The sequence below is a fragment of the Pseudomonas sp. HPB0071 genome, assembly GCF_000478505.2.
Classification (GTDB): Bacteria; Pseudomonadota; Gammaproteobacteria; order Pseudomonadales; family Pseudomonadaceae; genus Chryseomonas; species Chryseomonas luteola.
Window position 1 is genome coordinate 1,905,497 of record NZ_KI517367.1, and the last position, 175,757, is coordinate 2,081,253.

Here is a 175,757-nt window from a genome sequence, read left to right on the forward strand (position 1 = left end):
GAGCTTCTTGTAGGTGCTGCGGCGTGCTGCGACCTGCCAGATCACTTCGCGGCCAGCATGTTCGGGGCGCTTTTCGACGCCGGTGTAGCCGGCATCGGCGCAGACGACGTTCTCGTCACCGTGCAGCAGTTTGTCGACCTGGGTGATATCCGCCACGTTGGCTGCCGTGCCTACCACGCTGTGTACCAGCCCCGACTCATCATCCACACCGATGTGCGCCTTCATGCCAAAGTAATACTGGTTCCCTTTCTTGCTCTGGCGCATTTCCGGGTCGCGCTTGCCGTCCTGGTTCTTGGTCGAGCTGGGCGCGTGGATCAGTGTGGCATCGACGATAGTGCCCTGGCGCAGCGACAGGCCGCGATCCCCCAGGTAGCCATTGATTACGCCGAGGATGCTGGCTGCCAGCTCATGTTTCTCCAGCAAACGACGGAAGTTGAGGATGGTGGTTTCGTCGGGAATACGCTCCAGGCTCAGCCCGGCGAACTGACGCAGGATGGTCGTCTCGTAGAGCGCTTCTTCCATGGCCGGGTCGCTGTAGCCGAACCAGTTCTGCATCAGATGGATACGTAACATGGCCATCAGCGGATAGGCTGGACGACCACCTTCACCCTTTGGGTAGTGTGGCTCGATCAGGGCAATCAATCCCTTCCACGGCACCACCTGATCCATCTCGATCAGGAACAATTCCTTACGGGTCTGCTTGCGCTTGCTGGCGTACTCGGCGTCGGCGAAGGTCATCTGCTTCATGGAAAAACTCGGCTGGCGGGATCGGCGTATTTCACCAGATTCGGGAAGTCTTTTTCAGACCTTCCCTAACGGCAATCTGAACCTTTCAGTCGAAGCGATGGAAAGCGCGCGCGGTATCCGCCTGGAAACTGCTCCGGGCAGTAGCCATACCGTCTACTTGGCGATTCCGGAAGGCATTGATCTCAGCTATGGATTGTTGATGCGCAATCTGGAGGCGGGTACGACCACTCGAAACCCGCAATTTCGGTAAAAAAGCGGCCGGTTCGCGCATGAAGCTGACCAGCCGCCCATGCAGTTCAGCGCGCGAGTCGTTACAATGTGCTCATGCATGATGACCTCTCTCTCCTCCTGAATTCCCTGAATGCCGCCCAGCGTGAAGCGGTGGCGGCGCCCCTTGGCCGACAGTTAGTGCTTGCGGGTGCCGGTTCCGGCAAAACCCGGGTGCTGGTGCACCGCATCGCCTGGTTGATCCAGGTCGAGCATGCGTCGCCCCACTCGCTCCTGGCAGTGACCTTTACCAACAAGGCCGCTTCCGAAATGCGCCATCGGATCGAGCAGCTCTTGAACATGAATCCGCAAGGCATGTGGGTTGGGACGTTCCACGGACTTGCCCATCGTCTGCTCAGGGCTCACTGGCAGGAAGCCAAGTTATCCCAGAACTTTCAGATTCTGGACAGCGATGACCAGCAACGGCTTGTCAAACGAGTCATTCGGGATCTAGGGCTGGATGAGCAGCGCTGGCCTGCACGGCAGGCGCAGTGGTTCATCAACGGCCAGAAAGACGAAGGCTTACGTCCGCAGCATATCCAGGCCAGTGGCGATCTGTTCCTGGCCACCATGCGCAGCATCTACGAGGCGTATGAAGCAGCGTGTGCTCGTGCCGGCGTCATCGATTTTTCCGAGCTGCTGCTCCGTGCCCTAGAACTGTGGCGCGATAATCCAGACCTGCTTGCCCATTACCAGCGCCGTTTCCGCCATGTGCTGGTAGATGAGTTCCAGGATACCAATGCCGTGCAGTACGCATGGCTCAAGCTGCTCGCCCAGGGCGGAGAGAGCCTGATGGTAGTGGGTGATGACGACCAGTCCATCTACGGCTGGCGTGGCGCGCGTATCGAGAATATCCAGCAGTTCAACCAGGACTTCTCTGCCGCCATCATTCGTCTAGAGCAGAATTATCGCTCCACCAGCACGATTTTGCAGGCAGCCAATGGCCTGATCGCCAATAATAGCGATCGGCTCGGCAAAGAGCTATGGACGGATACGGGTGAAGGCGAAGCCATTACCTTGTACGCGGGCTTCAACGAGCACGATGAGGCCCGCTACATCGTCGAAACTATCGAAAGCGAATCGAAGAAGGGTCTCTCGCTAAGCGAAATGGCCATTCTGTATCGCTCCAACGCCCAGTCACGGGTATTGGAAGAAGCGTTGCTGAGGGAAAAAATTCCCTATCGCATCTATGGCGGCCAACGCTTCTTTGAACGCGCCGAAATCAAGAATGCGATGGCGTATCTACGCTTGATCTGTCATCGCCATGACGATGCAGCGCTGGAGCGTGTCATCAATGTCCCGCCCCGCGGCATTGGTGAAAAGACGGTCGAGATTCTGCGTAACACTGCACGCACAAACGGCTACTCCATGTGGCAAGCACTGCATGATGCGGTCGGCACCAAGTCGGTATCCGGTCGGGCGGCATCCAGTCTGAATGCCTTTGTCGAGTTGATCGATGAACTGGGGCTCAGGTCTGAAGATGTCCCGCTGCATACGCTGACTCAGATCGTGATCGAGCAGACAGGGCTTGTGGCCTATCACAAGGCTGAAAAGGGCGAGAAAGGTCAGGCACGGGTCGAAAACCTTGAAGAATTGATCAGCGCCGCGAAGTCCTTTGATTTCAGTGGTGACGATGATCGTTCTCCTCTGGCTAACTTCCTTGACCATGCGGCCTTGGAATCTGGGGATAATCAGGCAGACAGCCATGAAGACTGTGTACAGCTCATGACGCTGCACAGTGCGAAGGGTCTGGAGTTTCCGCTGGTCTTCCTGGCTGGTATGGAAGAAGGCCTGTTCCCTCACAAGATGAGCCTGGAAGAGTCCGGCCGCTTGGAGGAGGAACGCCGCTTGGCCTATGTGGGAATTACCCGGGCCATGAAACGTCTGGTGATGACCTATGCGGAAACGCGCCGGCTTCATGGAACCGAGACCTATAACAAGCTCTCGCGCTTTATCCGCGAGGTGCCACCAAACCTGATTCAGGAAGTCCGCCTGTCCAATTCGGTCAAGCAGCCGTTTGGCGTAGGTCGACCTAATCCGTTTGCAGGTGCCGCCATTCCAGACACGACGTTTGCATTGGGCCAACGAGTCAATCACGCCTTGTTTGGCGAAGGGGTCATTCTGAATTACGAGGGCTCAGGTCCACATGCACGTGTTCAGGTGAATTTCGACGCCGAAGGCAGCAAGTGGTTAATGGTGAGTTACGCCAAGCTGGAGCCGGTTTAACGTATACTCCAGGGCGGCCAAGGTCGCCCTGTCTGTTTGAAGAAGGACATTGCGTGGCATCTTCCTGGCTCTTCTGGGCATTGCTGTCAGCCGTTTTCGCGGCGCTCACAGCCATTTTTGGCAAAATTGGCGTTGCCCAGGTCAATTCGGACTTTGCTACCTTGTTGCGGACTGGAGTAGTGTTCCTGTCGCTTGTGCTGATTGTTTATGCGACCCGCCAGTATCAGCCCTTAAGCTCGATCTCGCCAAAGAGCTATCTCTTTCTTGTGTTATCTGGATTGGCTACCGGCGCCTCCTGGATCTGTTATTTCCGAGCCTTGAAGATGGGTAACGCCTCGCTGGTAGCGCCAGTAGACAAGCTGAGCGTAGTGCTCGTGGCCCTATTCGGTGTGCTGCTGCTAGGCGAAAAGCTGACGCTGCGCCAATGGTGCGGCATTGGCGCAATCGGTTTTGGCGTGGTGCTGTTGGCGCTGAAACCCTAGGGTTGAAGGCGCAAGGAAAGGCTTGTCAAACGGTGGGAGATTGCCGAAGCATGCAAGACAAGCCTATTCCCTGCATAGAGGTGCTCAGGCGCCCTACCCACCGAGCCCCGCCACGACTGCTTCTGTCAGGCATTTACAGGCCGGTATCCTTGTAAAGCGATAGCCACCATCCCTTGCATCACAACACTCCACTCCCGTAGCCCAAGATGCAAATGGTTTGGACAGCATACCGTCTCAAGGTAGTAATGAAATGATAGCGCTCAGCCATCAATTTCAGATCTGTGCTTTTAGCCACAGCCGATGTTTAGAAAACACCCTAATTGAGTACGCGCTAACGCTTTTTTGGAGCTGACCAGTGGTTTGAAATATTGCGCATAAAGCAATAGTCCAACAGCAAACGATAAGGCTTGAGTAAACCATGCAAAAAGCCGAAACAATTAGCGCTAGCCCTTACGCAATGTCCGGCGCAAGATGGACATCAACGTAGTTCACGATAAGAGATCTTACGATGCAACGCATAATGAGTTTTTTCATGATCATCTGCCTGGGCCTGACCCTGAGCCTTGATGCCAATGCCAAGCGCATGGGTGGAGGCAAGTCGGCTGGTGCAGCTCCCATTCACCAGACACGCCAGGCGGCACCGCCTCAACAGCAACCGGGCGCAGCGGCAGCCGCACCGGGTCGTCAGGCGCCAGCCGCTAGCGGTGCTTCTCGCTGGCTGGGTCCGTTAGCCGGTCTTGCCGCTGGTGGCTTATTGGCTTCCATGTTCATGGGCGACGGTTTCGAAGGCTTCCAGTTCTTCGACTTCCTAATCATGGCCCTGATAGCGTTTGTTCTGTTCAAGCTATTCACGCGCCGCCGTCAGCAGCAACATCAGCAGCATCAGCCCGCTCCGGCAGGCCACGCGCCGATGTACCGTGAAGCGCCTGTACAGCAGCCTGGCGGATTCGGTCAGGGTGGTGCCGCGCCAGTCATGAATGCGCCTGCCTGGTTTGATGCAGAGCGTTTCGTTGCAGCTGGCCGTGAGCACTTCATGTCTCTGCAGCAGCACTGGGATGCCAACGAGATGGACAAGATCGCCGAGTTCGTGACGCCTCAGATGCTCCAGTGGCTGAAAGATGAGCGTGCCAGCTTGGGTGAAGGCTTCCAGTCCACCTACATCGAGAACTTGCAGGCTGAACTGGATGGCGTGGAAGAGCTGGAAGGCAAGACCATCGCTACCATCACGTTCTCTGGCTTGTCGAAAGAGTCTCGCTTCGACCAGGGTCAGAATTTCAGCGAAAGCTGGCGTATGGAGCGCCTGGCAGGTAGCAACCAGCCCTGGCTGCTGGCCGGTATCCGTCAGAACGCTTGATCGCTCTGTGTTTCAGAAAAGCCCGGCCATGCCGGGCTTTTTCATTTCTACCGTTTGTCGCGCTGTTCGTACAGGTAGCGCATTCTCGATGGCACCTTTTCCATCTTTTATATTCTTGACTAGGGTATAACACGCACCCCTGCATTAGAGGATGTATTGATGGAAGACGTGATTGAAAGGCTGCGCGAAGAGAACGAGCCTGTTCCGGTACCGCTCGAGCTGCCCGATGAGGACCTGTTGGTCGAAATCGAAGAAGAACTGTTGATCAGCCTTCCGCCCGAGTTTCGCGAGTTTCTTCTCACCGTCAGCGATGTGGTATACGGCAAGCTCGAGCCCGTAACGGTGACCGATCCGCAGTCCCATACCTACCTCCCAGAAGTGGCCGCTACAGCCTGGTCGGAAGGTCTACCTCGCGATCTGATACCCATTTGTGAGGACGGTGACGGCTACTACGCCGTCAGTCAGGAAGGCGAGGTTCTGCTCTGGACGGACGGTGAGCTGGACGATGACACTTGGGATTCCGTCTGGATCTGGGCACGAGATGTCTGGCTGGAAAGCTGATCATTGATCAGCTCTATAGCGTTAGCCTGCCGCTATTGGCAGGCTTTACGAGACGCTTGTAGCGGATTGCACGAGAATGGCAGGCCAGACGCTGAACGTAAGCGGCTGCGCAAGGTCTGGATATAGCTATCTTTTCCGCTAGAAGGTAATCCCTGGATGAGCACTCCTGTCGTTCTGATCACTGGTGCCGCTGGCGGGCTCGGTCGAGCACTGGCCCAGCGTTTTTCACAGAGTCACTGGCGCGTTGCAGCGGCAGATCTGGACAAGGATGGCCTGCATGATCTCAATGGCAATGTTCCCCTGGATTCGAGCGTCGTAGCTGATCTACGGACGGCCGAAGGCTGTCGTAACCTCATCAGCAAGGTGATGGCGCGTACCGGCCGCCTCGATGCTCTGATCAATGCGGCAGGTGTCTGGCGCGAAGGCCCTGTCGAGACGTTCAGCGAAGAGGATTATGACCTCGTCATGTCGGTCAACCTCAAATCGACCTTCTTCATGTGCTCCGCTGCCATCCCGTTTCTCAAGGAAACCCGCGGAACGATCATCAATATTTCGAGCGGTGCGGGTCGCCAACCTGTCTCGGGTGCTGCCGCCTATGGCGCTGCTAAAGCCGCTATTCGTTTCTTCAGCCAGAACCTCGCCATTGAGCTGGCCAAGGACGGTGTGCGGGTCAATGCTGTCTCCCCAGGCGATATCGATACGCCCATGCTGGATTTTCAGGCGGCCCATTATGGCCAGGGCGATCCTACCGGCTACCGGCGCAACTTACTCAATCGGTATCCGCAAGGTGATCAGGCCCGCTTTATCCAGCCTGAAGAAGTCGCTGAACTGGTGTACTTCCTATGCCAGCCGCAGGCCTCTGCTATCTCGGGGGCAGACATGCCTATCGATAGGGGGTTGTCGGCGGGTCGCTCATAAAACGGATATAGCTAACGCACGAATCCTATGGCAAATCGCCATAACATTGCATACTGACGCCGCCGGAATTACCGGTGATTTGAGGATATGACGAGGCCTATATGGAAGCCGGTAATCACCAGCTCAGTATGACCATTCTGATGACGCCCGATTTGGCGAACTTCTCTGGCAAGGTGCATGGTGGCGCCTTGCTTAAACACCTGGATGAAGTGGCCTATGCCTGCGCCAGCCGTTATGCAGGCCGTTATGTGGTAACACTGTCGGTCGATCAGGTGATCTTTCGCGAACCGGTCAACGTAGGTGAATTGGTTACGTTTTTGGCATCGGTGAACTACACCGGAACGACGTCTATGGAGGTCGGTGTAAAGGTCATTACGGAAAACATTCAACAGCGCTCGGTACGCCATACCAACAGCTGCTTCTTCACGATGGTTGCATTGGGTGATGACGGCAAGCCCTGCCCCGTTCCTCAACTGGAACCCAAGACGTTCGACGAGAAACGCCGCTGCATACAGGCACAGCAACGCCGGCAAATTCGCCGAGAGTTGCAAGAGCGGTATCAGGCGATCAAGGAAGACGTACTTCCTTCATCCGGCTGATCAGGGCCTAAACAAAAACGCCGCGATTATCCGCGGCGTTTTTATTGGAGCCTGTCGGCCGTTAGCGGCGTTGCAGCTTGAAGATAAATACCTTGGTAGCCTTGCGCGGTACGATTTGTCCACCTGATACACGAGGAGCAAAGCGCCAGCTGCTCAACGCATCGAGCACGGAGCGCTCGAACATTTTGTTGGACGACTCCAGTACTTCCACATCAGTAATACGGCCATCTGCGGTTACGGTAAATAGCACTTTGACCTCCCCGCTTAATCCGCGACGACGCAGCACATCAGGATATTTGGGCTGATCCATCTTCAAAGGACGGATATCGCTGTCGTCGATGCTCCCAGTAGGGAGGCCTGCAGGACCTGCAGAAGCGGCGGTCTTGGCGCCAGGCGTGGCCACGGGTGCCTGAACAGGTGCGCTTGGTGCAGCCGCAGGCGTAGGAGCACTTGCTGCCGGTGCAGCAGGCGCAGGGGCTGGCTCAGGCTCTGCTTTGGGCTCAGGCTTCTTTTTGACCGGTAGCGGTTTTTGCTGGGTGTGCTCAACCGGCTTGGGTTTCGGCTTTGGCTTGGGCTTTTCGACTACCGGTTTGGGTGGTTCGACGGGCTTGGGCGGTTCAACCGGCTTAGGAGGCTCCGGCTTAGGCGGTTCGGGCTCTGGTGGGGCCGGAGGTGTAGGCGCTGCTGCCGGAGGCTCTGGGGCAGGCTCCTTTTTGGGCAGCTGGATAAAGCTGACCTTTAGCTCGCTTGGGCTATCACCCTTGCTGATTTTGAGTTCGGGCGGAGTCTGTACGACAAAAAACAATGCAGCCGCCAGCGCCGCGTGCATAACAAAGGAAGTCCCCGAGGCCAGCCACCAACGACGAGGAGGCGTTGTTTCGGTTGTCGGCTCGGCATTGCCGACGTTCTCCTCCAGCGGAGGCACCTCATCGCTTCGTGAATACCCTTGCAGCGAAATGATCTCTGCGCCTGGATCCGTACGACTGGCATTTACACCATCAACAGGCTCAACCTCACTGCGCACGACATACAGACGTACTCCTTCAGCCGATTCAGCAGGGTGCTCAGGCTGCAGCGAAGGGTCTTGCTCAGGCGATTTTGATCTCGCCGGCAACGTCAACGACATAGGAATGATCCACAAAGGCGGTCAGATTTAATAATCATTATCATTAAGATAACGAATTTATCAACTTTTAGCGACAACAGGATTCCTATTGCATGTAATTCATCAAATCTGACTCTAGGGCGGCTGCATCTACGACCGTTTCGAAGATCAATTCGACCCGGCTATCCTTGCGCCACTCACTGATCCGCCATTCACCCTGTCCACTGGCTTGATTGAAGCTCCACCACTGCCCATCTGCATGCAGAATGGCTTTTGCCCTGAGCAGTGCAGGTAATGCGCCCAGCCATGTCTGAACTGCTTGGCGGTTAAATTGGCTGCTATGGTGAAACCGCCACCCTATGGCGAAGCGCCCTTCAGCCTCATGAATTTGCCTTAAGGGCTGTCCAGGTAACAGCAGCGAAGGTAATGGTCCCCGCTGACCAGGGGGAGGCACTGGGAGTGAATCGAGAGCACGTTGGCCAGCTACACAAGCGCTTCCGGGCAAAAGGTTAAAAGGCAGCCTTCCCTGCTGGGTCCATTGCCACTGGATGTCGGGCAAGGAGGCTAGAAGCGCCTGCCGGCTTCTGTTATTCAACAACTCAGACTTGTTGAGTACCAGCAGCCCAACCCCAGGTAACGCCTCACGTTGAGCATCAGGCAGCTGTTCCCCGCTCGCCAGGCGGTGAGCATCAACCACCATGACTGCCGGTTGAATCGCCAGTACGCCCTGCCAGGTACCTTCGGCGAGCTGCTTGAGCAATGTAGCCGGATGCCCCAGCCCTGACGGCTCAATGAAAAGGCGCTGGGGCTGAGCCCTGCGCAACAACTGCACCAGGGCTACCTGCAATGGCGCACCGTTGACGCAGCACAGGCATCCTCCCGGCAATTCAGTCAATGAGATACCGGCATCCGTGGTATGCAACAACGCAGCATCAAGCCCTATCTGACCGAACTCGTTAACCAGTACTGCCCACCGCTCGTGTTGAGGACGCTGCGTCAGCAAATGCCGGATGAGGCTGGTCTTGCCTGCCCCCAAAGGTCCTGTTATCACGTGGGTAGGTATATGCTTGAGCATGTTTATGTCTCGATTCGGTCAGTGGTAGAGTCGCCGATTTAAGCCGGTTATCTCTATGTATCGCCTATTTGCCTGTGTAGCCTTCCTCGCTCCGCTCTATGTGCAGGCCGAAGCGTGCCTGGTCCACAGCAAGGGTAAAGGCGTCGATGTGAAAGTCTGCCAGCAGAATCGCTCGATTCCAGCGAATCTATTTCATGATGGATTTTGTAAGCCTCAACTGGCAGAGCAGAACGTTGAGGTTACCTTTGCTGAACAATGCCCTACCGGCGGATTCGGTATCTGCCAGAACGCCCAAGTACAAGGCATGCCGTACAGACAGGACATCCATTATTACAGTATTGCTACGGATGCACGCTTCTTGAAGCCGTTCTGTGAACAGCAGAGCCAGGGCACGTGGCTGGATACATCCAAGCGGACTGAATGATGACAGGCTCTGATGCCTTTATGGATCATCCTGCTGATGGCAAAGGCTACTGGCACAAGGCAAATAGGTTATAAGATAACAACCTAATCTGTTTGACGGTTTTCTATCTTATGAAAAGACCGCCTGCCTGGTCTCTACTACTTGCCCCTTCCTTGCTGTGCTCATCTTTTGCATTTGCCGATGGCTTACCTGTGAATTGTATGAGTACGGGGCAAATAGTCAGCTGCGAAGACCTTGCAGGCAGTCACTATCATGTATCGGTTGTGGATAAACATATTTTTATCCAAGGATACGATGCTGCAACCCAGCGCACCTGGACGCAAACCCAGGCACACTATGGTCGAATCAGTTTCTTGATGGGTTACGCCTCGGATGGCGAAATCTGGTCCGGCTTTACACGGGCCATTGGTTGGACTTCACGTGGACGCGTGTCCAGCTCGTCTGCAGGTCGACAAACACTTTTATGCGGCCGTATTGGTGGCTGCACGTCCAACCCATAAAAAAGCCCCGTTTAACGGGGCTTTGCTGAATACATTATTCAACCGTTACCGACTTGGCTAGATTGCGAGGCTGATCCACATCAGTCCCTTTCAATATAGCGACGTGATAAGACAGCAATTGCAGCGGTATAGTGTAGAGGATTGGCGCCAGCACATCATGAATGCTGGGCATCCCGATCAGGTGGGTGCCTTCCCCGTTGGTAAGACCAGCTTCTGCATCCGCGAAGACAACCAGCTGACCGCCTCGAGCGCGTACTTCCTGAAGGTTGGATTTCAGCTTTTCCAACAACTCATTATTGGGCGCTACCGTAACCACAGGCATGTCGGTGTCCACCAGCGCCAGCGGGCCGTGCTTGAGCTCACCCGCCGGATAAGCCTCGGCATGAATATAGGAAATCTCCTTGAGCTTGAGCGCGCCTTCCATTGCCACCGGATATTGAGCACCACGGCCGAGGAACAAAGTATGGTGCTTCTCTGCAAATAGCTCGGAAATCTTCTCTACGCGCTTATCCATGGCAAGCGCTTCATCAAGACGCGCGGGTAAACGGCGGAGCTCTTCCACCAATTCAGCCTCAACGCCAGCCTCAAGACGGTTCTGAACTCGGCCCAGCGATAGCGTAAGCAGCAGCAGTGCAACCAGCTGCGTCGTGAACGCCTTGGTAGAAGCAACCCCGATCTCAGGACCCGCCTGTGTCAGCAAGGTCAGGTCCGACTCACGTACCAGCGAGCTGGTCGCGACGTTACAAATTGCAAGACTGCCCAAATAGCCCAGCGGCTTGGCATTTCTAAGCGCAGCCAAGGTATCCGCTGTCTCCCCTGATTGGGAGATGGTCACAAACAGCGTGTCAGCCTGTACCGCTACGCGCCGATAGCGGAACTCACTTGCCACCTCTACCTGGCAAGGGATACCCGTAAGCCCTTCCAGCCAATAACGCGCCACCATACCGGCATGAAAACTTGTGCCGCAGGCAACGATCTGAATATTCCTGACACGCCCAAACAGGTCTGTTGCCTGAGGACCGAATGCCTCGGTCACCACATGGTCTAGACCCAACCGCCCTTCCAGGGTGCGCTGAACCACAGCAGGCTGCTCGTGAATTTCCTTGAGCATGAAGTGGCGGAACGAACCTTTGTCAGCGGCTTCGGCCCCTTCGGTAAACTGAACAACTTCACGTGTTACCGGTTCACCATCCACCGACCACAGCGAGACGCCATTCAGACGAATCTCTGCAATGTCGCCTTCTTCCAAGTAGATAAAGCGATCCGTTACCTGCCGGAGCGCCAACTGGTCCGACGCCAGGTAGTTTTCCCCAATACCCAGGCCGATCACCAGAGGGCTGCCGCTTCTGGCAGCGACCAGACGATCAGGCTGATCGATATTCATGACCGCTACACCGTAGGCACCATGCAGTTCTTTCACCGCTGCCTTCAGCGCATGCGTGATATCACCGGTTTCCTTCAGCTTGTGATGCAGAAGATGAACGATGACTTCGGTATCGGTCTGGGAGGTAAAGACATAACCGAGCCCCTTTAACCACTCGCGCAGAGGTTCATGGTTTTCAATGATCCCATTGTGGACCACTGCAATCTGACCATGAGAGAAATGAGGATGGGCATTTGCTTCAGTTGGCGCGCCATGTGTGGCCCAGCGGGTATGGGCAATACCGAGGCGACCTGTCAGGCCTTCACTATTAAGCGCGCTAGCCAGCTCGCTGACCTTGCCGGGGCGACGAATGCGCTCAAGGGTCTGCTGCGCCGTCAGTACGGCAAGACCTGCGCTGTCATACCCTCGGTATTCAAGGCGCTTGAGCCCTTCAACGAGGATAGCGGTGATATTACGCTCAGCAATGGCGCCTACGATGCCACACATGGAAAACTCCTAAACAAGCGATGCATATGAATGCTTCGTTCAAATTTTAAAGAGTGGCTGTGGATATTTGGTGGAGATCATTTATCCACAGCCACACAAATGACAGTAATGCCCCGTTGTTCCAATTGGTGTCTGGCTTCATCAGGGAAACGCCCATCAGTCACAAGCGTGTGAATGTTCGACCAGGGCAGTTCCAGGTTGGGAATACGTCGACCAACCTTGTCCCCTTCTGCCATAACGATGACTTCTCGGGCCACTTCAGCCATTACACGCGACAAGCCCAATAATTCATTGAACGTTGTCGTGCCCCGTTCAAGATCCAATCCATCAGCACCAATGAATAGCTGATCGAAGTCGTAAGAGCGCAAGACCTGCTCAGCCACTTGCCCTTGAAAGGATTCCGAATGAGGGTCCCAGGTCCCGCCAGTCATTAACAAAACCGGCTCATGCTCAAGTTCACGCAAGGCATTGGCGATATGAAGCGAGTTGGTCATCACAACCAGACCTGCTTTGTTTTCCAATTCGGGAATAAGCGCAGCGGTCGTGCTGCCACTATCAATAATGACCCGGGCATGTTCGCGGATACGTGAAGAGGCAGCCCGTGCAATGGCCTGCTTATACGGTGATGGCGCTTGAGCAAGATCGCTCAGAAGCTCATGGGGGATCGAAACGGCGCCACCGTATCGGCGTAGTAAGAGACCATTCTTTTCGAGCGCAGCCAAATCCTTTCGAATCGTAACTTCTGAGGTGGCAAACAGTTTGGTCAACTCATCAACTGTCACCTCACCCTGTTCATTCAAACGGGCAAGGATGTCGTGGCGACGTTGCGGAGTGTTGCGCTTGGCCATAAGTTTCGATTCGAAATTTATATACTTCGAATCAAAACCCTTAACGGAAAAAAAGTCAACCCAGAATGAAAAAGGCTGTGAGTATTTCACAGCCTTTTGGGTTACTTCTTCTTGAGAGGACGTTGCCAATCAGGCTTGTTAACCTGTCTTGCCCTACCCAGTGCCAGCGTCTGTGCAGGCACGTTTTCCGTAATGGTAGAACCTGCAGCCGTGGTTGCTCCATCGCCTAACGTGACTGGTGCGACCAACGAACTGTTGGAGCCAATGAAGACGTCATCGCCAATCTCGGTTCTATACTTGTTGGCACCATCATAGTTGCAGGTAATGGTGCCGGCGCCTACGTTACAGTTCTTTCCTAGGACAGCATCACCCAGATAAGACAGATGCCCCGCCTTGCTGCCTTCATTAAGATGAGCGTTTTTCAACTCGACGAAATTACCCACATGAGCCCTGGCTTCCAGAACAGAACCGGGACGTAGCCGAGCAAAAGGACCTACATCGGCACCCTCACCCACTACTGCGCCATCCAGATGACTGTTGGCCTTGATAACCGCCCCGCGTTTCAACGTGCTGTTGTGGATAACACAGTTGGGCCCAATTTCGACGTTGTCTTCGATAACCACCGTGCCACTCAGAATAACATTGATATCAATAGTGACATCACGGCCAGTCTGGACCTGCCCACGCAGATCAAAGCGTGTCGGATCCAGTAGTGTTACACCTTGCGTCATGAGCGCTTGCGCAGCGCGCCATTGATAGTGTCGCTCAAGATCAGCCAACTGCTTTCTGTCATTGGCTCCCTGAACCTCCATGGCATCGTCTGGCTGAGCCGTTGCAACGCGCGAGCCATCGGATACGGCCATTGCGATGACATCCGTCAGGTAATACTCCCCTTGTGCATTGCTGTTGGAAAGTCTACCGAGCCACTCTCCCAATCGCTCGCCCGGAACGGCCAGAATACCGGTATTACCTTCGCGGATTGCCTTCTGCGTTGCATCGGCATCCTTATGCTCAACAATTGCATACACCTCACCGCGGTTATCCCGAAGGATACGTCCATAACCCGTGGGATCTGCCAGTTCTACAGTCAACAATGCCAGCTGCTGAGCGCTAACCTGCTCTAGCAGACGCTCAAGCGTAGACGTCTCAATCAGCGGAACATCGCCATATAGGATCAGTACCCGCTTCGCCGACAGATGGGGAAGCGCCTGGGCGACAGCATGGCCTGTACCCAACTGCTCCTGCTGGACGACAAAGTTGAGGTCATCTGCTGCCAGACGCTGCTTGACGGTTTCGGCTCCATGGCCGATCACCACATGGATCTTTTGCGGAGTCAGTTCGCGGGCGCGATCGATCACGTGTCCCAGCATGGCCTTCCCGGCAATCGGATGAAGAACCTTGGGCAGAGCGGAGCGCATACGGGTGCCTTGCCCCGCAGCAAGAATGACAATTTCAAGGGACATGTTTACGCCTCGATAGGGCCGTTAAGCCGTTAGACACGGATAAAGAGTCTCAGAAGAGAAACGGGCTCAGCAAGTGCTCACGGCCAGAAATGAAAAGGGGTAGCCGAAGCTACCCCTTTCATATACCCGAAGCGTATTGCTTCAGCGCTTGGCCTTGTTGCGTAGCTGCTGAATGGTACGCAGCTGAGCTGCGGCTTCAGCCAACTGTGCAGAGGCAGCGCTGTAATCGAAGTTCGAGCCTTTCTCGCTCAGCGTCTTCTCAGCCAGCTTCATGGCTTCCTGAGCAGCCGCTTCATCAAGATCGCTCGCCCGGCTGGCAATATCTGCCAACACTTCGACGACATTCGGCTGGACTTCGAGGAAACCACCAGAGATATAAAACACCTCTTCCTCGCCGCCCTGCTTGATCAGGCGAATCGGGCCAGGCATGAGATCAGTCAACAGCGGAGCATGGCCGGGAGAAATACCCAGATCCCCCAGGTTACCGTGGGCGATCACCATCTCCACCGCTCCGGAGAAGATGGCTCCTTCCGCGCTGACGATATCGCATTGGACTGTCTTGGCCATATGCATGCCTCGTAAGGCGCCCGTTTCCGGGCGCACGGATTACAGTTTCTTCGCTTTTTCGATAGCTTCGTCGATGCTGCCAACCATGTAGAATGCCTGCTCAGGCAAATGGTCGTAGTCACCTTTCAGAATGCCGCCGAAACCAGCAATGGTGTCCTTGAGCGAAACGTATTTACCTGGCGCACCGGTAAATACTTCTGCAACGAAGAACGGCTGGGACAGGAAGCGCTGGATCTTACGAGCACGGGATACCAACTGCTTGTCCGCTTCGGACAGTTCGTCCATACCCAGAATCGCAATGATGTCCTTCAGCTCCTTGTAGCGCTGCAGAACATACTGAACGCCGCGAGCAACGTCATAGTGCTCCTGACCGATCACCAGCGGATCAAGCTGGCGAGAAGTAGAGTCCAGCGGATCTACAGCTGGGTAGATACCCAGGGAAGCGATGTCACGGGACAGTACGACGGTTGCGTCCAGGTGAGCGAACGTGGTCGCAGGGGACGGGTCAGTCAAGTCATCCGCAGGTACGTATACAGCCTGGATGGATGTAATCGAACCGGTTCTGGTGGAGGTAATACGCTCCTGAAGAACGCCCATCTCCTCAGCCAGCGTCGGCTGATAACCTACTGCGGAAGGCATACGGCCCAGCAGAGCGGATACTTCCGTACCGGCCAGGGTGTAACGGTAGATGTTGTCGATGAACAACAGCACGTCACGTCCTTCGTCACGGAACTTTTCGGCCATGGTCAGGCCAGTCAGGGCCACGCGCAGACGGTTGCCCGGCGGCTCGTTCATCTGACCGTAAACCAGGGCTACCTTGTCCAGAACGTTGGAATCCTTCATCTCGTGGTAGAAGTCGTTACCCTCACGAGTACGCTCACCCACGCCTGCGAACACGGAATAACCGCTGTGCTCGATGGCGATGTTACGGATCAGTTCCATCATGTTAACGGTCTTGCCTACACCGGCACCACCGAACAGACCAACCTTACCACCCTTCGCGAACGGGCAAACCAGGTCAATAACCTTGATGCCTGTTTCCAGCAGCTCGTTGCTACCGGACTGATCAGCATAGGACGGTGCCTTGCGGTGGATTTCCCAACGCTCTTCTTCACCAATGGGGCCCGCCTCGTCGATCGGGTTACCCAGAACGTCCATGATACGGCCCAGCGTCTTCACGCCTACCGGTACCTTGATCGCTTCACCAGTGTTGTTAACGTCCAGACCACGCTTCAGACCCTCGGTAGAGCCCATCGCGATGGAACGAACAATGCCGTCGCCCAGCTGCTGCTGAACTTCCAGCGTAGTTTCCACGCCCTGCACTTTCAGAGCGTCATAAACTTTCGGTACGGAATCGCGTGGGAATTCCACGTCGATTACGGCGCCGATGATTTGTACGATACGTCCGCTACTCATTTCGCGTTCCTCGAAGAATTAGAACCAGTCCGTCAAACCGCAGCGGCGCCGCCGACGATTTCCGAAATTTCCTGCGTAATCGCTGCCTGGCGTGCCTTGTTGTAGATCAGCTGCAGTTCGCTGATGATCTCGCCCGCGTTATCCGTAGCGTTCTTCATCGCGATCATCCGCGCCGCTTGTTCACAAGCGCTGTTTTCTACAACTGCCTGATACACCTGGGATTCCACGTAACGCACCAAGAGGCCGTCCAGCAACGTCTTGGCATCTGGTTCGTAGAGGTAGTCCCAATGCTTTTGCAGGCTGGTGTTCTGCTCAGCCACCAACGGAACCAGCTGCTCGATTGTCGGCTTCTGGACCATGGTGTTGACGAACTTGTTGGACACTACGTACAGGCGATCAATACGGCCATTCAGGTAAGCGTCGAGCATGACCTTGATACTACCGATCAGGTCGTTGATCGAAGGCTCTTCACCCAAATGGCTGATGGCTGCGACTACATTACCGCCGTAGCTGCGGAAGAAGGACGCACCCTTGCTGCCAATCACACCGAGATCGACTTCAGCATTGCGATCGCGTTGCTCTGCCATGTCGCGAATCAGCGTCTTGAACAGGTTGATGTTCAAGCCGCCCGCCAGACCACGGTCGGAGCTGACCACGATATAGCCCACGCGCTTTACCGGACGCTCCACCATAAACGGATGGCGATATTCCGGGTTCGCATTGGCCAAGTGGCCGATCACAGCACGAATACGCTCAGCGTAAGGCTTGCTGGCAGCCATGCGCGTCTGAGCTTTGCGCATCTTGCTGACAGCTACCTTTTCCATGGCGCTGGTGATCTTCTGTGTGCTTTTGATGCTCGCGATTTTGCCGCGAATCTCTTTTGCGCCTGCCATGTAACACCTATCGGGTTAGCAAGCGGGAGCGCTTGACGCTCCCGCCTGGGCTTACCAGGTTTGAGTGGCCTTGAACTTCTCGAGACCGGCCTTGATGCCAGAATCGATTTCGTCGTTGAAGTCGCCCTTCTCGTTGATCTTGGCCATCAGTGCGGCGTGATCACGGTTGAAGTACGAAATCAGGGCCTGCTCGAAGCTGCCAATCTTGTCCAGCGGGATATCCGACAGGAAGCCACGCTCGGCGGCGTACAGCGACAGAGCCATCTCGGCGATGGACATCGGTGCATACTGCTTCTGCTTCATCAGCTCGGTAACACGCTGACCATGCTCAAGCTGCTTACGTGTTGCTTCGTCCAGGTCAGAAGCAAACTGGGCAAATGCTGCCAGTTCACGGTACTGAGCCAGTGCGGTACGGATACCACCGGACAGCTTCTTGATAATCTTGGTCTGAGCGGCACCACCCACACGGGACACGGAAATACCCGCGTTAACCGCAGGACGAATACCCGAGTTGAACAGACTGGTTTCCAGGAAGATCTGGCCGTCGGTAATCGAAATTACGTTGGTCGGAACGAACGCGGAAACGTCACCTGCCTGAGTCTCGATCAGCGGCAGAGCAGTCAAGGAACCTGTCTTACCGGTAACGGCGCCCTTGGTGAACTGTTCTACATACTCCTCGGATACGCGAGAAGCACGCTCCAGCAAACGGCTGTGTAGATAGAACACGTCGCCTGGGTAAGCTTCACGGCCCGGCGGACGACGCAGCAGCAGGGAAATCTGGCGGTAAGCCACAGCCTGCTTGGACAGATCGTCATAAACGATCAGTGCATCTTCACCGCGGTCACGGAAGTATTCACCCATGGTGCAGCCGGCATAGGGAGCCAGGAACTGCAGGGCTGCGGACTCAGAGGCACTGGCAGCTACCACGATGGTGTTCTGCAGTGCGCCGTGCTCTTCCAGCTTGCGTACGACGTTGGCAATGGTCGACTGCTTCTGACCGATAGCAACATAGACGCAACGAATGCCACTGTTGCGCTGGTTGATGATCGCATCCACCGCCATGGCAGTTTTACCTACCTGACGGTCACCGATGATCAGCTCACGCTGGCCACGGCCAACGGGGATCATGGCGTCAACAGCCTTGTAACCAGTCTGTACAGGCTGGTCTACCGACTTACGCCAGATTACGCCCGGAGCGACTTTTTCAACCGCGTCGGTTTCTTTGGCGTTGATCGGGCCTTTGCCATCGATCGGATTACCCAGGGCATCAACAACGCGACCCAGAAGCTCCGGACCAACCGGTACTTCAAGGATACGGCCGGTGCACTTGGCACTCATGCCTTCAGCCAGGCCCAGGTAATTACCCAGAACCACGGCACCTACGGAATCCTGCTCCAGGTTCAGTGCCATGCCGTAGACGCCGCCTGGGAACTCAATCATTTCCCCGTACATAACGTCGGCCAGACCAAAGATGCGCACGATACCGTCAGAAACACTGACGATAGTACCTTCGTTGCGCGGTTGCGAAGAGACATCGAGTTTCTCGATGCGGCTCTTGATGATTTCACTAATTTCGGAAGGATTGAGTTGCTGCATGCTACTGCCCCTTCAAACTCAAGGTTTCAACGCTTCGGCCAGTTGCGCGAGCTTGCCGCGAACGGAGCCATCGATTACCAAGTCGCCGGCGCGAATTACCACACCACCGATCAGGCTTGCATCCTCGGATGCATGAAGTCGCACATCGCGACCGAGCCTTGCGCTGAGAGCCTTGGCGAGTTTGTCTTGCTGTTCGTCGCTCAAAGCGAAAGCACTGGTGACTTCCGCCTCGATGGATCTTTCCTGCTCGGCCTTGAACTCTTCGTAGAGTTCAGCAATGGTCGGCATCAGGTCGATCCGGTTGTTTTCTGCCACGGTCCGAACAAAGTTCTGGGCCTGCACATCCAGCTGATCGCCGCACACGTCAATGAGCAGCTTGGCCTTGGCGTCCGCGGTCAACTGCGGTTGCTGAAGCAGCTGGCGCACGGTCCCATCCAGAGTTACCGCGGCGAGCAGTCTCAGCTCCTCGGACCATTTGGCCAGATTCTGCTGAGACTGTGCGAACTCGAAAGCTGCCTTGGCATATGGCCGGGCCAGCGTGTTCAGTTCTGCCATGATGGCCTCGCTTAGATTTCCGCAGCCAGTCGGTCGACCAACTGTGCGTGGGCTTGGGGATCAATCGTTTTGCCCAGGATCTTCTCTGCACCAGCGACAGCCAGAAGGCCAACCTGTGCACGCAGAGCTTCCTTGGCGCTATTGATTTCCCGGTCGATTTCAGCCTGAGCCTGCTCTTTCAGACGATCGCCTTCAGCACGGGCCTTGACCTGCGCTTCTTCGATGATCTGAGTAGCACGCTTGTTAGCTTGCTCGATGATTTCAGCTGCCTGACCTTTCGCTTCGCTCAGTTTCTGGGTGGCTTGTTCCTGAGCCAATTCCAGGTCACGAGCCGCGCGGTTGGCAGCGTCCAGGCCGTCAGCAATCTTCTTTTCACGCTCACGCAAAGCCGCGATGACCGGAGGCCACACGAACTTCATGCAGAACAGCACGAAGATAAAGAAGGCAACGGACTGGCCAATCAGGGTTGCATTAATGTTCACGCCAACACCTCGCTCGTTCGTTGTCTGTCAATCATACGAATCATCGATTCGGATGATTAACCAGCGATCTGACCAACGAAGGGGTTAGCGAAGGTGAAGAACAGGGCGATACCAACACCGATCATGGTTACGGCGTCGAGCAGACCCGCTACGATGAACATTTTCACCTGCAGCATCGGAACAAGCTCCGGCTGACGGGCAGCGCCTTCCAGGAACTTGCCGCCCAACAGGCCGAAGCCAATGGCAGTACCCAGTGCGCCTAGACCAATCAGCAGTGCTACGGCGATAGCGGTCAGTCCAACTACAGTTTCCATTTTTCCTCCCGACTTTTAAGTCGTCTTGGTTAAGGTTGAAGCAAAAAATTGTTATTCCCCATTGCCCTCGCGGGCATCCTCTCCTTTCGGAGAGGATCATCAAGTGCTCTAGCTCTTAATGACTTTCTTCATGCGCCATCGACATATAGACGATGGTCAGCATCATGAAGATGAAGGCCTGCAAGGTAATGATCAGGATGTGGAAGACCGCCCACGCCCACTGCAGGACAATACCTAGACCACCCAGCGCCAGACCGTTGGCGAACATCATGGCGATCAGGATAAAGATCAGCTCACCGGCATACATGTTGCCGAAGAGTCGCAAGGCCAAGGAAACGGGACGCGCCACCAGCGTTACGAACTCGAGCAGGAAGTTGATCGGAATCAGGATGATCTGAACCAGCATGTTCTTGCTATGGAACGGATGCAGAGTCAGCTCGCCCAGGAAACCACCAATTCCTTTTACCTTGATGCTATAGAAGATCAACAGGGCAAATACGGACAAGGCCATACCAATAGTGGCATTCGGGTCGGTAGTCGGAACCACACGGAAATATGTGTGCTCACCACCTATCAGGCCAGCCAAGGACGGCAACCAGTCAACCGGCACCAAGTCCATGAGGTTCATCAGGAAGATCCAGACGAAAATCGTCAGTGCCAGAGGCGCGATCAGCGGATTACGGCCATGGAAGGTGTCACGGACACTGCTGTCGACGAACTCGATAATGACTTCGACGAAATTTTGCAATTTACCGGGCTGGCCACTGGTTGCCTTGACCGCTACGGCACGGAAAATGCAAATAAAAATCAGGCCTAGAACGACCGACCAACCCAGAGTATCCAGGTGGAAGGCCCAAAAGCCCATTTCTTTCGCTTCTTGAGGGGTGTGGGCGAAACTCCAACCATTTGCCGGATGCAGACCATAGGTCAGATTCTGCAAGTGGTGCTGGATGTAACCCGAAGCGGATTCTGCTGCCATGTTTGCCTCGAACGCTTTAAGGTCTAGAAGATCGTTTGACAAGTAGGGGAGCGCATCCATTGACAAAAAGCGTCAATAGATAGACACCAAACAACGCCAGTGGCATGAGTGGCTTTATCCCCGCAAACGCCACTGTAAAAAGCAGTGCCGTCAAAATTAGTTTTCCTGCCTCTCCCGCATAGAATGATCGAACTATGTCGCGAGCAGCTCGGGCGCCCGAATAACGGAACGCTTTATAAGAGAAATATGTATTGGGCAACCAGGCGATTAAACCACCCATCAAACCAGAATAAGCAGCGACCCTACCAACGAAGCAAAACAAAAATAACGCTGCACATATCGTGACGGCCAGTTGGACGAGCAGCAGGTTAAATGCTGGCTGACGGTGAAAAGGCAGGCGTTTGGGCGTGCGATCAACCATCGCGCTCGAAGTCCTCTGGCGTCGGCTTATTATTTAAGCCTTGGCATACTTTGTGCCGACGTAAAGCGCGCAGAGTATAGGAGTCTGCACGCGCCCATTCAAGCCATGCGGTAGTCTTTACGACTATTCGCTACCATTAGAATATTAGCGAATGTGAGCAAGAACGCCCTGCAGCTCATCAAGTGAGCTGTAGCGGATCACCAGCTGCCCCTTTCCCTTCTGCCCATGGCGGATCTGTACGGGAGCCCCCAGACGCTCAGCCAGCCGTTGCTCCAGGCGCATAATATCAGGATCAGCCTTCTCTGGAGGCTCAACCGCTTCTTTCTTATTCAACCACTGCCTTACTAAGGCTTCTGTCTGACGCACGGTCAATCCACGTGCGACAACATGACGCGCCCCCTCGACCTGTTTTGAGGCCGGCAAGCCCAACAATGCCCTGGCATGGCCCATTTCCAAATCGCCATGCGCCAGCATGGTCTTGATCTCTTCTGGCAACGCTATCAGTCGAAGCAGGTTAGCCACACTGACGCGTGATTTGCCCACTGCATCGGCCACCTGCTGCTGCGTCAGCTGAAATTCCTGCTGCAGCCGCTGAAGGGCCATGGCCTCTTCTATCGGACTTAGGTTTTCACGCTGGATATTCTCGATCAGCGCCATCGCAATGGCGGCTTCGTCAGGAATGTTTCTGACCAATGCTGGGATACGCTCAAGCCCTGCCTGCTGGCTGGCACGCCAGCGACGCTCCCCGGCAATGATCTCATAGCGGTTGTCAGCAATGGGACGTACCACGATCGGCTGCATCAAGCCTTGGGCGCGAATCGACCTGGCAAGCTCTTCGAGCGCGACCGGGTCCATGTCACGGCGTGGTTGGTACTTGCCGCGCTGGATAATGTCCAACGGCAGATGCTGCAACTCACGCTGGTCGGCCTTGACTGCTTCTTCCTGCAGTACGCTAGCCGTAGCCCCGCTCAGCAGCGCATCCAGACCGCGGCCCAGTCCCCTTTTCTTGACAGCCATGTGTATTCCTTAAGCGATTGCTTTTGCAGCCTTGCGCTGCCGACGAGCCAGTTCGTTTGCCAAGGCCAGGTAGGCTGCAGCCCCTGTTGATGCCTTGTCGTAAGTCAACGCGGGCATACCATGACTGGGTGCCTCGGCAAGACGCACGTTGCGCGGGATAACCGTATCGTACAGCGTATCGCCAAAATGCGCCTTGAGCTGGGCCGCTACGTCGTTCGCCAGATTGATACGAGGGTCATACATCGTGCGCAGCACACCTTCGATCTTCAGGCCTGGATTCAGAGCTTGTCCGATGCGCTGGATGCTACCGATCAGGTCAGTCAGCCCTTCAAGTGCGAAATATTCGCACTGCATGGGAATGATAACCCCATCCGAAGCGACCAGCCCGTTGATGGTCAGCATCGACAATGACGGCGGGCAGTCAATCAGTACGTAATCGTAATTTTCCCGTATGGGCGCCAGCGCTTCACGCAAGCGGCTCTCGCGCTTGCTCATGTCCAGAAGCTCAATTTCGGCAGCCGTCACATCACGGTTTGACGGTAGCAACTGGTAACCACCATGCTCGGAAAACTGCATGGCTTCGATGAGATCACACTGTCCGATCAGCACATCCAGAACCGAATGTTCCAGATTGTGCTTATCCACACCGCTTCCCATGGTCGCGTTGCCTTGTGGATCGAGATCGATCAACAGTACCCGACGTCGGGTAGCAACGAGCGAAGCAGCCAGATTGATGCAGGTCGTAGTTTTCCCCACCCCGCCTTTCTGGTTGGCTATCGCAAAAACCTTGGCCATGAGCCGCTTTACCCCTCTTCAACAATGCGGCGCAGTATCAATAGATGCCGCTGCCCTTGGCAACCTGGAACCTGCAAGGCGTGTTCTGCTTCAACCTTAAAATCCGTTGGCAACGCTGCAAGCTCATCCTCAGGATGCAATCCTTTCATGGCGAGCCATTGTGTCAATGAATCGCCCAGATGTCGTGTCCAGTTTGTGAAATCAGCGAGCGAGCTGAACGCTCGCGACACAATCCCGGTGAAACGATAGTCAGGCGTAAATTCTTCTACACGACTGTGGATAACCTGAAGGTTATCCAAGCCGAGCTCAATTTTTGCCTGTGTGAGAAAGCGTGTTTTCTTACCGTTGCTGTCCAGAACGGTAAAAGTGCTTTCCGGGAACAGGATGGCTAGCGGGACTCCCGGCATACCACCACCACTGCCCACATCGAGCCATCGACCAGCCCTGATATGGGGGACAACGCTCAAACTATCAAGCAGGTGACGTGAAACCATTTCATCTGGATCACGGACTGCCGTCAGGTTATAGGCTTTATTCCACTTTTGCAGCAGGCCCATGTAGGCCAGCAATTTTTCAACCTGCCCATCAGACAGCTCGACACCTAGAGACTTAGCTCCTGAGCGAAGCTCCTCGCTGTAACGAATCATTCCTTCCAACATCAAGCCATCTGCTCCAACTGGCGTCCGGCCGAACGCTTTTTCAGGTGAATCATCAACAGGGAAATGGCTGCAGGCGTTACACCGGGAATCCGCGAAGCCTGCCCAAGTGTTTCCGGGCGGCCCTGGCTCAGCTTGTGCTGAATTTCCTTCGACAAACCGGATATAGCGGTGTAATCCAGATCCGCCGGTAGACGAATGCTTTCACTGCTGCGCAGCCGCTCGATTTCGTCCTGCTGACGCTCGATGTAACCTGCGTATTTGGTCTTGATCTCTACCTGCTCGGCAACCTGCGCGTCTTCGATGACACCGCCGGTTACCTCCATCAAGCCGACATAGTCGATTTCCGGACGGCTCAGAAGACTTTGCAGATTGTACTCATGGGTCAGCGGTGTACCAAAGCGCTCAGCAATGGCATCACCTTGTACAGTCCCTGGACGCACCCACGTACTCTTCAAGCGCTGCTCCTCAAGGGTAATGCGCTCACGCTTCAGGCAGAACGCCTCCCAACGAGCATCGTCTACCAGACCGAGCTGCCGACCTTGTTCGGTCAGTCGCAGATCCGCATTGTCTTCACGCAGAATCAGCCGATACTCCGCACGGGAGGTAAACATCCGATACGGTTCCTGCGTACCCAGCGTGATCAAATCATCGACCAATACACCCAAGTAAGCTTCGTCACGACGTGGACACCAGCTGTCCTTGCCCTGTGCACGCAAGGCTGCATTGGCACCTGCCAGTAGCCCCTGGGCGCCAGCTTCCTCGTATCCTGTCGTTCCGTTGATCTGACCTGCAAAGAAGAGTCCACTAATGACCTTGGTTTCCAGGCTGTATTTCAGATCACGCGGGTCGAAAAAGTCATATTCGATGGCATAACCGGGACGCAGGATGTGGGCATTTTCCATACCCCGCATCGACCGCACCAACTCCAGCTGAACATCAAAGGGCAAGGATGTGGAAATCCCGTTGGGATACAACTCGTGAGTTGTCAGTCCCTCGGGCTCCAGGAAAACCTGATGGCTGTCCTTGTCCGCGAAACGGTGGATCTTGTCTTCGATCGATGGACAGTAGCGTGGGCCGATCCCTTCGATAACGCCTGAATACATCGGCGAGCGATCAAGATTGTTGCGGATGATGTCATGGGTCCGACTGTTGGTATGAGTTATCCAACAGCTAACCTGCTGAGGATGCTCATCCACTGATCCCATGAACGACATTACGGGCAGAGGTTTATCCCCAGGCTGCTCCGTCATGACAGAGAAATCCACTGTACGACCGTCAATGCGTGGAGGTGTACCGGTTTTCAACCGTGATACACGCAGTGGCTGCTCACGAAGCCGTGTGGACAATGCATTGGCAGGTGGATCCCCTGCCCGGCCGCCTGAGTAATTCTGCAGGCCTATGTGGATAAGCCCACCCAGAAAGGTGCCTGTGGTCAAAACAACGTTATCCCCAAGGAAACGTAGTCCCATTTGGGTAACGACGCCTCTGACCTGATCCTGTTCAACAATCAAGTCATCACAGGCCTGCTGAAATATCCACAGGTTGGGCTGATTTTCCAGCATATAGCGGATTGCAGCCTTGTAGAGGACGCGATCGGCTTGAGCGCGCGTTGCACGCACCGCAGGGCCTTTACGGCTATTGAGTATCCGGAACTGGATGCCTGCTTTGTCGGTAGCCGAAGCCATCGCACCGCCCAAGGCATCGATCTCCTTGACTAGATGGCTCTTGCCGATACCACCAATAGCCGGGTTGCAGCTCATCTGCCCCAATGTTTCAACATTGTGGGTCAGCAATAAAGTTTTGACACCCATGCGTGCAGCAGCAAGTGCAGCTTCGGTGCCGGCATGGCCGCCGCCGACCACTATGACGTCAAAACGGGAAAGGAAATCCACCACGCACCTCGTGCCTGTTTGGTTAGGGGATTAAGGAAGGCGCAGAAGTATAAGGGCTCCTCTGCTCTCTATGAAGTCCTTTTGAACAAAAAATGATCAACTGCAGACTTGGTGGCATCAGGTAATAGAAATAATAAGAAAGAAATATATAAAAGCTTGTTAATGCGATTATGTATGGTGAGCCTCTTTTCTGTGGATAACGTGCTTTTGCCTTTACCCACAGGGCGTTACAGCCAATGATAAGTCAGAGGAGAACCTGTCACTCTCCTTATCGAAAGCTCGTGAGTAGCTGTGGATAATTAGGAAGGTTACCAACAGCCCCTTTTCAGAACAGCTTAAGCCCTAACTTCTGCCCAGACCTCAGCTAGGGTTATCAACAGGCAAAAAAAAGCCCCAGCGGGTTCCCGTGGGGCTTCTTGAATCAATGAAACGCGGCTATTTGCCGATGCAAAAGCTGGAGAAGATCCTGCCCAGCAGATCATCGGAACTGAACGCTCCTGTAATCTCGCCCAATGCCTGCTGCGCCACTCTCAGGTCTTCCGCCAAGAGCTCCCCAGAGCCATTCACTACGAGTTGCTGGTGCCCATGCTCCAGATAATGACGGGCTGTGTGTAACGCTTCGAGATGACGTTGCCGTGCGCTAAAACTGCTTTCGGCAGTCTGCTCAAATCCAACGCAGGCTTTAAGGTGCTCTCGAAGATGCTCGATGCCCTCACCCGTCATTGCACTAAGGCTTAAGGTATGAATACCTTCTGAAGTTTCCTGAAGCACGATAGGTTCACCCGAAAGATCAGCTTTGTTTCGGATGACTGTTACTTTATTTTGATCAGGTCGCTGTAACAGAAACTCTGGCCAAAGTGCATCGGGATTCCGAGCCTCGGGTGCCGTGGAATCTACCACCAGCAGTATCCGGTCAGCGCTCTCAATAGCACTCAGGGCGCGCTGTACGCCGATCTGCTCAACCCGATCGGTAGTGTCCCGTAATCCCGCCGTGTCGATGACATGTAATGGCATACCGTCGATATGGATGTGCTCGCGTAAGACATCGCGGGTCGTGCCTGCAATGTCCGTCACAATGGCAGCTTCATGGCCTGCCAGCGCGTTGAGGAGGCTCGATTTTCCTGCATTGGGTCGTCCAGCAATCACTACCGTCATGCCATCGCGTAACAGTGCGCCACGACCGGCTTCTTTTTCCACCTGCGCCAGTTCCTGGCGCACACCGTTGAGCAGGCCCAGCACATGGCCATCCGCCAGGAAGTCGATTTCCTCTTCGGGAAAGTCGATGGCTGCCTCCACGTAAATCCGCAACTGGATCAGTTGTTCCGTCAGGTTTTCTACTCGCTTGGAGAATGCCCCTTGCAATGAACGTAGAGCATTACGGGCAGCTTGCTCGGAACTCGCCTCGATGAGGTCGGCGATAGCTTCTGCCTGGGCAAGGTCCAGCTTATCGTTGAGAAAGGCACGTTCGCTGAACTCTCCTGGACGGGCTGAACGCGCACCTACCGCAATGACAGCCTTGAGCAGTAAATCCAGAACGACAGGACCGCCATGGCCTTGGAGCTCGAGAACGTCCTCGCCTGTAAAAGAGTGGGGTCCTGGGAAGAACAAGGCGATTCCCTCATCAAGGGTAAGACCAGCGCTATCCCTGAAGGGACCATAATGAGCATGGCGAGGTGTTAAAGAGCCACCACAGATTGTTTCTGCGATGGTTCTTACCGCAGGCCCGGAAACCCTGACGATACCTACCCCACCTCGGCCTGTGGCTGTAGCGATAGCAGCAATGGTGTCTTGAATTGGATTCATTCTTCATTCTCCAGAATGCACAACGCCCCTCGAAAGGGGCGCTGTGTAAAGCGTAAGGCTATCAGGCCGGTTTGGCAGTGCCATTGATCCGACGATTGATATACCACTGCTGCGCGATCGACAGGCAGTTGTTCACGATCCAGTACAGCACCAAGCCAGACGGGAACCACAGGAAGAAGAAGGTAAAGATAATGGGCATCATCTTCATCATCTTGGCCTGCATGGGGTCCGGAGGCGTGGGGTTCAACATTTGCTGAACCAGCATGGTACCGCCCATAAGGATCGGCAGGATGAAGAAAGGATCCTTGGACGAAAGGTCAGTGATCCAGAACATCCAGGGAGACTGGCGCATTTCCACGCTCTCCAGCAGAACCCAGTACAAGGCCAGGAATACCGGCATCTGTACGAGGATCGGCAGGCAGCCACCCAGCGGATTGATCTTCTCCTTGCGGTACAGCTCCATCATCGCCTGGGACATCTTCTGGCGATCATCACCATACTGTTCCTTCAACGCCTGAAGACGCGGAGAAACTGCACGCATGCGAGCCATGGAACGATAGCTGGCTGCAGAAAGCGGGAAGAAAATAGCCTTGATGATGATAGTCAACACGATGATCGACCATCCCCAGTTTCCAAGGATGCTGTGGATATGTTGCAGCAGCCAGAAGATCGGCTGGGCAATGAACCACAGGAAACCATAGTCGACGGTCAATTCAAGACCTGGGGACAACTCCTTCAGATATTCCTGCAGCTTCGGACCGGCATAAAGGGTTGCCGATGTTTCTGCCTGGGTACCCGGTGCTACGCTAAGCTGCGGACCGGTAAAGCCCACCAGATAATTGCCCTGGATGTCCTTGCGACCCTGGATCTGGTGCTGCTCATCCTTGTTGGGTACCCAAGCCGTCACGAAGTAGTGCTGCAACCAGGCGACCCAACCGCCCTTGGCCGTTTCCTGCAGAGCCTGCTTGTCGATATCTTTCATCGACACCTTGCGATATTGCTCCTCCGGCGTCCCGACAGCAGCGCCCAGGTAAGTCGAAACCCCTGTGGCTGTTGTGGAAGATGGATCACCACTGGAGTCACGCTTCAGCTGTGCATAGAAAATACCATTCCAGTTCTGGCTGCTCTGGTTGTCGATGACATAGCTGACCTGCACCTGATAGGCATTGGGGTTGATGCAGGAAATTTTCTTCTGTGCCTTTTCGGTATCCGAGCAATCAAGCTTCAGGCCGCGATGGAAGGTAAAGCGCTTGACATAGTTGACGCCGTTTTCAGCAAAGTTCAGATCGACAGTCAGTTGATCCTGACCGTCTGCCAATACGTAGTTCTGCTGTGCACTCTGATAAACAGGGCGGCCTGTCTGACGTGCGTCCGGACCGTTGGATCCAGTTAAACCACTTTGCGCCAGATACAAACGTTCGTTGCCATTATCAAACAGGGTGAAGGGTACATCCGGATGATCCTGGCGACGTGGATACTGGACAAGCCCCAATTTGACGATGTCACCACCACGGGGATCAATCGTGACATCCATGACATCCGTACGGACATGGATGGGTTGACCATTGCCACTTACAGTCTGTGGAGCCGTTCCGTTCGTCGAGCTTTCGCCTGCAACGGTTGGAACATCGGCCGCAGCAGTATTGCCTGTTGGCGTGTCAGTCGGCAGCGCCGCAGCGGAGGATTGTGCTGAAGAAGGCGTTTCGGGCTGGCCGTAATCCTTATTCCATTGCAACACCGCTGTGTAAGACACAATCGCTAGAGCGGCGATGAGAAACGTGCGCTTTATATCCATGATTACTCGGCCATCTAAGAGGTCGGTGCTTGGGATGGGTCTGCTGGTACCGGATCATATCCATCAGCGAGCCTGAAATGGCAAAGACGCCATTGGCGCATTGCCATCCAGCCATCGTGCAAGAAATTGCACAGCGCAATCACTTGGGACGTATGGTTTGAACAACTGGGATAGAAACGGCAATGAGATGCCATCATCGGTGTGATGACATAACGGTAGAAGCGGATAAGCAGCAGAGCCGGCTTACGCATAAGAACCGTTTGCCTGTTTCGAATGTTCGGAAGGATCGGTCTTTTGTAGCTGTTTACGTGCCAGACGATTCCAGAGTTTGCCCAAGTGCTGATGCAAGTCGGGATTCTCAATATCACCGAAGCCCTTACGTGCAATCACAACGATATCCAGACCTTCAAGCATGTGCTGATGGTGGCGAAAGGAATCTCGAAGGACACGCTTGAGCCGGTTACGCTCGACTGACAGCTTGACGCTCTTCTTACCTATCACCAGCCCGAGGCGGGCATGCGACAAGCCATTCTGACGTACAAGCAGAAGAACACTATTACCAGGAACCTTGATAGTGGGAGAGTCGAAGACATTTTGAAACTGTCTTGAAGTCAGAAGCCGTTTTTCGCGGCTGAAGTCTCGACTCACCACCTGTACCGGGACTATCAGACTGCCAGACGCTTACGGCCTTTGGCACGGCGACGGGACAGAACCTGACGGCCATTCTTGGTAGCCATACGAGCACGGAAACCGTGAGTACGGGCGCGCTTCAGAGTACTGGGTTGGAAAGTGCGTTTCATGGTCATTTACCTAGGTGTGAACGAAGCGAGGCGAAATCACCCCGTTTAAATAGACCGGCGATTCTAGAGAAAGCTAGTGAATAGGTCAATTTCCATACAGCACCGGTTGTCAATAAAAATTCAGCAAAAAACAACAAAAGAACGAATTAAAAAGAAGATAGATACAGTGTTAATGTATATAGAAGCCCTTTCCTGTGGATAAGAGCGTGAGGGCTGCATTCCTGCCCACGTCTGTCATTGTATAACTATGCGGTAAAGCCGTCGAACTGCTGTGCTGCGCCTGGATACTAGCTGTGGATATCTAAGGTACTTAGCCACAGCTGAGTTATCAACAAGCAGTTACCCTACGAACAAACCGCTTTTGATCTGCGCTTATCCACAACAAAGATTTTTTGATTTTTCGCTCTCTATGTAACTGATTGAATGGTTGATGTGGATAAGTGACAGGGGCGACGGTACAATGTCATGCTGCATTCACCTTTGCCTGAACACGTTGCTTCTTTATATACAGAGGCAATAACAGGGTGACTTTCTTTCTGGAGTGACTGTGTCAGTTGAACTTTGGCAGCGCTGTGTCGATGTACTGCGCGATGAGCTGCCTTCTCAGCAATTCAATACTTGGATCCGCCCTCTGCAAATAGAAGCAGAAGGAGCCGAGCTACGCGTTTATGCGCCGAATCGGTTCGTACTGGATTGGGTAAATGAAAAGTACGTTAGCCGGTTGCTTGAGCTGCTTGAGGAGCAGTCCGATGATGGGTTGGTACCCGAGCTGACTCTGCTGATTGGAAGTCGCAAGAGCAGCAAACCTACGCGAGCGCCTTCCATGACGTCGCCGCCTGCTCCTGTCGCATCCACTACACCTTCATTACCTGAGTCTACGGGTCGAGATCCGGTTGCCGAGCCTGAAACATCAGTGCAGCAGATCGAGATGCCGATCGCTGATGATGCCGATCCGCAGCCAGCGCCTCTAGTCGCCAACAAGACCGAGCGCAACGTTCAGGTAGAAGGGGCGCTCAAGCATACGAGCTACCTCAATCGTACTTTTACTTTCGAGAATTTTGTCGAGGGTAAGTCCAACCAGCTGGCTCGTGCTGCAGCCTGGCAGGTTGCGGACAACCCCAAGCATGGATACAACCCTCTCTTCCTTTATGGAGGGGTTGGCTTGGGCAAGACGCACCTCATGCATGCAGTGGGCAACCATCTGCTCAAGCGTAATCCCAATGCCAAGATTGTGTATCTGCATTCGGAGCGTTTCGTGGCTGACATGGTGAAAGCCCTGCAGTTGAACGCCATCAATGAATTTAAGCGTTTTTATCGCTCCGTTGATGCCCTGCTGATCGACGATATCCAGTTCTTCGCACGCAAGGAGCGTTCACAGGAAGAATTCTTCCATACGTTCAACGCCCTGCTTGAAGGCGGACAGCAAGTTATTCTGACAAGTGATCGTTACCCCAAGGAAATCGATGGGCTTGAAGAACGCCTCAAGTCCCGTTTCGGCTGGGGGCTGACAGTGGCTGTCGAACCGCCTGAGCTGGAAACGCGAGTGGCCATTCTCATGAAGAAGGCAGACCAGGCGAAGGTTGACCTTCCCCATGACGCTGCCTTCTTTATCGCCCAGCGGATTCGCTCGAATGTTCGAGAGCTTGAGGGTGCACTCAAGCGTGTCATCGCCCATGCTCATTTCATGGGGCGAGAAATTACGATCGAGCTGATTCGCGAGTCGCTCAAGGATCTGCTGGCGCTTCAGGACAAACTGGTTAGCATTGAAAATATCCAGCGAACGGCTGCTGAATATTACAAGATCAAGATTGCCGATCTGTTGTCGAAGCGACGTTCCCGTTCCGTCGCTCGTCCTCGCCAGGTGGCGATGGCCCTGTCGAAGGAATTGACCAATCACAGCCTGCCAGAAATAGGTGATGCCTTTGGCGGGCGCGATCACACGACAGTGCTGCACGCTTGTCGTAAGATTGCCGAACTCAGAGAGTCCGACGCTGATATTCGCGAGGACTACAAAAATCTATTGCGCACACTGACGACCTGATCAGAAGCACTTGGCAAGGGACAAGACCATGCATTTCACTATTCAACGCGAAGCCTTGTTGAAACCATTGCAGCTCGTGGCTGGTGTCGTGGAGCGTCGGCAGACATTACCGGTGCTGTCCAACGTGCTGCTGGTGGTCCAGGGCCAGGAACTGTCCTTGACAGGTACTGACCTTGAGGTTGAGCTGATCGGCCGTGTAACGCTCGAAGACAAAGCTGAGCCTGGTGAGATTACCGTACCGGCTCGCAAACTCATGGATATTTGCAAGAGTTTGCCAAGCGATGCCCTGATCGATATCCGGACCGATGAGCAGAAGCTGCTCGTCAAAGCTGGCCGCAGTCGCTTTACATTATCCACATTGCCGGCCAATGACTTCCCTACCGTTGAGGAAGGTCCTGGATCGATGAGCTTCAGCCTGCCGCAAAGCAAGTTGCGCCGTCTTATCGACCGCACTGGATTTGCCATGGCTCAGCAGGATGTCCGTTACTATCTGAACGGTATGCTGCTTGAGGTCAGTGAAGGCCATTTGCGTGCAGTTGCGACCGATGGGCACCGTCTTGCCATGTGCGTACAGGAAGCGGGAATCCAGTACGAAGGTCGTCATCAGGTAATTGTGCCGCGTAAAGGTATCCTGGAGTTGTCACGGTTGCTGCTCGAGCCTGAGGAGCCGGTCAATGTTACGTTGGGCCAGCACCACATTCGAGCGACGACCGCTGACTTTACCTTTACTTCAAAGCTGGTCGATGGGAAATTCCCTGACTACGAGCGTGTACTGCCACGCAACGGTGACAAGGTTCTGACTGGTGAGCGTCAGCTGTTACGGGAGGCGTTCAGCCGTACGGCTATCCTTTCTAATGAAAAATACCGTGGTATTCGCCTCCAGCTGGTAACCGATCAGCTGAAGATCCAGGCTAACAACCCTGAACAGGAAGAAGCTGAAGAAGAGTTGCAGGTGGATTATGCTGGTGCCGATCTGGAAATCGGATTCAACGTAAGCTATTTGCTCGACGTACTGGGCGTCATGACGACGGACCAGGTACGTATCACCCTTTCCGATTCCAATAGCAGTGCGTTGGTTCAGGAAGCCGGCAATGACGAGTCCTCTTACGTCATTATGCCGATGCGTCTGTAATTTCGAGGCGCGATGTCCCTTATCCGCCTGACCGTCACCGCTGTGCGTAACCTGCACACGGTGACGCTGACGCTCTCCCCGCGGATCAATATCCTCTACGGTGACAACGGTAGCGGCAAGACCAGTGTATTGGAGAGTATCCATCTGCTAGGACTTGCTCGCTCGTTTCGTAGCACCCGACTATCACCCGTTATCCAGAACGAGCAAGCCGCCTGTACGGTCTTTGGCCAGGTCAGCTTGCCTAGTGATGGCATCAGTAGTCTGGGCGTCCAGCGTGAGCGTAATGGTGATTTCACTATTCGTATCGATGGGCAGAATGCTCGAAGTACAGCCCAACTTGCTGAAACTCTGCCGATTCAGTTGATCAATCCCGACAGTTTTCGATTGCTTGAAGGAAGCCCAAAGATCAGGCGGCAGTTTATAGATTGGGGTGTGTTCCACGTGGAACCGCGTTTTCTACAAGTGTGGCAAAGGCTTCAGAAAGCGCTAAGACAGCGGAACTCATGGCTGCGACATGGTAAAATGGATCCTGCCTCGCAACAGGCGTGGGACAGAGAACTGACGCAAGCCAGCAACGAAATCGATGCGTTTCGGCGAGCCTATATTACAGAGCTCAAACCTGAGTTTCAGGCTGCTCTGGAAGAGCTGGTCGATATTGAAAACCTGACGTTCAGTTATTACCGCGGCTGGGACAAAGACCGCGAGCTGCAGGATGTGTTGAAGGCGTCCTTGACCCGAGACATGCAGCTTGGACATACGCAGGCCGGTCCGCAGAGAGCCGATCTACGAATTAGGCTAGGTAGCCACAACGCGGCAGATATCCTGTCGCGTGGCCAGCAAAAACTGGTGGTCTGTGCATTGAGAATTGCACAGGGAAGATTAATCAATCGAGTCAAGCGCGGCCAGTGTGTCTATCTGGTAGATGATTTGCCTTCCGAATTGGATGAACAGCACCGCAAGGCATTATGCCGTTTGCTGGAAGGCCTTAACTGCCAGATCTTCATCACGTGTGTCGAGAAAGAATCATTGGAATCCAACTGGCAAGACGACACGCCAGTGGCCCTGTTCCATGTTGAACAGGGATCCATTACGCAGACCCCAAGCGTTGGGAGTAAAGCATGAGCGAGAACCAGACTTACGATTCCTCCAGTATTAAGGTACTGAAGGGACTGGATGCAGTTCGCAAGCGTCCGGGAATGTACATCGGCGATACCGATGACGGTACCGGCTTGCATCACATGGTATTCGAAGTTGTCGATAACTCTATCGACGAGGCCCTGGCGGGGCATTGTGATGAAATCACCATTACGATCCACACGGATGAGTCCATAACCGTCCGCGACAATGGACGTGGAATTCCGGTCGATATCCACAAGGAAGAAGGCGTTTCGGCAGCAGAAGTCATCATGACGGTGCTGCACGCAGGCGGTAAGTTCGACGATAACACTTACAAAGTGTCCGGCGGCTTGCACGGTGTAGGTGTGTCCGTTGTAAACGCTTTGTCTGAAGAGCTGCGCCTGACGATCCGTCGACTCGGCCAGGTTTGGGAACAGGTCTATGTCCACGGCGTTCCGCAGGAGCCTCTCAAGGCGATTGGTGAAACGGACGGGACCGGCACTCAAATCCATTTCAAGCCATCAGCCGAGACCTTCAGTAACATCCATTTCAGCTGGGATATTCTGGCCAAGCGATTGCGCGAACTGTCCTTTCTGAACTCGGGCGTGGGCATTCTGCTGCGAGACGAGCGCTCGGGCAAGGAGGAGATGTTCAAATACGAAGGCGGACTGCGTGCATTCGTTGATTATCTCAACACTAACAAAACGCCTGTCAATCAGGTGTTCCACTTCAACGTAGGTGACCGCGAAGACGGTATCGGCGTGGAAGTGGCGTTGCAGTGGAATGACAGTTTCAACGAAAACATTCTCTGCTTTACCAACAACATTCCTCAGCGTGATGGCGGTACTCACCTTGCCGGTTTCCGTTCAGCGCTGACCCGTAACCTGAACACCTATATCGAGGCGGAAGGTCTGGCCAAGAAGTTCAAGGTTGCGACTACAGGTGACGATGCGCGTGAAGGCTTGACGGCAATTATTTCCGTTAAGGTTCCGGATCCCAAGTTCTCTTCCCAGACGAAGGATAAATTGGTTTCTTCTGAAGTGAAGACTGCAGTAGAACAGGAAATGGGTAAGCAATTCGCTGATTTCCTGCTCGAAAATCCTGGTGAAGCCAAAGCGGTTGTCGGCAAGATGATCGATGCGGCACGCGCTCGTGAAGCGGCGCGCAAGGCACGCGAAATGACCCGCCGTAAGGGCGCTCTGGATATCGCAGGTCTGCCCGGTAAGCTGGCGGACTGTCAGGAAAAGGACCCTGCGCTGTCAGAACTGTACATCGTGGAGGGTGACTCCGCAGGCGGTTCGGCGAAGCAAGGCCGTAACCGCCGTACGCAAGCCATTCTTCCACTAAAGGGCAAGATCCTGAACGTGGAGAAGGCGCGCTTTGATAAGATGCTGTCTTCTGCTGAAGTCGGTACGCTGATTACAGCGCTGGGCTGCGGCATTGGCCGTGAAGAATTCAACATCGATAAGCTGCGTTATCACAACATCATCATCATGACCGATGCTGACGTTGACGGCTCGCACATCCGTACGCTGCTCTTGACGTTCTTCTTCCGTCAGATGCCCCTGTTGATCGAGCGTGGTTATATCTATATCGCTCAGCCTCCGCTGTATAAGGTCAAGCGTGGCAAGCAGGAGCAATACATCAAGGACGACGAGGCGATGGAGGAATACCTCACGCAGACCGCCCTTGAAGATGCCAGCCTGCACGTGAATGAGCATGCTCCAGGACTTTCCGGCGTTGAGCTGGAGAAAATGGTGAATAGCTATCGTACGGTGATGAAGTCACTCAAGCGACTGTCCCGCCTGTATCCGTCGGATATCAGCGAGCACATGCTTTACCTGCCTCGTGTTGAATTGGAGCAACTGGCTGACCAAGCGGCGATGAACGTATGGATCGACATGCTGCGTACGCGTCTGAAGACCAATGAGCGCTCCGGTCTTGCCTACGAAGTCAACTTGCGTGAAGACCGCGAACGTCATCTTTGGCTGCCAGAGGTTGAGACCAAAGCGCACGGGCTCTCAAGTTATGTCACCTTCAACCGGGATTTCTTCGGTAGCAATGACTATCGTCAGATCACGACACTGGGCGCTCAGATCAACAACCTGCTTGAAGACAGCGCTTATGTGAAGCGTGGCGAGCGCCGCAAGGCAGTTTCTACTTTCCGTGAGGCTCTTGAGTGGCTAATGGGCGAGACAGCGAAGCGCTACAGCATTCAACGCTATAAGGGATTGGGCGAAATGAATCCGGATCAGTTGTGGGAAACCACAATGGACCCGAATGTACGTCGCATGTTGCGTGTCACGATTGAAGATGCCATCGCTGCTGACCAGATCTTCAATACCCTGATGGGCGATCAGGTAGAGCCGCGTCGCGACTTTATCGAAAGCAATGCCCTGGCAGTATCGAACCTGGACGTCTGACCGCTCGTAGTAGTCAAAAGGCCAACGGAGACGTTGGCCTTTTTTATTGTGGTTAACTTTAGCAGCATTGATACCATGCGCTGATTTTCCACAGCTGTGTTAGAAACCTGCTAGTAACACGACTTGTGTATATCTATAAGTTATACACAGTCGAGTTAACACATGTCTTCTCTTCCCTCGTTGAAAACACATCGTTTGCAGTTAAGGCCGTATTTCCCTGCCGATGCGCCTTTTCATTATCTCCTGGCTGACAATCCCGATATTGCTTCCATGACCGGAACGCTGCCTTCGCCTTATACCCTTGAACTGGCAGAGCACTGGATTTCCAATCATGAAAGTTGGTTTATGGAAGGAAGAAGCCTCAATCTGGCCGTTGTGATCCAAGAGCATGCTTCGTTGATTGGAACGATAAGCCTGAGCGGTTTTGGCTCTCCTCATCAAAAAGCTGGCTTGACTTATTGGATAGGCAAAGCCTACTGGAATCAGGGCTACTGTAGCGAGGCAGCAAGGGCGTTAATTGAATATGGTTTTACTGCGCTTGGACTCAATCGGATCTTCGGCGAGTGCTTCAAGCGAAACCGCGCATCTATCAGAGTGCTGGAAAAGCTAGGCATGAGCTATGAAGGGTGCCGGCGCGAAGATATGCACAAGGCAGAGCAATTCAAGGATGTGATGATGTATGGCTTGCTTCGAAAGGAATGGAAACAGACCTCTGTATAATTTTCATCTGTGCATAAAAAAACCCGGTTATCCCGGGTTTTTTTTTGACCTGATCAACTATTAGTGGCGGGCCTGACTGGAGGCTCAGTTAACGCTGAGTTATGCACAGGTGATATAGAGGCCAGCGCTTGATCGATAAAGGACTGACTACGCGTATTAAGGTCTACAATCGCACGGGGATCAGAACCATTGGGCGATAGGGCCGGACCAATAATCACTTTGATGGTGCCGGGACGCTTGACCCAGCTCTTGTTTGGCCAGTATTCACCGGCGTTGTGAGCGATAGGCAGTACCGGCACGTTCAACGCACAAGCCAGCGCAGCGCCACCGCGAGAAAACTTGCCAGTTTCTCCCGGCGATACACGAGTACCTTGGGGAAAAATCAGTACCCAGCAGCCTTGCTTGATGTAGCGTCCGCCTTGTTCGGTAATCTGCTGAAGGGCAACCTTGCCATTGTTTCTATCGATAGCGATTGGCTTGAGCAAAGCAAAAGCCCAGCCGAAGAACGGTACCTTGAGCAACTCGCGCTTGATCACTTGTGAGGTGGGTTCAAACAAGGCAGACAGGAAAAAAGTTTCCCAGGTGCTTTGGTGGTTAGCAATGATGATGCAGGGTGTCTTGGGAATATTCTCAAGCCCTGAAATCTCATAGCGGATACCGCAAACCACCTTGGCCAGCCAAACGGCAAAACCCGTCCAGGCCTTGACGATAAAGCGATAGCGCGCTCGATAGGAAAGCAGCGGAGCGACCAGCAGGGATACACACGACCAGATGATGCCGCTGGTGCCAAGGAGAATATAGAAGATCACAGTACGCAGGACGCGCATGGATTAGTCCTGTAGGAGATGTTGTACAACAGCCGCCAGATCGGGAAAGACCTGTGTTCCTTCCGGGAGCGGCTTCTGCAAGGTTCGCTCACCCTTCCCTGTTTTCACAAGGTAAGGCGTACAGCCCACGGCAATACCAGCGGTCAGATCACGCAGGCTGTCGCCGACCACAGGAACCCCGGTCAGGTCGGTCATGCCGTAATGCTGTGCCACCTGGCGGAACATACCCGGGCTTGGCTTGCGACAGTCACAGCCGTCATCCGGGCCGTGGGCGCAGTGAACGATCAGATCGACATGGCCGCCCTGCCCGCTCACCAGCTGCCTGAGCTTTGCGTGCATGGCCTCCAGTGTCTCGCCATCGAACAGCCCGCGCGCAATACCAGACTGGTTGGTGACAATCGCCACCTTCCAGCCGGCTTGGCTCAATCGGGCCATGGCTTCGATACTGCCCGGGATTGGAATCCATTCCTCGACCGATTTAACAAACGCGTCGGAATCCTGATTGATGACGCCATCCCGGTCCAGCACGATCAGCTTCATATCGATCAACCCAGCAACGAGATATCGGCAATGCCCAGGAACAGCGCCCGTAGACGTGCCAGGAGCGCGTAGCGGTTTGCGCGGATATGCTCGTCTTCAGCGTTTACCAGTACCTGATCAAAGAAGCTATCGACCGGTTCACGCAGACTTGCCAGGCGGTTGAGTGCTTCGCGGTAGTTACGTGCCAGTGACAGCGGCTCGACGTTCTGCTCGGCATCAGTGATTGCTTCGAGCAATACCCGCTCGGCATCGTGTTCGAAGAGCTTGGCATCGACCTGGGCCAGTACCATGCCTTCGGCCTTGCCTAGAAGGTTGGATACACGCTTGTTGGCCGCTGCCAGCGAAGCGGCTTCCGGCAAGCCACGGAAAGCCTGAACGGCCTGCACTCGCTGATCAAAGTCCAGTGCCGAGTTGGGTTTCAGGGCGCGTACAGACAGATAGACTTCAGCGGCAACGCCTTCATCCTCATAGCGCGCGCGCAGGCGGTCAAAGATGAAATCCTGTACCTGCTGAGCCAGATCGCCCGCTTTGACCTTATCACCGTACAGTTCGATGGCCTTGTCGATCGCAGCCGGAATACTGAGGTCCAGCTGTTTTTCGATCAGGATGCGCAGCACACCCAGGGCCTGACGGCGCAGGGCGAACGGGTCCTTGCTACCGGTGGGCAGCATGCCGATGCCGAAGATACCAACCAAGGTATCGAACTTGTCTGCCAATGCAACAGCGGCGCCTGTAGCGGTACGAGGCAATTCAGCTCCTGCACCGCGGGGCATGTATTGTTCGTTCAACGCGTGCGCAACGTCTTCGGCTTCACCGCCATGCAGTGCATAGTAATAGCCGGCGACGCCCTGCATTTCAGGGAATTCACCTACCATTTCGGTAGCCAGATCGCACTTGGCTAGGATGCCTGCACGTGCTGCTTTTTCTACGTCGCTGCCCAGTTGTTCGGCGATGTATGCCGCCAGCTGGGAAACACGCTCGGACTTCTCATAGACAGTGCCAAGTTGAGCCTGGAAGACCACATTCTTCAATCGCTCGTTGAAGTGCTCCAGCGGCTGCTTCTTATCCTGTTTAAAAAAGAATTCGGCATCGGTCAGACGCGGGCGAACAACCTTCTCATTTCCAGAAACGATCTGGATTGGGTCCTTGCTTTCGACGTTTGCCACCGTGATGAAGCGCGGCAGAAGCTTGCCGTCGGCGTCCAGCAGGCAGAAGTACTTCTGGTTGTCCTGCATGGTAGCGATCAGTGCTTCCTGGGGAACCTCGAGGAAACGTTCCTCAAACGAGCACACCAGTGGTACCGGCCATTCGACCAGCGCGGTCACTTCGTCCAGCAGATCCGCCGGCACAACGGCATTGCCCTGCTGTTCGGCGGCCAGCTCATTGACGCGGTGCTCGATCAACGCGCGACGTTCGGCAAAATCGGCCAGCACATAGGCTGCGCGAAGGTCTTCAGCATAGTTGGCGGGAGCCGTGATGTTTACGCTGCCTGGACTATGGAAGCGGTGACCGCGAGATTCGCGGCCGGCTTTCTGGGCCAGGATTTCGCAATCCAGTACGTCATTGCCAAACAGCATGACCAGCCACTGGGTTGGACGAACAAATTCTTCACGACGGGCGGCCCAGCGCATGCGCTTGGGAATAGGCAGTTCGCCCAGGGAGGCTTCGACAATCCCTGGCAACAGGGTGCCAGCTGGTTGACCCTGAATCGTCTGGGAGAAACGAAGCTTCGGACCGCTACGGTCGATTTCGCTGATATCCACGCCGCACTTGCGGGCGAAACCCAGCGCCGCCTGTGTAGGGTTGCCGTCGGCATCAAAGGCTGCCTTGACTGGCGGGCCGTCCAGATTGACGCTGCGATCAGGTTGCTGCTCATCCAGCTGGTTGACCAGCACGGCCAAACGGCGCGGTGCAGCGTAATAGCGGGCGCCGGTGTAGTTCAGTCCGGCCGCCTTGAGCCCTTTCTCGATACCGGCCAGGAAGGCTTCGCCCAGGCTCTTCAAGGCCTTGGGTGGCAGCTCTTCGGTGCCAAGTTCGACGAGGAAATCCTGGGCGCTCATTGTTCGGCCTCCTTGAGTTTGGCGAGTACTTCGTCACGCAGTTCGGGCGTGGCCATGGGGAAGCCAAGGCGTGCACGGGCCTTGAGGTAGCTGTGTGCCACGGCGCGGGCCAGGGCACGGACGCGCAGGATATAGCGCTGGCGCTCGGTTACGGAGATAGCGCGACGGGCGTCCAGCAGGTTGAAGGTGTGCGACGCCTTCAGCACCATTTCATAGGTCGGCAACGGCAATTCGAGCTCAAGCAGGCGGTTGGCTTCCGACTCGTAAAAGTCGAACAGCTCGAACAGCTTGGGCACATTGGCATGCTCGAAGTTGTAGGTGGACTGTTCCACTTCGTTCTGGTGGAACACATCGCCATAGGTCACGGTACCGAATGGACCATCAGTCCAGATCAGGTCATAGACGGAGTCGACGCCCTGCAGGTACATGGCCAGACGTTCCAGGCCATAGGTAATCTCACCGGTCACTGGATAGCACTCGATGCCACCGGCCTGCTGGAAGTACGTGAATTGGGTAACTTCCATGCCGTTCAGCCAGACTTCCCAACCCAGACCCCAGGCACCCAGGGTAGGCGATTCCCAGTTGTCTTCCACGAAGCGGATGTCATGGACGAGCGGGTCAAGGCCGATGGCCTTCAGGGAGCCGAGGTAAAGCTCCTGGAAGTTTTCCGGGTTGGGCTTCAGGACTACCTGGAATTGGTAGTAATGCTGCAGGCGGTTGGGGTTTTCGCCGTAGCGACCGTCGGTTGGACGGCGGCTGGGTTGTACGTAGGCGGCGTTCCAGGTTTCCGGGCCGATGGCGCGAAGGAACGTGGCGGTATGGAACGTACCGGCGCCGACTTCCATGTCATAAGGCTGCAAAACAACGCAGCCCTGCTCCGCCCAGTAGTTTTGCAGGGCGAGGATCAGATCCTGGAAGGTGCGCACGGCGGGTGGAGTCGAAGTCACGGCGTTCACCTGTGCTGGAGACGGTAAAAGTCAGGCAGTATAACCGATTAGACTCGGATGATATTTAGGTGAACGGCCTGTTCTGACCATTAGGGAGTCCTCATGCCGCGTTGCTACTGGTGTACTGACGATCCGCTGTATATCGCCTACCACGATCAGGAGTGGGGAATACCGCTGAAAGATCCGCAGCGGCTGTTCGAGTTGCTGGTGCTGGAAGGCTTCCAGGCGGGATTATCGTGGATCACCATTCTGAAAAAGCGCGCCCGTTATCGGGAAGTGCTGTTCGGTTTCGATCCTGGGCGACTGGCGGCCATGACCGATGAGGAGATTGAGATACGCATGCAGGATGCAGGCATCATTCGCAACCGGATGAAGCTCAAGGCTGCCCGGCAAAACGCCCAGGCGTGGCTGCGCCTGGAGGATCCGGTGACGTTTCTCTGGTCGTTCGTCGGTGGTGAGCCAAAGATCAACCATTTCCGCGATCGCAGCGAGGTCCCTGCCATCACGCCTGAGGCTGAGGCGATGAGCAAGGCGCTCAGGAAGGCAGGCTTCACGTTTGTCGGCCCGACCATCTGTTATGCCTATATGCAGGCCGCCGGGCTGGTGATGGATCACACGACGGACTGCGACCGTTACGCCGTGTTATGTGGTGATCAGATGCCGAAAGGCTGATCAGCCCCGGCGTGCGGCAGTACAATAGTGGATTTTATGCTTGTGGGAGTTGCTCTTGGAAAAGCTCAAAGGCGCGCTGATTGTCGGCTTCTTGCGTCTGTTGGCCCTATTGCCCTGGTCCATGGTACAGCGGCTGGGTTCCTTCATTGGCTGGTGCATGTGGAAACTGCCGACACGTGCTGGCAAGGTGACCCGGATCAATCTGGCCCATTGTTATCCAGAGCTTGAGGGCGAAGCGCTGGAGCAATTCTCCAAGGAGTGCCTGGCTGGTATCGGCAAGACCCTGACCGAAAGCGCCTGTGCCTGGATCTGGCCAGCAGAGCGCTCGCTCAAGCTGATTCGTGAAGTGGAAGGCATGGACGTGCTGCAGGAGGCATTGGCTTCAGGCGATGGCCTGGTGGGCATTACCAGCCATCTGGGTAACTGGGAGTTGCTCAACCACTTTTATTGCTCCCATGCCAAGCCGATCATTTTCTACCGTCCGCCCAAGCTGAAAGCAGTGGATGAGCTCCTGAAGAAACAGCGGGTTCAACTGGGCAACCGTGTGGCACCTTCTACCCCGGAAGGCATCATCAGTGTGATCAAGGAGGTGCGTCGGGGCGGCGCTGTGGGTATTCCGGCCGATCCCGAGCCTAGCCGAAGTGCGGGGCTGTTCGTGCCCTTCCTCGGCACTACGGCGCTAACCAGCAAATTTGTGCCGTCGCTGTTGGCCAAGGGTAAGGCGCGGGGTGTGTTTTTCCATGCGGTGCGCCTGCCGGATGGCAGTGGCTACAAGGTGATTCTCGAGGCTGCTCCACCGGAAATGTATGACAAGGATCCGGAAGTGTCCGTGGCCGCCATGAGCAAGGCGCTGGAGCGTTACGTCAGTACCTACCCTACGCAATACATGTGGAGCATGAAGCGCTTCAAGAACCGCCCGGATGGCGAGCCTCGCTGGTACTGAGCGTATTCCATGCACTTGTGTGGTCAATCATTGATATTCAGCCAAGTGTGATGCCTGGTCTGTTCGGGTTCAGACCAGGCCTTGATACAGGCAAACCGTCTTACTGATCGAGAGCAGCAGGTGAAATTCTCAATTCCCAAAATTGCTACAGCACCCTTCTGTCCCTCCGAGGTCAGTGGGTCGGTGCCTGTCACGCCCGGTGCCCCCTTCTGGCGCAAGGCTTTCCAGTTTGCAGGTCCGGGTCTTCTGGTCTCGATCGGTTACATGGATCCTGGCAACTGGGCAACCGCCATCGAGGCAGGCTCCCGCTTTGGCTACAGCCTCTTGTTTGTGGTGTTGCTGGCCAGCCTGGCCGGCATGGTGGTTCAGTGCCTATGCGCGCGTCTGGGGCTTGCCACTGGCCGCGATCTGGCGCAGCTCTCTCGCGAGCGATACAGCCCGCGGACAGCCAAGACGCACTGGGCATTGGCACAGATATCCATCATCGCCACCGATCTGGCGGAGGTGCTGGGATGCGCGTTGGCATTTCACCTGCTGCTTGGGTGCTCGCTAACCACGGGGATCATCCTGACGGCCTTCGATACCTTGTTGATCCTGAGCTTGCAGCGTCGGGGGTTCCGTCAGTTGGAAGCCATCATGCTGGGGCTGGCCGCCACGATCGGTATCTGCTTCTTTATCGAGCTGATGCTGGTCAATCCATTCTGGCCCGACGTGGCGAAAGGCTTCGTACCGTCCTGGGAGGCGATCGCTCATCAGGAGCCCTTGTATCTGGCGATCGGCATCCTGGGCGCGACCGTCATGCCGCACAACCTCTATTTGCACTCTTCGGTGGTACAGACACGTCTGGTGGCGAAGGATCAGGCCAGCCGGCTAGAGGCCATTCGGCTGGCGCGTTTCGATACCATTGGCTCGCTGGCGCTGGCCTTGCTGATCAATGCGGCGATCCTGATTCTGGCCGCTTCGGCATTTCACCGTACCGGCCATACGGATGTGGTCGAGATCCAGGATGCATACCACCTGCTCGATCCGCTGGTTGGCGGTGCGCTCGCCAGCATTCTGTTTGGTGTGGCGCTGCTGGCTTCGGGACAAAGCTCGACCTTTACCGGGACGGTAGCCGGACAGGTCATTCTGGAAGGGTATCTGCAACTCAAGATTCCCTGCTGGCAGCAGCGATTGGCCACACGCGCCATGGCCCTGGTCCCGGCGCTGATTGGCGTGTGGTGGTTGGGCGAGGGTTCCGTGGGCAAGCTATTGGTGCTGAGTCAGGTTGTCCTGAGTCTGCAGCTTCCCTTTGCGCTCTACCCGCTCATTCGCATGACGAGCGATACGAAACTCATGGGCCCTTTTGCTAATCGCACCTATACCAAGCTGCTGGCCTGGTTTCTGTTCGGTATCATCAGTCTCGCCAACCTGTGGCTTCTGGTGCAGTGGTTATTCTGATGACAGACGGAAAAGCAGTAAGTAGGAGAGCCTGATGGGTATCAATCAGAGACGCCACCCCCGTGTAGCCATGAAGTGCCGGTTGCGCATTACGCACCCGGACTTTGGCGAGCTGATCTGCCAGACGCGTGACCTTTCCGACGGTGGCGTCTATGTGCAGCACGAGACGCTGACGGAGTGGCCTGTGGGGACGCGGGTACAGGGACAGGTGCTGGACCTGCCCATCGAGGCACCTGTTGTCGACATGGAGTTGATGCGTGTGGATGCGCTCGGTGCAGGCTTTCGCTTTCTACGAGGGTAAGCCAGGCGTTGGCTTAGCCCTTCTTCTTGTCCAGACGCTTCAGGAAAACCGTCATTTCCTTTTCCGACTGCTTATCGCCCTTGGTCTGCGCAGCAGTCAGGCCTGACTGCCAGGCCGCGCGGGCACCTTCACTGTCTCCCTGCTGTTCCAAGGCCTTGCCGAGCAGCTTCCAGGCGGCCGAATAAGTGGCATCCTGCTCTACGCAGCGTTGAAGGTGTATAGCGGCCTGCGCGGCATTTCCGGCATCCAGATAGCCCTTGCCCAGCCCGAAACGCAACATGGGGTTATCCATGCCTTTGGCCAACATCTTTTCCAATGATTCGAGCATGGGCATTTCCTCTTATTTGGCGATCTTGATCAGCTTGGCGTAGTAGAACCCGTCGTGGCCATTTTCCTGAGGAAGTAGCTGCCGCCCGTGGGGCTGTTTGATTCCCCAGGGGGCTGGAATATCCAGCTCTCGAGCACCCGGTGTTCGGGCTAGAAACGCGCCGATGTTGGCGGTATTTTCGACCGGCATTACCGAGCACGTGGCGTACAGCAGAATGCCTCCCACCTCCAGCGTGGGCCAGAGTGCATCCAGGAGTTCGGCCTGCAGTTGGACCAGGGCTGGGATGTCTTCGGGCTTGCGGGTGAGCTTGATGTCGGGATGACGACGGATGACGCCTGTGGCTGAACAGGGTGCGTCGAGCAGAATACGCTGGAACGGTTTGCCGTCCCACCAGTTATCTACTGCGCGGCCGTCCGCCGCAATCAAGGTGGCAGAAAGATTGAGGCGGCTGAGGTTTTCACGTACTCGGGCGAGACGCGCCTCTTCGGCATCGATAGCCACAACTTCGGCCAAGCGCTCTTCCCGCTCAAGGATGTGGCACGTCTTGCCGCCCGGTGCGCAGCAGGCATCCAGGACACGTTGACCCGGGGCCAGCTCCAGTAGCAGGGCTGACAGCTGCGCAGCTTCATCCTGAACGCTGACGCGTCCCTCGGCAAATCCCGGCAGGGTTTTAACGTCCTGAGCGACCACCAGGCGAATACCGTCCTCGCTGTAGGCGCAGGCTTCGGCCTCAACACCTGCGGCGACCAGTTCAGCCAGGTAGGCATCGCGCGTTCCCAGGCGATGGTTTACCCGCAGCATAAGCGGCGGATGCAAATTGTTGGCGTGGCAGATCGCTTCCCACTGCTCCGGCCAGCGGGCCTTGAGTTCTTTCTGTAACCAGCGCGGATGCGACAGCCGGGCCGCCGGATCACGCTCAAGACCTGCCAGCAGATCTTCGCCTTCGCGCTGGGCACGGCGCAGCACTGCATTGAGCAGGCTTTTTGCCCAAGGCTTTTTAAGCTTGTCCGCGCAGCCTACTGTTTCACCTAAAGCTGCATGGGCAGGCACGCGGGTGTAAAAAAGCTGATACAGACCAACCAGCAGCAGCGCTTCCACGTCGCGGTCCGCTGCCTTGAACGGTTTTTGTAACAGCTTCTCGGCCAACAGAGCCAACCGGGGTTGCCAGCGAGCGGTGCCAAAAGCTAGCTCCTGCACCAGCGCCCGATCTCGTGGATCAACCTTGTCCTGTTGAGCTGGCAGGCTGCTGCCCAGCGAGGCGCGGCCTGCCAGTACGGCAGCCAGTGCCCGAGCCGCAGCAAGACGGGGATTAAGACTCATAAGCCAAGTACCTGACCTTCGGCAAAGCGCTCACGGCGGGCATTGAGCAAGTCAGCAAACGCGAGCGGTTTACCGCCAGGAAACTGTATACGCGTTAACAGCAACGCGCCTTCACCACAGGCAACTCGTAAGCCTTCACGGCTGGCCTCCAGAATCTCACCTGGCTGTCCGTTACCGTCTACCACTGTTGCTGCGTAGATTTTCACGCCCTCTCCCGCCAAGGTGCTATGGCATAACGGCCATGGGTTGAAGGCACGAATCAGCCGTTCCAGATCGACAGCAGGACGACTCCAGTCCAGCTTGGCTTCTTCCTTATTAAGCTTATGAGCGTAGGTTGCCAAGGCATCATCTTGCAGCTTGTCTGGCAACGTACCGGCTGCCAGCGCAGGAATGGCTTCGACAACCGCTTCTGCGCCGAGTAAGGCGAGACGATCATGTAAGCTGCCACCAGAGTCCTCGGCGGTAATCGGTGTGCTTACCTTGCTCAGCATGGGACCGGTATCCAGGCCCGCTTCCATCCGCATGACCGTGACGCCCGTTTCGGTATCGCCCGCTTCGATGGCACGTTGAATTGGCGCAGCCCCTCGCCAGCGAGGCAACAGCGAGGCATGGCTGTTAATGCAGCCCAGGCGCGGAATATCCAGGACAGCTTGAGGCAGAATCAACCCATAGGCTACGACGATCAGCAGATCAGGCTTAAGGGCTGCAAGCTCTGCCTGTGCATCAGCGTTGCGTAGCGTCTGAGGTTGATACACCGGAATATTGTGAGATTCCGCCAGCTGCTTGACGGGACTCATCGCCAGTTTCTGCCCTCGTCCGGCTGGACGGTCAGGTTGTGTATACACGGCGGCTATCGAGTAGCCTACCCTTAACAAGGCATGCAGATGGCGGGCGGCAAATTCTGGTGTACCAGCAAAGACAATACGTAACGGTTGAGTCATGGGGCTCTCATGGATCAGTACAAGGCAGCAACTGCTCGCTACTATAAAGACGAGTCTTGCATAGGATAGAGGTCTTGGCACCAGAATGAAAAAGGCCTGCTGCTGCAGGCCTTTTCAGAGCAATCAGGCGTTCTGCTGGATACGGTGCTGCTTTTCCAGCTTTTTCTTGATGCGGTCACGCTTGAGCGAGGACAGATAATCCACAAACAGCTTACCGTTGAGGTGGTCGACCTCATGCTGGATGCACACAGCCAGCAGACCTTCACAGATCATCTCGAACGGCTCGCCGTTACGATCAAGGGCATTCACCTTGACGCGCTCGGGCCGCTCTACTTTCTCATAGAAGCCCGGCACGGACAGGCAGCCTTCCTGGTACTCGCCCAGATCCTGGGTCAGGGGTTCCAGTTTGGGGTTGATGAACACGAGCGGCTGACTCTTGTCTTCACTGATATCGATGACGATCAGCTGCTTGTGAACATTGACTTGGGTAGCGGCCAATCCTATGCCAGGTGCTTCGTACATGGTTTCGAACATGTCATCGATCACCTGACGAAGGGCATCGTCCACCTCCGCAACCGGCTTGGCGATAGTACGCAAGCGGGGATCAGGGAATTCTAGGATATTTAAAAGGGCCATGATGTGTGTGAAGCACGTGTGGAATAAATTCGAAAGGCACTGCTAAGATGCAGCAGCGTTGATTTAACAGCCCCGCCAGGGAGTGATTGGGGTATTCCCTCAGGGTTTTTTTGCATATTGCACATAGTAAAGGGATTCACCGGATGAGGAAATCGTTGTTCGCCCTGTTGCTGGTGGCGGCTAGCAGTTGGGTGCAGGCCGACGTACAGCTGCGCCAGGGGCATCCAGACAGTTACACGGTGGTGCGCGGCGATACCCTTTGGGATATTTCCGGCAAATTTTTGAGCAAGCCCTGGCAGTGGCCAGAAATATGGCATGCCAACCCACAGGTCGAAAACCCGCATTTGATCTATCCCGGCGATAGACTGAGTCTTGTCTACGTGGACGGGCAGCCTCGGCTGATGCTCAACCGTGGCGAGTCCCGTGGCACGATCAAACTGTCGCCTACCATCCGGTCGACACCGATTGCCGAAGCGATACCGACGATTCCGCTGGAGGCCATCAACAGCTTCCTGCTGTCGAACCGTGTGATCGATGATGCCAATCAATTCAGGAACGCCCCCTATATCGTGGCCGGCAATGCCGAGCGTGTTGTCAGTGGCGCCGGTGATCGAGTCTACGCACGTGGTCACTTCACCGAGGACCAGCCTGCCTACAGTATTTATCGGCAGGGAAAAGCGTATAAAGATCCCCAGACTGAAGAATTTCTGGGCATCAACGCCGATTATATCGGTAGCGGCGACAAGGTGACCTCTGAAGGCGACATGACCACGCTGGTGCTCAGCCGCTCCAATGAAGAGGTTCGCCTGGGCGATCGCCTGTTCCCCACCGAGCAGCGTGTCGTCAACTCGACCTTTATGCCCAGTGCACCCGACAGGGACATCAACGGAATCATTCTTGATGTTCCGCGTGGTGTTACCCAGATCGGCCAGTTCGATGTGGTCATCATCAACAAGGGTATGCGTGACGGGCTGGTCGAAGGCAACGTACTGGCTGTCTACAAGACCGGCGAAACCGTACGCGACCGGGTAACGGGTGATAACGTCAAGGTGCCCGACGAGCGCTCTGGTCTGCTGATGATCTTTCGCACCTATGACAAGCTCAGCTATGGCCTGGTCCTGAATGCGACTCGTCAGCTCTCGGTTCTGGACAAGGTCCGTAATCCCTAAATAGTCACACTGGCGCAGCCTTTCAAGGGGTGCGCCACGATCAAGGATGATCGTATGTCGTTTTCTTCCCCGGCGGAGCTTGAAGCCCGCCTGCGTCTGCATAACCTCCCTGAGATTGGTCCGCGCCGCTTTCACCATCTGATTCATGCCTTTGGCAGTGCTTCGGCAGCGCTCAGTGCGCCGGCTTCCGCCTGGCAGGCATTGGGTATTCCGGGCGTCTGCGCAGACGCCCGCCGTACCGCTGAAACCCGTGAACGTGCAGCCCATGCTCTCGCCTGGCTGGAAAGTGAACATCACCACTTGGTGTGTTGGGATGATCCTCGCTATTCCGCATTACTGGCCGAAACCAAGGGGGCGCCACCTCTGCTCTATGTAGCGGGAGCCGTGGAACTGTTGGAGCGGCCCCAGCTCGCCCTGGTCGGCAGCCGCCAGGCGAGTGCCTATGGGCTTGATAACGCTCGCCGATTTTCCAAGAGCCTTGCGGCGGCAGGTTTCTGCGTAACCAGCGGCCTTGCGCTCGGCGTCGATGGAGCGGCTCACGAAGGTGCACTGGAAGCCAGCGGTGCTACGATTGCCGTATTGGGCACAGGACTTGAGCGACTCTATCCTCGTCGCCATATCAGCCTGGCTCGTCGTATTGTCGAGCACGGTGGCGCGCTGGTGTCAGAGCTACCCTTGGATGCAGCACCCAACGCCGCCAACTTTCCGCGGCGTAACCGTATCATCAGCGGGTTATCACTCGGTGTACTGGTGGTCGAGGCGAGTCCTTCGAGTGGCTCCCTGATCACAGCGCGGCTGGCAGCAGAGCAAGGACGTGAAGTGTTTGCCATTCCCGGCTCGATTCACCATCCAGGCGCACGTGGCTGCCATCAGCTGGTCCGTGAGGGGGCGCAACTGGTCGAGAGTATCGAACATATTCTGGAATCGCTCAGAGGGTGGCAGGCACCGTTTGGACAGTCGTCCCTGCCCTTGATGAATGAGCCCGAACCAGCAGATGTTCCACGTGAAACGCATCCTTTGCTGGACGTGCTGAGGGCTTCCCCCCAAAACAGCGAGACGCTTGCCCAGCTCAGCGGTTACGAGGTTTCTCATTTGCTGGCCGAGCTGACGGAGCTTGAGCTGGATGGCCGTGTGGCCCGTGAAAATGGACTTTGGGTCTATCGAGCGTGACGGGTCAGTCTCGGTTAAACTCGTGATCTTTTTATGGACAGGAGTGAACCGATGCTCAGCTGCTGGCGCGTTCAATATGCTGCTCACGTCATACGTCACGGCGGTGTAATCGCCTACCCGACCGAGGCAGTCTGGGGCCTGGGATGTGATCCCTGGGATGCGGCTGCGGTCTATCGGTTGCTGCGTATCAAGCAGCGCCCGCTGGAAAAGGGTTTGATTGTAGTGGCCGACAACATCAGGCAGTTCGATTTCCTGCTGCATGATCTGCCCAAGGAATGGAAGGACAAACTGTCGAGCACATGGCCAGGGCCCAATACCTGGCTGGTACCGCACCAGAACCGCTTGCCGGGCTGGGTGACGGGTGTGCATCAAACGGTAGCGTTGCGTGTGACTGACCACCCTCTGGTGCGTGAACTGTGTGCCTTGAGCGGCCCGATCATTTCTACCTCCGCCAACCCGGCGGGACGTCCGGCCGCCCGTTCACGGCTTAAGGTTGAGCAGTATTTTTCCGGAGAGCTGGACGCCGTGCTGGGCGGTGCGCTGGGTGGTCGCAGAAGCCCCAGCGTTATCCGCGATCTGGAAACAGGTCAGGTCTTTCGTCCCTGATAGTAGAGCTGACCTCTATGGCTAAATAGTCAGCTCTGGGGTTCGTCAACAAGCATATGACGGACCCGGTTGGCCAGCTCATCGATCAGGAAAGGCTTGCCGATTATGTCGGTACCTTCGGTCAGACTACCCTTGGGCTGGACGGCTTCGCCCGCATAGCCGGTCATGAAGAGAATCTTCAATGTCGGACGTGACGCTCGTGCCCGCTCGGCCAGTTGCGTACCGCTCATGCCGGGTAGCCCTACATCGGTAATCAGTAGATCCACCGGCGCGTCGGATTCCAGGATAGCCAGGGCCTCATGTGCATGGTGAGTATCCTGGGCCGCGTACCCCAACTCATTGAGTACTTCGACCACGAGCAGGCGAACGGCCGAGTCATCACCCACGACCAGAATGGACTCGCCGTTTCCTGGCGCTACGACTGCTTCGACTTCCTCTTGATCCAGAGACTCGGCTTGAAGTGCACGGGGGAAATACAGGGTAATCGTTGTGCCTTGCCCTACTTCGCTTTGCAAGGTGACATGGCCGCCGGACTGTTTGACGAAACCATAGATCATCGACAGACCCAGGCCTGTGCCCTGCCCGATGGGCTTGGTAGTAAAGAACGGGTCGAAGGCCTTGGCTACGACCTCCGGACTCATACCGGTACCGCTGTCCCGTACTGTTAGCGTGACGTAGTGACCTGGATTCAGATCTTCCAGCGGATGGGTTGCCTCATTGAAAAAATGACCTGTCTTGAGTACCAAAGTGCCCCCGTCAGGCATTGCGTCGCGCGCGTTGATGACCAGGTTCAACAGGGCGTTTTCCAGCTGGTTGGTATCCGACAGGGCATGCCAGAGATGGGGATGCAGCTGGGTGATGATTTCGATGTGCTCGCCGAGGGTTCGCCGGACCAGATCTTCCAGCGAAGTGACGAGGGCATTCAGATCGATGGGCTGAGGATCGAGTGTCTGGCGACGAGCAAAGGCCAGCAGGCGCTGCGTCAATGTGGCAGCACGATGAGCCGAGACACTGGCGGCCTCCATGTAGCGCTCCAGCCCTTGAAGCTGCTGGCTGCCAATTCGGCGTTTCATGATTTCAAGCGAACCAATAATGCCAGTCAGCAGGTTATTAAAGTCATGGGCAATACCGCCGGTGAGTTGCCCGACCGCTTCCATCTTCTGCGACTGGCGTAGGGCTTCCTCGGTCTGCTTGAGCATGACCGCCGCCTCCACTTCAGCTGTGACATCCCGCGCAAAGACATAAACCTGTCCATCCTTATCGGCCGTGGCCTTCCAATCGATCCAATGCCATTCGCCTGAGCGGGCTCGGTAGCGGCTGCGAAGGCCATTGATCGTCTCGCCGATCGGGAGCTGTCGAAAATGCTGTGTGGGCGATGGATCGTCGGGATACTCGAGACGGGAAGGCTCAAATGCCAGCAGCTCCGATTGGGACCAGCCCAGCTGGCGCGTCCAGGCCGGGTTCAGGCTTTGCCAGCGCTCACGCGCGAACACACCCAAGAGATCGTCAGACAGTGCCCAGGTGCGGTCGCGTTCGGCGGTTCGTTCGGCAACCCGTTGCTCCAGGGTTTCGTTCAGCTGGCGCAAACGCTGCTCGACCTGGCGAATCTCGGTGATGTCTGTGTGTACGCCTACCCATTCGACAATGACGCCCTCTTCAATGACCGGGATCGCCCGGACCGAAAAGATCCGCCACTTGCCGTTCTGGCAACGCACGCGTTGTTCGTCGTGAAAGGTCTTGCGTCCACGTAGAGCAGCACGCCACCGCTTGAGCGAGCGAGGCGCATCTTCGGGATGCAGCGCGCGGGTCCAGCCCGTGCCCTGATATTCCTCATACGTCTGGCCCGTCAGAGCACTCCAGGCTGGCTGTTCTCCAATCATGCGGCCCTTGGCGTTATTGGTCCACAGCACCCCCTGAACCGCATCGACCGCGGCGCGGAACCGCTGGTTGGACAGGTGCAGCGACGCTTCGGCCTGCTTGCGTTGGGTAATGTCCACAACCACGGCACTGACATACTGAGGCATGCCCTCTGCGTCGTGGGCCAGCGAGACGTGCAAGCTGGTCCAGACATGGGAGCCATCCGGCCGCATATAGCGCTTGTCGACCAGATAGGACTCCCCCGTCTTGAACATCTGCTGGGTCAGCACCTTGCTGGTCTGGCGATCTGACGGATGCGTCAGTGCATCGACATTACTGCCGATCAACTCTTCTTCGGAGCGCCCGAGAATCTCGCAGTAGCGTGCATTGACGAGCACGATCGTGCCGTTGAGGTCCGTCTGGCAGATACCGACCGCAGCCTGGTTGATCAACGTGGACAAGCGGTTGGTACGGTCCTGCAGAGTGGCTTCAGCCTGAAGCCGATCTTCGATATCGATGGAAACAGTCACCGAGGCGATGACCTCGCCTTCGGAATTACGCACGGGCGCGCTGGAAACTTCAAATGTGCGAACGGTCCCGTCCGCGCGCCGATAGATCATGGGCTCCGGTGGTATGGGATTTCCAGAGGAAAGCGCTCGTACCGTCGGGTAGTCCTCAATGGCATAGGGTCGGCCATCAGAATGAACCGCTCCCAGATGCTTGTAGCGATGCAGACTCTCCCCGCCCGGTGTAATGCCAAGCTGGTTCTGAATCTGCTTGTTCAGCATCAATGAGCGCCCGGTGCCCGCTTCGGAGATGGAAATACCCAGAGGGGCCTGCTCCAGGACGCTAGTCAGCAAGCCACTTTCGAGCTGTAGCCGGGCTTGGCTTTGGTGAAGTCGATCCTGTGCCCTGGCCTTTTCGATGGCGACCGACGCGAACTGCGCCAACTGCACCACAATGGCTTCGTCCGCCTCATCGAACTCACCCGTGAACTTATCCGAAAGCTGGATCAGACCCAGATTGGTGCCCTGATGGCTGATCAACGGGACCGCCAGCCAACCGCGCATGGGTGGATGTTCATTGACATAGGTGCCAAAGTTCTTCCAGCGCGTATGCGCTTCCAACTCGGCCTGGGTCATGCGCACGGGCTGATTGGTCTCGCAGACCATGGCATAGATGCCACCGCCGCTGGGCAGGGCGTCGAGATGGCGCCACTTCGCGTATTTCTCGGAAAGCGACACGCTGGTGATGGATTGGCTCCAGTCTTCACCCTGGGTCATGCTGACTACGGATTGGTGAGCCCCAACGATCAGGCGGGCCTGCTCGGTAATGGCGTCCACGGTGGTTTTCATGTCGGGCGCCGAGGTAATCGCCCGCGTTGCTTCGGCCAATGCCTTGAGCTGGGTCACGCGGCGGCTGAGCGTGTCAGTCAGATGATCGCGGTCGCGCTCGGTATGCAGGGATTGGGTTCGATCCCGCAGGGTCAGCAGAAAGCCGAGATGAAGGTCGTCTTTCATGAGCGGTACGGTTCGCGCACTTCCCCAGAACTGCGTGCCGTCGCGGCGTACATACCAGCGCTGGCTGTTCACATGACCTTTCGCTCGGGCCGTTTGCCGTTCCTGATGAAGAATGGGACCGATGAGGTCTTCGGCGTTGAGCAGGAACTCGACGGTCTTCCCGACTGCCTCGGCCTCGCTCCAGCCGAACAGCGTCTGGGCACCGGCATTCCAGCTGGTCAGTCGCCCGTCCAGGTCCGTGGTAATGATGGCGTAATCCGTAGCGCTGTCGAGGATCGCAGCGAGGAGGGCTTGATGAGGCATACGATCGACACAGGCTCCAAATCAGCGGTACTACGGAGGAGGCAAGCCAGGCTTGCCTCCTTTCCTGCAATTATGACCGTTCCAGGATCAGAACGGTTGACCCCGTTGTTTCACGGCCTGCCAAGGCACGTTGCGCCTGGGCGGCTTCGGATAACGGGTAGCGTTGGTTGATCTCGATCTTGAGCGTACCGTTGGCGACCAGGCCGAAGAGTTCGTCTGCCATGGATTGCAGCCGTTCTGGCGTATCGGCATAGCCTGCCAGGGACGGACGTGTGACAAACAGCGAGCCTTTCTGGTTCAAGATCGCCAGGTTGACCCCTGTCACAGCGCCAGACGAATTTCCAAAACTGACCATCAGGCCACGCGGTGAGATGCAATCCAGCGACGCCTCCCAGGTATCCTTGCCGACACTGTCATAAACGACCGGACACTTCCTGCCATTGGTCAGCTCAAGGACTCGCTTGGCGATATCCTCTTCCTTGTAATTGATTGTCTCCCAGGCGCCCAGGCGACGGGCATGTTCGGCCTTGGCCGCAGAGCCCACCGTGCCGATCACGCGCACACCCAGCGATTTTGCCCACTGACAGGCCAGGGAGCCGACGCCGCCCGCAGCGGCATGAAACAGGATGGTTTCGCCCGCTTCGACACGATAGGTCTGGCGCAGCAGGTACTGGACGGTCAGCCCCTTGAGCATGACCGCTGCCGCCTGCTCAAAGCTGACGCTTGCAGGCAGGTGAACCAGATTACGCTCCGGCAGGGTGTGGACTTCGGCATAGGCGCCCAGCGGGCCGGTGGCATAGGCAACCCGATCTCCAACCTTGAACCGCGTTACGCCACTGCCGATGGCCTCGACAATCCCTGCGCCTTCACTGCCCAGCCCGGATGGCAAAGTACCAAGGGGATACAGGCCGCCCCGGTAGTAGGTATCGATAAAGTTGAGTCCAATGGCCTCATTGCGGACACGTACCTCGTTCGGCCCTGGTTCGGCAGGTGTGAAATCGACATATTCGAGCACTTCCGGGCCGCCGGTGCGGCTGAACTGGATACGTTTTGCCATGGGGATTTCCTTGTAAGAATAGTGGCTGAACCTTAATCCAATCCCTTGCAGAGGCCTGCGTCAACCGGCAAAGCACCCTCCGGTGGTATGATTCAGGACTTTCTTTACCCTGCCCTACTCCAGGTGATGACCGTGAAAGACCGAATCGAAGCCGTAAAGGCATACCTGCTCGATCTACAGGATCGCATCTGCCAGTCCTTGGAAGCGGAGGATGGTCATGCCCGGTTCATGGAGGAGGCCTGGACACGCCCTACCGGCGGCGGTGGTCGTACGCGTGTGATTGGTGAAGGTGCCGTCATCGAAAAAGGCGGTGTGAACTTTTCTCATGTCCACGGCGACAGCATGCCGCCTTCGGCCAGCGCCCATCGTCCTGAGCTGGCAGGTCGTAGTTTCGAGGCCATGGGCGTCTCGCTGGTGATCCACCCTGAAAACCCGAATGTACCCACCTCCCACGCCAATGTGCGTTTCTTCATCGCTGAAAAAGACGGTGAAGAACCGGTCTGGTGGTTTGGTGGCGGTCTGGATCTGACGCCTTATTATGGTAACGAGGAAGACTGTATCCACTGGCACCGGGTGGCACGGGATGCCTGTGCGCCATTCGGTGAAGACGTCTACCCGCGTTACAAAGCCTGGTGTGATCGTTACTTCCAGATCAAGCATCGCAACGAGCCGCGTGGAATCGGTGGCCTGTTCTTCGATGATCTGAACGAGTGGGACTTCGAGACCAGCTTTGCCTTTCTGCGGGCTATTGGCGATGCCTACCTGAACGCCTACCTGCCGATTGTACAGCGTCGTCGGAACGAGCCTTTTACCGAAGCACAGCGCGAGTTCCAGGCCTATCGTCGCGGCCGCTACGTGGAGTTCAACCTGGTCTATGACCGCGGCACCCTGTTCGGTCTGCAATCGGGAGGCCGTACCGAGTCGATCCTGATGTCCCTGCCACCCATCGTGCGTTGGGGATATGACTGGAAGCCGGCGCCCGGTAGCGAAGAGGCTCGTTTGACCGAGTACTTCCTGACCGACCGTGACTGGTTGGCTGATACCTGATACCGACCCATTGATCTTTGCTTCAAGGACATCTCATGGACCGTTATGCCGTCATTGGCAACCCTGTCGCCCATAGCAAGTCGCCTGCCATTCATAGCCGCTTTGCCGAGCAGACAGGACAGGCCATGCGCTACGACACTTGGCTTGCGCCGCTTGGCGAGTTCGAGCGCAGCGCGCGTGAGTTTTTTGCCAATGCGGCAGGCGCTAATGTGACGGTCCCGTTCAAAGAGGATGCCTTTCGATTTGCCGATGAGCTGACTGAGCGTGCCCGACGTGCCGGTGCGGTCAATACGCTAAAGAAGCGGAAAGACGGGACCTTTCTGGGTGACAACACTGACGGTGCCGGACTGGTTCGTGATCTGACGGTAAATGCAGGCCTGTCCCTGACTGGCAAGCGTATCCTCATCCTGGGCGCTGGTGGTGCCGTACGTGGCGTGTTGGAGCCTATCCTGGCGGAGCGGCCTGCCGCTCTGGTCATTGCCAATCGGACCGAGAGCAAGGCCATACAACTGGCGCGTGAATTTGCAGCGCTGGGAATGATCGAGGCGGCAGCGTTCAACCTTGAGGCGGAGCCGTTCGACCTGATCGTCAATGGCACTGCTGCCAGCCTTTCCGGCGATGTTCCCCCTATCACCCCTGCCCTGGTCCGCGCTGGGGTAACCGTTACTTACGACATGATGTACAGCAAGGAGCCAACGCCCTTCTGTTGTTGGTCAACCACACACGGCGCAGTACAAGCCCTGGATGGTCTGGGTATGCTAGTTGAGCAGGCTGCCGAAGCATTTTACCTTTGGCGCGGCATACGGCCGGAGAGCGGCCCGGTATTGCATGAACTCAGACAGCAGCTAGCGGCGTCCTGATTAGAGCATTGCGTCCTCTGGATAGCTTTATTAAGAGACCTGCTGCTGACACATGTGGATAAGTAATGCCTGTACAAAACGATCCGAACATTATCCACGCTGAAAATGGATATTGCAGCAGGCCTTTTTTGACTGACAGGATTTATGGCTTGAAGGCAAAAGACAGGCGTATTAAGACGAAGTAGCAATAGAGTTTGCTATAGCGATGTGGATAAGATTCAATTCCTGTGCGTAATTGGGGAGATATACACAGGCTTCATGTTGTCTTTATCTACGCTTGAAGAAGGACGCTGGAAGGTATTTGCGGCAACCAGTGCCCGGCAGCGTAGCCAGGCACTGAGTTGAATATCAGTTCAGCAATGTGGCATCCAGGCTGATCTTGGCGTTCAGTACCTTGGAGACCGGGCAGCCTTCCTTCGCCTTGTTGGCGATGGCCTGGAATTGGTCGTTGTCGATGCCTGGGATTTTGGCCGACATGGTCAAATCAATCGTCGTGATTTCGAAGCCTTCGCCTACTTTATCGAGCGTAACCACTGCCTTGGTTTCGATACGCTCGGCTGTGAAGTTCTCCATTCCCAGCATCATGGAAAAGGCCATGGAGAAGCAGCCCGCATGCGCTGCGCCAATCAGCTCCTCAGGGTTAGTGCCGGGCTGGTCTTCGAAGCGAGTGTTGAAACCGTAGGGATTTTCCTTCAGCGCGCCGCTGCCGGTGGAAATCGTACCTTTACCGTCCTTCAAACCACCTTGCCATACAGCAGATGCTGTCTTTTTCATGGTTCCTCTCCTGTGAATGACTCGAGTTATATGTGAAATCGGATGCTGGGCAAAGTTCGTTGGAGGGTGCGGCGAAACGTAAGGCGTACAGGTGGTGTTCATCAGGGTAAGGTAAAAAGGCCGGAGCAAATGGCCAGGGTTGTGGTCAGCCTATGACCTGCCTTTTCTCCGGTCTGATTCATTTCAAGGAGTCGTCATGGACTATAAGAACCTCGGGTCTACGGGCCTGAAAATTTCTCCGCTGTGCCTGGGCTGTATGACCTACGGCGTGCCTGAACGTGGTAATCATCCATGGACGATGGGCGAAGAAGAGAGTCGCCCGCTATTCAAGAAAGCCCTCGACATGGGCATTAACTTCTTTGATACCGCCAACGCCTATTCCGATGGTACCAGTGAGGAAATCGTCGGTCGGGTGCTGAAGGATTTTGCCCAGCGTGACGAGATTGTGCTGGCCACCAAGGTCTATTTTCCGATGCGCAACAAGCCCAACGTGGGCGGCCTGTCACGTAAGGCGATCTTTGCCAGTATCGATGCCAGCCTCAAGCGCTTGGGCACTGACTACGTGGACCTGTACCAGATCCACCGCTGGGATTATGAAACGCCCATCGAAGAAACCATGGAAGCGCTGCACGATGTAGTAAAGGCGGGTAAGGCGCTGCATATCGGTGCGTCCAGCATGTACGCCTGGCAATTCGCCAAAGCTCTGCATGTGGCGGATCGAAATGGTTGGACCCGTTTCGTCACCATGCAGAATTATGTGAACCTGCTGTATCGCGAAGAAGAGCGCGAAATGCTGCCGCTCTGCCGTGACGAAGGCATAGGGGTCATTCCCTGGAGCCCCATGGCACGTGGAAGGCTGACCCGAGATTGGGATACCAGCAGCGCACGCGTTGAGAGTGACGAGTTTGGCAAGAGCCTGTATGCCAATACGGCCGATGCCGACCGCCGTGTGGTTGAGCGTGTGGCCGAGATTGCCAACGAGCGTGGCGTACCGCGTGCACAAGTGGCACTGGCCTGGGTTGTGCAAAAACCGGGCATCAGTGCACCCATCATTGGTGCGTCCAAACCGCAGCACCTCGAAGACGCTGTGGCCGCCCTCTCGCTCAACCTGACCGCCGAAGAGATCGCCCGCCTTGAGGAACCTTACGTCCCTCATGGTGTGGTCGGTTTTGCCTGATCACGGTCTTTCCGGTACGACACCTGTCGTACCGGAAAGACCGCGCCATTACCTCACCCTATCGGTTTCATAGTCACTAAAAAGAGCCAGGTTACTTTTAATAACTGCCTTAAAGGCGTAAAGTGAGTTTCTTGATGTAATCACGCTCAGCGAGGTTGCCATGGACGATTTTAACAAGTCCGCTACCGGGCGCCGCCGACTGAAAAACCACGACTGCCCTATCCGTGATGTGCTGGACCGTGTAGGCGATGCCTGGTCGGTACTGGCTGTTTTCAAGCTGGACAGCGGACCACTGCGTTTCAATGAACTCAAGCGTCAGATCGATGGCATTTCCCAACGAATGCTGACCGTCACGTTGCGCAACCTGGAGCGCGATGGATTGATTACCCGAACGGTCATTCCCTCAACGCCGCCCCAGGTGGAATACGCCCTGACCGGGATCGGGCAAAGCCTGGTCATTCCCATCAGAGCCTTGGCCGATTGGGCCGCTCAATCGCAGCCGATCATTCAGCAGGCGCGCGATACCTACGATCTGGCCGTGCGGCAGCGGCAAATTGAAGAGCCTGCCGCGGCTAACGAGGAGACTTCTGCATGACTCAACTCAAAGACACTGCCATTTCCGTTCTGGACCTGGCGCCGGTACGGGACGATGGCAACGCGGCCCAGGCTCTGCACAACTCACTCGACCTTGCTCGCCATGCGGAGCGGCTGGGCTATAACCGATTCTGGGTCGCTGAGCATCACAACATGGACGGTATCGCCAGCTCAGCCACGGCCGTTCTGCTCGGATACCTGGCGGGTGGTACATCCACGATCCGCATCGGCTCCGGTGGCATCATGCTGCCCAACCACGCCCCTCTTGTTGTGGCCGAGCAGTTCGGCACGCTGGATGCTCTGTATCCGGGCCGTATCGATCTGGGGCTTGGCCGTGCGCCCGGGTCCGATCAGATGACCGCCCATGCGCTGCGTCGCGATCGTTTGGGAAGCGCCGATGACTTCCCTTCCGACGTAGAGGAGCTGCAGTACTTTCTGGGTCCACGACAGGAAGAACAGCGGGTAATCGCCGTGCCGGGTGTCGATAGCAACATACCGATCTGGCTATTGGGGTCGAGCCTGTTCAGTGCTCAGCTGGCGGCTGCCAAAGGTTTGCCGTATGCCTTTGCATCCCATTTTGCGCCACGCTATATGCATGAAGCGATTCGTCTGTACCGTGAAAACTTCCGCCCTTCCGAGGTGCTGGACAAGCCCTATGTCATGCTGGGTGTTCCGCTGGTTGCTGCAGACAGCGACGAGGAAGCCAATTACCTGGCAAGCACGGTTTATCAGCGCGTCCTGGCATTGATGCGTGGCCAAAGCCTGGTGCTTCGCCCGCCGGTTCGAAACATGAGTCCTGAATGGTTGCCCCATGAAAAAGACGCTGTGCTGAACATGCTGGGCATGGCGATTATTGGTGGGCCGGACAAGGTACGCGAGCGGGTCGATTTGCTGCTTGAGAAGACCGACGCTGATGAATTGATTTTCACCTGCGATGTGTATGAACATGCTGATCGACTCAAATCGTATCAGATTCTGGCCGAACTTAAAGGCTGATATAAAAAGGGCGCTATGGCGCCCTTTTTCATAACGTTAAACTAATAATACTGATATCAGCGCATTCTAAAGAGATATCAATCAGCTATTAAGTTAATATTACTTTATTAGCGGGCTATTTATCTGCAAAGTTCTGTTGCCAGAACTGTTCGAAGGCTTCTTTCCACTCGGGTAATTGCACGCCCCAGTTAGTCTGAATACGTGAGCAATCCATTCGTGAATTAGCTGGACGTTTCGCTGGAGTGGGATACTCATACGTGGCAATAGGATAAAGCCGGGCACGTAAACGGCCTTGCTCTTCAAGTTTCTGAGCGATCGTTTCGGTAAAGCCAAACCAGGATGTCTTGCCTGTCGAGGTAAGGTGGTAAATACCCCAGGGGCCTGGGTTGCCCATGGTAATGCGATCTACGATGTGGCTAGTGGCTGAGGCAATCGTATCGGACCAAGTCGGTATGCCGATCTGATCATCTACAACGCGCAATTCGTCTTTTTCCTGCAGCAGGCGATGCATGGTACGAACAAAGTTGTGACCATCCTGGGAGTAAACCCAACTGGTTCGCAGAATCAGATACTGTCCGCCTACGGCCTGAACCGCCTGTTCGCCAGCCAGCTTGCTTTCGCCATACACGCTGGTGGGGTGGGTGGCATCCTCTTCACTGTAGGGCTCGTTCTTGTCACCATCAAATACATAGTCGGTCGAATAGTGGATGAACGGAATGGCCCGTGCCACAGCCTCCTCCACCAGAATCCGCGGTGCCTCTGCGTTTACCTTGAAAGCCATCTCGGCGTCGGTCTCGGCCTTGTCCACAGCCGTATACGCAGCAGCATTGATAATCAGGTCTGGCTGCACACGTCGAACGGTTTCACGAATGGCCTCTTCATTTGCAAGATCCATGGCATCACGACCCAGAACAACAAGTTCATGATCGGTTTTAAGGCTTCTTTGCAGCGCTTGAGAGACCTGACCGCTTCGACCTGTAATTAAAATTTTCATACTTCTCCAGCCTGATCGAGCGGCATTAACCCAAAAGCAGTGAGCTAGTTGATTAAGAACCCGATAGTGGTTGGTTTAATAATGAGCGACTGATGCTCAATTATTGCCCAACAATAAATCAATGTGATGGTCGCTATGTTGAACGCGTTTAAAAGTTAAGCAAACTTTAAATAAAGCGAAAAAACAGAGCACCGCAGTTTATAAAAAACCAGGGCGATAGTGTGCCTGCCTATACGGGCAAGGCCAGAGGCGGGGCGGAGCGCTATGGCGGCGTGGGCAGCCAGAAAAGGAGATTGGTCATAAAACGTGCCAATAACAGCGTGCTTAGTCGGCGAACACTAACACACCTTTGTGACGGTTTGTCAGCAAAGTTGTTTCAAGACAGACAAACCTTTACAGAGGCTGTTGAAAGGCCATGAAGTTGGCAGAAGAAGCGGGCCTAGTACCTTGAGGCTTGTGAGTTCCATGGCAAGGCCGCTCTTCTTTGATAAGGGTCAAACCGGCTTCTGTACCAGTGCAAGGCCAGTCATTTCCTGAAGACTTTCAAGTGTGAGGCCTTCGACGAGTTCGCTGGCATACACGCGGCCGTTAGCAATATCGAAAATAGCCAGATCGGTATACACACGAGATACGCAGCCTACGCCCGTCAGCGGGTAGGTACAGTGCTCGACGAGCTTGCTTTGCCCGGCTTTGGTCATGAGATCCATCATGACAAAGACCTGCTTGGCACCTATTGCAAGGTCCATGGCACCCCCTACGGCAGGAATCGCATCAGGCTCGCCGGTATGCCAGTTGGCCAGATCGCCTGTGACGGATACCTGGAAAGCGCCGAGCACGCAGATATCCAAATGGCCGCCGCGCATCATTGCAAACGAATCCGCATGGTGAAAAAACGCACCGCCTGGCAGCAGGGTGACAGGCTGCTTGCCAGCGTTGATCAGATCAGAATCTTCCTTGCCCTCCTCTGGCGCCGGACCCATGCCTAGTATGCCGTTCTCGCTGTGCAGAAAAATTTCGCGGTCAGCCGGTAGGTGGTTGGCCACTAGCGTCGGCAGTCCAATCCCCAGATTGACGTAGGCTCCTTCCGGGATGTCCTGGGCGACTCGGGCAGCGATCTGGTTGCGGTTGAGTCTGTTCATTCCTGATCTCCTGAAACACGAACGACGCGTTGCACAAAAATGCCTGGCGTAACGATGATTTCCGGATCGATCTCGCCCAGCTCCACGATTTCACGGGTTTGCACGATGGTAGTCTTTGCGGCCGTCGCCATGATGGGACCAAAATTGCGGGCAGCCTTGCGGTAGGTCAGGTTGCCCCAACGGTCGGCACGGTCCGCGCGAATCAGAGCAAAGTCGGCATGAATGGGATATTGGATAACGTAGTGCTTGCCGTTGATTTCGCGTGTTTCCACGCCTTCGGCCAGAATCGTGCCGTAGCTGGTCGGTGTGAAAAAGGCGCCGATACCGGCACCCGCAGCGCGGATACGCTCGGCCAGATTGCCCTGCGGCACTAACTCCAGTTCAATTTTGCCGGCACGGTAAAGCTCGTCGAATACATAGGAGTCGGTCTGACGTGGAAATGAACAGATGATTTTGCGAACCTGACCTGCCTTGAGCAGGGCTGCCAGGCCTACATCGCCATTGCCCGCATTGTTGTTGATGATGGTGAGATCTTTCGCACCGTGCGCTATCAACGCATCAATCAGCTCAGAAGGCTGTCCGGATGGGCCGAAGCCGCCAATCATCACGATGGCACCATCGTGGATGTCTTCCACCGCCTGGCTCAGGCTCTCGACAATCTTGTTGATCATTATATGTCCTCATTCAAGGGTCTCGCTGTTGCTCATGCACCAGCCGAGGAGGTAAGCCGCATGCACCGAGCATATGCGATTGCATCCCTTGAAAAAGGTGGTTGTGTCCGATAATCGGACACAAAACGCTTCATATGTGCGTTTATCGATCGTCACCCGTATTAGTACGCCGTTGTAAGGCAAGTAGGCCATCTCAGCATTTCAATACGGCCTTTGGAGAATTAACCGGCACAGCGCTGGTCATTTTAATGACTTACACAAATGCGATGATGGCAAAAGGCTCTAGGTCAAGCATTGGCGATTAGGTTAACCAAATATTTGTGTGCACTAATTCACGGTATTGTAGGGAAATCTGAATCATTCCTGAACATGGGAGAATCGGTTAAGCAAAAAACATTGTGATCCTAAAGTTTCCTTTTACTGTGTCGACTTATTAAAGAGGCCACAGGAAATTCGGCTTTCGCGCTAACGCTATCAACACAAGGGATTTGAATGAATATTCTTCAGGAAACACTGAATGAGCTATCTTCACTCCGCGCCCAGTATTGGACGTTTTGTACCCAAAGAGCAGCATGTCTTTTGGGGTGAGCGAGTCAGCGAGCTGCTGCAGATCGTTGCGATCAGTCACGGCTTTGATTTGATGCGCCTTGGCGCAAGCGAGGCATACCGCCTCAAGGGCTTTCTGGATACGCTCGAACAGAATGACTATCCGGAACTGGCCGACTGGAATGACCGGGTTTTTGCCTGCACCCGCCTTACGTGCCGGGTCGAGCTTGAGAAGTACATGCTGGAAGGCATGCCCAAGTCCTGACGTACCCCCTCTCCTTTCTGGGCTGCCCGCCTGATGTGGCAGCCGGACGCTCATGGTGAAACCGCCTCTTCTTCAGCCGATGCAGGTTTGGTCAGGCGCATTGAGGTCAGATATAGCGAAAATACCAGGACGAAGGCACCCAGAAGAAAGCCGACATAGGGAATTCTGAAGGCAATCAACAGGGCGGCGGCGGCACCGCTGGCTGCTGCTGGGATAGCTCTGAACACATCAAGCTTCAAGGTAAAGGGTTTGTGGCATTCGGGACATAATCGGCTTCCATCCGACTCAGGCGGACCGAAGACTGCAGCGTGGAAGGCGCTGATGCTTTGTTTGCAGTGGGGGCATTTCATGCTGAATTCCTTTTCAAGCAGTCAGGCAGGTTAACTGCATCCTGAAATCCTACGCGCGCTCCGAAGAAAATGGGGAGCTGCCGTGCAGAGCTGTGAGCAGGTTCATGTAAATAAGCATGGGTTTGTGCTAAAGCCACAGGCCGTTAGCTCAAGTGCCTGGACTGTCTTTTCGAACGGATAGGACCCTCCGGGCTGCCGATCGTTTCTGTTCTTATCACATCTTGTGGCCCTGGCTGGAGCAGCCCTGCGTCAGAATGTCAGTCACGGTATTGTTCGTCCCTGCCGTACGCCAGGATATGCTGGCATAGCCTTTCGTCTAAAAACATATAAGGTGACTCAACGCTTACGGGCGCGTTCCGAAACGAGCCTTCTTCTCCCTGCCCATCGAAGCGGTTTCGCTGGAATGGTTTCAGTAGAGGCACTCCAGCGCAGCGGCTTAAAGTGATCCCGTCAGAGAGGTCTTTCGGATCTGTCCAGTCCTAGTCGTATTGCTGCCCATCGGCATGTGCCGGGCGGACGAAATGCTCTCACCAACCCTTTTTACCTTGTTGCAGAATCCCTTGGCAGGCAGATGAGCCCTTTCCCTTCAGGTGGCGCTGTCTGCCTTTAGCGACAGGCCCGGCTAAGCGGGCTGTGAACACAATAACTAAAAAGGGTGGTAGCGATGGAGCACATTCTCAAAGCAGCCTTCGGCTGCCTAAGCGAAGCCGAGCATGTCCGACATGAGTTGATCGCAAAAGGTGTAGCCGGTCGGCATATCTCACTTTCAGCCTCTCGAAATGAGACGGCAGGTTCTTCCACAGGTTCGCTGGGTGAACGAATCAGCCATTTCTTCTGTTCGCTTTTCGACCTGGCCGATGATGAGCCCGCGCGCGAGGCCATTACCGAGCACTCGACTGTCCTGACGGTCACGCTTACCGAGTACCAGCAGCAGGCCGTAGTTGAGGCCGTGCTCGCGCAGAACGGTGCAATGAGTGCCCATGCCCTGACGGATGACTATGCCATCTCCAGTCACTATCCAAGTTCGGCCTGTATGCTCGGCATGGGTTCCTTCGCCTTGGCCGGTCAGGTGCCACAAGAGGCGACAGGAGGCCGGTTCGTGCCGACCCAGGCGGAAGAGGAGGCCTGGTTGACCAAGCCTCCGCTGGAGCTGCCCTCGCTATCTCTCTCATTTGCCAAGCCCTGATCACAGGATCAGGGCTTGCAGGGCTAGGTGTGCAGTGCTGCCATGGCCTGGCCGAGATAGCGCTGGATATCGTCTGTCATCCAGGTGCCCTCAGCCAGCTGCGGCTCGCAGGTATGGGCCTGGCGCAGTTTATGGTGGGTCTCGGGATTTGTGCCTGCATAGGCGGTAAACAATGCGGTCCAGCGTTGCGCCAGCTGCAGCGCCTCTGGAGAGTGGGGAGGCAGTCCGTTATCCATAATGCGGCGTAGATCGGCCAGAAGCGGTAGCCATTTCGGGACCTGCTCGCCATAGTTTGCCTGCATGAAGGCGAACTCTTCGGGTGTGAGATACCGTTCATAAATCGCAAGCTTGCCGGCCGTGAAGGCCTTCAGGATAAAGCGGGTCATCTCGGTGGTGACACCTGTCTGCTCCTGTAGCGGGGCCTCCTGGCGGAACAGCTCGTTGAGCCGTACGGCCAGGGCCGGGTTGGTTGATGTATTGCGCTCCAGGAGCGTCATCCAGCGCCGTGCCAGCGACTGTGCTTGAAAGGACTCAGGGGGGAGCCCTTGTTGGAGGAGCTGATGGGCTTCCTGCACCAGTGCGCGCCAAGCCTGCTGATTGGCGGGAGTGTAGAAAGGCAGATCATTCAGGTCTTCAGGGGCGAAATGCTGTTCGTACATGGTCATCAATTCCAGGGTCTTCAACCAATCGGCCAGGTCAGGCTCCTCTCCTTCACTGAGTTGTCGATGCAGGTCTGCCAGACGATTACGCAGATTCGTTTGCCGGGTAATCTGTCGGTCCAGCCGGCGGATCTGCTGCTCGGTGATGGTCAGGAGCGCAACGTCTGGCCGCGCCAGAAGGGCTCCGATCTCGGCCAGCGACAGGCCCATGCCACGCAGGGCCTGGATCTGGTGCAACCGGGCAATATCGGCCCGGTTGTACAGTCGGTAGCCGGCATCGGAACGCGCGGAGGGTGTGAGCAGGCCGATGCTGTCGTAATGGTGAAGAGCCCGAATCGTAAGACCCGACTGTCTAGCCAGTTCGCCCACTTTCAATAGCATCGAATTGCTCCTTTCTTCCACGTGCGGAATTGATCCTGAGGCCTCACGTTACGATAGGGTCAAGGGGGCTGTGAACAAAGACGCGGGCTGGCTATTTAAATGGCCAGCCCGGAAAGACATTACCGCGTTGAGGCGGGCTCGGCCGATGAGGAAAGGCGCGTGACCAGCGCCCAACCCAAGCCACTTACCACGACTCCAATGGACAGCGCCACGGCCAGACGGAAGGCGCTGCCGTACACCAATGGTGCAAGCCAGCCGCTGACAATGGAAAAGAAGATCATCTGGACAAACCCCAGGACTGACGCGGCGGTACCAGACAGCTCCGGTACGCGCTCGAGGATGCGTAGTGTCATGGTAGGAATACCCAGCGACAGGCCGAAGACGAACAGCCCGTGCGGGATGACGGCCGCATAGACGTTCAGGTCGGTAGCCAGACCTGTATAGGTCAGGTTGATCAAGCAGCTCAGGCCAAGCATGGCGTAGGCAAAGCCGATCAGTCGACCGGAAGGCAATTGTGAGGAAAGCCGTGCTGCCAGAAAGGACCCGCTGGTCAATCCGATCACGATAGGAATGAACAGATAGCCAAAGTCGGTTTCGGCCAGCCCCAGTACCTGGGTGACAAAATCGGGGGCGGCGCCGATCAGGAAGGCGAAGCCGCCAAACAGGGCGCCGAAGACCACGGCGCGTGCCATGAACTGCCCGTCCCGCATGACTCGTCCGTAATTGCGCGACAGGACGCTCAGATCGAAGGCTTGTCTGCGTTCTGGCGCCAGGGTTTCGGGCATCAGGAACGCGCAGAGCGAGGCGCTGAAAACGGCAAGCGCCGCGAGGAAAAAGAATACGCTGCGCCAACCGGTGTGTTCTGACAGGTAGCCGCCAATAATCGGCGCAAAGGCTGGGGACACGCTGAAGACCATGATGATGTAGGACATGGTTTTCTGGGCCACCGGACCCTTGTAACAGTCCGTCACGATGGCCTGTCCCACTACCATTCCTGCACCAGCGGACAGGCCCTGGCAGACACGGCCTGCCAGCAGCCAGTCGAAGCTCGGGCCGAATGCCGCGATCAGCGAGCCGGCGATATACACCGCCAGGGCCGAAAGAATGACCCGCCGGCGGCCGAACGAGTCGGACAGGGTGCCATGCAGAAGCGTCATGAATGCGAACGCCAGCATATACAGGCCGAGCGTCAATTGGGTCTTTTCAGGTGTCAGCTGAAAATCTCGGCCGATGGCGCCAAAGGCCGGCAGGTAGGCATCAATCGACATGGGGCCGATACAGGCCAGGGCGCCGAGGATCAGCACCATCACGGGATAGCGAGGAATAGAGGTGGTGGTCGTTTGCAAGGGGAATAACCTGTCACGGGCCACAGTGGCCCGCGTCAAACAAGGGAAACGCCTACCCCTCAGGGTAGGATGATCAGCCGGTCCGGTAGCTCGTTACGCGTATGGGTTGCCGGCAGGTGTTGCTTCAGGTGCTCACCGCATGCGTCGATACAGGTCAGAAAGCCCTGCAAGGTTTCGCCGCGACGAACCTGCTGTGTAAAGGTTGCGATGATCGACTGCCAGGTTTCGTCACTCAGCTTTTGCGAAATACCTCGGTCTACGAGGATTTCCACATAGCGTTCGGCTTCCGATACAAAGATCAGCATGCCAGTTTCCGCCTGTGTGTGGTGAAGGTTGTGCTCGAGAAACTGACGGCGTGCCAGGTTGGACGCGCGCCAGCAACGCACCTGGCGTGGAATCAGACGCGTCGTGATGGCTGGAATGCGGAAGATCAGACTCAGCGCAATCAACGTGCCCCACTGGACCAGCAGGAGTTCATGGGGGCTCAGCCAACCTGGGTAGTAATTGATCGCGCCTGGAACGATCAATGCAATGAGGCTCGCCCAGAGTAACGGGATATAGGTGTAATCATCGGCCCGTGCGGCCAGCACCGTGACCAGCTCTGCATCGGTATCGCGTTCAACGCGAGAGATGGCTTCAGCGACCTGTCGCTGCTCGTGCTCGTTGAGTAATGTCATAGAGGTCCGCTCTCCTTACCAATCACCTGAAGCCCCGCCGCCGCCAAAGCTGCCGCCGCCCCCACCAAAACCACCTCCTCCCGAGCGGCCACCACCGCCGAGAACACTGCCAAGGATTGCGCCGGTTAGCACCGAGTTGCCTCGCCCGCCACGTCCACCACGACCGCCTCCGCCACCTTTCATCATGAACAGGATGATGACGAACAGGACGATGAACAGAATCGGGGTAGGACGATCTTCACTGTCGTGATATGTATCATCCTGTGCCGGGCGTGCCAGCGGATCGCCGCCCAGTACCTTGAGCATGGCGCTAGCCCCCTCGTTAATGCCTTGAGCAAATTGACCCTGCCGGAACGCGGGAACAATGACCTGATTGATGATCAGGAAGGACTGCGCATCCGTCAGGCGGTCTTCCAGACCATAGCCGACTTCGATTCGGACCTTGCGGTCGTCACGCGAGACAAGAAGTAGCGCACCATTGTCTTTGCCTTTCTGCCCGATCCCCCAATGGCGACCGAGCTGATAGCCATACTCCTCAATGGAACGGCCTTGCAGGCTGGGGATGGTAGCGACCACCACCTGTTCGCTCGTCGCCTGCTCATGGGCCTTGAGCATCTGCTCCAGTCGGGCCTTGGTCTGGGCATCCAACATTCCGGCCTGATCAACAACCCGGCCGGTCAAGGGTGGGAAACCAGGAGCCTGCTGGGCCTGTGCCACCGCTGCACAAGCCCAGAACAGAATCCACAGCGCAAAGGCGCGAAACACCGGGCGATCAATCATTGATTGAAGTTGACCTTGGGTGCCTGATCAGCGTTAGGCGTCGTGGCTTTGAAGTTCTCGCGAACCGGCAGGTCGCTGTAGAAGATCTTGTGCCAGATGCTGCCCGGGAAAGTGCGGATTTCGGTGTTATAGCGCTCGACCGAGGCGATGAAGTCACGGCGGGCCACGGCGATACGGTTTTCAGTACCTTCCAGCTGGGATTGCAGGGCCATGAAGTTTTGATTGGATTTCAGATCCGGATAACGCTCGGACACCACCATCAACCGGCTCAGGGCACCACTCAGCTGCTGCTGGGCCTGATCGAACTGCTGGAGTTTCTGGGGATCGTTAAGCGTGCTCGCGTCGACCTGAATGGAGGTTGCCTTGGCGCGGGCCTCGATCACGGCGGTGAGGGTGTCCTGCTCCTGCTTGGCGTAACCCTTTACGGTCTCAACCAGATTCGGGATGAGATCGGCACGGCGCTGATACTGGTTTTCCACCTGCGCCCAGGCCGACTTCACTTGCTCGTCATAGGTAGGAATAGTGTTAATGCCGCAGCCGCTCAAGAGCGAAGCCAGCACGGCGAAGACCGCAATCTTCCAGCTCAAGCGTAGTCCCTGGGTCATATGCATTGCGTGTAACTCTCCGTTTGTATACCTGAATATGGGTGGCAGTCATGGCTTCGTGATGACGAAGCGTGCGTATAAATACGGATAGCGCGACCCCGCAAGAGTTCAGGCCAATCGCCTCCGCTGTTGTCACGAAAATCGCAACCACTGCCCATTGAGTTAAGGCTGAGCGAGGCTCATTATCTGGCAGACGGAACTGCCCGGAACAGGCGTTAGGTTTTTGTTGCAGATGGGATAACGAGAGGGGAAATGCAGAGGAATGGGATTACGGAGCTGCGCGGGGGTTGATAGCGGATCGGCGCAAAGGCCGCTGCGCTATCACCTGCCGGGCAGCTCCAGGAAGTTCTCGCAGCAATAGAGCGTTTCGCCGCTTATTGGTTCACTGCGAAATCTTTTTTATCAGATCAGCTGTTTTCGATACGGAAACCGATTTTCAGCGTTACCTGGTAGTGCGCCACCTTGCCGTCTTGAATATGACCGCGCGTTTCGGCGACTTCAAACCACTCCATGTTCTTGATGGACTTGCTGGTCTCCGCCAGGGCGTTGTTGATGGCATCTTCGACGCTGGTGGTGGAGGAGCCGACAATTTCCAGCTTCTTGTACGTGTGATGATCAGACATGAAAACCTCCTGGTTGTAGTTGGCCAATCATCTGGCCAAGGAAAAAACCGCTTGTTTAATGAGTCTCATCAAAACGTGGATTAGTTCAGTGTGTACAAGTGTTGATCAAGTTTGTGTCGCACTTTCGCTGCCGGGTGAAGTCAGACCCGGAACACCCAATGAAACAGGAGGTTCACGCCATGGCTCGTAACAGTTCCTATCAGGCAACCCTTGAAAATCTTGAAGACCAGATTCAAACACTGAAAGATTCTCTCTCCTCCTTGAAGCGCAGTGCTTCGGCGGAGTCCCGTCATTCGTTGAAGTCGTTCAAGGACAACACCAGCCACGCGCTGCACCGCTCGGGTGAGAGCCTGGAAGATTTTTATGACGAAGCACGTGTATTAGCACTAGAAGCCAGCAAAATAGCCGGTACAAGTGTGCGCAAGCACCCTTGGGCTACTGTAGGCGTGGTCGCCGGTCTGACCGTACTGGCAGGCTGGTGGCTGCTGCGCGACGAATAATAATGTCGCCTTTTTCGCCGCTCGCCTTGCCGGGCGGCGATGATCCTTCCTAGTCTTCTGCCAGCGCTGCTCGCAGCCATTGTGCAAGCCGCTGTGCTCGCTGGTCCGCCAGCCGCCCCGGCACCCATAATGCCAAAACCGCTTCGGTCTCAACGAATCCCCACGGTGCTATCAGCCGTCCTGCCGCCAGATCTCCAGCCACCAGGGGTTTAGGCGCAATGGCGACGCCCAACCCGGCCACGGCTGCTTCCAACAGGTAATACAGGTGCTCGAAGCCTGCGCCAACCGTCAGGCTGTCAGCTGGCAGACCATGGCGTTGCGCCCACGCAGGCCAGGCCTGTGGGCGGGAAGCCGTATGCAGTAGTGGCTCGCCCAACAGCGCCGTAGGGGGTGCGTTCTGAAACAGGGACGCATTGGCATACCGGGGACTGACGACCGGGCCGATACATTCAGGGGCCAGCACGTGTACATGCATGTCCGGCGGTGCAGTTGGCTCGGCAAACAAGAGCGTGGCGTTGAGGCCGGGACGGCGGGGATCGAGCTCGCCCTCGCTGGTGGACAGGCTCAGCCGTAGTTCAGGCAATTCACGGTTGAGTCGATCCAGCCGCGGAATGAACCAGCGAGCCAGAAGGCTGCCCGAACAGCCCAGCACAAAGGGGGCATCGCTGGCGCCGCGTTTGAGATCGGCGCAGACGCTGCGCAGCCGCTCGAACGCTTCGGCACTGGCGTCCCGCAGTCGAAGACCCGCTTCGGTTAGCGCAAGGCCCCGCCCTTCCCTGACGAACAGCACCACGCCCAGCTGTTCCTCCAATGCACGGATCTGACGGCTTACCGCGCCATGGGTAACGAACAGCTCCGCTCCTGCTTTGCTGACGCTACCCAGGCGCGCAGCTGCCTCAAAGGCACGCAGAGCATTTAAAGGAGGAAGATCGTTCATTATCCGACCTGTGAGTTTTTCTAACAGATACAGGCGATCTTATCAATTTATTCCTGTCCAGCAACCGGTTAGTGTAAAACCATATTCACAGGGAGCTCTCCCATGACAGACATGACCTACAGCCAAGGCCCTGACGCTCAGGGCATGTTCGGCCAGTTTGGTGGCCGCTATGTGGCCGAAACCCTGATGCCGCTGATTTTGGATCTCGAGCGTGAGTACACCGCCGCGATGAAGGATCAGGCGTTTCTGGATGAGCTGGCCTATTTCCAGCGCGACTACATTGGCCGCCCCAATCCGCTGTATTTCGCCGAGCGCCTGACCGAGCATTTTGGTGGCGCCAAGATCTATCTGAAGCGCGAAGAGCTGAACCACACCGGCGCGCACAAGATCAACAATTGCATCGGCCAGATTCTCCTGGCCAAGCGTATGGGCAAGACCCGCATCATTGCCGAGACCGGTGCCGGCATGCACGGCGTGGCCACTGCCACCGTAGCGGCCCGCTTCGGCCTGCCCTGTGTGATCTACATGGGCACCACCGATATCGACCGGCAACAGGCCAACGTCTTTCGCATGAAGCTCTTGGGTGCGACGGTGATCCCGGTCACTGCCGGTACGGGCACGCTCAAGGATGCGATGAACGAGGCCCTGCGTGACTGGGTGACCAATGTCGCCGATACCTTCTACCTGATTGGCACCGTTGCCGGTCCGCACCCCTACCCGGCCATGGTTCGTGATTTCCAGGCCGTAATCGGTCGTGAAGCCAAGGCGCAGATTCTTGAGAAAGAGGGTCGCCTGCCCGACAGCCTGATCGCCTGTGTGGGCGGTGGATCAAACGCCATGGGGCTGTTCCATGAATTCGTGGATGACAAGGACGTGGCGATCATTGGCGTTGAAGCCGGTGGTCACGGTGTCAGTACCGACAAGCACGCTGCCAGCCTGAACGGTGGCGTTCCTGGTGTCCTGCACGGCAACCGTACGTTTCTTCTGCAGGATGACGACGGCCAGATCATCGACGCGCATTCCATCTCCGCCGGCCTGGACTATCCTGGCATCGGTCCGGAGCACGCCTGGTTGCATGACATGAAGCGCGTTGAGTATGTGCCGATCAATGACGACGAGGCGCTGGCGGCTTTCCACCAGACCTGCCGTCTGGAAGGCATCATTCCAGCGCTGGAATCCGCTCACGCTCTGGCTGAAGCCTACAAGCGCGCGCCTACGCTGCCCAAGGATCACATCATGATCGTCTGCCTCTCCGGCCGCGGCGATAAGGACATGCAAACCGTGATGAGCCATCTGGGAGACAAGCTATGAGTCGTCTGGAAACCCGTTTCGCCCAGTTAAAGCAAGAGGGTCGCGCCGCGCTCGTGACCTATACCACCGGGGGTGATCCGGATTACGCTACGTCGCTGGCAATCCTCAAGGGCCTGCCCAAGGCGGGTGCCGATGTGATCGAGCTAGGCATGCCCTTCACCGATCCCATGGCGGATGGCCCGGCCATCCAGGCTGCGGCCCTGCGTGCGTTGAAGAACGGGCAGACCCTGGCAAAAACGCTGGAGATGGTGCGTGAGTTTCGCCAGGAAGAAGCCGAAACACCCCTGGTGCTGATGGGTTACTACAATCCGATTCACCGTTATGGCGTTGAACGCTTCCTGACCGAAGCCAGGGATGCCGGTGTAGACGGCCTGATCGTGGTGGATCTGCCGCCCGAGCACGACGCCGAGCTGTGTGACCCGGCTCAGGCCGTAGGCATCGACTTTATCCGGCTGACGACACCTACTACAGACAATAACCGCCTGCCGCGTGTGCTGAACAGCAGCTCAGGCTTCGTGTATTACGTCTCGGTGGCGGGTGTGACAGGGGCGGGTTCGGCCACGAACGAACACATCGAGCATGCGGTCGAGCGGCTGCGGCAGTTCACTCAGCTTCCGTTGTGCGTAGGCTTTGGTATCCGGACGCCCGAGCAGGCCAGAGTGGTTGCTCAGCTGGCGGATGGGGTGGTAGTGGGCTCCGCCTTGGTCGACCAGATCGCCAAGGCGCAAAGCAGCACCGAGGCCGTCGAGGGTGTATTGAGCCTGTGTGGCAGTCTGGCGGAAGCGGTACGCAGTGCGAGGCGGTGATAGATAAGTGGCCTGAGTGATGGATATCGCTTCGCTCAATCTACCTTATGGGTTAATACCCTGCCGGTACTGCGCGCAACGCACTCGCCTCAAACAAAAAAGCCGCTGCATTTGCAGCGGCTTTTGTTTTGCAGGATGGGTTGAGCTTGGCGATACCCATTATTCCCGTACATACCGCGTCTTACTGCGCGGCGACCGCCTGGCGAGCGGCCATATGGCGCTGCTGCTTGTAAGCCTTGGCAACCTCTGGAATTGGAGTGACCTTGCCGGTCTCTATCCATTTGCGCAGACGGTTAGCGTCAGCCATGTGGGTGTATTTACCAAAGGCATCCAGTACCACAAACGCTACGGGACGGTTGTTCATGACCGTGCGCATGACCAGGCAATGACCGGCTGCGTTGGTAAAGCCGGTCTTGGTAACCTGAATATTCCAGTCGCTCTTGCCCACGAGGTGATTGGTGTTGTGGAAGCCTAGGGTGTAGTTGGGCTTGCGGAACGCCACAGTCTTCTCTTGCGTGGTGCTCAGCTGACCAATCAGTGGGTAATTGCGGGTGGCCTGGAGCAGCTTGACCAAGTCACGGGCGGTCGAGACGTTGTTCAGGGACAGACCTGTCGGCTCGGTATAGTGGGTATTGGTCATGCCCAGGGCGCGTGCCTTGGCGTTCATGGCGGCCACAAAGGCCTTTACACCGCCCGGGTAATGCTCGGCCAGACTGGTGGCAGCACGGTTTTCCGAGGACATCAGGGCTAGTAAGAGCATGTCATGACGGCTGATCTCGCTGCCCAGACGCACACGCGAATACACACCACGCATTTCCGGCACATCGTCAATCTTGACGGTCAGCATTTCATCCATGGGTTGCTTGGCATCCAGAGTCACCATGGCGGTCATAAGCTTGGTCACGGACGCAATGGGAGCCACGACGTCGGGGTTGCTGGAATACAAGGGCTGGCCCGTTTGCATGTCGACCAGCAGGGCGCTGCCCGATGCCAGTTCTTGCCGCATCGGCACAGTGGCCTTGGCCTTGGCCTCGGCTGCACTGACATTTGCAGCCCCCAGGCTGCCCCCGATCAATACAGCACTCAATACGAGAGAAAGATATTTCACGTGAATATCGTCCGGCTGAAGAGGTAAATAGCAGACTCGACCTGTCTGGCGTCTCGAAAGGCACTCTGGCAGGTCCCGAGTCCGGCGCAGCGGCAGTATAAAGGGCACCCTCCCGGGCGATGGAACCCCCTTACCCAAGTTTTTTCGTGGCGCGAAGGTAAAGGTTTGCTGACATAGCGCTCTGACGACGCGGATGACGATAGACTGAAAACAGCCCATACCGTAGGTAACGGGTTGTTTTGAATCAGGATCCTCTGGATCGCCATGTGGGAGACCACCATGAATCGCATGAAAAAAGCCATCGCCAGCGTATGCGTTACGTTGTGTGTGGGATCGCCACTTGCGCTGGCTTCGCCGCCGGATCAAATGAACGGGCCGCAGGGTGGCAGCAAGGGACACGGTCAGGGCGCGCAGATGCCGCATGGCCAGGACCATAAAGGCGGTTCTGCCCAGTCGAAGGGTAACCAGGGCAATCAAGGACATGGTGGTCCGCAGGCCAGCCAGGGTCATGGCAAGCGGTTACCTCCGCAGGATTTCAGCCCGGTACGTGAAACCATACGGGCCCACAAGGGCGAGATCGGCCGCGGCTCACCGCTTCCGCCGGGACTGGTGATCGCCAAGGGCAAGCCGCTACCCCATGGATATGGCAAGCCGCTGCCACCCGGCATCGCCAAGCAGCTGCCCCGCTATGACGGTTATGAGTGGCGCCGCTTGGGCACGGACATGGTGCTGATCGCTATCACGACCGGCATCGTGTATGAGGTCCTGCACAACGTGCTGGATTGATTGGTCAATTCTTTGGGTGGTGGCACAGTAACCCTGCGTTAGTGCGCCTTTACCTAGACTGAAGCAATCCGTGGTGCCGCACAGTGCGTCATAACGGGCTTACTGAAAGTCGTATTGCACGGGTTCTTCGGGTAGCACGGACAGGTCAAGCGGCCTTACCGCACCCATCCATAGGGCATGGTCGCGGTGATCGGCACGATCATGGCCGGTCACGGGATGAAGAAAGATCACCAGCCCGTTCCGGTTGAGCGCCAGCCAGGGCACCACGTCCGCAAATACCTCTGGACGAAACGACAGCTGACAACTCCAGTCCGGGTGAGGGCCGACCGGTCGCTGGTGAACCCGGCCCATCGTCACGGCAAAGCGGCGCGCGGCCTCTTCGCACAGCGCCCTGGCCTGCTCCAGTGTCGTGGCGTCGAAATAAACATGGGCGTGGTAGCCCTGGATTGCCGCTGTCATGTCTTACCCTTCAAAGCGAATGACGACTTTGCCCACATGGCTCTGTCCGTCCATGTAGCGATACGCCGCTTCGGCCTCGTCGAAGCTGAAGGCTTTGTCGATCACCGGCTCGATGCGATGCAGGGCGATAGCACGGTTCATGGCATCGAACATCTCGCGTGAGCCGACATAGATACCCTCCAGTACGACAGAGCGCTGGATCAGCGCTGCCGGGTTGATCTCTCCACCCGTCAGCACACCGATCAGGTGGGTGGCGCCGCCCGGACGAGTCGAGCGCAGCGAGCGAGGCAGCGTACCGGCGCCGCCGACTTCTACCACATGGTCAACGCCGATCCCTTCGGTCAGGCCTAGCACCTGCTCCTGCCACTCTGGATGCTGCTTGTAGTTCACGGTCTCGTGGGCACCCAAGGCCTTGGTCTTTTGTAGCTTCTCATCGCTGGATGAGGTAATGATGGTACGCGCCCCGGCTGCACGGGCGAACTGGAGACCAAAGATGGACACACCGCCTGTACCCAGCAGCAGCACGGTCTGACCAGCCACCAATGGCTGAACACTGCCGAACAGCGCATGCCAGGCCGTTACGCCAGCGCAGGGCAAGGTGGCACCGGCCTCATAGGAGAGATGCTCGGGTAGCGTAACCACGCCGTTCTGGTCGAACAGTACGTACTCGGACAGCACCCCGTCGATGGCGCCACCCAGGGCGGAGGCACCGTGGGTGGGGTCCAGATGGCCGCCAATCCAGGCCTGCATGAAGATACCGGCTACGCGATCGCCTACTTTCACACGGTCGACATCATCCCCAATCTCCACCACTTCGCCTGCACCGTCGGATAGGGGTACCAAGTCCTTGGGCAGACCGCCACGTGCATAACGGCCGGTTGCGACCATGAGGTCGCGGTAGTTCAGCGAGGCGGCCTTCATCTTGACCAGAACCTGGCCGCGTCCCGGCTTGGGTGTATCACGCTCGCGCAGAGTCAGGTCGGCATAGGATTCGGCTTTAGGCAGGCAATAGAAACGCATCGTACTCTCCTGTTTGAGAAATGAGCGGGCTCAGGGCCGCCACAGAAAAAGGTTCAAACCGTTACACTTGGGTCGGACCGCATGGAAACGATGAAGCTCAACAGAATGTGTCACAAAGCGAACTGATATCACCGGTTCAGGTCTGTTAGCTAACTTTTTTGCCCGTGCCTCACTGATTAGAATGAGTAAACGCCATGAAGCTGCCCTCTTTGCTACCACTGTTCCTGCTCGCGCCACTGACCGGCATCGCGACCACCGCCAGCGCTGAGCCGGGACTGTATAACCTGCTGGTAGGGACCTACACCAACGGCAGTAGCCAGGGGCTTTATGTCTACCGGTTCGACAGTCGCGCTGGGCAGGTTACCGGCCCGCTGCGCGTCGTCAAGGCCTCCAATCCGTCTTACCTTACGCTTGCGCGCGACGGCCGTACCGTATTTGTCGTCAATGAAAACGGTCGTGGCAGCCAGGGCGATGACATTGGCCGCGCCACGTCTTATCGCTTCGATCCAGAAAGCGGCCGGCTGCAACAAATCAGCCAGGTCAAGACCCTGGGGGATCATCCAACCCACTCGACGCTCAGCCCTGACGGACAGTTCCTGTTTGTCGCCAATTATTCCGTCGAGCCCGAAGGCTCTCTGGCCGCGCTGCCGGTGCAAAGCAACGGTGTGCTGAGCCCGGTTGCCCAGATCGAATTCTTCCAGGCCAGTAATAATCACCCGGAGCGGCAGACGTCCGGCCATGTACATGGGGTGACGTTTACGCCAGACGGCCAGTATCTGTTCTCGCCAGACCTCGGCGCTGACAAGATTTTTGCCTATCGCTACAACCCTGCGCGACAGGAGCGCCCGCTGTCTCCGGCTGAAACTCCCTATACGCCCGTTCCGTCAGGCAGCGGCCCGCGCCATATCGTCTTTAGCGGTGATGGCCGTTTCGCCTACCTGACCCTTGAGCTGACTGGACAGGTCATGGTGTTCGCCCACGAAAACGGTGCACTGCGACAGTTACAGGTCTACACCCTGGCGCCGGAAGGTTTCAGCGGCAAGGTAGGAGCAGGCGCCATCCATCTCTCCAACGATGGCCGCTTCCTCTACGCTGCCAACCGAGGCGATGACAACCACATCGATGTGTTTGCCGTCGATCCGGTGGAAGGCACGCTGACCTTTGTTGATCGCCGCTCCGTCAACGGTCGCGAGCCCCGCGAGTTCAGCATTGATCCGACGGGACGCTACATGCTGGTGGCCAACCAGGGCAGCAGCCAGCTGAAGGTGTTCGCGCGTGATCCGCAGACTGGCAAGCTGGGCGAAGAGCTGCAGAGTGTCGACGTAGCCATGCCGTCCGACCTGAAGTTCGTGGCGGTGCCCTGATGTTCGACCGTTTGCACCATGTGGCGCTGATCTGCTCCGACTACCCCACGTCCAAGCGTTTTTACACCGAGGTGCTGGGGCTCAGGGTGATAGCTGAGACCTTTCGTGAGGCGCGCCAGTCCTGGAAGCTGGATCTGGCTGTTGGTGATCACGCCCAGCTCGAGCTGTTCTCCTTCCCAGACGCGCCACCGCGCCCTTCCCGGCCGGAAGCGCAAGGCCTGCGCCATCTGTCCTTTGCCGTGGAAGATCTGGACGCTGCCGTTGCGCATCTCAAGCAGCATCACGTTGACGTAGAGCCTATCCGGGTAGATGAGCTGACGCAGAAACGCTTTACCTTTTTCAGCGATCCGGACGACCTGCCCCTTGAGCTCTACGAGCGTTAAGGGCAATACCCGGCGGCAATAAAAAAGGCAGCTCTAGGAGCTGCCTTTTTCGTAGGCGTCAGCGTTAGATCTCGAAACGTTTCACCAGACCGTTCAGGTCCACCGCCAGGCGAGACAGTTCCGCACTGGCAGCATTGCATTGGGCCGCACCGGTTGCGGACTGGGAGGCCAGGTCACGGATGTTGACGAGGTTACGGTCCACTTCACGAGACACCTGCGCCTGCTCTTCCGACGCGCTGGCAATCACGATGTTGCGCTCGTTGATCTCGGCAATGAGCTGGGTGATTTCTTCAAGCGCCGCACCGGCAGACTGGGCAATCGCCAACGTGTTTTGCGCTTGGCTGGCGCTGCTCTGCATGGATGTTACGGCTTCCTGCGTACCGCCCTGGATGGCGCTGATCATCTGTTCGATTTCACGGGTGGACTCTTGGGTGCGGTGGGCCAGGGCACGCACCTCATCCGCGACCACGGCGAAACCGCGCCCCGCTTCACCGGCCCGTGCTGCCTCGATGGCCGCGTTCAGGGCCAGCAGATTGGTCTGCTCGGCAATGGCCCGAATTACATCTAGCACCTTGCCAATATCGTGGGCCTGTTCGGCCAGTCCGCTGACCAATGTGGACGTCTTGTCCACCTCGCCGGCCATGTGCTCAATGGCTGTAACTGTGTTGTCGACCTTGGTGCGGCCTTCGTGAGCGGCCTGCGCCGAGCGCTTGGACGATTCGGAGGTGGACACGGCGTTACGGGCTACTTCCTCAACAGCGGTGCTCATCTGGGTCACGGCAGTTGCAGCCTGCTCTATCTCGTGGTTCTGCTGGGTCAGGTTCATGGATGAGCTTTCCGTAACCAGATTCAGCTCCTCTGCCGCAGAGGCCAGTTGTGTGGAGGACGAAGAGATCTGTTCGATCGCATCGCGCAGGTTACCTTGCATGACGGCGAGGGATTCGAGCAGCTGCCCTACTTCATCCTTGCCGTCTACCGGAACCGGCACGCTCAGGTTGCCAGATGCTACGGCGCGCGCACTGCTCACAGCCTGGCCCAGCGGACGTACGATGCTGCGACTCATGACCCAGGCCAGCAATACCGTGATTGCAAACGCCAGTGCGATGGCAAGGCCGACACCCAGCTTGCCGGCGTTATAAGCTGCCTCCGCCTTGTCGGCGGCCTTGCCGGATTCGTCTGCACTGAGCGCTGCCAGCTTCTTGAGCTGGGTAGCCATCTGGTTGGCGTATTCGTTCAGACTCTTGTTGAGTATGGCCGAGGCTGATTGCATGTCGCCCGCCAGCGCCAAGCGTGTCACTTCAGCCTGATCGGTAAAATACTTGTCCTGCCACTGCTTGAAGTGAGCGTAAGCCTCTTTTTCAGAGTCCAGTACCAGGAGCGTTTCATAGCGGGCCTGAGTATCGCGAAGACTCGCCTTGATATCGCTTGCCTTCTGGCTATCTTCCTGGCGACGCTGCGCCGTATCCGCGGTAAACAGGCGCAAGGTAAAGACACGGATACGCATCATGTCCATGTTGATCTCGCCCAGCGCATTGATAGCCGGTAACCAATGCGTATCAACCTGCCGTGATTGCTCACGCATGTTGCTCATCTGGCTCATTGAAAACAGGCCGAGCCCTAGAACGATGAGTGCCATAAGGCCAAAGCCTACGGCCAGGCGGGGAGCGATTTTCAGAGTGCGTAACGCCATGAGTCCATCCTCAGGAACAAGTAGGCAGAAAGCCTTTGCTTGTCCTATCGGTCCGGGCGCTATTAGCTTGATAGGCTTTTTACATATCGCAATACAAGGGTTTTCATACACTAAGGCGAAAGCGGTCTAGCACAAGGGTTTCGCCGTTGATCTCATTATGCAGCCATCCGACGAACTGCTCGACCAACCTGCCCCGCCGCTTCCGCTCGGGAATCAGTGCATGATAGCCATAGGCAGACGTGGCGCACTCGGCGATCGGGCGACATAGCAACCCTTGCTCGACCAAATTGTCTACCAGATGCCGCCAGCCAATCGCAACGCCCTGGCCGGCGATAGCGGCTTGAATGACCAGAGTGTAGTTATCAAAGCTCAACACCGCCGGAATAGGCGGTGCCTGAATATCCAGCGCCTGGAAGAGCCCCTTCCAGTCGAACCACTTGCTCGACAGCTCCGGCTTCAAATGCAGCATGGGCAGGCTGGCCAACATCTGTTTGGGGAGCGGCAATGTCATACCCTGAACAAGGCGCGGACTACAGACCGGGAAAACCTCTTCCCGAAACAAGGCCAGCGACTCACCATGTTTGAAGCGACCATCGCCAAAGGTCAGAGCTACATCGATGTCTTCACGCATCAGATTCATCATCCTGTCGCTTGTAATCAGGCTGACATCCAGCTCGGGGTGGGCAGCATGAAAGCGCGGCAGACGAGGCATCAGCCAGTAGGACGCAAAGGCAAAATCAGTCGCCACCTGCAAAACCTCATGGGCTGGGTGCTCCCTTAGCGTAGCCAATCCCGTTTCGATGTTTTCCATTCCCATCTGTACGTGGTGATGGAGCAACTTACCCGCTTCAGTCAGGACAAGGCCACGGTAGATTCGATCAAAAAGCCGTACGCCTAGGTCTTGCTCCAGACGCTTGATCTGCTGGCTGACCGCTGGCTGGGTTGTTCCTAATTCCAAGGCTGCGGCTGTAAAGCTGAGCAGGCGTGCAGCAACACTGAAAATTCTTAATGTATCCAAGGAGGGCGAGGCGTTAATCATGGCAATCCCTTTGACAGTGATCCATAGGGGCGAATCGGCTATGGCTCTCTCTGATAGGGAGGATCATCAACAACCATAAAGAAAAACTATGCGAACTGTTTCACAATTCTTCGCTCCAAGCTCGCGATATTAAATTGCCATCTTGCAGCAACTATCGAGGCTAATCCCATGAGCTGGTTTATGCAGTTAAAGCTCGCGTACAAGTTGACCCTGACATTTATCCTGTGTGCTTTCATTACTTTGGGCGTAGGAGCTTTAGGTCTGCAAGGTATCAATCGCCTGGCAGGCATGATGGATGAATTAACCGCCAATAATCTGGTTTCGGTGAGCCGGGCCAACGAAGCGTTGGGAAGCGTCATCTCTCAAAACCGCTACCTTTATCGTCTATTGGCTGTCACGGTAGGCGGCGCGACGGAAGCTGAAAAAGCTGAAATTCTGCAAAACCTCAAGGCAGAACAAGCGGCAGGTGAAAATGCCTTTACCACCTACCGGAACACACGCCTGGCACCGGATGAAAAGCAGGCGGGTGATCATTTCGCACGTATCTGGCCTGCTTATTTGGTCAGCGTTGACCAATATTTGAACAACCTGGCTCAGGGTGATATCAGCCATGCCCGGGAACTACTGATCTCGACGATCCAGCCTCAATTCGAGCAACTGATTGGCGACCTCAAAACTATTCTTGCGTCTAATAACCGCCAGGTTGAAGAAAGCACCAAAGTATCTAAAGCATTGCAATCCAGCGCAATGCTGACCCTGTTTGGTGGTGTTGCATTGGCCTTTGTATTGGCAATTGGGCTGGGCCTCTTTATTACCCGCCTGATTACTCGTCCTATCGCTGAGGCAGTGGCCAGTGCCAAGCGTATCGCCGCGGGTGATCTGACTCAGCGTATTGAGACAACTCGTCAAGATGAGCCTGGCCAGATGTTGCTGGCCTTGGTGGATATGCAGGATAGCCTCAAGAGTACGCTCCAACAGATTGCCAGCGCATCGGATCAACTGGCTTCCGCTGCTGAAGAGCTGAGCGCTGTAACCGAGGAAAGCTCAAGAGGGCTGGTTCGCCAGAATGACGAAGTCCAGCTGGCAGCAACGGCCGTCAATCAAATGACTTCAGCCGTTGAAGAGGTAGCCCGTAACGCCGTGTCTACATCCGAAGCGTCGCAAAGCTCTACTGAAGAAGCACGTTTGGGTCGCCAGCAGGTACAGGAAGCGGCTACAGCCATCACCAGCATGGTCAATGAGCTTGATGTCTCGACAGGAACGGTTGAAAACCTGGCCGAGCAGGTACGCGATATCAGCAAGGTTGTGGATGTCATCCGTACTGTAGCGGAACAAACCAATCTACTCGCGCTTAATGCCGCCATTGAAGCCGCCCGTGCCGGTGAGCAAGGCCGTGGTTTTGCAGTGGTTGCAGATGAGGTCCGCTCGCTTGCTCACCGGACCCAGGCTTCGACAGGTGAGATTGAAACCATGATTGCTAGTGTGCAGGCGCGCGCCGAGGAAGCGGTTCGCGCTATGGAAAATAGCCAGACACTGGCTCGCAACACTCAGCAAATGGCGCAGTCGGCCGATCAGGCGCTGGAGCGGATCACCGACAAGATCGTTAGCATCAACGAGCGTAATCTGGTGATTGCCAGTGCAACGGAAGAACAAGCACTGGTTGCTCGTGAGGTAGACCGTAATCTGCTGAATATCCGCGACCTATCTACCCAGACTGCCACAGGCGCTCACCAGACCAGCGCCTCCAGCCAAGAGTTGTCACGTCTTGCTGGTTCCTTTAATGAGTTGGTTGCTCAGTTCAAATTGTAAGTACAGGATCCGGCTCCACGGATGGAGCCCGGTTATGGCATAAGCTGTACTTATCCAAGTCATGCCTCTCTATGCGGTTTACCGATCAGGAGCCCTCGTCTGATGATGATTGCAAATGTGAGTATGTAATCATCAACACAGGTCGGAGGGTATGTGAAAAAGCCAAACATCCTTTTCATCATGGCGGACCAGATGGCTGCGCCGCTGCTGCCGTTCCACCGTGCCGACTCGCCCATCAAGGTTCCCAATCTTGAGCGTCTGGCACAGCAGGCCGTGGTGTTCGATTCGGCATACTGCAACAGCCCGTTGTGTGCGCCCTCTCGCTTTGTCCTGATGAGTGGGCAATTGCCTTCCAGAATCGGAGCCTACGACAACGCCGCTGACTTTCCTGCGGACGTTCCGACCTATGCCCATTACCTGCGCCGCCTGGGCTATCGCACTGCCCTCTCCGGCAAGATGCATTTCTGCGGACCGGACCAGCTGCACGGCTTCGAGGAACGTCTGACCAGCGACATCTACCCTGCCGATTATGGCTGGGCGGTGAACTGGGACGAGCCGGATGTGCGTGCAAGCTGGTATCACAACATGTCATCCGTGCTGCAGGCCGGGCCTTCCATCCGCACCAATCAGCTGGACTTCGATGAGGAAGTGGTCTTCAAGGCCAGGCAATACCTCTACGACCATGTCCGCCGGGGGGATGACCAGCCCTTCTGCCTGACTGTCTCCATGACCCACCCGCATGACCCCTACACGATTACCAAGGAATTCTGGGATCTGTATGAGGAAACGGACATCGAGTTGCCACAGGTGACGTTGTCCCAGGATGAGCAGGACCCTCACAGCCAGCGCCTGCTCAAGGTCATCGACCTGTGGGATAAGCCGTTGCCGGAGCAAAAGATTCGGGATGCGCGCCGCGCCTACTATGGGGCATGCAGCTATGTGGATGCCAATATAGGCAAGTTGCTCAAGACTCTGGAAGAGTGCGGACTTGCAGAGGATACGATCATTGTCTTCTCGGGCGATCATGGCGACATGCTGGGTGAACGCGGCCTCTGGTACAAGATGCACTGGTTCGAGATGTCTGCCCGTGTACCCCTGCTTATCCACGCCCCCAAACAGTTTGCGGCGCGGCACGTCAGTGCGTCGGTTTCCACCATGGACCTCCTGCCGACCCTCGTGGAGCTGGCCGGAGGCTGTGTGCAGGACGGCCTGCCCCTGGATGGTCGATCACTGCTGCCGCACCTGGAAAACCGTGAGGGCCACGATGAAGTGATCGGCGAATACATGGCCGAAGGTACTCATAGCCCGCTGATGATGATTCGGCGTGGCCGCTACAAGTTCATCTACTCCGAGCAGGACCCGCTGCTTCTATTCGATCTTGCCAATGATCCCCAGGAGCTGGAAAACCTTGCAACCAGCGGTGAATACCAGAGCGTGTTGGATACCTTTGTACAGGAGGCCCGTACCCGATGGTCCATACCCCATATCCATGCCGATGTGCTGGCCAGCCAGCGGCGTCGCCGCTTTGTCGCCGAGGCGCTGAATAAGGGCATGCGCACGGCGTGGGACCACCAGCCGTTCGTGGATGCGAGCCAGCAATACATGCGCAACCACATCGACCTGGATGATCTGGAGCGGCGTGCCCGTTATCCACAGCCGCTGTAATCAACCCTTGCCCGAAGGATGCTGACGGGCCACTGTAGACCCGATAACACACGCTGAAGGACGCACGCATGAAACCAATACCCACGCTTTTGATGGTTGGCGCCGCCCTGTTTGGTATGCAGGTTCACGCTGAAGATGCCGCTTGCGGCACTGTTCGTATGGCTGATCCGGGTTGGAGCGATATATCCACTACCAACGCCGTTGCCGGCTTTCTGCTCGAATCGCTGGGCTACCAGAGCACGGTCGACACGCTTTCCGTCCCCATCGTGTTTGGCGGCTTGAAGGATGGCAAGATCGACGCCTTCCTGGGCAACTGGATGCCTGCGCAGCAAGGGTATTACGATCAATTCGTTAAAAGCGGCCAGGTGACCGACCTCAGGGAAAACCTGAACGGGACCGAATTCACTCTGGCCGTGCCCAAGTATGTCTGGGACGCCGGTGTGAAAGACTTTAGCGATCTGGCCAAGCATGCTGGCAAGTTCAACAAGAAAGTCTACGGCATCGGCTCGGGTGCCCCGGGTAACCAGTCGATCCAGAAGATGATCGACGGTAACGAGTTTGATCTGGGCGGCTGGCAACTGGTGGAATCGAGTGAGCAGGCCATGCTGGCGCAGGTAGGCCGCTCTGTGAAGCGCAACCAGTGGGTGGTCTTCCTGGGCTGGACGCCTCACCCCATGAACATCAATTACGAGATGAAGTACCTCACCGGCGGTGAGAAATACTTTGGCGAGGCGGGCACGGTTCATACGTTGACACGTAAAGGGTATGCCGAGCAGTGCCCGAACGTAGGCAAGCTACTCTCCAACCTTGCGTTCACGTTGGATATGGAAAACGCCATCATGAACGACGTGGTGGAGAAAAAGATCAGTTATGCCGACTCTGTACAGAACTGGCTCAAGGCTAATCCACAGGCCATTGAGCCCTGGCTGCAGGGTGTGAAAACCAAGGACGGCAACGATGGTCTGGACGCGGTCAAGGCAAAGTTGTAGAACATGATTGCGCAGGGAAAACGGGATGTATTACTAACCCGTTTTCCCTGCAGCTACAGGCTGAAACAGCCCCTATCGATAGCCATATTCACTAGGCTGTCACAACACGGCGATAGCCTTTATCGCACCGTGTGCAGCGGAAAAAAAATGTCCCTTATCGGCTATACCCCCTTATTTCCTGTATTCCATGAGCTTATGAAACGTCATACGTCAGACATCGTATGACTTAAAAGGCTGTGCGAAATCGCCAGATAAATAGTCATACCTATTGCTAACGAAGTGGGGCGGTTATGAGTAACTTCACTGGGTCGTGTAGCGAGCTTTAGAGAGCGCTACACATGATTTCGCGGCCTACATTGGAGGGAATATCGGCGGTTAAGGAGCATGTTGAGCGAAGCGATTTTGCTGCTTTTCTCTGTATTCAGTGGCATGAGTGTTTTGATGATGGGTATCGCGTAGCTCAACCCATCCTGCTCGTCACGCCAGCGCTTCTTTCAACGCCTCCAGTGTCTCAAACACAAACCGCGGCCCTTCCGCTTCCAGCTCTGCACGGCCTCCATAACCGTAGCTCACACCGGCTGCATCTACACCATTGCGTCGAGCACCTATGAGGTCGTGTTTGCGGTCTCCAATCATCAGGCAGGTCTCGGGCTGCAGCTTTTCCGTCTCCAGCACATGTTTGATCAGATCGCCCTTATCCGTACGCGTGCCATCCAGCTCGCTGCCATAAATGGCCTTGAAATACCCCGTTAGCTCAAAGTGGCGCGCGATTTCATTAGCAAACACCCAAGGCTTGGATGTCACCACATACAGGCTGTACCCCTTCTCTTTGAGCGCTGCCAGCGTTTCACGGATGGCTGGGTACGGCGTATTTTCATACAGGCCCTTCTCTTTAAAGCGCACCCGATAGTGCTCCACGGCCTGCCAGGCCTGGGCATCGTCGAATCCATAAGATGCCATGAAGGCGCTGTGCAGCGGTGGGCCGATAAAATGAGTGAGCGTGTCTGGATCCGGCTCATTGATACCCATCTGAGCCAGTGCATATTGGATGGACAGTGTGATGCCGAGCTTGGGATCGGTCAGTGTGCCGTCCAGATCGAACAGGAGATTGGCATAAGGCATAAAGTCTTCTCATCAAGGCTGTGGATAACAGAGCCTACCCTAACCGCGCGGGCTGGTTTAGGCTCAGGCCTTACCTAATAAGAAGAAGGATTCACGCATGAACGCAGCCGGTAAAGTCGCGCTTGTCACCGGGGCCTCCCAAGGGATCGGCAAGGCCGTTGCCCAGGCGCTATTGAATGATGGGTATCGCGTCTTAGTCGCTGCTCGCCGCGAAGCGCCATTGCAGGCGTTTATGGAAGAAGCCAAGGCTGCAGGTCAGGAAGCCCTGGCCGTTGTCTGCGATGTGACGGACGAGCAAAGCGTAGACGCCCTATTCGAGCGCATTAAGGCTACTTATGGCCGGCTCGACGTCCTATTCAACAATGCGGGTATCGGTGCCCAGGCCGTACCTATTGATGAGCTGGACGTCAGTGCCTGGCGCGCTACGGTCGACACCAACCTGACCGGCGTCTTTCTGTGCAGCCGCGCCGCCTTCCGCCTCATGCGCCACCAGACACCCCGCGGCGGTCGGATCATCAATAATGGCTCCATCTCCGCCCACGCCCCACGGCCTTTCAGCGTAGCCTATACCGCGACCAAACATGCCATTACCGGCCTGACCAAATCCCTCTCCCTCGACGGCCGCGCTTATGACATCGCGTGCAGCCAAATCGACATCGGCAACGCCGCCACCGAAATGACCGAGCGCATGAGCACAGGCATCTTGCAAGCCAACGGCGAAAAAGCCATCGAGCCACGCATGGATGTGCAGCACGTGGCAGACGCGGTGCGTTATATGGCCGGTTTGCCGCTGGAGGCGAATGTGCAATTCATGACAGTGATGGCGACTAAGATGCCGTATATAGGGCGGGGATAAACATAGCGGTTGTCTTCGATTAATTAAGAAAAGCTGTATAAGAAGCTTAACTGACCCTGAAAGCTAATTTTATTTAAAGGGGAGTTTGCGATGTTAGGTAGATTTAGTCGTTATATGAGGTCGCAGCTAAGTTGTTTTGGAAAAGAATCATTATGGTCTGCGCGTGATATAAATGTAGGAATGCTGATTATATTTTGCTGGGCTATTCCTGCTTTTTTAATAGTTTGTCTTGTGGAGTATTTTCATGATTATCTTCCTGCTAATTATTTGAAGGCGGCTGTTTCAGAGGGAATAGGCCCTCATTTGTGGAATGTAATTGGGGTCATATCTTTTGTTTTTGTTGGCTTCGCAATTTTGTTGCCTCGATCAAAGTTTATTGCAAGGTGTGCTTATCATCTTTTGGTAAATACTTATGCGATTGGGGGGCTTTCACTTGGTTTATTGACTGGACAATTGCTGATATATTCAGATCCAGTGGTTGGGAGTGTTGATTTATGGAAGGCTTGGATTATAAGCACAGGATTAATACTATTAGTTGCGCTAGCCTTTTTACTTAACTTTTCTTTTTGGTATCTTGGGGTTTTAATGAATTCACAAGGGAAAAGTGGTGGTTTTCTTCACTGTATGGAAAGTGTGGATTTATGGATAAGAGTATTTGCATTTATATTTTTATCTATTTTATCCACTGTTTTTTTGTTTATGGAAACTTAGAGCCGTATTTTTAAGCTAGGCAAGCTGTAGCTGAAAGAATTTTAGCTTCAAAAAACAATTTACTAACGAACCTAAGGCTGAGTAGGCAGCTGTAAAAATACTAACTCTTGTAGCTGCGATACGGTCCGTTTTAGGAATGTAGATTTTTCATACCTTTTTGATCAATCTCTACTGCTCTTGGTATATTTTAGTTTGTTTTATATTTTCTCCAATTTTTCTAAGTTTCTATAAGAAACAAGCCCATCCAACAATAAGTTTTACTTAGCTTCTAGCTCGAATACAGAGTGATTATAAATCTAGTTCCTATATCTATGATTTGCAGCCATTAGCACTTATGAAGCCGGAAGTTTTGAGGAGTCGTATTGAGGAAATATTTTGCGAATGAAGGTAAAGATCTGAATTAGCTATTAGGTAAACTTGTTTGATGCAGAAACTATTAAGTCACTCAATTTCTTTGTTCGGCGATTTCTTTTCTGCTTCACATAGTCTCGCGCCTTATTTAAAAGCCCGTGCTATAAATTAATGGCTCCCTAATCTTTGCCTGCATAAGGATTTTCTACTTATATAAATAGACAAATTTAATTTTTAGTGCTGCATGTCTGAGGTCTTCTAGGTTTTCAATAGGTGTTCAAATTCCATAAAAGCTGAATTATTTATTCTGCGAATAGAAATTTACTTTTTATATAGAATTAAGCTGGGTGATTTCATCATTCCCATGCGCTTAACCATATAATGGGTAGTTCCTCATAGAAGCAGCTCAGTATTTTTTAAACTTGTGTAGTTGTTACAAGCTTTATATTTTTAAGCAAGACCATATGCGCCTCAGAAAAGGATGGTCATTTTAAGTGCGATACATTGTGGCCATTCTAAAAGCTGAATTGAGCGCATAGCCTGCTTATGCTAACTACACAAGAATGCATGTTCTTTTTTGACTTGCCTATTTGAAAATTGTTGCCTCACTTAGCCATATCAAGCATGCGTCAAATACCACCGCCAATCCTGCTCCCCTACCTCCCCCATGAACTGGCGGTACTCGGCCCATTTAATGGCGAGATAGACTTTCAAGAACTCCTCACCCAAAGCCTCCCGGGCCCAGGTTGAAGTTTCCAGACTGCGCAGCGCCGTGAGCCAATCGGTGGGCAGGGTTTCGCGGGCTTGTTGGTAGCCATTGCCGGTGATGGGCTCACCGGGTTCGATTTCTTCACGAATCCCTTTATGAATACCGGAAAGAAGCGCGGCGGCGGCGAGGTACGGGTTGGCGTCGGCGCCGCAGATGCGGTGCTCGATGTGGCGGCTGGGTGCCGAGCCGCCAGGAACACGGAAAGAGACGGTGCGGTTGTTTACACCCCAGCTCTTGGCCAGCGGGGCGTAGCTGTTGGCCTGGAAACGACGGAACGAGTTGGCGTTGGGGCAGAAGATCGCCAAGGCGTCATTCAGCGTCGCCATCATGCCGCCAATACTGTGGCGCAGTAACGGCGTACCGTGTGGGTCTTCGCTGGCCATAAGGTTGTTACCGTTGGCATCGGCCAGGCTCACGTGCAAATGCAGGCCGCTGCCCGCCAGATCACCAAAGGGTTTGGCCATAAAGCAGGCCTGCAAGCCGTGCCGGTTGGCTACGCCACGGACCAGCCGCTTGTAACGTACGCCCTCATCTACCGCCTGCAGCGCATCGAAGCGGTGCTCCAGGGTCAGTTCAATCTGGGATGGAGCGTATTCGGAGATGGCTGTGCGTACCGGCAGCCCTTGCACCTGGCAGGCGGCGTACAGGTCATCCAGGAACGGCTGTAGCTGCTCCAGCTCATACACTCCGTATACCTGCGGAGCCTGTGGGCGGATGCCATTCATTTGCACGGCAGGCTGTGGGCGGCCCTGGGCGTCGCGCTGCTTGTCCAACAGATAGAACTCAAGCTCCACCGCCATGACCGGGTGATAACCGTCCGCCTTGAGTCGATCCACGGCGCGCACCAGCACATGCCGAGGGTCTGCCGGAGCGGCAGGCAGGCCCTTCTCCGGGTGCATGCTGACCTGCACCTGCCCGGTGGGCACGGTGCGCCAGGGTTGCAGCGTCAGGCTGCCGGGCAGTGGGTATGTCCAACAGTCGGCATCCGCCACGTCCCAGACGAGCCCTGTCTCGTCAACGTCCTCTCCCTGGATGGTCAGCGCCAGGATAGAGCTGGGCAGCGGGCGACCATTTTCATAAATGGCCAGCAGCTCATCGCGATGCAGGAGCTTGCCGCGTGGGACACCGTTGGCGTCGATCAATATCAGCTCAATGCTACGCACGTCAGGGTGCTGGGCAAGAAAATCGTGGGCTTCCTGGGGATCGGCAAAGGTCATGATCAGAGCTCTTGTTGTTAGGGTTATTCGCGGGCGTTGGGCAGGGCCAGCAGATCGATCAGGGCATTATCCAGCGTGGCGATGAGACGATCCACGTCTGCCTCGGTGGTGTCGGGGCAGCACAACGTCATGTTGTGAAACGGCGTGATCAGGATGCCGCGATTGATCAGATACAGGTGCAGCGCCATCTGTAATTCATCATGAAAGGCTGCCTCGGCTTCGGCACCCGTCTTGGGCGGGGTTGGGCAGAACTGAAACTCACACCGTGCGCCCAGCTCGGTCACAGACCACTTCAAGTCATGTCCGGCGATCAACCGGCGGAAGCCATCAGCGAGGCGCTTGGCTAGCGGCAGCATGTGAGCATAGGCAGCGGGTGTCATCACCTGTTCCAGGTTGGCGCGCATGCAGTGCATGGCCAGGGCGTTGGCGGAAAGTGTGGTGCCCATGCCGCTATGGCCGTGCCCGTGGCTATGTGCCTGCGCCTGTTCGCGCGCCGTGTGCATGCGTTCGGCCATTTCCGCACTGCAACCAAATACGCCGCAGGGTACGCCGCCAGCGATGGGTTTACCCATCACAAAAAAGTCTGGCTCAAGGTTCCACAGGCGGGTGCAGCCGCCAATATCGGTAGAGATCGTGTGAGTCTCGTCGATGATCAACAGCACGCCATACTGGCGGGTCAGCTGCCGACACTTTTGTAGAAAGCCTGTTTCCGGCAGGACCATGCCGATATTGGTCATGGCGGGCTCGCATAACAGCGCGCAGACATCCCCTTCGGCCAGGGCCGCCTCCAAAGCTGCCACATCGTTGAAGGGAATAGCGCGGCTGTATTCGGTCAGGTCATACGCTTGGCCAATCAGGCCAGAACGAGGCACCGTCCGACCGTTGCGGTGGCGCACCATCACATCGTCCACCGTGCCATGGTAGCAGCCATCGAATACCAGAAGCGTCTTGCGCCCGGTTACGGCACGCGCCCAGCGCAGCACGTAGCGATTGGCATCGGTTGCCGTGGCGGTGACCTGCCAATACGGCAAGCCGAAGCGTTCGGCCAGCAACTCGCCGCACACGACCGCATCCTCGCCCGGTAACATGGTGGTAAGGCCGTTGGACGCCTGTTCGGCCAATGCCTTGGCAATGGGGGCCGGTGAGTGACCAAACATGGTACCGGTATCGCCCAGGCAGAAGTCCATGTATTCATGGCCATCCACGTCGTAGAAGCGTGCGCCCTTGGCCCGCTCGACGAACAGGGGCACCGGTGTCGACCAGTCGGCCATCCAGTGCATGGGAACGCCCCCGTAAAGCGACTTTCGGGCGCGTTCGGCCAGTGCCACGGAGTTCGGATTGTTGGCGAGAAAACGCTCGCGCTCTTGAGCGGTAAAGGTTTCTACAGCAGATGGGTGGATGCCACTGGCGGTCATGCCGATCACCTCGCTTGGACGTCTCCTCATGCTATGAGTAACCGCGTAAAACGCAAGGTGTTGGCGAGAGGCCGTTTTCTATTAAAAGGGCCTTACAACGTGTTCATGTCCCGGACATTGTAAGATGACGTTTTTGCTGCCGTGCGGCCTGACTCCTGTATGAGGTTACAGCCTTGATTCTCTACGATCTGGAACGATCCGGTAATTGCTACAAGATCCGTCTGCTACTGTCCGTGCTGGAGTTGAACTATCAGCGGGTCAAGGTCGATCTCAATGCCGGCGAGAACCGGCAGCCGGAGTTTCTAGCCATCAACCCTCGGGGGCAGATTCCGGTTCTGGTGGATGACAGCGTGACGCTCTGGGACTCCACATCGATCCTGGTGTATCTGGCTCGTCAGTATGGACGTGGTTTGTGGCTGCCTACCGATCCCGTGACCATGGCCAAGGTGATGCAATGGCTGGCCTTCGAACAGAACGAAGGTCGCTATGGACTAGGCCGTGCCCGGTCGATCAGCCTTAACAACACGTCGGTCTTTGCGCGTACCGGCAACCTGACGGATTGTCAGGCCTTGGGTCTGGCTGGACTAGAGGTTCTGGAGAAACAGCTGACTGGCGAAGAGTGGCTGGTGCCGGAGGCCGGCGGCCCGACGATTGCCGATATCGCCTGCTACCCATACACCGCCATGGCGCCGGAAGGCGGCATTGACCTTGCCCCCTTTGTAGCCGTTCAGAAATGGCTACGTCGTGTGCAGGCGTTGAAGGGTTATGTAGAGATGCCAACGGCTACCCCTGCCTGAGCTTGATCTTAGGAAAGGTCCTGCTCAGTCGGGGCCTTAAGGGCCGACGCTTTTATGAGCGCTGTGTCCTGGGTGATTTGGGTGGCAGCTGACTCATGGAAGTGAGCCCGGCCTTTACCGGCGCGCTTGGCGCTATACAGTGCTTGGTCAGCCAAGGTTATAGCCTCTTCGATGTCCATCGCATCCTGTGGCCACAGGGCTATGCCTATGCTGCACCCTACCTTGATTTTTTCGTTGGCCAAGAAGAAGGGGTTATCAAGGGAACGGATGATGCGCAGGGCGACGGCATCGATAACCTCTTTCGTATCGGTGATAGCGAACGGTACAAGCATCAGAAATTCGTCACCGCCTAGCCGTACAACTAGATCATTCTCTCGAAAACATGTGAGCAATCGTTGTGCAACGCCTTGCAGAAGCAGGTCTCCCGTACCATGGCCGAAACGGTCATTGACGGGCTTGAACCCATCAAGGTCCAGGCATAGCAAAGCAAGGCTACCGCCCTGCTGTTGGATATGTTGTTGAACCTGCGGTAGATAGCGTTCAAGCGCAGCTCTATTGGCTAAACCAGTCAATGTGTCCTGGTAGGCAATGCTTTCCATCGCATCCAGTTGGTCTCCCTGATGGCTCAGGCTCTGAACGAGTTGGCGGATGGCCTGGCTCAAGCTGTGTACTTCGACAGTTCCCTTCAATTCGGGAATTTCAACGTTTTCACCGGCTGATAGACGCCTGGCGGCCGTTACGATTTGATTGAGCGGTTTGGTAATGAACCCCGCCAGCAGCCAGCCGATGACGGCAAATATCACAGCCAGCACAATGCCCCCTGTGAGTATTTCTGTCTGTAGTTCATGGGCAGAGGCATATGCAGCGTCCAGTGGTTGGCGTGCTACAACAGTCCAGCCCAGGCCGGGATAGTCACCGTGCCCATCACTCATTGCGAAGCCGGTAAGGTAAACCTGTCCATCCGGCCAACGTTGAAGCGACCAAGACTGTTGTTCAATAGCGTCCCATTTGAAGTTCAGCTGTTGGCCAATCATCTCCTTCGGGCCTAAGAGGATGGTGTGGTCTTTGCTAACCACCATGAACTCAAGCCCTGGCAAGCGTTGCTGAATGGGCTTGAGCAAAGACTGCCTCACCTCATCAGCCCAGCCCCAGGAGAGATGCGACGCCAATACCCCAATCAATTTTCCATTGTCGTCCTTGATGGGCAGGCTTATATCCACAAATTTCATTGCCTCACCAGTAGGGTTAGGCAAAAGCTTGGCCAGCAGTACAGCTTCGTGCACGTCTCCTATAAAAGGCTCTTGCAGCGCGTTCAAGTAAACCGGACGCTTGGCAATGCTGGCGCCTTCCAGAATACCGTCATTGGATGCCATGACGTTTCCTTGGGCATCTGTGAGCCCAATCCAGGCAATACTGGGGAACTGCTCCTGCAGGTGATTAAGTAGCCGCTTCGCCTCTTTGTTGTGACTAGGATCGCGCAGTGCCTGGAGCTGGCTCAATACAGTCAGCTCTCGGGCGCGGCCATCCATGTCCCGGTCGAGATGATCGACCATGTCGAGCGCCGATTCGGCCAGTTCGCGTCCGATCTGATCCCTCAAGCGGTTGACCGAGGCGGTTCCGATGAGCGCGCCAAAGATCCAGCTTAGGGAAATAATGAGAAGCGCCACAATTAACGCGAATCGAGTACGTAAACTGGAGAAAATGAGCATTTGTTCAGGAGTGCATGTGAAAGAGCAACAAGAAGCGCTGCGGCTTGTTAAGGGGAGGAAGTGTGAGACTTATCGGCCATTAGTGGCAAAGCTGTAGGCCATCAAAAAAGTGCTGGAGGCCCACAACTATCTAGTATGAAGCGAAACGGCCAATAGACGTTAACCGTTTCGTGGGCGGTTCGCTTAGGCAGACTAACTGTTACAACGCGCGGAACATCACGTAGCAGTCCACAAGCCCCTGGGTGCGGTGGCGGTAGGCCTTGGGCAGCGTGCCGACGATCTCAAAGCCATGCTTTTTCCACAGGGCGACCGCCACCTGATTGGTGGAGACCACCGAGTTGAACTGCATCGCCAGAAAGCCCAGCTCGCGGCCTGTTCCCAGCGAATGGGCGCACAAGGCACTGGCGACTCCCTGCCCACGTGCGGCTTCGGCAGTCATGTAGCCGCAGTTGCACACATGGCTGCCCGGCCCGGCGGCATTGGGCTTAATATAATAGGTACCCAGAATCTGCCCGTCCCGCTCAGCGACAAAGGTGGCCTTGGGTAGCTCGACCCAGAGCTTCCAGGCGGCGTCACGGTCCATGGCCGGATCAAGCGCATAGGTTTCCTGGCTTTGGACGACTGCCTGGATGATCGGCCAGACCTGATCAAAGTCAGCGGCGGTAATGGGGCGAATATTCATAAGAGCACTCCTGCGTTCGTTCTGGCTTTGATAATGCCAGCTCACGCCTGAAAACGTTACGTTTGTCGCTTTGCGAAACGTTCTGTTTCATCTCCACACTTTGCACACAATCCCTCGACAGGCCAGCAAGGTTGCCTTTGCACAATGCATGGCAGTTGTCATCGCGCGTCTGCTGTAGACCACGGTGATCCTCACCCAATCGCAGTCTGGAGCAATCCATGAACAACGAAGCCTTGCTGGCTGACGAAGCCAAATACTGTTCTTTTGGCGACACCGTCCACTACGTTAATCCGCCCAAGATTTTTACTGGCTGCGAAGGCAGCTACATGTATGACGCCGAGGGCACACCCTACCTCGACCTGCAGATGTGGTACTCGGCCGTCAACTTCGGCTACAAGAATCCGCGTCTCGACGCCGTGATGCGCAAGCAGCTGGATGTCCTGCCCCAGGTTGCCAGCCAGTATCTACACCCCACCAAGATCGAGTTGGCCAAGACCATCGCTCAGGACGCCGAGCGCAAGTTTGGTTTGCCGGGCCGCGTGCATTTCAACGTTGGCGGCTCTCAGTCCGTTGAAGACTCCCTGAAGATCGTCCGTAACGCTACTGGCGGCAAGAGCCTGATGTTTGCCTTCGAAGGCGGCTACCATGGCCGTACGCTGGGCGCATCGAGCATTACCTCCAGCTACCGCTACCGTCGCCGTTACGGCCACTTTGGCGAGCGCGCCAACTTCGTGCCGTTCCCTTATCCCTTCCGCCGCCCGAAAGGCATGACGGCCGAAGAGTACGGCGAGCACCTGGTGAAGGACTTTGCCCGTAAGTTCGAGAACGAATACCACGCAGTGTGGGATCCCAAGGCGAAGGAGTCGGAATATGCGGCCTTCTACGTCGAGGCCATCCAGGGCACCGGCGGCTATATCGTTCCACCGAAAAACTACTATACCGGCCTGAAAAAGGTCTTGGACGATCACGGCATTCTGATGGTGGTCGACGAGATCCAGATGGGCTTCTACCGTACCGGCAAGCTGTGGTCGATCGAGCATTTTGGCGTGAAGCCGGACATCATCGTCTTCGGCAAGGCGCTCACCAACGGCATGAACCCGCTGGGCGGCGTGTGGGCCCGCGAAGAGCTGATCAACCCCGATGTATTCCCGCCGGGCTCCACGCACTCCACTTTCGCGTCCAACCCGTTGGGTACGGCGCTGGGCCTCGAAACCCTGCGCATGACCTCGGAAGTGGACTACGAGAAGCACGTGATGGATCGCGGTGCGTACTTCCTGGAAGGCCTGAAGGACCTGCAGAAGCGTCACAAGGAAATCGGTGATGTCGACGGTCTGGGTCTGGCCCTGCGCGCCGAGATCTGCACCGAGGACGGCTTTACCCCGAACCGCGAGCTGTTGGACAAGATGGTGGACATCGGTCTGGCTGGCGATCTCGAATACCAGGGCAAGAAGACCGGTCTGGTGCTGGACGTGGGCGGCTACTACAAGAACGTCATCACGTTTGCACCGTCGCTGGAAATCTCCTTCGCCGAGATCGATCAGGCGATGGTACTGCTTGACCAGCTGATCACTCGCGCCAAGCAGGCCTGACGCGGTGGGGCTCGAACAAAGGTCCGGCTCTGCCGGACCGCTGTACGGCAATCAGCTCGAGCCTGGGGCGCTGATCAATCAGTTCAGCGCCCATCCGCCCGACGGGTTTCAGGTGCTGCGCCTGCCCCAGGCAACACCGGGCTTCGAGGCGGAGTTCGATCTGCTGACTACAGTAGACGGATCGCTCAAGCGCAGGATTGAATCACTCCCCCTTTATCGCCATTGGTCCAAATGGCTGCGTATCCGTACAGCCTTCATCGGCACGACGGTTTCCGAATATGCCCTCTTCCCGGCAGCCTGGTCGGCTCGCTCGCTGGTCAAGCGTCTGCGTAAGGCGCTGGGGTGGTGCTATCCGATGATGATCATCAAGGATATTCCCCAACACTCCCCCCTGCTGGACGACTCGGCCAACCGGTATGCGGAGCGGCTGCTTGAGGCCTGCAAGGCAGAGGGTTTCGTTCTGGTGGAAGGTCAGGCACTGGCCTATGTACCCATCGATTTCGCCTCCGTGGAGGAATACCTGGGCCGTCTTTCGTCGAGCCGCCGCAAGGATATTCGCCGTAAATGGCGCAAGCGCGAGGCGTTGACGATTTGTGAGGTGTCGACAGGCGATGCGCAGTTCCTGTGTGACGAGCTGATCGACGAGTATTACCGGCTATACCTGAATGTGTACGACCAGAGCGAGATTCACTTCGATCGTCTGTCTCGAGGGTTTTTCGAGCAGATGCTGCGAGATGCAGGCAGCGGTGGAATGGTATTCGAGTATCGCCATGAAGATCGTCTGATCGGCTATAACGTGTGCTTCGTGCATGACGGCAAGCTGATCGACAAGTACATCGGGCTGCAATATCCCGAAGCCCGGTCGTTCAACCTGTACTTCATCAGTTGGCTCATCAATCTGGACTATGCCCTCAGCCACGGCCTGACCCATTACGTAGCCGGCTGGACAGACCCGGAAATCAAATCCTACCTGGGTGCTTCCTTTACTTTCACCTGTCACGCCGTCTATGTGCGCAACACCCTGTTGCGTGGCCTGGCGCGACGCTTTTCCCGGTACTTTGAAAGTGACCGCCAATGGAGTGACAGCCGTGAACCAGCCTATCGTTCTGGATCTTGATGGCTCTATCGGTGCAGTAGACAACGCCCTGCGCCTGGACCTGCGTGACTGGCAGGCACGGGTGCGGTTTGGCTGCCGCGTCTCGACTCTCGATGCCTTCGGCCGTGATGTGGTGGCCCGCCTACCCGTCAACCACGGCCCTGTACTGATGGGTAGTGGTGATTTTCATCATTTGAGTTGGCCGCTCATTGCCCGGCAGACATCCCGTACACGGGGCGTTCGGGTCGTAGTGTTCGATAATCACCCGGACAACATGCGTTATCTGTTTGGTATCCATTGCGGTTCCTGGGTGCGTCGTGTCGCCCTGTTGCCGCAGGTCAGCCACGTTCATGTGGTGGGTATCACCTCGCCAGACATCGGCCGTGGACATGCTTGGGAGAATTACCTGACGCCACTGCGCAGCGGTAAGCTGAGCTACTGGAGCCTGGGCGTAGACACGGGGTGGGCGCGTTGGCTGGGTGTGCAGTCGGCCTTTCGCAACTTTGCCGATGCCGACACCCTGGCTGATACCCTGAGTGAGCTCCTGATCCGTGAGCAGCACCCCACGTACCTATCCATCGACAAGGATGTTTTCAGTCCTTCGGTCGTCCGCACCAACTGGGATCAGGGTGTCATGCTTGAGCATCATGTCATGCAGGCGATTGAGGCCTTGAAAGGGCAGCTCTTGGGCAGTGATATCACCGGTGATGTCTCAGTCTATCGGCACCCCAGTGCCTGGAAGCGTTGGCTAAGCGCCGGCGATGGCCAGACGCTGGAAATACCTGATTTGACCTTACAATCCTGGCAGGTGGAGCAGCATGTGCTCAATCAGCGTCTGGTTAGCCGGCTGAACACGGCGCAGGGCTATGAGCGTGTCATGCGCTCGGCGTGACAAGCCTCTTCAATCCCCCCATAGACCACATCGAAATCAGCCTCGCTCAACCAGGGGCTATTGCTGATGGCCAGGATTCGATCCGCCAGCCGGCGGGCTTCCTGGCATTCGACGGGCGGCTTGTAGGTAAGCGTCGTGTTCAGATAGTGGTAATCCGGCAAGGCATGCACGAAGGGAATGCTCAGACCATAGCCATTTCCCCAGAGTGCTTCCAGTACCGAGTCACGGGCCTCGCGGCTGGGCATGAGCACTAATAAAACGGGCCAGCTCCCCTCGCCCTCATGACCTACAAGGGGAACCAGCCCAGAAAGGGTGCGCAGGCGCTTGAGCCTGAGTTCGGCCTGCATGCGCTGTTGTGCGAGGAAGTCGGGCAGGCGCTTCAGGGCGCGAACGCCAACGGCCTGCCGCCAAGACCCAACCTGATGCAACGTAATGGGCAGGGAAAAATATTCATCGGCAGCGGCCACCCAATCCCCTTTCTTCAGCGCACGCCGCAGTGGCAGGCCGTAAGCGAGCCGCAGACCCGCAGGCCGATAGAGGGCGGCATAGCCCAGTAGCTCAACACTGCGCTTGAATTCCAGCCAGGGTTTTGGATGCGCCAGCGCCTGACTGGCATGACGCAAGGCCTGACGAATCGTCTCCTCGCGGGCGATAAGGGCGCCGCCTTCAAAAATCGTAAGCCCCTTGCCCACTGCCAGGCTGAAAAAGGCAATGTCGCTGCGTGTGCCGATGCTATGACCACCGACACGGCTGCCCAAGCCCTGGGCGGCATCCTCGATCACCCAGGCGCCTACCGCCCGGGCGCATTCAAGCGCTGGGTCGATATCGCTGATCCGGCCGCACAGGTGGGTTGGGACGACGGCCAGGGTCTGCTCGTTGCACAAAGTCTCGAGCATTAATGGATCAAGGTCGAGGCTGTCCGGCTTGAGGTCGCAGAGTTGCAACTCAAGCCCGCATTGGACAACTGCCAGCGCCACCAGCGGGCAGGTATAGGCCGGAACGATAACGGTCGTACGCGCAGGTGACAGCCTTTTCAGCGCTGTAAGCGCAATGACCATTGCCGCGGTGCCAGAGCTTTCCAGCTGAACATGCTCCACGCCTAGAAAACGCGCCAGGGCGGTGCTCAGGTTACGCTCGCCGCCGGGCAGCAGGTCGCGCAACCGCAAGGGCAGGCCCGCTGTGGGCGGTGCGTCGAAGTAGGCTTTACGAGGAAGCGGCTTCACGGTGTTCACTCAGGGCCAGGCAAACGATGCCCAGGATGATCAAACCGGCAGCCAGCAGTTGCGGCCAGCCCAGATGCTCGTTGAACAGCCACACGGACAGCAGCATCACGGAGACGATCTCCAGGTGCGAGGCCGCAAAGGCCGGGCCGACCGGCACGTGCTTGAGCAGGGTCATCCAGCAGAAAAAGGCGCCGATGTAGCCTACGAACGCACCGTAGATCCATGGATGGCCGAATACCCGCCACAGCCACTCGGTGGTCATCGACAGGGGTTCGGCCTGCATGGCGGCGTATTTGAAGCTCAGCTGCGCCAGCGTATCGAACGCCATGAGCAGCAGAAAACCAATCAGGTAGAAACGCTTCATGCCTGTATCCCCACTACGGCAACGCCAATGGAAATGAGGCTGATACCCAGCACCCGCAATGGCGTGAGCTTTTCAGCGAAGAAAAAACGCCCCGCCAGCATGATGGCCACAATATTGATCGAGCCCAGCAGTACACCCTGGGACAGCGGCACCAACGACAGAAACGCCAGCCACACGACAAACTCCATCACGTAGCAGCCGATTCCCAGCCACAGCCACGGGCGACGGCTCATCTCTATCCAGTGCGCAAGTCCGTCCTTGTCCGCCGACTCGGTCGCTGCAGCCTTGAACGCCAGCTGGCCGACACTGTCGACCACCACATTGGCGATCCACAGCACGATGACGAGCCCCGGAAAGGTTTCGGCCGTCATGCCGTGACCCTGTCCGCCACAGGCGATACTGCCTGCTCACCCAGCACGCTCTTGATGAACGCAACCGTTTCGGAGGCCACCTTGCGCCGCTCACGGTCCACTGTGATCATGTGATAGCTGTCTTCCAGCCAGACCGTTGTCACCGGTCCCTTGACCGAGCGCTCTACCAGTCGCGCGTTATAGTCGAGGCTGGCAATGTCGTCCTGGGTCGCGTGCATCACGAGACAGGGTGAGGTGATGTCGCCGAGCTGTTTGCGTACCTGGGTAGCCAGGGCATACATCTCTGCCACGGCCCACCAGGGATTGCCCGGCAAGCCTGCTGCGGCGCTGTCGCCAGAATTCATCTGGTCGACGATGTAGGTGCGCAGCATTTCATCCTTGATGCCATAGGGCGGCTGCTCGATGAACATGGTCTTGCGACCAATGCCCAGCGCCTTGCAGATCGGAAGGATGAAGCAGAAACGGGTGTAGAACGGCATGCTCCAGCCGTCGTGGCGGAACATGGTCGCCAGCGCGGCTACGCCGGCAATCCGGTCCGGCTGATCGGCTGCCAGCTTGAGTGCCAGTAGCGCGCCCATGGACAGACCCGCCACGAAGACATGATCGACCTGCTCGCGCAGCTTGTCCGCTGCAGCACAAACACTGGCATACCAGTCCTGCCAGCGCGTGTCGACCAGATCATCGGCTGTGCCGCAGTGGCCGGCCAGTTGAACACCATAGACCGTGAAGCCAGCCTTGTTCAGCCCACGGCCGAACAGGCGCATCTCGTTGGGAGTTCCGGTCAGACCGTGGATCAGAAGGACGCCGGTGCGGCCGCCTTCCAGAAGAAATTCATGTTCAGTCATCGAGAGGGTTGCTCTTGAGGAACGAGCTCGTCCAGCCAGGACAGGGCGTCGTTGAAAGTGGAAATCGGTGCGAAGGGATAGCCGCGCTGGCGGCAATGATCGATCAGCTTGTACTTGGCCAGCACAAAGTCAGCCCGGCCCGAGACGCAGAAGTCCGAAGTGCTGTCGCCAATGAACAGGACTCGCTGCTGGCGCTGGTGCTGAAGGGCAAGCCGCTCGCACTTGCAGGTGCCGCTGTCGCGAAGGCAGTGCGGGCTGGCAAAGGGAGAGGCAAGTTCCCAGCTTCGCTCGCCGGTCTGGGTCAGGTAGTTGGCCTGCACGGGCAGCCCGCCCAGGCCGTGGCGACGCAGGATATAGCGGATCGCATAGTCTAGCCCGTCACTGATGACTTGAATCAGCAGCCCCCGCTCGCCAGCGGCCTCGACAAAAGCACGAAAGCCCGGATCGATGGCGATGCCGTCGAGATGCGCGTGGAACTCCTCCTGTGACATGTCCAGCAGTGCCACCTGGCCCTGCATGCAGTCCCGTGAGCCGATCCGACCGGCCTCCCAATCGTCTTCCAGCTCTTGCCAGCCGGGGCGGCCAAAACGTTCGAGCAGGGAGTCGATCACATCGACCTGGCTGATGGTGCCGTCGAAATCGCACTGGATCATCCAGGGCTGCGAAGGGTTCGGCAAAACCTCGCGAACGACAGGCGTATAGGGCCTGAGCGATTCGTCGAGCACGGAGTGTGAAAGATTATTCATGGAAATTCACCCGTACATTCTGGCCGATACGAAGCGTCGGCGGCTGATCGAACGCGAGCAGGCAGTCGACCACTCGCACGTTGGGATGTCCCTGGCTGTCGTCGTCCAGGTGGCTGCTGCCAAAGAGATCGCCCAGGCGTGTGACGTGCGCCTTCAGGGGCGGCTGGCCGGGCTCGGCTTCCAGCACAACATCTGCTGTCATGCCCGGCTTCACACGATGCACAAAGCTTTCATTGAGTTCGGCGCGGATTTGCAGCGGGCGCTCCGGCAGGATCACCAGCAGCGGCCTGGCATCCTCTGGCGAAACGAGCGAACCCTGGGTGGCGTTGACGCGCACTACCGTCCCGGCCTGCGGTGCGTGCAATACGCGCTCGGCCAGTTGATCCTTGGCCAGCGCGACATGCTGGCGGGCAATCTCGACCCCTGCCTTGGCAACGGCCTGTGCCGACTCCAGCTGCTGAACCTGTTGCCGGGCCTCGGTTGCCTGTTGAGGGTCCACTGCACCCTGACGGGCGGCCTTCTGCAATTGCTGCGCACGCTGGCGCGCTGGCGGCAGACGCTGCTCCGCCGCTTTCTGCCGGGCCTGCGCCTGCGCCAGCTCTGCTTCATAGGCCTTGAGTTCGGTACGGGCGCTCCGGTCGTCCAGTGCTGCCAGTTCGGCGCCGCGCTGGACCGTGTCGCCTTCGGCCACGGTAAGGCGTACAAGTCGGCCGGTCTGCAGGGATTTAAGCTCCAGCAGTCCACCCTGCACCTCTACCTTGCCCCTCGCCATGGCTACATATTTTGCGGCTTCGGTTGCAGCTGGCTTTGCCGGTCGCGGAGGTTTCTTGTCCGAGCAGCCTACGACCGATGCGATCATCAAGGCGGCCAGCAGACTGTGGGTAATACGCATGTTCATCAGGCAAACTCCCTGCGGGCGTGGCTGCCCTGTTCGGAGGGTCGCCAGTCACGTTGAATCTGTCCGTCCTCCATCTCCAGTACCCGGTCGGCATGACGGATCAGGCGCGGATCGTGGCTGACGCACAGCACGGTCGAACCTTGCTCATGGGCGATGCGTTGCAGCATCCGGGCGACGTTTTGTCCGTTTTCGGCATCCAGGGCACTGGTAGGCTCATCGGCAAACAGCAGTTGGGGGCGCTTGGCCAAGGCGCGGGCAAGTGCCACACGCTGCCGCTCGCCGCCAGACAGCGAAGCCGGGCGCAGGTCGAGCCGGTGAGCCAGCCCCACTTCCTTGAGCACCTGCCGGGCGCGCTCCAGGGCGTCCTGGTTGGAAAAGCCCAGATAGCCCAGCGGCAATGCCACCTGCTCGGTAGCGGTCAGCGCCGGAAACAGATTGAAGCCCTGAAAGACAAAGCCGGTGTGCTTGAGGCGGAAGCGCTCAAGGGCACGCTTGGCCAGTCCACCTAGCTTCTGGCCCAGAGCGCGGGTCTCACCTTCGTCCGGCGCCTGCAACCCACTGAGCAGCGACAGCAAGGTGCTCTTGCCACAGCCCGAAGGCCCTGAAATCAGGGTCAGCTCACCCGGATAGATGGAGACGGACAGCCGTTGCAATACGTGCAGGCGAACCATGCCCATGAGGAAGGATTTGCTGACCTCATCGGCTTCCAGGCTGGGAGCGGGACGCTTCACAGGAGTCATGTCATTACCTCAACAGCAGTGCAGGGTCAGCGCGCAGCAGGCCGCGCATGGCAATGAGCCCGGACACGAGCGCAAGGCCCAGGACCAGGGCGGCGCAAATCAACGCGATCGGGGTGTTCATGGCCACGGGGACGTCATGGCGGGCGGCGACGCTTAGCAGGACCGTGCTGGTAAGCCCGGTAACAAGCAAGCCGAGCCCGCCAACCCAGCAGGACTGTTCAAGCACCACCTGACACAGTGATCGGAAGCTGGCGCCCAAGGCGTTAAGCACGGCATATTCGCGGGCAGAGGCGGCTACCATGGCCATCAACGACTGGCTGGTGATCACCCCGCCGACCAGGCAGACAATGCCTGCCATGAACAGTACGGCTACCCCCGCGCCGGTATCGAACATCCAGTAGAGCTGGGAGCGCCAGGCAAACTGCTTGGCTGTCCAGACCTCGAAGGGACCGAAAGATGGGTTGGCGACCAGGCGGGCCTGGGCCGCCTCGACATGGCTGGGCTTGCGCACCTTGGCAACGTAATAGGTCGGTCCGCTGCCAGGATTGTCATCCCCCTGCAGCAGGCGGGCTGTGTCCAGTGAGACCAGCACGTTGACGCCACCCAGGCCGCGCAGACCGGCAATGGCCGCGACGACATGAACGCGATGGCCATTGATCCATGCGGATTGATCCAGGCTGACGCCCAGCTGATTCAGTTCCGAGCGGTCGACGATGACGGCGTTGGGCTCTTCCAGGCGCTGGCGCAGTCCTGAGGAGAGCAGGCTGGAAAACATCATGCCCTGGCGGCCCGGATTGATCCCCGATACAAAGACCGAGACGCCACCGCTTTTCTCATGGGTGCCATGCCAGTCGCCTTCCACCCAGATATAGGGTTCTACATCGGTAACATCCGGGTCCATGCGCAGGCGCATTTCCACGTCAGGACTGATCGTCCGACCAAAGTTGACGCTCTGGGTACCTGGATAGCCCGCCCATAAATCGGCGGATGAGGACGAGACGTACACCGCCGCGCTGCCAAAGATACCCAGCACCAGTGCAGCCTGCACCGTCAGCAGCACACCGGAAAAGCCAATGGCCAGAATGGCTGGTAGAAAGCGGCGCCATTCGTGGAACAGCGTCTTGCGGGCCAGGGCAATCATGTGTGCTTCTCCCCGGCTCCGGCAGGAAGCGGTGCGCCGCCCAGCGCCTTATAGAGCGCCACGAATGCCAGGCTTCGACGAGCCTGGGCCGTGGTAAGTTGAAGCGAGGCCTGCAACTGGTCACGCTGGGCGTCTAGCTGCTCCCATTGGCTGGTCAGACCTAGTTGAGTCAAGGTCAGGCCATGTTGCGCCCGTTCGTCCAGTGCCGCTTCTGCCTGCTGCAGGTGCGTGACCCGCTCCTGCTCCTGGCCAAAGGCCGCCAGGGCTGCTTCGGTCTGGGCAACGCTGTCGAGCAAGACCTGGCGGTAACCCTGCAAGGCGGCCTTCATAGCGTACTTCTGGGCTTTCTCTGCGGCTTTGCGCTGGCCCCAATTGAAGATAGGCAGGTCGATAATCGGACCTACCATGGGAACGCTGTTTGAGCGGACCTTTTCGTGCATTGTCATGTTGTAGGCATACAGATAGGAAGTGCCCAGCGCGACGTGAGGATAGAGATTGGCATGGGCCAGACCCAGCTCACCGGCTGCCTGCAGGACGTCGGCTTCTGCCCTTTGGATATCGGGACGGGTGCGCAGGAGGTCACTGGGCACCTGCTGCACCGAGACCTGCTTGATGCGCGGCAGCGGCTGTACCGTATTCCAAGAGGCATCTGGTGAGGTCTGCCCCAGCAGGGCGGCCAGGGATTGCAGGGCTCGTGCCTGGACCTGGCGGGGTTGCGCCAGGCGTGCCAGGGTCTCGGCCTGTTGGGCCTGGAGTTGCAGGCGCTGATCGGGCGACGCCAGATGGCTGGGAATACGGATATCCAGCAGGGCCAGGGCCTTCTGATCCAGCGCCGCCAGGGCTTCAAGCGTCTGGATCTGTTGCTGGGCGGCGCGCAGTTCGAGGTACTGGCGCACCACTTCCGAAACTACAGTGACCTGGGCGGCCTGCTGCTCGGCTTTGGCCTGCTTTATCCTGGCTTCGGCCTGCTTTTCAGCACCTTCACGCGCGCCAAACAATCCCAGGTCCCAGACCGCGTCCAGGCTGATCTGGAAAAAGGTATCCGTGGCTGAGACTTCCTCGCTGCTGCGGGTTGCCAATGACAGTTGGGGCAGATAATCGGCGTCAGTCTGGCGTGTCAGCGCGCGGGCCTGCTTCAGACGGCTCGAGGCTTGGGCCAGCGTCAGGTTATCGGATACCGCACGTGCCAACAGCTTATCCAGTACGGGGTCGTTGAAGGACTTCCACCAGCCGTGCAGATCAACGGTCGGCGCTGCCGATGCAGGCTGGGCAACCTGTTGCTGCCACTGGCCCGGCAGCGTCTGGGGCAGCGCCGGTGCATCGATCTGCGAGCAACCCGCCAGCACCGTAAGTGCCAGGCTGCAGGTAGAGCAAAAACTGACCGGAAAGCGAACCATACGACAGCGAACCCTGGACAGCGAGTATCCAATCGAAAGAGGTTTGTGTAGCCCGAGGCTACGGCGTGAGGGAATTGTGCAAAGTCAAACTTGCGTGGCTTTGCAGGTTTTGTGGAGGAACGATGGAGACGCGAACGTCCGGTGCGGATGAATGAACGCGCAGGCATGAAGTCCAAGTCGATACGCTTGGTTTGCGCTAGTTTGGTAGTCCGCGGGCTACCCTCGTAGAGGTGTGAGCAGGTCCGTATACTGCTTCGGATTGAACTCAGAGGCGCTATGTATGAGTAACGACCCCCGGCCATCAGGTCCTCTCGTCCTGTTCGTGGAGGATGAGCCGAGCATCTCGGATATTCTGGTGGCTTATCTGCAACGTGACGGCTTGCGTACCGTGCATACGGCGGACGGGCTCGAAGCCCTCCAGCTGTTCCGTCGCCTGCGTCCGGATATCGTGCTGCTCGATATCCGCCTGCCCGGCATGGATGGTGTGGATATCCTCAAGACCATTCGCAACGAAAGCGAGACGCCGGTCATCATGGTCAGCGCCCTGGCCGACGATCTCGACAAAATGCTCAGCCTCCGCCTGGGGGCCGACGACTATGTGGTCAAGCCGTATAACCCGGCCGAGGTTGTGGCCCGTGTCCGGGCGGTATTGCGCCGCACCAGCGCTGTCCAGACGCAGACACATACGTCTGCCCCGCTGCGCGTAGGTCGTCTGGAAATCGACCAGCAGGCCTACATGGCCCGGGCATACAGCGAAGGCGGCGAAGCTCAGGTCCTGCCACTGACCCTGACCGAATTTCGTCTGTTGAGCACGCTGGCCAACCAGCCTCGCCGCTGCTTTTCGCGCAGCGAGCTGATCGAGTCCTGCCTGCCGGAAAGCGACGCGCTGGACCGGGTTATCGACTCGCACCTGAGCAAGCTGCGGCGCAAGCTTCAGGATGCCGGTTGTGATGATCTGATCGAAACTGTACGCGGCATTGGGTATCGACTATGGCCCGAGTCCTAGACCGCATATGGGTCCGCTTCGGGCTGAATATTGTTGCCACGGTCTTTGTGACCATCGGCCTGCTCTGGGCCACCATCTTCATCTACACACAGTACGAGTACGACCGCTTCTACAACAACCTACCCGTCAACGTCCGGCAGGAGATGGATCAGCTCGAGGCGCAGGATCAGGACAACAGTCCTCGGATGATTGAGATCTACAGCCAGTACTGGCGGGGCGATCCCTGGGACGGCGAGCAGCTGGCGCTTGTCCTGGGGCTGGTGTTCTGTCTGCCGTTCGGTCTGATCGCCGGGCTCTGGACGTCGCGACTCGTGACCTTGCCGGTGGGGTCCATTGCCGAGGCGGCCAACCGGATCGCCCTGGGCGATTTCAGCGTGCGGGCGCACAGCAAGAGCCAGCGTGGCGAGCTGGCGGATCTAGTACGCGATTTCAACCACATGACCGATTCCCTGGAATCTTTAGAGCATGAGCGCAAGGCCACTGCGGCTGCTATCTCCCATGAGCTGCGCACACCTATCGCTATCCTGCAGGCTCGGTTACATGCCTTGTGCGATGGCGTTATTCCGGCTGAGCCGCTGGAATTTCAAAAGCTACTCGAACAGGCTGAACACCTGGGGCGGCTGGTGGATGATCTGCATACCCTGTCGGTAGCCGATGCCGGGCGTTTGTCGCTCCATATGGTCACGGTGGATCTGGCTGAAGTGGCGCGGGACACCCTGGGCAAATATGCCAGCCGTCTGGACAGTTATGGGATTGAGGCCGAGCTGGCGGTGGAGGCCCCGGACCTCACGGTCAAGGCCGACGAGGATCGGCTGCGACAGATCCTTAACAACCTGATCGAAAATGCGCTGCGCTATGCACGGGAAGGCGGCTGGCTGGAGCTTCGCCTGAGTACCCATGCCGAACAGGCCGTAATCGTGCTGAGCGATGCCGGCCCCGGCCTGCCTGATGTCATCAAGGCCAATCTGTTCAAACGCTTTCAACGCGCGGATGCCTCGCGCAATCGGGCCAGTGGCGGAACCGGCCTGGGCCTTGCCATCGTCAAGACGCTCACGGTGCTGCAGGGTGGTCGCATTGAGGCCGGTGAGTCGGCGCGTGGCGGCGCACAGTTTCGTATCTATCTGCCGTTGAGCCGTGTCTGATCACGTATCAACATAGCCGATACCCAAGGCGATTGGCATAATCGCGCCGGCTTGCAGGCCTGAAACCGCAAGCCGGACCTTTCGACTGGCCGCGCCGCTGGTGCTCGACCGGCTGAAAATGGATTTTCACCCCTTATACGAGTTCTCTCATGAAAAAAGCAGCTGGAATTGCTGTCGGTGTTGCCCTGGTCGTTGGAGCGGTCGCTGTAGGCGGTGCCTGGTATACAAGTACCCAACTGGAAGGTGCGCTCAACCAGGCCATTGACCAGACCAATGCACAATGGGCCAAGACGCTACCTGATCAATCGGCGCATATGGAGCTGGTCAGTCTGGACAAGGGGCTCTTCAAGAGCACCGCCCATTACCGCATCGTCCTGCCGGGTAGCGGCTTGGGATTGGACACGCCGATTGAAGTGCTCATGGTCGACCACCTGGAGCACGGCCCTTTCCCTGCGTCCCGTCTGGCCTCCTTCAAGCTGGCGCCGGTCATGGCCAGCAGCCATTTTGCGCTGGAATCCAGCCCCAGCCTGCAGGCTTGGTTCACGGCTGCCAACAATGCGGTACCCGCGTACGGCACAGCGGTAATTGGTTACGACCAGCAGGTGAATGGCACGCTGACACTGCAGCCCTTCGAGCTTAATGAGGATGAGCGACACGTAGCCTTCGCTGGGGCAACGCTTGGGTTCAAGACTGACCTTGAGCTGAAACGCTATCAGCTCGACCTGTCGGCGGATAGCCTGGTATTGACCTCGCCGACCAAAAACGGAGCGATGGTCAGCACAACGTTGAAAGGCATGCGTGTTACCGCCGATCGCAGCCTGGGACAGAGCGGGCTGTATACGGGCCGCTCGGACCTGGGCCTCCAGTCGATGCAGATCCAGGGGGACACCCTTCCACCGGTGGTCATGCGCGATATTACCGCCCAGGACAATCTGCAGGAGCACGGCCTGAGGCTCGCCGATACCATCCACTACACACTGGGTGGTATGACGGTTGACGGTAAGGAGGTAGGAAGTGGCCGTATGTCCCTGAGTTTCAGGGATATCGATGCGGCAGCCTTGCAAGGCATGGCGACCACCTATTCGCAGTATGCCGAGCGTGTCCAAATCGATCCGGAAACCCAGCAGATGCCCGCAATGCTGCCGGAAGAGCGGGCCCGTATGCAGTCCTTTGGCAGTACGTTGCTGGCGGCCAATCCCGTGGTCACGCTGGACGAGTTGTCCTTCAAGACCGCCCACGGCGAGAGCCGCTTCAACATGGCGGTCAATCTGACGCGTCCGGCGGAATATGATCATCTGTCGCCCGCCGAGGTGTACCAGCAGATGATCAGCCGGCTGGATATGCAGCTTCGCCTTTCCAAGCCGATGATCGCTGACCTGCTTGCGCTCAAGAATGACCCGTCCCAGGATGTTGCCGACGCTGCCCAGGATGCCAAGGCGGCAGGTGAGGCGATAGGCGACATGGCGGCGTCGTCGCAGATGGCTCGGGTGGAAGGCGATGACATTGTCGCTACGCTCAACTATGCCGACCAGATGGTCGACTTCAACGGCCAGAAAATGACCCCGGAGCAGTTCGCCATGCTAATGCAGAACACCGCGCTGGCGGCTATCACCATGTCAGCACTGGCGCCCCAAGCACAGTGATTCTGGTGCACGCGGTGGCTGGCTGATGCCGCCGCGTTTCATCGGTCTCGGCAAATAGCACTCCCCGCCCCCGGACAATGGCGCTATAACTAACCCACCTTAGTCAGGGAGCGGTCGCCATGTTGTGGAGTCAGTTCGCCGAAACGCACGAGGTGTTAAATCAGGTCCCGCCGTTGGAAGGAGTCAACCTCTATCGGTTGGATACGCCACTTCAGGAGTGGATACACCGCTACCGCGGTGGTTGGGCGGATGACCGTCTCGGCGTCTATGGGGCGCTGGCGGGAGGACCTCTGATGGCGGCCGGTTTTCTGACGAACCGGTATCCCCCCGAATTTCACAGCCATGACCGGTACGGTCATCGTATCGACCAGGTCGAGTTTCACCCTGCCTACCACGAGTTGATGCGTACCGCCGTCGAGCACGGTATCCCTTCCCTGCCATGGACCGATCCGCAGCCTGGCGCTCATGTGGCACGGGCAGGCCTCATGTACCTGCATAATCAGGCCGAAGCCGGTACGAGCTGCCCGCCGACGATGACCTTTGCCAGCGTACCAGCCCTGTTGCACCAGCCGGAGCTGGCTGCGCGCTGGCTTCCCAAGGTCACGGCGCGCGTCTACGATCCGTCCCATGCGCCCATGGAGACCAAGGGCGGTGTGACACTTGGCATGGCCATGACCGAGAAGCAAGGCGGCACTGATGTGCGCGCCAACACCACTCAGGCTCACCCTGTGGGCTCCCCTGGCCCGGGCGAGGCCTATGAACTGGTTGGCCACAAGTGGTTCTGCTCGGCGCCCATGTGTGATGCCTTCCTGACGCTGGCACAGACCGCCCAAGGGCTCTCGTGCTTCCTGCTGCCACGCTTCCGGCCGGACGGCAGCCGCAATCAATTCTACATCCAGCGGCTCAAGGACAAGCTGGGTAACCGCTCCAATGCCTCCAGCGAGGTGGAGTACCGCGGTGCGCTGGCCTGGCTGATCGGCGAGGAAGGCCGTGGTGTGGCGAATATTCTGACCATGGTGGGGATGACCCGCTTCGACTGCATGATTGGCTCCAGCTCGCTCATGCGGCAGGCGCTTACGCAAGCCATGCACCATTGCGCCCATCGGCAGGTCAGTGGCAAACGGCTGATTGAGCAGCCGCTCATGCAAAATGTTCTGGCTGACCTGGCCCTGGAAAGCGAGGCCGCCCTGGCACTTACGCTGCGTCTGGCGCAAGCGCTGGATCAGCCGGACGATACGGGCGAACGGGCCTTCGCGCGGCTGGCCACAGCGGTGGGCAAATACTGGATCTGCAAGCGGGCTCCCGCCTTTATCAACGAGGCGCAGGAGTGCCTGGGCGGGGCGGGCTATATCGAGGACAGCCTCCTGCCACGGTTATATCGCGAGGCGCCGGTGAATTCCATCTGGGAGGGCTCCGGCAATGTGCAGTGTCTGGATGTGCTTCGTACGCTGTCACGTGATCCGGACGTGGCAGCCGTCCTGTTCCAACATCTGGATGAAGGCCGTGGAGATGTGCGGTTGCAAACCCATGTAGCGCGGTTGAAGGCCGCCTTGGCTAAGCAGGATGATCTGCCGTACCGCGCCCGACAGGTCACGGAGAGCATCGCCCTGGCCCTCCAGGCGCGTCTGCTGCTGGATGCGGGCAACCATGAGGTAAGCGATGCCTTTCTGGTCAGCCGGTTGGGCGAGCGCCACGGTTATGTCTATGGCACGCTGCCTCTGGGCGTGGCGCATGAGGCAATCCTGCGCCGCAGCGCACCCTTGATGGTATAGCGCCAGCTTTCCTGCCCAGGGATGAAACCTTGGGCGGCTCCTGCGGTTCATACCTGTATCGTGTACAAGCAGGTGACGACAGGCATGGGTATGCGCGCCTCCTTTCTGGTGCTGTTGCTGGGCTTCTTCCTTGGAAGTGGCTACGCCCAGGCATGCCGTGCGCCCGGATCTCCGTGCCCCTTCATGCAGGCCGAACAGATTGACGTTCGCTACTCGTCGCCCTCTCCTGCCTCTCAGAATACCCTGATGGTCAAGGCATGCTGCTGCGTTCCGGCACAGGCTGCTGCGGTACGACTAACATTTGCCCGTGCCCCCCTTCCTTCGGACCCTTACGCGCCGTCCTTCTACCACTCCGTATACCCCTCCCTGCCTGATCCACCTCCCAAGGCCGTGCCCGTTTGAGCCCATCGATTAACCCTTATTTCAAACGGAGAACGATCATGACGACTTCTGCTTACGACGCCTGCATCAAAGCCTGCTCCAACTGTGCCCTCGTCTGCGAAATGTGCGCATCGGCGTGCCTACGGGAAGAGGACGTGAAAATGATGGCACGCTGTATCCAGCTTGACCGGGACTGCGCCGACCTGTGCGCCCTGGCAGCGGTGCTGATGCAGCGCGAGAGCCCTTTGGCCAAGGAGTTTTGTGCACTGTGCGCCAAGGCCTGCCGTGCTTGCGGTGAAGAGTGTGCCAAGCATGACATGGACCACTGCCAGGCCTGTGCCAAGGCTTGCCTGAGCTGCGCGGAAGAATGCGAGCGCATGGCGGCCTGATCCATCCGTACCCCGGCGCTCCGGCGCCGGGCCCTTTCGCTTTGGAATGTGGCCAACCGTGAGCTGACAAGGTCAGCGGCCATCTGCCTGCAAGGAGCTACGCGTGAACAAACCTCGTTTCAAGCCTTATAAATCAGCCTCTGGTGGCTGGGGTTCAGCTTTCTCAGTCGCGAATATCCTGATCCGTGAGAAGTCGCCTGTCGGCTCCGGTCTTCTTTTACTCAAGCAAAACAAGCCGATCGAAGGCTTTGCCTGCGTCAGCTGCGCCTGGGCCAAACCCCACCCGGCCCGCCCTTTTGAATTCTGCGAAAACGGGGCCAAGGCCACCGCCTGGGAAAACACCAGCAACCGCTGCGGACCTGATTTTTTCGCGCAGCATACCGTGACGGAATTACTCAACTGGCGTGACTACGACCTAGAGCAGCAGGGTCGACTTACTCACCCGCTGCGCTGGAATGCCGAGACGGACAAATACGAGCCGATTCGCTGGGACGTTGCCTTTCGCGAGATTGGCGATGAGCTGAGGGCCATGGCCGACCCAAACGACGTGGTGTTCTACACCTCGGGCCGGGCGGCGCTGGAAACTTCCTACATGTTCCAGCTGTTTGCCCGTATGTATGGGACAAACAACCTGCCCGACAGCTCCAACATGTGTCACGAGAGCACCTCCATCGCCCTGCCGGAAAGCATTGGTGTGCCGGTGGCCACTGTGACGCTTAACGACATGGAAAAAACCGACGGCCTGTTTTTCTTCGGTCAGAACGTCGGTACCAGCAGTCCGCGCATGCTTCACCAGCTTGAAGAGGCGCGTCAGCGCGGCGCGCCTATCGTTACCTTTAACCCGATCCGTGAGCGCGGGCTGGAGAAATTTACTAACCCGCAGTCCCCGACCGAGATGGCGACCGGCAAGGAAATCACCATCAGCACCCATTACAATCAGGTCGCCATTGGGGGTGATATTGCGGCCATGGCCGGGATGTGCAAAAAGCTGTTCGAGATGGACGACCAGGCGCGTGCCGCCGGGAAACCACGCGTGTTGGATGTAGACTTTATCGAACAGCATACCCATGGCCTGGAGGCTTTCGAAGCGAAGATTCGCAGCTATACCTGGGAAGAGCTGGAGCGTCGTTCCGGCCTTACCCGCAGTGCCATGGAGCTGGCGGCAATGGTCTATGCCCGCTGCGAGCGCGTCATTGGCGTATATGGCATGGGGCTTACCCAGCACCGCCAGGGCGTAATGAACATCCAGATGCTTGTCAATTTGCTGCTGCTGCGCGGCAATATGGGCAAGGAAGGCGCCGGTATCCTGCCCGTTCGTGGTCATTCGAACGTGCAAGGGCAGCGTACCGTCGGAATCACCGAGAAGGCCAGCCACGTCCCGGCGGAAAACCTCAAGAAGCAGTTCGGCTTCCAAGCGCCCCAGGATGACGGCGTGAACACCGTCGAGGCGTGCGAAGGCATTGTCAGCGGTAAGGTAAAGGCCTTTATCGGTTTGGGCGGCAACTTTGTACGGGCCGTTCCGGAAACACTGCTGATGGAGCCGGCCTGGCGCAGGCTCAGGCTTACCGTGCAGATTTCCACCAAGCTCAACCGTAACCATCTGGTGCACGGTGAGAAATCCTACATCCTGCCATGCCTGGGCCGTACGGAAATCGATGTGCAGGCCACCGGTGAACAGCGCCATACCACCGAAGACAGCACAGGGTGCATCCGGGCCTGGCGCGGCGTTGCCAAGCCGGCGGCGCCTAATCTGTTATCGGAGCCCGCCATCGTGGCGGCACTGGCCAAGGCGACACTGGAGCCCAATCCCCGGCTCGACTGGGATGCCTGGGTCGCCGACTACAGTCTGATCCGTGACGCCATCGCCGAGAGCTATCCCGATATCTTCCATGACTTCAACGTGCGGATGCTGGAGCCCGGCGGTTTCCATCGTCCACTCGGTGCCTCCGAGCGCAAGTGGGCCACCGAGACCGGCAAGGCCAACTTCATCACTCCCGACAAGCTCACGCCTGATGATGACATCGAGCCTGATCTCAAAAAGCAGGGCGTGCTGCAGCTGATGACGCTGCGCAGTAACGATCAGTTCAACACCACCGTTTATGGCTACAGCGACCGCTTCCGCGGCGTCTATGGGACGCGGGCGGTCATCCTCATGAACCGTCGTGATATGGCCCGCCACGGGCTGGCCGAAGGCGACATGATCCAGGCCATTACTGCGGTGGATGATGGCGTACACCGGGAAGTCGGCCCACTCCGGGTGACGCCGTACGACATCCCTGAGGGCTGTTGCGGTGGCTACTACCCCGAATGCAATCCGCTGATTCCGCTCTGGCATTACGCGGAGCGCAGCAAAGTGCCTGCCGCCAAGTCCATTCCGATTCGGCTGCGCAAGGTCATCGCCGTGGTGAAGGATCGCAACGTCCCGTCCGAGCCGGCTTCACCGGCCGGGGTGGGCGCGGTGTAAGTGAACTGAGCCCTGGCAGTCCGGCCAGGGCTCAGCGATTGATCAGCCACAGCACGATGGATACCACCGCACTGATCAGAATCATGGTGGTGATAGGGAAAAAGAACGAGACGTTCTCCCGTTTGACGACGATATCGCCCGGTAGATGACCCAGCGGTAAGCGTCCGATCCAGGGCCATAGCAGGCCAACGGCAACTATCAGCAGTCCTATGACGATCAGAGTACGAGACATATCATCATTCGATTCGAGAGCCATGCCTAAACAGATTTCACGAGTGTGCCTTGCGTTCCTTTTAATCCTTTCTCTAGGCCACGCCCTAGCGGCCGATCAATCCGCAACGGCTGATGAAACCATTTCTCCAGGCGATGCTCGCCGCGCTGTTAGCGTACTGCAGGATGAACAGCAGCGCGCCGAGGCGGTGCGGGCCCTCAAGGCGATTGCCGACACGGCTCCAGCCAAGGACGCCGATGCAGCGAAGTCCGATGATCAATTGGCGGACGATACTGCTGCCGATACCGCTGCCCCTGCCGAAGCACCTGCTGCCGTGGCGATCGAAGCGAACGGTCTGATTGCCAGAACGCTCCGTCAGGTCAGTCGGTGGGGTGATGGGCTGGAAGATCAGCTTCACCAGATCAAACAGGCCGCCCTGGCGTTCCCGGTGTGGTTACGAACCCATTCCGCCAGTGGCCAGGGCAAGCATATCCTGAGCGAGGCGCTGGTCGATCTAACCATTGTTTTCGGCGTAGGCCTCGCCCTTGAATGGGGGTTGCGCTACCTGTTGGGCAGACCCCGCCGCGCCTTGATCCAGCATGCTGAAGAAGCAGACGAACGCGCCCGACGCGAGCAGGCCGAGCGGGATGAAAGGCAACGACTGGCTCAGGCCCAGGCCAGGGCGCGGGCCGAGCGGGAACAGGCCGAGCAGGCAGCTGCCGTTAATGCTGCCGAGGTGGGCGGCATTCGCCCGGCCAGCGAAGAAGTGGCGCTGGTACAGACGACGCGTGATGGTGTCGAGCAGATCGAGGCCGTACCGGTCGGTGCGACAAATGCCGCCAAGGGTGGCCCTGCCAGTACCGCGTCCGACTCCGCAGCCCAGTCCCAACAGCAGGCGACTGCTGATGCCGCTACGCATGATACAGCTGCTTCACCCCGGCATACCGCCATGCCGGGCGAGCATTGGAGTACCCTGCGCCACCTGCCCTATGCACTGGGCTCGCTAATCTTCGACCTGTTGCCGCTGGCGTTATTCTTTGGTGCAGCGGCGCTGATCATGCGGGCACTGTCGGGTGATGAACAGAGCGTCATGACGGTTGTTCAGGGCTTCGTGGGCGCCTACGTTACAGTGCGCGTCTGCATGGCCGTGGTTCGCCTGCTGATCTCGCCGATAGGCCACGGGATGCGCATCATCCGCGTCAGAACCGATATTGCCCAAACCCTGGAAACCTGGATACGGTTCACCGTTGTGCTGGCGGCGTTCGGTATCGCCCTGGCTGAGGCAGTCGAGGCGCTGGGCGCAGGCCGGGCGGGCCATCTGGCAATCGTCAAACTGTTCTCGCTGCTGGTTCACCTCTGTCTGGTCGTGCTTATCTTCAAGGTCCGCAAGCCGGTCGGTGCGTTGATCGAAGCACCTGCCGAGGCAACCGGGCCGGTGGCCGCCCTGCGTAACTGGCTGGCGCTCGTCTGGGCCTTCTTTGCCGCAGCATTCGTTATCGGGCTGTGGGTGGTGTGGGCGCTGGGTGTCGAGAACGGCTTTCCCAAGCTGATCAACTTTATTGCCCTATCGGGGGCGGTGGTCATTGCAGCGCGGCTGCTGGCGATCCTCGTCCTGGGCGCAGTAGGGCGTGCTTTTCAACCTAAGACCGACGCGCCTTCAGATGAGAGCAATACGCCTGCCTCGTCTGTACGCAGCCGCTTGGCTGATCGTTACTACCCGCTCGCCCGCCGGTTGATCACCGCAGCCATCACCGTGTGCACCGTCATTGTCCTGTTTCAGCTCTGGGGCCTTGACGCGCTGAGCTGGTTTGCCAGTGGCACCATCGGGCGCAGTCTGCTTTCTGCCGTATTGACGATCCTGGTGGCGGCTCTTGTGGCGATTGTTGTCTGGGAGTCGGCCAACGCCTCGGTGCAGCGGCGTCTGACGCAGTGGACAAACGAGGGGGATCTGGTCCGGGCTGCGCGCCTGCGTACGCTCTTGCCCATGCTACGCAGCTTCCTGCTCATCATTATCGTACTGGTGGTCGGCCTGACAGCACTCAGCCAGATCGGTATCAACACCACGCCGCTGCTGGCCGGTGCCAGTATTATCGGTGTGGCTGTCGGTTTCGGCTCGCAGAAACTGGTGCAGGACTTCATTACCGGTATCTTCCTGCTGATGGAAAACGCCATGCAGGTGGGGGACTGGGTCACCGTGGCAGGCGTCTCCGGTACGGTAGAGTACCTGTCGATTCGGACGGTACGTATCCGGGCCGGTGACGGTTCGCTGCATATCGTGCCGTTCAGTTCGGTCTCGACGGTCAACAATATCAACCGTGGAATCGGCAATGCGTCCATTCGTATCAACGTGGGCTACAACACCGACATCGATCAGGTCTTTGACGAGCTGAAAGCCATCGGTGCGGAAATGCGACAGGACCCGGCCTTCAAGGATCTGATCATCAATGATCTGGAGGTCTGGGGGGTGGACGCGGTCGACGGCTCCATGGTGACAGTACTGGGTCAGATGCGGTGTATCGACAAGGGCCGCTGGGGTGTGCAACGCGAAACCAACCGCCGCATCCTCAAGCGCTTCCGCGAGCTGGGTATCACCATTGCCGACCCACGTACCTATCTGGTCATGCCAAGCGAAACTGCTGCCACGGATCGGTCGCCCCTGCCACACGGTAACTATTTGCCCAGCAACCAGCCAAGCCCTGACGCCTGAGGGCTTGGCTGATAGGAGGAGGAGCGCTGTGCTCCGGCAAAGCGCTCTTCCTCTTCCCAACCGTAAATCCGTTGCCGCCGTGGCTCAGGCGTCGTGTTGGTCGTAGCCCTCGGCAAGGTGTTGGTCCTTCAACTTCACGTAGTTGGCTGCGCTGTACTCAAAGAAGCTACGCTCCTTTTCCGTTAGCGGGCGCGCCTGCTTGACCGGGCTGCCTACATACAAGAACCCGCTTTCCAGTGTCTTGCCCGGCGGCACCAGACTACCGGCGCCGATGATCACCTGACTCTCCACTACGGCCCCGTCCATGACGATGCTGCCCATCCCCACCAGGACCTGATTGCCGATGGTGCAGCCGTGCAGGGTGACCTTGTGGCCGACCGTCACATCATCGCCTACGATCAGAGGATAGCCGTCCGGGTTGTATGGGCCGGCATGGGTGATGTGTAGCACGCTGCCGTCCTGAATGCTGGTACGCGCACCAATGCGCACGCGGTGCATGTCACCGCGGATCACGGTCAGCGGCCAGACGGAGCTGTCTGCGCCCAGCTCCACGTCACCGATGACCACGGCGGTTGCGTCTACAAAAGCGCGTTCGCCCAGGACGGGCGTTTTATTCTGGTAAGTGCGAATGGTCACGATAGATACCTTTTCTAATCAGGCGAGCCTTGAGTCTGGTTAAGATGGGCTCCATATAGTCTTCTTTGAGAGCCTTTCGTTGACTGGGCAGACCCGGCCAATGCGTCCTCTGAGGCAGCATAGCCGTATCCCGGTCGGCGTGGGGCTCAAGCTACCCGTATATATCCTTAAGGGGAACACCGTGAGCGCCAGCAATCCTCTGTTACAGCCCTACGATCTGCCACCCTATTCCGCGATCAAGCCTGAATTTGTCGAGCCGGCCATTGATCAGATTCTGGCAGACAACCGCGCCGCCATTGCCGAGCTGCTGAAGACCCAAAAGGAAAACCCGACCTGGCAGGGGCTGGTCGTGGCGTTCGACGAGCTGAACGACCGCTTGGGCCAGGCATGGAGCCCGGTTACTCATCTGAATGCCGTGTGTAACAATCCTGAGCTGCGTACGGCCTATGAGGCCTGCCTGCCTAAGCTTTCTGCTTACTCCACGGAGATCGGGCAGAACAAGGACCTTTTTGAGGCCTACCGGAAACTGTCTGAAAGCGAAGAGGCCAAGGGCTTCGACGCTGCTCAGAAGAAGATTCTCGACAACGCCCTGCGTGATTTCCGCTTATCGGGTATCGATCTGCCGCCTGAACAGCAGAAGCGCTACGGCGAGATCCAGTCGCGCAAGTCCGAGCTGTCCAGCAAATTTTCCAACCAATTGTTGGATGCTACCCAGGCCTGGACCAAGCATGTGACTGACGAATCTGCTTTGGCAGGTCTACCAGATTCCGCCAAGGCCCAGATGGCCGCTGCTGCCCAGGCCAAAGGGCTCGACGGCTGGCTGATCAATCTGGAATTTCCCAGCTACTACGCCGTGATGACCTACGCCGACGACCGTGCCCTGCGTGAGGAAGTCTATGCGGCTTACTGCACCCGTGCCTCCGACCAAGGCCCCAATGCCGGCCAGTTCAACAATGGTCCGGTGATGGAGGAGATCCTCGACCTGCGCCAGGAGCTGGCGCGCCTGCTGGGCTACGCCAACTATGCCGAGCTATCCCTGGCGACCAAGATGGCTGAATCCAGCGAGCAGGTCCTGAATTTCCTGCGTGATCTGGCCCAGCGCAGCAAACCTTTTGCCCAGCGCGATCTGAATCAGCTTAAGGCCTTTGCTGCTGAGCAGGGCGTAACTGATCTCAAGAGCTGGGACACCGGCTACTTCGCCGAGAAGCTGCGCCAGGCCCGCTATTCACTTTCCCAGGAAGAGCTACGCGCCTACTTCCCGGTCGACAAGGTACTGTCCGGTCTCTTCGCTGTGGTGCAAAAGCTTTACGGTATCGAGATCAGCGAGATCAAGGATGGCTTCGACAAATGGCACCCGGACGTCCGTCTATTCGAAATCACCGAAAACGGTAAGCACGTAGGTCGTTTCTTCTTCGACCTCTACGCCCGTGCCAACAAGCGTGGCGGTGCCTGGATGGACGGTGCTCGCGACAAGCGTCGCAACGCCCAGGGCGAGCTGATCAACCCGATTGCTTACCTGGTCTGCAACTTCACCCCGGCCAGCGGTGGCAAGCCTGCCCTGCTGACCCATGATGAAGTGACCACCCTGTTCCACGAGTTCGGTCATGGCCTGCATCATCTGTTGACCCGCATTGAGCATGCAGGTGTTTCCGGCATCAACGGTGTGGCATGGGATGCGGTCGAGCTGCCGAGCCAGTTCATGGAAAACTGGTGCTGGGAGCCAGAAGGTCTGGCATTGATCTCCGGCCATTACGAGACCGGCGAGCCACTGCCCCAGGAACTCCTGGACAAAATGCTGGCTGCGAAAAACTTCCAGTCCGGACTGATGATGGTGCGTCAGCTGGAGTTCTCGCTCTTCGACTTCGAGCTGCATGCCACCCACGGCGATGGCCGTAGCGTACTGGACGTGCTGGAATCCATCCGCGATGAAGTCTCGGTTATGCGTCCGCCGGCCTACAACCGCTTCGCCAATAGCTTTGCCCACATCTTTGCTGGCGGTTATGCCGCGGGGTACTACAGCTACAAGTGGGCGGAAGTCCTGTCAGCCGATGCCTTCTCCAAGTTCGAGGAAGAAGGTGTGTTCAATGCTGAAACCGGCCGCGCCTTCCGTGAGGCCGTCCTGGCTCGTGGTGGTTCGCTGGAACCTATGGTGCTGTTCGTGGACTTCCGCGGCCGTGAGCCCAGCATCGACGCGCTGCTACGCCACTCCGGTCTTACCGAGGAGGCTGCATGAGCGGACCGGTAAAACGCTTCATCGCCGGGGCCGTGTGCCCCGCCTGCCAATCGGTAGACACGATGAAGATGTGGAATGAGGATGGCGTACCGCATCGCGAGTGCGCCTCCTGTGGCTATGGGGATACGCTGGACGAGCGAGGCAATTCGGTTCCCAAGGAATTGCCTACGCGCGTCAATGCGCCCAAGCAGTCAAAGCCTGCCACGGCTCAGGTCAAGGTGGCTCAGTTCTTTCCGAATCCCAAGCTCAAGAAGGACAAGCTTGACTGATGTGGCACGTTGTCTGTGGTGATGTCGCGGCTGAAGGTGTCCGTCAGGTGATTGATACCGAGGCCACTTCATCGCTACGGATAATGCGTGACGATCTGGCCGTAGGGCCGCTGGTGGATGTACATCAGCCGCCCTGTCCGGTTCGGTCGGCATTCTGGGAGGCCGTCTGGCCAGACGATGTTCCCGCTCCCGACTTTTCCCGCCAACTGGCGGACGATGCCACGTGGCTTGAGCATGCAGCACAAGGCAATCGCCCCATTACTGTCTGGCACGGCGATAGTGCCTCTGAGCAGCTTCTGCTCTATCGTATCGCTGCCGCTCTGCATGATTCTTCTGTTGCGCTATACAGTGTTCCATGTGGAACACATCGTAGCGATGTACAGACTCGCCGTGCGGTTGGCCAATGCTCACCTGAGTTGTTGAAGCAACTGTATAGCCCTGTCCTCATCCTGCCCGAGCAGCAACAGGATCTGGCTAAAGCCTGGCATGAGGCAGTCGAAGCCAAGGCCGGTATCAGGCGATGGTTAGACGGTGGTTTTTGGTACAGCGACTACGAAACGGTCGACACTATCCTCCTCCAGCATTGCACGCCAGAATGGCAACCGCTCGCACGAGTGATAGCCGAAGTCATGGTACGCAGCGAAGGATTTTTCGCGACGGATACCTTTCTAGGCTGGCGTGCCCGCGAGCTTAGCCATAAAGGCCACCTTATTTTGCAAGGGCCTGAAAAGGGACATTACTCCCAACAAATGGTCTGCCTGCCAACGGCCTGAACAATGACAGGTACAGGCCGGTCTTATCATGGCCTTCTGCCTTGCTCCTCTGAATTTAACTGCAACGTAAGCGTCGAAGGGATACGCATTCGACCTGGAGGGAATCTGTGTACGCCCGTTTATTACTGCTGTCCTTCGTCCTGTTGACGGGTTGCGCTCAGGTCCAGACACCAACTCCCTCATCCATGCTCGCGCCAGCCGGCACGCACCTCAACAGTGTGCTTCAACGGCAGGCCGTCAAGCATCCCGGACAATCAGGGTTTCGCCTTCTGGAGTCCAGCACCGACGCCTTTACCGCTCGCGCCGAGCTGATCCGCATGGCCCAGCGCAGTTTGGATATTCAGTACTACATTGTTCACGATGGGGTGACCACGCGCATGCTGGTCAATGAGCTGTTGGCCGCTGCTGACCGTGGTGTGCGGATTCGCTTCCTGCTTGACGACACCAGCAGCGATGGTAATGACTATGCCCTGGCGGCACTGGCAGCCCATCCCAACATCGAAGTTCGCGTCTTCAACCCGCTGCATATCGGTCGCAGTACCGGCGTTACGCGTTACATGGGGCGCTTCCTGCACCTGTCGCAGCAGCATCGCCGCATGCATAACAAGCTGCTGCTTGCCGATAACAGCGTAGCCATTGTAGGCGGTCGCAACCTGGGGGATGAGTATTTCGATGCCAAGCCCGAAATGAATTTCACGGACCTCGACCTGCTTGGAGCGGGTCCTGTCGCCCATCAGCTCGGTGTAAGCTTCGACCAATACTGGAACAGCGAGATCAGCCAGCCCATTACAGGCTTTCTGCGCCGCCCGCCCACAGCTCACGCGCTGACTCGAATGCGCACAGGGCTCAAGCGCTATCTGGACAGCGAGCGGGTAAAGGATTCGGCGCTCTACAACCGATTGCGCCGTTACGACACTGCACCGCAAATGGAGGGTTGGCTTCATGAGCTGACCTGGGCCAATGGCAAGGCGCTCTGGGACGCGCCACGTAAAGTGTTGGCAGAGGGCGAGCCGGACCGAAATCTGTTACTGACGACTCAGTTGATGCCCAGCCTTGACGACATGCACAAGGAGCTTTTCCTGGTCTCTGCCTATTTCGTTCCAACCCAGACAGGAGTGGAATACTTGGGTGAGAAAGCCCACGAGGGGGTAGATATTCGCGTGCTGACCAACTCGCTGGAGGCAACGGACGTTCCCGCTGTTCATGGCGGATATGCGCCGTACCGCGACGAACTGCTCAAGCAGGGCATCAAGCTCTATGAAATGCGCAACCGCCCGGAAAAGGGCCTGCATGCCTCGCCTTATAGCTTTGGTCAGTCGGCTTCCAGCCTGCACAGCAAAGCCATGGTGATTGACCGTGAGCATACCTTTGTCGGGTCCTTCAACTTCGACCCGCGTTCTATCCTGTGGAATACCGAGGTTGGCATCATGGTAGACAGCCCTGCCCTTGCCGGCCGGGTCCGTCAGCTGATTCTCGATGGTATGGCCTTGGGTGTCAGCTATCAGGTGAAGCGGGTCGACCGCGACGGAACAACCAAGCTGATCTGGCTGGAAGAACGCGACGGCAAACTGTATGAGCTGGACCATGAGCCTGGCGGATTGTGGCGCCGATTCAACGCCTGGATCGTGCGTGCAGTAGGCCTTGAGCGTATGCTCTGATCAGCCTTTTGCCGCCTTTACGCATTCCAGAAAGAACGACAGCGCCGCTTGCTTGCGCAGCCCCCGGCGGCAAATGGCGACCAGCTCGCGGTGAAACGTGAGCGGCCCTAGGGAAAGCGTGCGCACGCGCGCCTGAGCCAGCTGCAGACCAGCCTGAGGAATCAACGCCACCCCCAGGCCACACTCGACCATTCTGACGATAGCTTCCAGCTCATCAAGCTCTAGCGCTTCGCGAACGGTAATCCGGTGCTCCTGAAGGAACCGGCTCACCTGTCGGCCACCAAAGGAGCCTCGGTCATAACGAACGAAGGGCTGTGTTGCCAATAAGGCCAGCGGATCGTCGCCTGGCAACGTGGCGGGCGTGATGAGCACGAATGGCTCCTGGGCCAACGGAATTTCATCCAGCTCCTTGGGTAAGGCAAATGGCGGTTTGATCAGTAGCGCCAGATCGATCTCGCCAGCGTCCACACGGCCCAGGAGCTGCAGCGAGACACCAGGAATCAGCTTGAGGTCTACCTGGGGAGCATCTTGGCGAAAGTGCATCAGCGCCTCGGGCAGCACGCCGGTTTGAACCGTGGCGATTGCGCCGATCTTTAGTTCACCCTGCCAGTGGGCGACATCTGTGGGGGCCGCCATCTGCTCGTACAGCGAGAGGATCTGCTCCGCCAGCGGAAGCGCTTGCTGGCCGGAAGCATTGAGCAGCGCCGCGCGGCCGGTCCGGTCAAAGAGCCGTACGCCCAGGTCGCGTTCCAGCTGGCGCATTTGTGCACTGACTGCCGACTGCGTCAGGCCAACCTGTTGCCCAGCCGCTGAGAAGGTGCCATGTCGTGCAACTGCAATAAAGGTTTTCAATTCCCGAAGCACTGTCAGCCTCAAAATAGTTGCTGCTCGGCAGCAAGAATATTCGTTTTTCCATCGAAACGCTTGTGGCTGACAATAGGGTCTTGCCCAATCTGATGAGATTTCTCATGGCGCTCTCCCCTTTCCACCTGGCTATTCCTGTGTACGACCTGGCGGCCGCCCGGCATTTTTATGGTGACGTTTTTGGCTGCCCTGAAGGTCGCAGCAGCGAGCAATGGGTCGATTTCGACTTTTTTGGCCATCAGTTGGTGATTCACGAGCACCCGCCTACCGCTGCGCAGGAACATGCCCATACCAATCCGGTGGATGGCCATGATGTGCCTGTGCCGCACTTTGGTGTCGTATTGAGATGGGAGGAATGGGAAGCGTTGGCGGATCGCCTGAAGGCACGTGAAACAGCGTTTGTTATCGAGCCCTACGTGCGCTTCAAGGGACAAGTAGGTGAACAGGCCACCATGTTCCTGCTGGACCCATGCGGTAACGCGCTGGAGTTCAAGGCGTTCAAGGACATCGGTCAACTATTCGCCAAGTGAGGCTATTAGCCGTCGCTATAGGGTTCGCCATAAAAGCGCAGCAGGCAGAAGCCATGGCCAAAAGGATCACGAAGCACGGCCATGTCTCGAAATGCCGAACGCCGGACGTCACCCTCCAATGTAGCCCCGGCGGCTAACACCCTTGCCAGGGCAGCATCAAGATTATCGACTACAACGTCGAGATGTACAGGTGTCCAGTGCTGGCCGTACTGGCGCACCTGTCCTGCGGTTTCGCTACCCGCTGGCTTTTGTAGCAGATAGATCGGAACATCTGCCCCGGCTAGCTCAACGACTTGTCCATCATAGAGCTTACGCTGCACCGTCAGATCCAGCGCCTGCGTATAAAACTGGATGCCGCGCTCCAGGTCGTCGACATCCAGATTGATCAGCAAGCGTATAGTCATTAGCGCTTGGCTTCCATCAGACGTGGCAATTGCTGGGCCAACAGATCCAGCTGCATGGGCTGGCGTACATAACCGACAGCACGGCCGTTCGGGTCGATCAGAACCAGATTGGCGCCATGGTCCACGGTGTAGCTCTGCTGGGTGGTATCGGCCGGAATGAAGGGAATCCCGACGGTATTGGCCAGCGTCTGGGTGTCGGCCATGTCACCTGCCAGGGCTTTGAAGCCTGGGTTGAAAAACTCTACGTATTGTTTCAGCCGCTCCGGTGTATCCCGGGCAGGATCGACGGTTACAAACGTTACGCCCAGCGCATTGCGATCCTTTTCAGGCAGTTTGGTGAACAGCTGCTTGAGTTGCGCCAGGGTCGCCGGACAGACGTCCGGGCAGAAGGTATAGCCGAAGAACATCAATCGCCACTGCCCTTTCAGCGAGTCGAGCGTAATCGCTTCCTTGTCCTGATTCGTAAAGTTGAGTGCAGGAAGTGCCTTGCCTTGAGGCAGCATGACGATGCCCGCGTCCATCAGCTCGGCAGGTGTTGGCGCCGCATCGGTTCGATAGGCACGGTAGCCGAGGGCTGCCACCGCAATCACGGCAAGAAAGATGGCAAGAATAAGAACGAGACGGCGAGCATTGGTCATGACGGACAACCTTGAGCAACGGAATGTGCATCAGGGTACTGGATGTAGGCCCGCCTCGCACCGTCAGCAGGCCGGATTGACCCGCGAAGCGTTTCAAGACGCTTCGCGAGCCTGTAACAGCATCAGGTGGTAGGTTCGGTGGTATTGATGTAGTCCGGCACCTTGGCGAGCGGCAGTGTACGCACCTGCGCCTGAGTAGGACCCTGGCGGGGCGGCAATGGCTCCAGCGTCTGGGTCTGTCCGGTTTCCAGCGCCCGCTCGATGGCAGCCAACACCCGAATGTCCCGCCAGCCTTCATCGCCGTCCATTTCAGGTGCCCGATCATTCAGGATGCAGTCGGAAAAATACTCGGTCTCGCCACCAAACTGGTCGACAACAGGATGTTTATGTTCCTGCGTTTCACCCTCGATGGTCGCACGATAGGTGATAGCTACACCTTCACCAAAACCGAAACAGGGCGACGCCTCGATTTCGCCTTTCGAGCCGACTACCTGGAAGCGCTCGGTATTGGGTGCACTGTAGCTGACGGTAAACTGCGCCAGGCGCTCCTGAGGGAAGCGCAGGGTGACGGACACTGCGTCATAGGTCGTGATGTCACGCCCGGGTGTATTGACCCCCACGGCATGCACTTCGATCGGCTCGTCACCAAACAGGTTGCGAACGGCATTGAGTGGATATGGCCCCATGTCCGGAACTGGCCCTGCCCAGTAACCATTCAGGGCGCGATGATTCTGAGGGTCTAAAGGCTGGGCGAACGTGGAGGTGAAGATACGCGGGTCGCCAATGTCGCCGTTGCGAATGCGCTCGACCATCTCGACCGTCCCCGGCTCGCAGTGCAGCCTGTAAGCGATCATGAGCTTGGCACCCGACTTCTTGGACGCCTCGATAATGGCCTTGCAGTCTTCCTCGCTGGTGGCCATGGGCTTTTCCAGCAGCACGTGGATACCTGCCTCAAGTGCCGGTACGGCAAATTCGCGGTGGCGGAAGTTGGGTGTAGCCAGGTAAATGGCGTCGATCTCACCGGAGGACAGCAGTGCCGGAAAGTCCTCGTAGCGATAGCTCTTGAGGTTGTACCGTTTGGCCAGTTCGTCGGCCTTGACCGGATCGCCTGTCACCAACGCTGTCATGACCGAATTGCTGGTCTGGCCGACACCCGGCATGAACGCACCCTGGGAAATCCAGCCACCCGCGACAACCGCATAACGGATCTTGCCCTCTGCACTTGGCATGTTGCTTGTCCTCCATTCGATGGGCAGGCGAAAAGCCTGACCCTTATTTCTGTCGGCAAGCAAGCGAGGGGTGAAGTTCCTCAGGCTGGACGACTGTTCATGAAGAAAGCCGTCTAGCCTGCAGTTTTTACTGAGGCAGTTGAGACGCCAGTTCGCGCAGGGCCGCTTCGGCACCCATGATGCGGCTCAGGCATTCCTGCGCCTTTTCAGGAGTCAGCCCCAGGCGCTCATACAGCTCAGGCGGAATGGGACGTGCCGGGCCGCTGCCAATGCCTTCAGCGCGCAGCAGTTGCACGGCCATGAAGGTCAGGTTGGCATAGATGGCGTTGGGCCCGTCATAGGCCGGATAGGCCTGGAAGCGAAGCGCGGCTACCAGTTCTTCCGGCATTTCCCAGTTACGCATCAGCCAGGCGCCGATCTGCTCACGGGTGATGCCGATCAGGTGGCGCTCAATCAGGCTGCTGTCCAGATGCGGGTTGGCTTCCACGTGACGGCAGATCAGTGAGAAATGCGGCGGGAATACATGAGCCAGCACCAGATAGCCAAAGTTATGTAACAGTCCGCACAGGTAGGCAATGCCCATCTCAGGACGAACCTTGCGTGGCATGGCGCGTGCCAGCCCTTCGATGACGGCGGCGGTAAAGATGGACTGCTTCCAGTACGGCGTTGCGCTTTGCGGCTTGTCCTTGGGCAACGTGATCGTCTTGCCGAGTGTCAGGCCCAACGCCAGGTTGATGACTAGGTCGAAACCCAGAACCCGGACGATTGCATCTTCCACGGAGCGAATCTTGCCGGGTGCCGCGTAATACGGAGAAGACGCCCAGCTGATAACCTGAGCGGCTAGCGCCGGGTCGGTTTCCACCACGCCGGCCAGATCATCGACCGTCGCTTCGGGATTGACGCGCAGCTTGATGATTTTCTCGGCTGTCTTGGACAGCGGCGGAATTTCCAGCGTCTCATCGAGGCGCTGCTTGATACGGCGCGCCGTGAAATGCGTGACGGCGCGGGTGATTTCCGCATCGTCCGCTTCCGGGCGCGTCTGATTGGGTTGAATGTCCAGCAACGGCTCGCCGAAACGGCCCGGGTTGGCCTCGGCCAGCAAGCGACGGAAATCATCCACAGAGACTTCCAGCAAGACATCTTCCTCGCCAGACTCCAACAGCAGGTTGGGCTCCTTGAGCAGGCGTTCGTCATACAGGCAGGGCGAACTACTCAACGTAGGCAGGCCCGGCAGCACCTTGAGTTCGTGCTTGTGCAGCGCCTGGGACAGCCGTTCAGGCTTCATGACGGTCAGCGTGCGGCCGGTTAATTCCGACAGACGGTTAAGGTCGAGCAGCTGGTTCTGCGGAAACAGAACCATCAGAACCCCAGTCGAGTCATCCAGCAGGACGGCCTGTACGCGTTGGGCATTGGAAGAGAGGCCCATCGTGGAATTCACTTCACGATAGGACACCCCCAGCTTATCCAGCATCTCCTTGATGGGCGCTGGTGCATGAGGGGTTGGCTCGGAGGTGTGGGCTACGTCAGTCATGGTATTTCCGCTAGGCCAGATGTAGCCAGTATAACTACCTCGCGCCGCACTGGAATGCCTCTGACCAAAGGTCACAAACTTTTATTTAGACCTGGCCGTATTGCTGACCATGGCGTAGCCAACGTTCCAACAGTGGACTGACATGGGCGGGCCATTTTGCCAGCAGTTCCTGAGCGGCATCCCGTACCGCCGGGAGCAGATCGGCATCGCGCATCAGATCGGCGACCTTGAATTGCAGGAGACCGGTTTGCCGGGTACCCAGCATTTCACCCGGGCCACGCAATTCCAGATCCCGTTCGGCAATCACGAAGCCGTCGTTCGTCTCCCGCATGATCGCCAGCCGCTCACGGCCAATATGCGACAGCGGAGGATGGAACAGCAGCACACAGTGGCTGACCGCACTGCCCCGCCCTACCCGGCCGCGCAACTGGTGCAACTGGGCAAGGCCCAGCCGCTCGGGGTTCTCGATGATCATGAGGCTCGCGTTGGGTACGTCCACGCCAACCTCGATCACTGTGGTGGCTACCAGCAGCTGCAACTCGCCCGCCTTGAACTGCGCCATGATCTCGGCCTTCTCAGCGGGCTTCATCCGGCCGTGGATCAAGCCGACCCGCAGCTCGCCCAGGGCCAGCGACAATTCCTCGAAGGTGGTTTCCGCGGCCTGACAGGTCAGCTCCTCAGACTCTTCAATCAGCGTACACACCCAATAGGCCTGTCGGCCTTCCAGGCAGGCGGCGCGCACACGCTCCACGACTTCTTCGCGACGGGTATCGGTAATGGTGACGGTATTGACCGGCGTACGGCCTGGGGGCAATTCGTCCAGCACCGAGGTATCCAGATCCGCATAGGCGCTCATGGCTAGTGTGCGCGGAATGGGCGTTGCGGTCATGATGAGCTGATGGGGGCTCAGGCGCCCTTCTACACCCTTCTGCCTCAAGGCCAGCCGCTGTTGAACACCGAAGCGGTGCTGCTCATCAATGATGACAAGGGCCAGCCGTGCAAAGTGGACTTCACTTTGAAAAAGAGCATGCGTGCCGACAACCATGGGCGTTCCGGCCGCAATGCGCTCCAGTGACGCGGTGCGCGCCTTGCCCTTGAGCTTGCCAGCCAGCCAGGCAACCTCCAGCCCCAGAGGCTCGAACCAACGTTGAAAATTCAGGTAGTGCTGCTCGGCCAGGATTTCCGTCGGCGCCATCAGGGCGACCTGATAACCAGCCTCAATAGCCTGCAGTGCAGCCATGGCCGCGACCACGGTCTTGCCTGCCCCTACGTCACCCTGTACCAGACGCAGCATGGGTTCATGCTGGGCCAGATCATGGGCAATTTCTGCACCGACCCGCTGCTGGGCGCCGGTAGGCTTGAAGCCCAGGTTGGCCAGGTATTGTTTGGGTAGTTTTTTAGCAGGTGGCAATGGCGGTGCCTGCTGCGCGCGCATGGTTTCACGCAGGCGTTGCAGGGAGAGCTGATGGGTCAACAGCTCCTCGAAAACCAGCCGGCGCTGTGCCCAATGATGACCTATTGCCAGCTCCTCAACATCGGCGTCCGGCGGCGGGCGGTGGAGATAGCGCAGGGCCTCGGCCAGAGGGCCAAGCTTGTACTGTTTTGCCATTTCCGGCGGCAGCCAGTCTAGCAGGCTATGCGGCCCCAGTCGCTCCAGTGCCTGTTCGGTCAACTGTCGCAGACGCAGCTGGGTCAGCCCTTCGGTGGTCGGATAGATCGGCGTCAGTGTCTGTTCGACAGGCGCTGGCGCGTCATCCTTCAGGGCCCGGTATTCCGGATGATAGATTTCAAGCCCCGATGCGCCGGGCCTTACTTCACCGTAACAGCGCAGGTGCGTGCCACGCTTCATGCCATCCTTTTGGGCCTGGCTGAAATGAAAGAAGCGCAGGCTCAATGTGCCACTGCCGTCCTGCAGGCGAACCAGCAGGCTGCGGCGGCGACCCATGATGACATCAGCGGTGGCTACGACGCCTTCTACAACAGCGTCCTGCCCAGGGCGCAAGGCCCCGATCGGGACGACCCGGGTACGGTCCTGGTAGCGCAAAGGCAGATGGAACAGGACGTCCTGCAGGTTCTCGAGCCCTACCCTGGCCAACTTCTCTGCCATGGCCGCGCCGATGCCTTTCAGCGCGGTGACCGGGATCGCGGACAGTTCGGTCATGCCGGTTGTACGACTCCTGCCGCTTCAGGTCGGGCCACGGAGCACAGGCGTACCGAGTCGGCCAGCACCTCGATGGCGCGCGGACGCGGGAAGCTGGCTCGCCAGGCAATGGCGACCGTACGATAAGGCACCGGCGCGGTGAACGGGCGAACCTCGATCACGCCCGGTGCATAATGGTGACTTTCCACTGCCGAGAACGGCAGGACAGACACGCCTAGCCCGGAGGCCACCATGTGGCGGATGGTTTCCAGCGACGAGGACTCGACCTGGGTATGCTTGGCTTCATCCCCATGCTTGCGCACCGTCGGACAGGCTTCAAGCACCTGATCGCGGAAGCAGTGCCCTTCACCCAGCAGCAACAGGCTCTTGTCGCTGAGCTGGGCATTATCGATCGACTTGAGCTCCGTCCATGGGTGACGTGCGGGCATCATGACGTAGAAGGGCTCGTCATAGAGCGCCTTGGTCAGAACGTCCGGCTCGCTGAACGGCAACGCGATGATGATGGCGTCGAGTTCACCGGTGCGCAGCTTGTCCCGCAGAACGTGCGTGAAATTCTCTTCGATATACAGCGGCATTTCCGGCGCCACACGGTTCAACTGGGGAACCAGGTGGGGAAATAGATAAGGGCCAATCGTATAGATGGCGCCAATTTTCAGCGGAGCGCTGAGCTGGTTCTTGCCCGCCTGGGCCAGCTCGCGAATACCCTGGGCCTGTTCCAGTACTTTCTGGGCCTGGGCCACGATGCTTTCACCCGTGGGTGTCAGGCGAACCGCACTCTTGCTGCGTTCAAAGATCAGGATGCCCAATTCGTCCTCAAGCTTTTTCACCCCGACCGACAGAGTCGGCTGGCTGACATGGCAACGTTCGGCGGCACGGCCGAAATGCTGCTCCTGGGCAAGAGTCACGATATAGCGCAGTTCAGTGAGGGTCATGATTGAATCAATCCTTAGAGCCTTTCCATACACAGCGGCGCACGAGGCTCGGCGAGGTGTCAGGCAAGGCGCCATTCCGAAATGACGGCGACGCTTGAAGGTCGTCCGTTCCGAGTCGTTCGCCAGACGGGTCAGCTAATGACCAATTAACAAATACTATCACCTGCAAGCATAACGGCTGCTCTTTTTTGAACCAAGCTGTGTTGCAATGCTTGAGGCTTAAAACGTGACTCGGCAAGCTACTCCATTCGATCGCTATTGATGCAGGTATTCCTATGTCCGTCTCTCCTCGTGTTCTGATTGCCGGCTGTGGCGACGTTGGCAGCCGCCTGGGTGTACGCCTGCAGGCAGCTGGCTGGACGGTGCATGGGCTGCGCCGCTCGGTGGAACAGCTGCCCAGCGTTATTCTACCGGTCGCAGGCGATCTGACAGCTGCGGAGGCGCCAGCGCAATGGCCGACCGGGCCGCTGGATTACGTCGTATACGCCGCAGCGGCGACCCAGCACGATGAAGCCGGTTACCGTACTGCCTATGTCGAGGGCCTTCAGCATGTGCTGGCGTGGCTTGAACAGCACCAGCAAACGCCGCGTCGGCTGGTCTTTATTTCCAGCTCTGGCGTATACGGGCAGAAAAACGGCGAGTGGGTGGACGAGACCTCAGCGACCGAGCCCGAAGGTTATTCTGGAAAGATCCTGCTGGAGGCCGAGCAGGTGGCACAGGCAAGCGGCCTGCCTGCTACAGCTGTACGCTTGAGCGGTATTTATGGCCCTGGCCGCGAATGGCTACTCAATCAGGTTCGCCAGGGGTATCGCGTCGCCAGTGAGCCACCGCTGTATGGCAACCGTATTCACGTTGACGATGCTGCCGCGCTGCTCGCTCATCTGTTGAGCGCGGATCAACAGGGCGTTGCGCTGGAGTCTGTTTACCTGGGGGTGGATGATGAGCCCGCTCCGCTCCACGATGTCGTCATGTGGTTGCGTGAGCAACTGGGCGTTACCCATTGGGCGGAGGAATCTGCCGTACGCCGGGCCGGTAGCAAGCGCTGCCGCAATACGCGCGCCCGTGAATTAGGATGGACGCCGCAATACCCCAACTTTCGCGAAGGCTATTCCGCTATCCTGAATGCCTAGGACAAGCAGGCGCAGCCGTGGGGCTGCGCCCTGTCGTGCTTATTCCAGAACCAGGATACCGTCCATTTCAACCTGGGCACCCTTGGGCAGCGCTGCTACGCCAATGGCGGCACGCGCCGGATAGGGCTGCTGGAAGTAACGACCCATGATCTCGTTCACCTTGGCAAAGTGGCTGAGGTCAGTCAGGAAGATGTTCAGCTTGGCGATATCAGCCAGCGAACCGCCCGCGGCTTCCGCAACGGCTTTCAGGTTCTCGAATACCTGTACGGTCTGCGCCTCGAAGCCTTCTACCAGCTCCATGGTCTTGGGATCCAGCGGGATCTGCCCGGACAGGTAAACCGTATTCCCGACCTTGATCGCCTGGGAGTAGGTGCCGATGGCGGCCGGTGCATTCTCGGTATGGATCACGGTCTTGCTCATGGAGTCGCTCCTTTATCCAGATGACAAAAAGCCTGTCGATAGAACCGACAGGCTAGCAGGCATCAGGGACAGGTGGAAAGGCTCGTTAACTGCGAACGCGTGTGATGCTGGCGACGCCGGAAAGCGTACGCAGTTTTCGAATGACCCGAGCCAGGTGTACACGGTCATGCACGCTGACCACCAGCTGAACCACGCTGATGCGGCCGTCGCGCTCGTTCATGCTGATCTTTTCAACGTTGGCATCTACTGCCGTTACGCTGGTCGCCAGCATGGCGATCAGGCCGCGCTGATGCTCCAGTTGAACGCGTAGCTCCACATTGAATTCGCCAACCACATCCTTTGCCCAGGTGAGCGGGATGCATTTCTCGGGATTCTGACGAATCTCGGCGATGTTCTTGCAGGTGTCCAGGTGGACGACCATGCCCTTGCCCGCCGACAGGTGCCCAACGATCGGGTCGCCTGGAATCGGCGTACAGCACTTGGCATAGCTGAGGACCAGCCCTTCGGTACCCCGAATCGCGAGCGGGCCTTCGGTCTGCGCCTTATCTTCCTGGCTTTCGGCATCGGCCGATACCAGGCGACGGGCGACCACGTAGGCCATCTGGTTGCCCAGGCCGATCTCTTCCAGCAGGTCTTCGAGTACCACTACCTTGTATTCCGCCAAGACCGGCAGGATACGCGGCAGGGAAATCCTGGAGAGCTGGGTATTGAAGTTGGCCAGCGCCTTGTTGAGCAGACGCTCGCCCAGGCTGATCGATTCGGATCGGCGCTGCTGCTTGAGTGCATGGCGGATATTCGTCCGCGCTTTGCCGGTCACGACAAAATTCAGCCAGGCCGGATTAGGCCGTGTGCCAGGTGCAGTAATGATCTCTACCGTCTCGCCACTGTTGAGCGGCTGTGACAGCGGTGCCAGACGGCGGTTGATGCGGCAGGCAATGCAGCTGTTGCCCACATCGGTGTGTACCGCATAAGCAAAGTCGACCGGCGTGGAGCCCTTGGGCAGCTCCATGATCCGGCCTTTTGGCGTGAAGACGTAGACCTCGTCCGGGAACAGGTCGATCTTCACGTTCTCGATGAATTCAAGGGAGTTGCCGGCGCGCTGCTGGAGTTCAAGGATGCCCTTTACCCACTGGCGAGCACGGGCGTGGGAGCCCTTTGGCTCCTCTTCACCTGACTTATAGAGCCAGTGCGCTGCAATGCCGTTGTTAGCCATGTCTTCCATTTCGCGGGTGCGAATCTGGATTTCAATCGGTACGCCATGCATGCCGAACAGGGTCGTATGCAGGGATTGGTACCCGTTGGCCTTGGGAATGGCGATGTAATCCTTGAAGCGGCCCGGAATCGGCTTGTACAGGCTGTGCACCGCGCCCAGGACGCGGTAGCAGGTGTCGACCTTGTCGACGATAAGGCGGAAGGCATAGACGTCCATGATTTCATTGAACGACTTACGCTTGCCCCGCATCTTCTGGTAGATGCTGTAGAGGTGCTTTTCGCGACCGATCACCTCGCCCGGAAGCCCTTCACGCTGCAGACAGCTGGTCAGCGACTCCTGGATCTTGCTGACGATCTCGCGGCGATTGCCCCGGGCGGCCTTGACTGCACGCCGGATACGCTCGGCGCGCATGGGATGCATGGCCCGAAAACCCAGATCCTCGAACTCGGCATACATATTGTGCATGCCCAGCCGGTTGGCGATCGGCGCGTAGATTTCCAGGGTTTCCTTGGCGATGCGACGGCTCTTGTCCGGCGGCATGGCATCAAGGGTACGCATGTTGTGCAGCCGGTCGGCCAGCTTGACCAGAATGACGCGAATGTCACGCGCCATGGCCATGGCCATTTTCTGAAAGTTTTCCGCCTGGGCTTCGGCTTTGGTCTCGAATTGCATCTGGGTCAGTTTGCTGACCCCGTCCACCAGCTCGGCCACGGTTTCGCCGAACTGCGCCGTGAGCGCCTCTTTGGCAATGCCGGTATCCTCGATGACGTCGTGCAGCATGGCGGCCATCAGGCTCTGATGGTCCATGTGCATATCGGCCAGGATATTGGCGACCGCAAGCGGGTGGGTCACGTAGGGCTCACCGCTGCGGCGGCGCTGCCCATCGTGAGCTTGCTCGGCGTAGTAATAGGCGCGGCGGACCAGGTTGACCTGATCAGGGCCCAAATAGGACGCGAGCCGTTCGGAGAACGTGTCTATGGCTGGCATAGATGGCTTATCTCCTGCCGGCCCACGTAACGGCTCGTCGGTCCGGCATCTTACAGCGCCTCGCTATCGGCCTCGTTGTTTTCTTCGAAAGCAGCGAACAGCGGCTCTTCTTCAACGATATCTTCCTGACGAACCACTTCGTCATCGACCAGGCCTTCAGCGATTTCACGCAGGGCCACTACGGTCGGCTTGTCATTATCCCACGGTACTTTGGGCTCTTTGCCGCCGGTTGCGAGCTGACGCGAGCGCTTGGTGGCGAGCATGACCAGTTCGAAACGGTTATCGACGTTATCCAGGCAGTCTTCAACGGTGACGCGGGCCATGGTGTTCCTCGGTGGTAATGTGATCCCGAAGCGGGAGGACTGTGTAGTCTAAAAAATCGGCAGTGCTAAGGGAAGTGCCGTTTGGCTCATGACCGCTGGATCAGGAGCTTTTCGAGCAATTCGTTGTGTCGGCGTTGCTGGCGGTCCAGACGCAGTTGCCTGGCTCGGAAGACGGACTTCAGATCTTCCAGTGCCGAGGCGAAGTCATCATTGATGATCAGGTAGTCATATTCGACATAGTGGCTCATCTCGCTGACCGCTTCGTGCATGCGTCGCTCGATCACCTCATGGCTATCCTGCCCGCGGTTGTTCAGTCGCTGGCGCAGGGCTTCCTGGCTGGGCGGCAGGATAAAGATGGACTGAGCATGAGGCATCTTGCGACGCACCTGTTGGGCACCCTGCCAATCGATCTCGAGGATCAGGTCGTGACCTTCGGCGAGGGTCTGCTCCAGCTGGCGCTGGGACGTGCCGTAATAATTGCCGAACACTTCGGCGTGCTCCAGGAAATCGCCATGCTCCAGCAGGCCCTGGAAGGTCGAGACATCCACGAAGTGATAGTTGACCCCATCAACCTCGCCCGGGCGCATGGCGCGTGTGGTGTGGGAGACGGATACACGGACTTCAGGCAGGGCATCGAGCAGGGCCTTGACCAGGCTGGTCTTGCCTGCACCCGAAGGCGCCGAAACGATGTAAAGGGTGCCAGGGAGGGCTGTCATAGTGAATGGCCTATTCGATGTTCTGCACTTGTTCGCGCATTTGTTCTATCAATACTTTGAGGTTGACCGCCGCCTGGGTGGAGCGCGGGTCAAAGGCTTTTGAGCCTAGGGTGTTGGCTTCGCGGTTGAGTTCCTGCATGAGGAAGTCCAGGCGACGGCCGGCGGCGCCTCCAGCCTTGAGCACACGGCTCACCTCGCCTACGTGCGTCGTCAGACGGTCCAGCTCTTCTGCCACGTCGCTTTTCTGGGCCAGCATGACCAGCTCCTGTTCGAGCCGCTGTGGATCGGCCTCAAGGCTTAGCTCGGCAAAGCGGTCGAGAATCTTCTGGCGCTGGGCGGCGAGCATCTCGGGAATCAGCTCACGAAGCGCGGCCACTTCGACCAGAATGGCCTGCAGGCGCTCCTCGATCAGGCGGGCCAGCTCCGCTCCCTCACGGTTGCGGCCGGCCTTGAGTTCATCCAGTGCGGCTGCAAACAGGGCTTTTGCCTCGGCATTCAGGGCCTGTGGGTCGGCGCTCTGGGAAATCAGTACACCCGGCCAGCTCAGGACGGTCATCGGATCGATCAGGGCGGGCTGTTGGATCATCGACGCCAGGCGTTCGGCTGCTGCAATCAGCTGACCGGCGCGCTGTTCATCAATCTGTAGGCTGGGTGCGGCATTCTCTTCGCTGAAACGCAGGGTGCATTCCACCTTGCCACGTGACAGGCCCTGGCGCAGTGCCTCGCGGACACTGCCTTCAAGGTCACGAAACGCTTCAGGCAAACGCAGGTGCGGCTCCAGATAGCGATGATTGACCGAGCGCAACTCCCAGCTCAGCGTACCGTACACACCCGCGCGTTCAACGCGGGCGAAGGCCGTCATGCTATGCACCATGGAATGTCCTCGCTTAAGCAGTGCGGGAATACCCGGCAACGATCACGGAAGCGTTTTCGCTGCAGAGCGGTCCGCAAAAAAGAGGTAAGTCTACCCCAGCCTGACGGTGGGCCCAACGTAGTGATGTCGCATGATCCTCTATGGGGCCTATAATGACGACCAGTTTTCTCCTGCAACAGGTATCCCTACATGAATCGTCCGAGTGGTCGCGCTGCCGACCAGTTACGCGAGATCCGCATCACCCGTCACTACACCAAGCATGCCGAAGGTTCGGTTCTGGTGGAGTTCGGTGACACCAAAGTGATCTGCACGGTCAGCGTCGAGGCCGGAGTGCCACGCTTCCTGAAGGGCAAGGGTCAAGGTTGGCTGACGGCCGAATACGGCATGCTGCCACGTGCGACCGGCGAACGTACCCAGCGTGAAGCCTCCCGTGGCAAGCAGGGTGGCCGTACCCTGGAAATCCAGCGCCTGATCGGCCGCTCGCTGCGTGCGGCGGTAGATCTGACCAAGCTGGGCGAGAACACCCTGTACATCGACTGCGACGTGATCCAGGCCGATGGCGGTACCCGTACGGCCTCTGTGACCGGAGCCTGTGTGGCGCTGGTCGATGCGCTGGCGGCGCTCAAGAAGCGTAGCGGGCTCAAGGGCAACCCGCTCAAGCAGATGGTTGCAGCCGTCTCTGTGGGTATCTACCAGGGCGCACCGGTGCTGGATCTGGACTATCTTGAAGATTCCACTGCCGAGACCGATCTAAACGTGATCATGACCGATGCTGGCGGCTTCATCGAAGTCCAGGGCACGGCGGAAGGTGCACCCTTCCAACCTGAAGAGTTCAACGCCATGCTGGCGCTGGCTCAGAAAGGCATCAAGGATCTGTTCGAGATACAAAAGGCCGCCTTGGCCGAATGACCTGACGAGGGCGTATGAACGAACTACAGCAAGTCCCCAGTGCAGATGCACGCCGTTGGGCCATGCTCTGCCATTATTCGGCGTTTCTGTGGTTCGTGGCGCCCATGATCGGCAATGTCATCGGACCGCTCGTCGTGTGGCAGTTCAAGCGGGAAGCTGATCCATTCATTGATGATCAGGGCAAGGAAGCACTCAACTTCCAGCTCACCATCACGGTGGCCACCCTGCTCTGCTGGCTGCTCGCCTGGGTACTGATCGGTTTTCCTCTGATGGTTCTCGTAGGCGTGTGGGCCTTTGTGCTGACCGTTATCGCGGGCCTCAAGGCCAACAAGGGCCGCCCTTACCGGTATCCCTTCTGCTGGCGACCGGTGGACTGAGCGTCAGACAATAAAAAACCGGCCCTGGGCCGGTTTTTTATTTATTACCAACAACTCTCAGATGCTGAGCGCCCAATCGTAATCGATCATCAGCGGAGCATGCTGTGAGAAGCGCGGCTGCCGAGGCAGGCGTGCCGAACGCACGAAACGGCGCAGACCCGGTGTCAGGATCTGATAGTCGAAGCGCCAGCCAAGGTTCAGGTGCTCGGCCTGCTCACTGTCCGGCCACCAGCTGAACTGGTCGCCATCACGGCTGATCTCGCGCAGGGCATCCACATAGCCCATATTGCCGATCACTTCGTCCATCCAGGCCCGCTCAGGTGCCAGGAAGCCCGGCATCTGCTGGCATTCGCGCCAGTTTTTCACATCGATCTTCTGATGTGCGACGTAGAGCGAACCGCAATAGATGTACTCGCGGCGCTTGCGGCGCTGCTTGTTCAGGTAATTGGTGAAGTCGTCCATGAACTTGAACTTGTGGTTCAGTTCATCATCACCGCCCATGCCGGAAGGCAAAAGCAGTGTGGCAATACTCACCTTGTCAAAATCAGCTTGCAGGTAGCGTCCGTAACGATCTGCAGTCTCAAAACCCAGGCCGCTGATGACCGCTTTGGGCTGGAGCTTGCTATACAGCGCAACACCGCCCTGGCTGGGTACCTCGGCGTCGCAGGCATAGAGGAAGTAGCCATCCAGTTGGTAGGCAGGATCTTCCAGATCGAAGGCGGAGGCGCGGGTGTCCTGCAAGCAGATCACGTCGGCATTCTGGCCTTGAAGCCAATTGAGCAACCCTCGCTCAACGGCAGCCTGAATACCATTCACGTTCATACTAATGATCCGCATAAATGGCCCCCAAAAAATCGTGGATGTATGATACCCGAGCTCAAACGCTTTAGCTAAATTCATGCCGCCCGGGATTTTCGTAATGCAGGCGTATCAACGCAATTTCATTCGTTTTGCTATCGAGCGCGGAGTTCTGCGCTTCGGTGAATTCACATTGAAGTCCGGACGTGTTAGTCCGTATTTCTTCAATGCCGGTTTGTTCAACAGCGGAAACGCCTTGGCTCAGCTAGGACGTTTCTACGCCGCTGCGGTCACAGACTCAGGCCTTAATTTCGACGTATTGTTCGGTCCGGCCTATAAAGGGATTCCGCTGGCTGCCTCTACAGCCGTTGCGCTGGCCGAAGAACATGGTCGTGACCTGCCTTGGTGCTTCAACCGAAAAGAGGCCAAGGATCACGGTGAAGGCGGCATGTTGGTGGGGGCTCCGCTGGCGGGTCGCGTCCTGATTATCGACGATGTCATCACGGCCGGTACTGCAATCCGCGAGGTCATGCAGATCATTCAGGCACAAGGTGCCACGCCTGCTGGCGTATTGATTGCATTGAATCGCCAGGAGCGTGGTAAAGGCGAGCTGTCGGCCATTCAAGAGGTCGAGCGGGACTTTGGAATGCCGGTCGTCAGTATCGTGGCCCTGGATCAGGTACTGGAGTATCTGGCCGGTGACACTGAGCTGAAGCAGCATCTGCCGGCTGTTGAAGCCTACCGCGCGAATTACGGTATCTGAACTGACGCATGAGGCGAGATGGCGGTGGCGAGAAGAAAAAAGGCGGTGCTTGGGAGCGCCCTGATTTTACTGACAAGTAGTGTTCTGGCTGCTGAGTCCACCCCCATCCAGCTGTATCGCTATGTGGATCGCAACGGTGTGACCGTGATCGATCGGCAGGGCGTGCCGGCCGAATATGCAGGCAAGGGATACGATATTCTCAACGAGCAGGGGCGCGTCATGAAGGTCGTGCCCCCTGCCCCGCCTGCTGAAGAAATTCTCCGACGGGCGGCAGCCAAACAGCAGGCCCAGGCGGACGCAAATCTCCTCAGGCTGTACAGCAGTGTGGCGGATGTCGATCGCGCCAAGGTGCGTAAACTGAACGAGCTGGACGGCTTGGCGGCCGTCAAGCGCGGGAATCTTCAGGCGCTCAACCAGCAGCGCGACACGCTCATGAGCCAGGCGGCCAGTTATCAGCGTGGTGGTCAGGCTGTGCCGGACGATCTGCTTCAGCGGATCGAGGCGCTCAAGGGGGAAGAGCATCGCCTGCAGAGCGAGCTGGACCGGTATATCAAGGATCGCCAGACGGCAGAGGCCAACTTCAATGCGGATCGCGCCCGGATCGTACAGCTTCTGGATGAGTAAGCGATTCCACTGAAAACGGGGCCTGAGCCCCGTTTTTAGGCTTACAGCTGCTGATTGGTAATCAATGTGCCCACACCGATATCGGTGAAGATCTCCAGCAGTACAGCATTAGGGACGCGGCCATCAATAATGTGGGCGCTTTGTACCCCACCCTGCACCGCTTCCAGAGCACAGCGAATCTTGGGCAGCATGCCCCCGTAAATGGTGCCGTCGGCAATCAGGCCGTTTACCTGCTCAGTGGTCAATCCGGTCAGAACCTGCCCTTCTTTGTCCATCAAACCGGCGATATTTGTGAGAAGCATCAACTTTTCAGCCTTGAGGGCTTCGGCTACCTTCCCTGCCACCAGGTCCGCGTTGATGTTGTAGGACTCCCCGTTTGCGCCCACACCAATGGGTGCAATGACGGGAATGAAATCGCCTGATACCAGCATGTTCAAAAGTTCGGTGTTTACACCGCTGACCTCTCCGACCTGACCGATATCGATGATTTCCGGCTTGGTCATTTCCGGTGTCTGACGGCTGACAGTGAGCTTGGTCGCTCGAATCAGGTTGGCATCTTTGCCGGTCAGGCCAATGGCACGACCGCCATGACGGTTGATCAGGTTGACGATGTCCTTGTTCACCTGACCGCCCAGCACCATTTCCACGACGTCCATGGTCTGACTGTCGGTGACGCGCATGCCGTCGATGAAATTACTTTCGATGCTCAGGCGCTTGAGCAGATCACCGATCTGGGGGCCGCCACCATGAACCACGACCGGGTTGATCCCCACGGCCTTCATCAACACGATGTCTCGGGCGAAGCCGGCCTTGAGCTCATCGCTTTCCATGGCGTTGCCGCCGTACTTGATTACCAGCGTCTTGCCGACGAAACGGCGAATATAGGGCAGCGCTTCGGAAAGCACTTGGGCGACATGCGAGGCATCATCGCGGCTCAGGGTCATGGCGTACTCCTCAGGTCGATAAAAATAAAGGGCGCCTGGGCGCCCTTTATTCTGCGGTTCGAATGTTAGAACGGCAGGTTCAGGTCAGGCTGAACGGCAAGCAGCTGCTTGCGGAAGACATCCTTGATACGGTCCAGCTCTTCTTGGGTTTCAGCCTCGAAGCGCAGCACCAGTACCGGCGTGGTGTTGGACGCACGGACCAGACCCCAGCCTTCTTGATAGTCGACACGCACGCCGTCCAGTGTGGTGATCTGTGCGTCACCCCACTTGGCATCGCGCTGCAGGGCATCGATGATGCCGAACTTGCCTTCTTCGGTCACCTGGATATTGATCTCGGGTGTAGAGATATCCACCGGGAAGGTATCAAATACTTGCTGGGCGGTGCCCTTCTCCTGGCTCAGGATCTCGAGCAGACGCACGGCGCTGTAGATGCCATCGTCAAAGCCATACCAGCGCTCTTTGAAGAACACATGACCGCTCATCTCGCCCGCCAGCAGCGCGCCGGTTTCCTTCATCTTCTTCTTGATGAGGGAGTGACCGGTCTTCCACATGATCGGACGACCGCCGTAGCCGGCGATGAGGTTGTTCAGGCGGCGGGTGCACTTGACGTCAAAGATGATATCGGCGCCCGGGTTGCGGGATACCACATCCTTGGCGAACAGCATCAGCAGCTGGTCTGGATAGATAATGTTGCCTTCGTTGGTCACGACGCCTACGCGGTCGCCGTCGCCATCAAAGGCCAGACCCAGGTCGGCGCCGGTTTCCTTGACCTTGGCGATCAGGTCTTCCAGGTTCTCGGGCTTGCCCGGATCCGGATGGTGATTCGGGAAGTTGCCGTCAACGTCGCAGAACAGCGGAATAACCGTGCAGCCCAGGGCTTCGATCAGCTGGGGTGCAACCACACCGGCCACACCGTTGCCGCAGTCGACCACGACTTTCAGCTTCTTGGCCAGGACGATGTCGTTCTTGATCTGGTCGAAATAGCGATCCAGTACGTTGATCTTTTCAACGGTACCCTGACCGGTTGCAACGTCGCCGGTCTCGATGCGCTCGCGTAGGCGCTGAATGCTTTCGTTGGCCAGGGTCTCGCCGGCGATCACGATTTTGAAACCGTTGTAATCCGGCGGATTGTGGCTACCTGTGAGCATCACACCGGACTTGCCAGCCAGAACGTTGGCTGCGTAGTACAGAACGGGTGTGGGCACCATGCCGATGTCGCTGACGGTTGCGCCGGTATCAGCGATCCCCTTGATCAGCTGCTCGACCAGTTCCGGGCCGGACAAGCGGCCATCACGGCCTACGGCCACGTTGGGCTCGTTACGGGCCAGACTTTCGGAGCCGATGGCGCGACCGATCCAGTACGCGGTTTCCGGCGTCAGGGAGTCGCCCACTACGCCACGGATGTCGTAGGCGCGGAAAATGCTGGTATTGAGTTTCGGGGCTTGAACGGTGTTGCTCATTAGGGGTTTCTCCAATCCCAGGAGATCCTGGTCTTCGTCGAGGATATCGATATCAAGTATGTCGTCACTGCTTGGAAACATCGGGTCTGTATACGACGCGCTGCCTTGCTTGGCCAATGCCGTTACGGTCGCCTCTACAGGCGCCGTGACCGAAGCGGCTGCTTCGGTGGATTTCGGCGGTGGCCCGACCAGTGCCTGTGTCAGGGGTTCGAGTTGTGAGAACCGCAAAACAGGCCGTTGGGCCACAAGACCGCTAACAAGTTCCTGATGAAAACGGGAGAGACTGCACACATCGTCAACGAGACGCCGTTGCAGGTGCCTGCGCAGCAGCAAAAGCCCGGCCCCGGCCCCGGCCAGCGACAGGATGAGCGCCGCTGGCAACGTCCATAACGGCCAGCCAGCACTGAACGAGGTGGCCGGTATTACTTCCAGCGTCCAGAGAGGGTTATTGGTCTTGAAGGTATGCGTATCGGCAGTGACCGGTATGCCGCCCTCTGCCAACCGTTGAGGCGCAGCCTGGTTGAAGCGCTGGGTCAGCTGCCAGTGGCCCGCCTCGATGGGCATGCCTGTCAGGCCGCTTAGCAGGACGCGCAGGTCCTGTACCAGCAGGACGGTGCCAACGACCCGGCTGTCGCTTGCAGTAACGGGGGCTGCGGTATAGACCAGCCATTTCTGGCCGACCCGGTAGGCTTCTGATCCGGCAGGCTGCCCTGAGCTGACACGACGTGCCAGATCCAGAGCGGCGAAGTTCAAGGGCCCCGGCCTTGTCTCGTTGGGCTGGCTGCTGTTCTGACGAACCAGATGGGCATCGATCAGGCCGCCGTGCTGAAGAATCTGCTCAGCTGATGAGCGCAAGTCCTCGTTGGACTGGGTCAGTGCCTGGACCACCATGGGCTCGGCAGCAGTCATGCGGGCGCGATTTTCCAGCTGGCTCAGCGCCTGGCTCACAGCGGCGGCCTGCCCTTGTCCCCAGGCCTGGGTCAATTGTGTCTGGGAGTCCCGCTGCAGCGGCTCGATGGCGAGACCCCACAGCAGGCCCAGTCCCAGGAGGGAGCCCGCCAGGGCAGGTAGAAGACTGGGTAGCAGAGAGACGTTCTTGTTCTTTTCTTGAGCGGGGCCTTTGGGCGTGGCCTTGCGCTTGGTGTTTTTCAATGCAGCACCTCGTTTCTGTCCCTGGGAGGCAGGCTCGGCGGTCAGCGGGTACCGGAGTGTCCGAAACCACCTGCGCCTCGCTCGGTTTGCTCGAACTCGTCCACCAGTTTGAAATGCGCCTGAACGACCGGTACCAGCATGAGCTGGGCGATGCGTTCACCCACAGTAATGGTGAAAGTGGTTTGACCACGGTTCCAGCATGAGACCATCAGTTCGCCCTGATAGTCCGAGTCGATCAGACCAACCAGATTGCCCAGCACGATGCCGTGCTTATGGCCCAGGCCCGAGCGCGGCAGAACAAGAGCCGCCAGGCCCGGATCGGCAATGTAGATGGACAGGCCGGTTGGAATCAGAACCGTCTGGCCCGGCTCCAGGGTTATGTCGTCCTTGAGCATGGCGCGCAGATCGAGCCCGGCAGAGCCGGACGTTGCGTAGGCTGGCAACGGAAAATCAGTACCGAGGCGGGGATCGAGAATCTTGGCTTGAAGGCTATGCATGAGTCTGTGTTTGTCTGAGTCGGTTGGCGATAAAGTCGATCAGCTGGCGGGCGATCTTGCCCTTGCTGGTCTGGGCGAAGCGGGTTTCGTGCAGGTCGCGGTCAATGACGCTGACGGCATTGTCTTCGCTGTTGAAGCCAATGGCCGGGTTGGCTACGTCGTTGGCGACGATGAGGTCGAGATTCTTGTCCACCAGCTTGCGCGAGGCGTAGTCGAGCAGGTGCTCCGTCTCGGCGGCAAAACCTACGCTGAACGGCCGATCCGGGCGGCGCGCCAGGGTGGCCAGGATATCTGGGTTGCGCACCATCTGAAGCAGCATGCCCTCGCCGCTGGCGGGATCTTTCTTGAGCTTGTGTGGCGCGACGACTTCTGGGCGAAAGTCAGCCACGGCGGCTGCGGCGATCAACACATCACATGGCATGGCCGCCTCACAGGCGGCCAGCATGTCGCGGGCACTGACGACATCCACACGGCTGACGCGATCAGGCGTCGGCAGGTGGACGGGGCCCGTCACCAGGGTGACGCGAGCCCCTGCTTCCACGGCCGCCTCGGCCAGGGCAAAGCCCATTTTCCCAGAGCTGTGATTGGTGATGTAGCGCACCGGGTCGATGTTTTCCTGCGTGGGGCCTGCAGTGATCAGCATGTGCTGACCCGTCAGGCTCTGCCGGGCGAAACAGTCAGCGGCAAGTTGCGCCAGATCATCCGGTTCGAGCATGCGACCCATGCCCACATCTCCGCAGGCCTGGCTGCCTGAGGCGGGGCCGAAGAGCTTGAAGCCACGGCTTTTCAGCAGTTCGGTGTTGGCCAGGGTCGCCGGGTCCCGCCACATGGCCTGGTTCATGGCTGGAGCCAGCGCCACGGGTGCATCGGTCGCCAGCACGACCGTGGTCAGCAGGTCATTGGCGATGCCCTGGCTCAGGCGGGCCATCAGGTCGGCTGTAGCCGGCGCGATCAGGACGAGGTCCGCCCAGCGGGCCAGCTCGATATGTCCCATCGCCGCTTCGGCTGCCGGATCGAGCAGATCAAGATGCACCGGGTGGCCCGATAGGGCCTGAAGGGTCAGGGGAGTGATGAATTCACGGCCGCCCTGAGTCATGACGACCCGGACTTCCGCGCCACAGGTGCGCAAGCGACGCACCAGCTCGGCACTCTTGTATGCGGCGATTCCGCCGCCGACGCCAAGCACGATGCGTTTACGATAAAGCCGTTGCATGAGCCTGCCTTATGTTGAGCCTGACTGGCCCGGAGGCCGGTTACAGGAGCTTTTTATGACGGATATCGCGTCTGTACGAACGGCGGTCGATAAGCCGTTCGCCAGGCAAAAAGTGCGGCTAAGATAGCACAGCGCCCGCCATGGAGTAGCGGGCCGATATCGACAAGGAGCGTTCGATGAGTATTCGCGACTGGCCCGCCAACGAGCGGCCCCGTGAGAAGTTGCTGGAGCAGGGCGCGGCTGCCCTGACCGATGCCGAGCTGCTGGCTATCTTTCTGCGTACCGGTGTGACCGGAAAGAGCGCGGTAGACCTGGCGCGCCACCTGTTGCAGGAATTCGGCAGCCTGCGGGCGCTTCTGGAGGCTGATCTGCCCTCGTTCAGCGCGCATTTGGGACTGGGGCCGGCCAAGTTCACCCAGCTGCAGGCCGTTCTGGAAATGGGCCGCCGCCACTTGGCAGAGCGTCTGCGGCGTGATTCCGCGCTGGAGAGTCCGCAAGCCGTCAAGGACTACCTGAAGGCCCGCCTGCGTCATGAGCCCCATGAGATCTTCGGCTGCCTGTTCCTGGACGCCAAACACCGTGTTCTGGCGTTCGAAGCGCTGTTTCACGGCACCATCGATGGCGCTAGCGTCTACCCACGACAAGTCGTCAAGCGCGCCCTGGCCCATAACGCGGCAGCCCTGATCCTCACCCATAACCACCCTTCCGGCATCGCGGAACCCAGCCAGTCGGATCGCATTCTCACCCAGCGGCTCAAGGAAGCGCTTTCGCTGATCGATGTGCGGGTGCTCGATCACTTCATCGTGGGCGAAGGCGAGCCGTTGTCCATGGCTGAATATGGTTGGCTGTAAAAGTATTGAGGCGACAGGCTATTGCATGACGCAAGCCTGCCGCCCTCGCCTCATCGTCTGACGCTGGCCTTGGAGAAGTCCTGGCGACCGAAGGGGTTGGCCTGATAACCCTCAACACCCTGACGGGTCAGAACCGAGACGGTGGGATGAGCCAGCGGTAGCCATAGGGCCTGATCGTGAATGATCTGCTGAGCCGTGTGATAACGCTTGGTGCGTTCCGCCTGATTGGATACTGCCTTGCCCTCGCGTATGGCCGTGTCGAGCGTCTGATCGCAATAACGGGCGAAGTTAAGGCCGGATTTGACCGAAGCACAGGAGAACTGCGGTGTCAGGTAGTTATCCGGGTCGCCGTTATCGCCTGCCCAACCCATGAACAGGAGGTCGTGCTCGCCATTCTTGGCGCGGCGGATCAGCTCACCCCATTCAATCACGCGGATGTCTGCTTTGACGCCAATCTTGGCCAGGTCCGCCTGCAGCATCTGGGCGCCCAGGCTGGGATTGGGGTTCAACAGGCTGCCGCTGGGGCGCGTCCAGATGGTGGTACTGAAACCCTCTTTCTGCCCTGCATCGGCCAGTAGCGCCTTGGCTTTTTCCGGATCGTAGGCATACGGCGTGATGTCCTTGGCATAGCCCCAGGTAGTGGGGGGGTAGATACCGTCAGCCGGGGTTGCGCTGTTTTCAAATACAGCCTTCACATAGTTTTTCTTGTCGAACGCCAGGTTGATGGCCTGCCGGACCTTGGGATTATCAAGGGGAGCATGCTGGGTATTGATTCCTACGAAGGCAGTCATGAATGCTGGCGTCTGGACAACCTTCAGGGTCGAATCCTTCTGAGCATCGGTGACATCCTGTGGTTTGGGGGAAAGTGCAACCTGGCACTCGCCACGCTTGAGACGCTGCATGCGCACAGCGGCATCGGGCGTGATGGCATAGATCAGGTTATCGACCTTGGGCTTGCCGCCAAAATAATTGGCATTGGCCTCGTAACGGATGGCTGCATCTTTTTGAAAGCGGTTAAACACAAACGGGCCGGTGCCGATGGGCTCGCTGTTGAGCTGTTCGGGCTTGCCTGCCTTGAGCAGCTGATCGGCGTACTCGGCGGAATAGATCGAGGCGAACCCCATACTCAACGTGGGCAGGAATGTCGCATCCGGACGGTTCAGGACGATACGCACCTGATGGTCGCCAACCTTTTCCACTGACTTGATCAGGTCAGGCCACTGCATGGATTGCGCATGAGGATAGCCACCCTTGGCGACCCCATGCCAGGGATGCTTGGGGTCGAGCATGCGCTCGAAGCTGAACACCACATCGTCTGCATTGAGGTCCCGACTGGGCTTGAAGTAGTCGGTCTGGTGAAATTTCACATCCGGGCGCAGCGTGAAATCATAGGTTAGACCGTCCTGGGAGACCTGCCACCGCTCGGCAAGGCTCGGGACCAGCTCTCCACGCGTCGGATCGAACTCCACCAGTCGGTTCATTAACACATCTGCTGAAGCATTCGTCGTGGTCAGCGAGTTATACTGCACCACATCAAAGCCGTCAGGGCTTGCTTCGGTACAGACGCTCAATGTGGCGGCCTGGGCCAGCAGCGGCGCGAACAGCAGTGGCAAAGCGGCAAAGCGCATGGGGTGCTCCTTCTGAAGAGGTAGGTGGTCGTCCATGGAGCTCATGGTGCCAAGGGTCTACGCTAGACCACTGCACCGTTCATCTCAATTCAATTTCACGACGAATGGTCGAATTGTTTTGGGAAGCCCCTCTGCAGCGCAGTATCCATGCGGGTCTCACCTGGTCGGCCCAATAGGTTATGTCCTTGATACATCAAGGCTCTTCTGGTATAAAACAGCGCTCTTTTTTCGGGGCATGGCTCTGTGAGTGTTGCAGAAAAGCCGACACCGCCCCGACTAAACGGAATTTTCAAACGATTCAAGCGGCCAACCCATGCCGGGTTTGGCATGTGGTTTATGAGGGCTGAGGCATGTCTAGAGTCTGTCAAGTGACCGGTAAGGGTCCGGTTACTGGGAACAATGTTTCCCACGCTAACAACAAAACCCGTCGTCGTTTCCTGCCGAATCTGCACTACCATCGTTTCTGGGTTGAGTCCGAGAAGCGTTTCGTGCGTCTGCGCGTTTCTGCCAAGGGCATGCGTATCATCGACAAGCGCGGTATTGATACCGTACTGTCCGAGCTGCGCACTCGCGGCGAAAAATTCTAAGGAGCTTCATCATGCGTGAATTGATCCGTTTGGTGTCCAGTGCCGGTACCGGTCACTTCTACACCACCGACAAGAACAAGCGCACCAAGCCCGAAAAGATCGAAATCAAAAAGTTCGATCCGGTTGTGCGTAAGCACGTGATGTACAAGGAAGCCAAGATCAAGTAATTGATCCTGTCTTTCGTGACCGCTTCGGCGGAATCACGGCACACAAAAAACCCAGCCTAACCGCTGGGTTTTTTGCTTTTTGATATCGAAAAATGGTGTGCTGAAGCCTTAGCCCTTGGGCTTGTAGGCGCAGTAGCCTGGACGCGGCCCAATCTGCGGGTGGTTGCGGCACGTATCGGGGCGCTTGTCGTAGATGGTGCACAGGCGGCTCTTGCGATCCAGATAGAGGCAGTCGTTATTGGCCAGGCGGGTCAGGGTAAAGATGCCGCTTTTCTGGTTGAAGCGTTCGACAATGCCTTCCTTCATGAGGCGCTTGGCGACGTTCTTGGGCGGCTCGCCCGCTTCGAACTCATCCACTACACCAATCCGTATCAGGTCCTTGATGCGGACCTCTACGGGAAGCGTGCAGCAGGTAGCCATGCAATCACGGCACAGCCCTTTGTAGTATTTGGCCCAGGTATCAAGACGGTCGAGTTCGGCCGCGGCGACCAGTTGCGGTTTTTTCATGGATCAATCAGCAGGAGAAGCGGGGCGCGGATCATACCGGGCCTGACGAGCGCTTGCTCGCCGATTGATCGATCACATACGGCGATCCGTCGCTTTTATCGCGGGGTGAAAGCCCTGCCTTCGCGGTGTTAAGCGGCAGGCAGGGTAGGCAGCCTCAGTGTCGGCGTCCTTTTACCAGCGCACCAATGACGAGACCGCCCAGCACAGCCAGGGCTGTGCTGGCAATCGGATGCTGGGAGGCCTGGGTGTACAGGCTGTGCTGCATCTTGGGGCCGGGATTGCGGCCGCTGGCCTGACCGTAATTGCCTGGGGTGTAATCGGCCGAATACATCTCGCCCTCACGGTTATTGTCGGAGCGTCCGCTGGGAATGACATTAGCCAGGAGCTTCTCGCTGATGAGGTCATACAGCTGCGGGAAGTTTTGAGCGATCTTGGTCATGGTCTTGGCGGGGCTGCCGACAAACACATCGCGTTGCGGGTGGACGGCTGCCTTCAGGATGGCTCTGGCGACGGTTTCCGGGGTATAGATGGGTGGGGGAAGCACAGGCGCACTGGACAGGTAGTTCTTGGCGTGGTCGTTGAACAGCGTGTCGATGGAGGCTGGGCGGATCAGCGTCACCGATACAGGTGCCTTCTCCTTGCGCAGTTCGACCCGCAATACATCCGTCATCGCCTTGATAGCGTGTTTGCTGGCGCTGTACATGGAGTGGTAGGGAAGCGGTGCGGCGGACTCGAGGCTACCGATGTTAATGATCGAACCGCCACGCTCACGCAGGTGGGCCGCCGCGATTTTTGAGCCATATACGGTACCCCAGAAATTGGTCTCGAACAGTTGGCGGCAGTCCTCGTCGCTGACCTCCTCAACCGTGCCCCAGACGGAGGTCGCCGCGTTATTGATCCACGTATCGAAGCCACCAAAGCGCTCCAGTGCCTTATCGGCCACCTTCTGCAGCTCGTCACGCTGGCCAACATCGGCAACAACCGTCACTACCGTATCGCCGCCTCCAAGGCTGCGCTCGATCTCCTGCAGCGCTTCTTCATTGCGTGCCGTCAGAACCAGACGGGCACCCTGCTGCGCAGCCATTCGGGCCGTCGCAAGACCGATACCACTGGAGGCACCGGTAATAACGATCACTTGCTCGTTGAGCGGTTTAAGCCTGACGTTCATGTGTCCTCCTTTCTGTGAGGAAAAGAAACCGAGCACAACCGCTGGCTGTGTCGGGCATTCACATCAGTAGAAGGTCAGGCATTCAGCGAGGTTCCTTGTTTCCGGGAACCGACTGTCGATCAATCGTGAAGGATCGCAACCGTTTATGGCAAAAGACGGCTGTTTTCGTGCTAACGGCTTCGCGCGTCGCTATCGAGGCCAGGATTACTCGACGAACGTGACCTGTCCGCCTTCCAGCGATTTCACTCGAGCCAGGGACTCGACACGATACCCTTGTTTCTCAAGCTCCTGACGGCCGACCTGGAAGGACTTCTCGATCACGATGCCCAGTCCGGCGATGCTGGCGCCAGCCTGCTGGATGATGGAGATCAGTGCCTGGGCCGCCTTACCGTTGGCCAGGAAGTCATCAATGATCAGGACGTGGTCGTCGCTGGACAGATGCGTCATGGAGATCGCGATGGTGCTCTCGACACGCTTGGTGAACGAGTAGACCGTGGAGGTCAGCAGGTTGTCGGTAAGCGTCAGGGACTGATGCTTGCGAGCGAAAATCACCGGCACACCCATCTTCAGACCAGTCATGATGGCGGGCGCGATGCCAGAGGCCTCGATCGTAACGATCTTGGTCACGCCTGCATCGGCGAACCGGCGGGCAAACTCGTCGCCAATTTCACCCATCAGGCTCGGATCGATCTGATGGTTTAGAAAGGCATCGACTTTCAGTACTTGGTCGGAAAGAACTTGGCCTTCAGCCTGGATCTTGCTTTTAAGGGTGTCCACACAGGTGTCCTTCAAAGGCGATCAGAGACGGTAAAAAAATACTGTCAACGCCTTGGTAAGAGGCGCTGCTGATCGAAATCGTTTAAGGGGAAAAGACAATTTTGCCGGATATTAAGACGTATCGACATACCACTAATAAAAAACAGCAGTAATTTTGTTTCATCTCATCGTTTTTTGGCGTTATTACGCCTGCAGATCACCTCTGAATTGACTCTGTGCATGGATTGTTTACAGCACACCGCCCATGTTGAACGCCAGCGTGATACAACCACTTTATCGAAAAGGCGCGTACCGCTTCGATGGCCTAAAGACTTCTTGCATGACAGCACCGGCTTGCTCACTCTTTAGCGATTACACCAATTTTCTGGAAACGCTGTGATCGAGCAAACTCTGGCCGATGTGTTCGGCTATACCTCTTTTCGCCCTGGTCAGGGTCAGGTAGTTCGTACCGTCATGGCTAGCCGTTCGGCTGCTGCTATCTTTCCAACCGGCTCGGGTAAGTCGCTGTGCTATCAATTGCCCGCCTTGCTTCTGCCACACCTCACTCTGGTCATTTCGCCTCTGCTGGCCCTGATGCAGGACCAGCTTGCGTTTCTGAAGGCCCGCGGGATCGCTGCTGCCAGTATCGATTCGGCACAGCGCCGTGAAGATATCCAAGCCACTATGGCCAGAGCCCGCTCCGGTGAATTGAAGATTCTGATGATCTCGGTAGAGCGGCTTAAGAATGAACGCTTTCGCCAGTTTATCGCCCAAGTACCTATCTCTCTGTTGGTAATCGACGAAGCCCATTGCCTATCCGAATGGGGCCATAATTTTCGTCCTGACTACCTTAAGCTCCCTGATTATCAACGTGATTTCAGGATCCCTCAGGTCTTGCTGCTAACTGCGACGGCAACGCCTCGGGTTATTGCAGACATGCAGGCCCGCTTTGGAATCGCTCATGACGATGTGGTGACGACCGGCTTCTATCGCTCCAATCTGGACCTGCAGGTCGAACCTGTCAGCGGGGAGGACAAACGACGTTATTTGCTGGATTGGATTGCGCCACGGACCAGTCAATCCAGCATTGTTTATGTCACGCAGCAGAAAACAGCCGAGCAGCTGGCGGATGAGTTGGTACGTGCCGGGATTCGTGCCGGGGCTTACCACGCTGGTCTGCCTCATGAACGGCGCGACAGCATTCAGCAGCAGTTCATGGCCGGCACACTGACCTGCATTGTGGCCACCATTGCTTTTGGCATGGGAATCGACAAGCGCGATATCCGTTACGTAGTGCACTACGACCTGCCCAAATCAATCGAGAGCTATAGCCAGGAAATCGGTCGCGCCGGACGTGATGGTGAGCGCTCCGAGTGCCTGGTACTGGCTAACCGCGATGCCTTGAATGTGCTGGAAAATTTTGTTTATGGTGACACACCGGAGCTGAGTGGTATCCGCAGCGTTCTTGAGGACTTGCAGGCGGCGCCGAAAGGCGAATGGGTGCTGCAGTTCAACAGCCTGTCCGATCAAAGTGACATTCGCCTGTTGCCGCTCAAGACTTTGCTCGTGCAACTGGAGCTTCAGGGCCTGATTGCGCCGCAATACAGTTATTTCGCTGATTATCGTTTCAAATACCTTCGTGAACCTGAAGCCTTGATTGAACGATTTGAAGGTGAGCGTCGGCAATTTGTTGAGGCTATTGTCGAAACCTCTGTTCGGGCGCGTACCTGGTGCACGGTCAATTTTGATCAGTTGCACCGTGAGTATCGCGCTGAACGTAGCCGGGTAATCACTGCGCTGGAGTGGCTTCACGAGCAAGGCTGGATTGAACTGGAAAGTAAGCAGATGACCGAGGTGTATCGTCGCTTACAGGCTGCAATCGACGTCGAGACACTAGGCGCTACGTTGCATCGGTACTTCCAGGAAAAAGAGCAGGCCGAGGTTGCACGAACCCACGCCATGCTTGATCTATTCGCCAGTGACCGTTGCCTGAGCCACCGTCTGGCTGAGTGGTTTGGTGATACGCAGGCGCCTGAGCAATGCGGGCATTGTTCCGTCTGCCGCGGCACGGTGGCAGTCCTTCCAGCCCCGGCCGCCTTACCGCCTTTGGATAGGCAAAACCCTGAAACGCTATGTGGCGCCTTTCGGGAGCACTATATGGCCTCCCGGGGAGAAGTACCCAGTGTTGAGTCCATGACACGGTTTCTATGTGGCCTCAACACACCCGCCTTCACTCGACTCAAAGCCAGAAGCTTGCCTGGTTTTGCTGCGCTGGAGGCTTATCCCTATGCGGAAGTAAGAGCCTGGCTGGCCCAGGCCGGCTTCAACGTCAAATGATGACGTGCCCGTGATGAGATCACTGCGTCTGCCCATAACAGACGCAACTGTGCCACGGCTGCCCTGTCATGAGGCTTGAGGGCTCGTTGCCAGGCTAGTCACGCCCCTCCAGCGGGGTGAGAGTCGATAGGGTGTGCCTGAATCAACGGCTTACGCAGTCCGGCAGCCTATGGGCATCACTCTGTGGTGCAGGGCAGCTTGATGCAGGTGTGATCCATCCTGTTTTGCGCCGCCATAAGGGGTCAGTACTTGCATCGCTGACGAAGGCCGTATAGAACGCAGCTTTTGCTGCTGAATAACCCTCTGATGATCACTTCTGCTGCATCCTCCAGACCTGAGGCCCGCGTCCCGCTGGTGTTTCTTCCCGGACTTCTGTGCGATGCCGCCTTGTGGCGTTTGCAAGCCGAAGCGCTGGCCGACGTGGCCGATACGCACATTGCCGACCTGACCCGTGACGGAAGCATTCAAGACATGGCGAGACGGGTACTGGCCGAGGCACCGGCCCGGTTTGCGCTGGCGGGGTTGTCCATGGGGGGATACGTGGCGTTCGAGATCATGCGACAGGCGCCGGAGCGGGTCATGCGGCTGGCGCTTGTCGACACCATGGCCAGCCTCGATGCCCCTGAGCGTACCCGCCAGCGGGTCGGCATGAAGGCCCTGGCCGAGCGTGGACGCTTCTTGGGAATCAGCCCTCAGTTGTTGCCAAACCTGATCCATCCAAGCCGGATCGGTACGCCGGTTGCCGATGAGGTGATCGCCATGGGCAAGCGGGTAGGGCGCGATGCGTTTCTACGCCAGCAGCAGGCCATTATCGATCGTCCGGATTCGATTCCGACCCTGGCGAGCATTACTGTGCCGACGCTGATTGTCGTGGGTGAAAACGACAAGCTCACGCCTGTGGCTGAGGCGCAGAGGATGCACGCCGGCATCCCGGGCTCATGCCTGGAGATACTGCCCGAATGTGGTCATCTGCCGCCGTTGGAGTGGCCGGAGCGAACTACCGAGCTGCTGAGGAACTGGCTGCACGGCCTGTGAAACTTCCCACCCGGATAGCCCTTCGAATCTGTTATACCTATCGGGGGAATAGCTATGGGTTCCACACGCTCTACCTACAATGCGGTGCTGTTTGCCTTGAGTCTTGCGCCCGCGGTGTCGGCGCTGAGTATGCCCGCCCAGGCGGGCGAGCCGGATCGGTTGTTCTTCAAGGATGATGGACGTATTCCCAACAGCACGTTTCCAGTGCTGGTCTATCGTGCCGTACCGCTTGAGGGTAAGGACAACGCCGCCGCCTTCGAAAAGCTGTTCGCTGCGAACGACTGGCCACCGCAATGGCGGGCCGGCATCTTCGACTATCACCATTACCACTCGACTGCTCACGAGGTGCTAGGTGTGGCATCCGGGCACGCGCGGATCATTCTGGGAGGCGAGTCCGGCCAGGAGCTAACGGTGGAGGCAGGGGATGTGCTGGTGTTGCCCGCCGGAACCGGGCACTGCCGCATCGAGGAAAGCGATGACTTCGTGGTCGTTGGGGCCTATCCGCGCGGGCAGGAGGACTATGATATCCAGCGTGCCAATGCCTCCACTCATGATGCCTCGGTTACTCGTATCGCCCAGGTGCCTATGCCTGAGGCCGATCCGGTCACAGGCAAGGACGGCGTACTGCTTAAGGCATGGCGTATACAGCAGTGATCAGAGCAAGGCTTCGACTTGCAGGCAACGAAAACACACTTCATCGCCATGGTGCTGAAGGATGATATGTCCCTCTGTGAAACCAAAATCAGGATTGTGTTTGAACTTACTCTGGCTGATGGCCTCACGTAGGGCAGTATCGTATAGATCGTAGCGTAATACACATCGTCCAGCGAGCCAGTGTTCAACGTGGTTTTCGCGAACGATGAGTTGGCCGCTCATGAATTCGCCGGGCTGAATCGGAGTGGGCTCGGTAGGTGCCAATAGCTGATAAAGCGCGCCATGGGTGGTGAGCGGATTCTGCCCGTCCGGGTGGCTGGCATTGTCCAGGAGCTGCATCTCTGGGCCGCCCTGCCAGGATTCGGGCCAGGATTCGGCAACCCGGTACAGCACCCCGGCATTTCCACCCGCCGCCAGGCTGAATTCAAACGTCAGGGAAAAGTTTCGATACGATTGCCGTGAGATCAGATCGACTCGCGCGGCAGCAGGATCGGCATGCAGGATTCCGTTATCGTCTTTCCAGCTGCCAAGCGGGAAGTCTTCACCTTGATAAGCCCGCCACTGATGGGCATCGAGTACCTCGATCATGGTGTTGCGCCTCCTGTAAAGCGATACGCCTGACCATAAGACTGGCATCCCGTCTGCCCGGTTCAGAGCCGTAAACCCGATGGGCGTCATCGCAGCGGAGTGAACTGGCTTCCTGACAGGGCAGTCCGTTGAAGACACCTCCAACAATGTCGGGGCATCAACATGGCGCATGAATCACCTGTAGTCGTCATCACGGGCGGCACGGCCGGTATCGGTCGCGCAACCGCTCACTATTTTGCTCAAGCGGGTTACAAGGTCGCAGTCATCGCCCGAGGCGAGCAGGGGCTGACCGAGACGGTCGCCGAGCTGGAGGCCTTGGGTGCCAAGGCGTTGGGCTGCAAGGCTGATGTGGCTGATGCCGCCCAGGTCGAGCAGGCCGCGGAGCGTGTAGAAACAGAACTCGGACCGATCAACGTCTGGGTCAACGCCGCCATGACTACGGTTCTTGGGGCTTTTGGCTCGATGACGCCGGAGGAATACCGCCGCGTGACAGATGTGACCTACCTGGGCTGCACGTACGGCACCATGGCTGCCCTCAAGCGGATGAAGGTGCGGGACCGTGGCACTATCGTGCAGGTCGGCTCGGCGGTGGCGTACCGGTCGATTCCACTGCAATCGGCCTATTGCGGTGCCAAGGCGGCCATTCGTGGATTTACTGATTCCCTGCGCAGTGAGCTGATCCATGACAAGAGTCGTGTCCGGCTTACCATGGTTCACCTGCCAGCCCTCAACACGCCGCAATTCGACTGGGCCCGCAACAAGTTGGGCAAGCGCGGCCAGCCACTGCCTCCCATCTATCAGCCGGAAGTCGCAGCACGGGCCATCTTTGATGCCGCCATGCGTGCGCCCCGCGAAATCTGGCTGGGCAAGACCACGATCCAGGCCATCCTGGGCAATATGGTGGCGCCAGGCCTTTTGGATACGGTCATGGCTAAACAGGCCTACAGCGGGCAGATGACCAACGAGCCGGAAAACCCCGAGCGGGCGGATTACCTGTTCGAGCCGGTCGAAGGGTTGCACCGCACCCACGGGCGCTTCAACCAAAAGGCCAGCAACAAGGCCGTTTCGGTGGATTCGGATATCGTCAGCATGGTGGCCCTTGTGGCTGCGGGTGCCGGACTAATGGCGTTGGCCAAGCTGCGTCGCCTGAAGCCCTTTTAAACGCCTGCGCGGGAGGCATAAGTCTCCTGCAGACGCAGAGGCTCACGAACGAGTCGGCCATCTATTTTCAGATACTGAGGACTTCTCGCCGAGTGAGCCTGTCTAGGTCAGTAAGCACCCATTCCGCTTACAGCCGATCTAGGGAGGTTCTCATGGCGATGACCGTCGGTGATTTCATAGTCGAACGCTTGTACCAGTGGGGCGTACGCCGCATCTATGGCTACCCGGGTGACGGGATCAATGGTGTCTTTGGCGCACTGAACCGTTCGAACGAGAAGATCAAGTTCATTCAGGCCCGCCATGAGGAAATGGCCGCCTTCATGGCGGCAGCCGATGCGAAATTCACCGGGGAACTGGGCGTCTGCATCTCTACCTCAGGCCCTGGCGCCTCGCACCTGCTGACCGGCCTTTATGATGCCCGCATGGACCACGTACCGGTGCTGGCCATCTGCGGACAGCAGGCCCGCACTGCCTTGGGCGGCCATTACCAGCAGGAGCTGGATCTGGTCTCCATGTTCAAGGACGTAGCGGGTGCGTTCGTACAACAGGCTTCGGCGCCGTCCCAAGTTCGTCATCTGGTGGATCGTGCGATTCGTACGGCGGTAGGTGAGCGGCGTGTCACGGCCATCATCCTGCCCAATGACATTCAGGAGCTTGAGTACTCCGATCCGCCCCACAAGCACGGCACCATCCACTCCGGTGTGGGCTACAGCAAGCCCAAGGTCGTACCCTACGAGGCGGATCTACAACGGGCCGCCGACGTCCTCAATGCGGGCGAGAAGGTTGCCATCCTGGTGGGCGCCGGCGCGCTGGGCGCAACGGACGAGGTGATTGCGGTAGCCGAAAAACTGGGTGCCGGCGTAGCCAAGGCACTGTTGGGCAAAGCCGCGCTTCCCGATGCGCTGCCTTGGGTGACCGGCTCCATCGGCCTGCTTGGCACCGAGGCGAGCTACAAGCTGATGAGTAAATGCGACACGCTCCTGATGATCGGTTCCGGTTTTCCTTATTCCGAATTCCTGCCTGAAGAAGGCAAGGCCCGCGGCGTGCAAATCGATCTGAAGGCCGACATGCTCAGCCTGCGCTATCCCATGGAGGTGAACCTTGAAGGTGACTCGGCCGAGACCCTGCGCGCCCTGTTGCCGCTGCTGCGCGAGAAGACAGATCGCGCCTGGCGCTCGTCCATCGAAAACTGGCGTAAGGATTCAGACGAGACGCTCAAGGCCCGTGCACTCACGGATGCCAAACCGATCAATCCACAGCGGGTGGCCTACGAGTTGTCGCCGCGCCTGCCAGATCGCGCCATCGTGACGAGTGACTCGGGCTCCTGCGCCAACTGGTTTGCCCGTGACGTCCAGATGCGCCGCGGCATGATGTGTTCGCTGTCCGGTGGCCTTGCCTCCATGGGCGCGGCAGTGCCATACGCCATCGCCGCCAAGTTTGCCCACCCGGACCGCCCGGTGGTGGCCCTGGTGGGTGACGGTGCGATGCAGATGAACAACATGGCCGAGCTGATCACGGTAGCGAAATACTGGCGCGAGTGGGGTAACGGCAAGTGGATCTGCGCCGTCTTCAACAATGAAGACCTGAACCAGGTGACCTGGGAGCAGCGGGTCATGAACGGCGATCCCAAGTTCGAAGCCTCGCAGAACATTCCGGATGTGCCCTATCACCAGTTCGCCGAGTCCATCGGTCTCAAGGGTATCTATGTCGACAGCGCCGACCGGGTAGCTTCCGCCTGGGAAGAGGCACTCGCCTCCGAGCGTCCAGTCGTTATCACCTTCAAGACCGATCCGGATGTACCACCGCTGCCACCGCATTTCACTATCGAGCAGGCCAAGAGCTTTGCCTCATCGCTTCTGCATGGCGACCCGAATGAAGGCGGCATCATCAAGGAAACGGCCAAGCAGGTACTTAATTCAGTGCTGCCCGGACGCAAGAACAAAGACAAGTAGGACCGCCGTTTCGGCGCTGCCAATAGACCGGGGCGTGTAGCGAATACAGCGCCCCGATCTATCAATGTACTCTCCCTTGGCAAGATGGATAGAGCAGGGCAATACCCATCGCTTGATCAGCAGGGCACAGTCCTTGCGTAAGGAAATACGTGGTCACAGCCACGTTTTCCCGGTTCACAGTAAGGACATTGCATGCCTGTTCGTTTTACCCCTGCGTTCCTGAGCGTCGCCCTTGCGCTCTCTACAGCCTCCCTGTTTGCCGCAGACGCCAAGTCCGGCGTCGTCATCTACGCCACTGGCGGCACCATTGCTGGCAGCTCGGCCTCCAGCACCGATACCACTGACTACGACGCCGGTAAGCTGGGTATCGAAACCCTGATCAAGGCTGTGCCGGAGCTGAATCAGGTGGCTACGGTGACAGGCGAGCAACTCGCCAACATGCCCAGCCAGGACATGGACCAGAAGACACTGATGAAGCTGTCAAAAACGATCAGCCAAAAACTGGAAGACCCGGCAGTACATGGCGTGGTCGTAACCCATGGTACCGATACGCTGGAAGAAACGGCTTTTTTCCTCGACCTGACCGTCAAAAGCGAAAAGCCCGTGGTAGTGGTGGGAGCGATGCGCCCTGCTACAGCTGTAGGGGCCGACGGGCCCATGAACCTGCTCGAAGCGGTCAGTCTGGCAGCCAATGACAAGGCCAACGGACGTGGCACCCTGGTAGTTCTGAACGACCGCATCGGCTCGGCCTTCTATACCACCAAGACCAACTCCACCATGCCCGACACCTTCCGCGCGGTCGAGCAGGGCTACCTGGGCAGTTTTGTCGGCATTACGCCCCGGTTCTACTATTCTCCTGCCACACCGACCGGCAAGAGGCATTTCGATGTCTCCAAGCAGGAAAGCTTGCCCAAGGTCGTAATTCTCTACAGCTACCAGGACCAGGACAGTGCACTGATCGACGCAGCGATCAAGGATGGTGCAAAAGGCATTGTCATTGCCGGTACAGGTAACGGCTCTATCCCGACACGCACCAAGGAGACGGTCAAACGGCTTATGGAGCAGGGCATTCCCGTGATCCGCTCCACCCGTACCGGCTCTGGATTCGTCAGCAGGAAGGAAGAGGGCATTGGCAGCGGCTTTTTCAATCCTCAGAAGTCACGCATTCTCTTGTCGCTGGCTCTCGCAACCGGGGCGGACATGGCCACTATCGAGCGGTATTTCAGCGCGGCGGAATAGGGCGCGGTTGGGGCTGATGTGGCTAGTCAGGTTGGCATATGTGGGAGGGGTATCGCTTCGCCTATCCTCTGTATGTGCCACTTACCGGCCTCGTCACAAACCGCTTCGTAGGATGGGTTGAGCAGAGCCATACCCATCATTTCATTCTCATAAGACACCCGTCGAGCTAGGCATTCCGCCAGGCTAAACCTCTCCGTGCTGTCCTTCATGCCGAACGCTTCGCCATCGCGTTCGGTCTACCGCTTTCCCGACCACCTCCGGTCGGGCTGTTCAAATAATGATCAATACGCCTAGGAGCAAGCATGCCTGCGAGTGCTTCACATCCCCGTCGCGCCTTTATTTGGGTGGCCTGTGCCTTTCTGATCACCATGATGGGGACTACGCTGCCCACATCGCTGTATGTGTTTTATCAACGGGAGATGGGCTTTGGCGAGACGTGGGTAACGTTGATCTTCTCCATTTATGCGGCGGGTGTGATTGCGGCGCTGCTGGTGGCGGGGAGCTGGTCCGATCAGCTGGGACGGCGACCGATGCTGTTGGCCGGTATCGCGTTGTCGGCCATCAGTACGGTGATGTTTCTTTTCAGCCACAGCATTAGCGGATTAATGCTGGCACGGCTGTTCTCCGGTTTTTCCGCCGGGATTTATACCGGTACGGCCACCGTGGCGGTGTTGGAGCTGGCGCCTGAGCCGTGGCGCAATGTCTCGACCCTGGTGGCTACGGCTTCCAACATGCTCGGGCTGGGGTTGGGCCCTCTGGTGGCAGGCATCCTATCGACGTATCTGCCCTATCCGACGCATCTGGTGTTCAGCCTGTACCTGATCTTATTGGTGGTAGCCGCAGTGGGTGTGCTGTTGGCACACGAGACGGTCCAGCGCCCGGCTAAGCCGAGGCTACGAATACAAAAGCCTCATCTGCCGCGGGAGGTGCGAGCCCTGTTTATCCCGGCTGCCCTCTCGGGGATGGCGGGTTTTAGCGTGGCGGGGCTGTTTACGGCCGTCGTGCCGGCCATCATGGGCCAAGTCATGGGGCATACCCATGGCGTTACCATTGGCGCGGTTATCTGCCTGCTGTTTGTCTCATCCATCATCGGGCAGGCATTGCTGAAAAAGCTGCCTGCACACTTACACATGACGATTGGCTGCATTGCCCTATCACTGGGCACGGCCACTATTGGTGTCAGCATTGCCACTGCACAGGTCGGGTTTCTGCTCTTGGGAACGGTAATCGCAGGAGCGGGCCAGGGCATCGTGTTTCGAGCCGGTATGAACGCCGTGACAGGTGCCAGCCCACGTGAACACAAGGCAGCTGTAACCTCAACGCTCTTTGTCACGTATTACGTGGCGATGTCGGTGCCGGTAATTGGCGTAGGGGTATCGGCGGAGGCATTCGGGCTACGGCAGACAGGGGAATTCTTTGCCGCCGTGGTGACGCTGGTGCCGCTTCTGGCGATGGTAATCATGTGGATCGTGCAGTCCCGCCAGCGTGAGGCTGGCAGGGCGTAAGGAGAAATGGCCCAACCTCATGCGGTTGGGCCATGCCATGCAGCGTCAGTGGTCGTGGCGCTGCTGGTAGGGGTAGAAGCGGTGCTCGCGCAACTCGTGTTCGATCTTCTCCAGACTCTTGCCACGGGTTTCAGGCACGAAGCGCCAGATGAAGACCAGAGCCAGCAACGAGATTCCGGCATAAACCCAGAACGTATGGGCAGCGCCCAGCCACGTTACCAGGCTCAGCGTAGTCAGCGTGACGACCAGATCGAAGAACCAGTGGCTGAAGGCCCCAACGCTGGCGCCCTTGCCGCGCACGAACAGCGGGTAGACTTCCGAGTTGATCAGCCAGATGCATACACCGAAGCCGCCGCAGTTGAACATCAGGTAGGCCGCCAGACAACCCACGACCAGCCAGCGCTGCACGTCAGTGGTGGGGCCTGCACCCTGGAACAGGTAGCCCATGATGGCCAGCGCAATGATCGAGCCGGGGATTAGGATCAGCAGGTAGCGCCGGCGGCCGATGCGGTCCACCAGGAGGCTGCCGATCACGGTCATGATCACCACCAGGATGGTGCTGCAGCCAGTGGCCAGAACCGCCGTCTTATCGGAAAAGCCTGCCTGGGTCAGAATGGTCGGTGCGTAGTAGACGAGGGCGTTATTGCCGGTGATCTGCGAAAACATGGAGATGCAGACGCCCACGAGCAACGCAGGGCGAACCCAGGGCTGGAGCAGGTCCCGCCAGGTGCCTTCCGGTGCATCGCTCACCGTCTTGATCTCGGTCAGCTCCCGGCGGGCAGCCGCCTCATCACCACGGACGCGCTCCAGGACCGCCAGTGCGTCCTGCTCGCGTCCGCGGGACAGGAGCCAGCGTGGACTTTCAGGCAGTACCGACATACCGGCGAGCAGGATCACGGCCGGAACCACGCCCAGCGCAAACATCCAGCGCCAGTGCTCGTCCAGCGCAAAGCCGGTGAAATAGGCGACGGTAATGCCGCTGACCACCATGAACTGGAACAGTACCACCAGCTTTCCGCGATGCTGTGGCGGGGCCACTTCGGCAATGTAGACCGGAATGATCTGCGTCGAGCTGCCGGCACTCAGGCCAAGCAGAAAGCGCGACAGGATCAGCAGCGTCACGTTGGGCGAGACGGCCGATAGAATCGACCCGAGCGCGAATACTATGCCCACCAGGATGATGGTTCGGCGTCGGCCGAGTCGATCAGAGATCGGGCCGGTGCCCAGGCAGCCAAACAGCGCACCAAAGATGATGGCGCCCGTGACGAGCTGCTTGAGGGTGTCATTCAGCGCAAACTCACGGCCAAGGCCGAGCAGGGCGACGCCAATGATGCCAGTGTCGTAACCGAAGAGAAGGCCACCCAGGGCGGCGATGATTGCGATGAGAAGGACGAGGCCTTTACGCGCCGGAGCGGCAGGGGCCGAGAGGGTGAGCGTGGGAGATTCCATGTGATGCTGCCTGCTTTTATTGTATCCAGACGCGCCTGCCAGAGCAGGCGAACCGCTAAAAGACTGCTCTGACGCCACAGGGTTCAGAAACAAATTGTCATCAAACGGGATTCGATCACCTTTTTGCGCAATCGTTTCAGCAAAAGCAGCTAGCGAAGCGGTATTGGCGATATCGATGGAATGAATCAGTACGCTTGATTGGATAAATGCGCGGCTATCCTTTACGTTCTGCGCCACGATTTCCAAACGGCCGTTGCGGCTCCAAACGCTTGTGCTGGCCTGACTTTTATTTAAAGGAACGCAGTATGAATATCCTTGAAACCATCAATGCACGTCGCGCCATCCGTCGTTACGATGCTTCTCACCGGATGACCGATGACGAGCAGCGCCAACTGCTGAGTCATGCCCTGCTGGCGCCGACGTCGTTCAACCTGCAGCATGTGCGTCTGGTGGCAGTGACAGATCCGGCGCTGCGTCAGCAGATTCGTGCGGTAGGTTGGGATCAGGCCCAGATTACCGATTCCTCGTTGCTCGTCATCGTGTGTGCCGATGTTGCCAGCTGGGAAAAGAATGCCGCCCGTATCTGGAGCGAAGCTCCCCAGGCCGTGCAGGATTTCATGGTGCCCGCCATCGACGCGTACTATCGTGACAAGCCACAGACCCAGCGTGACGAGGCCATGCGCAGCACCGGCCTGGTGGCCCAGACGCTGATGCTCGCTGCCAAGGGCATGGGCTACGACAGCTGCCCTATGGTCGGCTTTGATTTCGAGGCCGTTGGCCAGCTGATCAATCTGCCGGACGACCATGTTGTCAGCCTGATGATTTCCATCGGCAAGGCCGCCGAGCCGGCGCATGCGCGCACTGGCAAGCTGCCCTACGACGAAGTGGTCATTCGCGACCGCTTCTAAGCTGTCCTTTGTCAGGCGCCAGGTCTTCGAGAGCAGGCGCCTGTGATGAGAGCCGCTGCGTTCAACCATCCTGTGTATGAAAGTCGGATAGCCATCCGCCTCTTCAGCAAGACATCCTTCGCCACACCAACCGATGATCGGTTGCAACCTCCCGCTGCGATTACCGGACTAAGCTAAAACAGCATTCATCGGTATTTCCTGGGAGGGACTCAAGATGATTACCGGTATTCCTGCACACACCTGCCGCCTGGCCAACTACAGCACCCTGCTTGCTGCCAATGAGCTCTGGTGCGCGGATCAGGCTCCTCTTAATGACCTGGACGAAGCCGATGGCGAGCTGGAGGATCTCGATCCCGAGACTCGCAGCCTGCCGGTAGAAGATCGCAAGAAGTTAATGGACGAATGATTTACCGCCCCTCTGGCGTCCTGCCACGGGTGTCAATCGACTAACGGTCACGTTCTTCATGAGCTGTACGTGACCCTACAGTTGACCTCATAACCCCTCGCAACACACTATCCCGTCCTCCGGTGCGAAGCCTTCTCTTCGTATAGCCCATTAAAACTATAAGGACGTCTCTATGTATCTCTCTGCGCCTTGCCTGTTTGCTCCGTCCTGTATGACGTACGAGTAATTGGCCACCCCTGCGCCTGTTTCACACCTTCCCGTCTGCTTTCCTTCCTGTACCTGCAGTATGAATGTGCCGACGGGCGGATTTTTGAGCCACTTCTGACGGCTCGCCTCCTGTTATCAGTACCCAAGCCATGACCGCAATGACCCATGCAACCGACGCATCGCCCCCGGGGCGCTCCGATTCACAGGCCCGCAAGGCCGCCCTTGGCAGTTTTGTCGGGGCGGTTGTGGACTGGTACGACTTTCTGCTCTACGGCATCGTGGCGGCGCTGATTTTCAACAAGGAATTCTTTCCCAACGTAAGCCCGGCCATGGGGACATTGGCTGCCTTCGCCACCTTTGGCGTGGGCTTTCTGTTCCGTCCCCTGGGTGGTTTTATATTCGGTCACTACGGCGACAAACTTGGCCGCAAACGCATGCTGGTGCTGACGGTCATGCTCATGGGCATTTCGACCGCCCTGATTGGCCTGTTACCGACTTATGCGAGCATTGGCTGGTGGGCACCTGTGCTGTTGGTTATTTTGCGTGCAATCCAGGGGTTTGCCGTAGGCGGCGAGTGGGGCGGCGCGGCCCTGATGGCCGTGGAGAGTGCACCGCCGCTCCGGCGTGCCTTCTACAGTAGCGGCGTGCAGGTAGGCTTTGGCGTAGGGTTGATCCTGGCTACGGGCAGCGTATCGCTACTTGATCATTTTTTGAGCGATGAAGCCTTTCACAGCTGGGGCTGGCGCCTGCCATTTCTGTTTAGCATCGTGCTGGTGCTGATTGCCTTATGGGTGCGCTCCAGCATGGAAGAATCCCGCGAGTTCGTGCGTGAGGTCAGACAGGCTCACAAGGCCGTCAAGCTGCCCATCGTGGAAGCGCTACGTCGCCATCCACGCGCGTTCCTCCTGATCATCGCACTGCGTATGGCTGAATTGTTCACCATGTACATCGTGACGACCTTTGCGCTCAGTTATTCGACTGCCAACCTGGGCCTTTCCCGCGAGCTGTTCCTGAATATCGGCCTGCTGGTGGGTGCCATCAGCTGCGTAACCATTCCCTGCTTCGCCTGGCTGGCGGACCGCTATGGGCTGCGCCGTATCTACCTGATCGGCGCCACGATTGGTGTGCTCTCGGCTGTGCCCTTCTTCCTGGCCCTGGAAGCGCGCTCGATTGGCTGGATCGTGTTCTTTGCCATCATGCTTGCCAACATGGCCCATGACATGATCGTCAGCGTGCAACAGCCGCTGTTCACGGAAGCCTTTGGTACCGAGTATCGCTACAGCGGGGCCGGTGTCGGTTATCAGGTTGCCAGCGTGGTTGGCGGCGGCTTTACACCGTTCATTGCCGCCTCGCTGGTCAGTGCCAATAACGGGTCCTGGCATCTGGTCGCGGCGTATCTGGCTGGCGGCTGTCTTGTTTCCTTGCTCGTAGCGGCACGGATGCGTCATCGGTAAGCGGTTGCAACCTATTCTCGGGTGGCTGGACTAAACAAAAGAGCCCAGCCATGAGGATATGCCGATGCTGACGCACCCAAGTCCTTCAGCGTTCACGCCTGATCCGGCCGTTATAGGCCTCTATTGTGCTGATCAGGCGCCTTTGAACGATCTTGACGAAGCCGATAGTGAGCTGGAAAGCGAACTCGATCCCGAGACCCGCCCGGAAGACCTGCCTGAAGAAGCGCGCGAAAACCTGGAAGAGCCAGCCAAGATTCCTGGCCCGATTCCGGACCCCGGCCCGCTGTAGGAAAACCTAACCGACGGCGAGGCTCAGTGTGGCCTCGTCCCGATGAAAATGCAGGAATGACCCTTTATAGGCTTCGCCGGTACTCAGTACACAGTCTGCTCGCGTACTCCGATACGAGTATTCCAGCTCCTCCATCTCACGGCAGAAGCTGGAACGCTGGCGGCGGTCCGGGTCGACAATGATGATGTCCACTTCATCTGCCGAGTGCCGGTCAATGAAGTCGGCCAGGATGGCAGGCTGGTCGCGCTCGTAGATCAGGTCACTGCCGATGATGAGATCGAACTGGCCTAGGTCCAGGTCGGTTCTGCCCCAATCTGCCGCCTGGTATTTGATCGGCCCCAGGTTGTTGAGCCGCAGATTCTCGTTCAGAAAGGTTGGGATCAACGGATGGTAATCACTCACCGTCATGTTGCCGCCCCGGCTATGCACCACGAGGCTGGCCAGCGCGAGACCCGCACCCAGTTCCAGGACACGTTTGCCCTTGAGATCAATGGTCTGCATGGCTGTGGCCAGTACATAGCTTGAGGGCCAGACCTGACCAAACAGCGGCCAGCTTTCGGGCGAGATGCCCAGCAGCTCCGCTTCGCCGTTGGGGTCATAGTATTGCTGATGGTCTTTTAGGGATTGGATGTGAAAATCCACATCACCAACGGTGACGGTTTGATATTTGACTCGATAACCGGACATGCTGATCCATTAGGTTGGATGATGTTGGCGTCAAGACAGGGCTTGATCGAACAGGCACCACTCTGAAAGAGCAGCAGTACAGGACGAAGGGCTTGCCATTGAGGCGATAGCGGCGAACAGCCGACTTTAAAAAACGCAGGCAATAAAAAAGCCCCGCTAGGCGGGGCTTTTTGGATCAGGCGTCTTAGACGACTTGAACCTGATCAGCCTGCATGCCTTTCTGGCCCTTGACGGCCACGAAAGAAACGCGCTGACCTTCGCTCAGGCTCTTGAAGCCGGCGCTTTCGATCGAACGGTAATGAACGAACAGGTCAGGACCGCTCTCAGGCGTGATGAAGCCGAAACCTTTCTCATCGTTGAACCACTTGACGGTACCCGTTTGGCGAGTAGACATGATGTATCTCCAAGGTAAAAGTAAGACTGCGGCGCTGAACCGTTCAGGCCGAGACTGAGATGCGAAAGTAAAACGAGCCAAGGAGATGAAACGTGAAGCAGTACATCAAGCCAGGGTATCGAAGTGACAATTGCAGAGCAGTGACGTCACCATACGCGCTTTTGAGCCGTTGTATACCTTTATTTTCCGGCAAGCAGCGGCAGTAGGCACAATTCTCTTATTTATCAACGCTCTGCCTGTTTAATTATTTTTGTGTTCTCGCCTTCTATTACCGGGCCCTCGTTCAGAGCTCAGCCGTTACCTGTGTAATGCCATAGCCAAGCCGTTCTGCAAACTCTTCAAGAAAGGTGGGCTGAAAGACGGCTTTTGCCCAGCCGTTGAAAATAAAGCCCAGATTGGAAAAGCCACAGGGCTGTAGGAACAGGAACCCGTTGATGTCATCTTCGTGTCCACATTCGGGGCAACGGAAATTGTCGGTATGGCCGGGCATCCAGTCTTCCAGGCTGTCGAACAGCGCCTCGCCGATCTCCCGGCGGCACTCAGGGCAACCCGCCTCCTCCTTGAATCCCTTGTCCGGCGTAAAGATGCAGCGGCGAGTGATGATTTCCAGTCCGTTGACAGGATGACCGAACGGCAGACGTTCGGGGTATCTGACCACCCGTTCGGCACCTGGAGCAATGCCATAGGCCATGCCCCGCGAGCCGCGGCCGCAGGTCGTTACCTGTTCCTGCACGATGTCCCTGCGTATCAGCCAGCGCAGCGCGCTCAATGCCTTGGCCTCATGGCCTGGCAGGGTGGAAATGGATGGAACGAGGATAAGCTGGTTATCGTACATACGTGCGGTCTGTGTAGGGGCTGGGAGGACGCGGCCTGAACAGGGTTACATTCACGTTCGGGTCTTAAAACAACAAACCGTTATTTTCGCTCAGATCGACCCGTTGTACAGGGAGTGTTATGTATGCGCCGAGGCAGAGGGAGTTATGGCAGCTGGCAGAGCGAACATAAGCGACAGGCATAAAAAATCCGGAACCCCGCAGGATTCCGGATTGATCGGATTCGGCTGTATTTAGGCATCTCTACAAAAGAGAGCCAAAGCCTGCCAATCGGTACTTATTTGCCGACAGTTTTGCCCAGGAACCAGGCGCGCTCTTCAGCTTGGTCGATCCACTCTTCCAGCAGGCTGGTGGTCGCCACGTCATTACCATCGCTGGTCAGGGTGTGGGTAGTGCGCATGAATGCAGCCAGCGCCTGGTTATCGGCATGCAGCTCTTCCAGCATCTGCTCAGCGGTCAGGTCTTCAGCTTCGCTGCTGGCCAGACGCTTTTGCTGCACCATCTGCTCCAGAGAGCGAATGGTAGGCTGACCAATCTTGCGTGCACGCTCGGCCATGGGGTCAGTCATGGCGAACAACTGGGTTGCCTGCTCTTCCAGCAACAGGTGATAGTCGCGGAAGTGGGTGCCGTGCATGTGCCAGTGGTAATTCTTGGTCTTGATGTACAGGGCGAAGACATCCGACAGCAGGACACTTAGCGCCTTACCAATTTCACCCTGTTGAGTCAGGGTAGCGTCCTGACCAGTGGACGCGCGTGCATTAATAGTTTCAACGGATTTCAGTTCTTGCTTGGCATTTGCAGTAGCCATATCTAGACCTCTCTGTTGAATATCGAAAAAGACCGTTAATCCAAACGGCTATACAATAAGGATATTCTATAGAGTATAGCGGCTCCTAATAAGTTCATAAAAATTTATTTTAATAACAATTTATAGCCCAAAGCTATATGATAAAAATATTTTTATAATATAACAGCATATTAATTATTCGTTTTTAAAAGACGATTTTTTAATGATGGCTACCAAATATACAGAAGAGCGCACATATATTTATATGAGCGCTTGCTTTTATTTTGGCTGGTAGATTCAACGTCTTGCGTTTTCTACATAAGTAACACTGTGAGTGTAGCCTGCTTTATTAGTTACGATCGGTAATAATCTTTCCATTGCGTGAAGAAGAGACCCGTCAATAGGTAAGGGCTCTGCTGGATAGTCAGACCAATTTAGATCCAGATTAAACATAGGCTCAAGCGCTTTAGGGCGAGCCCAGAACATAGTACCGACAGGGAAAGAGAAATATCCGTTTTTTAGCACGATATCCATGCGCTGTGCTAGTTCCTGAGCAAATTCTAGATATTTATCCCACCCAATAAGATTGGGATCATCTGCAAAAACTAAGCCTAGCTGTGGAGACATTTCAAATTCTTTAATAATGGCGTCAGCTGAGTTGAAACGGCCACCTATTAAATTCTCCATAAGGAAATTAACCCAATCCTTTACTAAGCGAGACTCTGCGGGCACATGTGGACTCTTTTTAGTATGAAAATGCCCTACAACATCATAAGTAATTAGGTCATCTTTGAATTCTGTAAAAAATGGGCCAATGTCCCTACCCACATTAGGAACAGTTCTTACTGTAAGTCTGGCGGGATAGTTATCTTTTAACAGGCTTTCAACTTCTTTTTTGGCAGTTTCAGAAGTTACGCTTATTAGAAGGTCAGGCGTTGTATTGTTCTCTGATAACCTATTTATTATGTCTGGCAGCATATCGGGATAATAAGCGTGTATATGAACACCTATTTTAAGATTTGCTATTTTTAGTGTTGATCTATCTTTTATATAAATTACTTTGTCTAGCCACTGGCCATTAGGTTTGCCAGCTTCAGCGAAATGAACAAGAGGATTTTTACCTATTGGAGCAATGGTGTTATCAGTTACATAGCGCTCTGGGTTAAACCCTGGCCTCGGTTTACGATTAAAAATAAAACCTTGGCTGTATTTAACAAATTTTCTTACAGCTTGCTCTTTGGTGCATCTCTCATCAGGAGCAATATAAAAACCTTCAATAAAATCATTCCTCTCTAGCAGGAACGATTCGTCAGTTTTTAAGCTATTATAGGATTGGCTGACATCACTCACAGCTTTTTCAAGCTTTTCTACATAACTTTCCATGTTAAATACATTTTCTGCAATATTCTTAACATGGCTTCCTAAAGATTTGAGCTTTTCCTTATCTTTACTCAAGCTTAAAATGAATTTTGCTGCAGCGTCAGTACTTAAAAACGGCATAACGCAAGAGGATGTCAGAGGGCTAGAAGCTAATATTTCTGATATACCAGTAGCGCTCTCAAAAGAAATTACAGGTTTTCCACTCATCATCGCGTCAATAGCGACATTTGGTAGGGGGTCCAAGCGAGAAGAAACAAAGAACATATCTACCATACTATAGATACTTTCGAGATAAGGCGTTTCGTCCAAAAGCTTAACCCGAGCGCCTATACCGGAGGCTTGCATTTGCTCCAAAACGAAGTCCGCATATTGCTTATATGGCTCAACATCTATTTTTCGACCTATCCAAACCATCAGTATTTCACTGTTGGGGTCTGTTCTATGGATTTCCATCGCGGTAGTTACGAATAGGTCAATACCTTTTCGATACTCAACAGTCCCTGCGCCTAACACAATAAAAGGCTTACGTGTTTTAGCATAAGGTATGCCAAACAACATCTTTTCATAGAAATTTGAAATTTTTTCCTCTGCATAATCCTTTGGCTGTTCTGAAGGAATTCTTGATTTCCCTTGAGGAATAATTAGACTATTATTTACAGCAACGCGAGTTCGCTCAATCAATGCGCTCTGTCTAACAACCTCAGCAGAAAATATAACTTTTCCAGCCCAAGCAAAGGTATCCACAAGTTCACAAGGGCTACAATGGAATTTGTAAAACTCATGGACTAACAGGATGGAGGGTATATAGTTTTCTGCAAGAGGTTTTAATATTGAACTTGATGCCAAACTGTTAACGATAGCGAATTTCGGCGCATAGGCATTGATTATATTATTGATTGCATAGTCTAGCGCTAGCTTTTGACGCTCATGAACGGAATAAGGGCCCGCTACGACAGAGCAAGATTCTTGGAAATAGCTTACTAGCTCACCATCCCCTAAAAGAATAGCAATAACATTATATTTTTTCTTAAGTTCTACACAGATATTCCAGCCTAAAACAGGTGCTCCTGTTCTCGATGCCTCATGACAGACTACGATAACAAAAGGTTTTCCTTCGTCAGTTAATAGTTTATTTACTGATAGAGGCTTAGACTGAGGAGCACGCCCTTCATTTATCCCATGATTTAAGTAGTGATGATATAGAGCTTCGGCTGGGCCAGAAACATCTGGGTAAATGAGGCCATAAAAATCGGGGTCAAAGCCTAGATTTTTGTAATCTATTTCAGAGGGAATGGCAGGTAATTGAGTTACAGTTTCAAACTTGGCTTGAGCTCTATCTGCTACATCCTGACTAGAGAGAGGCTCTTTACGCCTTAATCCCTTCAGCATGGTAACGATGGCCCTCGGCTTCGACATAAGACGCCATGAGCGTGAGCTTAAAATAGAATTTATCGTTATTTCTTTCTCATTGTTAAGACTCTTGCAATACTCTAAATCGTGATTTTTTTTAGCTAATTCATCTTCTAGTACTTTGTTTTGGTTCTCTAAATAGCTAATTTTTTCATTAAGTATTGTTATTTTTATTTCGTGCTCATTATTCTCTTCAAGCATTACCTGCTTTGTAATAGCCAAAGCGTCAATTTTGTTCTTTTGCAGCTCAAGGTTTGGTTGGTGACTGGATTGAGCATCTTTACCACTAAAGTATTTTAATTCTATGTCTGTAAGTCGATTGAAAAGCTCTTTTAGACTTTCACTAGTATCAGAGCTTTTGCTCATAGCGATAGTTTCTAATTTACTGGTTAGCTCAGCTACCTTGCTGTCACGGTCAATAACGGCCTGGCTAAGCTCGGTTATCTGTCCGTCGCGCGCGACTACGGCCTGGCTAAGCTCAGCTAC

General features: G+C 57.1%; 170 protein-coding genes and 1 pseudogene. 75 read left to right on the plus strand and 96 right to left on the minus strand.

Annotated features, from left to right (window positions below):
* Positions 1 to 747, minus strand: a 747-nt coding sequence (locus tag HMPREF1487_RS08975) for an IS5-like element ISPa16 family transposase (RefSeq protein WP_010796314.1), incomplete at its 3' end; no start/stop codon positions are given.
* On the opposite strand from HMPREF1487_RS08975, the gene HMPREF1487_RS08980 reads away from it, so the two are divergent.
* The 7 genes from HMPREF1487_RS08980 (at position 746) to HMPREF1487_RS09010 (ending at position 7,154) form a co-directional block, all read left to right on the plus strand.
* A complete protein-coding gene (locus HMPREF1487_RS08980; RefSeq protein ID WP_037029867.1) occupies positions 746 to 997 on the plus strand; it encodes a hypothetical protein in 252 nt (83 codons plus the stop codon). The two genes, HMPREF1487_RS08975 and HMPREF1487_RS08980, sit on opposite strands and share 2 nt — an antisense overlap.
* 74 nt (positions 998 to 1,071) lie before the next feature.
* The gene (gene uvrD / locus HMPREF1487_RS08985) at positions 1,072 to 3,240 is read left to right on the plus strand and encodes a DNA helicase II (protein WP_010796315.1); all 2,169 of its coding nucleotides are present in this window, start codon (positions 1,072 to 1,074) and stop codon (positions 3,238 to 3,240) included.
* A 53-nt stretch (positions 3,241 to 3,293) separates the two neighbouring features.
* Entirely contained in the window at positions 3,294 to 3,722 is a 429-nt protein-coding gene (locus tag HMPREF1487_RS08990) for an EamA family transporter (protein WP_010796316.1), read from the plus strand.
* Positions 3,723 to 4,230: 508 nt separating this feature from the next.
* On the plus strand, positions 4,231 to 5,076 hold the full coding sequence (locus HMPREF1487_RS08995) for a Tim44 domain-containing protein (protein WP_010796317.1): 846 nt from the start codon (positions 4,231 to 4,233) through the stop codon (positions 5,074 to 5,076).
* 159 nt (positions 5,077 to 5,235) lie between these two features.
* A complete protein-coding gene (locus HMPREF1487_RS09000; protein WP_010796318.1) occupies positions 5,236 to 5,637 on the plus strand; it encodes an SMI1/KNR4 family protein in 402 nt (133 codons plus the stop codon).
* Between the two features lie 156 nt (positions 5,638 to 5,793).
* Positions 5,794 to 6,555: an SDR family NAD(P)-dependent oxidoreductase gene (locus HMPREF1487_RS09005; RefSeq protein ID WP_010796319.1), complete on the plus strand. Its 762-nt coding sequence runs from the start codon at positions 5,794 to 5,796 to the stop codon at positions 6,553 to 6,555.
* Positions 6,556 to 6,656: 101 nt separating this feature from the next.
* The gene (locus HMPREF1487_RS09010) at positions 6,657 to 7,154 is read left to right on the plus strand and encodes an acyl-CoA thioesterase (RefSeq protein WP_010796320.1); all 498 of its coding nucleotides are present in this window, start codon (positions 6,657 to 6,659) and stop codon (positions 7,152 to 7,154) included.
* A 61-nt stretch (positions 7,155 to 7,215) separates the two neighbouring features.
* On the opposite strand, the gene HMPREF1487_RS09015 is transcribed toward HMPREF1487_RS09010, so the two are convergent.
* Together HMPREF1487_RS09015 and HMPREF1487_RS09020 are read right to left on the minus strand one after the other, a co-directional pair.
* Complete coding sequence (locus tag HMPREF1487_RS09015; protein WP_010796321.1) at positions 7,216 to 8,280, minus strand: energy transducer TonB; 1,065 nt, start codon at positions 8,278 to 8,280, stop codon at positions 7,216 to 7,218.
* Positions 8,281 to 8,365: 85 nt separating this feature from the next.
* Positions 8,366 to 9,334, minus strand: coding sequence for a CobW family GTP-binding protein (locus HMPREF1487_RS09020; RefSeq protein WP_010796322.1), 969 nt, complete (start codon positions 9,332 to 9,334; stop codon positions 8,366 to 8,368).
* Between the two features lie 55 nt (positions 9,335 to 9,389).
* Here HMPREF1487_RS09020 and HMPREF1487_RS09025 point away from each other — a divergent pair, with 55 nt between their 5' ends.
* Positions 9,390 to 9,758: a hypothetical protein gene (locus tag HMPREF1487_RS09025; protein ID WP_010796323.1), complete on the plus strand. Its 369-nt coding sequence runs from the start codon at positions 9,390 to 9,392 to the stop codon at positions 9,756 to 9,758.
* A 263-nt stretch (positions 9,759 to 10,021) separates the two neighbouring features.
* Entirely contained in the window at positions 10,022 to 10,258 is a 237-nt protein-coding gene (locus HMPREF1487_RS27290) for a hypothetical protein (protein ID WP_125888025.1), read from the plus strand.
* Positions 10,259 to 10,292: 34 nt separating this feature from the next.
* On the opposite strand, the gene glmS is transcribed toward HMPREF1487_RS27290, so the two are convergent.
* The 21 genes from glmS to rpmH form a co-directional block, all read right to left on the minus strand.
* The gene (glmS, locus tag HMPREF1487_RS09030) at positions 10,293 to 12,128 is read right to left on the minus strand and encodes a glutamine--fructose-6-phosphate transaminase (isomerizing) (protein ID WP_010796324.1); all 1,836 of its coding nucleotides are present in this window, start codon (positions 12,126 to 12,128) and stop codon (positions 10,293 to 10,295) included.
* A gap of 77 nt (positions 12,129 to 12,205) precedes the next feature.
* Positions 12,206 to 12,976 (minus strand): DeoR/GlpR family DNA-binding transcription regulator, encoded by a 771-nt coding sequence (locus HMPREF1487_RS09035; protein WP_010796325.1) that lies wholly within the window; start codon positions 12,974 to 12,976, stop codon positions 12,206 to 12,208.
* Positions 12,977 to 13,077: 101 nt separating this feature from the next.
* Positions 13,078 to 14,439, minus strand: a complete 1,362-nt coding sequence (glmU, locus tag HMPREF1487_RS09040) for a bifunctional UDP-N-acetylglucosamine diphosphorylase/glucosamine-1-phosphate N-acetyltransferase GlmU (RefSeq protein ID WP_010796326.1) — start codon at positions 14,437 to 14,439, stop codon at positions 13,078 to 13,080.
* 141 nt (positions 14,440 to 14,580) lie between these two features.
* Entirely contained in the window at positions 14,581 to 15,006 is a 426-nt protein-coding gene (locus HMPREF1487_RS09045; RefSeq protein ID WP_010796327.1) for a F0F1 ATP synthase subunit epsilon, read from the minus strand.
* Positions 15,007 to 15,045: 39 nt separating this feature from the next.
* Positions 15,046 to 16,422, minus strand: coding sequence for a F0F1 ATP synthase subunit beta (atpD, locus tag HMPREF1487_RS09050; protein WP_010796328.1), 1,377 nt, complete (start codon positions 16,420 to 16,422; stop codon positions 15,046 to 15,048).
* 32 nt (positions 16,423 to 16,454) lie between these two features.
* The gene (gene atpG, locus HMPREF1487_RS09055; protein WP_010796329.1) at positions 16,455 to 17,315 is read right to left on the minus strand and encodes a F0F1 ATP synthase subunit gamma; all 861 of its coding nucleotides are present in this window, start codon (positions 17,313 to 17,315) and stop codon (positions 16,455 to 16,457) included.
* Between the two features lie 51 nt (positions 17,316 to 17,366).
* Positions 17,367 to 18,911 (minus strand): F0F1 ATP synthase subunit alpha, encoded by a 1,545-nt coding sequence (gene atpA / locus HMPREF1487_RS09060; RefSeq protein ID WP_010796330.1) that lies wholly within the window; start codon positions 18,909 to 18,911, stop codon positions 17,367 to 17,369.
* An 18-nt stretch (positions 18,912 to 18,929) separates the two neighbouring features.
* A complete protein-coding gene (locus tag HMPREF1487_RS09065; protein WP_010796331.1) occupies positions 18,930 to 19,466 on the minus strand; it encodes a F0F1 ATP synthase subunit delta in 537 nt (178 codons plus the stop codon).
* A gap of 11 nt (positions 19,467 to 19,477) precedes the next feature.
* Positions 19,478 to 19,948, minus strand: a complete 471-nt coding sequence (locus HMPREF1487_RS09070; RefSeq protein ID WP_010796332.1) for a F0F1 ATP synthase subunit B — start codon at positions 19,946 to 19,948, stop codon at positions 19,478 to 19,480.
* A 56-nt stretch (positions 19,949 to 20,004) separates the two neighbouring features.
* Positions 20,005 to 20,262 carry a F0F1 ATP synthase subunit C gene (gene atpE / locus HMPREF1487_RS09075; RefSeq protein WP_010796333.1) on the minus strand — a complete coding sequence of 86 codons (258 nt, stop codon included), beginning with the start codon at positions 20,260 to 20,262 and terminating at the stop codon, positions 20,005 to 20,007.
* A 115-nt stretch (positions 20,263 to 20,377) separates the two neighbouring features.
* Entirely contained in the window at positions 20,378 to 21,241 is an 864-nt protein-coding gene (gene atpB / locus HMPREF1487_RS09080) for a F0F1 ATP synthase subunit A (protein WP_010796334.1), read from the minus strand.
* A gap of 16 nt (positions 21,242 to 21,257) precedes the next feature.
* Entirely contained in the window at positions 21,258 to 21,662 is a 405-nt protein-coding gene (locus HMPREF1487_RS26740) for a F0F1 ATP synthase subunit I (RefSeq protein ID WP_010796335.1), read from the minus strand.
* A 144-nt stretch (positions 21,663 to 21,806) separates the two neighbouring features.
* On the minus strand, positions 21,807 to 22,679 hold the full coding sequence (locus HMPREF1487_RS09085; RefSeq protein WP_010796336.1) for a ParB/RepB/Spo0J family partition protein: 873 nt from the start codon (positions 22,677 to 22,679) through the stop codon (positions 21,807 to 21,809).
* 9 nt (positions 22,680 to 22,688) lie between these two features.
* The gene (locus HMPREF1487_RS09090) at positions 22,689 to 23,474 is read right to left on the minus strand and encodes a ParA family protein (protein ID WP_010796337.1); all 786 of its coding nucleotides are present in this window, start codon (positions 23,472 to 23,474) and stop codon (positions 22,689 to 22,691) included.
* 8 nt (positions 23,475 to 23,482) lie between these two features.
* On the minus strand, positions 23,483 to 24,133 hold the full coding sequence (gene rsmG, locus HMPREF1487_RS09095) for a 16S rRNA (guanine(527)-N(7))-methyltransferase RsmG (RefSeq protein ID WP_010796338.1): 651 nt from the start codon (positions 24,131 to 24,133) through the stop codon (positions 23,483 to 23,485).
* Positions 24,133 to 26,025: a tRNA uridine-5-carboxymethylaminomethyl(34) synthesis enzyme MnmG gene (gene mnmG / locus HMPREF1487_RS09100; RefSeq protein WP_010796339.1), complete on the minus strand. Its 1,893-nt coding sequence runs from the start codon at positions 26,023 to 26,025 to the stop codon at positions 24,133 to 24,135. The genes rsmG and mnmG overlap by 1 nt, the downstream gene beginning before the upstream one ends.
* Before the next feature lie 435 nt (positions 26,026 to 26,460).
* Positions 26,461 to 27,828 carry a tRNA uridine-5-carboxymethylaminomethyl(34) synthesis GTPase MnmE gene (mnmE, locus tag HMPREF1487_RS09105; protein ID WP_010796340.1) on the minus strand — a complete coding sequence of 456 codons (1,368 nt, stop codon included), beginning with the start codon at positions 27,826 to 27,828 and terminating at the stop codon, positions 26,461 to 26,463.
* A 61-nt stretch (positions 27,829 to 27,889) separates the two neighbouring features.
* Complete coding sequence (gene yidC, locus HMPREF1487_RS09110; protein ID WP_010796341.1) at positions 27,890 to 29,623, minus strand: membrane protein insertase YidC; 1,734 nt, start codon at positions 29,621 to 29,623, stop codon at positions 27,890 to 27,892.
* Positions 29,624 to 29,637: 14 nt separating this feature from the next.
* Complete coding sequence (gene yidD / locus HMPREF1487_RS26745) at positions 29,638 to 29,874, minus strand: membrane protein insertion efficiency factor YidD (RefSeq protein ID WP_073450114.1); 237 nt, start codon at positions 29,872 to 29,874, stop codon at positions 29,638 to 29,640.
* On the minus strand, positions 29,867 to 30,274 hold the full coding sequence (rnpA, locus tag HMPREF1487_RS09115; protein WP_010796342.1) for a ribonuclease P protein component: 408 nt from the start codon (positions 30,272 to 30,274) through the stop codon (positions 29,867 to 29,869). The genes yidD and rnpA overlap by 8 nt, the downstream gene beginning before the upstream one ends.
* Positions 30,275 to 30,288: 14 nt before the next feature.
* On the minus strand, positions 30,289 to 30,423 hold the full coding sequence (gene rpmH / locus HMPREF1487_RS09120; protein ID WP_010796343.1) for a 50S ribosomal protein L34: 135 nt from the start codon (positions 30,421 to 30,423) through the stop codon (positions 30,289 to 30,291).
* Between the two features lie 547 nt (positions 30,424 to 30,970).
* On the opposite strand from rpmH, the gene dnaA reads away from it, so the two are divergent.
* From dnaA to HMPREF1487_RS09145, 5 genes are all read left to right on the plus strand, one after another.
* Complete coding sequence (dnaA, locus tag HMPREF1487_RS09125; protein ID WP_010796344.1) at positions 30,971 to 32,464, plus strand: chromosomal replication initiator protein DnaA; 1,494 nt, start codon at positions 30,971 to 30,973, stop codon at positions 32,462 to 32,464.
* 28 nt (positions 32,465 to 32,492) lie between these two features.
* Positions 32,493 to 33,596 carry a DNA polymerase III subunit beta gene (gene dnaN / locus HMPREF1487_RS09130; protein ID WP_010796345.1) on the plus strand — a complete coding sequence of 368 codons (1,104 nt, stop codon included), beginning with the start codon at positions 32,493 to 32,495 and terminating at the stop codon, positions 33,594 to 33,596.
* A 12-nt stretch (positions 33,597 to 33,608) separates the two neighbouring features.
* On the plus strand, positions 33,609 to 34,718 hold the full coding sequence (gene recF, locus HMPREF1487_RS09135) for a DNA replication/repair protein RecF (protein WP_010796346.1): 1,110 nt from the start codon (positions 33,609 to 33,611) through the stop codon (positions 34,716 to 34,718).
* A complete protein-coding gene (gene gyrB / locus HMPREF1487_RS09140; RefSeq protein ID WP_010796347.1) occupies positions 34,715 to 37,135 on the plus strand; it encodes a DNA topoisomerase (ATP-hydrolyzing) subunit B in 2,421 nt (806 codons plus the stop codon). The genes recF and gyrB overlap by 4 nt, the downstream gene beginning before the upstream one ends.
* Before the next feature lie 162 nt (positions 37,136 to 37,297).
* On the plus strand, positions 37,298 to 37,855 hold the full coding sequence (locus HMPREF1487_RS09145; RefSeq protein WP_010796348.1) for a GNAT family N-acetyltransferase: 558 nt from the start codon (positions 37,298 to 37,300) through the stop codon (positions 37,853 to 37,855).
* A 53-nt stretch (positions 37,856 to 37,908) separates the two neighbouring features.
* Here HMPREF1487_RS09145 and HMPREF1487_RS09150 read toward each other — a convergent pair whose 3' ends face one another.
* The 4 genes from HMPREF1487_RS09150 to glyQ are packed head-to-tail and all read right to left on the minus strand — an operon-like array spanning position 37,909 to position 42,229.
* Positions 37,909 to 38,682: a lysophospholipid acyltransferase family protein gene (locus HMPREF1487_RS09150; protein WP_010796349.1), complete on the minus strand. Its 774-nt coding sequence runs from the start codon at positions 38,680 to 38,682 to the stop codon at positions 37,909 to 37,911.
* Positions 38,683 to 38,685: 3 nt separating this feature from the next.
* Positions 38,686 to 39,222: a D-glycero-beta-D-manno-heptose 1,7-bisphosphate 7-phosphatase gene (gene gmhB / locus HMPREF1487_RS09155; RefSeq protein ID WP_010796350.1), complete on the minus strand. Its 537-nt coding sequence runs from the start codon at positions 39,220 to 39,222 to the stop codon at positions 38,686 to 38,688.
* A 5-nt stretch (positions 39,223 to 39,227) separates the two neighbouring features.
* Positions 39,228 to 41,282, minus strand: coding sequence for a glycine--tRNA ligase subunit beta (glyS, locus tag HMPREF1487_RS09160; RefSeq protein ID WP_010796351.1), 2,055 nt, complete (start codon positions 41,280 to 41,282; stop codon positions 39,228 to 39,230).
* On the minus strand, positions 41,279 to 42,229 hold the full coding sequence (glyQ, locus tag HMPREF1487_RS09165) for a glycine--tRNA ligase subunit alpha (RefSeq protein ID WP_010796352.1): 951 nt from the start codon (positions 42,227 to 42,229) through the stop codon (positions 41,279 to 41,281). The genes glyS and glyQ overlap by 4 nt, the downstream gene beginning before the upstream one ends.
* A 102-nt stretch (positions 42,230 to 42,331) precedes the next feature.
* Here glyQ and HMPREF1487_RS09170 point away from each other — a divergent pair, with 102 nt between their 5' ends.
* The 4 genes from HMPREF1487_RS09170 to HMPREF1487_RS09185 all read left to right on the plus strand — a co-directional run bounded on the left by HMPREF1487_RS09170 (position 42,332) and on the right by HMPREF1487_RS09185 (position 45,585).
* Positions 42,332 to 42,901, plus strand: coding sequence for a DNA-3-methyladenine glycosylase I (locus tag HMPREF1487_RS09170; RefSeq protein ID WP_010796353.1), 570 nt, complete (start codon positions 42,332 to 42,334; stop codon positions 42,899 to 42,901).
* A gap of 55 nt (positions 42,902 to 42,956) precedes the next feature.
* Positions 42,957 to 43,844 carry a lysophospholipid acyltransferase gene (locus HMPREF1487_RS09175; protein ID WP_010796354.1) on the plus strand — a complete coding sequence of 296 codons (888 nt, stop codon included), beginning with the start codon at positions 42,957 to 42,959 and terminating at the stop codon, positions 43,842 to 43,844.
* Positions 43,845 to 43,964: 120 nt separating this feature from the next.
* On the plus strand, positions 43,965 to 45,284 hold the full coding sequence (locus HMPREF1487_RS09180) for an Nramp family divalent metal transporter (RefSeq protein WP_010796355.1): 1,320 nt from the start codon (positions 43,965 to 43,967) through the stop codon (positions 45,282 to 45,284).
* A 34-nt stretch (positions 45,285 to 45,318) separates the two neighbouring features.
* Entirely contained in the window at positions 45,319 to 45,585 is a 267-nt protein-coding gene (locus HMPREF1487_RS09185; RefSeq protein ID WP_010796356.1) for a PilZ domain-containing protein, read from the plus strand.
* A 13-nt stretch (positions 45,586 to 45,598) separates the two neighbouring features.
* On the opposite strand, the gene HMPREF1487_RS09190 is transcribed toward HMPREF1487_RS09185, so the two are convergent.
* From HMPREF1487_RS09190 to def, 4 genes are all read right to left on the minus strand, one after another.
* A complete protein-coding gene (locus tag HMPREF1487_RS09190; protein WP_010796357.1) occupies positions 45,599 to 45,913 on the minus strand; it encodes a tetratricopeptide repeat protein in 315 nt (104 codons plus the stop codon).
* Positions 45,914 to 45,925: 12 nt separating this feature from the next.
* Positions 45,926 to 47,233, minus strand: a complete 1,308-nt coding sequence (rsmB, locus tag HMPREF1487_RS09195) for a 16S rRNA (cytosine(967)-C(5))-methyltransferase RsmB (RefSeq protein WP_010796358.1) — start codon at positions 47,231 to 47,233, stop codon at positions 45,926 to 45,928.
* Positions 47,230 to 48,174 (minus strand): methionyl-tRNA formyltransferase, encoded by a 945-nt coding sequence (gene fmt, locus HMPREF1487_RS09200; RefSeq protein WP_010796359.1) that lies wholly within the window; start codon positions 48,172 to 48,174, stop codon positions 47,230 to 47,232. Before fmt ends, rsmB begins: the two co-directional genes overlap by 4 nt.
* A 123-nt stretch (positions 48,175 to 48,297) precedes the next feature.
* Positions 48,298 to 48,810 carry a peptide deformylase gene (gene def, locus HMPREF1487_RS09205; RefSeq protein ID WP_010796360.1) on the minus strand — a complete coding sequence of 171 codons (513 nt, stop codon included), beginning with the start codon at positions 48,808 to 48,810 and terminating at the stop codon, positions 48,298 to 48,300.
* Positions 48,811 to 48,953: 143 nt separating this feature from the next.
* Between def and HMPREF1487_RS09210 the strand changes: the two genes are divergently transcribed.
* Genes HMPREF1487_RS09210 through HMPREF1487_RS09220 form a run of 3 tightly spaced genes read left to right on the plus strand, consistent with a single transcriptional unit; the run spans position 48,954 to position 51,755 of the window.
* Complete coding sequence (locus HMPREF1487_RS09210; protein ID WP_010796361.1) at positions 48,954 to 49,979, plus strand: LysM peptidoglycan-binding domain-containing protein; 1,026 nt, start codon at positions 48,954 to 48,956, stop codon at positions 49,977 to 49,979.
* Between the two features lie 54 nt (positions 49,980 to 50,033).
* Positions 50,034 to 51,149 (plus strand): DNA-processing protein DprA, encoded by a 1,116-nt coding sequence (gene dprA, locus HMPREF1487_RS09215; protein ID WP_010796362.1) that lies wholly within the window; start codon positions 50,034 to 50,036, stop codon positions 51,147 to 51,149.
* Positions 51,150 to 51,200: 51 nt separating this feature from the next.
* Complete coding sequence (locus HMPREF1487_RS09220) at positions 51,201 to 51,755, plus strand: L-threonylcarbamoyladenylate synthase type 1 TsaC (protein WP_010796363.1); 555 nt, start codon at positions 51,201 to 51,203, stop codon at positions 51,753 to 51,755.
* 29 nt (positions 51,756 to 51,784) lie between these two features.
* On the opposite strand, the gene HMPREF1487_RS09225 is transcribed toward HMPREF1487_RS09220, so the two are convergent.
* Positions 51,785 to 55,435, minus strand: coding sequence for a PAS domain S-box protein (locus HMPREF1487_RS09225; RefSeq protein ID WP_010796364.1), 3,651 nt, complete (start codon positions 55,433 to 55,435; stop codon positions 51,785 to 51,787).
* Between the two features lie 70 nt (positions 55,436 to 55,505).
* Positions 55,506 to 56,492: an NADPH:quinone reductase gene (locus HMPREF1487_RS09230; protein ID WP_010796365.1), complete on the minus strand. Its 987-nt coding sequence runs from the start codon at positions 56,490 to 56,492 to the stop codon at positions 55,506 to 55,508.
* Between the two features lie 132 nt (positions 56,493 to 56,624).
* Between HMPREF1487_RS09230 and hemF the strand changes: the two genes are divergently transcribed.
* Together hemF and aroE are read left to right on the plus strand one after the other, a co-directional pair.
* The gene (gene hemF, locus HMPREF1487_RS09235) at positions 56,625 to 57,539 is read left to right on the plus strand and encodes an oxygen-dependent coproporphyrinogen oxidase (protein ID WP_112297975.1); all 915 of its coding nucleotides are present in this window, start codon (positions 56,625 to 56,627) and stop codon (positions 57,537 to 57,539) included.
* Positions 57,540 to 57,574: 35 nt separating this feature from the next.
* A complete protein-coding gene (aroE, locus tag HMPREF1487_RS09240) occupies positions 57,575 to 58,399 on the plus strand; it encodes a shikimate dehydrogenase (RefSeq protein WP_010796367.1) in 825 nt (274 codons plus the stop codon).
* Between the two features lie 348 nt (positions 58,400 to 58,747).
* Here aroE and HMPREF1487_RS09245 read toward each other — a convergent pair whose 3' ends face one another.
* Positions 58,748 to 59,173, minus strand: coding sequence for an OsmC family protein (locus HMPREF1487_RS09245; protein ID WP_010796368.1), 426 nt, complete (start codon positions 59,171 to 59,173; stop codon positions 58,748 to 58,750).
* Positions 59,174 to 59,369: 196 nt separating this feature from the next.
* On the opposite strand from HMPREF1487_RS09245, the gene HMPREF1487_RS09250 reads away from it, so the two are divergent.
* The 3 genes from HMPREF1487_RS09250 (at position 59,370) to HMPREF1487_RS09260 (ending at position 61,940) form a co-directional block, all read left to right on the plus strand.
* On the plus strand, positions 59,370 to 60,350 hold the full coding sequence (locus tag HMPREF1487_RS09250; protein ID WP_010796369.1) for an aldo/keto reductase: 981 nt from the start codon (positions 59,370 to 59,372) through the stop codon (positions 60,348 to 60,350).
* A gap of 160 nt (positions 60,351 to 60,510) precedes the next feature.
* Positions 60,511 to 60,945, plus strand: a complete 435-nt coding sequence (locus HMPREF1487_RS09255; protein ID WP_010796370.1) for a winged helix-turn-helix transcriptional regulator — start codon at positions 60,511 to 60,513, stop codon at positions 60,943 to 60,945.
* Positions 60,942 to 61,940 carry an LLM class flavin-dependent oxidoreductase gene (locus HMPREF1487_RS09260; protein ID WP_010796371.1) on the plus strand — a complete coding sequence of 333 codons (999 nt, stop codon included), beginning with the start codon at positions 60,942 to 60,944 and terminating at the stop codon, positions 61,938 to 61,940. The genes HMPREF1487_RS09255 and HMPREF1487_RS09260 overlap by 4 nt, the downstream gene beginning before the upstream one ends.
* A 115-nt stretch (positions 61,941 to 62,055) precedes the next feature.
* On the opposite strand, the gene rfbD is transcribed toward HMPREF1487_RS09260, so the two are convergent.
* The 3 genes from rfbD to HMPREF1487_RS09275 form a co-directional block, all read right to left on the minus strand.
* Positions 62,056 to 62,934 (minus strand): dTDP-4-dehydrorhamnose reductase, encoded by an 879-nt coding sequence (rfbD, locus tag HMPREF1487_RS09265; RefSeq protein ID WP_010796372.1) that lies wholly within the window; start codon positions 62,932 to 62,934, stop codon positions 62,056 to 62,058.
* Positions 62,935 to 63,428: 494 nt separating this feature from the next.
* Positions 63,429 to 64,073 (minus strand): 3-oxoacid CoA-transferase subunit B, encoded by a 645-nt coding sequence (locus HMPREF1487_RS09270; protein ID WP_010796373.1) that lies wholly within the window; start codon positions 64,071 to 64,073, stop codon positions 63,429 to 63,431.
* The gene (locus HMPREF1487_RS09275) at positions 64,070 to 64,744 is read right to left on the minus strand and encodes a 3-oxoacid CoA-transferase subunit A (protein WP_010796374.1); all 675 of its coding nucleotides are present in this window, start codon (positions 64,742 to 64,744) and stop codon (positions 64,070 to 64,072) included. Before HMPREF1487_RS09275 ends, HMPREF1487_RS09270 begins: the two co-directional genes overlap by 4 nt.
* 517 nt (positions 64,745 to 65,261) lie before the next feature.
* Between HMPREF1487_RS09275 and HMPREF1487_RS09280 the strand changes: the two genes are divergently transcribed.
* Positions 65,262 to 65,555, plus strand: coding sequence for a hypothetical protein (locus tag HMPREF1487_RS09280; protein WP_010796375.1), 294 nt, complete (start codon positions 65,262 to 65,264; stop codon positions 65,553 to 65,555).
* Between the two features lie 50 nt (positions 65,556 to 65,605).
* On the opposite strand, the gene HMPREF1487_RS09285 is transcribed toward HMPREF1487_RS09280, so the two are convergent.
* Positions 65,606 to 65,905, minus strand: a complete 300-nt coding sequence (locus HMPREF1487_RS09285; RefSeq protein ID WP_010796376.1) for a hypothetical protein — start codon at positions 65,903 to 65,905, stop codon at positions 65,606 to 65,608.
* A gap of 664 nt (positions 65,906 to 66,569) precedes the next feature.
* Here HMPREF1487_RS09285 and HMPREF1487_RS09290 point away from each other — a divergent pair.
* Entirely contained in the window at positions 66,570 to 67,091 is a 522-nt protein-coding gene (locus tag HMPREF1487_RS09290; protein WP_010796377.1) for a hypothetical protein, read from the plus strand.
* 23 nt (positions 67,092 to 67,114) lie between these two features.
* On the opposite strand, the gene HMPREF1487_RS09295 is transcribed toward HMPREF1487_RS09290, so the two are convergent.
* The 6 genes from HMPREF1487_RS09295 to HMPREF1487_RS09320 all read right to left on the minus strand — a co-directional run bounded on the left by HMPREF1487_RS09295 (position 67,115) and on the right by HMPREF1487_RS09320 (position 72,162).
* Positions 67,115 to 68,131 (minus strand): MerR family transcriptional regulator, encoded by a 1,017-nt coding sequence (locus HMPREF1487_RS09295; RefSeq protein ID WP_010796378.1) that lies wholly within the window; start codon positions 68,129 to 68,131, stop codon positions 67,115 to 67,117.
* A 119-nt stretch (positions 68,132 to 68,250) separates the two neighbouring features.
* Complete coding sequence (locus tag HMPREF1487_RS09300; protein ID WP_037029874.1) at positions 68,251 to 69,477, minus strand: multidrug effflux MFS transporter; 1,227 nt, start codon at positions 69,475 to 69,477, stop codon at positions 68,251 to 68,253.
* 59 nt (positions 69,478 to 69,536) lie between these two features.
* Positions 69,537 to 70,154, minus strand: a complete 618-nt coding sequence (locus HMPREF1487_RS09305; protein WP_010796380.1) for a TPM domain-containing protein — start codon at positions 70,152 to 70,154, stop codon at positions 69,537 to 69,539.
* A gap of 15 nt (positions 70,155 to 70,169) precedes the next feature.
* Positions 70,170 to 70,934, minus strand: a complete 765-nt coding sequence (locus HMPREF1487_RS28245) for a TPM domain-containing protein (RefSeq protein WP_010796381.1) — start codon at positions 70,932 to 70,934, stop codon at positions 70,170 to 70,172.
* A complete protein-coding gene (locus HMPREF1487_RS09315) occupies positions 70,931 to 71,539 on the minus strand; it encodes a LemA family protein (protein WP_112297976.1) in 609 nt (202 codons plus the stop codon). Before HMPREF1487_RS09315 ends, HMPREF1487_RS28245 begins: the two co-directional genes overlap by 4 nt.
* Before the next feature lie 407 nt (positions 71,540 to 71,946).
* On the minus strand, positions 71,947 to 72,162 hold the full coding sequence (locus tag HMPREF1487_RS09320) for a dodecin (RefSeq protein WP_010796383.1): 216 nt from the start codon (positions 72,160 to 72,162) through the stop codon (positions 71,947 to 71,949).
* A gap of 179 nt (positions 72,163 to 72,341) precedes the next feature.
* On the opposite strand from HMPREF1487_RS09320, the gene HMPREF1487_RS09325 reads away from it, so the two are divergent.
* Positions 72,342 to 72,662 (plus strand): ElaB/YgaM/YqjD family protein, encoded by a 321-nt coding sequence (locus tag HMPREF1487_RS09325; protein WP_010796384.1) that lies wholly within the window; start codon positions 72,342 to 72,344, stop codon positions 72,660 to 72,662.
* 49 nt (positions 72,663 to 72,711) lie between these two features.
* Here HMPREF1487_RS09325 and HMPREF1487_RS09330 read toward each other — a convergent pair whose 3' ends face one another.
* The gene (locus HMPREF1487_RS09330; RefSeq protein ID WP_037029877.1) at positions 72,712 to 73,602 is read right to left on the minus strand and encodes a LysR family transcriptional regulator; all 891 of its coding nucleotides are present in this window, start codon (positions 73,600 to 73,602) and stop codon (positions 72,712 to 72,714) included.
* A gap of 99 nt (positions 73,603 to 73,701) precedes the next feature.
* Here HMPREF1487_RS09330 and trpB point away from each other — a divergent pair, with 99 nt between their 5' ends.
* Both trpB and trpA read left to right on the plus strand, forming a co-directional pair.
* A complete protein-coding gene (gene trpB / locus HMPREF1487_RS09335) occupies positions 73,702 to 74,910 on the plus strand; it encodes a tryptophan synthase subunit beta (RefSeq protein ID WP_010796386.1) in 1,209 nt (402 codons plus the stop codon).
* Complete coding sequence (gene trpA / locus HMPREF1487_RS09340; protein WP_010796387.1) at positions 74,907 to 75,716, plus strand: tryptophan synthase subunit alpha; 810 nt, start codon at positions 74,907 to 74,909, stop codon at positions 75,714 to 75,716. Before trpB ends, trpA begins: the two co-directional genes overlap by 4 nt.
* A 181-nt stretch (positions 75,717 to 75,897) precedes the next feature.
* On the opposite strand, the gene pbpG is transcribed toward trpA, so the two are convergent.
* Positions 75,898 to 76,824 carry a D-alanyl-D-alanine endopeptidase gene (pbpG, locus tag HMPREF1487_RS09345; protein WP_010796388.1) on the minus strand — a complete coding sequence of 309 codons (927 nt, stop codon included), beginning with the start codon at positions 76,822 to 76,824 and terminating at the stop codon, positions 75,898 to 75,900.
* Between the two features lie 279 nt (positions 76,825 to 77,103).
* On the opposite strand from pbpG, the gene HMPREF1487_RS09350 reads away from it, so the two are divergent.
* Entirely contained in the window at positions 77,104 to 77,610 is a 507-nt protein-coding gene (locus HMPREF1487_RS09350) for an anti-virulence regulator CigR family protein (RefSeq protein WP_010796389.1), read from the plus strand.
* 99 nt (positions 77,611 to 77,709) lie between these two features.
* Here HMPREF1487_RS09350 and HMPREF1487_RS09355 read toward each other — a convergent pair whose 3' ends face one another.
* Both HMPREF1487_RS09355 and HMPREF1487_RS09360 read right to left on the minus strand, forming a co-directional pair.
* Complete coding sequence (locus HMPREF1487_RS09355; protein ID WP_010796390.1) at positions 77,710 to 78,069, minus strand: DOPA 4,5-dioxygenase family protein; 360 nt, start codon at positions 78,067 to 78,069, stop codon at positions 77,710 to 77,712.
* A 3-nt stretch (positions 78,070 to 78,072) separates the two neighbouring features.
* The gene (locus HMPREF1487_RS09360; protein WP_010796391.1) at positions 78,073 to 79,089 is read right to left on the minus strand and encodes a zinc-dependent alcohol dehydrogenase family protein; all 1,017 of its coding nucleotides are present in this window, start codon (positions 79,087 to 79,089) and stop codon (positions 78,073 to 78,075) included.
* A gap of 194 nt (positions 79,090 to 79,283) precedes the next feature.
* Between HMPREF1487_RS09360 and HMPREF1487_RS09365 the strand changes: the two genes are divergently transcribed.
* Together HMPREF1487_RS09365 and HMPREF1487_RS09370 are read left to right on the plus strand one after the other, a co-directional pair.
* Complete coding sequence (locus HMPREF1487_RS09365) at positions 79,284 to 80,453, plus strand: lactonase family protein (RefSeq protein WP_010796392.1); 1,170 nt, start codon at positions 79,284 to 79,286, stop codon at positions 80,451 to 80,453.
* Positions 80,453 to 80,836: an SMU1112c/YaeR family gloxylase I-like metalloprotein gene (locus HMPREF1487_RS09370; protein ID WP_010796393.1), complete on the plus strand. Its 384-nt coding sequence runs from the start codon at positions 80,453 to 80,455 to the stop codon at positions 80,834 to 80,836. The genes HMPREF1487_RS09365 and HMPREF1487_RS09370 overlap by 1 nt, the downstream gene beginning before the upstream one ends.
* 64 nt (positions 80,837 to 80,900) lie before the next feature.
* On the opposite strand, the gene HMPREF1487_RS28350 is transcribed toward HMPREF1487_RS09370, so the two are convergent.
* The 3 genes and pseudogenes from HMPREF1487_RS28350 to HMPREF1487_RS09380 all read right to left on the minus strand — a co-directional run bounded on the left by HMPREF1487_RS28350 (position 80,901) and on the right by HMPREF1487_RS09380 (position 83,565).
* On the minus strand, positions 80,901 to 81,764 hold the full coding sequence (locus HMPREF1487_RS28350; protein WP_371106376.1) for a methyl-accepting chemotaxis protein: 864 nt from the start codon (positions 81,762 to 81,764) through the stop codon (positions 80,901 to 80,903).
* Positions 81,756 to 82,526: pseudogene (locus tag HMPREF1487_RS28355) on the minus strand (MCP four helix bundle domain-containing protein); the annotation flags it as partial. The gene HMPREF1487_RS28350 and the pseudogene HMPREF1487_RS28355, both read right to left, overlap by 9 nt.
* 103 nt (positions 82,527 to 82,629) lie before the next feature.
* Positions 82,630 to 83,565, minus strand: a complete 936-nt coding sequence (locus HMPREF1487_RS09380) for a choline sulfate utilization transcriptional regulator (RefSeq protein WP_010796395.1) — start codon at positions 83,563 to 83,565, stop codon at positions 82,630 to 82,632.
* Positions 83,566 to 83,733: 168 nt separating this feature from the next.
* Between HMPREF1487_RS09380 and HMPREF1487_RS09385 the strand changes: the two genes are divergently transcribed.
* From HMPREF1487_RS09385 to HMPREF1487_RS09395, 3 genes are all read left to right on the plus strand, one after another.
* A complete protein-coding gene (locus HMPREF1487_RS09385; protein ID WP_010796396.1) occupies positions 83,734 to 85,374 on the plus strand; it encodes a methyl-accepting chemotaxis protein in 1,641 nt (546 codons plus the stop codon).
* Positions 85,375 to 85,527: 153 nt separating this feature from the next.
* Complete coding sequence (betC, locus tag HMPREF1487_RS09390) at positions 85,528 to 87,039, plus strand: choline-sulfatase (RefSeq protein ID WP_010796397.1); 1,512 nt, start codon at positions 85,528 to 85,530, stop codon at positions 87,037 to 87,039.
* A gap of 68 nt (positions 87,040 to 87,107) precedes the next feature.
* Positions 87,108 to 88,028 (plus strand): choline ABC transporter substrate-binding protein, encoded by a 921-nt coding sequence (locus HMPREF1487_RS09395; protein ID WP_010796398.1) that lies wholly within the window; start codon positions 87,108 to 87,110, stop codon positions 88,026 to 88,028.
* A 477-nt stretch (positions 88,029 to 88,505) separates the two neighbouring features.
* On the opposite strand, the gene HMPREF1487_RS09400 is transcribed toward HMPREF1487_RS09395, so the two are convergent.
* Positions 88,506 to 89,150 (minus strand): HAD family hydrolase, encoded by a 645-nt coding sequence (locus HMPREF1487_RS09400; protein WP_010796399.1) that lies wholly within the window; start codon positions 89,148 to 89,150, stop codon positions 88,506 to 88,508.
* Between the two features lie 97 nt (positions 89,151 to 89,247).
* Between HMPREF1487_RS09400 and HMPREF1487_RS09405 the strand changes: the two genes are divergently transcribed.
* Both HMPREF1487_RS09405 and HMPREF1487_RS27295 read left to right on the plus strand, forming a co-directional pair.
* Complete coding sequence (locus HMPREF1487_RS09405) at positions 89,248 to 90,006, plus strand: SDR family oxidoreductase (protein ID WP_010796400.1); 759 nt, start codon at positions 89,248 to 89,250, stop codon at positions 90,004 to 90,006.
* Positions 90,007 to 90,096: 90 nt separating this feature from the next.
* Positions 90,097 to 90,717: a hypothetical protein gene (locus tag HMPREF1487_RS27295; RefSeq protein ID WP_010796401.1), complete on the plus strand. Its 621-nt coding sequence runs from the start codon at positions 90,097 to 90,099 to the stop codon at positions 90,715 to 90,717.
* Between the two features lie 969 nt (positions 90,718 to 91,686).
* On the opposite strand, the gene HMPREF1487_RS09410 is transcribed toward HMPREF1487_RS27295, so the two are convergent.
* Together HMPREF1487_RS09410 and HMPREF1487_RS09415 are read right to left on the minus strand one after the other, a co-directional pair.
* Entirely contained in the window at positions 91,687 to 93,054 is a 1,368-nt protein-coding gene (locus HMPREF1487_RS09410; protein WP_010796402.1) for a glutamine synthetase family protein, read from the minus strand.
* 23 nt (positions 93,055 to 93,077) lie between these two features.
* Complete coding sequence (locus tag HMPREF1487_RS09415) at positions 93,078 to 94,469, minus strand: aspartate aminotransferase family protein (protein ID WP_010796403.1); 1,392 nt, start codon at positions 94,467 to 94,469, stop codon at positions 93,078 to 93,080.
* A 173-nt stretch (positions 94,470 to 94,642) separates the two neighbouring features.
* Between HMPREF1487_RS09415 and HMPREF1487_RS09420 the strand changes: the two genes are divergently transcribed.
* Positions 94,643 to 95,266 carry a glutathione S-transferase family protein gene (locus HMPREF1487_RS09420; RefSeq protein ID WP_010796404.1) on the plus strand — a complete coding sequence of 208 codons (624 nt, stop codon included), beginning with the start codon at positions 94,643 to 94,645 and terminating at the stop codon, positions 95,264 to 95,266.
* A gap of 8 nt (positions 95,267 to 95,274) precedes the next feature.
* On the opposite strand, the gene HMPREF1487_RS09425 is transcribed toward HMPREF1487_RS09420, so the two are convergent.
* Both HMPREF1487_RS09425 and HMPREF1487_RS09430 read right to left on the minus strand, forming a co-directional pair.
* Complete coding sequence (locus HMPREF1487_RS09425) at positions 95,275 to 96,933, minus strand: sensor domain-containing diguanylate cyclase (RefSeq protein WP_244294394.1); 1,659 nt, start codon at positions 96,931 to 96,933, stop codon at positions 95,275 to 95,277.
* Between the two features lie 241 nt (positions 96,934 to 97,174).
* The gene (locus tag HMPREF1487_RS09430) at positions 97,175 to 97,657 is read right to left on the minus strand and encodes a GNAT family N-acetyltransferase (RefSeq protein WP_010796406.1); all 483 of its coding nucleotides are present in this window, start codon (positions 97,655 to 97,657) and stop codon (positions 97,175 to 97,177) included.
* Between the two features lie 218 nt (positions 97,658 to 97,875).
* Between HMPREF1487_RS09430 and HMPREF1487_RS09435 the strand changes: the two genes are divergently transcribed.
* From HMPREF1487_RS09435 to HMPREF1487_RS09445, 3 genes are read left to right on the plus strand one after another with little or no spacing between them, the layout of a single operon-like run.
* Complete coding sequence (locus HMPREF1487_RS09435) at positions 97,876 to 99,246, plus strand: aspartate aminotransferase family protein (protein WP_010796407.1); 1,371 nt, start codon at positions 97,876 to 97,878, stop codon at positions 99,244 to 99,246.
* A 4-nt stretch (positions 99,247 to 99,250) separates the two neighbouring features.
* Entirely contained in the window at positions 99,251 to 100,363 is a 1,113-nt protein-coding gene (locus HMPREF1487_RS09440; RefSeq protein ID WP_010796408.1) for a GNAT family N-acetyltransferase, read from the plus strand.
* Positions 100,335 to 101,234, plus strand: a complete 900-nt coding sequence (locus HMPREF1487_RS09445) for an arginase family protein (protein ID WP_010796409.1) — start codon at positions 100,335 to 100,337, stop codon at positions 101,232 to 101,234. Before HMPREF1487_RS09440 ends, HMPREF1487_RS09445 begins: the two co-directional genes overlap by 29 nt.
* On the opposite strand, the gene HMPREF1487_RS09450 is transcribed toward HMPREF1487_RS09445, so the two are convergent.
* Genes HMPREF1487_RS09450 through HMPREF1487_RS09490 form a run of 9 tightly spaced genes read right to left on the minus strand, consistent with a single transcriptional unit; the run spans position 101,207 to position 108,959 of the window.
* Positions 101,207 to 102,457 (minus strand): DegT/DnrJ/EryC1/StrS family aminotransferase, encoded by a 1,251-nt coding sequence (locus HMPREF1487_RS09450; protein ID WP_010796410.1) that lies wholly within the window; start codon positions 102,455 to 102,457, stop codon positions 101,207 to 101,209. The two genes, HMPREF1487_RS09445 and HMPREF1487_RS09450, sit on opposite strands and share 28 nt — an antisense overlap.
* Positions 102,438 to 102,821, minus strand: coding sequence for a DMT family transporter (locus HMPREF1487_RS09455; RefSeq protein WP_010796411.1), 384 nt, complete (start codon positions 102,819 to 102,821; stop codon positions 102,438 to 102,440). The genes HMPREF1487_RS09450 and HMPREF1487_RS09455 overlap by 20 nt, the downstream gene beginning before the upstream one ends.
* Positions 102,818 to 103,192: an EamA family transporter gene (locus HMPREF1487_RS09460; protein WP_010796412.1), complete on the minus strand. Its 375-nt coding sequence runs from the start codon at positions 103,190 to 103,192 to the stop codon at positions 102,818 to 102,820. The genes HMPREF1487_RS09455 and HMPREF1487_RS09460 overlap by 4 nt, the downstream gene beginning before the upstream one ends.
* Positions 103,189 to 104,037 (minus strand): alpha/beta hydrolase, encoded by an 849-nt coding sequence (locus HMPREF1487_RS09465; RefSeq protein ID WP_010796413.1) that lies wholly within the window; start codon positions 104,035 to 104,037, stop codon positions 103,189 to 103,191. Before HMPREF1487_RS09465 ends, HMPREF1487_RS09460 begins: the two co-directional genes overlap by 4 nt.
* The gene (locus HMPREF1487_RS09470) at positions 104,034 to 104,783 is read right to left on the minus strand and encodes an MtnX-like HAD-IB family phosphatase (protein ID WP_010796414.1); all 750 of its coding nucleotides are present in this window, start codon (positions 104,781 to 104,783) and stop codon (positions 104,034 to 104,036) included. Before HMPREF1487_RS09470 ends, HMPREF1487_RS09465 begins: the two co-directional genes overlap by 4 nt.
* A complete protein-coding gene (locus HMPREF1487_RS09475; protein WP_010796415.1) occupies positions 104,776 to 105,681 on the minus strand; it encodes an efflux RND transporter periplasmic adaptor subunit in 906 nt (301 codons plus the stop codon). The genes HMPREF1487_RS09470 and HMPREF1487_RS09475 overlap by 8 nt, the downstream gene beginning before the upstream one ends.
* A complete protein-coding gene (locus HMPREF1487_RS09480) occupies positions 105,681 to 106,421 on the minus strand; it encodes an ABC transporter ATP-binding protein (RefSeq protein ID WP_010796416.1) in 741 nt (246 codons plus the stop codon). The genes HMPREF1487_RS09475 and HMPREF1487_RS09480 overlap by 1 nt, the downstream gene beginning before the upstream one ends.
* Positions 106,422 to 106,425: 4 nt before the next feature.
* Positions 106,426 to 107,562: an ABC transporter permease gene (locus HMPREF1487_RS09485; RefSeq protein WP_010796417.1), complete on the minus strand. Its 1,137-nt coding sequence runs from the start codon at positions 107,560 to 107,562 to the stop codon at positions 106,426 to 106,428.
* A complete protein-coding gene (locus HMPREF1487_RS09490; protein ID WP_010796418.1) occupies positions 107,559 to 108,959 on the minus strand; it encodes an efflux transporter outer membrane subunit in 1,401 nt (466 codons plus the stop codon). Before HMPREF1487_RS09490 ends, HMPREF1487_RS09485 begins: the two co-directional genes overlap by 4 nt.
* 280 nt (positions 108,960 to 109,239) lie before the next feature.
* On the opposite strand from HMPREF1487_RS09490, the gene HMPREF1487_RS09495 reads away from it, so the two are divergent.
* From HMPREF1487_RS09495 to HMPREF1487_RS09525, 7 genes are all read left to right on the plus strand, one after another.
* Positions 109,240 to 109,965 (plus strand): response regulator, encoded by a 726-nt coding sequence (locus tag HMPREF1487_RS09495; protein ID WP_010796419.1) that lies wholly within the window; start codon positions 109,240 to 109,242, stop codon positions 109,963 to 109,965.
* On the plus strand, positions 109,950 to 111,107 hold the full coding sequence (locus HMPREF1487_RS09500) for a sensor histidine kinase (protein WP_010796420.1): 1,158 nt from the start codon (positions 109,950 to 109,952) through the stop codon (positions 111,105 to 111,107). The genes HMPREF1487_RS09495 and HMPREF1487_RS09500 overlap by 16 nt, the downstream gene beginning before the upstream one ends.
* A gap of 149 nt (positions 111,108 to 111,256) precedes the next feature.
* Positions 111,257 to 112,750: a YdgA family protein gene (locus tag HMPREF1487_RS09505; protein ID WP_010796421.1), complete on the plus strand. Its 1,494-nt coding sequence runs from the start codon at positions 111,257 to 111,259 to the stop codon at positions 112,748 to 112,750.
* 119 nt (positions 112,751 to 112,869) lie between these two features.
* Positions 112,870 to 114,522, plus strand: a complete 1,653-nt coding sequence (locus HMPREF1487_RS09510) for an acyl-CoA dehydrogenase family protein (RefSeq protein WP_010796422.1) — start codon at positions 112,870 to 112,872, stop codon at positions 114,520 to 114,522.
* A gap of 90 nt (positions 114,523 to 114,612) precedes the next feature.
* Complete coding sequence (locus HMPREF1487_RS09515; protein ID WP_010796423.1) at positions 114,613 to 114,924, plus strand: hypothetical protein; 312 nt, start codon at positions 114,613 to 114,615, stop codon at positions 114,922 to 114,924.
* A 38-nt stretch (positions 114,925 to 114,962) separates the two neighbouring features.
* A complete protein-coding gene (locus HMPREF1487_RS09520; RefSeq protein WP_010796424.1) occupies positions 114,963 to 115,292 on the plus strand; it encodes a four-helix bundle copper-binding protein in 330 nt (109 codons plus the stop codon).
* A gap of 103 nt (positions 115,293 to 115,395) precedes the next feature.
* Positions 115,396 to 117,756 carry an FdhF/YdeP family oxidoreductase gene (locus tag HMPREF1487_RS09525; protein WP_010796425.1) on the plus strand — a complete coding sequence of 787 codons (2,361 nt, stop codon included), beginning with the start codon at positions 115,396 to 115,398 and terminating at the stop codon, positions 117,754 to 117,756.
* Positions 117,757 to 117,787: 31 nt separating this feature from the next.
* Here HMPREF1487_RS09525 and HMPREF1487_RS09530 read toward each other — a convergent pair whose 3' ends face one another.
* The gene (locus tag HMPREF1487_RS09530) at positions 117,788 to 117,988 is read right to left on the minus strand and encodes a DUF2905 domain-containing protein (protein WP_010796426.1); all 201 of its coding nucleotides are present in this window, start codon (positions 117,986 to 117,988) and stop codon (positions 117,788 to 117,790) included.
* Between the two features lie 22 nt (positions 117,989 to 118,010).
* Here HMPREF1487_RS09530 and HMPREF1487_RS09535 point away from each other — a divergent pair, with 22 nt between their 5' ends.
* Complete coding sequence (locus HMPREF1487_RS09535) at positions 118,011 to 120,674, plus strand: mechanosensitive ion channel family protein (protein WP_010796427.1); 2,664 nt, start codon at positions 118,011 to 118,013, stop codon at positions 120,672 to 120,674.
* Positions 120,675 to 120,758: 84 nt separating this feature from the next.
* Here the strand turns inward: HMPREF1487_RS09535 and HMPREF1487_RS09540 are convergent, their stop codons facing one another.
* Entirely contained in the window at positions 120,759 to 121,310 is a 552-nt protein-coding gene (locus HMPREF1487_RS09540) for a gamma carbonic anhydrase family protein (protein WP_010796428.1), read from the minus strand.
* Positions 121,311 to 121,491: 181 nt separating this feature from the next.
* On the opposite strand from HMPREF1487_RS09540, the gene prlC reads away from it, so the two are divergent.
* The 4 genes from prlC (at position 121,492) to HMPREF1487_RS09560 (ending at position 126,243) form a co-directional block, all read left to right on the plus strand.
* Positions 121,492 to 123,543 carry an oligopeptidase A gene (prlC, locus tag HMPREF1487_RS09545; protein ID WP_037030631.1) on the plus strand — a complete coding sequence of 684 codons (2,052 nt, stop codon included), beginning with the start codon at positions 121,492 to 121,494 and terminating at the stop codon, positions 123,541 to 123,543.
* Positions 123,540 to 123,812 carry a YheV family putative zinc ribbon protein gene (locus tag HMPREF1487_RS09550; RefSeq protein WP_010796430.1) on the plus strand — a complete coding sequence of 91 codons (273 nt, stop codon included), beginning with the start codon at positions 123,540 to 123,542 and terminating at the stop codon, positions 123,810 to 123,812. Before prlC ends, HMPREF1487_RS09550 begins: the two co-directional genes overlap by 4 nt.
* Positions 123,812 to 124,585, plus strand: coding sequence for a DUF1835 domain-containing protein (locus HMPREF1487_RS09555; protein WP_010796431.1), 774 nt, complete (start codon positions 123,812 to 123,814; stop codon positions 124,583 to 124,585). The genes HMPREF1487_RS09550 and HMPREF1487_RS09555 overlap by 1 nt, the downstream gene beginning before the upstream one ends.
* A 107-nt stretch (positions 124,586 to 124,692) precedes the next feature.
* Positions 124,693 to 126,243 carry a phospholipase D-like domain-containing protein gene (locus HMPREF1487_RS09560; RefSeq protein WP_010796432.1) on the plus strand — a complete coding sequence of 517 codons (1,551 nt, stop codon included), beginning with the start codon at positions 124,693 to 124,695 and terminating at the stop codon, positions 126,241 to 126,243.
* Here the strand turns inward: HMPREF1487_RS09560 and HMPREF1487_RS09565 are convergent, their stop codons facing one another.
* Positions 126,244 to 127,107 carry a LysR family transcriptional regulator gene (locus HMPREF1487_RS09565; protein WP_010796433.1) on the minus strand — a complete coding sequence of 288 codons (864 nt, stop codon included), beginning with the start codon at positions 127,105 to 127,107 and terminating at the stop codon, positions 126,244 to 126,246.
* 104 nt (positions 127,108 to 127,211) lie between these two features.
* On the opposite strand from HMPREF1487_RS09565, the gene HMPREF1487_RS09570 reads away from it, so the two are divergent.
* Complete coding sequence (locus HMPREF1487_RS09570; RefSeq protein ID WP_010796434.1) at positions 127,212 to 127,637, plus strand: VOC family protein; 426 nt, start codon at positions 127,212 to 127,214, stop codon at positions 127,635 to 127,637.
* Positions 127,638 to 127,642: 5 nt separating this feature from the next.
* On the opposite strand, the gene HMPREF1487_RS09575 is transcribed toward HMPREF1487_RS09570, so the two are convergent.
* The 6 genes from HMPREF1487_RS09575 to HMPREF1487_RS09600 all read right to left on the minus strand — a co-directional run bounded on the left by HMPREF1487_RS09575 (position 127,643) and on the right by HMPREF1487_RS09600 (position 134,532).
* A complete protein-coding gene (locus tag HMPREF1487_RS09575) occupies positions 127,643 to 128,041 on the minus strand; it encodes a VOC family protein (protein ID WP_010796435.1) in 399 nt (132 codons plus the stop codon).
* Positions 128,041 to 128,679, minus strand: a complete 639-nt coding sequence (locus HMPREF1487_RS09580) for an SCO family protein (RefSeq protein WP_010796436.1) — start codon at positions 128,677 to 128,679, stop codon at positions 128,041 to 128,043. The genes HMPREF1487_RS09575 and HMPREF1487_RS09580 overlap by 1 nt, the downstream gene beginning before the upstream one ends.
* Positions 128,680 to 128,801: 122 nt before the next feature.
* Entirely contained in the window at positions 128,802 to 129,908 is a 1,107-nt protein-coding gene (locus tag HMPREF1487_RS09585; RefSeq protein ID WP_010796437.1) for a Gfo/Idh/MocA family protein, read from the minus strand.
* A 127-nt stretch (positions 129,909 to 130,035) separates the two neighbouring features.
* Positions 130,036 to 131,439, minus strand: a complete 1,404-nt coding sequence (locus tag HMPREF1487_RS09590) for an aminoacyl-tRNA deacylase and HDOD domain-containing protein (protein WP_010796438.1) — start codon at positions 131,437 to 131,439, stop codon at positions 130,036 to 130,038.
* A gap of 85 nt (positions 131,440 to 131,524) precedes the next feature.
* On the minus strand, positions 131,525 to 133,600 hold the full coding sequence (gene recG / locus HMPREF1487_RS09595; RefSeq protein ID WP_010796439.1) for an ATP-dependent DNA helicase RecG: 2,076 nt from the start codon (positions 133,598 to 133,600) through the stop codon (positions 131,525 to 131,527).
* The gene (locus tag HMPREF1487_RS09600; RefSeq protein ID WP_010796440.1) at positions 133,597 to 134,532 is read right to left on the minus strand and encodes a hydrogen peroxide-inducible genes activator; all 936 of its coding nucleotides are present in this window, start codon (positions 134,530 to 134,532) and stop codon (positions 133,597 to 133,599) included. Before HMPREF1487_RS09600 ends, recG begins: the two co-directional genes overlap by 4 nt.
* A gap of 275 nt (positions 134,533 to 134,807) precedes the next feature.
* Here HMPREF1487_RS09600 and HMPREF1487_RS09605 point away from each other — a divergent pair, with 275 nt between their 5' ends.
* Complete coding sequence (locus HMPREF1487_RS09605) at positions 134,808 to 135,662, plus strand: NAD-dependent epimerase/dehydratase family protein (protein ID WP_010796441.1); 855 nt, start codon at positions 134,808 to 134,810, stop codon at positions 135,660 to 135,662.
* A gap of 39 nt (positions 135,663 to 135,701) precedes the next feature.
* Here the strand turns inward: HMPREF1487_RS09605 and HMPREF1487_RS09610 are convergent, their stop codons facing one another.
* The 5 genes from HMPREF1487_RS09610 to HMPREF1487_RS09630 all read right to left on the minus strand — a co-directional run bounded on the left by HMPREF1487_RS09610 (position 135,702) and on the right by HMPREF1487_RS09630 (position 140,195).
* A complete protein-coding gene (locus HMPREF1487_RS09610; protein ID WP_010796442.1) occupies positions 135,702 to 136,082 on the minus strand; it encodes a RidA family protein in 381 nt (126 codons plus the stop codon).
* 85 nt (positions 136,083 to 136,167) lie between these two features.
* Positions 136,168 to 138,282, minus strand: a complete 2,115-nt coding sequence (gene spoT / locus HMPREF1487_RS09615) for a bifunctional GTP diphosphokinase/guanosine-3',5'-bis pyrophosphate 3'-pyrophosphohydrolase (protein ID WP_010796443.1) — start codon at positions 138,280 to 138,282, stop codon at positions 136,168 to 136,170.
* A gap of 50 nt (positions 138,283 to 138,332) precedes the next feature.
* The gene (gene rpoZ, locus HMPREF1487_RS09620; protein ID WP_010796444.1) at positions 138,333 to 138,605 is read right to left on the minus strand and encodes a DNA-directed RNA polymerase subunit omega; all 273 of its coding nucleotides are present in this window, start codon (positions 138,603 to 138,605) and stop codon (positions 138,333 to 138,335) included.
* Between the two features lie 86 nt (positions 138,606 to 138,691).
* Positions 138,692 to 139,321 carry a guanylate kinase gene (gene gmk / locus HMPREF1487_RS09625; RefSeq protein WP_010796445.1) on the minus strand — a complete coding sequence of 210 codons (630 nt, stop codon included), beginning with the start codon at positions 139,319 to 139,321 and terminating at the stop codon, positions 138,692 to 138,694.
* Between the two features lie 10 nt (positions 139,322 to 139,331).
* A complete protein-coding gene (locus HMPREF1487_RS09630; protein WP_010796446.1) occupies positions 139,332 to 140,195 on the minus strand; it encodes a YicC/YloC family endoribonuclease in 864 nt (287 codons plus the stop codon).
* A 189-nt stretch (positions 140,196 to 140,384) separates the two neighbouring features.
* Here HMPREF1487_RS09630 and rph point away from each other — a divergent pair, with 189 nt between their 5' ends.
* Together rph and HMPREF1487_RS09640 are read left to right on the plus strand one after the other, a co-directional pair.
* The gene (gene rph / locus HMPREF1487_RS09635) at positions 140,385 to 141,104 is read left to right on the plus strand and encodes a ribonuclease PH (protein ID WP_010796447.1); all 720 of its coding nucleotides are present in this window, start codon (positions 140,385 to 140,387) and stop codon (positions 141,102 to 141,104) included.
* Between the two features lie 14 nt (positions 141,105 to 141,118).
* Complete coding sequence (locus HMPREF1487_RS09640; RefSeq protein ID WP_010796448.1) at positions 141,119 to 141,481, plus strand: DUF4870 domain-containing protein; 363 nt, start codon at positions 141,119 to 141,121, stop codon at positions 141,479 to 141,481.
* Between the two features lie 57 nt (positions 141,482 to 141,538).
* Here HMPREF1487_RS09640 and HMPREF1487_RS09645 read toward each other — a convergent pair whose 3' ends face one another.
* On the minus strand, positions 141,539 to 142,318 hold the full coding sequence (locus HMPREF1487_RS09645) for an exodeoxyribonuclease III (RefSeq protein ID WP_037029885.1): 780 nt from the start codon (positions 142,316 to 142,318) through the stop codon (positions 141,539 to 141,541).
* Between the two features lie 82 nt (positions 142,319 to 142,400).
* Between HMPREF1487_RS09645 and pyrE the strand changes: the two genes are divergently transcribed.
* Positions 142,401 to 143,042 (plus strand): orotate phosphoribosyltransferase, encoded by a 642-nt coding sequence (pyrE, locus tag HMPREF1487_RS09650; protein ID WP_010796450.1) that lies wholly within the window; start codon positions 142,401 to 142,403, stop codon positions 143,040 to 143,042.
* 24 nt (positions 143,043 to 143,066) lie between these two features.
* A complete protein-coding gene (locus HMPREF1487_RS09655) occupies positions 143,067 to 143,666 on the plus strand; it encodes a DUF4124 domain-containing protein (RefSeq protein WP_371106364.1) in 600 nt (199 codons plus the stop codon).
* Positions 143,667 to 143,707: 41 nt separating this feature from the next.
* On the opposite strand, the gene argB is transcribed toward HMPREF1487_RS09655, so the two are convergent.
* From argB to coaBC, 4 genes are all read right to left on the minus strand, one after another.
* Complete coding sequence (argB, locus tag HMPREF1487_RS09660) at positions 143,708 to 144,610, minus strand: acetylglutamate kinase (protein WP_010796452.1); 903 nt, start codon at positions 144,608 to 144,610, stop codon at positions 143,708 to 143,710.
* Between the two features lie 65 nt (positions 144,611 to 144,675).
* The gene (algC, locus tag HMPREF1487_RS27780; RefSeq protein ID WP_196122108.1) at positions 144,676 to 146,070 is read right to left on the minus strand and encodes a phosphomannomutase/phosphoglucomutase; all 1,395 of its coding nucleotides are present in this window, start codon (positions 146,068 to 146,070) and stop codon (positions 144,676 to 144,678) included.
* A 1,193-nt stretch (positions 146,071 to 147,263) separates the two neighbouring features.
* Positions 147,264 to 147,719 carry a dUTP diphosphatase gene (gene dut, locus HMPREF1487_RS09670; RefSeq protein ID WP_010796454.1) on the minus strand — a complete coding sequence of 152 codons (456 nt, stop codon included), beginning with the start codon at positions 147,717 to 147,719 and terminating at the stop codon, positions 147,264 to 147,266.
* Positions 147,712 to 148,932 carry a bifunctional phosphopantothenoylcysteine decarboxylase/phosphopantothenate--cysteine ligase CoaBC gene (gene coaBC / locus HMPREF1487_RS09675; RefSeq protein ID WP_010796455.1) on the minus strand — a complete coding sequence of 407 codons (1,221 nt, stop codon included), beginning with the start codon at positions 148,930 to 148,932 and terminating at the stop codon, positions 147,712 to 147,714. Before coaBC ends, dut begins: the two co-directional genes overlap by 8 nt.
* A gap of 176 nt (positions 148,933 to 149,108) precedes the next feature.
* On the opposite strand from coaBC, the gene radC reads away from it, so the two are divergent.
* Positions 149,109 to 149,783 carry a RadC family protein gene (gene radC, locus HMPREF1487_RS09680; RefSeq protein ID WP_010796456.1) on the plus strand — a complete coding sequence of 225 codons (675 nt, stop codon included), beginning with the start codon at positions 149,109 to 149,111 and terminating at the stop codon, positions 149,781 to 149,783.
* A gap of 50 nt (positions 149,784 to 149,833) precedes the next feature.
* On the opposite strand, the gene HMPREF1487_RS09685 is transcribed toward radC, so the two are convergent.
* Complete coding sequence (locus HMPREF1487_RS09685; protein ID WP_010796457.1) at positions 149,834 to 151,411, minus strand: ABC transporter substrate-binding protein; 1,578 nt, start codon at positions 151,409 to 151,411, stop codon at positions 149,834 to 149,836.
* Positions 151,412 to 151,761: 350 nt separating this feature from the next.
* Between HMPREF1487_RS09685 and rpmB the strand changes: the two genes are divergently transcribed.
* On the plus strand, positions 151,762 to 151,998 hold the full coding sequence (rpmB, locus tag HMPREF1487_RS09690) for a 50S ribosomal protein L28 (protein WP_010796458.1): 237 nt from the start codon (positions 151,762 to 151,764) through the stop codon (positions 151,996 to 151,998).
* Positions 151,999 to 152,009: 11 nt separating this feature from the next.
* Entirely contained in the window at positions 152,010 to 152,165 is a 156-nt protein-coding gene (rpmG, locus tag HMPREF1487_RS09695; protein WP_010796459.1) for a 50S ribosomal protein L33, read from the plus strand.
* Between the two features lie 108 nt (positions 152,166 to 152,273).
* Here the strand turns inward: rpmG and HMPREF1487_RS09700 are convergent, their stop codons facing one another.
* From HMPREF1487_RS09700 to xpt, 3 genes are all read right to left on the minus strand, one after another.
* Complete coding sequence (locus HMPREF1487_RS09700) at positions 152,274 to 152,672, minus strand: YkgJ family cysteine cluster protein (protein WP_010796460.1); 399 nt, start codon at positions 152,670 to 152,672, stop codon at positions 152,274 to 152,276.
* Positions 152,673 to 152,826: 154 nt separating this feature from the next.
* Positions 152,827 to 153,840 carry an SDR family oxidoreductase gene (locus tag HMPREF1487_RS09705; protein ID WP_010796461.1) on the minus strand — a complete coding sequence of 338 codons (1,014 nt, stop codon included), beginning with the start codon at positions 153,838 to 153,840 and terminating at the stop codon, positions 152,827 to 152,829.
* Positions 153,841 to 154,044: 204 nt separating this feature from the next.
* Positions 154,045 to 154,617, minus strand: a complete 573-nt coding sequence (xpt, locus tag HMPREF1487_RS09710; protein WP_010796462.1) for a xanthine phosphoribosyltransferase — start codon at positions 154,615 to 154,617, stop codon at positions 154,045 to 154,047.
* A 378-nt stretch (positions 154,618 to 154,995) separates the two neighbouring features.
* On the opposite strand from xpt, the gene HMPREF1487_RS09715 reads away from it, so the two are divergent.
* The 3 genes from HMPREF1487_RS09715 to HMPREF1487_RS09725 all read left to right on the plus strand — a co-directional run bounded on the left by HMPREF1487_RS09715 (position 154,996) and on the right by HMPREF1487_RS09725 (position 158,622).
* The gene (locus HMPREF1487_RS09715) at positions 154,996 to 156,933 is read left to right on the plus strand and encodes a RecQ family ATP-dependent DNA helicase (protein WP_037030638.1); all 1,938 of its coding nucleotides are present in this window, start codon (positions 154,996 to 154,998) and stop codon (positions 156,931 to 156,933) included.
* Between the two features lie 306 nt (positions 156,934 to 157,239).
* The gene (locus tag HMPREF1487_RS09720; RefSeq protein ID WP_010796464.1) at positions 157,240 to 157,968 is read left to right on the plus strand and encodes an alpha/beta fold hydrolase; all 729 of its coding nucleotides are present in this window, start codon (positions 157,240 to 157,242) and stop codon (positions 157,966 to 157,968) included.
* A 129-nt stretch (positions 157,969 to 158,097) separates the two neighbouring features.
* Positions 158,098 to 158,622: a cupin domain-containing protein gene (locus HMPREF1487_RS09725; RefSeq protein WP_037030643.1), complete on the plus strand. Its 525-nt coding sequence runs from the start codon at positions 158,098 to 158,100 to the stop codon at positions 158,620 to 158,622.
* Here HMPREF1487_RS09725 and HMPREF1487_RS09730 read toward each other — a convergent pair whose 3' ends face one another.
* Entirely contained in the window at positions 158,623 to 159,210 is a 588-nt protein-coding gene (locus HMPREF1487_RS09730) for a 3-keto-disaccharide hydrolase (protein WP_010796466.1), read from the minus strand.
* A gap of 162 nt (positions 159,211 to 159,372) precedes the next feature.
* Between HMPREF1487_RS09730 and HMPREF1487_RS09735 the strand changes: the two genes are divergently transcribed.
* From HMPREF1487_RS09735 to HMPREF1487_RS09755, 4 genes are all read left to right on the plus strand, one after another.
* Positions 159,373 to 160,371: an SDR family oxidoreductase gene (locus HMPREF1487_RS09735; protein WP_010796467.1), complete on the plus strand. Its 999-nt coding sequence runs from the start codon at positions 159,373 to 159,375 to the stop codon at positions 160,369 to 160,371.
* A 152-nt stretch (positions 160,372 to 160,523) separates the two neighbouring features.
* The gene (locus HMPREF1487_RS09740) at positions 160,524 to 162,323 is read left to right on the plus strand and encodes a thiamine pyrophosphate-requiring protein (RefSeq protein WP_010796468.1); all 1,800 of its coding nucleotides are present in this window, start codon (positions 160,524 to 160,526) and stop codon (positions 162,321 to 162,323) included.
* A 192-nt stretch (positions 162,324 to 162,515) separates the two neighbouring features.
* On the plus strand, positions 162,516 to 163,562 hold the full coding sequence (locus tag HMPREF1487_RS09745) for an asparaginase (RefSeq protein WP_010796469.1): 1,047 nt from the start codon (positions 162,516 to 162,518) through the stop codon (positions 163,560 to 163,562).
* Between the two features lie 302 nt (positions 163,563 to 163,864).
* Positions 163,865 to 165,067 (plus strand): MFS transporter, encoded by a 1,203-nt coding sequence (locus HMPREF1487_RS09755; protein WP_010796471.1) that lies wholly within the window; start codon positions 163,865 to 163,867, stop codon positions 165,065 to 165,067.
* Between the two features lie 45 nt (positions 165,068 to 165,112).
* Here HMPREF1487_RS09755 and HMPREF1487_RS09760 read toward each other — a convergent pair whose 3' ends face one another.
* Positions 165,113 to 166,753: a sugar porter family MFS transporter gene (locus HMPREF1487_RS09760; RefSeq protein WP_010796472.1), complete on the minus strand. Its 1,641-nt coding sequence runs from the start codon at positions 166,751 to 166,753 to the stop codon at positions 165,113 to 165,115.
* A 68-nt stretch (positions 166,754 to 166,821) separates the two neighbouring features.
* On the opposite strand from HMPREF1487_RS09760, the gene HMPREF1487_RS09765 reads away from it, so the two are divergent.
* The 4 genes from HMPREF1487_RS09765 (at position 166,822) to HMPREF1487_RS09780 (ending at position 169,780) form a co-directional block, all read left to right on the plus strand.
* Positions 166,822 to 167,424, plus strand: coding sequence for a nitroreductase family protein (locus HMPREF1487_RS09765; RefSeq protein WP_010796473.1), 603 nt, complete (start codon positions 166,822 to 166,824; stop codon positions 167,422 to 167,424).
* A gap of 214 nt (positions 167,425 to 167,638) precedes the next feature.
* Entirely contained in the window at positions 167,639 to 167,830 is a 192-nt protein-coding gene (locus HMPREF1487_RS09770; RefSeq protein ID WP_010796474.1) for a hypothetical protein, read from the plus strand.
* Between the two features lie 356 nt (positions 167,831 to 168,186).
* The gene (gene shiA, locus HMPREF1487_RS09775; protein WP_010796475.1) at positions 168,187 to 169,491 is read left to right on the plus strand and encodes a shikimate transporter; all 1,305 of its coding nucleotides are present in this window, start codon (positions 168,187 to 168,189) and stop codon (positions 169,489 to 169,491) included.
* A 64-nt stretch (positions 169,492 to 169,555) separates the two neighbouring features.
* Positions 169,556 to 169,780, plus strand: a complete 225-nt coding sequence (locus HMPREF1487_RS09780; protein WP_010796476.1) for a hypothetical protein — start codon at positions 169,556 to 169,558, stop codon at positions 169,778 to 169,780.
* Between the two features lie 6 nt (positions 169,781 to 169,786).
* Here the strand turns inward: HMPREF1487_RS09780 and HMPREF1487_RS09785 are convergent, their stop codons facing one another.
* From HMPREF1487_RS09785 to HMPREF1487_RS09805, 5 genes are all read right to left on the minus strand, one after another.
* Positions 169,787 to 170,467 carry a class I SAM-dependent methyltransferase gene (locus HMPREF1487_RS09785; protein WP_010796477.1) on the minus strand — a complete coding sequence of 227 codons (681 nt, stop codon included), beginning with the start codon at positions 170,465 to 170,467 and terminating at the stop codon, positions 169,787 to 169,789.
* Positions 170,468 to 170,651: 184 nt separating this feature from the next.
* Positions 170,652 to 170,861 (minus strand): cold-shock protein, encoded by a 210-nt coding sequence (locus HMPREF1487_RS09790; protein ID WP_010796478.1) that lies wholly within the window; start codon positions 170,859 to 170,861, stop codon positions 170,652 to 170,654.
* A 283-nt stretch (positions 170,862 to 171,144) separates the two neighbouring features.
* Positions 171,145 to 171,696, minus strand: a complete 552-nt coding sequence (locus HMPREF1487_RS09795; RefSeq protein ID WP_010796479.1) for a hypothetical protein — start codon at positions 171,694 to 171,696, stop codon at positions 171,145 to 171,147.
* A 275-nt stretch (positions 171,697 to 171,971) separates the two neighbouring features.
* Complete coding sequence (locus HMPREF1487_RS09800) at positions 171,972 to 172,502, minus strand: Dps family protein (protein ID WP_010796480.1); 531 nt, start codon at positions 172,500 to 172,502, stop codon at positions 171,972 to 171,974.
* Positions 172,503 to 172,778: 276 nt separating this feature from the next.
* Positions 172,779 to 175,757 (minus strand): rhamnan synthesis F family protein (locus HMPREF1487_RS09805; RefSeq protein ID WP_010796481.1); only part of this gene is annotated, 2,979 nt, incomplete at its 5' end.

What these genes read in the sequence shown, in the direction of transcription:
- HMPREF1487_RS08980 (WP_037029867.1), top strand. Translation starts at nt 746, where the DNA reads ATGGAAAAACTCGGCTGGCGGGATCGGCGTATTTCACCAGATTCGGGA.
- uvrD (WP_010796315.1), top strand. Translation starts at nt 1,072, where the DNA reads ATGCATGATGACCTCTCTCTCCTCCTGAATTCCCTGAATGCCGCCCAG.
- HMPREF1487_RS08995 (WP_010796317.1), top strand. Translation starts at nt 4,231, where the DNA reads ATGCAACGCATAATGAGTTTTTTCATGATCATCTGCCTGGGCCTGACC.
- HMPREF1487_RS09000 (WP_010796318.1), top strand. Translation starts at nt 5,236, where the DNA reads ATGGAAGACGTGATTGAAAGGCTGCGCGAAGAGAACGAGCCTGTTCCG.
- HMPREF1487_RS09005 (WP_010796319.1), top strand. Translation starts at nt 5,794, where the DNA reads ATGAGCACTCCTGTCGTTCTGATCACTGGTGCCGCTGGCGGGCTCGGT.
- HMPREF1487_RS09010 (WP_010796320.1), top strand. Translation starts at nt 6,657, where the DNA reads ATGGAAGCCGGTAATCACCAGCTCAGTATGACCATTCTGATGACGCCC.
- HMPREF1487_RS09015 (WP_010796321.1), bottom strand. Translation starts at nt 8,280, where the DNA reads ATGTCGTTGACGTTGCCGGCGAGATCAAAATCGCCTGAGCAAGACCCT.
- HMPREF1487_RS09020 (WP_010796322.1), bottom strand. Translation starts at nt 9,334, where the DNA reads ATGCTCAAGCATATACCTACCCACGTGATAACAGGACCTTTGGGGGCA.
- HMPREF1487_RS09025 (WP_010796323.1), top strand. Translation starts at nt 9,390, where the DNA reads ATGTATCGCCTATTTGCCTGTGTAGCCTTCCTCGCTCCGCTCTATGTG.
- glmS (WP_010796324.1), bottom strand. Translation starts at nt 12,128, where the DNA reads ATGTGTGGCATCGTAGGCGCCATTGCTGAGCGTAATATCACCGCTATC.
- HMPREF1487_RS09035 (WP_010796325.1), bottom strand. Translation starts at nt 12,976, where the DNA reads ATGGCCAAGCGCAACACTCCGCAACGTCGCCACGACATCCTTGCCCGT.
- glmU (WP_010796326.1), bottom strand. Translation starts at nt 14,439, where the DNA reads ATGTCCCTTGAAATTGTCATTCTTGCTGCGGGGCAAGGCACCCGTATG.
- HMPREF1487_RS09045 (WP_010796327.1), bottom strand. Translation starts at nt 15,006, where the DNA reads ATGGCCAAGACAGTCCAATGCGATATCGTCAGCGCGGAAGGAGCCATC.
- atpD (WP_010796328.1), bottom strand. Translation starts at nt 16,422, where the DNA reads ATGAGTAGCGGACGTATCGTACAAATCATCGGCGCCGTAATCGACGTG.
- atpG (WP_010796329.1), bottom strand. Translation starts at nt 17,315, where the DNA reads ATGGCAGGCGCAAAAGAGATTCGCGGCAAAATCGCGAGCATCAAAAGC.
- atpA (WP_010796330.1), bottom strand. Translation starts at nt 18,911, where the DNA reads ATGCAGCAACTCAATCCTTCCGAAATTAGTGAAATCATCAAGAGCCGC.
- HMPREF1487_RS09065 (WP_010796331.1), bottom strand. Translation starts at nt 19,466, where the DNA reads ATGGCAGAACTGAACACGCTGGCCCGGCCATATGCCAAGGCAGCTTTC.
- atpE (WP_010796333.1), bottom strand. Translation starts at nt 20,262, where the DNA reads ATGGAAACTGTAGTTGGACTGACCGCTATCGCCGTAGCACTGCTGATT.
- atpB (WP_010796334.1), bottom strand. Translation starts at nt 21,241, where the DNA reads ATGGCAGCAGAATCCGCTTCGGGTTACATCCAGCACCACTTGCAGAAT.
- HMPREF1487_RS26740 (WP_010796335.1), bottom strand. Translation starts at nt 21,662, where the DNA reads ATGGTTGATCGCACGCCCAAACGCCTGCCTTTTCACCGTCAGCCAGCA.
- HMPREF1487_RS09085 (WP_010796336.1), bottom strand. Translation starts at nt 22,679, where the DNA reads ATGGCTGTCAAGAAAAGGGGACTGGGCCGCGGTCTGGATGCGCTGCTG.
- HMPREF1487_RS09090 (WP_010796337.1), bottom strand. Translation starts at nt 23,474, where the DNA reads ATGGCCAAGGTTTTTGCGATAGCCAACCAGAAAGGCGGGGTGGGGAAA.
- rsmG (WP_010796338.1), bottom strand. Translation starts at nt 24,133, where the DNA reads ATGTTGGAAGGAATGATTCGTTACAGCGAGGAGCTTCGCTCAGGAGCT.
- mnmE (WP_010796340.1), bottom strand. Translation starts at nt 27,828, where the DNA reads ATGAATCCAATTCAAGACACCATTGCTGCTATCGCTACAGCCACAGGC.
- yidC (WP_010796341.1), bottom strand. Translation starts at nt 29,623, where the DNA reads ATGGATATAAAGCGCACGTTTCTCATCGCCGCTCTAGCGATTGTGTCT.
- yidD (WP_073450114.1), bottom strand. Translation starts at nt 29,874, where the DNA reads ATGCGTAAGCCGGCTCTGCTGCTTATCCGCTTCTACCGTTATGTCATC.
- rpmH (WP_010796343.1), bottom strand. Translation starts at nt 30,423, where the DNA reads ATGAAACGCACTTTCCAACCCAGTACTCTGAAGCGCGCCCGTACTCAC.
- dnaN (WP_010796345.1), top strand. Translation starts at nt 32,493, where the DNA reads ATGCATTTCACTATTCAACGCGAAGCCTTGTTGAAACCATTGCAGCTC.
- recF (WP_010796346.1), top strand. Translation starts at nt 33,609, where the DNA reads ATGTCCCTTATCCGCCTGACCGTCACCGCTGTGCGTAACCTGCACACG.
- gyrB (WP_010796347.1), top strand. Translation starts at nt 34,715, where the DNA reads ATGAGCGAGAACCAGACTTACGATTCCTCCAGTATTAAGGTACTGAAG.
- HMPREF1487_RS09145 (WP_010796348.1), top strand. Translation starts at nt 37,298, where the DNA reads ATGTCTTCTCTTCCCTCGTTGAAAACACATCGTTTGCAGTTAAGGCCG.
- HMPREF1487_RS09150 (WP_010796349.1), bottom strand. Translation starts at nt 38,682, where the DNA reads ATGCGCGTCCTGCGTACTGTGATCTTCTATATTCTCCTTGGCACCAGC.
- gmhB (WP_010796350.1), bottom strand. Translation starts at nt 39,222, where the DNA reads ATGAAGCTGATCGTGCTGGACCGGGATGGCGTCATCAATCAGGATTCC.
- glyS (WP_010796351.1), bottom strand. Translation starts at nt 41,282, where the DNA reads ATGAGCGCCCAGGATTTCCTCGTCGAACTTGGCACCGAAGAGCTGCCA.
- HMPREF1487_RS09170 (WP_010796353.1), top strand. Translation starts at nt 42,332, where the DNA reads ATGCCGCGTTGCTACTGGTGTACTGACGATCCGCTGTATATCGCCTAC.
- HMPREF1487_RS09185 (WP_010796356.1), top strand. Translation starts at nt 45,319, where the DNA reads ATGGGTATCAATCAGAGACGCCACCCCCGTGTAGCCATGAAGTGCCGG.
- HMPREF1487_RS09190 (WP_010796357.1), bottom strand. Translation starts at nt 45,913, where the DNA reads ATGCTCGAATCATTGGAAAAGATGTTGGCCAAAGGCATGGATAACCCC.
- rsmB (WP_010796358.1), bottom strand. Translation starts at nt 47,233, where the DNA reads ATGAGTCTTAATCCCCGTCTTGCTGCGGCTCGGGCACTGGCTGCCGTA.
- fmt (WP_010796359.1), bottom strand. Translation starts at nt 48,174, where the DNA reads ATGACTCAACCGTTACGTATTGTCTTTGCTGGTACACCAGAATTTGCC.
- def (WP_010796360.1), bottom strand. Translation starts at nt 48,810, where the DNA reads ATGGCCCTTTTAAATATCCTAGAATTCCCTGATCCCCGCTTGCGTACT.
- HMPREF1487_RS09210 (WP_010796361.1), top strand. Translation starts at nt 48,954, where the DNA reads ATGAGGAAATCGTTGTTCGCCCTGTTGCTGGTGGCGGCTAGCAGTTGG.
- dprA (WP_010796362.1), top strand. Translation starts at nt 50,034, where the DNA reads ATGTCGTTTTCTTCCCCGGCGGAGCTTGAAGCCCGCCTGCGTCTGCAT.
- HMPREF1487_RS09220 (WP_010796363.1), top strand. Translation starts at nt 51,201, where the DNA reads ATGCTCAGCTGCTGGCGCGTTCAATATGCTGCTCACGTCATACGTCAC.
- HMPREF1487_RS09225 (WP_010796364.1), bottom strand. Translation starts at nt 55,435, where the DNA reads ATGCCTCATCAAGCCCTCCTCGCTGCGATCCTCGACAGCGCTACGGAT.
- HMPREF1487_RS09230 (WP_010796365.1), bottom strand. Translation starts at nt 56,492, where the DNA reads ATGGCAAAACGTATCCAGTTCAGCCGCACCGGCGGCCCGGAAGTGCTC.
- aroE (WP_010796367.1), top strand. Translation starts at nt 57,575, where the DNA reads ATGGACCGTTATGCCGTCATTGGCAACCCTGTCGCCCATAGCAAGTCG.
- HMPREF1487_RS09245 (WP_010796368.1), bottom strand. Translation starts at nt 59,173, where the DNA reads ATGAAAAAGACAGCATCTGCTGTATGGCAAGGTGGTTTGAAGGACGGT.
- HMPREF1487_RS09250 (WP_010796369.1), top strand. Translation starts at nt 59,370, where the DNA reads ATGGACTATAAGAACCTCGGGTCTACGGGCCTGAAAATTTCTCCGCTG.
- HMPREF1487_RS09255 (WP_010796370.1), top strand. Translation starts at nt 60,511, where the DNA reads ATGGACGATTTTAACAAGTCCGCTACCGGGCGCCGCCGACTGAAAAAC.
- HMPREF1487_RS09260 (WP_010796371.1), top strand. Translation starts at nt 60,942, where the DNA reads ATGACTCAACTCAAAGACACTGCCATTTCCGTTCTGGACCTGGCGCCG.
- rfbD (WP_010796372.1), bottom strand. Translation starts at nt 62,934, where the DNA reads ATGAAAATTTTAATTACAGGTCGAAGCGGTCAGGTCTCTCAAGCGCTG.
- HMPREF1487_RS09270 (WP_010796373.1), bottom strand. Translation starts at nt 64,073, where the DNA reads ATGAACAGACTCAACCGCAACCAGATCGCTGCCCGAGTCGCCCAGGAC.
- HMPREF1487_RS09275 (WP_010796374.1), bottom strand. Translation starts at nt 64,744, where the DNA reads ATGATCAACAAGATTGTCGAGAGCCTGAGCCAGGCGGTGGAAGACATC.
- HMPREF1487_RS09280 (WP_010796375.1), top strand. Translation starts at nt 65,262, where the DNA reads ATGAGCTATCTTCACTCCGCGCCCAGTATTGGACGTTTTGTACCCAAA.
- HMPREF1487_RS09285 (WP_010796376.1), bottom strand. Translation starts at nt 65,905, where the DNA reads ATGAAATGCCCCCACTGCAAACAAAGCATCAGCGCCTTCCACGCTGCA.
- HMPREF1487_RS09290 (WP_010796377.1), top strand. Translation starts at nt 66,570, where the DNA reads ATGGAGCACATTCTCAAAGCAGCCTTCGGCTGCCTAAGCGAAGCCGAG.
- HMPREF1487_RS09295 (WP_010796378.1), bottom strand. Translation starts at nt 68,131, where the DNA reads ATGCTATTGAAAGTGGGCGAACTGGCTAGACAGTCGGGTCTTACGATT.
- HMPREF1487_RS09305 (WP_010796380.1), bottom strand. Translation starts at nt 70,154, where the DNA reads ATGACATTACTCAACGAGCACGAGCAGCGACAGGTCGCTGAAGCCATC.
- HMPREF1487_RS28245 (WP_010796381.1), bottom strand. Translation starts at nt 70,934, where the DNA reads ATGATTGATCGCCCGGTGTTTCGCGCCTTTGCGCTGTGGATTCTGTTC.
- HMPREF1487_RS09315 (WP_112297976.1), bottom strand. Translation starts at nt 71,539, where the DNA reads ATGACCCAGGGACTACGCTTGAGCTGGAAGATTGCGGTCTTCGCCGTG.
- HMPREF1487_RS09320 (WP_010796383.1), bottom strand. Translation starts at nt 72,162, where the DNA reads ATGTCTGATCATCACACGTACAAGAAGCTGGAAATTGTCGGCTCCTCC.
- HMPREF1487_RS09325 (WP_010796384.1), top strand. Translation starts at nt 72,342, where the DNA reads ATGGCTCGTAACAGTTCCTATCAGGCAACCCTTGAAAATCTTGAAGAC.
- trpB (WP_010796386.1), top strand. Translation starts at nt 73,702, where the DNA reads ATGACAGACATGACCTACAGCCAAGGCCCTGACGCTCAGGGCATGTTC.
- trpA (WP_010796387.1), top strand. Translation starts at nt 74,907, where the DNA reads ATGAGTCGTCTGGAAACCCGTTTCGCCCAGTTAAAGCAAGAGGGTCGC.
- HMPREF1487_RS09350 (WP_010796389.1), top strand. Translation starts at nt 77,104, where the DNA reads ATGAATCGCATGAAAAAAGCCATCGCCAGCGTATGCGTTACGTTGTGT.
- HMPREF1487_RS09355 (WP_010796390.1), bottom strand. Translation starts at nt 78,069, where the DNA reads ATGACAGCGGCAATCCAGGGCTACCACGCCCATGTTTATTTCGACGCC.
- HMPREF1487_RS09360 (WP_010796391.1), bottom strand. Translation starts at nt 79,089, where the DNA reads ATGCGTTTCTATTGCCTGCCTAAAGCCGAATCCTATGCCGACCTGACT.
- HMPREF1487_RS09365 (WP_010796392.1), top strand. Translation starts at nt 79,284, where the DNA reads ATGAAGCTGCCCTCTTTGCTACCACTGTTCCTGCTCGCGCCACTGACC.
- HMPREF1487_RS09370 (WP_010796393.1), top strand. Translation starts at nt 80,453, where the DNA reads ATGTTCGACCGTTTGCACCATGTGGCGCTGATCTGCTCCGACTACCCC.
- HMPREF1487_RS28350 (WP_371106376.1), bottom strand. Translation starts at nt 81,764, where the DNA reads ATGCAAGGTAACCTGCGCGATGCGATCGAACAGATCTCTTCGTCCTCC.
- HMPREF1487_RS09380 (WP_010796395.1), bottom strand. Translation starts at nt 83,565, where the DNA reads ATGATTAACGCCTCGCCCTCCTTGGATACATTAAGAATTTTCAGTGTT.
- HMPREF1487_RS09385 (WP_010796396.1), top strand. Translation starts at nt 83,734, where the DNA reads ATGAGCTGGTTTATGCAGTTAAAGCTCGCGTACAAGTTGACCCTGACA.
- HMPREF1487_RS09395 (WP_010796398.1), top strand. Translation starts at nt 87,108, where the DNA reads ATGAAACCAATACCCACGCTTTTGATGGTTGGCGCCGCCCTGTTTGGT.
- HMPREF1487_RS09400 (WP_010796399.1), bottom strand. Translation starts at nt 89,150, where the DNA reads ATGCCTTATGCCAATCTCCTGTTCGATCTGGACGGCACACTGACCGAT.
- HMPREF1487_RS09405 (WP_010796400.1), top strand. Translation starts at nt 89,248, where the DNA reads ATGAACGCAGCCGGTAAAGTCGCGCTTGTCACCGGGGCCTCCCAAGGG.
- HMPREF1487_RS27295 (WP_010796401.1), top strand. Translation starts at nt 90,097, where the DNA reads ATGTTAGGTAGATTTAGTCGTTATATGAGGTCGCAGCTAAGTTGTTTT.
- HMPREF1487_RS09410 (WP_010796402.1), bottom strand. Translation starts at nt 93,054, where the DNA reads ATGACCTTTGCCGATCCCCAGGAAGCCCACGATTTTCTTGCCCAGCAC.
- HMPREF1487_RS09415 (WP_010796403.1), bottom strand. Translation starts at nt 94,469, where the DNA reads ATGACCGCCAGTGGCATCCACCCATCTGCTGTAGAAACCTTTACCGCT.
- HMPREF1487_RS09430 (WP_010796406.1), bottom strand. Translation starts at nt 97,657, where the DNA reads ATGAATATTCGCCCCATTACCGCCGCTGACTTTGATCAGGTCTGGCCG.
- HMPREF1487_RS09435 (WP_010796407.1), top strand. Translation starts at nt 97,876, where the DNA reads ATGAACAACGAAGCCTTGCTGGCTGACGAAGCCAAATACTGTTCTTTT.
- HMPREF1487_RS09455 (WP_010796411.1), bottom strand. Translation starts at nt 102,821, where the DNA reads ATGAAGCGTTTCTACCTGATTGGTTTTCTGCTGCTCATGGCGTTCGAT.
- HMPREF1487_RS09460 (WP_010796412.1), bottom strand. Translation starts at nt 103,192, where the DNA reads ATGACGGCCGAAACCTTTCCGGGGCTCGTCATCGTGCTGTGGATCGCC.
- HMPREF1487_RS09465 (WP_010796413.1), bottom strand. Translation starts at nt 104,037, where the DNA reads ATGACTGAACATGAATTTCTTCTGGAAGGCGGCCGCACCGGCGTCCTT.
- HMPREF1487_RS09470 (WP_010796414.1), bottom strand. Translation starts at nt 104,783, where the DNA reads ATGAATAATCTTTCACACTCCGTGCTCGACGAATCGCTCAGGCCCTAT.
- HMPREF1487_RS09475 (WP_010796415.1), bottom strand. Translation starts at nt 105,681, where the DNA reads ATGAACATGCGTATTACCCACAGTCTGCTGGCCGCCTTGATGATCGCA.
- HMPREF1487_RS09480 (WP_010796416.1), bottom strand. Translation starts at nt 106,421, where the DNA reads ATGACTCCTGTGAAGCGTCCCGCTCCCAGCCTGGAAGCCGATGAGGTC.
- HMPREF1487_RS09485 (WP_010796417.1), bottom strand. Translation starts at nt 107,562, where the DNA reads ATGATTGCCCTGGCCCGCAAGACGCTGTTCCACGAATGGCGCCGCTTT.
- HMPREF1487_RS09490 (WP_010796418.1), bottom strand. Translation starts at nt 108,959, where the DNA reads ATGGTTCGCTTTCCGGTCAGTTTTTGCTCTACCTGCAGCCTGGCACTT.
- HMPREF1487_RS09495 (WP_010796419.1), top strand. Translation starts at nt 109,240, where the DNA reads ATGAGTAACGACCCCCGGCCATCAGGTCCTCTCGTCCTGTTCGTGGAG.
- HMPREF1487_RS09500 (WP_010796420.1), top strand. Translation starts at nt 109,950, where the DNA reads ATGGCCCGAGTCCTAGACCGCATATGGGTCCGCTTCGGGCTGAATATT.
- HMPREF1487_RS09505 (WP_010796421.1), top strand. Translation starts at nt 111,257, where the DNA reads ATGAAAAAAGCAGCTGGAATTGCTGTCGGTGTTGCCCTGGTCGTTGGA.
- HMPREF1487_RS09510 (WP_010796422.1), top strand. Translation starts at nt 112,870, where the DNA reads ATGTTGTGGAGTCAGTTCGCCGAAACGCACGAGGTGTTAAATCAGGTC.
- HMPREF1487_RS09515 (WP_010796423.1), top strand. Translation starts at nt 114,613, where the DNA reads ATGCGCGCCTCCTTTCTGGTGCTGTTGCTGGGCTTCTTCCTTGGAAGT.
- HMPREF1487_RS09520 (WP_010796424.1), top strand. Translation starts at nt 114,963, where the DNA reads ATGACGACTTCTGCTTACGACGCCTGCATCAAAGCCTGCTCCAACTGT.
- HMPREF1487_RS09530 (WP_010796426.1), bottom strand. Translation starts at nt 117,988, where the DNA reads ATGTCTCGTACTCTGATCGTCATAGGACTGCTGATAGTTGCCGTTGGC.
- HMPREF1487_RS09535 (WP_010796427.1), top strand. Translation starts at nt 118,011, where the DNA reads ATGCCTAAACAGATTTCACGAGTGTGCCTTGCGTTCCTTTTAATCCTT.
- HMPREF1487_RS09550 (WP_010796430.1), top strand. Translation starts at nt 123,540, where the DNA reads ATGAGCGGACCGGTAAAACGCTTCATCGCCGGGGCCGTGTGCCCCGCC.
- HMPREF1487_RS09555 (WP_010796431.1), top strand. Translation starts at nt 123,812, where the DNA reads ATGTGGCACGTTGTCTGTGGTGATGTCGCGGCTGAAGGTGTCCGTCAG.
- HMPREF1487_RS09570 (WP_010796434.1), top strand. Translation starts at nt 127,212, where the DNA reads ATGGCGCTCTCCCCTTTCCACCTGGCTATTCCTGTGTACGACCTGGCG.
- HMPREF1487_RS09575 (WP_010796435.1), bottom strand. Translation starts at nt 128,041, where the DNA reads ATGACTATACGCTTGCTGATCAATCTGGATGTCGACGACCTGGAGCGC.
- HMPREF1487_RS09580 (WP_010796436.1), bottom strand. Translation starts at nt 128,679, where the DNA reads ATGACCAATGCTCGCCGTCTCGTTCTTATTCTTGCCATCTTTCTTGCC.
- HMPREF1487_RS09585 (WP_010796437.1), bottom strand. Translation starts at nt 129,908, where the DNA reads ATGCCAAGTGCAGAGGGCAAGATCCGTTATGCGGTTGTCGCGGGTGGC.
- HMPREF1487_RS09590 (WP_010796438.1), bottom strand. Translation starts at nt 131,439, where the DNA reads ATGACTGACGTAGCCCACACCTCCGAGCCAACCCCTCATGCACCAGCG.
- recG (WP_010796439.1), bottom strand. Translation starts at nt 133,600, where the DNA reads ATGACCGAACTGTCCGCGATCCCGGTCACCGCGCTGAAAGGCATCGGC.
- HMPREF1487_RS09600 (WP_010796440.1), bottom strand. Translation starts at nt 134,532, where the DNA reads ATGACCCTCACTGAACTGCGCTATATCGTGACTCTTGCCCAGGAGCAG.
- HMPREF1487_RS09605 (WP_010796441.1), top strand. Translation starts at nt 134,808, where the DNA reads ATGTCCGTCTCTCCTCGTGTTCTGATTGCCGGCTGTGGCGACGTTGGC.
- HMPREF1487_RS09610 (WP_010796442.1), bottom strand. Translation starts at nt 136,082, where the DNA reads ATGAGCAAGACCGTGATCCATACCGAGAATGCACCGGCCGCCATCGGC.
- spoT (WP_010796443.1), bottom strand. Translation starts at nt 138,282, where the DNA reads ATGCCAGCCATAGACACGTTCTCCGAACGGCTCGCGTCCTATTTGGGC.
- rpoZ (WP_010796444.1), bottom strand. Translation starts at nt 138,605, where the DNA reads ATGGCCCGCGTCACCGTTGAAGACTGCCTGGATAACGTCGATAACCGT.
- gmk (WP_010796445.1), bottom strand. Translation starts at nt 139,321, where the DNA reads ATGACAGCCCTCCCTGGCACCCTTTACATCGTTTCGGCGCCTTCGGGT.
- HMPREF1487_RS09630 (WP_010796446.1), bottom strand. Translation starts at nt 140,195, where the DNA reads ATGGTGCATAGCATGACGGCCTTCGCCCGCGTTGAACGCGCGGGTGTG.
- rph (WP_010796447.1), top strand. Translation starts at nt 140,385, where the DNA reads ATGAATCGTCCGAGTGGTCGCGCTGCCGACCAGTTACGCGAGATCCGC.
- HMPREF1487_RS09640 (WP_010796448.1), top strand. Translation starts at nt 141,119, where the DNA reads ATGAACGAACTACAGCAAGTCCCCAGTGCAGATGCACGCCGTTGGGCC.
- HMPREF1487_RS09645 (WP_037029885.1), bottom strand. Translation starts at nt 142,318, where the DNA reads ATGCGGATCATTAGTATGAACGTGAATGGTATTCAGGCTGCCGTTGAG.
- pyrE (WP_010796450.1), top strand. Translation starts at nt 142,401, where the DNA reads ATGCAGGCGTATCAACGCAATTTCATTCGTTTTGCTATCGAGCGCGGA.
- argB (WP_010796452.1), bottom strand. Translation starts at nt 144,610, where the DNA reads ATGACCCTGAGCCGCGATGATGCCTCGCATGTCGCCCAAGTGCTTTCC.
- algC (WP_196122108.1), bottom strand. Translation starts at nt 146,070, where the DNA reads ATGAGCAACACCGTTCAAGCCCCGAAACTCAATACCAGCATTTTCCGC.
- dut (WP_010796454.1), bottom strand. Translation starts at nt 147,719, where the DNA reads ATGCATAGCCTTCAAGCCAAGATTCTCGATCCCCGCCTCGGTACTGAT.
- coaBC (WP_010796455.1), bottom strand. Translation starts at nt 148,932, where the DNA reads ATGCAACGGCTTTATCGTAAACGCATCGTGCTTGGCGTCGGCGGCGGA.
- radC (WP_010796456.1), top strand. Translation starts at nt 149,109, where the DNA reads ATGAGTATTCGCGACTGGCCCGCCAACGAGCGGCCCCGTGAGAAGTTG.
- HMPREF1487_RS09685 (WP_010796457.1), bottom strand. Translation starts at nt 151,411, where the DNA reads ATGCGCTTTGCCGCTTTGCCACTGCTGTTCGCGCCGCTGCTGGCCCAG.
- rpmB (WP_010796458.1), top strand. Translation starts at nt 151,762, where the DNA reads ATGTCTAGAGTCTGTCAAGTGACCGGTAAGGGTCCGGTTACTGGGAAC.
- rpmG (WP_010796459.1), top strand. Translation starts at nt 152,010, where the DNA reads ATGCGTGAATTGATCCGTTTGGTGTCCAGTGCCGGTACCGGTCACTTC.
- HMPREF1487_RS09700 (WP_010796460.1), bottom strand. Translation starts at nt 152,672, where the DNA reads ATGAAAAAACCGCAACTGGTCGCCGCGGCCGAACTCGACCGTCTTGAT.
- HMPREF1487_RS09705 (WP_010796461.1), bottom strand. Translation starts at nt 153,840, where the DNA reads ATGAACGTCAGGCTTAAACCGCTCAACGAGCAAGTGATCGTTATTACC.
- HMPREF1487_RS09720 (WP_010796464.1), top strand. Translation starts at nt 157,240, where the DNA reads ATGATCACTTCTGCTGCATCCTCCAGACCTGAGGCCCGCGTCCCGCTG.
- HMPREF1487_RS09725 (WP_037030643.1), top strand. Translation starts at nt 158,098, where the DNA reads ATGCCCGCCCAGGCGGGCGAGCCGGATCGGTTGTTCTTCAAGGATGAT.
- HMPREF1487_RS09730 (WP_010796466.1), bottom strand. Translation starts at nt 159,210, where the DNA reads ATGATCGAGGTACTCGATGCCCATCAGTGGCGGGCTTATCAAGGTGAA.
- HMPREF1487_RS09735 (WP_010796467.1), top strand. Translation starts at nt 159,373, where the DNA reads ATGGCGCATGAATCACCTGTAGTCGTCATCACGGGCGGCACGGCCGGT.
- HMPREF1487_RS09740 (WP_010796468.1), top strand. Translation starts at nt 160,524, where the DNA reads ATGGCGATGACCGTCGGTGATTTCATAGTCGAACGCTTGTACCAGTGG.
- HMPREF1487_RS09745 (WP_010796469.1), top strand. Translation starts at nt 162,516, where the DNA reads ATGCCTGTTCGTTTTACCCCTGCGTTCCTGAGCGTCGCCCTTGCGCTC.
- HMPREF1487_RS09755 (WP_010796471.1), top strand. Translation starts at nt 163,865, where the DNA reads ATGCCTGCGAGTGCTTCACATCCCCGTCGCGCCTTTATTTGGGTGGCC.
- HMPREF1487_RS09765 (WP_010796473.1), top strand. Translation starts at nt 166,822, where the DNA reads ATGAATATCCTTGAAACCATCAATGCACGTCGCGCCATCCGTCGTTAC.
- HMPREF1487_RS09770 (WP_010796474.1), top strand. Translation starts at nt 167,639, where the DNA reads ATGATTACCGGTATTCCTGCACACACCTGCCGCCTGGCCAACTACAGC.
- shiA (WP_010796475.1), top strand. Translation starts at nt 168,187, where the DNA reads ATGACCGCAATGACCCATGCAACCGACGCATCGCCCCCGGGGCGCTCC.
- HMPREF1487_RS09780 (WP_010796476.1), top strand. Translation starts at nt 169,556, where the DNA reads ATGCTGACGCACCCAAGTCCTTCAGCGTTCACGCCTGATCCGGCCGTT.
- HMPREF1487_RS09785 (WP_010796477.1), bottom strand. Translation starts at nt 170,467, where the DNA reads ATGTCCGGTTATCGAGTCAAATATCAAACCGTCACCGTTGGTGATGTG.
- HMPREF1487_RS09790 (WP_010796478.1), bottom strand. Translation starts at nt 170,861, where the DNA reads ATGTCTACTCGCCAAACGGGTACCGTCAAGTGGTTCAACGATGAGAAA.
- HMPREF1487_RS09795 (WP_010796479.1), bottom strand. Translation starts at nt 171,696, where the DNA reads ATGTACGATAACCAGCTTATCCTCGTTCCATCCATTTCCACCCTGCCA.
- HMPREF1487_RS09800 (WP_010796480.1), bottom strand. Translation starts at nt 172,502, where the DNA reads ATGGCTACTGCAAATGCCAAGCAAGAACTGAAATCCGTTGAAACTATT.